The sequence below is a fragment of the Shewanella frigidimarina genome (assembly GCF_003797125.1).
Lineage (GTDB): Bacteria > Pseudomonadota > Gammaproteobacteria > Enterobacterales > Shewanellaceae > Shewanella > Shewanella frigidimarina.
Window position 1 is genome coordinate 157,332 of the sequence record NZ_RKKE01000002.1, and the last position, 230,686, is coordinate 388,017.

188 protein-coding genes and 1 pseudogene (1 of these 189 running past the window's edge) are annotated in these 230,686 nt (G+C 41.6%); 43 read left to right on the plus strand and 146 right to left on the minus strand.

What is annotated here, in order from left to right; all coding sequences use genetic code 11:
• Window positions 1-45 precede the first annotated feature (45 nt).
• From EGC86_RS05745 to EGC86_RS05785, 9 genes are all read right to left on the minus strand, one after another.
• Window positions 46-2,379: an EAL domain-containing protein gene (locus EGC86_RS05745; protein WP_123776915.1), complete on the minus strand. Its 2,334-nt coding sequence runs from the start codon at window positions 2,377-2,379 to the stop codon at window positions 46-48.
• A 2-nt stretch (window positions 2,380-2,381) separates the two neighbouring features.
• Window positions 2,382-2,687 carry a hypothetical protein gene (locus EGC86_RS05750; RefSeq protein ID WP_123776916.1) on the minus strand — a complete coding sequence of 102 codons (306 nt, stop codon included), beginning with the start codon at window positions 2,685-2,687 and terminating at the stop codon, window positions 2,382-2,384.
• A gap of 50 nt (window positions 2,688-2,737) precedes the next feature.
• Entirely contained in the window at window positions 2,738-2,968 is a 231-nt protein-coding gene (locus EGC86_RS05755) for a hypothetical protein (protein WP_123776917.1), read from the minus strand.
• 252 nt (window positions 2,969-3,220) lie between these two features.
• On the minus strand, window positions 3,221-4,666 hold the full coding sequence (locus EGC86_RS05760; protein WP_123776918.1) for a methyl-accepting chemotaxis protein: 1,446 nt from the start codon (window positions 4,664-4,666) through the stop codon (window positions 3,221-3,223).
• Between the two features lie 237 nt (window positions 4,667-4,903).
• Window positions 4,904-7,147 (minus strand): xanthine dehydrogenase family protein molybdopterin-binding subunit, encoded by a 2,244-nt coding sequence (locus EGC86_RS05765; protein WP_123776919.1) that lies wholly within the window; start codon window positions 7,145-7,147, stop codon window positions 4,904-4,906.
• Between the two features lie 2 nt (window positions 7,148-7,149).
• Window positions 7,150-7,602 carry a (2Fe-2S)-binding protein gene (locus tag EGC86_RS05770; RefSeq protein ID WP_059747435.1) on the minus strand — a complete coding sequence of 151 codons (453 nt, stop codon included), beginning with the start codon at window positions 7,600-7,602 and terminating at the stop codon, window positions 7,150-7,152.
• A gap of 2 nt (window positions 7,603-7,604) precedes the next feature.
• On the minus strand, window positions 7,605-8,213 hold the full coding sequence (locus EGC86_RS05775) for a nucleotidyltransferase family protein (protein ID WP_123776920.1): 609 nt from the start codon (window positions 8,211-8,213) through the stop codon (window positions 7,605-7,607).
• 13 nt (window positions 8,214-8,226) lie between these two features.
• Window positions 8,227-9,243, minus strand: a complete 1,017-nt coding sequence (locus tag EGC86_RS05780) for an XdhC family protein (protein ID WP_123776921.1) — start codon at window positions 9,241-9,243, stop codon at window positions 8,227-8,229.
• 123 nt (window positions 9,244-9,366) lie between these two features.
• Window positions 9,367-10,011, minus strand: a complete 645-nt coding sequence (locus EGC86_RS05785; RefSeq protein ID WP_123776922.1) for an MBL fold metallo-hydrolase — start codon at window positions 10,009-10,011, stop codon at window positions 9,367-9,369.
• 181 nt (window positions 10,012-10,192) lie between these two features.
• On the opposite strand from EGC86_RS05785, the gene EGC86_RS05790 reads away from it, so the two are divergent.
• On the plus strand, window positions 10,193-11,482 hold the full coding sequence (locus EGC86_RS05790; protein WP_123777358.1) for an alpha/beta fold hydrolase: 1,290 nt from the start codon (window positions 10,193-10,195) through the stop codon (window positions 11,480-11,482).
• A gap of 120 nt (window positions 11,483-11,602) precedes the next feature.
• Here the strand turns inward: EGC86_RS05790 and EGC86_RS05795 are convergent, their stop codons facing one another.
• From EGC86_RS05795 to EGC86_RS05815, 5 genes are all read right to left on the minus strand, one after another.
• Window positions 11,603-12,259, minus strand: a complete 657-nt coding sequence (locus EGC86_RS05795; RefSeq protein WP_011636882.1) for a nitroreductase family protein — start codon at window positions 12,257-12,259, stop codon at window positions 11,603-11,605.
• 283 nt (window positions 12,260-12,542) lie between these two features.
• The gene (locus EGC86_RS05800; RefSeq protein ID WP_123776923.1) at window positions 12,543-13,088 is read right to left on the minus strand and encodes a thioredoxin family protein; all 546 of its coding nucleotides are present in this window, start codon (window positions 13,086-13,088) and stop codon (window positions 12,543-12,545) included.
• A gap of 222 nt (window positions 13,089-13,310) precedes the next feature.
• Window positions 13,311-14,780 carry an ATP-binding cassette domain-containing protein gene (locus EGC86_RS05805; RefSeq protein ID WP_123776924.1) on the minus strand — a complete coding sequence of 490 codons (1,470 nt, stop codon included), beginning with the start codon at window positions 14,778-14,780 and terminating at the stop codon, window positions 13,311-13,313.
• 138 nt (window positions 14,781-14,918) lie between these two features.
• Complete coding sequence (locus tag EGC86_RS05810; protein WP_059747424.1) at window positions 14,919-15,209, minus strand: putative quinol monooxygenase; 291 nt, start codon at window positions 15,207-15,209, stop codon at window positions 14,919-14,921.
• Between the two features lie 60 nt (window positions 15,210-15,269).
• A complete protein-coding gene (locus EGC86_RS05815) occupies window positions 15,270-16,295 on the minus strand; it encodes a zinc-binding alcohol dehydrogenase family protein (RefSeq protein ID WP_011636878.1) in 1,026 nt (341 codons plus the stop codon).
• Window positions 16,296-16,417: 122 nt separating this feature from the next.
• Between EGC86_RS05815 and EGC86_RS05820 the strand changes: the two genes are divergently transcribed.
• Window positions 16,418-17,353 (plus strand): LysR family transcriptional regulator, encoded by a 936-nt coding sequence (locus EGC86_RS05820; protein ID WP_123776925.1) that lies wholly within the window; start codon window positions 16,418-16,420, stop codon window positions 17,351-17,353.
• A 621-nt stretch (window positions 17,354-17,974) separates the two neighbouring features.
• Here the strand turns inward: EGC86_RS05820 and msrA are convergent.
• A complete protein-coding gene (gene msrA, locus EGC86_RS05825; RefSeq protein WP_123776926.1) occupies window positions 17,975-18,568 on the minus strand; it encodes a peptide-methionine (S)-S-oxide reductase MsrA in 594 nt (197 codons plus the stop codon).
• A gap of 170 nt (window positions 18,569-18,738) precedes the next feature.
• Entirely contained in the window at window positions 18,739-20,691 is a 1,953-nt protein-coding gene (locus EGC86_RS05830; RefSeq protein WP_123776927.1) for a DNA topoisomerase III, read from the minus strand.
• Window positions 20,692-20,861: 170 nt separating this feature from the next.
• Between EGC86_RS05830 and EGC86_RS05835 the strand changes: the two genes are divergently transcribed.
• Complete coding sequence (locus EGC86_RS05835) at window positions 20,862-21,566, plus strand: tRNA (adenine(22)-N(1))-methyltransferase (protein WP_123776928.1); 705 nt, start codon at window positions 20,862-20,864, stop codon at window positions 21,564-21,566.
• Window positions 21,567-22,123: 557 nt separating this feature from the next.
• Here the strand turns inward: EGC86_RS05835 and purF are convergent.
• The 9 genes from purF to fabB form a co-directional block, all read right to left on the minus strand.
• Complete coding sequence (gene purF, locus EGC86_RS05840; RefSeq protein WP_011636872.1) at window positions 22,124-23,638, minus strand: amidophosphoribosyltransferase; 1,515 nt, start codon at window positions 23,636-23,638, stop codon at window positions 22,124-22,126.
• Window positions 23,639-23,672: 34 nt separating this feature from the next.
• Window positions 23,673-24,161: a CvpA family protein gene (locus EGC86_RS05845; RefSeq protein ID WP_011636871.1), complete on the minus strand. Its 489-nt coding sequence runs from the start codon at window positions 24,159-24,161 to the stop codon at window positions 23,673-23,675.
• A gap of 152 nt (window positions 24,162-24,313) precedes the next feature.
• Window positions 24,314-24,940, minus strand: a complete 627-nt coding sequence (locus EGC86_RS05850; protein ID WP_123776929.1) for an SPOR domain-containing protein — start codon at window positions 24,938-24,940, stop codon at window positions 24,314-24,316.
• A 71-nt stretch (window positions 24,941-25,011) separates the two neighbouring features.
• Window positions 25,012-26,289, minus strand: a complete 1,278-nt coding sequence (folC, locus tag EGC86_RS05855) for a bifunctional tetrahydrofolate synthase/dihydrofolate synthase (protein WP_123776930.1) — start codon at window positions 26,287-26,289, stop codon at window positions 25,012-25,014.
• Window positions 26,290-26,406: 117 nt separating this feature from the next.
• Window positions 26,407-27,192 (minus strand): tRNA pseudouridine(38-40) synthase TruA, encoded by a 786-nt coding sequence (gene truA, locus EGC86_RS05860; RefSeq protein ID WP_011636868.1) that lies wholly within the window; start codon window positions 27,190-27,192, stop codon window positions 26,407-26,409.
• A 128-nt stretch (window positions 27,193-27,320) separates the two neighbouring features.
• On the minus strand, window positions 27,321-31,349 hold the full coding sequence (locus tag EGC86_RS05865) for a FimV/HubP family polar landmark protein (RefSeq protein WP_123776931.1): 4,029 nt from the start codon (window positions 31,347-31,349) through the stop codon (window positions 27,321-27,323).
• A 290-nt stretch (window positions 31,350-31,639) separates the two neighbouring features.
• Window positions 31,640-32,656, minus strand: a complete 1,017-nt coding sequence (locus EGC86_RS05870; RefSeq protein ID WP_011636866.1) for an aspartate-semialdehyde dehydrogenase — start codon at window positions 32,654-32,656, stop codon at window positions 31,640-31,642.
• A gap of 179 nt (window positions 32,657-32,835) precedes the next feature.
• Window positions 32,836-33,972, minus strand: a complete 1,137-nt coding sequence (locus EGC86_RS05875; protein ID WP_123776932.1) for a 4-phosphoerythronate dehydrogenase — start codon at window positions 33,970-33,972, stop codon at window positions 32,836-32,838.
• Window positions 33,973-34,398: 426 nt separating this feature from the next.
• Window positions 34,399-35,613, minus strand: coding sequence for a beta-ketoacyl-ACP synthase I (fabB, locus tag EGC86_RS05880; RefSeq protein WP_041412867.1), 1,215 nt, complete (start codon window positions 35,611-35,613; stop codon window positions 34,399-34,401).
• Between the two features lie 132 nt (window positions 35,614-35,745).
• Between fabB and mnmC1 the strand changes: the two genes are divergently transcribed.
• Window positions 35,746-37,839 carry an FAD-dependent 5-carboxymethylaminomethyl-2-thiouridine(34) oxidoreductase MnmC1 gene (gene mnmC1, locus EGC86_RS05885; RefSeq protein WP_245423112.1) on the plus strand — a complete coding sequence of 698 codons (2,094 nt, stop codon included), beginning with the start codon at window positions 35,746-35,748 and terminating at the stop codon, window positions 37,837-37,839.
• 789 nt (window positions 37,840-38,628) lie between these two features.
• Here the strand turns inward: mnmC1 and galU are convergent.
• From galU to EGC86_RS05985, 20 genes are all read right to left on the minus strand, one after another.
• Window positions 38,629-39,519: a UTP--glucose-1-phosphate uridylyltransferase GalU gene (galU, locus tag EGC86_RS05890; RefSeq protein ID WP_123776933.1), complete on the minus strand. Its 891-nt coding sequence runs from the start codon at window positions 39,517-39,519 to the stop codon at window positions 38,629-38,631.
• A 427-nt stretch (window positions 39,520-39,946) separates the two neighbouring features.
• Complete coding sequence (locus EGC86_RS05895; protein ID WP_123776934.1) at window positions 39,947-41,305, minus strand: O-antigen ligase family protein; 1,359 nt, start codon at window positions 41,303-41,305, stop codon at window positions 39,947-39,949.
• Window positions 41,305-42,003 (minus strand): hypothetical protein, encoded by a 699-nt coding sequence (locus EGC86_RS05900; RefSeq protein WP_123776935.1) that lies wholly within the window; start codon window positions 42,001-42,003, stop codon window positions 41,305-41,307. The genes EGC86_RS05895 and EGC86_RS05900 overlap by 1 nt, the downstream gene beginning before the upstream one ends.
• Window positions 42,003-42,740, minus strand: a complete 738-nt coding sequence (locus tag EGC86_RS05905; protein ID WP_123776936.1) for a tyrosine-protein phosphatase — start codon at window positions 42,738-42,740, stop codon at window positions 42,003-42,005. Before EGC86_RS05905 ends, EGC86_RS05900 begins: the two co-directional genes overlap by 1 nt.
• Window positions 42,737-45,007 carry a GumC family protein gene (locus tag EGC86_RS05910; protein ID WP_123776937.1) on the minus strand — a complete coding sequence of 757 codons (2,271 nt, stop codon included), beginning with the start codon at window positions 45,005-45,007 and terminating at the stop codon, window positions 42,737-42,739. The genes EGC86_RS05905 and EGC86_RS05910 overlap by 4 nt, the downstream gene beginning before the upstream one ends.
• Window positions 45,007-45,543 (minus strand): polysaccharide biosynthesis/export family protein, encoded by a 537-nt coding sequence (locus EGC86_RS05915; protein WP_123776938.1) that lies wholly within the window; start codon window positions 45,541-45,543, stop codon window positions 45,007-45,009. The genes EGC86_RS05910 and EGC86_RS05915 overlap by 1 nt, the downstream gene beginning before the upstream one ends.
• A 7-nt stretch (window positions 45,544-45,550) precedes the next feature.
• Window positions 45,551-46,762 carry an outer membrane beta-barrel protein gene (locus EGC86_RS05920; RefSeq protein ID WP_123776939.1) on the minus strand — a complete coding sequence of 404 codons (1,212 nt, stop codon included), beginning with the start codon at window positions 46,760-46,762 and terminating at the stop codon, window positions 45,551-45,553.
• Window positions 46,763-47,083: 321 nt separating this feature from the next.
• Window positions 47,084-48,484 (minus strand): undecaprenyl-phosphate glucose phosphotransferase, encoded by a 1,401-nt coding sequence (locus EGC86_RS05925; RefSeq protein WP_123776940.1) that lies wholly within the window; start codon window positions 48,482-48,484, stop codon window positions 47,084-47,086.
• Window positions 48,485-48,495: 11 nt separating this feature from the next.
• The gene (locus EGC86_RS05930; protein ID WP_123776941.1) at window positions 48,496-49,230 is read right to left on the minus strand and encodes a WecB/TagA/CpsF family glycosyltransferase; all 735 of its coding nucleotides are present in this window, start codon (window positions 49,228-49,230) and stop codon (window positions 48,496-48,498) included.
• Between the two features lie 39 nt (window positions 49,231-49,269).
• Entirely contained in the window at window positions 49,270-50,448 is a 1,179-nt protein-coding gene (locus EGC86_RS05935) for an aspartate-semialdehyde dehydrogenase (protein WP_123776942.1), read from the minus strand.
• Between the two features lie 62 nt (window positions 50,449-50,510).
• Window positions 50,511-50,636: a hypothetical protein gene (locus EGC86_RS05940; RefSeq protein ID WP_342634217.1), complete on the minus strand. Its 126-nt coding sequence runs from the start codon at window positions 50,634-50,636 to the stop codon at window positions 50,511-50,513.
• Window positions 50,637-50,885: 249 nt separating this feature from the next.
• Window positions 50,886-52,376 (minus strand): hypothetical protein, encoded by a 1,491-nt coding sequence (locus EGC86_RS05945; RefSeq protein WP_123776944.1) that lies wholly within the window; start codon window positions 52,374-52,376, stop codon window positions 50,886-50,888.
• Between the two features lies 1 nt (window position 52,377).
• Window positions 52,378-53,703: a phenylacetate--CoA ligase family protein gene (locus EGC86_RS05950; RefSeq protein WP_123776945.1), complete on the minus strand. Its 1,326-nt coding sequence runs from the start codon at window positions 53,701-53,703 to the stop codon at window positions 52,378-52,380.
• Entirely contained in the window at window positions 53,696-54,847 is a 1,152-nt protein-coding gene (locus EGC86_RS05955; RefSeq protein WP_123776946.1) for a glycosyltransferase family 4 protein, read from the minus strand. The genes EGC86_RS05950 and EGC86_RS05955 overlap by 8 nt, the downstream gene beginning before the upstream one ends.
• Window positions 54,837-56,039 carry an O-antigen ligase family protein gene (locus EGC86_RS05960; protein WP_123776947.1) on the minus strand — a complete coding sequence of 401 codons (1,203 nt, stop codon included), beginning with the start codon at window positions 56,037-56,039 and terminating at the stop codon, window positions 54,837-54,839. The genes EGC86_RS05955 and EGC86_RS05960 overlap by 11 nt, the downstream gene beginning before the upstream one ends.
• On the minus strand, window positions 56,029-57,255 hold the full coding sequence (locus tag EGC86_RS05965) for a lipopolysaccharide biosynthesis protein (protein ID WP_123776948.1): 1,227 nt from the start codon (window positions 57,253-57,255) through the stop codon (window positions 56,029-56,031). The genes EGC86_RS05960 and EGC86_RS05965 overlap by 11 nt, the downstream gene beginning before the upstream one ends.
• Window positions 57,245-58,168 (minus strand): glycosyltransferase family 2 protein, encoded by a 924-nt coding sequence (locus tag EGC86_RS05970; protein ID WP_123776949.1) that lies wholly within the window; start codon window positions 58,166-58,168, stop codon window positions 57,245-57,247. Before EGC86_RS05970 ends, EGC86_RS05965 begins: the two co-directional genes overlap by 11 nt.
• 69 nt (window positions 58,169-58,237) lie before the next feature.
• Complete coding sequence (wecC, locus tag EGC86_RS05975; RefSeq protein WP_123776950.1) at window positions 58,238-59,476, minus strand: UDP-N-acetyl-D-mannosamine dehydrogenase; 1,239 nt, start codon at window positions 59,474-59,476, stop codon at window positions 58,238-58,240.
• A gap of 61 nt (window positions 59,477-59,537) precedes the next feature.
• Window positions 59,538-60,677 carry a non-hydrolyzing UDP-N-acetylglucosamine 2-epimerase gene (wecB, locus tag EGC86_RS05980; protein ID WP_123776951.1) on the minus strand — a complete coding sequence of 380 codons (1,140 nt, stop codon included), beginning with the start codon at window positions 60,675-60,677 and terminating at the stop codon, window positions 59,538-59,540.
• Window positions 60,678-60,695: 18 nt separating this feature from the next.
• Window positions 60,696-61,862, minus strand: a complete 1,167-nt coding sequence (locus tag EGC86_RS05985) for a nucleotide sugar dehydrogenase (protein ID WP_123776952.1) — start codon at window positions 61,860-61,862, stop codon at window positions 60,696-60,698.
• A gap of 1,493 nt (window positions 61,863-63,355) precedes the next feature.
• Between EGC86_RS05985 and EGC86_RS05990 the strand changes: the two genes are divergently transcribed.
• The 3 genes from EGC86_RS05990 to EGC86_RS06000 are packed head-to-tail and all read left to right on the plus strand — an operon-like array spanning window position 63,356 to window position 66,468.
• Window positions 63,356-63,958: a transglutaminase-like cysteine peptidase gene (locus EGC86_RS05990; RefSeq protein WP_123776953.1), complete on the plus strand. Its 603-nt coding sequence runs from the start codon at window positions 63,356-63,358 to the stop codon at window positions 63,956-63,958.
• A gap of 27 nt (window positions 63,959-63,985) precedes the next feature.
• Complete coding sequence (locus EGC86_RS05995) at window positions 63,986-66,076, plus strand: bifunctional diguanylate cyclase/phosphodiesterase (RefSeq protein ID WP_123776954.1); 2,091 nt, start codon at window positions 63,986-63,988, stop codon at window positions 66,074-66,076.
• Entirely contained in the window at window positions 66,076-66,468 is a 393-nt protein-coding gene (locus EGC86_RS06000; RefSeq protein ID WP_123776955.1) for a hypothetical protein, read from the plus strand. Before EGC86_RS05995 ends, EGC86_RS06000 begins: the two co-directional genes overlap by 1 nt.
• 387 nt (window positions 66,469-66,855) lie before the next feature.
• Here EGC86_RS06000 and EGC86_RS06005 read toward each other — a convergent pair whose 3' ends face one another.
• The 7 genes from EGC86_RS06005 to EGC86_RS06035 all read right to left on the minus strand — a co-directional run bounded on the left by EGC86_RS06005 (window position 66,856) and on the right by EGC86_RS06035 (window position 75,515).
• Entirely contained in the window at window positions 66,856-67,137 is a 282-nt protein-coding gene (locus EGC86_RS06005) for a GIY-YIG nuclease family protein (protein WP_123776956.1), read from the minus strand.
• 431 nt (window positions 67,138-67,568) lie between these two features.
• Entirely contained in the window at window positions 67,569-68,753 is a 1,185-nt protein-coding gene (megL, locus tag EGC86_RS06010; RefSeq protein ID WP_123776957.1) for a methionine gamma-lyase, read from the minus strand.
• 214 nt (window positions 68,754-68,967) lie between these two features.
• Complete coding sequence (gene oleD, locus EGC86_RS06015; protein ID WP_123776958.1) at window positions 68,968-70,017, minus strand: 2-alkyl-3-oxoalkanoate reductase; 1,050 nt, start codon at window positions 70,015-70,017, stop codon at window positions 68,968-68,970.
• A gap of 125 nt (window positions 70,018-70,142) precedes the next feature.
• Window positions 70,143-71,837 (minus strand): olefin beta-lactone synthetase, encoded by a 1,695-nt coding sequence (gene oleC, locus EGC86_RS06020; protein ID WP_123776959.1) that lies wholly within the window; start codon window positions 71,835-71,837, stop codon window positions 70,143-70,145.
• Between the two features lie 122 nt (window positions 71,838-71,959).
• Complete coding sequence (locus EGC86_RS06025) at window positions 71,960-72,835, minus strand: alpha/beta fold hydrolase (RefSeq protein ID WP_123776960.1); 876 nt, start codon at window positions 72,833-72,835, stop codon at window positions 71,960-71,962.
• Between the two features lie 58 nt (window positions 72,836-72,893).
• Window positions 72,894-73,943 carry a 3-oxoacyl-ACP synthase III gene (locus EGC86_RS06030; RefSeq protein ID WP_011636839.1) on the minus strand — a complete coding sequence of 350 codons (1,050 nt, stop codon included), beginning with the start codon at window positions 73,941-73,943 and terminating at the stop codon, window positions 72,894-72,896.
• Between the two features lie 255 nt (window positions 73,944-74,198).
• Entirely contained in the window at window positions 74,199-75,515 is a 1,317-nt protein-coding gene (locus EGC86_RS06035) for a methyltransferase (protein ID WP_123776961.1), read from the minus strand.
• A 79-nt stretch (window positions 75,516-75,594) separates the two neighbouring features.
• Here EGC86_RS06035 and EGC86_RS06040 point away from each other — a divergent pair, with 79 nt between their 5' ends.
• Window positions 75,595-75,822, plus strand: a complete 228-nt coding sequence (locus EGC86_RS06040) for a DUF1289 domain-containing protein (protein WP_123776962.1) — start codon at window positions 75,595-75,597, stop codon at window positions 75,820-75,822.
• A 557-nt stretch (window positions 75,823-76,379) separates the two neighbouring features.
• Here the strand turns inward: EGC86_RS06040 and EGC86_RS06045 are convergent.
• The 6 genes from EGC86_RS06045 to EGC86_RS06070 all read right to left on the minus strand — a co-directional run bounded on the left by EGC86_RS06045 (window position 76,380) and on the right by EGC86_RS06070 (window position 83,339).
• A complete protein-coding gene (locus EGC86_RS06045; RefSeq protein WP_041413485.1) occupies window positions 76,380-76,736 on the minus strand; it encodes a YajD family HNH nuclease in 357 nt (118 codons plus the stop codon).
• A 308-nt stretch (window positions 76,737-77,044) separates the two neighbouring features.
• Window positions 77,045-77,626, minus strand: a complete 582-nt coding sequence (locus EGC86_RS06050) for a DUF502 domain-containing protein (RefSeq protein ID WP_011636835.1) — start codon at window positions 77,624-77,626, stop codon at window positions 77,045-77,047.
• Between the two features lie 139 nt (window positions 77,627-77,765).
• Entirely contained in the window at window positions 77,766-78,470 is a 705-nt protein-coding gene (phoU, locus tag EGC86_RS06055) for a phosphate signaling complex protein PhoU (protein ID WP_041412865.1), read from the minus strand.
• Between the two features lie 48 nt (window positions 78,471-78,518).
• Window positions 78,519-79,337: a phosphate ABC transporter ATP-binding protein PstB gene (pstB, locus tag EGC86_RS06060; protein ID WP_011636833.1), complete on the minus strand. Its 819-nt coding sequence runs from the start codon at window positions 79,335-79,337 to the stop codon at window positions 78,519-78,521.
• Between the two features lie 26 nt (window positions 79,338-79,363).
• Entirely contained in the window at window positions 79,364-81,025 is a 1,662-nt protein-coding gene (pstA, locus tag EGC86_RS06065) for a phosphate ABC transporter permease PstA (RefSeq protein WP_123776963.1), read from the minus strand.
• Between the two features lie 58 nt (window positions 81,026-81,083).
• Window positions 81,084-83,339 carry an ABC transporter permease subunit gene (locus tag EGC86_RS06070; RefSeq protein WP_102036477.1) on the minus strand — a complete coding sequence of 752 codons (2,256 nt, stop codon included), beginning with the start codon at window positions 83,337-83,339 and terminating at the stop codon, window positions 81,084-81,086.
• Window positions 83,340-83,535: 196 nt separating this feature from the next.
• Between EGC86_RS06070 and EGC86_RS06075 the strand changes: the two genes are divergently transcribed.
• The 4 genes from EGC86_RS06075 to EGC86_RS06090 all read left to right on the plus strand — a co-directional run bounded on the left by EGC86_RS06075 (window position 83,536) and on the right by EGC86_RS06090 (window position 86,311).
• Window positions 83,536-84,042, plus strand: a complete 507-nt coding sequence (locus EGC86_RS06075; RefSeq protein WP_011636830.1) for a glycine cleavage system transcriptional repressor — start codon at window positions 83,536-83,538, stop codon at window positions 84,040-84,042.
• A gap of 94 nt (window positions 84,043-84,136) precedes the next feature.
• Window positions 84,137-84,955, plus strand: a complete 819-nt coding sequence (locus tag EGC86_RS06080) for a DUF2797 domain-containing protein (protein ID WP_123776964.1) — start codon at window positions 84,137-84,139, stop codon at window positions 84,953-84,955.
• A gap of 178 nt (window positions 84,956-85,133) precedes the next feature.
• Complete coding sequence (locus EGC86_RS06085) at window positions 85,134-85,739, plus strand: LysE family translocator (RefSeq protein WP_011636828.1); 606 nt, start codon at window positions 85,134-85,136, stop codon at window positions 85,737-85,739.
• 29 nt (window positions 85,740-85,768) lie between these two features.
• The gene (locus tag EGC86_RS06090; protein ID WP_011636827.1) at window positions 85,769-86,311 is read left to right on the plus strand and encodes a DUF1415 domain-containing protein; all 543 of its coding nucleotides are present in this window, start codon (window positions 85,769-85,771) and stop codon (window positions 86,309-86,311) included.
• 250 nt (window positions 86,312-86,561) lie between these two features.
• Here EGC86_RS06090 and EGC86_RS06095 read toward each other — a convergent pair whose 3' ends face one another.
• The 17 genes from EGC86_RS06095 to metA form a co-directional block, all read right to left on the minus strand.
• On the minus strand, window positions 86,562-88,568 hold the full coding sequence (locus EGC86_RS06095; RefSeq protein ID WP_123776965.1) for a methyl-accepting chemotaxis protein: 2,007 nt from the start codon (window positions 88,566-88,568) through the stop codon (window positions 86,562-86,564).
• A 297-nt stretch (window positions 88,569-88,865) separates the two neighbouring features.
• Window positions 88,866-89,672 carry an alpha/beta fold hydrolase gene (locus EGC86_RS06100; protein WP_123776966.1) on the minus strand — a complete coding sequence of 269 codons (807 nt, stop codon included), beginning with the start codon at window positions 89,670-89,672 and terminating at the stop codon, window positions 88,866-88,868.
• A 26-nt stretch (window positions 89,673-89,698) separates the two neighbouring features.
• Window positions 89,699-90,064 (minus strand): hypothetical protein, encoded by a 366-nt coding sequence (locus tag EGC86_RS06105; protein WP_041413484.1) that lies wholly within the window; start codon window positions 90,062-90,064, stop codon window positions 89,699-89,701.
• 158 nt (window positions 90,065-90,222) lie between these two features.
• The gene (locus tag EGC86_RS06110) at window positions 90,223-91,815 is read right to left on the minus strand and encodes an ABC-F family ATPase (protein WP_081430125.1); all 1,593 of its coding nucleotides are present in this window, start codon (window positions 91,813-91,815) and stop codon (window positions 90,223-90,225) included.
• A gap of 428 nt (window positions 91,816-92,243) precedes the next feature.
• Entirely contained in the window at window positions 92,244-93,194 is a 951-nt protein-coding gene (locus EGC86_RS06115; protein ID WP_123776967.1) for a hypothetical protein, read from the minus strand.
• A 487-nt stretch (window positions 93,195-93,681) separates the two neighbouring features.
• Window positions 93,682-94,602, minus strand: a complete 921-nt coding sequence (locus EGC86_RS06120) for a M14 family metallopeptidase (protein ID WP_123776968.1) — start codon at window positions 94,600-94,602, stop codon at window positions 93,682-93,684.
• Between the two features lie 101 nt (window positions 94,603-94,703).
• Window positions 94,704-95,648: a DMT family transporter gene (locus EGC86_RS06125; RefSeq protein ID WP_123776969.1), complete on the minus strand. Its 945-nt coding sequence runs from the start codon at window positions 95,646-95,648 to the stop codon at window positions 94,704-94,706.
• A gap of 7 nt (window positions 95,649-95,655) precedes the next feature.
• On the minus strand, window positions 95,656-95,862 hold the full coding sequence (locus EGC86_RS06130) for a hypothetical protein (RefSeq protein WP_011636819.1): 207 nt from the start codon (window positions 95,860-95,862) through the stop codon (window positions 95,656-95,658).
• A gap of 201 nt (window positions 95,863-96,063) precedes the next feature.
• Window positions 96,064-96,822, minus strand: coding sequence for an SDR family oxidoreductase (locus EGC86_RS06135; RefSeq protein ID WP_011636818.1), 759 nt, complete (start codon window positions 96,820-96,822; stop codon window positions 96,064-96,066).
• 12 nt (window positions 96,823-96,834) lie between these two features.
• Window positions 96,835-97,734 carry a 3-hydroxyisobutyrate dehydrogenase gene (gene mmsB / locus EGC86_RS06140; protein WP_123776970.1) on the minus strand — a complete coding sequence of 300 codons (900 nt, stop codon included), beginning with the start codon at window positions 97,732-97,734 and terminating at the stop codon, window positions 96,835-96,837.
• Between the two features lie 14 nt (window positions 97,735-97,748).
• Window positions 97,749-98,867 (minus strand): enoyl-CoA hydratase/isomerase family protein, encoded by a 1,119-nt coding sequence (locus tag EGC86_RS06145; RefSeq protein ID WP_123776971.1) that lies wholly within the window; start codon window positions 98,865-98,867, stop codon window positions 97,749-97,751.
• Complete coding sequence (locus EGC86_RS06150; RefSeq protein WP_102037659.1) at window positions 98,867-99,649, minus strand: enoyl-CoA hydratase; 783 nt, start codon at window positions 99,647-99,649, stop codon at window positions 98,867-98,869. Before EGC86_RS06150 ends, EGC86_RS06145 begins: the two co-directional genes overlap by 1 nt.
• 50 nt (window positions 99,650-99,699) lie before the next feature.
• Entirely contained in the window at window positions 99,700-100,857 is a 1,158-nt protein-coding gene (locus EGC86_RS06155; RefSeq protein ID WP_123776972.1) for an acyl-CoA dehydrogenase family protein, read from the minus strand.
• A 165-nt stretch (window positions 100,858-101,022) separates the two neighbouring features.
• The gene (locus EGC86_RS06160; protein ID WP_011636813.1) at window positions 101,023-102,516 is read right to left on the minus strand and encodes a CoA-acylating methylmalonate-semialdehyde dehydrogenase; all 1,494 of its coding nucleotides are present in this window, start codon (window positions 102,514-102,516) and stop codon (window positions 101,023-101,025) included.
• A 166-nt stretch (window positions 102,517-102,682) separates the two neighbouring features.
• The gene (locus EGC86_RS06165; protein ID WP_123776973.1) at window positions 102,683-103,873 is read right to left on the minus strand and encodes a thiolase family protein; all 1,191 of its coding nucleotides are present in this window, start codon (window positions 103,871-103,873) and stop codon (window positions 102,683-102,685) included.
• 311 nt (window positions 103,874-104,184) lie between these two features.
• Window positions 104,185-106,152, minus strand: coding sequence for a GGDEF domain-containing protein (locus tag EGC86_RS06170; protein ID WP_123776974.1), 1,968 nt, complete (start codon window positions 106,150-106,152; stop codon window positions 104,185-104,187).
• 95 nt (window positions 106,153-106,247) lie between these two features.
• On the minus strand, window positions 106,248-107,192 hold the full coding sequence (metA, locus tag EGC86_RS06175) for a homoserine O-acetyltransferase MetA (RefSeq protein ID WP_011636810.1): 945 nt from the start codon (window positions 107,190-107,192) through the stop codon (window positions 106,248-106,250).
• 361 nt (window positions 107,193-107,553) lie between these two features.
• Between metA and EGC86_RS06180 the strand changes: the two genes are divergently transcribed.
• Window positions 107,554-108,297 (plus strand): SDR family NAD(P)-dependent oxidoreductase, encoded by a 744-nt coding sequence (locus tag EGC86_RS06180; RefSeq protein WP_123776975.1) that lies wholly within the window; start codon window positions 107,554-107,556, stop codon window positions 108,295-108,297.
• 79 nt (window positions 108,298-108,376) lie between these two features.
• Here the strand turns inward: EGC86_RS06180 and ompW are convergent, their stop codons facing one another.
• The 7 genes from ompW to phhA form a co-directional block, all read right to left on the minus strand.
• The gene (gene ompW / locus EGC86_RS06185; protein WP_123776976.1) at window positions 108,377-109,024 is read right to left on the minus strand and encodes an outer membrane protein OmpW; all 648 of its coding nucleotides are present in this window, start codon (window positions 109,022-109,024) and stop codon (window positions 108,377-108,379) included.
• Window positions 109,025-109,270: 246 nt separating this feature from the next.
• The gene (locus EGC86_RS06190) at window positions 109,271-109,951 is read right to left on the minus strand and encodes a nucleotidyltransferase family protein (RefSeq protein ID WP_049763527.1); all 681 of its coding nucleotides are present in this window, start codon (window positions 109,949-109,951) and stop codon (window positions 109,271-109,273) included.
• A complete protein-coding gene (gene maiA / locus EGC86_RS06195; protein ID WP_102037635.1) occupies window positions 109,938-110,588 on the minus strand; it encodes a maleylacetoacetate isomerase in 651 nt (216 codons plus the stop codon). The genes EGC86_RS06190 and maiA overlap by 14 nt, the downstream gene beginning before the upstream one ends.
• 98 nt (window positions 110,589-110,686) lie before the next feature.
• Complete coding sequence (locus EGC86_RS06200) at window positions 110,687-111,673, minus strand: fumarylacetoacetate hydrolase family protein (RefSeq protein WP_123776977.1); 987 nt, start codon at window positions 111,671-111,673, stop codon at window positions 110,687-110,689.
• Between the two features lie 237 nt (window positions 111,674-111,910).
• Window positions 111,911-113,449: a transcriptional regulator TyrR gene (gene tyrR / locus EGC86_RS06205; RefSeq protein WP_101086681.1), complete on the minus strand. Its 1,539-nt coding sequence runs from the start codon at window positions 113,447-113,449 to the stop codon at window positions 111,911-111,913.
• 162 nt (window positions 113,450-113,611) lie between these two features.
• Window positions 113,612-113,950: a 4a-hydroxytetrahydrobiopterin dehydratase gene (locus tag EGC86_RS06210; protein WP_123776978.1), complete on the minus strand. Its 339-nt coding sequence runs from the start codon at window positions 113,948-113,950 to the stop codon at window positions 113,612-113,614.
• Window positions 113,951-114,024: 74 nt separating this feature from the next.
• Window positions 114,025-114,822, minus strand: coding sequence for a phenylalanine 4-monooxygenase (gene phhA / locus EGC86_RS06215; RefSeq protein WP_123776979.1), 798 nt, complete (start codon window positions 114,820-114,822; stop codon window positions 114,025-114,027).
• A gap of 352 nt (window positions 114,823-115,174) precedes the next feature.
• On the opposite strand from phhA, the gene galE reads away from it, so the two are divergent.
• The 3 genes from galE (at window position 115,175) to EGC86_RS06230 (ending at window position 117,517) form a co-directional block, all read left to right on the plus strand.
• Window positions 115,175-116,200, plus strand: coding sequence for a UDP-glucose 4-epimerase GalE (galE, locus tag EGC86_RS06220; protein ID WP_011636801.1), 1,026 nt, complete (start codon window positions 115,175-115,177; stop codon window positions 116,198-116,200).
• A gap of 330 nt (window positions 116,201-116,530) precedes the next feature.
• Window positions 116,531-117,016: a ferredoxin-type protein NapF gene (napF, locus tag EGC86_RS06225; protein WP_011636800.1), complete on the plus strand. Its 486-nt coding sequence runs from the start codon at window positions 116,531-116,533 to the stop codon at window positions 117,014-117,016.
• Window positions 117,017-117,157: 141 nt separating this feature from the next.
• Complete coding sequence (locus EGC86_RS06230) at window positions 117,158-117,517, plus strand: bactofilin family protein (protein WP_123776980.1); 360 nt, start codon at window positions 117,158-117,160, stop codon at window positions 117,515-117,517.
• Here the strand turns inward: EGC86_RS06230 and EGC86_RS06235 are convergent.
• The 9 genes from EGC86_RS06235 to fucP form a co-directional block, all read right to left on the minus strand.
• Window positions 117,514-117,927: a GFA family protein gene (locus EGC86_RS06235; protein ID WP_123776981.1), complete on the minus strand. Its 414-nt coding sequence runs from the start codon at window positions 117,925-117,927 to the stop codon at window positions 117,514-117,516. The genes EGC86_RS06230 and EGC86_RS06235 overlap by 4 nt on opposite strands.
• A 31-nt stretch (window positions 117,928-117,958) precedes the next feature.
• Entirely contained in the window at window positions 117,959-118,666 is a 708-nt protein-coding gene (locus EGC86_RS06240) for a DUF2982 domain-containing protein (RefSeq protein ID WP_123776982.1), read from the minus strand.
• A gap of 89 nt (window positions 118,667-118,755) precedes the next feature.
• Window positions 118,756-119,514 (minus strand): ElyC/SanA/YdcF family protein, encoded by a 759-nt coding sequence (locus EGC86_RS06245; protein WP_123776983.1) that lies wholly within the window; start codon window positions 119,512-119,514, stop codon window positions 118,756-118,758.
• A gap of 165 nt (window positions 119,515-119,679) precedes the next feature.
• The gene (gene mak / locus EGC86_RS06250) at window positions 119,680-120,585 is read right to left on the minus strand and encodes a fructokinase (RefSeq protein ID WP_123776984.1); all 906 of its coding nucleotides are present in this window, start codon (window positions 120,583-120,585) and stop codon (window positions 119,680-119,682) included.
• Window positions 120,586-120,658: 73 nt separating this feature from the next.
• Entirely contained in the window at window positions 120,659-121,459 is an 801-nt protein-coding gene (cysQ, locus tag EGC86_RS06255; protein ID WP_123776985.1) for a 3'(2'),5'-bisphosphate nucleotidase CysQ, read from the minus strand.
• Window positions 121,460-121,861: 402 nt separating this feature from the next.
• Window positions 121,862-122,728 (minus strand): glycoside hydrolase family 16 protein, encoded by an 867-nt coding sequence (locus EGC86_RS06260; RefSeq protein WP_342634206.1) that lies wholly within the window; start codon window positions 122,726-122,728, stop codon window positions 121,862-121,864.
• On the minus strand, window positions 122,703-122,939 hold the full coding sequence (locus tag EGC86_RS21180; RefSeq protein WP_342634207.1) for a hypothetical protein: 237 nt from the start codon (window positions 122,937-122,939) through the stop codon (window positions 122,703-122,705). Before EGC86_RS21180 ends, EGC86_RS06260 begins: the two co-directional genes overlap by 26 nt.
• 139 nt (window positions 122,940-123,078) lie before the next feature.
• Entirely contained in the window at window positions 123,079-125,721 is a 2,643-nt protein-coding gene (locus EGC86_RS06265) for a glycoside hydrolase family 3 protein (protein WP_123776986.1), read from the minus strand.
• 9 nt (window positions 125,722-125,730) lie between these two features.
• On the minus strand, window positions 125,731-127,038 hold the full coding sequence (gene fucP / locus EGC86_RS06270) for an L-fucose:H+ symporter permease (RefSeq protein ID WP_011636791.1): 1,308 nt from the start codon (window positions 127,036-127,038) through the stop codon (window positions 125,731-125,733).
• Window positions 127,039-127,420: 382 nt separating this feature from the next.
• Here fucP and EGC86_RS06275 point away from each other — a divergent pair, with 382 nt between their 5' ends.
• The 10 genes from EGC86_RS06275 to EGC86_RS06320 all read left to right on the plus strand — a co-directional run bounded on the left by EGC86_RS06275 (window position 127,421) and on the right by EGC86_RS06320 (window position 143,371).
• Window positions 127,421-128,752 (plus strand): GH1 family beta-glucosidase, encoded by a 1,332-nt coding sequence (locus EGC86_RS06275; protein WP_123776987.1) that lies wholly within the window; start codon window positions 127,421-127,423, stop codon window positions 128,750-128,752.
• Window positions 128,753-128,843: 91 nt separating this feature from the next.
• Window positions 128,844-130,172, plus strand: a complete 1,329-nt coding sequence (locus EGC86_RS06280; protein WP_123776988.1) for a glycoside-pentoside-hexuronide (GPH):cation symporter — start codon at window positions 128,844-128,846, stop codon at window positions 130,170-130,172.
• A gap of 55 nt (window positions 130,173-130,227) precedes the next feature.
• Window positions 130,228-131,235: a LacI family DNA-binding transcriptional regulator gene (locus EGC86_RS06285; RefSeq protein ID WP_041412857.1), complete on the plus strand. Its 1,008-nt coding sequence runs from the start codon at window positions 130,228-130,230 to the stop codon at window positions 131,233-131,235.
• Window positions 131,236-131,728: 493 nt separating this feature from the next.
• A complete protein-coding gene (locus EGC86_RS06290; RefSeq protein ID WP_011636787.1) occupies window positions 131,729-134,665 on the plus strand; it encodes a TonB-dependent receptor in 2,937 nt (978 codons plus the stop codon).
• Window positions 134,666-134,976: 311 nt separating this feature from the next.
• Window positions 134,977-136,554, plus strand: coding sequence for a tryptophan halogenase family protein (locus tag EGC86_RS06295; protein WP_123776989.1), 1,578 nt, complete (start codon window positions 134,977-134,979; stop codon window positions 136,552-136,554).
• A 110-nt stretch (window positions 136,555-136,664) separates the two neighbouring features.
• A complete protein-coding gene (locus EGC86_RS06300) occupies window positions 136,665-137,387 on the plus strand; it encodes a SapC family protein (RefSeq protein WP_101086663.1) in 723 nt (240 codons plus the stop codon).
• Window positions 137,388-137,392: 5 nt separating this feature from the next.
• Window positions 137,393-138,412, plus strand: coding sequence for a cupin-like domain-containing protein (locus tag EGC86_RS06305; protein ID WP_123776990.1), 1,020 nt, complete (start codon window positions 137,393-137,395; stop codon window positions 138,410-138,412).
• Between the two features lie 42 nt (window positions 138,413-138,454).
• On the plus strand, window positions 138,455-139,942 hold the full coding sequence (locus tag EGC86_RS06310) for a tryptophan halogenase family protein (RefSeq protein ID WP_123776991.1): 1,488 nt from the start codon (window positions 138,455-138,457) through the stop codon (window positions 139,940-139,942).
• A gap of 9 nt (window positions 139,943-139,951) precedes the next feature.
• Window positions 139,952-140,713, plus strand: a complete 762-nt coding sequence (locus tag EGC86_RS06315; protein WP_123776992.1) for a DUF6445 family protein — start codon at window positions 139,952-139,954, stop codon at window positions 140,711-140,713.
• Window positions 140,714-140,728: 15 nt separating this feature from the next.
• Entirely contained in the window at window positions 140,729-143,371 is a 2,643-nt protein-coding gene (locus EGC86_RS06320; RefSeq protein ID WP_123776993.1) for a glycoside hydrolase family 3 C-terminal domain-containing protein, read from the plus strand.
• A 93-nt stretch (window positions 143,372-143,464) separates the two neighbouring features.
• Here EGC86_RS06320 and EGC86_RS06325 read toward each other — a convergent pair whose 3' ends face one another.
• Window positions 143,465-145,096, minus strand: coding sequence for a methyl-accepting chemotaxis protein (locus EGC86_RS06325; RefSeq protein ID WP_123776994.1), 1,632 nt, complete (start codon window positions 145,094-145,096; stop codon window positions 143,465-143,467).
• Window positions 145,097-145,174: 78 nt separating this feature from the next.
• On the minus strand, window positions 145,175-145,681 hold the full coding sequence (locus EGC86_RS06330) for a DTW domain-containing protein (RefSeq protein ID WP_245423113.1): 507 nt from the start codon (window positions 145,679-145,681) through the stop codon (window positions 145,175-145,177).
• Between the two features lie 242 nt (window positions 145,682-145,923).
• On the opposite strand from EGC86_RS06330, the gene EGC86_RS06335 reads away from it, so the two are divergent.
• Both EGC86_RS06335 and EGC86_RS06340 read left to right on the plus strand, forming a co-directional pair.
• The gene (locus EGC86_RS06335; protein WP_123776995.1) at window positions 145,924-146,538 is read left to right on the plus strand and encodes a LysE family translocator; all 615 of its coding nucleotides are present in this window, start codon (window positions 145,924-145,926) and stop codon (window positions 146,536-146,538) included.
• A 9-nt stretch (window positions 146,539-146,547) separates the two neighbouring features.
• Window positions 146,548-147,552, plus strand: a complete 1,005-nt coding sequence (locus EGC86_RS06340) for an oxidoreductase (protein WP_123776996.1) — start codon at window positions 146,548-146,550, stop codon at window positions 147,550-147,552.
• A gap of 149 nt (window positions 147,553-147,701) precedes the next feature.
• Here EGC86_RS06340 and mdoH read toward each other — a convergent pair whose 3' ends face one another.
• The 11 genes from mdoH to EGC86_RS06395 all read right to left on the minus strand — a co-directional run bounded on the left by mdoH (window position 147,702) and on the right by EGC86_RS06395 (window position 164,748).
• On the minus strand, window positions 147,702-149,822 hold the full coding sequence (gene mdoH / locus EGC86_RS06345) for a glucans biosynthesis glucosyltransferase MdoH (RefSeq protein ID WP_123776997.1): 2,121 nt from the start codon (window positions 149,820-149,822) through the stop codon (window positions 147,702-147,704).
• A complete protein-coding gene (locus EGC86_RS06350) occupies window positions 149,819-151,411 on the minus strand; it encodes a glucan biosynthesis protein G (protein WP_123776998.1) in 1,593 nt (530 codons plus the stop codon). Before EGC86_RS06350 ends, mdoH begins: the two co-directional genes overlap by 4 nt.
• Before the next feature lie 735 nt (window positions 151,412-152,146).
• On the minus strand, window positions 152,147-152,494 hold the full coding sequence (locus tag EGC86_RS06355) for a hypothetical protein (protein ID WP_123776999.1): 348 nt from the start codon (window positions 152,492-152,494) through the stop codon (window positions 152,147-152,149).
• A gap of 169 nt (window positions 152,495-152,663) precedes the next feature.
• Window positions 152,664-155,876 (minus strand): DEAD/DEAH box helicase, encoded by a 3,213-nt coding sequence (locus EGC86_RS06360; RefSeq protein WP_123777000.1) that lies wholly within the window; start codon window positions 155,874-155,876, stop codon window positions 152,664-152,666.
• A gap of 480 nt (window positions 155,877-156,356) precedes the next feature.
• Window positions 156,357-157,481: a HupE/UreJ family protein gene (locus EGC86_RS06365; RefSeq protein ID WP_123777001.1), complete on the minus strand. Its 1,125-nt coding sequence runs from the start codon at window positions 157,479-157,481 to the stop codon at window positions 156,357-156,359.
• 10 nt (window positions 157,482-157,491) lie between these two features.
• Complete coding sequence (locus EGC86_RS06370; RefSeq protein WP_123777002.1) at window positions 157,492-158,658, minus strand: tetratricopeptide repeat protein; 1,167 nt, start codon at window positions 158,656-158,658, stop codon at window positions 157,492-157,494.
• Window positions 158,659-158,800: 142 nt separating this feature from the next.
• Window positions 158,801-159,343, minus strand: coding sequence for an Ig-like domain-containing protein (locus EGC86_RS06375; RefSeq protein ID WP_123777003.1), 543 nt, complete (start codon window positions 159,341-159,343; stop codon window positions 158,801-158,803).
• 10 nt (window positions 159,344-159,353) lie between these two features.
• On the minus strand, window positions 159,354-160,940 hold the full coding sequence (locus EGC86_RS06380) for a DUF4331 domain-containing protein (RefSeq protein WP_011636770.1): 1,587 nt from the start codon (window positions 160,938-160,940) through the stop codon (window positions 159,354-159,356).
• Window positions 160,941-161,366: 426 nt separating this feature from the next.
• On the minus strand, window positions 161,367-162,080 hold the full coding sequence (locus tag EGC86_RS06385; RefSeq protein WP_059747272.1) for an anti-sigma factor: 714 nt from the start codon (window positions 162,078-162,080) through the stop codon (window positions 161,367-161,369).
• Complete coding sequence (locus EGC86_RS06390; protein WP_011636768.1) at window positions 162,077-162,613, minus strand: sigma-70 family RNA polymerase sigma factor; 537 nt, start codon at window positions 162,611-162,613, stop codon at window positions 162,077-162,079. The genes EGC86_RS06385 and EGC86_RS06390 overlap by 4 nt, the downstream gene beginning before the upstream one ends.
• 182 nt (window positions 162,614-162,795) lie before the next feature.
• The gene (locus EGC86_RS06395) at window positions 162,796-164,748 is read right to left on the minus strand and encodes a monovalent cation:proton antiporter family protein (protein ID WP_011636767.1); all 1,953 of its coding nucleotides are present in this window, start codon (window positions 164,746-164,748) and stop codon (window positions 162,796-162,798) included.
• A 162-nt stretch (window positions 164,749-164,910) separates the two neighbouring features.
• On the opposite strand from EGC86_RS06395, the gene dgcS reads away from it, so the two are divergent.
• Complete coding sequence (gene dgcS / locus EGC86_RS06400) at window positions 164,911-165,792, plus strand: diguanylate cyclase DgcS (RefSeq protein ID WP_011636766.1); 882 nt, start codon at window positions 164,911-164,913, stop codon at window positions 165,790-165,792.
• A gap of 87 nt (window positions 165,793-165,879) precedes the next feature.
• Here the strand turns inward: dgcS and EGC86_RS06405 are convergent, their stop codons facing one another.
• Window positions 165,880-167,331: a RimK family protein gene (locus EGC86_RS06405; protein WP_011636765.1), complete on the minus strand. Its 1,452-nt coding sequence runs from the start codon at window positions 167,329-167,331 to the stop codon at window positions 165,880-165,882.
• Window positions 167,332-167,406: 75 nt separating this feature from the next.
• Between EGC86_RS06405 and EGC86_RS06410 the strand changes: the two genes are divergently transcribed.
• Window positions 167,407-168,498, plus strand: coding sequence for a GNAT family N-acetyltransferase/peptidase C39 family protein (locus EGC86_RS06410; RefSeq protein ID WP_123777004.1), 1,092 nt, complete (start codon window positions 167,407-167,409; stop codon window positions 168,496-168,498).
• Between the two features lie 518 nt (window positions 168,499-169,016).
• On the opposite strand, the gene EGC86_RS06415 is transcribed toward EGC86_RS06410, so the two are convergent.
• The 19 genes from EGC86_RS06415 to rpsB all read right to left on the minus strand — a co-directional run bounded on the left by EGC86_RS06415 (window position 169,017) and on the right by rpsB (window position 192,424).
• Window positions 169,017-169,424 carry a DMP19 family protein gene (locus tag EGC86_RS06415; protein WP_123777005.1) on the minus strand — a complete coding sequence of 136 codons (408 nt, stop codon included), beginning with the start codon at window positions 169,422-169,424 and terminating at the stop codon, window positions 169,017-169,019.
• Window positions 169,425-170,745: 1,321 nt separating this feature from the next.
• The gene (locus EGC86_RS06420) at window positions 170,746-172,335 is read right to left on the minus strand and encodes a M28 family metallopeptidase (protein ID WP_123777006.1); all 1,590 of its coding nucleotides are present in this window, start codon (window positions 172,333-172,335) and stop codon (window positions 170,746-170,748) included.
• A gap of 300 nt (window positions 172,336-172,635) precedes the next feature.
• A complete protein-coding gene (tilS, locus tag EGC86_RS06425) occupies window positions 172,636-174,102 on the minus strand; it encodes a tRNA lysidine(34) synthetase TilS (RefSeq protein WP_123777007.1) in 1,467 nt (488 codons plus the stop codon).
• 9 nt (window positions 174,103-174,111) lie between these two features.
• Window positions 174,112-177,588 carry a DNA polymerase III subunit alpha gene (gene dnaE / locus EGC86_RS06430; RefSeq protein WP_123777008.1) on the minus strand — a complete coding sequence of 1,159 codons (3,477 nt, stop codon included), beginning with the start codon at window positions 177,586-177,588 and terminating at the stop codon, window positions 174,112-174,114.
• Window positions 177,589-177,698: 110 nt separating this feature from the next.
• On the minus strand, window positions 177,699-178,337 hold the full coding sequence (gene rnhB, locus EGC86_RS06435) for a ribonuclease HII (protein ID WP_123777009.1): 639 nt from the start codon (window positions 178,335-178,337) through the stop codon (window positions 177,699-177,701).
• A 20-nt stretch (window positions 178,338-178,357) separates the two neighbouring features.
• Window positions 178,358-179,506: a lipid-A-disaccharide synthase gene (gene lpxB / locus EGC86_RS06440; protein ID WP_123777010.1), complete on the minus strand. Its 1,149-nt coding sequence runs from the start codon at window positions 179,504-179,506 to the stop codon at window positions 178,358-178,360.
• Window positions 179,507-179,515: 9 nt separating this feature from the next.
• Window positions 179,516-180,286, minus strand: a complete 771-nt coding sequence (gene lpxA / locus EGC86_RS06445) for an acyl-ACP--UDP-N-acetylglucosamine O-acyltransferase (protein WP_011636756.1) — start codon at window positions 180,284-180,286, stop codon at window positions 179,516-179,518.
• Window positions 180,283-180,744, minus strand: coding sequence for a 3-hydroxyacyl-ACP dehydratase FabZ (gene fabZ / locus EGC86_RS06450; RefSeq protein WP_011636755.1), 462 nt, complete (start codon window positions 180,742-180,744; stop codon window positions 180,283-180,285). Before fabZ ends, lpxA begins: the two co-directional genes overlap by 4 nt.
• Before the next feature lie 31 nt (window positions 180,745-180,775).
• The gene (gene lpxD, locus EGC86_RS06455; protein WP_011636754.1) at window positions 180,776-181,798 is read right to left on the minus strand and encodes a UDP-3-O-(3-hydroxymyristoyl)glucosamine N-acyltransferase; all 1,023 of its coding nucleotides are present in this window, start codon (window positions 181,796-181,798) and stop codon (window positions 180,776-180,778) included.
• 5 nt (window positions 181,799-181,803) lie between these two features.
• A complete protein-coding gene (locus EGC86_RS06460; protein WP_011636753.1) occupies window positions 181,804-182,301 on the minus strand; it encodes an OmpH/Skp family outer membrane protein in 498 nt (165 codons plus the stop codon).
• Between the two features lie 65 nt (window positions 182,302-182,366).
• A complete protein-coding gene (gene bamA, locus EGC86_RS06465) occupies window positions 182,367-184,850 on the minus strand; it encodes an outer membrane protein assembly factor BamA (RefSeq protein ID WP_011636752.1) in 2,484 nt (827 codons plus the stop codon).
• A 31-nt stretch (window positions 184,851-184,881) separates the two neighbouring features.
• Window positions 184,882-186,252, minus strand: a complete 1,371-nt coding sequence (gene rseP / locus EGC86_RS06470) for a sigma E protease regulator RseP (RefSeq protein WP_123777011.1) — start codon at window positions 186,250-186,252, stop codon at window positions 184,882-184,884.
• Between the two features lie 12 nt (window positions 186,253-186,264).
• On the minus strand, window positions 186,265-187,455 hold the full coding sequence (ispC, locus tag EGC86_RS06475; protein WP_123777361.1) for a 1-deoxy-D-xylulose-5-phosphate reductoisomerase: 1,191 nt from the start codon (window positions 187,453-187,455) through the stop codon (window positions 186,265-186,267).
• 5 nt (window positions 187,456-187,460) lie between these two features.
• Window positions 187,461-188,318 (minus strand): phosphatidate cytidylyltransferase, encoded by an 858-nt coding sequence (locus tag EGC86_RS06480; protein WP_123777012.1) that lies wholly within the window; start codon window positions 188,316-188,318, stop codon window positions 187,461-187,463.
• Between the two features lie 19 nt (window positions 188,319-188,337).
• Window positions 188,338-189,162, minus strand: a complete 825-nt coding sequence (gene uppS / locus EGC86_RS06485; RefSeq protein WP_011636748.1) for a polyprenyl diphosphate synthase — start codon at window positions 189,160-189,162, stop codon at window positions 188,338-188,340.
• 81 nt (window positions 189,163-189,243) lie between these two features.
• The gene (gene frr, locus EGC86_RS06490) at window positions 189,244-189,786 is read right to left on the minus strand and encodes a ribosome recycling factor (RefSeq protein WP_220491834.1); all 543 of its coding nucleotides are present in this window, start codon (window positions 189,784-189,786) and stop codon (window positions 189,244-189,246) included.
• Window positions 189,787-189,920: 134 nt separating this feature from the next.
• Window positions 189,921-190,658 carry a UMP kinase gene (gene pyrH / locus EGC86_RS06495; RefSeq protein WP_011636746.1) on the minus strand — a complete coding sequence of 246 codons (738 nt, stop codon included), beginning with the start codon at window positions 190,656-190,658 and terminating at the stop codon, window positions 189,921-189,923.
• 68 nt (window positions 190,659-190,726) lie between these two features.
• Window positions 190,727-191,578, minus strand: coding sequence for a translation elongation factor Ts (gene tsf / locus EGC86_RS06500; protein ID WP_011636745.1), 852 nt, complete (start codon window positions 191,576-191,578; stop codon window positions 190,727-190,729).
• A gap of 117 nt (window positions 191,579-191,695) precedes the next feature.
• Window positions 191,696-192,424 carry a 30S ribosomal protein S2 gene (gene rpsB / locus EGC86_RS06505; protein ID WP_011636744.1) on the minus strand — a complete coding sequence of 243 codons (729 nt, stop codon included), beginning with the start codon at window positions 192,422-192,424 and terminating at the stop codon, window positions 191,696-191,698.
• A 350-nt stretch (window positions 192,425-192,774) separates the two neighbouring features.
• Between rpsB and map the strand changes: the two genes are divergently transcribed.
• From map to dapD, 3 genes are read left to right on the plus strand one after another with little or no spacing between them, the layout of a single operon-like run.
• On the plus strand, window positions 192,775-193,572 hold the full coding sequence (gene map / locus EGC86_RS06510) for a type I methionyl aminopeptidase (protein WP_011636743.1): 798 nt from the start codon (window positions 192,775-192,777) through the stop codon (window positions 193,570-193,572).
• A gap of 24 nt (window positions 193,573-193,596) precedes the next feature.
• Window positions 193,597-196,170: a bifunctional uridylyltransferase/uridylyl-removing protein GlnD gene (gene glnD, locus EGC86_RS06515; RefSeq protein WP_123777013.1), complete on the plus strand. Its 2,574-nt coding sequence runs from the start codon at window positions 193,597-193,599 to the stop codon at window positions 196,168-196,170.
• Between the two features lie 50 nt (window positions 196,171-196,220).
• Complete coding sequence (dapD, locus tag EGC86_RS06520; protein ID WP_123777014.1) at window positions 196,221-197,045, plus strand: 2,3,4,5-tetrahydropyridine-2,6-dicarboxylate N-succinyltransferase; 825 nt, start codon at window positions 196,221-196,223, stop codon at window positions 197,043-197,045.
• A gap of 136 nt (window positions 197,046-197,181) precedes the next feature.
• Here dapD and EGC86_RS06525 read toward each other — a convergent pair whose 3' ends face one another.
• The 4 genes from EGC86_RS06525 to EGC86_RS06540 form a co-directional block, all read right to left on the minus strand.
• The gene (locus EGC86_RS06525) at window positions 197,182-199,077 is read right to left on the minus strand and encodes an HD domain-containing phosphohydrolase (protein WP_123777015.1); all 1,896 of its coding nucleotides are present in this window, start codon (window positions 199,075-199,077) and stop codon (window positions 197,182-197,184) included.
• A gap of 166 nt (window positions 199,078-199,243) precedes the next feature.
• Window positions 199,244-200,116, minus strand: a complete 873-nt coding sequence (gene purU / locus EGC86_RS06530) for a formyltetrahydrofolate deformylase (RefSeq protein ID WP_123777016.1) — start codon at window positions 200,114-200,116, stop codon at window positions 199,244-199,246.
• A gap of 179 nt (window positions 200,117-200,295) precedes the next feature.
• Window positions 200,296-201,774 carry a PTS transporter subunit EIIC gene (locus tag EGC86_RS06535; protein ID WP_011636738.1) on the minus strand — a complete coding sequence of 493 codons (1,479 nt, stop codon included), beginning with the start codon at window positions 201,772-201,774 and terminating at the stop codon, window positions 200,296-200,298.
• On the minus strand, window positions 201,726-202,190 hold the full coding sequence (locus tag EGC86_RS06540; RefSeq protein WP_123777017.1) for a flavodoxin: 465 nt from the start codon (window positions 202,188-202,190) through the stop codon (window positions 201,726-201,728). Before EGC86_RS06540 ends, EGC86_RS06535 begins: the two co-directional genes overlap by 49 nt.
• A gap of 178 nt (window positions 202,191-202,368) precedes the next feature.
• Between EGC86_RS06540 and EGC86_RS20855 the strand changes: the two genes are divergently transcribed.
• Window positions 202,369-202,521 carry a hypothetical protein gene (locus tag EGC86_RS20855; RefSeq protein WP_160327568.1) on the plus strand — a complete coding sequence of 51 codons (153 nt, stop codon included), beginning with the start codon at window positions 202,369-202,371 and terminating at the stop codon, window positions 202,519-202,521.
• Here the strand turns inward: EGC86_RS20855 and truC are convergent.
• Together truC and EGC86_RS06550 are read right to left on the minus strand one after the other, a co-directional pair.
• Window positions 202,518-203,399, minus strand: coding sequence for a tRNA pseudouridine(65) synthase TruC (gene truC, locus EGC86_RS06545; protein ID WP_123777018.1), 882 nt, complete (start codon window positions 203,397-203,399; stop codon window positions 202,518-202,520). The two genes, EGC86_RS20855 and truC, sit on opposite strands and share 4 nt — an antisense overlap.
• 83 nt (window positions 203,400-203,482) lie before the next feature.
• Window positions 203,483-203,845, minus strand: a complete 363-nt coding sequence (locus EGC86_RS06550; protein ID WP_082707424.1) for a YqcC family protein — start codon at window positions 203,843-203,845, stop codon at window positions 203,483-203,485.
• A 48-nt stretch (window positions 203,846-203,893) separates the two neighbouring features.
• Here EGC86_RS06550 and EGC86_RS06555 point away from each other — a divergent pair, with 48 nt between their 5' ends.
• Together EGC86_RS06555 and EGC86_RS06560 are read left to right on the plus strand one after the other, a co-directional pair.
• A complete protein-coding gene (locus EGC86_RS06555) occupies window positions 203,894-204,907 on the plus strand; it encodes a DUF3549 family protein (RefSeq protein WP_011636734.1) in 1,014 nt (337 codons plus the stop codon).
• A complete protein-coding gene (locus tag EGC86_RS06560) occupies window positions 204,904-205,290 on the plus strand; it encodes a DUF3301 domain-containing protein (protein ID WP_123777019.1) in 387 nt (128 codons plus the stop codon). Before EGC86_RS06555 ends, EGC86_RS06560 begins: the two co-directional genes overlap by 4 nt.
• Window positions 205,291-205,384: 94 nt before the next feature.
• Here EGC86_RS06560 and EGC86_RS06565 read toward each other — a convergent pair whose 3' ends face one another.
• The 4 genes from EGC86_RS06565 to EGC86_RS06580 form a co-directional block, all read right to left on the minus strand.
• Entirely contained in the window at window positions 205,385-206,092 is a 708-nt protein-coding gene (locus tag EGC86_RS06565; protein ID WP_123777020.1) for a hypothetical protein, read from the minus strand.
• Between the two features lie 1,280 nt (window positions 206,093-207,372).
• Window positions 207,373-208,419 carry an oxidoreductase gene (locus tag EGC86_RS06570; RefSeq protein WP_123777021.1) on the minus strand — a complete coding sequence of 349 codons (1,047 nt, stop codon included), beginning with the start codon at window positions 208,417-208,419 and terminating at the stop codon, window positions 207,373-207,375.
• Between the two features lie 1,143 nt (window positions 208,420-209,562).
• The gene (locus EGC86_RS06575; protein WP_059747951.1) at window positions 209,563-209,871 is read right to left on the minus strand and encodes an Mpo1-like protein; all 309 of its coding nucleotides are present in this window, start codon (window positions 209,869-209,871) and stop codon (window positions 209,563-209,565) included.
• A 69-nt stretch (window positions 209,872-209,940) separates the two neighbouring features.
• Complete coding sequence (locus tag EGC86_RS06580; protein WP_011636729.1) at window positions 209,941-210,570, minus strand: GNAT family N-acetyltransferase; 630 nt, start codon at window positions 210,568-210,570, stop codon at window positions 209,941-209,943.
• Window positions 210,571-210,743: 173 nt separating this feature from the next.
• Here EGC86_RS06580 and EGC86_RS06585 point away from each other — a divergent pair, with 173 nt between their 5' ends.
• Entirely contained in the window at window positions 210,744-210,980 is a 237-nt protein-coding gene (locus tag EGC86_RS06585; protein ID WP_011636728.1) for a DUF2789 domain-containing protein, read from the plus strand.
• A 34-nt stretch (window positions 210,981-211,014) separates the two neighbouring features.
• On the opposite strand, the gene EGC86_RS06590 is transcribed toward EGC86_RS06585, so the two are convergent.
• Window positions 211,015-211,398, minus strand: a complete 384-nt coding sequence (locus EGC86_RS06590) for a DUF3192 domain-containing protein (protein WP_011636727.1) — start codon at window positions 211,396-211,398, stop codon at window positions 211,015-211,017.
• A gap of 159 nt (window positions 211,399-211,557) precedes the next feature.
• Between EGC86_RS06590 and EGC86_RS06595 the strand changes: the two genes are divergently transcribed.
• The 3 genes from EGC86_RS06595 to EGC86_RS06605 all read left to right on the plus strand — a co-directional run bounded on the left by EGC86_RS06595 (window position 211,558) and on the right by EGC86_RS06605 (window position 215,426).
• On the plus strand, window positions 211,558-211,923 hold the full coding sequence (locus EGC86_RS06595) for a hypothetical protein (protein WP_123777022.1): 366 nt from the start codon (window positions 211,558-211,560) through the stop codon (window positions 211,921-211,923).
• Window positions 211,924-212,697, plus strand: a complete 774-nt coding sequence (locus EGC86_RS06600; RefSeq protein ID WP_123777023.1) for a Zn-ribbon-containing protein — start codon at window positions 211,924-211,926, stop codon at window positions 212,695-212,697.
• Window positions 212,698-212,786: 89 nt separating this feature from the next.
• The gene (locus EGC86_RS06605) at window positions 212,787-215,426 is read left to right on the plus strand and encodes a DEAD/DEAH box helicase (RefSeq protein WP_245423114.1); all 2,640 of its coding nucleotides are present in this window, start codon (window positions 212,787-212,789) and stop codon (window positions 215,424-215,426) included.
• A 113-nt stretch (window positions 215,427-215,539) separates the two neighbouring features.
• On the opposite strand, the gene syd is transcribed toward EGC86_RS06605, so the two are convergent.
• Window positions 215,540-216,190: a SecY-interacting protein gene (gene syd / locus EGC86_RS06610; RefSeq protein WP_123777024.1), complete on the minus strand. Its 651-nt coding sequence runs from the start codon at window positions 216,188-216,190 to the stop codon at window positions 215,540-215,542.
• A 54-nt stretch (window positions 216,191-216,244) separates the two neighbouring features.
• Here syd and queF point away from each other — a divergent pair, with 54 nt between their 5' ends.
• Window positions 216,245-217,102 (plus strand): NADPH-dependent 7-cyano-7-deazaguanine reductase QueF, encoded by an 858-nt coding sequence (queF, locus tag EGC86_RS06615; RefSeq protein WP_059747945.1) that lies wholly within the window; start codon window positions 216,245-216,247, stop codon window positions 217,100-217,102.
• Between the two features lie 142 nt (window positions 217,103-217,244).
• On the opposite strand, the gene EGC86_RS06620 is transcribed toward queF, so the two are convergent.
• Window positions 217,245-218,207 carry a LysR family transcriptional regulator gene (locus EGC86_RS06620; protein WP_123777025.1) on the minus strand — a complete coding sequence of 321 codons (963 nt, stop codon included), beginning with the start codon at window positions 218,205-218,207 and terminating at the stop codon, window positions 217,245-217,247.
• 215 nt (window positions 218,208-218,422) lie between these two features.
• Here EGC86_RS06620 and EGC86_RS06625 point away from each other — a divergent pair, with 215 nt between their 5' ends.
• Entirely contained in the window at window positions 218,423-220,414 is a 1,992-nt protein-coding gene (locus EGC86_RS06625) for an alkyl/aryl-sulfatase (RefSeq protein ID WP_123777026.1), read from the plus strand.
• 156 nt (window positions 220,415-220,570) lie between these two features.
• On the opposite strand, the gene EGC86_RS06630 is transcribed toward EGC86_RS06625, so the two are convergent.
• Window positions 220,571-221,557 carry a 4'-phosphopantetheinyl transferase family protein gene (locus tag EGC86_RS06630; RefSeq protein WP_123777363.1) on the minus strand — a complete coding sequence of 329 codons (987 nt, stop codon included), beginning with the start codon at window positions 221,555-221,557 and terminating at the stop codon, window positions 220,571-220,573.
• A gap of 224 nt (window positions 221,558-221,781) precedes the next feature.
• Here EGC86_RS06630 and EGC86_RS06635 point away from each other — a divergent pair, with 224 nt between their 5' ends.
• A complete protein-coding gene (locus EGC86_RS06635; RefSeq protein WP_123777027.1) occupies window positions 221,782-222,765 on the plus strand; it encodes an FAD:protein FMN transferase in 984 nt (327 codons plus the stop codon).
• A 240-nt stretch (window positions 222,766-223,005) separates the two neighbouring features.
• On the opposite strand, the gene EGC86_RS06640 is transcribed toward EGC86_RS06635, so the two are convergent.
• The 8 genes and pseudogenes from EGC86_RS06640 to EGC86_RS06675 form a co-directional block, all read right to left on the minus strand.
• A complete protein-coding gene (locus EGC86_RS06640) occupies window positions 223,006-223,485 on the minus strand; it encodes a hypothetical protein (protein WP_123777028.1) in 480 nt (159 codons plus the stop codon).
• Between the two features lie 137 nt (window positions 223,486-223,622).
• Window positions 223,623-223,976: a hypothetical protein gene (locus EGC86_RS06645; protein ID WP_123777029.1), complete on the minus strand. Its 354-nt coding sequence runs from the start codon at window positions 223,974-223,976 to the stop codon at window positions 223,623-223,625.
• Window positions 223,977-224,306: 330 nt separating this feature from the next.
• A pseudogene (locus EGC86_RS06650) lies at window positions 224,307-225,276 on the minus strand (transposase).
• 391 nt (window positions 225,277-225,667) lie between these two features.
• Window positions 225,668-225,883 (minus strand): hypothetical protein, encoded by a 216-nt coding sequence (locus tag EGC86_RS06660; protein ID WP_123777030.1) that lies wholly within the window; start codon window positions 225,881-225,883, stop codon window positions 225,668-225,670.
• 91 nt (window positions 225,884-225,974) lie between these two features.
• Entirely contained in the window at window positions 225,975-226,433 is a 459-nt protein-coding gene (locus EGC86_RS06665; RefSeq protein ID WP_123777031.1) for a hypothetical protein, read from the minus strand.
• Window positions 226,434-227,402: 969 nt separating this feature from the next.
• Entirely contained in the window at window positions 227,403-228,980 is a 1,578-nt protein-coding gene (locus EGC86_RS06670; RefSeq protein ID WP_123777032.1) for a general secretion pathway protein GspF, read from the minus strand.
• Complete coding sequence (locus EGC86_RS20860; RefSeq protein ID WP_165872356.1) at window positions 228,973-229,113, minus strand: hypothetical protein; 141 nt, start codon at window positions 229,111-229,113, stop codon at window positions 228,973-228,975. Before EGC86_RS20860 ends, EGC86_RS06670 begins: the two co-directional genes overlap by 8 nt.
• Window positions 229,114-229,124: 11 nt before the next feature.
• A protein-coding gene (locus tag EGC86_RS06675; protein WP_245423115.1) for a LamG domain-containing protein crosses the window boundary here: on the minus strand, window positions 229,125-230,686 show its 3' portion. It continues 877 nt past the right edge of the window; only the last 1,562 of its 2,439 coding nucleotides appear in the window; its start codon lies off the right edge, out of view; its stop codon occupies window positions 229,125-229,127.

Consider the following 230,686-nt stretch of genomic DNA (forward strand, 5'->3'; position numbering starts at 1 on the left):
AGCAACACACTATCCTTGTACGTAAGCCGCAAATAATCAATTCTCCTACAGGTAATCAGATTGCCCTAACCAGTCATTAAACTGCTGTTCAGGCAATGGTCGCGACAAATAAAAGCCTTGGCCCATTTCGCAGTTTAGATTGGTTAACCATTCTAAAGTAGCCTTGTCTTCAATGCCTTCGGCAACCACTTTAAGGCCTAAATTATGAGCTAATTGTAACGTCGATTGCACAATGATTTGGTCTGCTTCATTTTCAAGCAACTTTTGCACAAACGACTTATCAATTTTAAGTTCATCGACCGGCAGCTGTTTCAATTGCGCCAATGAAGAATAGCCAGTGCCATAGTCATCTATTGATAACGTGAGTCCATTTTGACGCAATAACGTGAGCTGTTTTATTGCCAGCTCGGGATCAGATACCACCGCATCTTCAGTTATTTCTAACGTCATCGCGGTAACAGGTACATTATGCTCAGCGAGGGCATTAATGAACCAGTGGCAAAATTGCTCGTCTTTTAAATTTTCAGCCGAAATATTTACTGCTATACACATATTAATACCCAGTAATTGCCAACGATGATATTGATCCATCGCTTCAGTAATCACCCAACGAGTTAATGCATCCATTTGCATGGTTTTCTCGGCGATAGGGATAAACGTATCAGGTGGAATAATGCCTCTAGCAGGATGATTCCAACGGACGAGAGCCTCTACATGGGTAATTTTTTGTTTGGCTAAGTTTAATTTGGGTTGGTAATACAACACTAACTGATTTTGCTCGATAGCCACTTTAAGTTCATTAATGAGCTGAAAACGTTCAATACTATTTTTATCGATATTGGCGTCGTAGATTTGATAGTCACGCTTATTTATTTTAGCATGCTGCAGAGCGGTATCTGCTTGTCTTAGCAGGGTAACAATATCTACGTTTGGCTGATAAAAACTGACACCAGCAGTAAACTGCAAATGTAACATTACATCTTGATAACGATAATCCTGACCAATTTGATTTTGGAGCTTTTTGAGAAGCACATCAAACGATTGGTGCTCACAATGTTTAAATGCTAAAACGAATTCATCACCCGATAATCGATAAGCTAGGGCATCGGGATTTACCTCACATAAACGCTTAGCCACTTCTTTAATCACCTCATCGCCTACAGCATGACCTAACGTGACATTAATTTCAGTCATGCGGCGAATATTAATTAAACACAGCCCCATCGTTGACCCCGCGACTAACCAAGGTTCAATCGTGCGCTGTAATTCATTACGATTACCTAAATTGGTTAATGAGTCATGATAAGCTTGATGAGCAATGGCTTTTTCTCGTTGTAAAATAGCTTGCTGCATTGAGGTAAATTCAGTGGCTAATTGTTGTAGCTCAATACTGGAATCGACACTCACACTGGAGTCATAATTACCTTGTGCGATAAAACGTGCTTGGGCTATTAATTGTGTGATCGGCCGAGTGATACTGCCCGATATCCAAAACGCCAACAACAATGACACCGGTAACATCATAACTAACACCGCGACCTGTTGTAACCACTGTGATTCTATTGAAGCCAACAAATCAGCGCGGGATTTATACATATAGGCATGTAAAGATTGGCCATCAACTTCACCTAAAAATTGCTTCCACAGAATATAATCGTGGTTGGTTTTCTCTTCGATGATATAACGCGATAATAGTGAGGTTTCATCGTCTGGCAACGACAGACCAGAATGGCCAACCGCAATGACATTATTTTTGGTTGTTAACATAAAACCGCTGTTTAAGCCGGTGAGCTTCTGCAACGAATTAGCTAAGGTATCATCGATAAGAAACCCAAAACCCACCCAACCGATAACGCTATTACCGCCACTAGTGAGTGGTGAAAACTTAATTTGATACAGTTTATTATCTAATAAATAAAATGGGCTCAGTGCTTCAAACTCGGAACCTAACTTGTATCGAAACACTTCATTCTGTTCAGAGCCAAAAGCAACGGCTTCACGACCTAATTCACCTTGCGAGGCCACCAGCTGGCCAATAACGTTACCTTCGGCAGACACAGCCATTGCTAAAGATGCATTAATCCGACTGCGATGATTATTTAATGCCACCAGAAAACTACGATTATCACCATCAATAAAAATATCTTTTAAGCCAAAGTCCTTTGCGGCCGTCGCGGCAAATGCCGCCAAATAATAGTTTCGGTTATCGTATTGCGACTCGAAAACTAAGCTCGCTACTTCAAGTTGATTGGCCACATACTGTTGCTCTAACCTTTGATTAGCTTGGTATGTTAACCAAAAAGACAAACTCAATACGGTAATGATTAACAATACAAAAAAAGCAAAAATCCGTGTTTGTAGCCGATTAAAAAATAGCAATACTAGTATCCTTCTAAAAATTCAAATTCATCTAAACTTTGCTGGCTGGGGATACTATCAAAATCAGCCTGCAGTGTAATAGTCATCGTGTTAGCACTGGGAAAATGAACAGGTTTCACTTGCTGATTATCAGACATTTTTAACTGTGGATGCCACACAACCAGCTTAAAGTCATCTGCCGGTAAATGCTCAAATGTCACTATCCCTTGTAAATTGGTCACAGCATAAAATGGGGTGTCGACCACCACCGACATCCAGTCATGCACATTACAGCCCATAGACACATGCCCTGTTTGCTCAAATCTCAATATTTGCTGTTGTTGCTGATGACGAAGTTTGAATGAAAAACGCTTAGGCCCTAAGGAGAGAATTGCTTATCTTTTTGATGAACTTCAGCTTTATTAGGAGTAACTGTGGTAACAATATTGGCAGGAGCGCTTGGGAGTAAATACACCACCATGTTTTGTGCTGGTTGCCCTTGAGCGTTTAGCACCACAATGCTTTGAGGTGCCGCGTTCACGGCAGAGATGCCAAATAATATTCCGCTTAAGGTCAGCACTATAGCAACGCGCGTAGAGGTAATGATCATTGATACTCCTGATGATGTTTGCTTAATGACACAATAAAGCACCGAAATAAGGTGGCGATAACAAACATGCACCATGCTATTCACAGATATCTAATCTGTTACTAATTTAAGTGGTGTTAGACGGTTAATTCGAATCCGTACACTCAAACCACCACTTAACAATTTAGTAACAGACCAGATACCTTAGTATTTTATTTTAAGCTAATCAAAAATATATCAACGATCTCCTCTTTATTGATAAAGCCGTAAGCGCTAGATTCTATATTGACTTAAAATCGCCGCTAAACCTTTAGACGATTGATTCAAATCTTTAGCTAATACACCAGCTTGTTTGGAAGTACTGCGAATCGTTTCCGATTGATGACGAATTTGATTAAGTTGTGAGGCTATATCCCTTGCAGACATGCTTTGTTGTTCCGCGGATGCTGCTATTTGGCTGCTCATATCGAACACCGCATTAATAGACTCAGCCATATGAGTAATATCATCACCCACCGCTTTGATACTCGCACTCCCTTGGTCTGCTTCAGTAACAATCACATTGGTAATACCGGTCAGCTTTTTAGAGCCTTGTTGCAACCCTTCAATCATTTTTTGAATTTCTACGGTGGCTTTTTGGGTACGCCCCGCAAGGGTACGCACTTCGTCCGCCACGACCGCAAAACCACGACCTTGCTCACCGGCACGCGCCGCTTCAATAGCGGCATTTAATGCCAATAAATTGGTTTGTTCAGAAATACTATCAATGGTGGTAACGGCATCATTAATTTGGGTAGCATCACGAGAAAGTTGTTCTACTGATGAAAATGCTTCTGCAATACGCTCTGATAGGTAACTAATACGTTTAACCGCATCGTTAATCTTACTTTGACTTTGCTCTATTTGCGTTGCATTTTGCTTAGTATTTAATGACGTATCACTTGCGTGATGTGACACATCGGCAATAGCCGCGGTCATTTGATCCATGGCATGTGCCACTGAGTCTAAAAAGTGATGTTGTTGATCTATCAGTTCGTCATTGGTACTGGCTTGATGATTAAACTCGTTGCCAGCAACAGCCAAGGTTTCAGCATTAATGCGGATAGCACCAACCATTTCACTCATGTTATCAGCACAACGATCAATGTCTTTGGCGATTAAACTGAAATCATCAGTACCAAAAAAGTTAAGTCTAAAGGTTAAGTCGCCGTCAGCGAGGCGTTTAATGGCCATGTACATTTCCCATAACCCGCCGCCTAATGACGTAGAAATCCAATAACTTAATTGAAATAGTGGCAACAATCCCACCAGCGCAATGATGAGCATAAATTGGGCATTGCCAATCGCGTCTTGTTCCCACTGCTGGACATTTTGGCTTTGAGTTAAATATTGATTACCCACATTGGCAGATGCTGTCACTATATCGCCACTGCGAGTACTCTCATCCCTTGCAGACACTTGCAGTTGGTTATCGGCAGCAAATTGTTGAAGCTCGGCGTTTTGTAATCCTTGACTGTTTGCCACTGAGGCAACACTTTGCACACGAGTGCTCACTCGGTCTAAAGATGATTGAGTAATTAAATCATTAGCTTGTTGGAAATTCAATATCGCGATAATACTTGTAATCGCGGTGACCATTGAACAAACAATCCAAAACTTACCATTAAGGCTGAACTTAATCATAATGGCATCAATTTTTCTAAACTGGATTTGCTTCATTTTTCAGCTTCCTGCGATAATTTATCGCTATAAAAAACAATTATTGAATATGGCGAGCATCAATATGCTCTGGGTTTATGACAAAAGATATAGAGAGTATAGACAAGCCTGACGGTTCATATGAAAACTGCATCTCAAATTCATAAAAATGCCTAAGTGCGAATACATTTAGGCATTTTACTTAATTATTATCGACTTAAGTGAGTAAAACTTAAGTGCTCTCTCTCACGAAAATGGCTAGACCGATACAAACTTATTGAGCGGTAAATCACGGTATCGAATTCCGGTTGCAGCAAAAATCGCATTGGTTAAACTCGGCGCCACAGGAGGTACCCCAGGTTCACCTACACCAGCAGGTTTAGCGGTTGACGCAATAATATGAGTTTCAATTTCTGGGCATTGAGGTAAACGCAATAAAGGATAATCATGGAAATTAGACTGCACGACTTTACCGCCTTTAAAGCTTATGTCTCCCATCATAGCTAAACTCAAGCCAAAAATAATCGCACCTTCAAGCTGCGACTTAACACGGTCTGGGTTTACTACAATCCCTGCATCCATTACCGCAATAGACTTAATCACTTTAAGTTTGTTATCAACCACTTCAACTAATGTCGCAACGGCAACGTAGCTCACAAAGCTGCGATGCACTGCCATACCCCAACCTTGGTTTTTACCCGCTTTAGGGGCTTTAGCTAATGCAGCTTCTAATGTATCGAGCACCTTGAGATAACGGCCCACATCAACAGGATGATCAGCTAGCTCTTCACCATAGTTACCGTATTTGAAACCTTGGTTTTCAAAGTTTTCTATCCGTGGTTTACCCAGTAATTCACGCCACATTTGTACACATGGCTTATTGGTTTTTACTGCCAGTTCGTCAACAAAGCTACCAATACCAAAGGCATGTTGAATGTTACATACCGAGCGCATCCAACCGATACGGGTATGTGCTTTAGCCTTAACTGACTCGAGTTGAATGCTTTCAAGGGCTAACGGCACGTCGCTAAAGCCTAAATCTAATTCACCATCAGAAGGATATTCAACACCTTCTGCAAAGGTTGAGCTGATTGAAGGGAACCCTGTTCTGGCTAGCAACGCTGTAGGCATGCTGTTGCCATCAACTTTAGCCTGATACATTTGCGCACTAATGGCATGGTAATAGCCATTTTGAATCTCATCTTCTCGGCTCCAACATACCTTGACAGGCTTATTAAGCTTTTGCGACAAAATAGCGGCTTCAACACTAAAATCTGGTTTTGATTTACGACCAAAACCACCGCCTAATAAGGTGACATTGACTTTGACTTGCTCTTCTTTAAGCCCTAATGCACCTGCAACATTTTGTTGGGTACTTTGCGGCGTTTGGCTTGATGCCCACAACTCACAGCCATCTGCGGTCACATTTGCTGTCGCCACCGGTGGTTCCATCATCGCATGAGTAAGATAAGGAACCGTATAAACTGCACTCAAGGTGTGTTCTGCTGGCCAGTCCGTTACTGAAGTGCCCAACTGACGGATCACTTTACCTGGCAGCTTAACGCGCTCAACCAAACCTTTAAGATACACATCAGAGTCATGACTGTCGTTTACTGACTCTGACCATGTAATCGCTAATGCTTTACGGGCTTCAATGGCACTCCAGCTGTTGGTGGCAATAACCGCTACACCGCCTAGAGCCTGAAATAACGGCGCACCTTTTGGTACTGGTAAGGTAATAATATCGACCACACCAGCAATTTTACGAGCTTTAGCATCATCAACGCTAACCACATCACTGCCTAACACTGGCGGGCGAGTGATACTGGCATACAACATTCCATCAAGCTTAATGTCATATCCGTATATTGCTTTGCCCGTTAGCATCGCATCCATATCGACAATAGTATGAGACTTGCCAATATGAACAAATTCGCTTTCAGGCTTTAACGTAACCTTGTCCAGCTCTGGCATAGTCAGTTTTGATGCCGCTAATGCAAGCTCACCATAAGATAAGTTTTTATTACTGCCTTTATGGTGTACTTTGTGCGCCTTGGCATATACCTCAGTAACGGGTACTTTCCATTTATCAGCAGCGGCTTGTTCAAGCATGGTACGTGCTGTTGCGCCCATTTGACGCATACGATGATAATGCTTACGGATACTGCGGCTACCATCGGTGTTTTGGCTACCATAGCGTTTATCCGCTAGCCCCTGCACTACTACAACTTTATCCCAATCGGCTTCTAATTCATCGGCTAAGACTTGCGGAATACCGGTGCGAATACCTTGGCCCATTTCTGAACGATGGCAGGTTAAATACACTTTGTTGTCTTCACCGATGGCGACAAATAAATTCATCAATGCCTGTTTGTCTTGTGCCAGTGCCATTGGGCTCCACACTAAACTAGTACCACCAAGGGCTAAACCACCACCCACAGCGCCAAAGAGTTTAAGCACGTTACGGCGACTAATGTTTTCAACTGCGGTAAATGTCGTCATGATTACGCCTCCGAAGCTGATTTGATCGCCGCTTTAATACGCGGGTAAGTACCACAACGACAAATATTGCCCGACATTGCATCGTCAATTTGCGTCTCTGTTGGTTTAGCTGTGGTTTTTAATAACGCAGCAGCAGACATTAATTGCCCCGCCTGACAATAACCACATTGCGGCACATTATGTTCAAGCCAAGCGTCTTTCAATTTTTGCGCTTCAAGACCTTCAATGGTTGTCACTTGTTTGCCCTGTACTTGCTTAAGGCTGGTCAAACAACCACGCATTGGGCTGCCATCAACATGAATGGTACAAGCGCCGCAGAGTCCTGCACCACAACCAAACTTTGTACCTGTTAAACCCAGTATGTCGCGCAAAGCCCATAGCACTGGCATATTAGGATCGGCATCAAGGGTAAAGTCCTTACCGTTGACCATTAATTTTTGTGTTGGGGTTGTCATAATTAATCCTTATTATCTAACCAGCGCGCTAAGTCAGCAGGCGTATCAATATCAAATTGCGCTTGTTCCATTGGAATAATGTTCAAGCTATTATTTTTATCATGTTGTTTTAGAATACTTTTAGCACCTTTATCGCCATCGATCGACATTAGCACAGCAAAATCTTTAGCTAAAAATATCGCTGGAACACCCACATTTTGTCGATAAAAAGCACAGCTTGTTAACCCATTTTGCTGATAGCGTTCGATAAGGTGTAAATAGTCATCAACATCAATGGCGACTTGGTCAGCAAGCACGAGCAACAATGCATCGGCTTGCTGTTCAATAGCGTATTGGCTGGCATGTTTAACGGAGCTGGATAACCCTTGTTGCCAATCAGGGTTAATGATCTGATGGCTTGTTGCGGTTATTGCCATGATCTCGTCATTAAGATGAGCGCCTAACACTACTGCTGGCGCTTTTATTCCTGCGGTGGCTGTCACCTTGTTAAGTGATACGATGCTGCGGGCTAATAAACTTTGATTACCTTTTACTTTAGCGAGCATTTTGGCGCCATGAAATCGGCTACTGGCACCAGCGGCTAAAATAACGGTAATGATATTGGGCTTCATTACTGACCCGCCATTACAACATCACACTATCAAGACTAGTGAGCTTGCTGTTATACAGCACGCCATGACATTGAGATAAAATACTCAACGCAACAGAGCCTGGCAGTTCACCACCTAACGCTAATCCTGCTGGTGCAGAGAAATAACCGCTAAAGTCTTTCAAACTGAGTTCTGCCATATCCAATACTTTATCGCGCCGATGTACTGGGCCTAACAATGATATGTAGGCCAGTGGCAACGGTTGTAATGTTTTTAGCGTTTTAGCATCAATCTGTAAATTATGGCTCATGATGAAAGCCGCATCTAACCCACTGAGTAAATCAGTAGATATCGACGGTGTCGGGTGTTTCATAATGTGGCAGCCCGGAAAATCATAGGTGCGAGCATAAGCAGTACGCTCATCAAATATCGTCACTTTCCAGCCCATGGTTTGTGCCATTTGGGCTATAGGTTTGGCATCTAATCCGCCGCCAAAAATACCAATATGCACCGGCGGACGCAGTGGAATTTGCAGTAACGTTTTATTTTGCTCAGTCACTTTAAGGGTTTTGGTATTTAGGGTAATAGGTGCTGCGTCACTAGACGCCTCTACAAAGTGGCCTGATATCTGATGGCTTGAAACGCCATCGGCAACAATCTCAAGCTGGTATGTACCACGATCACCACGCATTAAAGCATCATGAACACTCACCAAACTAAGGTAATTGTTCGCTTTATTCAGCGACACCATCATGATATTGACAATACCACCACAGCCCAGCTGATAACTGGTATCAGACTCATCCGTTGCGTCATAGGTTAACTGAATAACTTGCTGAGTTTGAATAGCGCGCTGGGCGTGACGACGTAAATCCGCCTCAAGACAGCCACCACTTAACATCCCCAGGCTTTTACCCATTGGATGAAATAGCATTATGGCGCCAGGTTTGCGGTAAGAAGACCCTTCTACTTGGGTAAGAACGGCAAGTACCCAGTCTTCTTGATAAGAAGGTAACCAGGTATCGAGTAAATCAACGAGGTGTTGAACCATGTTGGTTGTCCATCATTTGTAAACGCATTAGCTTAAGCTAACAGACTGGCTTTACAATGCAAAGAATCAATGGTTTCAACTTATTAATAAATAACCTCAATGACCTGATTACATAACAAATTGTTAATCAAATAACTGATCGGCAACAAAAGGGTTATGTTGTCGCTCGTCGGCGAACGTCGACATTGGTCCATGGCCGGGAATAAAACTGACATTGAGCCCTAATGGCCACAATTTGGTGGTAATGGAGTGAAGTAAGTCTTGATGATTGGATTGGGGGAAATCAGTACGACCAATTGAGCCTCTAAAAAGCACATCACCGACCCAAGCTAAATTAGCTATTTTATCATAAAAAACAATGTGTCCTGGTGTATGCCCTGGGCAATGTAACACCAGTAAATGCTGCTCACCTACACTAACCTCATCACCTTCATTTAGGTACTGGGTTGGTTCAAAAGCTTCAGTGCGTGGAAAACCAAAGTTTTGACTTTGTTTAACTAAGTTTTCTAACCAAAACTTATCCGCTATGTGCGGACCAATAATCGGCACTGCTAATTTTTTGGCTAATTCAGCGGCACCACCGACATGATCAATATGACCATGGGTTAATAATATTTTTTCAACATTTACTCCTAACTTAGCCACCTCAGCTAAAATCCGGTCAATGTTGCCACCAGGATCAACAACCGCAGCCTTTAAGGTTTTTTCACACCAAATAACACTACAATTTTGCTGAAAAGGCGTTACGGGGATGATTTGATACTTCATTGGCAACCTCGTCTTATGATCATTTGTTTATTATCACTAATTTTAACTAGGCAGCGTTGATCTAGATACCTTTTTAATGTGATATCCATCAAGTTACTGATTACTGATGTACAATATGGCTTATAAAATAGCGTTATTACCGCTGGCAATACACATTAATTCTGACTCAGCAGGCCTTATTATGCACATTGATCTCACCTTATCAGACATCGTCGCCCGTAAACATTTTTTCTCTGTGCCATTAGACTATCAACAAAGTCCAAGTAAACAGATTACGGTTTTCGCACGGGAAATTGTCAGTGTCGAAAATCAACATAAAAAACTACCCTACTTAGTGTTTTTTCAAGGTGGACCGGGTTTTGGCGCAGTAAGACCTGTGAGCAATAGTGGCTGGATAAAACGCGCGTTAACTGAATATAGAGTGTTATTACTCGACCAACGAGGCACCGGGTTATCAAGCCCGGTTAATGCCACCAGCTTAAGTTACATGAGTTCAACAGACCAAGCGGACTACCTAAGCTTTTTCCGTGCAGACAATATTGTTCGAGATGCAGAGTATATTCGCGCAAAATTATCGCCAGATGAACCTTGGAGTATTTTAGGCCAAAGTTTTGGTGGATTTTGTGTATTGCATTATTTATCTGCTGCACCAGAAGGCCTCAAAGAGGCATACATTACCGGTGGTATTCCTTCACTAGACCGCCCTGCTGAAGAGGTTTATCAAGCCACTTATCAACGTGTCATCGCTAAAAACAATGACTTTTTCAAACGCTTTAGTGATGCACGCACCTTAGTCGATGACTTAGCCAAATACCTTTACGAAAACAAAGTCTACTTAGCAACTGGTGAGCAACTCACGGTTGAAATGTTGCAGTTGCTAGGCATTAATATCGGTATGGAACAAGGCCCAGAAGCGGTTTACTATCTGCTTGAGCAAGCGTTAATTGAAACACCGCATGGTATCGACGTTAATCCACTGTTTCTGCATCAGTTCAGTCAATTTCTCGACTACAACACCAACCCTATTTTTGCATTAATGCATGAGTCTATTTATTGTCAGCAACAAGCATCAGCTTGGGCGGCACACAGAATACGAGCACAATACAGCCAATTTAACTATCGCCCTGACAAACCATTATTGTTCACTGGCGAAATGGTCTATCCGTGGATGTTTGCCCAATTTGAACAACTCATTCCACTGCAACAAGCCGCTGAGCTTATCGCAGCGAAAAAAGACTGGCCTGCGTTTTATGACCTAGAAAAACTGGCTAATAATAAAGTCCCGGTTGCAGCCGCAATATACAGCGAAGATATGTATGTCGAAATGCAATACAGTTTAGAAACCACAAAAAAAGTGGCGAACCTTAAGTATTGGCTCACATCAGAATATGAGCACAATGGCATTCGTATGGACGGCGAACGCGTACTCGATAAATTGATAAGCCTCAATCGCGGCCACTGTTTACGCTAGTGACTCAATACTCGTAAACGTGTTCAGCTTTTGGCTTCAATAACATAAAAAAAGGGGCATAAGATTACTCTTATACCCCCTTTTTTATTAACATCAGCCGCGTAAAAAGCGACTCGTTAATTATAAAACCTGTAACACTTGATCAATGTTTAAACGAGATTTTGGTAACTTGGCGTTGTAGTCTTCATCTGAATGATGATAACCAAATGCTAATGCAACTTCACACACATAACCGTCCAGCTCTTTAGCAAATATTTGACCTAGCATTTCACTATCAACACCTTCCATTGGCGTAGAGTCGATACCAAGGCGCGCTAGCGTATGCATAGTGTTACCTAATGCTAAATAGGTTTGTGACTTAGTCCAAGCAGCATTGTTACCCGCTTCATCAGTGTTTAAATCAACAAATGCGTATCCACCAAATGCACTTTCGCGATCTTCAGGCTTAGTACGGCCATCGATAATGCCTTGATCAACCACTTTGGCATAGTCTTCGCGGGTATACTTGGGGTTATATGCAAACAATATAGTATGTGAAGCCGTTTTAGCATGCGGTTGATTAAACTGAAACTTATTAGCATAAGAGTCATGTAAACGTTGCTTGGCTTCGTCACTTTCAATCACGATAAATTTCCATGGTTGAGAGTTAATTGATGACGGCGATAACACCATAGCGTCATAAATCACGGCTAAATCTTCTTTAGGCACGCGTTTAGTCGCATCATAGCGTTTGGCAGTGTAACGTTTTTCTAAATCAGCAATAATGGCATTGGTCATGTGATATCTCGATTTTAACAATGAGTAAAAGGACTGGCAGTTAACGACATTGATTAATGCAGGTGATTAACATCATCGATTAACTAACCTTGTTAGTCACAACCATTGGTCGTAAATAACATCTAAAATTCAAACTAAACACAAAAAAATAAAATAATAATTAACAATAAATACAATTGGTTAACACCGTAATTTACTCAACACTCTGTTTACCCTGTTATGGTGCTTAAAAACAATTTTTCAAGGTTTATAGCGCACTAAATTTATAGCCAACTGAACGGGCTTATCGCCATTTAATAGAGCAACCCATGCTGGCAGTTTGCTGTTTAGGCCCTTTGCCTATTGCAGCAATCATTTGCATGGCTTGTAGTAGTTCAGGTTCTCTGTTCGGCGCATCTTGCAAACGCGCATCATCTAATCGGCCACGATATTGCAATTCACCGAGATAATTAAAACCAAAAAAGTCAGGAGTGCACACAGCACCATATTGCTTAGCCACTTGCTGATCTTCGTCCACTAAATAAGCAAATTCAAAACCATGTTGCTTGGCAAAACTCAGCATATTTTGTGGCGAGTCAGCCTCAACATCATGATAATCATTAGACATGACCGCTAACACATTGATGCCTTCAGCCATTAATTGCTTTGTATCCGCGGCTAAACGCGTCGCAATGGCTTTAACATAAGGACAATGATTACAAATAAACATAATCAATAAGCCCTTTTCTCCTAAGTGTTCACTCATGGTAAAAGCATTACCATTGGCATCTTTCAATGTGAAATCAGGGGCTTTCCAGCCATAATCGCAAATGGGTGTATCAAGTAGCATCAGTTTCCTTAAGCGTGTCGCTGTATGTCTATAGCCCTATTACAGCTCAATTCACTCAATATTCAAGGCTATCTGCGTTAATGTGGTTATGATATACAAAAGTTTAATCGCCATATACAGCATAATAATTGAAACATTATCAATTATTATTAGAAAATAAACTCACAAACAAAAATAGCCAACCTAAGTTAGCTATTTAGAAACTCTTTTAACACGACGGTATTACCCCTGAGAAACCACCGCCCGATAACCATCTTGATTTTCATCTTTCACAAATTCAATATAGTGCTGAATACTGTATAGGCTATCTTCTTGATAATGCGAGACATACAACAATTGACTTAAGTGTTCTTTGGCAATGAGTTCAAGGGCATTTTTTATCAGTCGGCGTCCCAAAGAATCCAAACCTTGATAAGGCTCATCGAGGATCAATAAGGTGGGTTGTTTCACAATGGCGCGAGCGATGAGTAATAAACGTTGCTGGCCATATTCTAATTGTCGAAAAGCGGTTTTACTTAAATGGCCCATGTGTAAAATGGCCAACCATTCTGCAGCAACAGATATTTGCTGTGCCGTCGGTTTTTGGTACAAACCAATAGAATCATAAAAACCAGAAACAATCACATCCAGTGCGCTACAGTTAACCCGATATTGCAGATGTAATGCCGAAGACACCATACCGATGTGTTTTTTTATTTCCCAAATGCTCTCGCCTGAACCTCTTTTGTTACCAAAAATATCAATGTCGTTGCTGTAACATTGTGGATGGTCGCCAAAAATAAGCCCCAGTAAAGTACTTTTACCGCAACCATTTGGTCCTTTTACTTGCCAATGCACACCATTATCAATACGCCAGTTCACGCCCGAAAAAATCACTTTATCGCTGTAAGCCACTCGTCCATTGTTTAACTGAAAAACCGGGTTAGCAAATAATGGCTTGTGTCTGTGACGACGAATAAGCGCTAACATATCATCGCTTTGTTGACCCGCTTGCGCCGTTAACTGGGCAATAACAGGATGGTTATCCCACTGTGATTTGGTCATCATACTGTCTAATTTACCATGACTGAACATAGCAACATGTTCAATCCAATCTGGCATATCTTCTTCACGCGACACCACGACCAGTATCTGTTTGGTTTGAGATAATTGTTGTAAATATTCTGTGAGAGTCTGTCTGTGTGCAACATCAAGACCTGCATAAGGTTCGTCGAGCACTAAAAAAGGCACTTGAGTTGCTACTGCACGAGCAAGCATTACTCTGCGGCCTTCACCGGTAGACAATTGAGCAAAAGGACTTAAGCTTAAATGCGTTAAATCTAATTGCTGCAGCAATTGATGGGTTAAGTCATTGTCATGGCATTGATTAAAAACAACCCCAAACACGGTCGTTTTAGGATCGGTATATCCCAGTGACTCGCTGTCATCTTGCTCTAAAATAGCTTCAAGCAGTGATTGTTGCTCAAGCAATGACACTAATGCCACACTTGCTGGCGTGACACCAATAATATCGCCACTGTACGTTAAGGTTTGCGCATCAATTTGCTGAGTTAATAACTGGCCAAGCAATGCACCTACATCACCTTCGGTGCTAAATACCCCCCAAGATTGTTGAGGCTCAATAACCCAATCATTAATGTCGACAGTGACACTCGATGAACTGCACTGCAACTGCGTAAATCTGATTTCCATCTTGTCACTTATCCTTGTATTTAAAGCGATTCATCACTTGAGTGTCTCATAAGATACTAAAAAAAATCGACAAAAAAGCAGAACATTTTATGTTCTGCTTTTGGATGTCACTCAATTGAATCGCCAACTTACATAAAACTAGCCGATAACGGTCATTTCATTCAACGTAAATTCATCAACTGCACCTTGAGTTGCAGCCACAAAATCGGCTAAATGCTGATTTTCCATATGCACACGCCATAATTCACGGGTCTGCCAAGTCTCATAAAACATAAAGTGGGCAGAGTTTTCATTGTCTCGGTGTAAATCATAGTTAATACACCCTTCTTCTGCACGAGTGACTTCAATCAGCTTCAGCAACTCAGTTTTTACTAACTCAATTTTGTCCGCTTTAGCCTTAATGTTGGCTACAATTGTTAAATGTGACATGTTTATTCCTGTTCGATAATATAAGTTTTAACGTGATTAATAATACAATAAAGCTATTAATTAAAATCCTTCTAACACAATTTTACCAATTGCACGGCCGGCTTCTAACGCCTCATGTGCAGCACGAAGATTTGCAGCATTAATAGCGCCCATGTGCTGGCCTAACGTGGTTTGAATAAAACCTTGGTCAACAAGATCCGCTACTCGGTTAAGTAAATGTCCCTGCTCATCCATATCGACTGCGTTAAACATCGAACGAGCAAACATAAACTCCCAATGTAATGACAAGCTTTTTAGCTTCAATTTAGTCACATCAAGTGCAACTGGATCGTCAATCATAGCAATCTTACCAAACGGTGCTAATAACTCAGTGTAACTGTCAAAATAAGTATCGGTGCTGTTTAGGCTCGCAACGTGAGTCACTGGGCCAATGTTTAATGCCGCTATTTGCGCAGCAAGCGGTTTAGTGTGGTCGACAACATAGTCCGCACCCAATTTCTTAACCCACTCACTTGAACTTGCACGTGATGCCGTACCAATAATGGTTGCGCCCGTAATGGCTTTAGCCAATTGTACAAATATAGAACCCACACCACCGGCAGCGCCAACAACCAAAATCACTTCGTTTGATTTTTCTATCGCGCTAGGGCTTTGCTGCTTAATCGATAAATGTTCAAACAACAATTCCCATGCTGTTATCGCCGTTAATGGTAGCGCTGCAGCTTCTGCATTCGACAAACTCTTAGGCTTCATACCCACTAAGCGTTCATCAACTAACTGATATTCAGCGTTACTTCCTGTGCGAGTAATATCACCAGCATAGTACACCACATCACCAGGTTTAAATTGACTTGCCTTGTCACCTGTTGCAATGACTTCGCCAACCGCGTCCCAACCAATCACTTTAACTTCACCATCCGCAGGTGGCATGTTTAAGCGCACTTTATAATCGGCAGGGTTAACTGCAATGGCACTCACTTTAATCAATAAATCACGACCTGTTGCAATTGGTTGATCCAATGTCACATCGATTAATGATTCTGGGTTCGAAATTTCAAGAGACTGTTTATATCCAATAGCTTTCATAAGGTTGTTCCTGTGATATATAAAATAAGGTTGCTCAAACTTGATGAAGCTATATTAGCGCTTGTTTTATCTTCCACAAACAGCATAATGATTGAAACATTATCAATTAAAAATGGATAATCATGTTATTAGAAGACCTTTATGTGGTGCTTAAAGTCGCAGAGTTTCGCAGCATCACTGCCGCAGCAACCAATTTAGACATGCGCACCGCCACCGCAAGTGCAGCATTAAAACGCGTTGAAGCCAGTTTAGGCGTTGAACTTTTTATTCGCACAACCCGGCAACTTCGTTTATCAAGCTCAGGCGAAAAGTACATTCCACAGTGTGAACAAGCGATGTTAATGCTAGAGCAAGCCAAGCAGAACATGAAAGGTGAGCTAGACATTGTTGACGGCGATTTACGTTTAGCCATGTCGTCAGACCTTGGGCGTAATATTGTCATTCCATGGATTGATGACTTTATGGATACTTATCCAAAGGTCAGTATTCGCGCCAATATCAATGACAGTAATCTCGATTTTTACCGCGACTCCGTCGATTTAGCCTTGCGCTATGGTTCACCAAATGACGCTAATCTTTACGGGTTTAAAATCTGTAATGTCCCCAGATTATTGTGTGCATCTAAAGCTTACCTAGCAAAGCATGGCATGCCAAAACACCCACAAGACCTCGCCTCACATAACGGGCTGTTATATCAACTCAATGATATTACTTACGATGTATGGGAGTTTTATCGCGGCGATGAGTTATTAAAAATCAAAATGAAAGGCAACCGAATCTCAAATGACGGTGAATTAGTGCATCGCTGGTGTGTATCAGGCAAAGGCATTGGGCTTAAGTCTTGCCTTGATATATCAAGTGACTTACTTAACGGTAACGTCGTGCATGTATTACCAGAATACCAAACAAAGCCAACAGAACTGTGGCTCATATTTCCCAGCAGGCAATCGATTACCCCCGCAGCCCGATTACTACGAGACACCTTAAAAGATAAAACCCGCAATATATTGTTGCAGCTAATCGATAAAGGGATCTTAGATAAAAGCGTGTTAGATTGATAAGACTAACGATGACATCTTATTTATCATTATTCCGATAATCTTATTCAATTCTAGCCTACGGCATTAACGTTTTAACGTTCGCTAACTCCTGTGTTGAAGAAGCAAAAGACTATCGCGTCACGACGTGCCAGATGACATAAAACCAAGATAAAAAACCATGAAAAATCGCCCATAAAACAGACTTGTTTACACTCCATGAAATAGCGATAGATAACGCTGTTCCAAAGGTTATTCCATATTTCGCTATTTCATTCCTTGAATCTTTCATTAATCCTATTCCTTGTTTTATTTTATTCCGTATAAAATCATAATTCAATTTGATAGTGATAATACACGGAACTGCGGCAAGTCAGTGTCTAAGCCTGCCTGCGAGCAAAATAATATTTTTGTTATGTTGTTATACGCCAACATAACCCTAAAAACCGATTAATTCAAAAAAGTGCTTTTTCTAAAGCGTTGAACTCTTTTTCACACTCTAACTTTTTTCACACTCACATTTTTTATCACAATCAAATTCTTTATCACAATCAAATTCTTTGCAACCTTCATACCCCTTTGCTTTTGTATGGGTGATACCTGAAGCGCCAAAATACAAGTAGCGGCTGCCATAAATTAAGCCTAATGTGTCGCTTTATCACCCCAAATTTCATTTAATCTTTTGTCTCTGCCGCAGTTCCAGCGGTAGGCATTGTATCTAATAGGGTTGTTTTTATAGTAATCCTGATGATAACTTTCATCGCCTTTTATAGGATAAAATGTAGACGCATTTAAAATCGGCGTGACCACTTTGTTATTGGGAAACAGCTTTTCTACTTTGCTTTTAGACTGTTGTGCAATTTGTCGTTCGGTGTCGTTTGCCACAAAAATGGCACTTAAATAGCTAGAACCTTTATCGCAAAACTGTCCGCTTGCATCAAAAGGGTCAATGTTGACCCAGTAATGTTCTAACAGCTCTGCATAGCTCACTTTGCTAGGATCGTATGTTATTTCAACCGCTTCAAAATGCCCTCGATGGTTACCGTTATAGATAGGGTCTTTGATGTTTCCGCCAGTAAATCCTGAGACCACATCGGTTACGCCATCAAGCTTTTCAAAATCTGATTCCATACACCAAAAACATCCACCAGCTAAAATGGTTTTATCTGCGGTGGCATTCGATGCATAAGACAATAAACTTGCTGCAAATATCGTTAACACTAGTGTGCTTTTCATAACACTCTCCTTTATTTTCCTAGGTTATTAGTATGCTTGTCTCTAAATATCTACTATATGAACTTAATAGTTTAAAAGTTCACAATGACATTTACAAAGTTCCTAATTGTGAGTTTACACAGCTATATTCCCGAAATACCTAGGCTGTAATGCAAGTAACCCTTGCCAATTTAGCTTTTCGCTTTAGCCTTCTTTTTATACGATTTCTTAAAACTGCGTTTTGGTGCACTACTGGTAACACCTTGTAATGCTGAGGGTAACTGGCTCGATGCTTGAGTGATTAGGCCATCTAACTGGCTCAACAATGGCTGCATAAAGGCATCATACTTTAAACGTTTTTGGCTGATAGCATCGAGGCTGTTTTCCCATAATGCGGTCATGTCGGGTGTGGTTGCTGATTCGGGTAAACTGCGGATTAAGCCAACACCGACGGGCGTTGCCAATATTGATTTTCCTTGGCGAATTAAATAACCTCGCTTAAACAGCAATTCAATAATTCCTGCACGTGTGGCCTCTGTACCTAAGCCATCGGTTTCTTTAAGGATTTTTTTAATCTCACTGTTTGTTACGTAACGGCTAATGCCCGTCATCGCGCCTAATAATGTCGCGTCGGTAAAATGCTTCGGTGCTTGAGTCATTTTCTGTAGTAATTCACCACGCTGACAATGCAATATTTGCCCTTTAACCAGTGGCGGTAACGACTGTACCGCATCATCATCGCTGCTAGTTGAATTAGAACTAGCTTGATTTACTGTGGCAGTCCGCTTAAATAATTGCTTCCAACCTAATGTTTTATCCTGACGAGCCTTAGTGGTAAATAATCCACCGGCAATGGTCACTTCAACTGCGGTTTCTGCATAGATATAAGCGGGATAGAACTGGGCTAAATATTGCCTTGCCACGTGTTGATATAACTTGGCTTCATTGCTTGATAATGTCGATAAGTTAGCCACCTTTTCAGTTGGCACTATCGCATGGTGAGCATCTACCTTACTGTCGTCCCACGCTTTAGATTTAAGTTTGCTATTAGGAGACTCACAACCTTCAATTAAGCCTGAAGCACCTTTGAGCACGGCGTCCAATACTTTTGGTGCCAAAGCATGCTGCTCTTTAGGTAAATAGCGACTGTCTGAGCGCGGATAAGTAATCAATTTGTGGCGCTCATACAAACTTTGGCAAGTATCCAGTACCTCTTTTGCCGATAACCCAAAACGTTTAGCAGCATCTATTTGCAGAGCCGATAAGCTGTAAGGTAATGGTGGGTTTTGACGTTTATCTTTAGCTTCAATTTTAGTGACTTCCGCTGGTTTACCATTGATACGGGCAACAACATTTTCGGCTAAACCTTTAGCTAATACTCGGCCGTCTTCATCCATATAAGGTTGACATGCTTCGCTAGGTTGCCATTTAGCGGTAAATGCTTGTTGTTGGTCGGTGAGTAAATGCGCTAAGACTTCATAAAAAGCTTTAGGTTTAAAATCGGCAATTTCATCATCGCGACGAACAACGAGCCCCAGCAAAGGTGTTTGAACTCGGCCAACCGACAACACGCCTTGGTAACCCACTTTACGGCCTTGAATCGTATAGGCTCTGGTCATATTCATGCCATATAACCAATCTGCACGGCTGCGGGCCAATGCTGAGGTTGATAATGGGATAAACTCTCGGTTACTGCGTAATTGCCCCAAAGCACGTTTTACCGCTTGTGGGTTTAAGTCACTGATTAACAAACGTTGAACTTGACTGAGTTTGTCTCCTTTCACACCCAAATAAGAAATCACTTCATCGACCAGCAACTGCCCTTCTCGGTCTGGATCGCCAGCATTAATGATCGATGACGCTTGCTTAACCAGTTTACGTAACACCGTAAGTTGACTGCGTGTTTTAGGTTTTGGCTGTAGTTTCCACGTTTGTGGCACGATGGGAAGATGTTCGAGTTTCCATGACTTAAATGCATCGTCATAGGCGTCCGGTTCTGCTTGTTCGAGCAAATGGCCAATACACCATGACACGCAATCACCATTAGCAGCAGTGATAAAGCCATCACCTTTTTTATGTGGTTTTGGCAGAACATCGGCAATAGCACGACCTAAACTGGGTTTTTCAGCAATATATAAAATCATAATCCACTGTTGGGGCGCTAGCGTTCAAAAGATGAACCGCGCCACTTAACTGTATAAATTTACAGTATAGATTAGCGTTAAATACGCCAAGCTGCAAATATGAAATAATTAACCACTTTGTCACTTAAATCATTACAATGCGCAGGTTCACTTCCAAACTTGATAAATAGATGAAACTCGGCCACCGCTTAGCACATATCAACATGATGATCCCCAATGGTTACACTCATATTTGGGATTGCTGTTGCGACCATGGATTACTCGGCGCCGCGTTGCTAGACAGACATGCAGCCATGATCCATTTCGTCGACATTGTGCCAGCATTGATGCAGCAGTTAACCGCCAAGCTCGAACGTTTTTACCCACAGCAAAATCCACCAAAATGGCAAGTACACTGTAGTGATGTGTCAGCAATACCTTTGGATCAAGATGAGCATACGCCCTTGGTGATTATTGCCGGAGTGGGTGGAGATTTGATGATCGAGTTCGTTAACTCACTTTGCCAACAATATTCTGACCGCAGTATCGATTTTTTATTGTGTCCAGTTCACCATCAATATGAGTTACGCCAACAACTTATCAAACTTGATTGTGAATTAATTGATGAAAAACTGATTGAAGAAAACCGTCGTTTTTATGAAATTATCTACGTAACGCGTAGCAATTCATCATCACAAATAAATAGCGATAGTACTACGGCTAAAATTAGCGCTGTAGGCACTAAATTTTGGCAATGTAACAATGACCAAGAGCGCGATATAGCTAAGCGATATTTAAACAAAGTGCTGACCCACTACCAAAAAATAAACCTGTCGAACCCACAAAAAGCCTCACAAACGTTGCAAGATTATTTGGCGATTAAAGCACTTATATAGCATCTGCAACGGACATTCTCCGACGAGTGCGCTACACCACTTTAAAAGCTGGATCCCGGCTCAAAAGCGTTACCGACAATATTGCTCGATGATCGTATTTGAAAGTGAGGCCTTAAGCACAATGCACTTATGATCGATGTTCATCGTTTGTGATCGCTTGCTCTATATCTATCGCTTGTTACCGCTTGTTATCAATCTTTAACGCTCTTATAGCGTCTAGCCGCGAAGCGACCTAGTATCTAGGCATTTACGCAGCATTCGCTTGTTACCGCTTGTTATCAATCTTTATCGCTCTTATAGCTTCTAGCAGCGAAGCGACCTAGCCTCTAGGCATTTGCGCAGTATTCGCTTGCCATCGCTTGTTATCTATCTTTAACGCTCTTATAGCCTCTAGCCGCGAAGCGACCTAGCATCTAGGCATTTTCGCAGCATTCACTTGATATCGATCTTTACCGCCCTTATAGCCTCTAGCCGCGAAGCGTTCGAGCATCTAGGCTTTAAAATAAAAAAACCAGCATTTTCATGCTGGTTTTTATCACTCACAAACAGTGGTTAACTTATGGATGACACTCGTTGTGCATTTCTAAGTTAGTGCCAATGTCTTTTGAGCGATTGGCTTTGGCATCATCGTTCCGCAACTGCGTTAAATGATCCAAGTAAGCTTGGTCAACGTCGTTAGTAATATAATGACCGTCGAAAACTGATGTTTCGAAACGCTTAATCTCTGGATTTTCCATTCTTACCGCTTCAATTAAGTCGCTTAAGTCTTGGAAAATAATGCCATCGGCACCAATGATTTTGGCAATTTCGTCTGCATCACGGCCATGAGCAATAAGCTCATTAGACGTTGGCATATCAATACCATACACATTCGGGAAACGGATTTCCGGTGCTGCTGATGCAAAGTATACTTTCTTTGCTCCGGCTTCACGCGCCATTTCAATGATCTGTTCAGACGTAGTACCACGTACAATCGAGTCATCAACCAATAATACGTTTTTACCTTTAAATTCGGTATTAATCGCATTCAGTTTACGACGTACTGATTTTTTACGCTCTAACTGCCCAGGCATAATAAACGTACGACCAATATAACGATTTTTCACAAAACCTTGGCGGTACGGTAAATCCATGCAACGTGCAATTTCTAATGCGATATCACACGAAGTCTCAGGAATAGGAATAACAACATCAATGTCGTGATCTTCCCATTCTTTCTTAATTTTTTCGCCTAATTTAGCGCCCATGTTTACACGGCTCGCATAAACAGACACTTTATCAATGCTCGAATCGGGACGTGCAAAATACACGAATTCGAAAATACATGGGGCATAGCTTGGGTCTGCTGCACATTGACGGGTAAATAACTGGCCATCAAGAGAAATATAAACAGCTTCTCCAGGTGCTACGTCACGCATCACTTCAAAACCAACAGCGTCTAAAGCAACACTTTCTGAAGCAACCATATACTCGGTACCCGTTGCGGTTTCGTGTTTACCCAATACCAAAGGACGAATACCAAATGGGTCACGAAATGCCACTAAACCTTGGCCAATAATCATCGCAACTACCGCATAAGCACCACGCGTTTGCGCATGTACTTTAGCAACTGCGTCAAACACTTCGTCGGCACTTAAGGTTAAACTGCGCGTTTCTTGTAATTCATCGGCTAACAGATTTAACAAGATTTCAGAGTCTGAGGTAGTGTTAACATGACGACGCTTTGTGACTAGGCTAGCAGCCAGTTCAATCGTATTAGTCAAGTTACCGTTATGCGCTAACGAAATACCAAATGGCGAGTTAACATAAAACGGTTGTGCCTCTGATGCACTCGAGCTGCCAGCGGTAGGATAACGAACATGTCCAATACCGGCATTGCCTTGTAAACGCTGCATATGTTTAGGTTCAAACACATCTTTGACTAAGCCGTTTGCTTTGCGTAAACGAAACGCATTCATGTCAACCGTCACAATACCTGCTGCGTCTTGACCACGATGTTGGAGCACAGTCAGCGCATCATAAATGGTCTGATTAACTGTTGATTTTCCTACTATTCCGACGATACCACACATGGGTAAGGTTCCTCACTGTAAGGTGTTTTTATGTTTATATTTTGGGTACAAAGCTTGAGGTATTTTCAAGGTAGTTAAAAAACCACTGAATAACCACGCCAAACTCAGGTACAAGAACAGAGTCCTGCCACCATTTGGTGTCAGGGAATGCCGTAAAAGCATCCATAAAAAACAGTAATGCACTAACGATTAACGCGCCACGTATGGCACCAAAACACAGGCCTAAAACACGGTCTGTGCCCGATAATCCGGTTTTAGCCACTAACTGGCCTAATAAATAATTAACGAGTGCCCCTAGGATCAGGGTAATGATAAAAAGAATGGCAATCGCCACACCGTTTCTGACTAACTCGTCCTGCATTTGGGTTAAATGAGCAGCAAGATCAAGATAAAACTGGCTAGCGATAAAGAAAGCGGCAAACCAAACCACAAGAGACATGGCTTCTTTGGCGAATCCGCGGATCAAACTAATAATAGTTGATAACCCGATGACAATAATTATTGCGTAATCAATCCAAACCATGGAGATGGTGATCCGGTATAGGGTTCAAGACGGCGGGATTCTAACAGAGACAGAGATGTTTCTCACCTCTGATTGCACAAATTATTCTTGCGTGATTAAGAACAATCAAATTGTAAATATTAATCACGCACGCAAAACACCGTCTGAAGAGGTTATTGTTCCTGTGGATTATAGGCTACGATTTTGCCTTTTAATCCGGTTAATTTGAATATAGGTTGCTGACGAGCTTTAAGTTTTTCTTCTGATACTTCAGGGCCTACAAACACTCTGGTTAGTTTCCCTTCTACGGGAACTTTAGGTAGTGTATAAGCGTTAAACCCTGCTTTACGCAGTTGTGCTATCAATGCTTTTACATTGGTAATATTGTTAAAGCCGCCTAACTGCAATGTAAACCCAGCTGTAATGGCTGATTTCACTTTATTAGCAACCTGGGTTTCAGGCTTTTTAACTGCTGTTGTAATTTTAGCTGGAGCAGGAGTCGGCTGCTTAACAGCTTGTGTCGATTCTTTTTTCGGTTCAGCTTCCCCTAATGCAACGATATCATTACTGAGATCTTGTGGCTCTGCAATCGTTAACACTTGGAATTCTTCCGCTGGTTCAGCGTTATTGTCAGAATTGACTTTATTTGAAGCACTTGACTGAGCTGGACGTAAAGGAATTTCAGTAAACTCCTCAACCACCTGCGTTTTTTTACCGTCTAACAAGTCGGGTAAAAAAATCACACCTAAGGCCACTAATACGATGGTACCCACCAAACGATTTTGAAATTGACGATTCAAAGCTAATTCCCTTTTTTAACCAAATGACGTTAATGATGGCTTGCACGACCGACGTCTGACATAAATAGTGTTTATAAAGATTTAAAGCCAGCTACAGTATAAAAAGAACCGAAGACAATAACCACATCATCTGCATTGACTGTAGCTTGTATGGCTTGCCATGCGCTAGCGATGTCATCAAACTCACTTACATGCTCACAGCTACTGTCATTGGGCAATGCTTGACGCAATGCTTGCGCTGATGCGCCACGTGGATTATCTAAACTCACCAAGTTCCAATGGCTAATTTGCTCGGCTAATGTCGCCAATACCGACTTAATGTCTTTATCTTTAAGCATGCCACACAAGGCTACAATACGACGGCCTTGGTAAGCCTGTAATTGTTGTGCTAAATATCTGGCGGCATGCGGATTATGCGCAACATCTAGTAATACTAATGGCTGCAGGCTCACCTGCTCTAGTCGCCCAGCGAGTTGAGCTTGTTGTAATCCTTGGTTTATGTGCTGTTGGCTTATTTGCGGCCAAATATGGCTTAGCAGCGCAACAACACTAGCAGCGTTAGCCAGCGGTAACCTTGGCACCGTTAAACCAGTATATGACTGCAGCCCAGATTCAAAGTGCCATAATGTTGGTTGAGTCTGATCTTTTTGGTAATTAAACTCATGCCCAACACGATAAAGGGTTGTATGGAGTTGATTCGCATATTCAGTGATGCTCAACGGTAAGTCTGGCTCACCGATAATAGCGACACAATCGGGGCGAAACACACCAGCTTTCTCTCTGCCAACCAGTTCGCGGGTATCGCCTAAATATTCTTGATGATCAAGATCGATAGAGGTCAAAATAGTGGCTGTGGAATCAATAATATTGGTTGCATCCAACCGTCCACCTAAACCCACTTCAAGGATGATCACATCGACTTTAGCAGCTTTAAACAAATATAAACCAGCTAAGGTAGCATATTCAAAAAAGGTTAATGAAATATCACCTCGCGCCGCCTCTATGGCACAAAAAGCTTCGATAAGAGCATCATCACTAGCGTCTTGTTGATTTATTTGCACCCGTTCATTGTAATGCAGCAAATGAGGCGAGCTATACACACCGACAGACAAACCAGCCTGACGTAAAATCGAAGCCAACATGGCGCAGGTTGTGCCTTTGCCATTGGTGCCAGCTACGGTAATCACTTTAGCTGGCGCCAAATCAAGCACACTCAATCGCTCGGCAACAGCGCTGACTCTAGTTAAACCCATGTCAATTTCGCTAGGATGAATTGCCAACAAATAATCCAGCCATTGAGCTAAACTTGACTGTTGATTGGGCACAGTTATTTCAGACACGATTGACATAATTCAATACCATTTAACTTATTCAAACCTTACTCGCCCTGCGAATACAGAACATTCGTTTTACATTTCAATAAAGATAACTTAGCTAACTTGAATAACATAGATAGCTTAAAGGGCTTAATCGAGCATAAACAATGGACCCAAAGCTAACTTAGGTAATTGATAATGTTCAGGATAAGTCACATCGACCAAATACAATCCGTTCGGTTTAGCGGTAGGTGCCGCTAGCTTACGATTTTTCAGGGCAAACAATTCTGTTATCCACTCTATAGGTTGATTACCTAAGCCGATTTGCAGTAATGAACCAACAATATTTCGCACCATATGATGTAAAAATGCATTAGCTTGAATATCGACCATCACATACATGCCTTGGCGAGTTACATTGACTTGATGCACGTTTCGAAACGGTGTTTTAGATTGACAATGCAAGGCTCTAAAACTGGTAAAATCGTGTTCGCCAACAAAAAGCTGTGCCGCTTTATGCATCAAAGTTTCATCAATATCACCGTGATAATGGCTTACACCTGCACTTAAAATACCAGGGCGCAGTTTATGATTATAAATCACATAGCGGTAACGTCTGGCTGTAGCACTGTAACGAGCATGAAAACTGTCATCGACTTCTTTTGCCCAGCGTATAGCCACACTGTCTGGTAAATTAGCATTAACGCCCTGTGTCCACGCCGTCATTGGACGTTGAACATCTGTGTCAAAATGAACCACCTGCCCGGTACCGTGCACACCAGTATCTGTTCTTCCGGCACACGATACGGTTATAGGTTCATTAGCCACATAACTTAACGCTTTCTCAATCTGGGCTTGCACTGAATCGACCTCGAGTTGGCGCTGCCACCCACAAAAACTACTACCATCATATTCAATACCTAACGCGACCCGCATGCCTATATCCTCTACTCAATAATGGCGCGCAGTTTATCACAAAAAAACGGCGCATGTATCTGCGCCGTTTGCTTTTATGTGGTCAACATAAGCCTATGTTTTTGTCTATTCAGCCTCAATTGCTCGCGTTAATTAACACTTTTCAGTAAATTTTTGGCTTCTAATTGTTGACGTTCATTACCGTCCATTTGCACTTCTTTTAATAACGCTCGGGCACTGTCTTGGTCTTCAATTTCAATATACGCCCTGGCTAAATCAAGTTTTGCATTAACGGAGTTTTCTTCATCATCAACATCGATCATGTTCGGGTTGCCGATTAACGAATTAACAGAGCCCATATCAACATTGACGTCTTTATACTGGTCGGTTTTATCGTCATCTTCATCAGCATCGTTCAACAGTTTATCAATGTCGATATAACCGTTTTCACGCTCAAAACGCATTAAGTCATCGTCACTGGCTTTATATTCTGTTGATTGGCTTCGTTCTTTTTGATCTAGTGCTGCTAATGCTTCATCAACCGTTAAGTTGTCATCGCTAAGGATATACTCATCTTCAGAGGTAAAGTCATCATCGTTGTCATCATCTTTGAGTGACTGTGAAAATGCCGCCAGTAGATCATCATCACTCACATCTGCTTCATCGACTTCTCTCTCGTCAGCAGCAGACTCGGCAGCTTTAAGTAAATCGCTTTCCCAATCTAAAAGTTCAGGTTTAGGTTTGCTTGATTTAAGGTCATTAAAGAAACCTGAATCTTTATTGGCTTTATTTTGCGCTGTAGATGAAGTTTTATCATCATCGTCCATTTGCGCTAATAATGCATCCAAACCATCATCGGCATCAGTTTCTGATGTAGGCGTGGCTACAGGAGTTGATGCAGCTGCAGTTTCTTGATCGGACTCAACATCATTATTGCTCGTTGATGCTAACGCGGCTTCAAGTTCAGCATCTAACCAGCTGTTATCTTCGTCATCGCTGTTTGCAGCTTTATCAGCATCGGTTTCAGGCTCAATAAACGGGGTCGTTTCAATATCTGCGACATCATCTGTGTTGACTAAATCGGTATCATTAAGATATTCATCAAACTCATCAAACAATGCATTATCGTCGATACCTTCATTATCAGATTGAGTGCCGTCAATTTGAGTGCTGTCAGAGTCAATATTTTCAGTCTCGCCAATCAACGGAGCGTCGTCTTTTATATCGTCTTTAAAGCTTGCCAATAAGGTATTAATGTCATCATCGAGTGACTCATCATCAGATGTAGATTCTTCGCTAGACATATCATCATCTAATTCAGCTGCAATCTGTGCTTGGACTGCCGCTTTTTCCTGAACATCAGCATCTGACTCAACCACCGGCTCGTTAAGACTCGCTAATAATGCATCGATGTCATCGTCACTGGTTTCATTATCATCAATAGAGTCAGCAACATCTTCATCATCGCTTAACTCAGCTGCAATTTGCGCCGCTAAATCATCACTATCGGAAGATGCTTGTTCTCCTGTAGATAATTCATCACTTTCTTCGTCAAATACTGATTCAATAACAGGCTCATTCAAGCTAGACAACAATGCATCAATGTCATCGTCACTAGACTCTACGTCTGGGATATCTTCGTTAACATCATCTTGTAACTCAGCTGCAATTAACGCGGCAATATCATCATCGTTATCAACTGAATCACTGTTTAGTGGCTGAGGTTCAGTATCCCCATCATCTTCTGAACTATCTTGTTCGTTCTCATCCTTGGTCACAGACAACCCAGCTAGGAGTTCATCTATATCTTCGTCCGCTGCAGTAGGAGCATCAACATCAGTTTGTTCTGAATCAGATTTTGATAGTAATGAATCAAGATCATCTTCCGCGTTTGTTTCAGCTGACTTTATCGGCTCTTCAGCGGCAACATCGTCCGACTCTGCTGGCATATCAAACTCAGCCAACAATGCATCAATATCGTCATCCGCCTTTGCTTCAGCTGACTTTATCGGTTCTTCACCGGCAACATCTGGCTCTGCTGGCATATCAAACTCAGCCAACAATGCATCAATATCATCATCCGCCTTTGCTTCAGCTGACTTTATCGGTTCTTCACCGGCAACATCATCCGGCTCTACTGGCATATCAAACTCAGCCAACAATGCATCGATATCATCATCTGCCTTTGTTTCAGCTGATATTTGCGGTTCTTCAACGGCAACATCATCCGGCTCTGCTGGCATATCAAACTCAGCCAACAATGCATCGATATCATCATCTGCCTTTGTTTCAGCTGATATTTGCGGTTCTTCAACGGCAGCAACATCTGGCTCTGCTGGCATATCAAACTCAGCTAACAGTGCATCGATATCATCATCGGCCTTTGTTGCAGCTGACTTTACCGGTTCTTCAGTGGCAACATCTGGCTCTGCTGGCATATCAAACTCAGCCAACAATGCATCGATATCATCATCCGCGCTTGTTTCAGCTGATTTTACCGATTCTTCAGCGACAACATCATCCGGCTCTGCTGGCATATCAAACTCAGCCAACAATGCATCAATATCATCTTCCGCACTTGTTTCAGCTGATTTCACCGGTTCTTCGGCGGCAACATCGTCCGATTCAGCTGGCATGTCAAATTCAGCCAATAGTGAGTCGATATCATCATCCGCGCTTGTTTCAGCTGATTTTACCGATTCTTCAGCGGCAACATTATCCGGCTCTGCTGGCATATCAAACTCAGCTAATAGCGAGTCAATATCATTTTCTGCTGAAGCATCTAGATCATCTTTTTCTGTATCTTCATCTAAACCCGCCAACAAACTGTCTAAATCATCTTCTGGTGCAGCAGAATTTAGGGTTGCAGCTGGCTTGTCATCTAATCCAGCCAGTAGACTGTCGAGATCATCGTCATCTTCAAGAGGTTCAAGATCAGAATCTTGATCTTCCATCGCCTCTGCCCATAAATCATCTAATGAGGTCCCTTCCTCATCTTCTATTTCTGTTTCTGTTTCACTAACAAACATATCTGATGCCATATCCATTTCGGCATCACCTTCCATTTGGATTTCAGGCTGTAAATCTACGCTGTCTAAATCCAATAAATCATCAATTGACTCTTCATCGTTTGAATCTAAATGGACCACAATATCATCAGAGTCATCTAAGTCATCGCGGTCTGTTGCAGCTGCAGACTCTTGTTCAGACTGGGTTGCTGTTTTTACTTCAGACTGCTGATTTTTTTTATTACGGCGACTAAGTAACCAGAAAATAAGTCCGAATATAATTAACAGAGGAATCGATGCAGCAATGATCAACAAAATGGTGTTATCCATTAGGCTGCGCCAAAAGTCAGTGGGTTCTTCTACAACGGGTTCCACATTTTCAGTTTGATCTACAAGTTTTTTATTTTCTAAACTTAACCCTTCATATTTCTCGCGTAATAGTTGTAGATCTTCTTCAAGCGAGGAAATGTTTAATGACATTTGTTCAATTTTGTTTTTCAACACTTGATTGTCATTGTTGCTGACCATTAATTCATCTTGTGCACGCGCAAGCTCATCGGTCAGCATCAAGGTTTTTGCATTGGCTTTATCTAAGGTGCTATTGAGGTCATTTACGACAACGGCATTGGCCTCTGTAATCGCTTTGGTTTGTACTTCTACAGCAGGTGTTTGCTGCACTATTTGCAGTGGTTTTGAAACGGTAGGCTTTTTAGGCGTTTCGACTATAGGAGATTGAATAGGTTTATTATTAATGACGGGACGAGGCTGTGTTTGTCTGCTAGCACGGCGGTCATCTTGTTCTGCACGGCGTTTAGCGACATCATTGGGAATAGCGGCTATTACATCAACAGAAGGAACAAGTAATATCATCCCTCGCTCTAATGTATTGTAATTATTACCACTAAAAGCATGTGGATTAGCGTCAAACAACGCTGCCATCACTTGGTAAACACTGACCTTATCGCTGGGTCTGACTTTTTGCGCAATACTCCAAAACGTATCTCTTGATGTTGTTGGACCATATTGGCGTTTCGCTTGTTGTTTAACCTCACCATTGGGGCCAGTAATTTTGAGCGTTTCTGCATGCGCAGACTCAATAATTTGTACACTGGTTAAGCCAACGGCTGTGCAGGCAATCAAACCCACAATATATGAAGTACGCAAAGTCATCCCATCCTTCCCTTTTAGCGCTATTGAGTTACCGGCTTGGCAACAGGCTTTAGGCAATTTTTATCGTTAATATTATGGTCGTTAACTGTATCTAGTCACATCAATCGTGAGCCAATTTTGCAGGCGTTTTCAATGCTATTGATGTTAAAAATGATATGTTTACGACTATAAACTAGATTCACCGCACCTGCTACTATTGGGCTCAGTAAAACGGAAAAAGCCTGCGCATTGCAGGCTTTTTAAACTAAATCGCGTTGTTGATTAAGTCATTACACATTGTTAAAGCGTAATTAATAGTAATCTCTAATCAAAATCTCGGCAATTTGTACGCTGTTTAATGCAGCACCCTTACGAATGTTATCGGCAGTAACCCATAAATTTATACCGTGAGAGTGTGAAATATCTTTACGAACGCGACCAACATAAACAGGATCATTACCTGCAGCTTCAGTTACCGCTGTTGGATATTCGCTATCATCATCAAACAATTCTACGCCTGGTGCATCACGTAAAACAGCTTTAACATCTTCGGCATCAACAGGTTGACGAGTTTCAATATGAATAGCCTCAGAGTGACCATAAAAAACAGGCACACGCACAGCCGTTGGATTAACAACAATTTCGTCATCACCAAAAATTTTCTGCGTTTCCCACACCATTTTCATTTCTTCTTTGGTGTAGCCATTTTCCATAAACACATCAATTTGAGGCAATACGTTAAAGGCAATTTGCTTTGGATAAACTGTCGGCTCTGACGGTAAACCTTGCAATAATTTAGCACTTTGACCCGCTAGCTCATCAATCGCCTTTTTACCTGTTCCAGACACTGACTGATACGTCGCCACGTTAATACGTGAAATACCAAAAGCATCATAAATAGGCTTAAGAGCCACTAACATCTGAATCGTTGAACAATTAGGATTAGCGATGATATTGCGATTGCGGAAATCAGCAATGGCTTCTGGGTTAACTTCTGGTATCACCAGTGGCACATCTACGTCGTAACGAAAATGTGAAGTGTTATCGATAACAACACAACCCGCGTCACCCGCAATCGGCGCCCATTTAGCAGACACATCGCCACCAGCAGAAAAGAAGCCAATTTGTGCTTGGGTCCAATCAAACGTTTCTACGTCAAGAATTTCAACTTGTTTACCGTGAAAACTGACCGTTTCGCCAGCACTGCGACTGCTCGCTAATGGAAACAACTTAGCAACCGGAAAATTACGCTGCTCGAGGATCTCAATCATTGTTTGACCCACTGCGCCCGATGCACCTAAAACGACTACATTAAATTCCTGAGACATAATTAACGCTCGACTCCATATTATCCAGTTTGAACAATCAATCTACCTTAGTTTAGTTATGCTTTACTAGGGTTAATGTACTAAAAAAGCCGACTTTGAAGTGATTTTTTCTCAACTGGCTAAAATTACTGTTTTTTAGGCTCAATCTGCCTTCTATTGGCCTTATATAATGACACTAATTAATTAAAGCCTAAAGCACTCAACATCGATGGGTCTATCTTACCATCAGATAAATAGTCCACAGATTGGGTTAACGAGATTGCACTATATTCACGACGATAAGTGTGCTTTTTACGCATTAAATCAAAACCTGTAGCTGTTAAGAAACACCCTCTAAAGTTAACGTCGTCGTCACGTAAATCATAAACTAAACGCGACAATTTCAGCAATTGGCTTTCGGTTAAATCACTTTGACTGACAATTTGATTAAATTGAAATGTCGGTAATAAACTCTCTAATGATTTTTTTACCGGAAAATCGAGTAATTCACACCATTTTTGATACAACATAAACGTTCCGCGGGCTTTGCCTTCAAGGCTATAACCAGCAATATGCGGCGTAGCAAACTCTGCCAAGGCGACTAATTCGGCCATTGGGTTAGGTTCACCTTCCCACACATCAAGCACCAGCTTTACGTCATCGCGCTGCTGTTTAAATTTGATCAACGCTCGGTTATCAATCACCTCGCCTCGACAGCAATTTAGTAACCAGGTATTGGGTTTTAACTTATTCAGTCGGGCTTCATCAAATAAGTACCAGGTTTTATGCTCACCGTCTTTGGTGATAGGCACATGCAGACTGATTATATCGGCTTGCTCAATAATAGTGTCTAGTGACACAAACTCACGGGTATCACCTTGCAATGCTTTAATGGGGTCGCACAACAATACTTTTAGCCCATAAGCTTGCATACACTTCGCGGCTGCAGTGCCGGTATTACCAGCCCCGACAATCCCCACCACTTTACCGGCTAAAGACTCTCCAAAACGTTGCGCTAACTCCAGCATGGCAATAAATGCGTACTCACCCACGGCCGTCGCATTACACCCAGGAGCATTAGTAAAATAAATATTGCGCAACGAAAGATAATCAACATCTACATGATCGGTACCAATCGTCGCACTACCCACAAATTTCAGTTTATGTGCATTTTTAATTAACTCTGCATTCACTTTCGTCACCGAACGCACCAATAACACGTCGGCATCTTCGACTTGTTTAGGTGTCAAGGTTCGGCCATTTACATATTCAATCTTGCCTAAATAGCCAAACAAGGCATCAACATAAGGCATGTTTTCATCGGCAATTATTTTCATTTGGGTATCTTATTCACTGCGAGTTTAACGACATCACATCGCGTTTTTTTATAACCCGTATCTTATACCAAATTCACCTAGTCCGTCATGGCAAATAGCGCTGATTGTTATCGCTGACTAAACCTAGATGCTAGAGCGGACTTCGTCCTGCTAGTTCGCTTCGCGGCTATAAAAGCTAAGCAGTTTACATCAGAAACAACCGACAAATAACTCCGATATACGCTTAAATCGCTTTCGCTTTTATAGCTTCTAGCCGCGAAGCGAACTAGCATCTAGGCATTTAGCCTTTCCATAAGCGCAGCGTTTGCTTGTAATCGCCTATCATCGATTTTTCTCTAGTCACTTGTTTAAAAGGCAACAAAAAAGCCAGTATCGTTTCCGATACTGGCTTTGAAATCATTCGCGGGTTAACCCACTAGTAACGTTTTATGCTTTAAATTTACGCATGACTAACGTTGCGTTAGTGCCACCAAAACCAAAACTGTTGCTCATAATGGTGTTCAATTCAGCTTCACGCATTTGACGAACGACTGGCATGCCAGCTGCTTTTTCATCTAGGTTGTCAATGTTAATGCTTGGAGCAATAAAACTGTCTTCCATCATAATTAAGCTGTAAATCGCTTCATGTACACCCGCAGCACCTAAAGCATGACCTGTCATTGATTTAGTCGATGCGATTGGAGGCATGTTATCGCCAAACACTTCACGTAACGCTTCAAGTTCACGCATGTCGCCTACAGGAGTAGAAGTACCATGAGTGTTGATGTAATCAACTGGCGTGTCTACATCTGCAAGTGCCATCTGCATACAACGCACAGCACCTTCACCAGACGGAGCAACCATGTCGTAGCCGTCAGATGTGGCACCGTAACCAACAATCTCAGCATAAATCTTCGCGCCACGTGCTAAGGCATGTTCTAATTCTTCAACAACAACAATTCCGCCGCCGCCAGAAATAACAAAACCATCACGATCTGCATCATATGTACGTGACGCTTTTTCAGGCGTGTCATTGTACTTAGTCGATAGTGCTCCCATAGCATCAAAGCCCATGGTGAGTGTCCAATCAACTTCTTCAGCACCACCAGCAAATACCATATCTTGCTTACCCATTTGGATAAGTTCAACAGCATGGCCAATACAATGAGCAGAAGTGGCACAAGCTGAACTGATTGAATAGCTCGTCCCTTTAATTTTAAATGGTGTCGCCAAGCAAGCACTTGCAGTACTAGACATAATACGAGGCACAATATAAGGGCCTACGCGCTTAACACCTTTTTCACGAAGTGTATCAGCTGCCTGAACTTGGTTTTTTGAAGAAGCGCCACCCGTACCAGCAATCAAACCGACACGGAAATTAGAATACTGCTCTTCTGTTAGGTTAGCGTCAGCAATCGCTTCCTGCATAGCAATGTAAGCATATGCAGCAGCATCGCCCATAAAGCGAAGTGCTTTACGATCGATATGATCAGCTGGGTTCATTTTAATGTCGCCCCAAACTTTGCTACGTAATTGCATTTCTTCAAACTGTGCCGAGTGAGTAATACCGCTACGACCCGCTTTAAGTGACTCAGTCACTTCTAGCTTGTTATTACCGATACTTGAAACAACACCCATTCCGGTGATCACGACTCTTTTCATTTTTATGCTATCCATTTGGTACATGTCGGTACTTAATTGCGGCAATCATAGCTGCTTTGAAGCAATTAAGTGGTCAGCTTTCCATAAACGCAGGTAAAATAATGCCAAGTTATCGGCCCTGAGTAAAACATTTTGAACAAAACACCTTTATTATCTGTATCCCCGAACCTACACGAGTTGCATATTTGTGAATTACTGGGCAACAACGCCAATCAAAATAGCCGATATTTCCACATTGTTAAGCAGTATATCGCCGAAGTATTGCAAAGCAGTGACGATAAAATAGCAGCCACAAATACTCAACCACATTTACTAACGCTAGGCCAACTCGGTTTTGGCGATGGCCACGAAATAATACTATTACTGGCAGCCTTACAAGAGGCTAACTTGCAAAATCCTTTGATACAGCAACAAACTCGAATTCACATCAGTGTATTTGAACAAGGCCCAGTAAACCGTAAGCAACTGCAACATACATGGCAACAACAAGGGCTACTTGATTCAGACCATCATTTATTCGATTTTACCCAAGCATTACTCAATGGTGAAATTGCAGCCATCGAAGGTTGCCAGCGGCTGAGTCTACTCCAAAACCAACTTATCATTGACCTGTATCAAGGTTCGCCACTAGCGCAAGCCAAAACCATTGCTACGCCGAATAAACAAAGGATAACACATTGGTTTGCCCTACCCCATACGAACCAAGAGGCTCATTCAGATCAATATTTTCATCAACGTTCAGTTTGGGAATATGGTCGACTCAGTGTTGATAATGCAACATTTTTAGCGGCTAGCACAAATGACGAAAATATTGCTCCAACTATCAAAAAGCAACTAGCATTTTGCGGATTTTCATCCTCCACATCATTCAAATCGACTGATGACATTGCTATCGCAGAACGTAACGCGCTAAGACAACAACTACAGCAACAGTTTGCTTATAACCCATTGCCACCGTTACATTCTAATAACAACAGCCCTATAGCTATTATAGGTGGCGGTATCGCTTCTGCAAGTCTTACCTTGTCTCTGGCTGAACGCGGCAAAGATGTGATTATTTATTGCAAAGATGACACATTAGGACAAGGCGCATCAGGCAACAAACAAGGTGCCATTTATCCCCTGCTTACACCCGAAAATGGCTCGCTAAGTCAATTTTTTCAACAAGCCTTTCTATACAGTCGACGCAGAATTCAGGCATTAGTTGATAATGGATATGACATAGGACATGAGTGGTGTGGTGTATTACACACAGGTTTCGATCAACGTAGCCAAACAAGATTGGATAAAATCATTGATGGTCAAGCGTGGCCAAGTGAGATTGCTTTTGCTGTCAGTCCACACCAAGCCACACAACTTGCTAACGTCGATATTGATAAACCTGGCTTTTATTATCCATTAGGCGGTTGGGCTTGTCCGTTTGAATTCGCACAAGCAAGTATTGCCAAAGCACAAACATTAACCAAAGTTCGCATTGTCTATAATAGCGACATTAGCTCACTTGAATCACACTCATCTGGCTGGCAACTGTTTAGCGCCGAAGACAATACCCCTATAGCAACCCACGAACAGGTTGTCATCGCATCAGGAGCTCAACTTACTCAGTATAAGCAGACAAAAAATCTACCAATTACAGGCTTTAGAGGTCAAGTTAGCCATGTACCTCCACAAGGTGAGCTAGCGAAACTTAATACTGTTATTTGCGCTAATGGTTATTTAACCCCACAACATAACCAACTACATTGCGTTGGAGCCAGTTATGTAAAAGACCCACAACATCTTGACTTTTGCCCGATAGAGCAGCATGAAAATAGCCTTAAAATGCAACAAAGCTTTCCTAATTCAAACTGGCCTAATGATATTGATGTTTCAAACAACGATGCCAGAGTTGGCGTAAGGATGGTCAGTCGCGATCACTTTCCGGTAATGGGTTGTGCGCCTGATGTTGAAGCGTTATTTATACGCTATGCTGTTCAACAGCAATCGAAAGACAAACCCAGTCTATGGCAACATTACTGGCAAACAACACCAGCACCAATTTATGACGGGTTATATGTGTTAGGAGGACTAGGCTCACGCGGCCTAAGCTCAGGCCCATTAGTCGCCGAATGCTTAGCAGCAAACCTATGCGGCGAACTATCACCATTAAGCGTAGAGCTACAAGCCTTACTTAGCCCTAACCGAATGTGGCTGCGTAAACTGCTTAAAGGAAAAGCGTTGATGTGATTGTAAAACTACTCGAGGGTGAATTCGATGAGCATTTATACCATTAAAGTAACCACCTCATTCACGTCATGCCTGCAACGCCCAGTACCAAGTCATTCCTTAAACACCCACTATCACGTACGTTCTGTAATGCACACTATTACGTCATTCCGGTAACGCTTTTGAGTCGGAATCCAGGTGTTAATTCCTTACGCTTTAAAGATCACATGCAATAAACCAAGCCACACCAGGATCCCCGACACGAGCATTCGAGGATGACGAGCGGTGAAGTAAGACTCACTTCAATAAGGCATTAGGAACCCACTCGCACGTCATTTAACTAACGTACACTTCATTCCTGTAACGCCCACTATCACGTACTACCTGTAATGCTACTCTCACGTGCTACCCGTAACGCTGACTATCACGTCATTCCGGTAGCGCTTTTGAGCCGGAATCCAGGTGTTAATACCTTTCGCTTTAAAGATCACGAGATAAAAACCAAGCAACACCTGGGTCCGTCCCGGTAGCGTTTCTGAGCCGGGATACGAAAATTCGAGGATGACGAGCATGGGCAGTAGACAGTGAGGCAGAATAAGCCTTCGTTGCCTAAATGCCTATTTAATAAAAAATGCCACTAGTTATTAAGCGAGTTGCATTAAATAATGTATCTTATCGCGTAAACATTAAGGCTTTTCAGATTAATACTTACGATCTAGTGCAAACATTAATAGCCCAATTGAAACATTTAGACTTGACTTTACCGGTGCAACGTATAGTGGTTATAAGCGTTTAAAAGTAAACTACAGTCTATTTATACTCTTCTATCAAACTAGAGACCTCTTTCATAAAGCTGTTACCCAATTTAGGATCCCGTAAACCGTATTCAACAAATGCTTTCATGTAGCCAAGCTTGTCGCCACAATCGTGTGACTTACCGGTCATATTAAACGCTTCAACCGTGTCAGACTCAATTAACATGTCAATGGCATCGGTTAACTGAATTTCATCACCTGCACCAGGAAGTGTTTTTGCCAGTAAGTCCCATATTTTTTCAGACAACACATAGCGACCAACAACGGCTAAATTTGACGGTGCCAGGCCAATTTCTGGTTTTTCAACCATTTTAAATATTTTAGTCGAGTCACCAGGATTTATGGTTTCGCCACCACAATCTGCAATGCCGTATTTATTAACTTGGTCATCTGGTACTGGTGCAACCATGATTTGGCTGACATTAGATTCACGATAACGAATTAACATTGAGGCTAGGTTTTCGGTGCGCTGATCAGCAGAATACGAATCTAAGATGACATCGGGTAACACAACCGCAAACGGATTATCGCCAATACATGGTTTTGCACATAAAATCGCATGTCCTAACCCTTTAGCTTCGCCTTGGCGCACATGCATAATGGTAACGTTTTTAGGACAAATGGCTTGTACTTCATGCAATAGCTGACGTTTTACACGTTTCTCTAGAGTAGATTCAAGCTCGTAAGATTTATCAAAATGGTTTTCAATGGCATTTTTACTGGCATGAGTTACCAATACAATCTCTTTAATCCCCGCACTTACACATTCGTCGACAATATATTGAATCAGCGGCTTATCGACCAAAGGTAACATTTCTTTCGGAATAGCCTTGGTAGCAGGCAACATACGAGTACCTAAACCGGCAACAGGAATAACAACTTTCATGAAGATCCTTATTTAGCGTGAGCTAATAGCAAAAAATTAAAAGGTAAAAATGACAAGAAACACCTAACTCAAAAGCAAAAGAAAACACCTGGGTCCCTGATAACAGCTCTCAGGGATGACGAGCGGGTTGAGCATTCAGCAGACACTACTTCGTCCAGTAACAACCAACATCGCATCGTTCCGATATTGCTTCCTACTACGTCGTTCCGGCAATGCTTTTGAGCCGGAATCCAGGTGTTGAGTTTAAATATTCAAGACAAAAGTCAAAAGAAACACCTAGATTCCCGATAACAGATCTCAGGGATGACGGGCGCTGAACCTAGGACCTTGATTCTGTAAGCGAAGCCTCCCGTAAACCGTTATCCGTCTTCGCTTTCATATAACTAGCACTCGAGGATGACGAAATAGAGAAACACCGGGTTTCCGATTACCTTGCTATTTTGTGAGTATCAGCAGGTAAGTAACGCACTAACCAGCATAGGGTTAAGATGGTTAAAAACAGTAAAGTGTTCGAAGGTGATTGCAGATTAAAATCAACAGAAATATGCAATAGCATGTGCACTATGGCCATTGCACAACCAAAAGCGACCCCTTTATAAAGTTTATTATTACGCAAATACATGGTTCGACACGCTAACCAAAACGCGTACAACACCCATAAGCCTAAAATGGCTGTCATTACAATCCCATACTCAACAACAAACTGAATATATTCGTTATGGGCATGGTCATAAAAACCAGAATAAAACTGAGGTTGGTATTGTGGGAAAACAGTATAGAAACTCCCTCCCCCAGTACCCGTGAACAAGTGTTCTTGGATGATGGGAAGACTATCCATTACCACTTCATCACGAGCTTCTGAACTAAAAGAGGTATCGTCTAAACGCTGTTTTAGTTTATCGACCCCAAAAATTGAGCCGACAATGAGCAAATCAAGAATGAAAATACTCAGTACTAAAGGCTTAAATAACGTTGGCGGTCGACGATAAATAAACATCGACAATAGTGATACAACACCCAGTGCAGTAAAGAAGCCAGCGTTGCCCATTCGTGAGCGACTTAAGATTAAGCCTATCACCATAATCACAATGGCTAAGCGAAGGATCAGTTTTCGACTGAATAATGTCGATAGTAAGTCAATCATCATTGCACGCAAATCGAACTCTTTCTTGCTGGTTTTTAGCTCGGATAACAGCCAACCAAACGCAATAGAAAGACATAATGCTAAATAATTAGCAAAATGATTTTGGTACACAAACGATCCACGGGCCCTATCGCCATCGGAATAACCAAATACAGGTGATACATCCAGTTGCAACAAATTCAGCAAGGTGCCATAAAAGGCCTGTAAACAACCAGATAATATAATGGCAATTAACAGCCAACGAATCGCCTGTGAACTCTGACAATATTGACTTAACAGTAAAATAAACACGCCATAACAGAAGGTTTTTAAAAGTTGTTGTGCCGTTTGATAGCCATCAACTGTATTAATTACAGGGATCCAGTTAAGTAATTGTAAGCATAAATAAACTAGCATTAATCCAATGGGGATTAATGCATACTTTTGCCAATGATAACGTAACAATAACGCATTTTGCTTAATGCAGTAGCCTATGTGCACAACGCCAAGTAATACAATACACAACTCTAAAATAGCTAACGACCAAATACGATTACTACCTAATGGGATAGGCATCCAAATAATCAGCGCACATAGCCCCAACAGCATAAAACGATTAAAGAACCCAAAAGATTTTATTGTGTGGGGGCTCCTGATATCCATTAGCGGCACATATCCTGTTTAATCCATTTATCAACGTTGGCGCTAACTGGAGTTGCATAAGTAAGGTAAGTACACATAACAGAGGTTAATCGATACTCCAAGCCCAGTTGCTTTAAATCGTTACGCATTTTCCAATTGGCACTGGCAGCAATATGTGCGGTGCTAAATACAGTTTGCTTTTGGATCACGGTTAAACTCGGCCAATAAGCAAATCCAATGGCTAAGGTTTGATGTAACACCTCGGGGGTATAAGGACCATAATGCAATGCTTGTTGTAAATACGGCCAAGCTTGAACAATATCTTTCTGAATAAAGGCCAAATTATAGGCATAGTCACTGTAAGCATTTGGCCAATTAGGGCGCTGGATAATGGCATCTATATACAGTTGATTAAACACTGTCTTATTCGGTTGAGCCAATTGAGAAAAAACGCCCCATTCCATCACTTTAGCTAATGTTAATAAATAGTGTGGATTTTGGTCGTCAATACTAGAGGCATAATCAGCAGCTAACAACGCATTGGCATACTGTAACGAAGTCGGCTTAGCACCTTGCTGCCATTGATCAATGTAAAAGCGAGATTTAAAGTGGTACGCGTTAGCTAAGCCTTTTTGAAGTAAAACTGGCAGTAAAGCTAACAGTGCCAACATCATCAATGCATACACAATATTGCGGGCAGACCAACTTATCCGTTTCATTAGTCGCTGCTCTGGGAAAATAACACATTCGAAATACTACCTGGCATAGAAGTGGTTAATGCAAAGGCATACTCCTGGTCAGTCAGAGCAGTCACAGCATGTTGTGCTTGTAACAACTTAGGTGGTCGGCGGTTTAACGAATGGCAATCGGACCCGATAATAGAATACAGCTTTTGTTTAATAAAATATTCACTCAATTGCTTTGGTGCCTCACCCATGTCACCAATCAATGACGCTGCAGTTAACTGAAATAAGCAACCCGCACGTACGAAAGGGGTTATCCGTTCAGGATGGGATTGTAGCTCACGATTTCGCTCTGGGTGAGCAATCATGGGTAATACATTTTTTGCTAATAGCCAACTAATCAGCTTGTCGGTACCAGGTGGAATATGGCTGCTAGGCAGTTCTAGCAGCAACACATCTTTTTGCTGGTAACGGCCTAAAAAAGGCAATTGCTGTTGCTCAATAAACAGCATGATTTCGGGTGAAACCCTTACCTCTGCAGCTGCGCGCAATTGTATATCTATATTGGTTAACGCCAACGCGTCACACAACAAATGATAAGCAGCATTGATTGATTGTAAGTTATTGTCATAAATACCCAAGTGAATATGAGGAGTCGCCACCATCCTTGACACCCCCTGCTCGGCGGCTAGAGCCACCAAAGCAATGGCTTCGTCAATTGATTTAGCCCCATCATCAATATTGGGTAATATATGGCAATGCAAATCAATCATGCCTTGGTGTTTTCCTTACTCTTTGCTTTACTGTTACCAGCAGGCTGTTTGATGGCATAGTCGGCACCATAGGCCTGGTAGTAACCATAATCACCTTGGTAGCGCTGAGCATCTTTAGTGTTGAATTGATTTAACACTACTCCAAACACTTTACTGCGCGCCTGGTTTAACTTAGCTAATGTCATCTTAACCGCTTCGCTACGAGTATGACCAGCTTTGACTACTAGTACAGTAGCATCGCACAACGAGGTGATAATGAGTGCATCACTCACCGCATGAACCGGTGGAGTATCGATAATAATTTTACCGTATTGAGTTTTCAGTTCAGTCAACAGTTCTGCAAAATGACGAGATGTTAGTAACTCTTGCGGATTTAACGGCACTGCACCAGCAGGCATCACATCAACGTTAGGTTTAACCTCTTTTACAATACTGTTATGTAAGCTATCGGTACCCGACAATACATTAGCAAGCCCAGGCTGGTAAGTAGGTAAACCAAAGCGCATACCTAAACTTGATTTGCGTAAATCAGCATCAATAATTAACACTTTTTCCATGGTGGCATAGGCAAATGCTATATTCATTGACGTGGTAGTTTTACCTTCATTCGGATTGGAAGACGTCACTTCAATGGTCGATAGCGAAGTGCCCATAGCCATTAACGACATAGATGTTCGTATCGTCCTTACAGCCTCTGCATGTAAGGGTAAACTCGCATCGTAAAAAGCAAAGTTAATATCTTCATAGCTAGTACCTTTTTTAGCTTTTGGCACATAACCTAACGCCCGTTGCGATAAAAGCTTTTCAACATCATCGCTGGTTTTTATAGTGTCATTTAATGCATCCAACACCAACACTAATACCATGGAAAAACCTAAACTGGCCATAAAAGCTAAAATAACAATCATTTTCTTTTTAGGCTTTTCTGGCAACAACGGAACTACGGCACGGTCGGTAAAACGTGCGACAGGTGAGTCAAAATCACCAGTAACAGCGGTTTCTTTTTGACGGGCTAAAAAAGTATCAAATAACTGTCTATTGGTATCGACTTCACGCAATAAGCGTTGATAATCGGTGTCTGTGGTACTTAAGTTTTGAAAAGCACCTTTAGCGTTACTAAATTGCGCTTCTAACGCTTGCAGTGTTTGAGCTGCAGTTTGTGCTTCATCTTCTATACCTTGAACTAACCGGCTTATTTGCTTGTGTAAATTCTGTTGCACCGTATTTAGTTCGGCTTGTGCTGCAATCATCTTTGGATGTTTAGGACCATACACCTGTTGTAACTCAGACACTTTACGCTCAACCAATACCACTTCACGTTTAACGTTTTGAATCGATAAATGCGAGGTCACCTCGGGTAAACTTTCTAGGCGACTAATGTCAGTGGCACCGTAACGCCTCACCACCGCTATAAAGCTATCAGCTTGGGCTTTACGCGATCTGGCAACGGTAATCTCATCACTTAAACGTTCTAACTCTTTGGCATCTAATGCCGTCACCCCTTCAACGTCAATTAATCCATTTATTAATTTAAATTGCTCTAATCGTTTCTCAGACTCATCCAGCTTTATACGTAAGTCTTCTAAGCGACCGCCTAACCAAGTATTCACTTTTTGAGTCATACCCAATTTGGCTTCTAACTGGCTTAAAATATAAGTATCACCAACAACATTTGCTATCTGTGCTGCAAGCTGAGAGTCTGAGCTTTCATAACTAATATTCACTAGTTGGGTTTTACGCACTGGAGATACATTGATATTTTGAGCGAAACTATCAATTAATTTATGCTTGGCTATATCTTGGCTAATTTGGCTATCAGCAGCCGTAGCAATTTCTTCAGGGATAAAATTTAACTGCGATTTAATCTCAGAAAACCAACTTGGAGGCTGGTTAAAAGCGGGATGATTGATTAAATCCAATTCATTAAATACTCGCTCGGCAATGCTGCGCGATTTAATAATCTCAAACTGGGTTAAATAGTATTCTTGCTGCCCAGAATTAATACCATACACTTCATCTATTTTAATCGCTTTAGCTTGTTCGGATTCTATCAATAACGTTGATGAAGCCTTATAAATCGGTGTCATACTTAACACCACAAATACGGCTAACGCTGTGACCAATAAAGCAAATGCTAAAATGCGCCACTTAAAACGTAATAGTGGTAGAAGCAGTTTTTTTACATCAATAAGCTGATCCATTTGCGTCACAGCAGGACTCAGTAAATTACCAGGGGAAGCACTTTGTCGTCTTTCTTGGAAGCTCATTAAAAAAATCTCTGTTCAATGGTAATTGTATCGCCTGCTTGAATCGCACTATTAATCGTGCCGCGCTCAGACTCGACTTTGCTGCCCTCACGTGAAATTAAAATCTTTTCTTGCGAGGCTCGCTCGGTTAATCCACCCGCTAATGCAATGGCTTGGTTTACCGTCATCCCAGGCTGATAAGGGTAGCCTCCCGGTTGTTTAACTTCACCGTGTATATAAAAGGGTCGATATAATATCATGCCAACAAATACATTAGGTTCAACAAAATAATCGCCCTTTAAGCCGTTATAAACAATTTGTTCAACTTCTTTAATGGTTAAACCAATTAATTTTAACGAGCCTAGAAAAGGATAGTTGATGGTGCCACTATTGGTAATTTGGGTTTCGAGAGTTAATGCCTCTTCACCATATACTTTAATCACTATGGTATCACCAGCACCTAAACGGTAATTCTGTGTTTCAGCACTGGTTGTCATTGGCAATAGAGCCAATGACAAAAATAGTATGACTGAATAAATTGGCGTTAAATACTTCATGGCCTTCCTAGAGTGTCATTTCTGCTTTAATAAAGTATACATTTCGATCAAAAGCATATTGGTTGTCAGTAGAATCAACCTCAATAATATCGACTCCAGTGTTTAAGGTTAACCAACGGGTGACGTAATAATTAAGGCCGAATTGGTAAATTTTACTTTTGTCCTCACGTTCGACACCAGTATAGTCGTCATTTACTTGCTTGAATCCAACAGAAGAAGTAAACAGTTCGCTCCATTCATGATGCCATTTGACCCCATAACTAGTCCCTCTAATAAAGTCACCTGCGCCATTAGGGTCTCGACTCGTTCTGCCAGTAGAAAAATCAAAAGCAGAATAGGTTAACGGAGTCCAGGTCACTTTAGCGTCCCACGATAAACCACTAAAGTCTTCACGGGTATCATTATCAAAGCCTTTACGTTGATAACCTATACCAATGCTACCTTCAGTCGATGCAGATGCTAGCCATTCAACACCTACTCTTGCAGTATTAGTAGTACTATCACGATCGCCAGTAGGATCGACAACTTCATAAACAGTGCCTACATTTTGAAAGTCAATAAAAATACTGGTAGAAGCTCTTGTATCATAATAAAAAGTGGCACCTAATGTGGTGTCATCAAAATTACGAAATTGAGTGATAGATTCAAAGTTACTGTACTCTTTACTTAAGTACTTAGCATTAGCTCGGATACGTGCGGGGGTAGTTTTAGCACCATATTCATAAAAGCCGCCTACGCTTGAAACATCATAAGTATTTGGTTCATCCTGATCAGCACCACTGTTGCCTTCGAAAATTCCGCTACCGCGGTCTTCGTGGCCAGAAATATAAGTTGCCTCAAGGCCGAATCGTCTAGACTGATTAACATCAACCTCTGCTTTGGCCTTGATCAAAGCATCTAAATAATTATCATCGCTACTAGAAAAGTAATCACCATACTCAATGCCCGCATCAAGGGTAAAAACACTGCTGCCGTCAATTAGTTGGGCTTGAACTGCAGGAGTCACAGTTAGTATCCAACTATCTAACTTATCAACTGAAGCATTTGCGCTAGTAATGTTGTCATCATATTTCAAGCCACTGTTTAAACCAGGGGTGAAATCAATACCAGACTCAGTACGAATAACACCAGCTTTTTCATCTGCAGCAGACACAGGGTTTGTTATCACTATTGCAGCAACCACTGTAGCGATGCAACTCAACTTATACGGTACATTCATGATTTATATCCTTATAAAATAAATACATGGAAATAATTAACACCAACGCTATCACGTCAGTGAGTAAATTTTTCTTCGCCGTAATCCCCAAGATATCTTATCGGGAATCCAGCCTTTAAACCTTTAACAAAAGCAGATACCGCAGTGAACACCTAACCTATACAAGGTAAAGTAAAAGCTCTTAATAAGTATCATAAAATTAAAACGTTACCAGAATGACAAACAACTAAACATCATCCGAAAGACTAATAAATAAACGCAACTTAATATTAAAAACCTATCGTAAAGAAAAGAACCTACAAAAGGATAAGCATAACCTCACTAATAAACGTTCTTACCAACAAAGCCTTTAAAAATAGTCATAAATACAATTTTTATATCCCACCACAAGGTCCAGTTACGAATATAAGCTAGATCGTACTCAATTCGTTTTTCCATCTTATTTAAAGTATCGGTTTCACCGCGCCAGCCATTCACTTGTGCCCAACCAGTAATACCTGGTAACACCTTGTGGCGTAACATGTAATAAGTGACTAATTTCCGATACTCCTCGTTGTGAGCCACGGCATGTGGACGAGGACCCACTACTGACATATCGCCCTTAAACACATTAAAAAATTGCGGTAACTCATCCAAAGATGTTTTTCGTAAAAAAGCACCCACTTTAGTAATGCGGGTATCGCCTTTGGTAGCTTGTGTAACAACATCACTGTTTTCGGTTACCGTCATCGAACGAAACTTCCATACTTTAATCTTGCGACCATCTAAGCCATATCGATCTTGCTTAAAAATGACAGCGCCTGGTGAATTTAGTTTAATTGCGGCACCAATAATCACCAAAACAGGCGATAGGGCTAAAATAGCAGTTAAGCTAAATATTATATCGAAAGTTCGCTTGTAAAAACGTCTCATACCGTTTACTGGAGACTCAAATACACTTATAGTGTCAACGTCACCGACGCTACCGATTCGAGCCTGCATTAAGTTTTTTAGTAGAAAATCAGGAGTGATTAATACATCGACAGTGGTATTTCCAAGCTGCTCAATAATATCAGCAATACGTTTTTCAGCTACCATGGGTAAGCAAATATACAACTTTTGTATTTTTCCATTTTTAGCTAAAGCAACAGCTTCATTAACCCCCCCCTCAATGAGAGTAGTTTGCATACCACCAAGGCGTTTCGGTTCTCTATCATCAAAAAAACCAACAAATTTAAAACCTAATTCATAATTTTTTAATATTTCACGATAAAGATTTATACCTGATGATGTTAAACCTACGATGGCAACATCTTGAAAACCAAATCCAGACCGTCTACGCAATGATTTAATCCATTTAGCTAAAAAACGCCAGGTCATTAAACATATAATTGATAACGTAAACCAGCCAACAATGATAATACGGGAAAATGTCTCAGATTCTTTAAGAATAAATAAACTAGATGCAACAATAAAAAAGCAAAAAAGTTTCACCAAAAACAATGAACTAATCATTCTTGAAAACTTCCCAACTCGCCATGAACGATACAATTGAAATGATTCTGATAAATAGGAATAAACAAGTAAAGTAAATATTAATACAATTAAGTAATCTTTAGAAAAAACTGCACCATATAAAAGAAGTGCTGCATTGAAACAAATAATAATAATTAAGATATCAATAAGACGATACAGAAATGTATAGCTGTCTTTTTCAACATCCAAAGTTTTTCGCGAATCCATAATTTATGTTCTTATTTAGTAAAAAACTTTTCTTTAAAAAGCAAAAAAGCAAAAGTAGAGTTTGTAATCAGGTATCTTTTCCACATTCTTCTTGGTTCTTGAATTACTCTATACAACCATTCCAAGCCACTTTTTTGCATCCATAACGGCGCACGTTTTACCTTGCCGGCAACCACATCAAAAGTGCCACCGACTCCCATCACAAAATCGACACCTAGCTTATCTTGCCATTTGTTGATGAAGTTTTCTTTTTTTGGTGATGTTATAGCAACAAACAATAACTTAGCACCCGATGCGCGGATCTTGTTTACTACAGCTTCTTCATTTTCCCAGAAGTAACCGTCGTTAAAGCCTGCAATCGTTAAGTTTGGATAAAGTGCTTTAACATTATCTGAAGTTTTAGTGACCACTTCATCTGTCGCCCCCAAAAGAAACACAGGAAAATTGCAACGAGCACTCATTTTTAATAATTCATGAAATAAATCTACCCCTGATACTCTTTCAGGTACGTCATGGCCTAAGAATCGAGCGCCAAACACAACCCCCATTCCATCAATGTTGATTACATCACATGCTTTGACCGACGCAGCCAAAACAGGGTCTTTTTGCATATTGACTATTTTGGCAACATTGACGACTACGTGCTGTAGAAATTCACCGTTGACTATTTTGGTTTCGATAAACTTAACAGTTCCAGACATGGATGCTATATCCATGGGAGATTTTAAAAACTCAATACGTTTCATTATGTGATCAATCCATGCTTATATTAGGCTAATAGTTACTCAACTATTAGGTTGCTTACTTTCAACAGTCATACGATTAAAATAAGCAAAGGAATAATAAACCCATGCTTGTGTCCAACGCACATAATCAACTTTATTTGCGAATTTTTTATTCTGTTGATAAATAAAGCGTTGCTGTTTGGATAAATATAAGGTGTCAATTGCACGCTTAATAACTTTATCTGCCATTGCAAAATCAGCCGGAGTTTTACCTACTTTTGTGAGTGTAAAAATTGCTTGTGATACACTGTGCATATCTAATGGATAACGGTTTTTATTATAATATTTGGCAGTACCATCATCCTCAAATAAGTGCTCCTTATAATATGCAAAACCAAGATCAATAGCCGGTTCAAAATCGTCAATCATCAATACATCACTAAGCATTCTAAGCGCTTCAAGATTATAACCGGTGTGAAAACCGTCAATAAATTGATGATGATGGCGAGCACCATACACCCAAGAACCGTCAACGCCTTGCTCAGACACAGACTGCCTTGCGGCATTCAAAGCTAATTGCTTGTAGTTATGGTTATTAGTCAACACGGCAACTTTAGCAACCCATGCAGCGCCCCATAAACTAGCATTATGTACAAAGGCGGTTTCACCCGGAATATAAGCAAAAAACTGACGCCCTTCAAGCTCGCTATATAGTGTTTTTACAATAAAATGTGCCGAATCCAGCGCAGGAACACGATATTTATTATCACCAGTTACCTCACTGAGAGCATACAGCGCCTGCGCAACATAAATAGTGGTAATAATATTTGGTTTACCTTTAGGAACGAAAAATGCCCTTGCATTCCAATCAAAATGATATCCCCAACAACTATGCTTCCAAAGAGATATATCGCTTTGTTGAGTTAATAACCAATCGGCAAGCTTTATTGCTTCATTGAGGTAATTGACATCTTGATATATGCGATAGTCCTCAAGTAGCCCCAATATGAATAAAGCGATTCCTTTGGGATTACGCATTTTAGGAACCAAACACAAAGGCCTAAAATTAATAGCAGAACGTTTATGGAACTGAATCCAAATCAGGCCAAACAAACCACGCTTCAAAAATGGGAAAAAATCAAATATAGGACTGTTTAATCCATCAAAAGGGTCTTGACCTTTGTAATTATGAAACTTTGCATTTACTAATATTTGGTTAGAAATTTTAATATACCCCACTTTATAAAACCTCCTAGTTCACTCCGAATAAAACATCAAATTTTTTTAACGACTTTAGCTGGCTAACCGGAAATAACACAATTACTCGGTATATCGTTAACAACAACGGAGTTTGCACCAATAATCACATTATCTCCAATGGTTATGTTTCCCTGTATACGTGCACCTGCACCAATATATATCACCACCAATTATTGGGCATGAATCTTTGGCTTACGACCGATAGTAATACCTTGCCCGATACATCCACGCTCGCCAATTATAGATCGTTTATGAATAACGCAACCAATTCCACCATAAATAAAAACAGGAACCTCGTTCTATTGAAACAGAGCTTGGGAAGACTTAATTAAACAATAACAAATAGATTAACTTAACAAACTTAATAAATATATATTAATTACACCCCGCTTTAAATTCCGTAAAACATAAGTTCATTACAAAACTTTCTTCCCTAAATTATTGATTAAATGATACTTGGCTATATCTACAATAGAAAAAATAAAACTAGATTTTAAAGCTGTTTTAAGTTTAGAAGAAAATGAATGTTTTGGGTTGATTGGTATACTGTCCAACTCAGAGGCCATGTTACTAACTAAACGTAAAAATAATTTATTATTAGTGTATCTGGTATATCGACTATTAAGCATAATCATTTTACTTATTAAATAGTGAGATGCAAAAGGGTTAACCTCTTCAAACGCGAGATCTGATTCTGCATTTCCGACCGCGCCCCAATTCCCAAGCTTCTGCTCAATATAAAATAAAGTGTTAATAGGATACTGTGAAGCATAGGGATGATGTTTTAATTCATTAAGCCAACTCGTGGTTACTTTGTTAGCATAAGTAGAGTTAGCGCACTGATATTTATAACAAAGATAGTTGGGTTCAACTTTAAATTTTGACGGGCCATATACTGAGCGGCCAAATTCACCGACACCACAAATATTGATATGACCAGAAAGCTTGACAGAATAATTGTACACTTCGGGCAATCTTTTTGGTAATGAATAAAAGACAGAGCCAGAAAATGAGTTCTTAAACTCTAAAGGGATATTAGAAATAGACTCGAAATTATCATGCTTATTAAAATAAACATTTAAAACTTCGCAAACCCTCGCGCCAACAACTAAATCGGGGTGACTATCATTCATAGATGACAATTTGTCGATGAAATAATAACAGGACTCGGATACATCTTTAGAAGCTGCTGCCATAACCCTACTATCATTACCAGCAGTAACCGCTATTGAAAGTGGGGCTAACCGAGAAAAAGCTTTTAATGTCAACTTTAATTCATTAGTTATTTCACTAACTGCTATATTAAAATCTATATAGTTAAAGTCTCTCCAAGGCCAAAAACGGGTTACTTCATAATTTGACAAACTAAGAGTATGATTAGGTAACGCTTTGCAGATCTCGTTATAAATAGTGTCGGTCCCAATCCAAGCATTGCCATTACCTTTCCGAGGAAACACTTCTTTATAAAAGCCTTCTGCTTCAGAGTTAATACTAACGGCTACACCTGAATATTTAAGTAAATTAATATCTGTAGCAATTATTTGTTTCATTTTACAGTAATTAATCTGTGCTAAAGAAGTTGCATCTGAGCGAACAAAAACACCGTCATCACCTTTGTACAAAAGGTAATAACGACCGCAGACTCTTTCTAAAATTTTATTAATTTGTAAAAAAGTAGGATTTAAGATTTCGTCACTAAATAAGTCTTTTAGGTTAAATTCAGCTAAATCTGGGTGCACCACTACGCCTACTATCAGACATTCAAAGCTATCAGACTGATAAGAATAAATAGCATTCAAATGATGGTAATACACGATATAGTCATCAAAATTAAAGCGATCGAAGCCATTAGGTATATTTAAATCACTGTTACTTGAATGACTAAGTAAGATTTGCCTAGTAAACATGTTAATCTCTCACTTCGTAAATAGCCTGTCGGAACTTACCGTTTTTAGTTCTCGGGATGTGGTCAAGATAAATAATTTCAACCACCATGCCAGATCCTAAATAATCTTTTATATTGTTAATTAACTTTATCTCAGAAGATTTTTTAAAATCTTTACCTGTTACAATTAAAGCTAGAGTTTTAAGCGGCTCAACTTGCTTTAATTGAAGTTCAACCAAACCAACTACACCTTTGGGAATGTGGTTAAATATAGAAACTTTTGAACCTTTATCTGAGACAAGGTACTCCCCAACTCGACCTCGAATCGCCTTTACTTTTCTGAATGATGAACCGCAATCGCATGGTTTAATTTCATTCTCAACACCAACAAACTGATCTCCGGTATTATACCGAATTAAAGGCATTTTTTTATTATGGAAGCCAGTTGCAATTAATATATTCTTGTCATCAAACTCATAATAGCCATAATCTTCAATCAAATGAAGTTGACCCTCTATACAAGTTCCAACTGTTGCGACTCTTTCACTCAATCCATACCAACTGAATACTTTAGCATTAAAAATCCGTTCTATAATTTCAGCTTGATTAGGTTCGAAAGATTCCGAAGATAAAATAACGGCTTTAATTGAGACATCAATAACCAGCCCCTGACTCTCGATCAACTTAGCAAGTAAATATAAAGCAGATGGGTAAGCCTGTATAACATCTGGTTTATACTTATTTATACGGTCGACATAATCAGATACCGTTTGTTCATTAATATGATAAACAGACATCATCAACATTTCATCAACTATATTGCGGCGCCAATAGGGTTCCATACTTTGTTCCATTGGAACCACTAAATCAGCCCTTAACCAAATACGTTTATCACCAGGCTTAAATCCAGCCCAGTGTAGTTGTCTTGCTGATTGAGCGTGATCTTCTATAATTGCATCTAAGTCAGCATATAACTCTAATGGTTTGCCAGTAGTGCCGCCAGTCTGAGATGAGAAAGTCCATAAGCTAGTTTTAACTGAACTCAAAAATTTATTAGGGCTCCCCCTGACCAATTCTTTGTCAATAATGGGGAAATCTGTTAGCTCAAAACCATTTATATTCTTATAGTATTCACAGTTATTTTTTGCATTAAATAGTTGTTTTGAAAGTTCAGCTTTACTTAAAGAAATTAGTTCCTCTCGTGACAATTCGGCATTAAGTAATAATTGCTCTACTCTTAATTTGTAAGACCGACCTTCTCTTAATAACCTATACACTATGGCTTTAGCATTAATCAATAATTCTTGAAAAATAATGGGAGAATACTTATATAACTTGCTTTTATACATTAGGTGAAATGTCCAAAGCAAGGGCCATCGCAGTCAATTGATTTTGAATACTGGCTTCATTCCGAACAGTTCTTAACGCTTCCGTAGACATTCGCAGTTTAGTTGCTTCATTTTCACCATCACCATCAATAAACGTTACCCACTCATTAATAGCAAATTCGTTAAACATCACTCCATTGATATTTTCTTCCAAATAATTAATTTCAGGACTGTGAAAAGAAATATTTTCAGTCAGTAGTGGCAGACCGGCACTAAACGCATGAACAATGGCTAATCCTACATATCCAGGCATTATGAACCAATCGGCACTTTTAAAAATTATCGCAAGTTTTTCTTCATCAAATATTTCACCCAAAAAATGTATATTAAGTTCATATTCTCGACTTAGCTTTTGCCATTCTCCTGACATATCACCGTCGCCTACGACAACAAGTGCAGACTGAGACTTTTTAGAACTCATAGAAAGTGCTTGAATAAAATGTTCTAAACGTTTACCTGCTCTCAAACGTCCGGAGAACAAATACACCGTCTTATTGCATAAATCATATTGTGCTTTGAATGCATCAATACTACTGGGTTTAACAGTATCGTAACTGGCTAATAGTTTTTCGGTATTAAGTGTATTTGGTGCGACAAATATTTTAGCATCATCAATTCCTTTAGAGGTAAGATAAGTTTTACCTGAGTTAGAAAATGTAATAATCGAGTCGCCTTGTGATACACACCAGTTAATAACAGCAACCCTAATTTTTTCAAGGTATTTTTTAATACCACTTTTAGGTCGTTGGCAATGATCATATCCATGAGTCCAATAGACTAATTTAGAACTAGTAAACTTGCAAAATATAGCTAATGTTAACTCAGTTATATTAGAACTATTAGGAAGGGCCAGCACAGCAAAAGGTTTTTCTTTTAAAATATAGTAATATGTCTTTGGAAAAAAACTCAAACCAGCTATATTCTTTAATAAATTCATACTTTTTATATAACGAAGTTTATCTGTAGACTTAATATCAGGCTTTATTTTACATTGAGTTATAATATCAACTTCACAATCAAACCTTTTCGTTAATTCTATTAATACTTCATTTCTATATCGTTGCCAAGATGCATCTTTAGAAACAAACAAAATTTTACTTGTCATTTAAACTAACCTTTTCTTTTATTCCAGATAAATAGATTAAAATGTACAGAACCCAAATCAAATTATTACTTCGAAAATAATCAGTTTCCATGAAAGAGTGAATTGTAAAAAATAAAAACATAGAAACAAACAAATAATTAAATTTATTGATTACGATAATAGAATGAATAATAAATATTATAAAAGTTACTAAGCCTATATATCCTAACATTACCCAAATATCCAAATATGAATTATGAGACTGATTTAATTTAGTAATAAAGAAATCAAAATCCCCACCATAAAGAACACTAAACCCTTGTTCTCCCACCCCCCAAAAAGCCCGATACCCAAAACCAAGTAATTCGTAGTCTTTCATTTCAAATAAAACAAAATCCCAAATAATTGCTCGACCAGTAAAATCTAAACCTAAATCTGTTAATGTACTGGAGTCAGTTAATAACAGAGATAGGAAAACAACACTAGCTACGCCGCCAATAAAAGAAATTATTGTTTTAGCATTAATTTGTGGGTTGAGTTTTAACGTTAGTACAAATAAATATGAAAAAATCATTAATGCTAATGACGTTTTCGATTTAGAAATAACTAGCAGGAAAAATATCAATAGCAAGAAAATATAATTCGATTTATTCTTATAGCCTCTTATATATATCTCGCAAAGATAAAATAATCCCGCTAAAGCAAAAATATAGCCAGCTGTATTTTTATGACCATGTATTGATCTAAAACCTATATCTTGCCAAGCAAACGAAAATGGCAAACAAATAATACCAATTAATATTATTATTATTGAAAATTTTTTAAGCACACCATAAATATCATCAAGACTTAAATAAGTAATTACAAACAATAGAAAAAATATTAAAAAAACTTGTTGAGTCAAGCGGGTAAATGATGTCAGAGTTACATCTGACCATATACAAGATAAAAAAGCATAAAATAATAAAAGCCAAAGAGGCCATGCACTAGCAACAATTTTAATATAATATTTTCTTTCCGTTTTAAAAATAAAAAATACAGATACCAAAAAAGCCCCTAACATCACTAACCTATTAATGATGTTAGATGACACCTCCACTTCAGAAGCAAAGTCACTGTCTCTGATTGTTAGAGATGGAGAAAACACTCCTGCAGAATTGAGCAAAAAAATTAATAATAAAAATGATATGAACTCCCGATAACTAATTTTCATTGAAGATCCCACCTCGATGAATCTTAAAGTTGGTACAAAGTAAATGTAGTAATTCTCCAATCACATAACCAAAAACAATACCTATCGCACCAAATGTATAACCAAGAAGAACAGACGCGACAACGCCGATTGATGAGATTATGACACCAATAAAAGCAAGATATTTAAATTCTTCTGCAACATTTAATATATTACTGTTAGCAAACTTAAAAGCCTGAATAATGCAAGCTGCTAACCAGCATAGTAAAAGTCCAACTTTAACATCTGCTTTTAAAAAATATTCTATATAATTTAATAGCAATATACTTACAACGGCATATACACTAATAAAAACGAACATAATTTTAGATGTTCTATTACTAAGCTTTTTTAAATTATTTTTATTTTCTTTATATAACTTTGCCCACTTAGGCTTTTCAGCCATATAGATCCCAGATGCTACTAGATTTATGGGCATAATAATTAATCTCGCTAACGCTAATGAAGCCGTAGCTTCGAGTCCAATAACTAATGTAGCTAAATATGTATAACTATTATTTTGAGCCCATGTGGATAAAGAACCAATAGACGACCACTTCCCAACTGATATCACATCTGAAATTGATACCTTTATATCCATTAATGAAGGTAGTTTAAATTTAATACTTTTTAACAACGCGAACAGCGAAATTAATCCAGAAAATATAGTAACAGCATAAACATTAGTAAGAGTTAAGCCTTCTATGTCAAAAAATAGCAGTAATAATAAACCAATTGCAGTAAAAATAAGGGAACTCATTGCCGAAAATATTATGATACCTCTAAGGTTGAATACATAGTTGTATACTCTATAAACTTCGCGGGACAAATATAAAACGAATGATAAATAGACACAAAAAACAAAAACAGCGTCAACTTTTCCGATGAAGTATATGCAAGGAAGAACAAAAAACAAATGAACTAAGTTTGCTAATAGACACAAGGATTGAGCTTTAGTTTCTTTTTCTCTTGAATCATCAATTTTTGAGTATTTAACTGAAAGTGTTGTATTAAAAAATGCATTTTGCAATGTAGATGTTAACATCAATATAGAAAAAAGATTCATATATAGAGCGTAGTCTTTAGTGCCTAACTCCCTAATAATAAAGAATGAAATTAAAAAGTTAGCAGCACTCACTGTACCAACATCTATAACACCACAAAGCTTGTATACTGACTTTATTAATTTACTTACCATACATATTTATCGCTTTACCAAAAAGGCCCTCTATTTGACCAAGCCGTGCTATTGATCTTATCAAAAGAGCAGGACCAACCCGCTTAGCAGAAAATAATATTAATAATATTGCAAATATTGCCCCTAACCCACCGTAAACAGATCTAGTGATTGCTATTGAAACTTTTTGTAAGGATGAATACTCCGAACACCTAATTTTTGCATAGGTTTGTCCGCCTCTCCTAGCTCGTTTAACAGCATATTTTAGATTGGCTCTATCCATAGCAAGATATTCAAATACTTCTGATTCATCACACCAAACAAATTTAGTCCCGATACATTTACAGCGGTAAAAAAACTCAGAATCTTCACCTCCGCTTGTACCATAAGCGAGATTAAAACCGCCCACTCTATCTATCAGTTTTAAAGAGATAAAAGCATTACCTGTATTCCCTGTCGATTGTATCGTACCGGTTTTGCGTCTTGACCGTTCAAAAATTCTTGTTTGGATAATCCATTTCGGAGTTTCAGGGTAATAACAAGTAACAACAGGACCTATTATTACATCTGGATTATCTTTTACATATAATAAAGCCAAACCCAAAAAGTAATTTTTACTTATAAATTCATCATCATCTAAAAATAATATATAATCAGTATCAACATTTCTTGCGAGATCAACACATCGATTTCGAACATTTGATATATTTCTTGATAATTCAACATTATATCTAATATCAATCCCTCGATTCATGAATTTATCAATAACATGTTTAGCGCTTTCAAACTCATCATTGTCAACAATAACAATTGACAACTCAAATACATCTGACTTTTCAGATTCAAATATTGAACTTAATAAATCGGTAAGAAGTTCAGCTCTTCGAAAAGTGCAAATGCAAATTGCTAATTTCTTTTTGGTTTTAACCTTCATAAATTAATACCCTAGTAATAATATAAAGCAACAAAATAATTTAAGGATTTTGTTTATTTATTTATAAAACTAAATAATACCGCGAGTATCAATTACAACCTTAGTTGCAAACTGCATTTTATCGGCAGCTTTAAATTGCTTATGATCAACAAGCACAACAATGATGTTTGCTTTTTCTAGTGCAGCTTCTAACGTTGCATGTTCAACACCCGCATTTATTAATTTTTCAGGTAGATATTGTACATTTGGTTCCACCGCAATAAGTTGGCCAATATTTTTTAATGCTAATTGCTCAACAATTTGTAATGCAGGGCTTTCACGAAGATCGTCTATATCAGCTTTAAATGCTAAACCTAAGCACGCGATAACAGGACGTTTAAATTCGTCTGCCGCTTTTTCAATTTGCGCGATAACGTAATGAGGCTTTGCGTCGTTAGTTAAACGAGCTTGACGAATAATATTAGCTTCTTCTGGGCAGCTATCCACAATAAACCATGGGTCAACCGCGATACAGTGGCCTCCAACACCAGGACCAGGGCTTAAGATATTGACTCGAGGATGACGATTAGCCAGTTTAATCAGCTCCCACACATTGATTTTAAGCTTGTCACAAATAACAGATAATTCATTAGCAAAAGCAATATTGACGTCACGGAACGAGTTTTCAGTAAGTTTTGCCATTTCAGCTGTACGCGCATTGGTGATAATACATTCGCCACGGACAAATGTTTCATATAGTTCCACCGCTCTCAAACTACAGGCTTTGCTCATTCCACCAATAACACGGTCATTAGAAACTAATTCTTGCAATACATAACCAGGTAAAACACGTTCTGGACAATGCGCAATTTTGATGTCCGCACTATCACCTAAGTCTTGTGGGAAAGTTAAGTCAGGACGAGCCTCCTTTAACCAAGCTGATAGTTTTTCTGTTGCACCAACTGGCGATGTCGATTCTAGAATAACCAAGTTGCCCTTTTCTAATACAGGCGCAATCGCTTTTGCCGCCGCTTCTATGTATTTAAGATCTGGCGCATGACCTTCTTTAAAGGGAGTTGGCACGGCAATCATAAATGCTTCTGCTGGCTCTGGGATTGTTGTCGCGCGAAGGTTTCCGGTAGTCACTACACCACGAACGACGATGTCTAGATCCGGTTCTACAATATGAATACGCCCTTCGTTTATTGTATCAACGGCTTGTTGATTGACATCAACACCAACTACTTCTAAACCGCGAGATGCTAAAACTGCAGCAGTTGGTAAACCAATATAGCCTAAACCAATAACAGAAACCTTTTTGAACGACATGACTATTCCTTAAAACGAATTTGATATGTATGAAAATGTAGTTAATATTTAAACAGCTTGATTAATTAGTTTTATTAGCAAAATGCTGTTTAATACTGTCAATAATCCGCTCGCAAGCTTTACCATCACCATAAGGGTTATGTGCTCGGCTCATTGCGCGGTATTCATCTTTATTAACCAATAAGCTTTCAACTGCATCAATGATAACTTGCTTGTCTGTACCAACCAGTTTTACCGTACCTGCGTTGACAGCTTCAGGACGCTCTGTTGTATCGCGCATGACTAAAACAGGCTTACCCAGTGATGGGGCTTCTTCTTGTATACCACCAGAATCAGTTAGTAGAATGTGAGCTTGGTTCATGAAATACACGAAAGGGAGATAATCTAAAGGTTCGATTAAATGGACATTATTAACATTTTTCAGGATACGATTAACCGGTTCGCGCACGTTTGGGTTTAAATGTACCGGATATATGATTTGGCACTCAGGATGATTGCTTGCTATTGTCACTAAAGCTTCGCATATACGTTCAAATCCACCACCAAAACTTTCGCGACGATGGCCAGTTACTAAGATCATTTTTTTCTTTTTATCAATTACTGGGTATTGTGCCGCCAAAGCTGCATTTAGGTCAGCTTCTGTATCCAGTTTATTTTTTATAATGAACAAAGCATCAATGACAGTATTACCCGTTGTTGCTATTTGGCTTTGTTTTACACCTTCATTTAATAAGTTATTTAATGAAGCTTCGGTAGGCGCAAAATGCAAAGTTGCAATAGCTCCAGTTAATTTACGATTGCCTTCTTCTGGCCAGGGAGAATAAATATTACCGGTTCTTAATCCGGCTTCTACATGGCCTACGGGGATTTGTTGATAGTATGCAGCTAAACTGGTTGATAACGTTGTCGCTGTATCGCCATGCACTAAAACGATATCTGGTTTGAACTCTTCTAATACAGGTTTTAAACCAAGCAAAATATTAGTCGTTACGTCATAAAGTGTCTGACCCGGCTTCATGATATTTAGATCGAAATCTGGTTTTATGTCGAATAAGTTTAATACTTGATCAAGCATTTCTCTGTGCTGAGCGGTAACACATACTTTTGCATCGATACCGTTATCAATTTCTAAGGCTTTGACCAACGGGGCCATCTTTATCGCTTCTGGCCTTGTACCAAATACAGATAATACTTTCAACATTATAAATTCCTTTGATTTTTAGTCATTACCAAATAAATCTCTGGTATAAACTTTATCGGTAACATCACTAAGCTCATCAGCGGCTCTATTAGAGACAATTACATCCGCATCGGCTTTAAACTGTTCGAGGTCACGGTATACTTTCGAATTAAAGAACTCGTCTTGTTCTAGTACAGGTTCATAAATGATGACTTCTACGCCCTTGGCTTTAATGCGCTTCATGATCCCTTGAATACTCGATGATCTAAAATTATCTGAGCCTGACTTCATGATTAAACGATAGATACCGACTATTTTAGGGTTACGCTTTAGAATCGATTCAGCGATAAAGTCTTTACGAGTGGTATTGGAATCAACAATTGCACTAATTAAGTTATTTGGCACATCGGCATAGTTTGCACGCAATTGCTTAGTATCTTTTGGTAAACAATATCCGCCATAGCCAAACGATGGGTTATTGTAGTGATTGCCTATGCGGGGATCTAAACAGACTCCATCAATAATTTGCTTACTGTCGAGTCCGTGAGCCTCTGCATAAGTGTCTAACTCGTTAAAGTAAGCAACCCGTAATGCTAAATAAGTGTTTGAAAATAACTTAACAGCTTCAGCTTCGGTTGAATGAGTAAATAAAACCTCGATATCTTGTTTAATCGCACCTTGCACTAACAAGTTTGCGAAGGTATGTGCGCGGTCACTTTGCTCACCCACAATAATTCGTGACGGATACAAGTTGTCGTGCAGTGCTTTGCCTTCGCGTAAAAATTCTGGCGAGAACAGAATATTGTCACAATCTAACTCTTGTTTAATACGTTCAGTATAGCCAACTGGTACGGTTGATTTAATGATCATCACCGCACTAGGATTTATGCTAATAACGTCTTTTATGACTGACTCTACCGATGAGGTATTAAAGTAGTTAGTTGCTGGGTCGTAATCTGTTGGTGTTGCAATAACAACAAAATCCGCATCTTTATAAGCTGATACTTTATCTAACGTTGCTGTAAAATTTAGCTTTTTATTTAGTAGAAAGTCTTCGATTTCTGTATCTGATATTGGTGAGATTTTGTCGTTAAGTAAGGCAATTTTTTCTTCTACTATATCTACTGCGACAACGTCATTGTGTTGTGCTAATAGCATTGCGTTGGATAAACCGACATAGCCTGTACCTGCGATGGCAATTTTCATATAAATAAACTTCCTGTTAAACCTTAAAATAAAACGCTTAGATCTGATTGTAATTAGATAGAAAGAGATAACGACGTTGGTGGATCTAAGTATGACGACGTCTATGAACCTATGGATGATTACGTTGTCGAATCTAAGCTTGGTGACAACCTTGCAAATCTAAGCATGACGGCGTTGACGAGCCTAGAAAACGAAGTTTGTGAACCTACGTAAAGCAGCGTTGAGAATCCATGGATTGCGGCTCTTTAGCGGAAAAAAGACACGCTACCGCCACTAGATTACAGCTTCCAGATTGCTGAGACACGTTTCAAAATTTTACTCTGTTGGAGTTTGACGTTTCAGAACGAAACTGTAGATAGGTTCCCACAAGATGTTAATTAAACATCTTCAACTTGTTTGTTTAGCTTTCTATATCGACTTTCTATATCGAACATGTCAATTTTTAAGCTTAACCAGTTATTGCATCTTACAGGTGATTTAGCACAAGGCTTTACACCTGAATTGATGTAGTAGGATACTGCAGGAAAAAACAATGATATGAGGTTGCATCGGTAAACTAATGAAGCAAAAACTATAGGTTTATTGGCTTCAATACAGTTATCGTTGGCGTCATGCCTTGCTTAAAATTTCCCTTTCTACTTTCTGTCTTACGTCAATCCTCATTAATTAGTTGGTAATTATAATGTATACGGTAATTTAATGACAGTTTTTTGACGTTTTTTTGCTAAGTGTCACTTTTTAGTTGTTTCAACCCAGTTAAAACGTAAATTGGCATATATTTACTCCTTTAGTACTAGTTGCTAGAAGTATGTTTACAAAAGGCCCACTACGATTAATTTGTTCATTAAACAGTCTGCCAGTGATTGTATAAGTCTCTTTCTGATTACTACTTTTACGCACCAAAATGTCACTTTATTGTTCACCTGCACTATTTTTGTGCTGATAAAACATCCAACCACCAAGTTATATCGCAAATCAATTAATAAAAATCCTACCAACATCAAAAAACAAACAATCAACAATAAGTAACTGTTTGTAAAATCTATTTAGATATGGCCGTAACAAAATTTTCGATTCATGCCAAATTTTTGAATCGTTTTTAATTCATGTAATCTCATTAATGACTGCAAACAACCTAGTACTACTGTTTATATGACAATTGGCATGCCAATAAATTGACCTTATCAAAGCTCAATAATGATATGAGATCGTCTAGAGAGTCCATTTTAACGGATTAGCTTAATACCACTTTCATACTAGAGGGGAATTAGTTTGTAAATTCAAACACTCAAAATAAGAATGTATCGTCATTTTATTGTCGTTTTACGACTAACTAGCTTATGATATGCATCGTTATCGCATAAATTCTGTAAAATTATTACAGTGTTATCATTAACTATCATTTGCAGTGAGATTTGCGTATTAAACTCGTTTTGTGTTGCATCATAGATAGATATCGCCACTGGCTTGTTACGTCATTGGTGTTTTCGGCTGTGTGTCTTGCCACCATAACTGACGATTTATTTACCACTGATTTTTTTACACAAGTAGAGCAGCGCTATGGCTCTGATCGAGTAGAAGATTTTAGTGACTGGCAAGACACTATAAATGATGGCGTTACATTGAACGACTACGACAAGCTTAATTTAGCCAATCAGTTTGCTAATAGGCGGATTCGATTTGTGAGTGATAGCGACCATTGGCATAAAAGTGATTATTGGGCCACGCCGCTTGAATCGTTAGGCACTAAAGGCGGCGATTGTGAAGACTTTGCCATCTTTAAGTATTTTACTTTAAAGGCCATGGGTGTTGATGAGAGCAAAATGCGCTTGATGTATGTGCGTGCGTTATTGATTAATGAGCCTCATATGGTGTTGATTTACTTTGAAGACCCTAAAGCGATGCCTTTAGTGTTGGATAATTTAAAAACCAAAATTTTACCCGCTAACCAGCGCCGAGATTTAAAACCAATTTATTCATTTAATGGTCAAGGACTATGGTTAGCAAAGGCACAAGGGTTGGGCAGTAACAAACCCACTAGCAGCGGCACAAAAAGTTGGACTGATTTAGTTAATCGAATTGAAAACGGCGAGTAATCGTTACAAAAGGATCTGGAGCAAACAATGTTTACAAAAGGAATGTCTTTGCGGCTACAGCTTTATCTGCTGATAAGTTGTTTATCTTTATTTAGCTTCGGTGCCGCGTTATATAATAACGTATCGAACATGCGTGGCTATTTAAATGAACAGTTAGCATCTCATGCGCAAGGAGCAGCGCACAGTTTAGGATTATCTATCTCACCTTATATGGATGAAGAAGGTTTGGTGATTGCCGAGACAATGACTAATGCTATTTTTGATTCCGGCTATTACCAACATATTATTTTTACCGACCTTGACGACAAAGTGCTGTTTGAGCGCAATAATCCTCAAGGTAATTTTGCTGTTCCTCAGTGGTTTATTAACTGGTTTACCCTGCATCCTCCGGTAATGACAAGTGAAGTGAGTGATGGTTGGCGTATTGCCGGTAAATTAGAAGTGCAATCGCATGCGGGTACCTCATATAAAAGTTTATGGGATCACGCCGTTAGCAATTTAACCTCTGCATTATTTCAACTATTTATAGCTCTGTTATGTGCTTATTTTATTTTAAAAGCGGTGTTAACTCCACTGAACAGTATTGAGAAACAAGCTGAATCGGTTATTCAAAAGCGCTTTGAACTTAACCCTATTAAACCTTTTACCTCTGAGTTACGCACGTTGGTGAATGCGATTAACCGTATGATTGAGAATATTCAGCGATCGTTTAACGAACAAACTAAATTGGCTGAAGCCTTGTCGAAAGAGGTTTATATTGATTCGCATACTGGTTTACCTAATCGTCGTGCGTTGTTAAAGAAGTTTGAGTCGATTCAAGCAGAATATGAACAACACGGTAACCGTTTTTATTTAGGCTTATTGTCGATGACCTCTTTAAAGCAGGTTAATGACAACGATGGTTATGGCAGCGGTGATGACTATATTTTATCTGGTGCGCAACTTTTTAGTGAACAGATGAATAGTTTGCAAGAAGCGACCTTATACCGTATTTCAGGCTCGGAATTTGCATTTTTAAGCTTACTTACTGAAGACGCGGCCAAAGAAGTCGATCAGCAAATGGCCTCTTGTATTTTGATTGAAAGCTCGTCGCGTTTTAGTAATGGCTTTGCAAAACATAGCCTCACCCGTGTAAATCATCAAGAAGACTTTGCTGATGTGGTTATGCGTTTAGATAACCAACTGGTGCATAATCAATATGCCGATAATCCCAAGGGGTTGATTTCTGCTAATGGCATGCAAAAGAATCATTCACGTGAAGAATGGGTGGGTATTTTGACTCAGTTTACTCAGTATTTTAAGGACGAAATTAATCACTCTAATAGCAAAGATTTTGCGATTAAGTGTATTCCATTAGATAAAATCTTCGATTTGATGTTACAACCTGTGGTGGATGAAAATCAATCCATTTTGTATGTTGAGTCGTTTGTGCGCTTTAAAATAGCGGGCGAAACACTGTCGACTTTAGATGTGTTTGCCATGGCAGAAAGACTGGGCGTACTACAAGACCTCGAACAAGCTGTTGTGTGTTTTATTTTTTATAAGCTGCAACACATTGAACACACCCGCGTAGCCATTAATATAAGTAATCGTGCACTGCATAATCCGGTGTTTACCGATTGGTTGTTTGATTTATACCAAAAAATGCATAAAACGCTTCCACCACTTTTGTATGAATTTAACGAGTCTGGCGCAATGCTTTCGCTTGAATCGACAGAGGGTTTTATCCGCCGAGCAAAACAATTAGATATTGATATTGCCATTGAACGTTTTGGATCTAGTTTAAGTTCGTTTTGCTATATTAGAAACTTAAACATTGATTATATTAAGATTGATCCAAGTTATGTGCGTGATATAGCAGAAGCTGACACACGCTTTTTTGTCCAAACTGTGATCCAAATCTGTCATGGTATTGGTATTAAAATCATTGCACCACAGGTAGAGTCGGCTGTTATAGGTGAATACTTTTCACTCATGAATATCGATGGCTTACAGGGTAATGGATTGTATGCTGTACGAAATTTCAGTACAATAATACCTGCAAACGCAACAAGTACATGGATCAGTGCATTGCAGCTGAACTACTTTAGTAATTCACCAAACCACGAGGCAGAATAATGCGCAAAAATAAATTTACCTTGTTATTAGTTTCAGCATTAATGACAGCGGGCATGTCTGCCGGTGCGATAGCTGCAGAAACCTTAACGGCTAGTACTCAAACGGTTCCTGTATCAGAAGCAGCAACACAGTTAGCTAATTCCTTTATTGCTGCTAATGGCGATGAAGCATTGATTATCGAAGCGATACAAGCGGCTGTTGCTGCAGGTATGACTCCTGATGAAATTTTAGCCGTTGCTGTTGCTAACGGTATTGACCCTGCGATTGTTGCTGCGAATCTTGAAGATGCGCAAACAGCAGGTGGTGGCGCATTTGGTGCTGCACCATCACCAGGCGGCCCAGGCTTCGGCGGCGGTTCAGGCGGCGGTGCTGGAACAATATCTAGCAATTAATCGTATTCTAGATTGTTGAAGAATAATGAAAGCCCATTAAATTGGTTTTTTTTGTGGGTATTTATAAAGGAAGGTACTAGGTTCTAGGTAAATCTGACGCCCTACCCGCACGTCATCCCTGAGTTCTTATATCATAGATCCAGGTGTTTCTTTTGACCTTGCTTGAGTATTAAAAACGTAAAAGCCAACACCTGGATTCCGGCTCAACAGCATTGCCGGAACGACGGAGTAGTGGGCGTTGTTTGAATACGAATGAGTAAATGACGAAGTCGTGGGCATGTAGGTGTGTATTAGTAAGCAAATGTGCATTTTGACCCCACTCGCACGTCATCCCTGAGTGCTTTTATCAGGGATCCAGGTGTTTCTTTCGTTTTAATTGTTAAATATCTAAATTTCAAGATCATCCCAGCGTGGATTAAACTTCTCAATTAATTGAATTTTCCATTCACGCTTCCAGTTTTTAAGCTGTTTCTCTCTGGTAATGGCGTTATAAATGTCATCAAATACTTCGTAGTAAACTAACATTTTAATTGAATGTTCTTTAGTAAAACCATCAGACAAGCCATTTTTATGATCCCAATTTCGTCTGATTAAATCAGACGTCACTCCAATATAGAGTGTGCCATTAGGCCGATTAGCCATAATGTAAATATATGATTGCTTATCCATAAACACTTAACTCAATTAAAGTAATCTCAAAATATAGCAGTTAAATGCGAGCTTCGTTGATCCATAACAAAGCTCAGGATCATGTCACCGAACCCAAGAGCTAAAATCAACACCTGGATTCCGGCTCAAAAAAACATTGCCGGAACGACGTAATAGTGGGCATTGTTTGTATACGAATGAGTAAATGACGGAGTAGTGGGCGTTGTTTGTATGAAGTAGTAGTAGTAAGTATTACCTGCTAACGTTGTAGTGGGCATGCATTAGTAAGCCTCACCGCACGTCATCCCTGAGTGCTCGTATCAGGGATCCAGGTGTTTCTTGTCTCTCATGTCTGGTGACTTTGGATGTCGCCTTAACCTTTAGCTGTCACCCCTGAATGCTTGTATCAGGGATCCAGGTGTTTCGCTTGACTTACCGCTTGTATAATTTTATTACTGCAAAGCTTGTTCAATATCCGCAATCAAGTCTTGAACATTCTCTAAGCCAACCGAGATACGCAGTAGGTTGTCGGTAATGCCTGCGGCTAATCGTGCTTCTGGTGTGTAAGGCGAGTGGGTCATTGATGCTGGGTGTTGGATTAGCGATTCTGCGTCACCTAAACTTACAGCGATAGTGAATAGCTTTACACGATTAACGAAGTTGATGGCGTCCTGTTTATCGCCTTTTAACTCAAATGCGATAACGCCGCCGGCGCGTTTCATTTGGTTACCAATGAAGCGATGACCTTGATGGTGTTCTAAGCCAGGGTAAAAGACTTGGCTGAATTTAGGGTGTTTATCTAAAAATTCAGCTAACACTTCTGCGTTATCGCAATGACGAGTTAAGCGTACGTCTAAGGTTTTTAAACCGCGTAAGATTAACCAAGCGTCGTGTGGTGATATCACGCCACCAAAGTCTTTTAATATTTCGAATTTTAATCTGTGCATGTGCTCTGCATTGCCGCACACAATACCCGCGATTACATCACCATGGCCGTTTAAGTACTTGGTCGCACTGTGGATCACCATGTCGATGCCTAACGCTAGCGGTTGCTGCAATAGTGGTGTCATAAAGGTGTTATCGACGATTGATACTAGGTTGTGCGCTTTGGCGACGTTGGCCATGGCGGTAAGATCGAATACTTGTAGATGAGGATTGACTGGGGTTTCGCAGAATAATACCTTGGTGTTTGGCTTTATAGCCGCCTCAACAGCATTCATGTCGGTGAAGTCGACCAAGGTTGTTGTGATACCTAAGCGGGTTAGCTGAGTGGTCATCAGCGCGAACGTACAACCATAAACCGCTTTAGATGCGATTAAGTGATCGCCTGCATGCAAATGAGTTAATAATGCACTTGATACTGCCGCCATGCCAGATGCGGTTGCAGCTGCGTCTTCTGCGCCTTCTAGCAGCGCCATTTTACGTTCAAGTTCTGCGGTGGTTGGGTTACCAAGGCGAGTATAAATATAACCCGGCTCTTCGCCTGCAAAACGTGCTCCGCCTTGTTCGGCAGTATCAAATACAAAGGTGGCTGTTTGATATAAAGGTGTGGTGAGTGAGCCAAAGGCTTCGCGTTGATGTCCGCCATGAATGGCTAATGTGGCTAAGTTCCATTTACCCTGATTGTTATCTTGCATTGCTTCTCCCTGCGCCACCTTGTTATGAGTTGTTACCCTCTTTGGGGTTATTGTTGTGGTGGTCGGAATTTAAGATACAGTGGAATAAAATATAACCAAGTGATTGTTGAAAAATAACCCACAAAGTGATGTAAAAACAATTTTACAAACAGCTGTTTACATCGTTTAGACCATTCACTTGCATATGCAGTTCACGCAATGAAAATGGGCTAGCCTAACTTGTGAGTGATTGCTTCAGCTTTTGCATACCTTGATCAATGCTAACAAGCGGTTGATAACCTAAGTCTTGTTTGGCTGCGCTGATGTCAAAGTAATGGCTGGTTGACAGTTGTCTTGCAACAAAACGAGTCATGATGGGTTCTTGCGATTTATTCAGCAGACCATATACGGTTTCAAGCACCACACCTGCACTGTAAGCAACACCGGCTGGCACACGCTTGGTTACTGGTTGTAAATCAACACAGGCAAGAATACGATTAAGCATATCTGCCATGGTAATGGGTTGATCATTACTTAAAAAATACGCTTTACCTGCACACTTAGCATTAGTGACTAAATCTAACGCCGCTAAAACATGAGCATAAGCTGCGTTATCAACATAAATGGTATCGACCAGTTTGTCTTCATGGCCAACTAACTTTAGTCGCCCTGCCCGCGCACGTTCAATGACTCTTGGCACGAGATGAGGATCGTTTGGTCCCCAAATCAAATGTGGTCGTAAGGCTGTAGTGTGAAGTTGAGCAGAATTAGCGGCAAGCACATGTTGCTCTGCTATGGCTTTAGATTCGCCGTAGTAATTGAGGTATGTTTCAGCGTAAGGCGCTGATTCATTAATGCCGTTTTCGTCACGCCCTGCAAAGGTTACACTTGGGGTGCTGGTGTAGACTAAACGTTGAATATTAAGCGCTTTACAGGCATTAATAATATTATTTGCGCCATCAACATTTGGCGAGTAATAACTTTGCTTACTGCCCCACACGCCAGCCTTTGATGCCACATGAAACACTAAGTCACAGCCTTGCATGGCTTGTTTAACGCTATCATAGTCGCTGATATCGCCTTGGCGCATATCGACGCCCAGTTCAACCAGTCTTGGGTAATCACCACGGGCAAAACCCACCACCTGAATACCTACTGCCAATAAGCGCTGACAAATCGCCAATCCTAAAAAGCCGCCTGCTCCGGTTACAAACACTTTGTTGACCGACAATGATAATTGCGTAAGCGCTGCTTGCTCAAGAGGAAGTAAATCTGTCAGATCCATTATTAATACCTTGTTGTTACTTTAGGGCCGGCCGTATTATTACGTTATGGTGAGACTTATCATTGCTGAATGACTGCCTTACTACGGTCTAAGTACAGCGGCCTTACTACAGTCTAAGTACGGCCTTATTCTTTCCACTGCTTTTGTGCCCAAACAGCGAGCTTTTCTCTGAAGATTTTAGCATTATGGCGTACATCTACAGGGAAGTCGGGATGAATTAAAAAACGACCAATACCTTGCGTATGTGGATACTGCTCGGCTAATTCTATTAACTCTTGATAAAGGGCTTTAGCCGTTGAGCAAACAATATCTTTTTGCAATTCGATACACATAACTGGCACAACGTCCCCACCCACATTAACGCCAACTATAGCCGAACGTTTTACTTGCGGATGGGTGTTAAATACGCGCTCACAAGGTAAGGTGTAAAAGCGTTTGATTCTTTGCTGACCACGCGTAGCATCAACAATATGACCTTTACGACCACACATCCATAATAAGCCGTTATCGTCTAAATATCCTACGTCACCCATGCGATGCTTAACGTGTTCACCATCGTTAATTTTAGCTAACTCAGTGGCATGTTGACGTTGATAATAGGCTTGGCTAACCATAGGGCCACTCACCACAATTTCACCAATTTCATTTGCGGCAAGCTTTTTAACTTCAGCCCAATCAGATTGGACTTTATCTGTAATGGCAATAATATCAACGCTTACCGACGATATCGGTTTACCGACACAAATGCCCTTACCTTGATCGGTCAGTTCGCTGGTCGCAAACAACGCATGACTGCCAATCATGCTGATGGGTAACGATTCCGTCGCACCGTAAGAGTTAAGCACTTCAACCTGTGGGTTGAGCATTTTGCTAAAGCGTTTGATTGAGCTAATGGTTGCCGGAGCACCTGCTGATATCACTCGCTTAACGCTAGTGAGTTTATGCTGGCTTTGCTCACCAGCTTGGCCTAGTCGCTCTAACAATGCGGGATTAACAAACATGTTACTGCATTGATATTGCTCGATTGCCGCAAACAAATGGGCTGGGTTGGCGGTAATGGGTTTGCTGGCATCCATGTCTGGCACAATGGATGCCATGCCTAATGCAGGGCCAAATAATGAAAACAGCGGGAAGGTAGCTAAGTCTCGCTCTCCAGGTGCAATACCGTAATCGTGTTTAAGTGCGCTAATTTGTGCTTCAAACATCGCATGGCTGTACACCACGCCTTTGGGTGTGCCAGTACTGCCACTAGTAAACAAAATGGCCGCCATATCATCTGGTTTTAACAATGCCATTTCCAGCGGATGAGCGATATTACGGCCAATTTCAGTAATAGTTTCGAGACTCGTTGCATTAGCTAACAAACGTTGAATGGCTGAACCACCCACATTAATCACCTGCTTAACACTGCCTTTGCCCCACCCCAAAACACGCCTAGCAATATGGGCTTTAGGGATGCCGATAAACGCATCTGGTTGTGACTCTGCAAAACACTGTTTAAGGTTTTTGATACCCATACCAGGGTCAACTAAAATTGGGATGATACCGGCTTTGAATAAGGCAAACGTTAACGAGAAAAACTCAATGCTTGGAGTTACCATTAACACTGCTTTCATACCACGCTTAATACCGTACTGAATAAGCCCTTTAGCGATCATATCCGATTGTTGATGTAAGGTAACAAAGTCGATTTCTTGATAATTGAATTGGCCTTGCTTAACGTGTTGGACTGCAACAGCAAGTCCGGCAGGCATAGTTTGCGCAGCCGTTTTAAGGTGCTGACAGATATTGGCATTAGCAAGAGCAGAGGTTTGGGTCATGTGGCTTCATTTTGGGCTAATGTGAATAACGCATATGCTGGCTAACGACAATAACGCCAACATATAGATAATTTTAGACGATTAAATAGCTAAAAGGCTCAAATGAGCCTTTTAGGGTGTAATTAATTTTTTGCGATAAAGTCTTTAATTAAGCCAATCACTTCGTCGCTGGCATCTTCAAGGATGTAATGACCGCAGTCAGCAAACTCGTGCACCGTTGCGTGAGGCATTCGCTGTCGCCATTCTTCTAAAAAATACTTATCGAATACAAAATCTTGTAAACCAAAACAAATCAATGTCGGTACTTCAGCAAACTCGCTTAAGCTATCGCCAATGCTAGTCACTAGGTCGTAGTTTCTGTCGCCAGGTTTGAGTGGAATGTCTTGTACGAAACGTAAGGTCGAAATACGGTTTTTCCACGAATCAAACGGCGCTACGTAAGCTTCACGCACTTCTTTAGACATGGGTTTGCGTTTAACACCCACATACGAGGCTGCTGATGAAAATGCATTTAAACCACGAACCAACAAGGTTCCGAGTAAGGTTTCGCGGCAAATCCACAATGCCCAAGGAAAAGGCTTAGTTTTAGGAAGATGAAACGCTGCCGTGTTTAAACACACAATGCGTTTGATGCGCTCAGGATGACGAACCGCAAAGCCCATTCCAATCATACCACCCCAGTCGTGTACCACTAGGGTGATGTTTTGTTTTACATCAAGGCTGTCAAGCAAGGCTTCTAAGTCATCAATACGGTTTTTTAGGGTGTAATCGTATTGTGGATCATCGGGCTTGTCTGATAAGCCGCAACCAATATGGTCTGGCACAATACACTGATGTTGATCGCTCAACGCACTCACTAAATTACGGTAATAGTAACTCCAACTAGGATTACCGTGCACCATAACGACGGGTTCGCCTTGGCCTTCGTTTATGTAATGTAGTTTATTGCCGTTACGGTCTAAATAATGACTTTTGAATGGCAGTAAGTTGTCTAGCATGATGCATCCTGTTAACTATTTTTATAATGATATGCAAAAACTCAGTGCAGCCCAAGGCTTACCACTTAATTCCTAACATCATGCAGTTCAAACCACTGCCTATCCCTAAAAAGCTGACTTGGTCGCCAACACGTAAAAAACCTTCATCGTGGGCAATTGCAGCAGTAACCGGTAGTGAAACCGTGCCCATGTTGCCTAAGGTTTGATAGGTGGGATATTCTTTTTCGTGGGGGATGTTTAATGCATTTAACACTTGTCGGCGGTTTGATGCACCTACTTGGTGACAAATCACTTTATCAACTTGCTCAACAACCCAATCACGCTGCTCTAGAAAGTGCTCCCAAGTGTGCTTAGCAAGCTCTACGCCTTCTTTGAGCAAGGTAACTGCATCGGTACGCATAAACTCGCGATACAATAAGTGCCCTGCTTCTTGTAGGCCCCATTGACACAATTGATGATGCTCTGGTGCAGACAAATGGCTGGCACCTAATAACTGATGCTGTCGCGTGGTGGTGAGTGGCAAGCTGCCGTCAGTTAAAATAACTGCAACTGCGCCTGAACCGCCCGTAAGCGTTGCCAATGACTGGGCAAAGTTTTGCATTGTCGGTTCGGCTAGCATGTGGTCAATTGTGGCATCGACGATGTCTCGTGCAGATTCGCACGACACAACCATTCCTGCTTTGATTTGCCCAAGTTCGATACGATTGGCAATATCCAAAATACCCGACAACACCCCTAAACAAGCATTGCTGATGTCATAAATGGCAGTGTCTTTAGACACGCCAAGTTCGGCAGCAATACGGCAAGCGGTTGCGGGTTCGTGTTGATCACGACACACACCAGTGTATACCACGGCACCTAAGTCGCTGACATTAATGCCGGTTTCATTCACGGCTTTACGTGCAGCAGCAATAGCGCCGTCTGATAAACGATGACCTTTAGGCCACCAACGACGCTCGGTAATTCCGGTTAATGCGGCAAGTTGCCCCATCGGAATACGAAACTTTTGATAAAGTGGGGCCAAGCGAGATTCTAAATCGCTACTCGACACTACTTGTGGTGCTAGCTCATAAGCCAGACTATTGATAAAGACGCGTGAATATTTCATTAAACCGTATAATTCGCTTCGCTCTAGCAAGCCCAAAAGCCACTAGAATAGTTGTTATTCGTTATTAACCCGCCATTTGAACAAGAATGGCTTAATTATTCAATCAAAAACAGCAAGCCAATGCGGTAATGTGGATAATATATTGTGGTTAAATTTTATTATTTGATTAACTAGTTTGTTGATTTTCACAGTTTTAGGGCAAATAGACTAGTATAAACAAAGGTTTAATTTGCAGTTTTGTGACAAAGACTGCTATTAGTTTGTTTTAATTGCTTGGATCAGCGCATTTCGTGGTGTAACACTGTTTGCACAAAATTCAGTCAACGTAACTTGATATCCCTGCTCTTGTAAAAAACACACTCGATCGAGCAACAGCCAATGCTCCAAGGCTCGACGAAATAAATGAGCGACTAAATCAATCCGCTTAGTAAGTCTTTGTCGTTCGATTCCGCGGTGCAAATAATGGCTCAAATTAATCTCACTGGATATAACTAAATGCTTTTGATTTGCTGCCCACTGGCAAAAGTCGCTAAAATTGCCACTAAGCTGACTTTTTTTAATAGTCGGCACCGATAAATAAGCATCTATATCGCGTATTTTTCGTTGCAAACTGTCAAAACCTAAGCGCCATGATATCTCTTGATTACGTAATGTTTGTTTTTTGGTGCCAGCAATAACGCTTTGTTGCAATGGCAGCTGTAAGTCATGCTTTGACAGTTTGACCGCACTCACTTTGCCTAAAGCTGATAGCGGTTGATAATGTGTATCTTCAATCAAATGATAACAGCATGGTGAAATAGACAGTACCCGAGTGCCTGCCGATACGGCAAGTTTGAGTAGTCGAACGTGTAAATCACCACAAGCGTGCAATGCTATAGCATGTTGGTCAATTAACAATAGCGGTTTACTTGAGTCGATTGGCGCAAAAGCATCAGCACAAATAAAAGTTTGTGGTAATTGCCATTGTTTTGCAAAAACCTGGCCTTGTGCGCACAAACTCGCTTGCCACTCAATACTCGTTACCTCAACCTTTTGCTGCTTAGCCACTAATCGACCTAAATGTCCTTTACCCGCACACCACTCCAAGATAGGTAACAGAGGTAATTGGGGATGATGTTGTGGATCAACTTGCTCCGCAAACGCGCTGATTTGTTGCCATTTACGACCTTTAATGTGAGCACTAAAATGCGCGAAATCGCTATTTTGATGTTCATTAGCGAACTGTTCAATGTAAGGCACATCTTGCGCATCGTCACTGTTAGTGGCACTTGTAGGCAAAGTGATGACTAACAAGCTTAATTGATTAATCAGTTGATCTTTGTTTGCAAACTGACCTTGCTGTATGTCTGCAATTAAACTTGGTAATAATGCATCAACAAGATGTTGTTGATCAGAATCGAGTATATCAATTTCAGCATCATCAAGTTGCCATACCGTTTGGGCTAAATGTGGAAATGCGTGCTGCCAAGGTAAGTGGTCACACTCAAACGCGACTAGCTGCCATAAGGGTTTTAGGCCATGTAGAAATGAGTCTATGGCATTAAAGGTCTGTTGATATTTGATTACTGACATATTGAGACTTGTAGTTAACCTTAGCCGAATGAAATGATAGGATGCGAGTCATTAAATCGCCGGACTGGAATTGTAAACTATGCACTCACCTTGTGTCGCCCGTTGTGGCCTAAATGCTGACGATTATTGTATGGGCTGTTTTCGTCACATTGATGAAATTGTGATTTGGTCACAAGCAAGTGATGAACAAAAAAAACAGATTTGCGATAAATTAGCCGATAGAAAAAAACAATTTTCAGGTGATGGTAACAGTCAAACATTGTCGAGAGCAAAATGGTTGGAAGCTGAAAAGCGAATCAAGCGATAACGTTGAGATAAAATGTGATAACGAGCGATTACAAGCGGTAACAAGCCTAGATGCTAGGGCGGACTGCGTCCAGCTAGTGCGCTTCGCTTCTATAACAACGGTAAAACATCAAGCAGACCCAGCTCAGAAGTATTTCCATGATGGGACCTAGCCCTAAGCTTGTATCTTTTGAATTTGATTTTATAGCATCTCGCCGCGAAGCAACCTAGCTCCTAGGCTTTTATCGCTTGTCATCGCCTGTTATCGATTTTTATCGTTCTTACTAGCTTTTGACTTTGCCTGTATAGCATCTCGCCGCAAAGCGACCTAGTTCCTAGGCGGTTTCCCGCTTGTCATCGCCTGTTATCGATATTTATCGTTCTTACTAGCTTTTGACTTTGCCTGTATAGCATCTCGCCGCGAAGCGACCTAGTTCCTAGGCTTTTATCGCTTGTCATCGATTTTTATCGCTCTTACCAGCTTTTGACATTGCCTGTATAGCATCTCGCCGCGAAGCGACCTAGCTCCTAGGCTTTTATCGCTTGTCATCGCTCTTAACCGCTTCTACCGTCTCTGCTCTACTTCTTCATCATCGCTTTTAAGTCTGCGAATGGATTGAAAGTGGCAGCATCTTGCTTGGCTTCTTTGGTGCTACCGTAACGAATCAACTCTTCAAAGCGTGAATGTTCATTGTCGTGACAGTACAGGCACAACAACTCCCAATTAGTACCATCTGACGGATTATTATCATGATTATGGTCGCGATGATGCACAGTTAATTCAGATAAATTTTTATGAGTAAACTCTCTGGTACAACGCCCACATACCCAAGGGTAGAGCTTTAGTGCTTGCTCACGATATCCTTTTTCACGAGAGGCTTTGTAGTCTCTCGCTTCTGCTAATACTTTATCTAATTTACTTTCATTGGCTGACATTGATTTATCACTCATAAATAAAACTACCCCAAGGATAATCACTGTTATCTCTTGGGGCAATTGTTTGTAACAGCTATTTTACGATTAATAGCGACTGACGCAAATTAACAATGACAAAGCGCTGATAATCGATCGCTTAGCGTAATATAATAGCCTCAAGCCTAGCCGCTATAAAAGCAAAGTTAAAACGATGAATAGCGATAAAATGGGATGACAAGTGCTACGTTCGCTATAACCGATTGATATCGCCGTTTTCGCTTGATATCACCGTTGTCGCTTATTATCGCTCTAATCGGTTGTTAGCCTATTTAAGCTTCTTTACTGTTAGATATCCCAGCGGTTAAATTAAAACGCATCGCATCTTCAAATGACCAGTCGACAAAAATAAGGTCGTCGCGTTTAACCAAACTGGTCACTCCTGCAATTTGGTAACTGAGTTGGAATAAAACTGGCACCCAATCACCTTCTGGCAATGCATCTGCAAGAGGCTGTGGCGCTGAGTCACTCATGATAAAACCCACAACAAAACTGCCATTGGCTTGTTTGACTAATACCGTTTTTTGAGTTTTAGGTTGGCCGTCACGGTTCATTAAACTGGCGATATCACGGATACTGCCATAAACAGATTTAAACAAAGGAAACTTCATCAGTTGGTTTTCAATCCAACCGTAAACCCAAGCAATCGGACTAACGGAAAATAATAACCCAGCTACAAACACTAAACCCGCCACCAAACAAAAGCCTGCGCCAACAAAAGCCGCTTTTACCCCCACGATATCAAGCAATAATTTACCTAAGCCATCTAGTGAGATAAACAGTGACCAAAACAGCCAGATAGACAACACCATAGGCAATAAATTGGTTAAACCACGAGTAAGGGTATTTTTCATGAACGTTTTCTTCTACATCAGATTTAGGCGCCAAAGATAGCAAATATCCATCAAAACAGCTAAACAAAAACGCCCTATGCTGGGCTGTTTGTTAGATAAACAGTGCAACATAGGGCGTTTCAAAAATCGTTAAGACTTATTACAGCTCTTTTTCCATTTCTTCATAAGAAATATGGCGAACGTCTTTACCTTTCACATAGTAAATCACGTATTCACAGATATTCTTACAACGGTCTCCGACACGCTCAACCGCACGCGCAGCCCATAATACGTCTAACACACCAGGGATTGAGCGAGGGTCTTCCATCATATGAGTCATCAACTGACGGATAATACCTTCATACTCTTTGTCTAATTTCGCATCTTCTTTGTGTAACTCAAATGCTTGGTCTGCATCCATACGTGCTAGTGCATCTAACGTTGAGTGCAACATACGTGTGGCGTGACGCCCCATGTTTTCAATACTCACCAATAAAGGTTGTTGACTATTAGCGCGCTTTTCTACCGCTGCTTTAGCAATACGAACACAAGCATCACCAATACGTTCAAGATCAGTAATGGTTTTAGAAATAGCCAAAATTAAGCGTAAATCACTGGCAGCAGGTTGACGCTTAGCAATAATACGGGTGCACTCTTCATCAATAGCCACTTCCATACCATTGACTTTATGATCGCCTTCAATCACTTGTTGCGCTAATTCTGAGTCAAGTGTTGCCAGAGCATCCAATGCTTGCTCAAGCTGGCGCTCAACAAGACCGCCCATGGCTAATACACGATTACGAATATCATCAAGCTCAGCATTAAACTGACCTGATATGTGTTTACTTAAATTCATTTTTTCCATGATACCCACCTAAATTCTGTATGTTAATAAAAAGCGTTTTAAGCAAGATTAACCGTAACGACCGGTAATATAATCTTCTGTTTTACGCTTTTTAGGGGTCGTGAAAATAGTGTTGGTATCAGCGTACTCAACCAACTCACCCATGTACATAAAGGCCGTTTGATCAGACACTCGAGCCGCTTGTTGCATGTTATGCGTCACAATTACCACGGTATACTGTTGTTTTAGCTCAGTAATCAATTCTTCAATGGTTAAAGTCGAGATTGGGTCAAGTGCTGACGTTGGTTCATCGAGTAGCAGTACTTCTGGCTCAATAGCAATAGCACGGGCAATCACCAAACGTTGTTGCTGACCACCAGATAAACCAAAAGCATTATCGTGTAGACGGTCTTTCACTTCGTCCCAAATAGCCGCGCCACGTAATGAACGCTCTGCCGCTTCGTCTAAATCACGACGGTTGCTTAACCCTTGTAAACGTAAGCCATACACTACGTTTTCGTAAATTGACTTAGGGAATGGGTTAGGACGCTGAAATACCATGCCGACGTTACGACGTAGTGCCGCGACATCAACTTTCTTGTCATAAATATTCTGCCCATGAAGTAAGATTTCACCTTCAATTTTACAACTATCAACCAAATCATTCATACGGTTAATACAACGTAACAGCGTTGATTTACCACAACCACTTGGGCCGATAAATGCCGTAACTTGTTTTTTAGGGATCTTCATCGACACGTCAAATAGCGCTTGCTTGTCACCGTAACGTAAATCAAGGTTACGAATTTCAAGTGCGGTATCCTGTGCCGGTAAATTAGCTAAATCAACGGCTTCTGTTTGCATTGCTGAACTATCAATAGAAATCATTTTATCTTTCCTCAGGATATCGCTAATTAATGTTCTAGCGAACGGAATTTTTCACGTAAATGGTTGCGCACGCTGATAGCGGTTAAATTAAGAGCAACAATTACAGATACTAATAAGAACGAAGTTGCATACACCAATGGGCGTGCTGCTTCTACGTTAGGGCTTTGGAAGCCTACATCGTAAATATGGAAACCTAAGTGCATGAACTTACGTTCTAAATGCACAAACGGGAAGTTCATATCAATCGGTAATGTTGGGGCTAATTTTACCACACCCACTAACATCAACGGTGCCACTTCACCGGCGGCACGTGCCACGGCTAAAATCAAACCCGTCATAATTGCTGGGCTTGCCATTGGGATCACAATGCGCCATAAGGTCTCAGCTTTAGTCGCGCCTAATGCTAAGCTGCCTTGACGCACTGCACTCGGAATTCGGCTTAAGCCTTCTTCGGTTGATACAATGACCACTGGCAAGGTTAAAATGGCTAAGGTTAATGCAGACCAAATCACTCCAGGAGAGCCAAATGTGGGTGCTGGTAACGCCTCAGGGAAGAACAATTGGTCAATTGAGCCGCCCATCATGTACACAAAGAAACCTAAACCAAACACACCATAAACAATTGACGGTACACCGGCTAAGTTAATTACCGCAATACGGATAAGCTTAGTAATAGGGCCTTTCTTGGCGTATTCATGCAAGTAAATAGCAGCAATAACCCCAAATGGCGTTACGATAACAGCCATGAGCATCACCATAAATACCGTACCAAAAATAGCGGGAAAAACACCACCTTCAGTATTGGCTTCACGTGGGTCATCACTAACAAAGCGACCAATTCCCACAAACCAGTGGCCCACTTTACCGAGTAAGTTCATGTGATTGACGTAACTGACGTCTAGAATAGAGTCCAGTTGCAAGGTGACTTCAACACCGCGCATATCTTTCACTACAACAGAATCACGAGCTGCTTTATCACGCAGGGCAAACAAGTCTTTTTCAAGCACTAAGTAGTCTTTGTTAAGCTGTCCGATTTGCGCCTTGATATCCGCTTTACGCTCGGCGGTTAATTCCCCATCAAGCTCATAACCACGCTCTTTCAAACGTAGACGTTCCATTTGATAATTTATCGAACCAATATCGCTTTTTTGCAACTCCAAGGCTTCGTCAGAAATTGCCACAGCGCGGTCGATATGGTCAAACAAAGACGCTTCTATGTCTGCTTCATTAGTTAACTCTAAACGTTTACCGTCTTCGATTACCGCAACAGGATAACCGTAAAAATTACCGTTTTTAGTTCGTTCAAGTTTAGCAACATCAGCAGGCATAGAGCGGCTAACGATATCGGTTCCCAAAATCCAACGGAAATCTAGACCAACAAACTCACGGTTACCGGTTTTTACCAAGTAACGAGTAACAAACTCACCAGGGTGTTTGGCAAATTTATGACCAGCTGAAATTAAGCGCTCTGTAGGCACCTCTTCACGGTCGTAAATCTCACCAATTAAGGTACTTTTAACACCATTGTTGTCTTCGAGTTGCCATTCATAAACATCAGCAGGCCAAAAGTAACTCAAGCCACGCCAAGCGATTAACAGTAATAAGCCTAAAACGGCAATCAAACTGATACTAACGGCACCACCGGTCATCCAAATCCACGGTGAACCTGATTTAAACCACTTACCCATTGCACAAACCTCTCAAGGCGATTGGCGAATTAATCATTAATTGAGTCATCATCTTTCCTTACAGTGAGCTATAACGTTCGCGTAAACGTTGGCGAACAACTTCAGCAATGGTATTAAAGAAGAAGGTGAACACGAACAATACAAAGGCAGCTAAGAACAATACGCGATAATGCGTACTGCCAATGGCCGACTCAGGCATTTCTACAGCAATGTTTGCCGCTAAGGTACGCATACCCTCAAATACACTCCACTCAAGGATTGCAGTATTACCGGTTGCCATTAACACAATCATGGTTTCACCCACTGCACGGCCTAAGCCCATCATAATGGCCGAGAAAATACCTGGGCTGGCGGTAAGTAATACCACCTTAGTCAAAGTTTGCCAGTTTGTTGCACCCAGAGCCAAACTGCCGTTTGATAAATGACGCGGCACAGAGAAAATCGCATCTTCAGCAATCGAGAATATGGTTGGAATTACCGCAAAACCCATGGCAATACCCACAACCAGCGCATTACGTTGGTCAAAAGTGATACCTAAATCATTAGTAATAAATTGACGAGTATTGCCATCAAATAATGCCACTTCAATCACTGGGCTTATCTCAAAAGAGAACCAACCAATAAATATAATCACCGGTAATAGCATTAGTTCTTGGTAGGTTTCTGGTAGACGATGCTTCCATTTTTCAGGCAATTTACTCCAGGCAAAAGCAGTGGCAAGTATTGATGTGGGCAATAACATCAATAACACCACAATACCGGGCAAATGATCTTCAATCAGTGGCGCTAACCATAAACCGGCCAAGAAACCCAAAATTACTGTCGGTAATGCTTCCATAATTTCAATGGTAGGTTTAACGACATTACGCACTTTAGGTGTCATGAAGTAAGCGGTATAAATCGCCCCAGCAATCGCCAATGGCGCGGCAAATAGCATGGCGTAAAATGCCGCTTTCATGGTGCCAAATGCCAGTGGCATTAAGCTTAATTTGGCTTCAAAGTCGTCAGAACCTGAAGTCGACTGCCACACATATTGTGGTTCAGGGTAACCTTCGTACCACACTTTTTCCCACAGTGCGCTCCAGGATATTTCTGGATGATCATTTTCAACAGAGAACAGGTTAAGTTTGTTATCGGCTTCAATCACCAAGGCGTTTGAACGCGGGCTAAAGCCCATTTTACCTGGGTTGGTTAACTGAAACTTCTCGTCGAATAACTGACGTTCACTGGTCGTATAAAGCAGTGTTAACTCGCCTTCTGCACTCAGCACGGCAAAGCTTTTACGATAAAACTCTGTTGCCATTACACTAACAGGAGCAAGATCATCAAACTCACGAATCTGCTGATATAAACGACCTTTTTCGCTATTAACTTGGAAGTACTGACTCACTATACCGCTGTCATAACTCACCAAAATAGAGCTGGCACCGGCAAGTAAATTTACTTGCTTAACTTCAGCATTCACTTTTTTAACATCGACAACTTGTAATAACTCAACAGAGTCGGCATCGCGAGTGTTATAAATAAACAGTTTATTATTAGCACTCAAAATAAGCTGACGGTGATCAGGAGTCATTATCGCTGATATAACATTACTAGGAGCATCGCTTATAAATACTTCAACAGATGACCATTCAACTTCTTCAGTCATCATGTTTTCTTCGCCTTCTTGGCGATTAAGCTTCCAAGCACCTTTGGCGTCTTGGTATGCAAAGCTCATGCGACTGTCGCTAAAATCAAACACCAGATTATAAACCGCACCGTCACTATTAATCGTCAAAGGTGTTTCACCCATCGGATAACGCAAAGACGGTGTAATGACACGTTTATTGTCTGGGTAAGTTAATCCAAACTCAATGCCGACAACAATCACTTGGCCGTTACTCAGCCCTAATGCAAAACGTTGCTCGCTTGGGCTTGATTTTGCGCTGCTGGTTACCGTTGTGCCTTCAGGGATTTTTGGCTTAAAAGATGAAATCAATTCACCGCTAGCGGCTGAATAAAAATCAACGACACCTGATTCGGTCACTCGATAAAGCACTTCGTTTTGTTCATCACTACCAACAGTTAAGGTTTTCGCATCAGTATGTTGATAACTCACACTCGTAACAGGTTCTATATGCGCCCCATCAAAAATGGGCTTGATGACATACAGCAAATAGAAAAATATTAATAACAGGGTGACAAACACTAATGTGCCACCAACGGTTACCCCAATCTCTGCTGCTTTATCCTTAAATGCTCTGCGGGTTGCATGTCTATCAACGAGTAGACTTTTTTCCGCAGAACCAGGTTTATTGACCTGACTTTCCATTAAGAACCTCTAATAATTAATCGATGCCATAATTAGCGCTTTGAATGTGTAGTCTACTATGCTAACAATAATTATTTATGACTAAATAAATGAAAGTAAACCACAGTAAAACAATAACACAATCTTAAGTGGCTGCGATTATATGACGTAAATATGACATTTGTGTTACAGACATTACTTATAGGAGAAATATCGAATGATGCGTTATCTTATTACTCTTCAAGCACCTGATAGAAAAGGCTTAGTAGAACAAATTGCTAATGTAGTTAGTCGCCATGGTGGCAATTGGCTAGACTCTGAAATGCGCCATATAGATGGCATTTTTGCTGCAATATTACAATTAGAAGTTCCGGCTCTAAAATGGGATGAGTTAATTGACGCCTTAGAATGCATTGACGGATTAACCTTAACCTTTGCTAAAACAACATTAAGTGCTAAACCGATTAAACATTTGCACTATAACTTAGTCGCATATGACCGTCCTGGGATTGTGTTACATATATCTAATAAAATGAATGCTCTAGGCGTAAATATAGAACAATTTAGTAGCCAATATGAAACAGCAAGCCACACTGGTATTGCATTATTTAGAGCAACTATGGCATTAGGGTTAACCGACCCAAGCCAAGAAGAGCAAATTACAGCATCACTGTATGAAATGGGTGATGATGTTGTATTAGATAAACTGAGTAAATCGGCATAAGTTCATTTGAACATTTAGAACGAATTAAGCCTAAAATCCATTTTGATCATCTGTTAAACTGCCACAAAATAATGATGATAAAAATGGATTAACCATGTTTGGAACGCTATCAAAACTGAAAACCCACCTCAATGATAACCATGAGGTGGAGTACCATTTACCTGTTGGTGAAGCGCGTTTAGCCCTTAACCCGCTTATTGGTAAGTCATTAACCATGACTCATACAGGTAATATTTTTTGCAGCAACTGCGGTAAAAAGACCAAGAAAAGTTATTCTCAAGGTCACTGCTACGTATGCATGTCAAAACTGGCCAGTTGCGACTTGTGTATAATGAAACCAGAAACATGCCATTTTGATCAAGGTACTTGTCGCGAACCAGAATGGGCCATGTCAAATTGCTTTGTACCCCACTATGTTTATTTATCGAACACTTCAGGCATTAAAGTCGGTATTACCCGCCATACTCAAATCCCAACCCGTTGGATAGACCAAGGCGCAACCCAAGGCTTACCTATTTTTAAAGTGTCGACACGTAAAATGTCAGGCTTAATTGAAATTGAATTAGCCAAATTCATTAACGACAAAACCCATTGGCAGGCTATGCTAAAAGGCCATAATGATGATGTCGATTTGGTTGAACAAGCAGCCAAACTTATCCCGTTAATTGAAGATAAACTGCAAGCTCTCGCGGCCGAATACCAGGACATTGTTATTGAACGTCTAGACGCGAACATTCAAGCCATTAGTTACCCAATAACGCAATTTCCAATTAAAGTTAAATCGCATAATTTTGATAAAATTGCTGAAGTAACAGGTATTTTGCAGGGCATTAAAGGCCAATACCTTATTTTTGATACTGGTGTGATTAATATTCGTAAATTCTCATCTTACGAAATCGAAGTGAGCTATTAACTTACTTGCTTGCTGTTGTGCTTTATTGCCAGATGTTGGCGAAGAAACACAGCAGCAAGCCAGTTGTAGCGCTTATAAAACAATTAATTTGCGCAACTGCTAAAAAAATCATTATGGTGAATGACTAAAATCCCCTAAAATTCTGCTTCTAAAAAATATAACCCAAAGAGATTTGTTCATGGAGTTAGTATTCGCCATTGCTTTATTTGCTTTTTCTGCCGGAATTACTCCAGGCCCAAACAACATCATGTTGATGACCTCAGGTGTGAATTTTGGTATTAAACGCAGCATTCCTCATCTAATGGGTATTAGCTTAGGATTTCCGACCATGATATTAGCGGTCGGGCTTGGGTTAAGTGCAATATTTCAAGCTTATCCTTTCATTCATATTGTGATTAAAGTAATTGGAATTAGCTATCTGCTGTATTTATCATGGCTCATCGCTAATAGCAGCAATAAAATGGAAGGAAAGCAGGTGAGTAAACCATTTACTTTTTTACAAGCTGCTGCATTTCAATGGGTTAATCCGAAAGGCTGGATTATGGCTGTTGGTGCCATAGCAACATTTACCTCAGTACAACAAGAACTTAATAGCCAGGTGATTACCATAGCGAGTGTGTTTTTATGTGTCGCCTTTCCCTGTGCGATTGTCTGGTTAGGATTTGGGGTGGCACTAAAACGGTTACTTAAAAATGAGCGTCAACAACGTATTTTTAATATCACTATGGCTTTATTATTAGTGGCATCGATCATCCCAATGATGTTACCGCCAACAACACACTAATCAATTTAATAGCGATAAAGGGTTAAGTAATGGAACAACATGAATGTCTTGCTCATACCGAAATTTGGGTAAAAGATGTCATTATGAAATACAACATTTGCCCATTTGCCCGTCGAGAAGTCGAACGTGCAAGCATTCGCTATGTTGCCATTGAAGAAACTAAAACAAAGGCTGTGCTAAAGGCGTTGATTGAAGAATGCCAATACTTAGATAATCATCCTGACACTGAAACAACCCTGTTTATTTTGCCTCGAGGTTTTGAAGGTTTTTACCCTTATTTAGATTTAGTTGATTACGCTACAGATGAACTAATTGAACAAGGTTATGAGGGTGTTTATCAATTAGCGACATTTCATCCGGACTATTGTTTTGAAGGTGAACCACAAGACAGTGCAGCTAACTTTACCAATCGTTCCCCCTACCCTTGCCTGCATATTATCCGCGAAGCCAGCATGGAAATGGCATTAGCCAACTATAATGATCCTGAATCTATTCCCGAGCGAAATATTGCGTTTGCTGAACGTAAAGGAAGCGATTTTTTTGTCCAATTACTGCAACATTGCACTAAATGAGTTGAGCAAGGTCACAGGCGATAAAGAGCGATGACAAGCGATGACAAGCGATTAACAGCCTAGAGACTAGGGAGGACTTCGTCCTGCTAGATCGCTGCGCTGCTATAAAAGCAGATTAAGCGAGCAAGTGATGAAAACGATAACGAGCGATGACAAGCGTTCTAGCATCTAGGCTCGTTCGCTGTGTTTTCGCTTGTCATCTTCGCGTAGATTGTCATCGACGTTACCGCTTTTCTCGCTCGTTATCGTTTTAGCTTGTCGTAGTAGATAAGATAAATTTGCTGACTTGTTGTGACATGTCACTGGCATCACTCAATAAATTATCATTTAGCAAAGCAATCTGTTGTGATATCTCCTGCGTATGGTGATAGATCTCAGTGATTTTCATCGCATTACGATTCACTTCCTCAGCCACGGCTGATTGTTCATGTGTTGAAGCGGCAATTTGTTGGTTCATGCTGTCAATCACACCAACGTGTTGAGCAATCAATTTAAGCTCATTGCCTGCATGTTGAGATTCTGTAACACTTTGTTGTGCTTGTACCTGGCCTCGCTGCATAGCACTGACGGCAGTGGCCGCCCCCGCTTTAAGACGCTCGGTCATCGCTTTAATGTCTTCTGTTGAACGTTGTGAGCGCTGAGCTAAGGTACGCACTTCATCTGCAACAACGGCAAAACCTCTTCCTTGCTCGCCCGCTCTAGCGGCTTCGATTGCCGCATTTAATGCGAGTAAATTAGTTTGGTCAGCTATAGAGCTGATAACCGCTAAAATGGTCACAATATCTTGTACATCTTTATCTAAACGTTCAATACTTTGCGCAGCATCGGCAATTTCTTTAGCCAACAATTGAATCGCATCACTGGTTTTACTAACGTCGTTGTTACCACTCTGCACTTCAATATTGGCATTGGCTGATGCTTCTGAAACCTGCACTGCATTAGCGGCAATTTCGTGGACCGTGGCACTCATCTCAGTCATCGCAGAAGCGACTTGCTCAGCTTCTGACGAACCTTGTTCAACATCTGCTTGCATTGAGTGAGTAAAACCATTCATTTTTTCAACCGCATGAACCAAACTCAATGCATTACGACGCACTTGGGTAATAACAAGTTCAAACTCTGCCATCATTTGATTAAATGCTATCGAAATTTGACCAAATTCATCATCCGACTGATGGCTCAAGCGAGTGGTTAAATCAAATTGAGTGCCTGCATGAAGCACCTGTTTGTGTAGCACACTTAAGCTACGATGTAAGTAGCGAGAAACAACCATGCTCATCACAATAACAAAAATAAGAGCCAGCAATAAAACAACTGCGTTGAGATACATATGCTCAGTTGCTTGTAACAATTTATCTTGGCTTAACTGTGACAAGTCTTGGCTGAATTGTTTTTCTAGTTGAGTTAGTAGTTCAATCCGTGCCGTCGAAATTTTAAACCAATCTTCTGGGCTTTGTTGTGCCATTGCGACGCTGTCTTGTGCAAAGGCAATTTCACGAAGTTGGTCAACACTCGCCATAGCACTGTCTTGTTGTGCTTGTTTAAAAATACGGATGTTTTCTGGGCTGGCTGCGGCAATAAACCGTTCTGCATAAGTTTGTTGTTCTGCCACTAGCGTGACAAATTTTCGATATGACCCAGGGGGAGATTCACTGCGGCCAAAAGTGGTACTGAGGACAGCACGCTCTATTCCTGCTCGTTCTTTTAATTGTAAAAATGCCGCAAATGCTTTGAGCTTTATGGCTATTTGGCTGTCTAAACTCTGGCTAGCAGCATTATCAACCATTGATAATAATAGGGTATTGATGCGGGTATAATAACTAACCTGCTCTGCGACGCTAATGTTTAGCGCTGTGACATTTTTACGTATTTGGCTTAGCTGATTAAATGCAGCGGCAACTTCACTATATGTGGATTGCAGTTGTTGAGGAAAATTCTCTTGCTGAGCAACAAGATTAAAACGTTGAATTTGCATGTCTGTATCAGCACGTTGGTTAGTTAAATTGTCTTTAAATGCTTGGCCTTTAGAACTGAGAAAACCAGCACTCATGCCCCGTTCTTTTTGCAGTTCATGTACTAATGAGCTATTGATAATAGCAATCTGGGTTAAATCAATAACCAGTGCTAAACGATGCTGAGTGTGGTATTCATTATTAAGGTACATACCACCAAATAGAATACTGGTTAATAAGGGGGGGATTACAAGTAAAGCCAGTTTACGCGAAATATTGAGGTTGCTAATCCATTGCCAATTCATACATCATCCTTTTAAAACTCTTTCGGTAAATACGTTTTTCTACACCAAACCATAAACCACATTGATAGATTTAGGTAAAGACTTTACAACAAACTCAGATCTAGCTCACAGCTAATTTAGTTTCTTTTAATTTGATAATGCTTTAAATACATATAATTGAGTAGTTACTATCTTTTCTCCTGCTTGAACCCAATGCAATCTGCATCTGAGACGATGAAATTAAGTGAATGAATTTAGCGTGTAAAGTTTCCGCGATAAAACCAACTGAAAACGACTCTTCTCGCTATCGATAACGATTTATAAACGAAGACAAAACTCGCTGATCAATTCAGGCCATTCATTGACTTCATCTACTGAGTCAGCAATGTGTAAAGTCGAATTGGGTAATGTTTGGTGCAATTCAATGGCGGTTTCAACCGGATGGGCCTTATCGCCATGCCAGGCTAAAATAAGCGTTGGCATTGTCAATCCGATAAGCAGCTGCTTATTTGGTAAATCATTAAGGGATGCGGCACGAAACAACTGATCAAGAGTTTGGCGAGTCATCTGTTTTAACCCATCGAGCATTCCTAGCACGCTGTGCTCATGACCATTAATCAGCCAATGGGGAAGTAACTTATCCCAATGTTTAGCACTTATTTTAGCTAAACCTTTACCACCAAAAATGCGCGCTGCTTTTGCCATTTTATGATATTCATCCACTTGTGCCGCCCGTGCATGCCATGCGTTTGGTGGATTCATTAAAATCAATCCTTTTACCATGCCTGGATGCTTCAACGCTGCATATAAGCTTGTGGCACTGCCCATTGATTGGCCACCTAAAATAAGCTCTGACGTTGCTTTACAATGCGTCGCTACACTTATCATGTCATTGGCCAGTTCTGGCCATAAATAGTCTTCTACGCACTTACCGGCAGAAGACAAACCATGACCAACTGCGTCATAACGAATCAGCTGCAATTTTTTAGGAAATCGATGCCAAGCATATAAACCAATCGCATCTTCACTTTGAATACAGCCTGTTGAACCATGAGCCCAAATAAGAGTTTGTCCTTTACCGCTGATGGAACAATTAAACTGATTAATATTAAATTGCTCTGTCATGATGTTGGGCTCCCTTAATGAGTCACTTATCCTTTTACTATTTCAATCAATCTATTAATAAATAATTTAATGGCATCTGTGGTATCAAATCGAAAGGCTAAACCGTAGTGAATTTCATTTAAGCCTTTGTTTTGACGGGTTGGGAATCGGGTCATTTGGGCATTGTGATAGTAATCATATTTAGCGTGTACCCCGTCAATGGTAGCCAGTTCAGTCGAAAACACTTCAAATGCCGGACGAATAATCAGTAATGGCGTTTTTCCTTCTACATGCAAATAAACAGGCTCTTTTAACTCAGGCAGCATGTATTCGGTGACATTCTTAATATTAAAATTAGTACGACATTTCAAATCATTCAAGGTTGATGCGACTTGCTCATGGGTGATGCTCATAAAATAGATGCCTGTTGTAGGTAATACCATTGATTTATATCAATAGAGTATATGGCTTAGCAGGGTAAATAAAAACAAAAAGCCCCGAACTTTTGTTCAGGGCTAATGGTGTTAATACGTAGCTATTGGGTATAACGGTTATTCGCAGTAAATGAAAATTACGCGTCGATACCTTTACTTGCCAAAAATTCGTCGTAAGAGCCTTTGAAATCATTAATGCCGGTTTCAGTGATTTCAATAATACGTGTGGCCAAAGATGAAACGAATGCACGGTCATGTGAGACAAACATTAAGGTGCCTTCGTATTTTTCAAGCGCATTGTTTAATGACTCAATAGATTCCATATCCATGTGGTTGGTTGGCTCATCGAGTAACAAAATGTTGGCTTTTTGCATGATAAGTTTACCGAAATACATACGGCCTTTCTCACCACCAGACAACACTTTAACTGACTTTTTAATGTCATCTGCACCAAACAACATACGACCTAAAATGCCGCGAACGGATTGATCATCGTCATTTTCTTTGCGCCATTGACTCATCCATTCGAACAAAGTCATGTCATTAGCAAAATCTGCTTCATGATCCTGTGCGTAGTAACCAATATTGGCATTTTCAGACCAGTTAATCGTTCCTTCGTCTTGTGGAATATCATGAACTAAAGTGCGTAATAAAGTCGTTTTACCAATACCGTTCTGACCCAAGATAGCAATTCGCTCACCCACTTCAACCATTAGGTTAAGCTTGCTAAATAATGGTTTGTCGTAACCTTTGGCTAAATTTTCAACCACAAGTGCATTACGGAACAATTTCTTTTCTTGTTCGAAACGAATAAATGGGTTTACCCGGCTCGATGCTTTGATGTCATCAAGCTTAATTTTATCAATTTGCTTAGCGCGTGATGTAGCTTGTTTAGCTTTAGATGCGTTGGCAGAGAAACGTGCTACGAACGTTTGTAATTCAGCTATTTGCGCTTTTTTCTTGGCGTTGTCACTCATTAAACGTTCACGTGATTGCTGTGCAGCCATCATGTATTCGTCGTAGTTGCCAGGGAACACTCGTAGTTCACCGTAATCTAAGTCAGCCATGTGAGTACACACTGAGTTTAAGAAATAACGGTCATGCGAAATAATAATCATGGTGCTGTTACGTTGGTTCAACATGTCTTGTAACCATCGAATAGTATCGATGTCCAAGTTGTTGGTAGGTTCATCAAGTAACAGTAAATCTGGGTTTGAGAATAATGCTTGCGCCAATAACACCCGCAATTTAAAGCCTGGTGCAATCTCACTCATTAAACCGAAATGTTGTTCAATGGCAATGCCCACGCCTAAAAGTAAGTCACCTGCGCGAGATTCAGCAGTGTAACCGTCCATTTCAGCAAATTCCATCTCAAGCTCAGAGACTTTGATTCCGTCTTCTTCACTCATTTCAGGTAAAGAATAAATACGATCACGCTCTTGCTTGACCTCCCACAACTCTTTGTGGCCCATGATCACGGTGTCAACGACTGAAAAACTTTCGTAGGCAAACTGATCCTGGTTTAATTTACCCATGCGTTCGTTAACATCTATAGAGACGTTACCGCTTGATGGCTCTAAATCACCGGCAAGGATTTTCATAAAGGTGGATTTACCACAACCATTCGCGCCAATTAAACCGTAGCGATTACCGCCACCAAATTTTACTGAGAGATTTTCAAACAGTGGCTTAGCGCCAAACTGCATCGTGATGTTAGCTGTTGTAATCAAAATGAAATTCCAAATCGTGTTGTGTGTTAAAGCCCATATCAAATTGTAGTCTACTTGCTCGAGTTGACGTCTATATGACTCAAGCGAACAAAAATGATATTGAAACTGGCATACGGCAGAGCCGAGGTAAATACGAAGCGCGACAGTGTAAGGATTTTTGGCCTAATTATCAACCTAGCAATAAAGAATAGGCTATACAAATTCAATCGACTTTTATGATAATGCTTCGATGTGAACCGGTATGAGATCATCTATGTGAATGTTGTAATGGCAATAAAGTGATGGCCTACCTTTAACGCCGAAAACTAAATCTGGCTTTCGGCGCCGGCAATAACTTTTCTGTTTTTAACATTAACTTGGGCTAAGGAATCGAATGAACACGCCAAAATGTGCCATTTGGGCCTATTCCATAACAAACTTGTCAATTGTTATACTCTGGCAGGTTCTACAATTTCATCTAAGTGAGTTTCTGCTTGGGTAAAACAGTTCTGTAGAATCTTTTTAGATGGATAAACACCCATAGCACTCTCGATAACCTGCTTTTCAAAATCGATAATAATCGGAATAAGATTGCTTGCTTTGGATATTTTACGTTTTCTCAACTTTTTCAATGCGGTGATTTCTGCAGCTGTTGGCGAGCTATCGAAGGTAAAGTAAAGATAATGAATCGTATTTTGCGATTTCATGGCGAGCATTTTTTTCAGCCCTAGCAATCTATTAAATAAGTCATCATTTTGTGCTTGAACTTGTTCAATCGAGACCTTATTCATATCGAATACCGATATCGAAATAACATTATTAAAATACTTTTTCGCCACAATAAACTCGAGACCTTGTACTTTGGATTTATCGTCTTGCTCAAGCACTGATGCAGCTAACTCAACAAACTCATTGCTATTAACTAAGATATCTTTTAATCGTTCTCGGCCTGTGGGCAACGAGCTAAAATATGACGCTTTTTTCTGCATATTACGTCTAACGTAAAGCGCTAATGCTCCACAAAGAACTAAACAAACTATTTTACCGCCTATGCGATGCCAAAAATCAAGATATGGCGCTTCAGGAAGCACCATGCCAGCTTCCAAAGTCAGCCCTGTCACTTGCAAAGGAGTGAGGTCTATATACGCGTCTTGTTGTGGCAGCATGCCAGCAAACCGACCGTCATAATTCCACAGGGGGATAAATAGTATTTCAACTGATTTATAAATATAACCAATATCAACATAATCCCCATCAACGGTTTGAAAACGTTCATCATCTGGCAATTCCACTACAGGGACAATATTTTCGCCACCAAATGAAATTAAGCCTGCTTTAGCGTGTGCAGCATTAGGGGCAATAACGAGAAGAAATAGACATAGAAACAGAGTATTTTTCATTTTAATCCTTTATGAATAAAAAATATGCGATTGGTATTTAATACCAATCAATAACAAAAAGTAAATTATGGATTTACGTATGCGCAGTTAGTCTTGTATTGATTCCTTTCGACTAACAATTCAGGGTTATTATACCCGAATATATTCTGCGGTCGACAACAGTGGTCTAAGTCTCTACTTTTAATCTCTGTTAAAAATGGAGGAGGCTACCATTTGAGGTCAGACTTAACTCGTTACAAAATGGGCATGAGCACAACTGTTCTAAGCTAACAAGCATCAACACCAAAGCGACATGCTGCTAGAAAATTTAAATGCTGTAGGGCTAAGATGGTAAATAAAGGCAGGACACTTAATGAGAGTGGTAGCGAGTATTCACCCCCGCTACCACTCAAAATGCAGTTATAGATGAGGGCGCAGATTGCGCCCTAACACTGAGATGTAAAACGTTTTATAGAAATATCGCTATCACTCTAGCCGCATAAGCGTTTTACAGTTCTAAATAAGCCACTATGTAATCTAATCCACCATTAATGGCAGCGACTTGAGCATCGTTACATTCTTGTGCTGTCACGTGTGGACTGTCTGGATAAACCTCAGTAGTGGTATTGAAGTGATTGTCAGTAATCCCGGCACATAAACTGAGTTTTTTAACCGGGTAATTAATCACCCCAAATTGCTCTATCGGCACTTCAATTAATTGTCCATTGTCGTCAGGCGCAATGTGAGTCACTTTAGCCACAGAATCAATCACTGCTTTTTGGAAGGCTGGAGTTGGGTTATCACTGTCGCCGACTAAATAGAAACCATCAGGGATAATGCCTTTATCGTATTCAATGCCATCACGTGCAGACAGCAAAGGTCTAAACTCTAACTCATCAGTGTCGGTGGTTTCATGTAAATCGATATGGGCATATACATCTCCCAAACTTGCCACAAATGCCATCAGCGCGGCAGACTCTTCTGCAGGACTATTAGCATAAAAAGAGCGATTAGGATCGATGGCTTTAGGATTCCAACGGTTAACGGTCTCATAACCCCACGGGCTAACACACGGCGCGATGGCCACATTAAAATACTGAGTATAATCCTGTGCTTTAGTGGCTAAAAACTGAATAGCACCATGTACGCCGCTCGTTTCATAACCATGTACTCCACCAGTCACCAGAATGATTTTTTTATTGCTATCCCATTGCTGAGATTTAAAAGCAAACAGTGGATATTTATCAGCGTCATAAGATAATGCGCCGTATTGTACCTGTTCAAACGGACCATTAATCTGAGCCAGTTTACTCACCACTTCATCTTGATATGAGCGCTTTATGGCAACTTGTGCCAACCATTGTGCTTTGTCTGCGTCGGTCCATTTTTGACCTGGTGTACCAATTGGATACGGTGTTGAATTGCTCATATAACCTCGTTAATCGTTTATTTTATTGAGTTATGTATGTGTAAGTCACTTGATTTTAACTGATGTTTATTGCTCAACTATTTGTTTACTTATATGCCGTTTTACTGGCTAACTGGATGGGATTTAGCAAAAATAACCAATGCAATCCCAATAAAAATAATGCCCGCCGATACACTAAGATGAAAACTGATCACTTCATCTAAAAAGAGAATACCGCCCACGGCGGCAATCACAGGTACCGTTAATTGTAAAACCGCAGCATGGGTTGATGTGAGTCCGCGCAATGCTTGATACCACAACGCATAACCAATACCCGATGCCATTGCACCCGATAACACTGCTAACAATATGCCTTTAGCAGACAATACTTTTACTTGTGATATTGAGACTAATTGTGTCGCTGAGGTTAATTGAGGCAGGAGCCACACCACCAATATCATCACCACAACCAAAGGTAGGCTGCGAATAAAGTTATAACCTGTATCAAATAATGGGTTAACTGACTTTTTACCTAACAAAGTATACCCGCCCCAAGCACAACCGCTGATCGCCATTAATACTAATCCGGTCATCGAAGGCGCGCTTACGCCAGGTAATACTAAATAAGCAAATCCACTGAATGCCAATAATGCGCCTATCCACTCAAGTAGCGTTAACCGCTGGCCTTGAAAATAGCTAATTAACATCATGCTAATTTGCACTGCGGCAAACAAAATTAGTGCTCCGGTCGCGGTATCAAGTAACACATAGGCGTATGAAAAAGTCACCGCGTAGATAAACAACAATGCCCCTGCAAACATGCTGCCACGGCTAGTAGAGTTACTCACTGTGGTTTTAGTACTTCGCAACAGCATTAACAACCACAATACCAACGCACCTGCGATTAAACGAATAGCAGTAAAACTACTGGGATCGATGAGTGCCGGAGTTTGTTGAGTCGATAACGCCATGCGACACAAAACTGAATTGGCAGCAAATGCGACCAAGGCAATTAAGGTATACAAAGCGATAGAAAACCTTGATAAAAATGCGGATAAGCTAGACATAACAGAGTTACTTAGTCGATTTTTTGAAACTAAATTTATGAGTAAACCACTGTATTACAGCCACTTGCTGTACGTGGGTTAAACCAAAGTAAACACAAATCCACGGTGAAAGGAGTAAAAACCACGGTAGCGCAGCAGTTGAGCGACCTGAAAATAATAAATACAAAAATCCGCCATAGATAATAATCACGCCCAGAATGCCTACAATTAGCATGATTTTTTTTAGCAGGTATTCTAACTTCGCCACGTCATTAATCCTTAAAAGTAAAAAAGCCACGCCGAGCATAAGCTCGGCGTGACAACATCATAACAAACTGAATGCAGGGAATACCAATCACATTCATTATATGAAAGTGCTCAACGCGTTACATTGCGCTGAGCGAACAGATAATGAGCAAAAGGATCACTCTATCGCTTATAAGCGAATACCACCGTCAATTTCAAATACACGACCGTTAACGTAATCGTTTTCGATAATAAATCGCACCGTTGCAGCCACTTCTTCTGGCTGACCTAAGCGCCCTACTGGGACCATTTTTTCTAAACGCTCTAATGCTTCTGGTTTCATTGCTGCGGTCATTTCGGTAGCAATAACTCCTGGAGCAACTGCTGCGCTGCGAATATTATGGCGAGCTAACTCTTTTGCCCAACCAACCGACATAGCCGCAACGCCCGCTTTAGACGCTGAATAATTAGATTGTCCCATGTTACCGGCTTTAGCAACGCTAGAGATATTGATAATAACCCCAGCTTGCTTGGTTTCAATCATCGCTGCTGCGGCTTCGCGACCACATAAAAAGGTGCCCGTTAAATTAACATTGATAACAGATTGGAACTGCTGATATGACATGCGGTCAGTCACTACGCCATCTTTGGCTTTAATCATTAGCCCATCACGTAAAATACCGGCATTGTTAATTAATACATTCACTTTGCCAAAGTCTTCAACGATAAATTTAAAGCCAGAGACCACATCTTCTTCATCGGTAATGTCTAACGCATAACCTTGAACTTCAGTTACAGAACCTAAATCAGCACAAGCTTGTTCAAGTTTAGCCTGATCAACATCGATAAGCGCCAATTTAGCACCTTGGGCAGCTAAATCATGCGCCATAGCTAAACCTAACCCACCTGCTCCGCCAGTAATGACGACAACCTTATCTTTTAATTCCATCAACTGAATCCTTTATTTTTTCTTTGAAAATTGTTCAAAAATACTCGAAAAATCGCGACGACCATGGCCTTGGCGAGCATGATTAACATATAAGCTACGAGCCAAGGACCCCATAGGTGTACTTGAATTAGAGGCGACTGCCGCTTCTTGCGACAACCCTAAATCTTTAACCATCAAGTCAACCATAAAACCACCTTGGTAATCTTTTGACGACGGCACATTTTCCATCACATCTGGGCATGGATTGTACTTTTCTAACGTCCAGTTACCGCCGCTACTGACTTTCATGATATCAGACAACACTTTAGGATCTAAACCATTATCCAAACCAAGTTGTAACGATTCGCTAGTACCCACCATCAACACAGACAACAGCATGTTATTACAAATCTTTGCTATTTGACCTGCACCTACTGCACCGGCGTGAAATATATTGCCACCCATAACCGTTAATACCGTTTGGGCTTGTTGATAGGCGGCTTCACTACCACCACAAATAAAGGTTAAGGTTCCGGCTGCTGCGCCTGCTGTACCGCCAGATACTGGCGCATCCATAAATTCGATGCCCTTTTCAGCGGCTTTTGCCCCAACTAAACGGGCGCTGTCGGCATCAATGGTTGAGCAATCTATCAATAATGCCTGTTTAGACACGACATCTAACAAACCTTTATTATTGTCATCGCCTAGGTACAAGCTGCGTACATGCTTGCCTGCTGGCAGCATGGTAATCACAAAATCTGCAGAAGCCGCGGCGCCGCATGCGGTTTTAGCGCTGAGTGCACCTTGTGCTGTTAACGCTTCGACTGCTGTAGGATTTAAGTCAAACACTGTGACTGTCATACCCGCTTTAATTAAATTGGCCGCCATTGGGCCACCCATGTTACCTAAACCAATAAATGCTACTGTTGCCATGTCGTTAATCCTTTTTAAGTAAAGTCTGCTAATGGGTGTTTATCTTCAGCCCAAGGCGAGGTAACCAATTGAGTCACTTTATTCGCATCCACTGCGTCTACATCTGCAAATAACCATTTAGGTTGACGATCTTTATCAATCAATAAGGCGCGAACACCTTCGCAAAAATCACCCATAGAGCAGCAATTGACGCTCACACCTAACTCCCACTTAAAGCAGTCTGCCAAACTCATTTCGGTGCCAAGTGCTGCCTGAGCAAAAATTAAATGCCAGCTTATTGAGCTACCTGCTAAGGCGGTTTTTTGTGCTCGTTTTAGCCAATACAGATCAGTATTTAATGTCGATAATTGATGATGCACATCAAGGATGTCACCCGCCATCAACAAATCGATTTGTGCTTGGAATTGTTGCAGTGGGCTAACAGATAATGCCGCTAAATGCGGCTGACTCATATTGCTCAACAATCCGCTTAGCAGTTGATGATTTTGCTCACTATTTTGACTCCAAGCGAGTTCAGCCATGGCATTGAATAGTGGCTCTTTTTCATCGCTATTAAGAATGTGATTTCCTAAACCAACATACAGCGCATCTGCACAGTTCATGTTGTAAGCGGTTAAGCCTAAAAATAATCCTGTCTTACCTGGCATACGGTTTAAAAAGTAGCTGCCGCCAACGTCTGGATATAAACCAATGGTCACCTCTGGCATTGCAATACGGCTTCGCTCCGTAACAACACGATGACTGCCGCCCGCCATTAACCCAAGTCCACCGCCCATAACAATACCATCACCCCATACTAAAACGGGTTTGCCGAATTGATGCAGTAAATAATCAAGTTGGTATTCTTGGGTAAAAAACTCACAAGCTTCTGTGGTGATGTTGTTTGGGTTGGCGACAGATGCATGGTAAATAGCGCGCACATCGCCGCCAGCACAAAAGGCTTTTTCGCCGGCGCCATCTAACACAACACACGCAATGCTGTCGTCTTGTTGCCACTTGGTGAGTTGTGCCTGCATTGCTGCAACCATGTCGAGGGTTAATGCATTTAGTGCTTTTTCAATATTCAGAGTTACCATGCCAATAGATTGACCTGATAACGTGCCTTGGGTTTGAAATATTACATCTTGAGTCATTAGCAGTTCTTCCAGTTTGGAGTGCGTTTTTGTAAAAAGGCATTCACACCTTCAGCCTGATCTTCGGTATCAAATAAGTCCACAAACATTTCGCGCTCAAACGGCAATGCTTGAGCCCGCGGCATAGTTCGTCCGGCTTGAATAAGGGTTTTACATACGCTGACACTGCTAGGTGATTGCTTAGCCACTTTAGCGGCTAATGCCACTGCAGCATCTAAGACTTGACCTTGTCCTACGACTTCTTCAACAAGGCCTATTTTCTCCGCTTTGGCGGCATCAATACGTTCGCCACATAAAATCATCCGTTTTGCCCAACCTTCCCCCACTAAAGCCGTTAGGTTTTGGGTGCCACCAGCACAAGGTAGTAACCCCACTGAGGCCTCTGGCAATGCCATTTGGGCTTGCGCTTCTGCAATACGTAGATCGCAGGCTAATGCCACTTCTAACCCGCCACCCATGGCATAACCATTAATGGCCGCAATCGAAACACCTCTAAATGCACTTAATGCTTCAAACGCTTCACCGAAATGTTTTGCCATGGAGGCTGCATTTTGTTTATCGCCGTCGGCAAACAAATTCAAATCAGCGCCTGCTGAGAAAAACTTGTCACCTTGACCGGTAATCACAAGGGCATAAACGTCCTTGTTTTGATTCAGTTCAAGTACTGTGTGTTTCAGTGCTTGCAAGCTGTCTGCTGTCCAGGTGTTTGCTGGCGGATTGTTCAAGGTCAAAATGGCCGTGTGGCCGACTATATGTTTAAGAATCGCAGGGTGTGCAGTCATAATGCTATGTCCTTATGCTAGAGCTAGTGAGTCACGAGTGGATCAGCTAATTACAGGATTGGATGAGCATCGCTAGCGAGCAAACGACGAGCAATAATCAGGCGCATAATTTCATTAGTGCCTTCTAAAATCTGGTGCACGCGCACATCTCTGAAATGGCGTTCTAGCGGATATTCACGGATATAACCGTAACCACCGTGAATTTGCAGTGCACCGTCACACACTTGGAAACCTACATCGGTCGCAAAACGTTTCGCCATGGCACAATAAGCGCTGGCTTCTGGGTCTTGGGTGTCTAATTTAAACGCCGCTAAACGTACCATTTGACGAGCAGCAACCAATTCTGTTGCCATGTCAGCCAGTTTGAACTGCAATGCTTGGAATGCCGCTAGCGGTTTACCAAATTGCTTACGCTCATTCATGTATTCAGTTGCACGAGTTAGTGCAGCTTGCGCCGTACCTATTGAACAGGTAGCAATATTAATACGTCCGCCGTCTAGACCTTTCATCGCAAAGGTAAAACCTTGGCCTTCTTCGCCAAGTAAGTTAGCGGCAGGCACGCGCACGTTTTCAAAACTAATTAATCTTGTTGGCTGTGCGTTCCAGCCCATTTTATCTTCAGCTTTACCGTAAGTTACGCCTACTGTATCTGCTGGTACGGCAATAGCAGAAATCCCTTTAGGGCCTGCTTCACCTGTGCGGCACATCACCACTAAAAGCTCGGTTTCACCCGCACCAGAGATAAACATTTTTGAACCGGTGATCAAGTAATCATCACCATCACGCACAGCTTTGGTTTGCAATGAAGCGGCATCACTGCCTGCACCAGGTTCTGTTAAACAGTAAGAGGCTAATAACTGCCCTGTGGTTAAGCCTTCTGACCACTGCTTACGTAAGGTTTCAGTGCCCCACGTAGTCACCATCCAAGTGGCCATATTATGAATGGTTAGCATTGCTGTGGTGGCTGTACAACCATGGGCTAATTCTTCAAAAATAATCGAAGAATCTAACCGAGATAAGCCCATACCGCCTTCTGATTCTGGCGAGTACAAAGAACAGAACCCCAGCTCACCAGCTTTTTGAATCACGTCTTTAGGAAAGTGATGTTCTTCGTCCCACTTGGCGGCGAATGGCGCGAGTTCTTCGGCAGAAAATTGACGGGCTAAATCAGCAAACTGACGCTGATCTTCGTTTAAATTAAAATCCATGCTGGACTCCTAATATTGTCTTGGATGACTCTTGGGTCATTTATTGCCTTAGCCGCATACCGCTTTAAGCAGTTAACTCATTACTAGGTGCAATGGGAGGTAAGGTGGTCTTGTTGTTTAGCGAAAAATATTGCCGTGACGGCGTCACGGCAATAAATATCATTCCTATTTAAGATCAATACTCATGTTAGGACCGCTAACGGCTTCTGAGTCAAACCAACGAGTGGTGATGGTTTTGGTTTCAGTGCAAAAACGCACAGCTTGTTTACCATAAGCATGTTGGTCGCCATAAAAACTGCCTTTCCAACCGGTAAATGAGAAGAAAGGTAAAGGCACAGGAATAGGTACGTTAATCCCCACTTGACCCACTTCAATTTCATGCTGGTATTTACGCGCGGCGCCGCCTGATGCGGTAAAGATTGAGGTACCGTTTCCGTATGGGCTGTTGTTAACCAGTTCGATAGCATCGTCTAAGTTATCCGCTTCCATACAACACAATACTGGGCCAAATATTTCTTCTTTGTAAATGCTCATGTCGGTGGTGACATTGGTAAACATGGTTGGGCCAACCCAGTTACCCGACTCGTAACCTGCAACGGTGAAATCGGTTCCATCGAGTAAGCAATCAGCACCTTCAGCTTTACCTTGAGCAATCAGTTTTAGTACACGCTCTTTTGCTGCTGGACTGATAACTGGACCGTAAGCAGCTTCTTTGTCATCCCATAAACCAGGACGAACTTTAGCTAACGCTTCTTTTAATTCAGGGATCCACTCTTTAGCTTTACCGACAAAAATAGCGACTGAAATCGCCATACAACGCTGACCAGCCGCACCAACAGAGGCACCAACCATGTTATTGATCACTTGCTGCTTGTTCGCATCAGGCATGATCACGCAATGGTTTTTAGCTCCTGCAAACGCTTGCACACGCTTTAGATTGTCGGTACCGGTTTTGTAAATGTATTGACCAACCCCCACAGAACCAACAAACGAAATCGCTTTAATGGCTGGGTCTCTTAGCAAGATGTCTACTGCTGTTTTGTCGCCATGAATAAGTTGCAACACGCCTTTTGGCGCGCCTGCTTCAACAAACAATTCAACTAAACGCTGTGGCGTCATAGGATCTTGTTCTGACGGCTTTAAAATAAACGTGTTACCGCAAGCAATCGATAACGGGAACATCCATAGCGGGATCATTGCAGGGAAGTTGAATGGGGTAATACCCGCACACACACCTAATGGTTGAGTGTAGCTATAGGTATCGATATTTCGAGCGACGTTTTCAACAGTTTCACCCATCATTAACGACGCAACACCACAAGCATGTTCAGCTACTTCAATGCCGCGCCATACATCGCCTTTAGCATCTTCAAATGTTTTACCGGTTTCTTGCGCCAAAATGGTCGCCAGTTCGTCGTGATGCTCTTTGAGTAAATGTTGGTAACGCAACATGACGCGCGCACGTTCAGACACAGGGACTTCTTTCCACGTTTTAAACGCTTCTTTAGCACTGTGAATGGCCTGCTCAACTTCAGCAGTGGTAGCGCAGTTAATTTTAGCAATAACGCTATTATTGGCTGGGTTGGTCACATCAATATTGCGATCTCCGCTGCCATAAGTGAATTCGCCATCAATATAATGCTTAACTTGTGTGATCATGTTGTTTTCCTCGATCCTTGGACATCTTATGAGTGAATAACATCACTCGTATTGAGTTACTGCACGGGTGACGCGATTTGTTGTGTTTGTCAGTCGCACGAATTAAGTGGCTGCGTGTACATCTACCTGTGCGGTGGTCTTGTCGAACTTAACTTGTATTGTCTATTTACGCTTCAATCGCCATTGCTGTGGCTTCGCCGCCACCAATGCATAACGATGCCACACCGCGCTTAAGGCCGCGTGCTTTTAAGGCATAAATCAATGTGACTAACAAACGCGCTCCAGAACAACCAATTGGGTGTCCCATTGCACATGCACCGCCATTAACGTTGACCTTGCTGGCATCTAAGTTCAGCTCAGAAATTGCTAACATGGTGACCATGGCAAACGCTTCGTTAATTTCGTATAAATCGACGTCATCTTTGTTCCACTGCACTTTATCGAACAGCTTTTGCATCGCGCCAACGGGTGCGGTGGTGAACATTGACGGTTCTTGTGAATGAGTGGTGTGGCCTTTAATGGTCGCTAATACGCTTAAGCCCAATTGCTGTGCTTTTTCGCGTGTCATTAACATTAATGCTGCAGCGCCGTCCGAAATTGAACTTGAGTTGGCCGCAGTAATCGTACCGTCTTTGGTAAATGCAGGGCGCAATGTCGGGATTTTTTCAGGACGAGCGTTACCAGGTTGTTCATCTATCTCAACCGTCACGTCGCCACGGCGCGTACTAATGGTTACTGGCACGACTTCATCTTTAAATGCGCCAGAGTTAATCGCTGCATTGGCTTTTTCGAGCGAACCTAATGCAAATGCATCCATTTGCTCACGAGTTAAACCAAAGTCATCAGCGGTTTTTTGAGCAAATGTGCCCATTGCGCCACCAGTGTAAGCATCTTCAAGGCCATCTAAAAACATGTGGTCCATGACTTTGCCGTGGCCCATGCGCATACCGCTGCGTGCTTTGTCGAGTAAATATGGTGCTTGGCTCATGCTTTCCATGCCACCCGCAACCACAACTTGGCTGCTGCCCGCTTTAATTAAATCGTGCGCTAACATGACGGTTTTCATACCAGAACCACAGACTTTATTGACTGTTGTTGCGCCAACGCCTAACGGTAAACCGGCACCTAGCGTTGCTTGGCGAGCAGGCGCTTGGCCTAAACCGGCAGGCAATACACAACCCATCAATACTTCGTCAACAGCATCTACACTGATCCCCGTTTGGGCGATAAGACCTTTGATCGCGGTGGCTGCTAATACTGGAGAAGCTACCTCAGACAATGCTCCTTGAAACCCACCCATTGGTGTACGTTTCGCGGCAACAATAACGATATCTTGACCTGTTTGCTCTGTACTCATAACCACTCCAATTTACTGCGCTTGAAAAATTAACATCAACAATATGGATATCACTTTGACGTTGACGCGAACGTAAAGCAAGTAAAAAATGGTCTAAATGCTGATGTTAATTGATTGGAATTGTCAGTGAAGATTTACAGTTTAAAAATGTCACGTTTATATTTGGTGTAAGGCATTGTTTTTATGATATATATCGACATCTATTTATCAATAACATGATTACTGCGGAGTGATTTATTCAGTGTAAAACTTTAGTCTAAGTAGAAAGTTGCCGTAGTGCCCCAATAAACTAGATAGGCACTTAGGGAGGGTTAATGATCGACAACCACTACTTGATTGCGGCCGTTGTCTTTTGCTTGATATAAGCCTAAATCGGCTTGCTTAATAATGTCGACAAGCTCATGAGTTTGCGGGGTTAACATAGCGACAGACACACTGATAGTGAAATTCATTTTAACATCGTTAAACACAAACTGGTTTGACTCAATACTGGTTCGCAATCGTTCGGCTATTTCAACGGCTTGTGCTTGCTCTGTATCAGGTAAAATAATTAAAAACTCTTCGCCACCGATGCGACCTAAAATATCGTTTTTCTTGAGCCAATTGCGTGCTCGTCTACCACACGCTTTTATGGCTAAATCGCCAATATCATGACCATAATGGTCATTAATGGCTTTAAAGTTATCGATATCGAACATAATAACGGCTAGTGATCGATTATGTTTTTTAGCCTGATAAAAGCGCTTTTTACCCTGTTCAAAGGTATGACGTCTATTTGCAATACCCGTCAAATAATCAGTTTGAGAGCGGCGTTTAAATTGTCGGCGAGATTGCCACAAGAAAATGACCACCACCAATAACACCAATGCAATTAGCACTGCGATTGCCATTGATAAGTTAGTAATTTTTTGAGAATCAATTTCGGCCTCTAAATTCAGCTTATTGATTGCCAATTGCTTTTCGAGCAGACGATTATTGAACTCAGCCACGGTAAGATTATGGTCTAATGATGAATTAACCACATCATTATTAATAATATTAGCAAAGTTCTTTTTTTGTAAATCGATGGTATCCAAAAGCTTATTCATACCAAGATTACTCGACCCATTGGCGTAATCAATAATGGCAGCAATCATCAATTTCAGTTCATTGGAATGGCCGTCATAAGTCGCCGAACCAGAAAATATTTCAGCATACTTAAAAGCTTTATTTGGTTGTTGTTGGCGAAAATAACTCAATGCCAACCATGCATGCGTGGCGTCGACAAAGTATTTTTCTTGGGTTGTATCTTGCACCGCTAATGCTCGTAAAAAATGATCAATACCTTCTTGAAATAAACCTTGAGCCCAACAGCTAATACCAGTATTAAATTGATAGAAAAAATCAAAGTCAGCAAACTCTGGCGATTGTTCAACCAACTGCTGCATTTGGGCTAAATGGGCTTTATTTTCCACCCACATGGCCAATTTAATCGATTCACCCACCATGTTATGCAACATATTAAACATGTCTTGTTTATCTTGGGCTTGCTCCCAAAAGCCATAAGCTTTGTTAAAATATTCATAGGCTTTACGGTTTAAACCATTGTCACGATAGATAGCTGCGGTGGCATTAAATATCATCGCTTGGCGGCTCAGTCCTAATTGATGCTGTTGTGCTAACGCTAATGCTTCATTTAACCTTTTCAGACCTTCGCCAAAATCACTTGGTTTATTATAACAATACGCGCTTTGAGCTAACACTTCGGCCAAGATATCAACGTTTCCAAGCTGACGGGCTAATGTAATCGCCACTTCACGATCTGGGCAATAAACTTGGGTGTCGTTAGTTTGAAGGTAAAGTATGAATGAGCGTTCGAGATAGCTTTTGACGAGTTCTTGACTAAGAGGATGTGGTGTAAGTAAGTTAATTGCCTGAGTATAACTGTCAATTGCCGCGACAAGATCACTGTTAACTTCTTGCTCTATTGCTAGCAAATGCAACAACTGGCCTTGCTGTTCAATCGGCCATTGAGCACTTTGTTGTAGCTGTTGTTTTAAAAAGTCAATTCGTTGTTGTGGTAAGTTTAATGTGGCTAACTGTTGTTTGATATCAGTAATTGTTGCGCTATCACTATTGTTGCTAACGATATTGTCGCTAACAGTACTATCACTAACATTGGCGCCATTCATTTTAGTGTCATTTGCATTAGCGTCACTAAAAACATCACTGGCCCCCCAAGACGTTAGCGGCCAGCTCACTGCACACACCAATAATATCATCAACTTGGTTTTAACCATTTAACCTCGACCTTACAATAAAAACATCTAAGTTTAACAATAGCTTTTATCGAAACGAAGTCAACGTTAAAACGCTGGTGAAACTATATTCAAATTTACTTTTTACTTTCCCATGGTGTTTTAGCATTCATATCAGACAAGTCATATGGCGTTAGCTGATAAACATAATAATTGAGCCAATTACTGACTAATAAGCTGCCATGACTATGCCAACGAACAATAGTATCTTGTGTGGGGTCATCTTGACGGTAATAATTTTGTGGAATATCTGGATTGAGGCCTTCACCAACATCGCGCACATATTCTTCATTCAGTGTGTCTTTTTGGTACTCTGGGTGTCCCATAACAAACACATTATGATTATCACGACTCAGCACAATATACGCGCCAGCCTCGTCTGATTCAGCCAGTACTTCTAAATCTGGATGTTGACGAATTTGTTCAATATCCATTTCTGCAAATCGTGAGTGCGGTGCAAAAAACTCATCATCAAAACCACGCAATAGTGGGTGTGGGTCGCTGGTTCTACGATGATTAAATACACCTGAACGTTTATTCGCTAATAACTGACGATGTAAATCATAAAGATGATACAAACCGGCATGAGCTGCCCAGCATAGAAACAGCACCGAAGTGACATGTTGTTGTGACCAGTCAATAATTTCGCGAATGTGGTCCCAATACACCACATCTTTAAAATCAATTTGCCCTAACGGCGCGCCAGTAATAATCAAACCATCGTAATTGTTATTTCTGATGTCTTCAAAATCACGATAAAAGGTATTCATGTGATCCACTGATGTATGCTTTGATTCTTTATCATGAATGCGTAATAAATCGACCCCAACTTGCAAGGGCGTATTGCCCAGTAATCGCAATAACTGGGTTTCTGTTTCGATTTTATTAGGCATTAGATTCAAGATTAATACCCGCATTGGACGAATGTCCTGATTAGCAGCTCGGGTTTCAGACATCACAAAGATATTTTCTGACTCTAAAATACCTGCTGCAGGCAGGTTATCTGGAATTCGAACCGGCATACGTCTCACCTTTAGATTAATTAAATACATGTACCTGATTAACCAACGTTCGGTTAACCAACCAGCCTTTTCACAATAACGTTAATGTCTGTTATGTCACAGTTTCAACATTCAGTTTTTTGCTGAAAACCGTGGCCATCATCGAATGGCTACTGTCGCTTGCAAACATCATTAGCATGCTCACCCAGTCTACAACGCGGCAGAATGGCTTATTGTTAACGTTAATAGCGGTCAATCTGTTAGATAACCATCATACACTCGGATGGCTAGAAGTCTACACGTCTTAAGTTGAATTTTTTTCTTACTTGTTATCAACTGATGTTATTTCTATTATGAGTCATTATTTTTGATGAGATGAATCATGTCTACAGCGACAGCGATGATTATTGGTGCCAGCTCGCAGCTGAGCCAAGCATTAGCCAGACAGTTATCTGCACAGCAAGTTTCGCTAGTGCTTTTTGTTAACGACCCTGAATCACTTAACGAGTTTAGTCAAAGTCTGCCAGGTGAAGTGAGTGTTTATCCGTTAGCGATTGATCAACCTGATACGCTAATTACACAGCTTAATACTGCTTGGACCAAACATAATGGCGCCCATTTGGTGATTGTTAATACTGGTGTCAATGACTACGACCCTTCCCTGCCTTGGGCAATTGATAAGCTCGCCATCGATATTAACGTTATGGGATTTGCTGCTGCCAATAACTGTATTTTTAAATTAATGTGCGATCAAGGTTATGGCCAACTAGCCGCCATTAACTCAATAGCCGGTCAACGTGGAGGCCCTAATGTGGCTTATCATGCCTCCAAAGCCTTTGCTGAAAATTACCTGCAAGGCTTGAGTATGCATGCGCAACGATTAAAGCTGCCTATTACCATTAGTGATATTCAATTAGGGTTATTTGATAAAGCCGTTCATTTGAATACACAACTGCTCCTGTCGCCTATCGATAAAGTGGCTAAACAAATCATCACGGCATTACAAAAAGGCAAACGGCGAGTTTATGTCACTAAACGCTGGCGTGTTGTCGCTTGGATAAATCGTTTATTACCAGAGTACATTTACAATACCCGCCATTGGAAACCGCGTAAAAAGTCTCAATAAACGCCATCAACAAAAACAGGAACCCGCAGGTTCCTGTTTGTCATATGCTTGTTTCTTCTCTAACGTATTTTACGCTAGCTTAAAAAGTATAACCGATGCTGACCATGTAAACCCAAGGATCAATGTCGGTATCAACCACAACATGGTCTGCCCCCATGTCAAAGCTCACATCCGTTGAAATTTGTGCGTACCAAACAGACGCGTTAACTAACCATTTTTTGTCAATTTGATAATCAAGACCAACTTGAGCTGCAACGCCCCAAGAGTTAGATAAGCTCAAATTATCTAAACCAAGATCTTTCGCTTCTTGAGTAAATTCACTGTCATAGAAGTTAGTAAAGTTAATCCCTAAACCAATGTAGGGACGTAAAGCAGACTGTGAATCTCCAAAGTAATATTGCGCTACCAGCGTTGGAGGCAATTGCTTTGAATCGGCTATTTTACCGAGTTCACCCAGTGACACATCGTGACTAAAAGGCGATGCGGCTAATAATTCAATGCCCAAATTATCAGTTAGCATATAACCAAAATTTAACCCTAATTGGACATCATTATCCACGCCAAATTCAACAATATTTGCGACTACTGGGCTTGACTCATTTGGAGCAACCATCGCAACACCAGCACGAACTATAATATCACCAGCTTGATGGGCCGCAGCACCAAATGAAAAACCAGCAGTTAATAAAGAAGCAACAACTAAACTTAGGGTAATTTTCTTATTCATTTTTTAACACTCCTTGGCAATGACAACTAGATGCAATTCTGTGCATCCTCAACATTTGCCGTTAACCTACTGAAGTTAATCGCTAACATCATTGATTTAGATCAACAAAACACCAGTACTACTATAGAGGTACCTAATTAGATGCTAGGCTGTTGATTTGGATCACAAAACGAGAGCGTATAGAGATGAAAGAGGTATTTAACAGTTAGGTTTTGTGAGGTTGATCAAGCGAATTTTTGATGATGACTATTCTGTAACCAATAGTTTGGAGTAATGTATTAACCATCCCTTTTGGGACACGCGATGATTAAAAATAGCCTTGTCACGCTTTGGATTTGGACTTAACGACAAATCAAACAAACAGGATAACCCAAACACACTCGTCACCTGTAATTGAAACTCAGCGGATGTTAGGTCATCAATTGAAGCTAATTTCACTCCAATAGCCGTCTGTTTTTCTGGCCAAAATGACATGGCATCAGCACAAGAAATATAGGGCATATCACCATTTCTAAGGTGCATTCTGGCTTGATTTTTCACCGACCATGGCAGAGCTATCTGCTTAACGAGTAAAGCTTCAATCGCCTGGTCTTCTGCAGAAGATGGGTTGTTATCACGCCAGTAAATGACATCAATGTCGTTTAAGGGCTGTGAGGTCATGCTGTGCAAATTATCCCAAATCAAATTGCGTATAAAACCCGCGCTAATTAACCAGTCGGTGATCCCTTGTTGTTGCATCACTTTCTGGCACACCATTAACGCAGCCAGTCTGGTTTCATCTTGTTGCAACCACAGCCACAACAAAGACAATCGTTTAGCCTGTCCTTGTTGTAACTGATCAATGGCCACTTGATTTAACTGGGGCGGATTAAACTGGTGCTGATTAAACAAGGGCAGATTAAACAAAGTTTGATTATGTCGCGTCATGCTGTTGTTCTGGCGCAGCATCAACAAATGCAGGTAACTTATGGCACTCATCCCAAATTCTGACAATATTAGGATACGCAGCAAGCTCTAGATTAAAGCGTTTGGCATTATACACTTGCGGGATCAGACAAATATCGGCCAGCGAAGGAGTATCACCAAAACAGAAACGTCCAGAATATTGGCTTAACTGCTGTTCTAAAGCGGCAAAACCAAGGTGTATCCAATGGTGATACCAACGCATTTTATCTGCTTCTGATACGCCCATTTCGTTAACTAAATATTGTAATACTCGAAGATTATCTAAAGGATGAATTTCACATGCGATGGCTTGAGCCATGCTTCGAACAATGGCTCTATGCTCAATATTGCTTGGAAGTAACGGTTGCTGAGGGTGTTTTTCGTCGAGGTATTCCATAATCGCTAACGATTGCGATAAGTTAATCTCGCCTGACTCATTATTGTCGATAAACGTTGGCACAAGATCCGAGGGATTGAGTTGATGATAAGCCTCTGAGTGTTGCTCTCCGCCATTATTAACCAAATGAACTGAAATATGTTCTGCCGTTAACTGCTTTAAATTTAACGCAATACGAACCCGATATGCCGCACTTGAACGCCAATAGCCATAGAGTTTCATGTCAATTCCCTTACTTTTGTTTTATTCAGCCTAATAAAAAAGCAATAACGATTAACCGCTATTGCCTTTATATTTCGATTTACATCGCTTTCAAAATATTAAGCTTTGTATTCAACCACTTTTTGATCGATAGAACCAAAAATGCTCACACCGTTATCATCAAACATTTCAATGCGAACAGTGTCGCCAAAATGCATAAAGGGTGTTGAGGCTTTACCGTCGGCAATGATTTCAAGCATGCGCTTTTCCGCTAAACAGCTTGAACCTGCACTGCGATCGTAGTTAGAAATAGTACCAGAACCAATAATTGCACCTGCGCCTAATGGACGTGTTTTAGCCACGTGCTCTACTAACTGGCTAAAGTTAAACGTCATGTCGACGCCGGCATTCGGGCGACCAAATAGTTCACTGTTTAAATGAGTCACTAACGGCAAATGTACTTTGCTGTCTTGCCATTTATCGCCTAACTCGTCTGGGGTAATCGCAATGGGCGAAAATGCACTAGATGGCTTAGATTGGAAAAAGCCAAAGCCTTTGCCTAATTCACCAGGGATTAAGTTACGCAGTGATACGTCGTTAACTAACATCAATAATTTGATGTGCTTAGTTGCATCTTCACTGTTAACACCCATGGCAACATCATCAGTAACAATAGCGATTTCTGATTCGAAATCGATACCGTATTCTTCGCTGGCCATTTGAATATCCGCTTTAGGGGCGATAAAACTGTCAGAACCACCTTGATACACCAATGGATCAGTCCAAAACGATGCTGGCATTTCAGCGCCGCGCGCTTTGCGTACTAACTCAACATGATTAACATATGCGCTGCCATCAGCCCATTGATAGGCTCGTGGTAAAGGGGATAAACAACGTACTTCATCAAAATCTACTGCATTGTCCATCTGGCCGGCGTTTAGTGCTTCATACAACTCATTAAGTTGTGGGTATAACAAATCCCAAGCATCTAATAATTGCTGCATAGTATGGGCAATAGCGGGTACCGCGACTGTTTTGGTCAAATCTTTACTGACTAACATCAATTGGCCGTCGCGACGTCCGTTGTGATAACTTGCAAGTTTCATTACTGCTCCTAAATTCTGGGTGAGATCTGCGTCCTACTAGAGACAAGACTCTCAATCTAACCATAGAAATAACCGATCGAGACGGAAAATCCTATAGTAGGTACCAAATCACATTTTTGTGGTGCTAATCGTGATTTGTAAATTATTCGTTACAAAACATAAAAGGCCACGTCAGCACTGATTATCAGCGTCAAAATGACCAAAATGCCAGCACTTGGCTGGCATTAAATCGTTACATTACTTTTTCTTACTAATACTGTAATCACGCAACTTGTTAGCAATAGCGGTGTGAGACACACCTAACTTTTTGGCTAATTGGCGTGTACTTGGGTACGCGGGATATAACCGACGTAATAAACTGGCTTCATACTCTTTCATCGCCTCGTCTAACGTGCCCTCAAACTCTTCATCGAAATAACCAAATCCTTCGGCATATGAAGGTAATTTAAGTTGTTCAACAGTCAATTCTGTTGAGCCATCCCACATTGATACCGCTCTAAAAATTGCATTTTTCAATTGGCGCACATTACCCGGCCATGCGTAGGTAAATAGGTAATCGCGACAACTTGCCGATATACGCCTTAAGGGACTCGATAACTGCTGACTATAATGCTCTAAAAACATCTCAGTTAATGGAATCACATCCACACGACGCTCACGCAGTGATGGCATGTGATAACTTAAAACATGGATTCGATAATACAAATCTTCTCTAAACTCACCGGATTGGCAAAGTTCAGCCAAATGTTTTTGGGTTGAACAAATAATCCGCACATCGGCGCGTACTTCTTCATCGCCACCAATCCGTCTAAAAGTTCCGTCTTGTAATAAACGCAATAATTTAACTTGTGCGGTTTTAGACATCTCGGCAATTTCATCAAGAAACACCGTACCGCCTTTTGCTTCTTCAAATAGACCGCGTTTAACGACGGTGCCATTACTAACAAAGCCAAACAACTCTTCCTCTGCGACACTATCGGGCAAAGCCGCACAGTTTATCGCGATAAAAGGATGTTCACGGCGCATGCTGGCATCATGACTCGCACGGGCCATCAACTCTTTACCCGTTCCCGTTTCACCGGTGATAAGTAACGGTGCATCAAGTTGCGCCATACGCTTGGCTTGCTTGAGTATGTCTTTCATTTTGTCGCTGATAGCCAATACATTATCAAAACCAGTGGTTTGATTTTGCAGAGCGTTAAACTGTTTACCCACTCTAGCGGGTGATTTCAGCGAGATAACTGCACCCGCCAAAATAGTTTTTTCATCGTCATCGGGTAAGTAAATTGGCAGCATTTCAGCCAAATACTCGCTCGAGTTAATTTGAACTCGTGTGGCTTGCGCCAACACCGGTATTTCACTCATCCAACGAGCAAAGTTAAACCCTTGTACCCAATGATTAAGTGACTCGCCCACCACTTCATGTTCAGCCATACCAAGCGTCAATAATGCCGACTCATTGGCTATGCGGATCCGCCCTTTCGCGTCTGTTGAAAACACCGAATCGGGTAAGGTTTTAAGTAAGGTTTTTAGGGCGTAATGTTCTTGCTCTGACGGCATAAAAGATACGGTACGGACATCATGCACACTTTCGACTTTACGAATTTGTGGCATTAGCTCACGCAGGGTTTCGAAACTGATTTCTGCAAACTGCAAAAACAGGAAACCTTTATTACTGGCATCAATGGCAATTAAGTTAATACCATGTTTTTCAAGCACGACGAGGATGTCTTTCGCTAAACCCACGCGATCGATACAGCTGACTTCCAAACGCATAATGTAACGATTCCCTATTTATTAATGTTTTATTGCGGAAATTTGTGACAACGTTAGAGGGATATGGCTTCGGTGGCAAGTGAAGTTTACAGTAGAATTGTAACAGACAAATTGTTCAGCATATTACGTTAACGTAACATGCTGAAATCGATATGATAATATCTAGTCTAACAACTGGTCTGTCTTGGCAGCCATAATGAAATCGTTTTTGTGCAAACCTTTAATTGAATGCGACCACCAAGTGACGGTGACCTTACCCCATTCGGTCAATATACCTGGGTGATGAAATTCTGCTTCAGCTAAATCGGCCAGTTTATTGGTAAAGGCCATAGCCAATTTAAAATTCTTAAATTTATACACACGCTCTAACTGCATTATGCCGTCACGAACCTCTACTCCCCAGTCAGGGATCATCCCGATGAGCTCTGCCAGCTCTGCATCGGTTACTTTAGGTGCATCTGCTTGGCATGCTTCACACTTCATCTCGGTTAATGCGCTCATTTGTACTCCTTGGCTTAATTTAGTCATGTGTTACTTGCAGCGTGTTGAGCCAAATGCTCTGCTGCTCTTAATCGTTAACCCGCTTTGGCTTTTGGCTCAAATTTCGGTGCAAACAAACCGAGTTGCTGAGCTTGAGTCACCATACTCATAATGTCCATACGAGCAATTTCATCTAAGTAGTCAATATTTTCAATCACGTAATAAATCGGCTGCATAATATCAATTCGATAAGGTGTGCGCAGTACGTCGAGTAAATCAAACGGTTTACGCTCAGGTTTATCGCTTAATGCATACATGGTCTCACCGGGTGAACTTAAAATGCCACCACCATAAATTTGTAAGGGCTCATCTTTAGCCTGCACTAGGCCAAACTCAATGGTAAACCAATACAAACGCGCCAGGAACACCCGCTGCTCTTTGGTTGCGGCAAGGCCTAGCTGGCCGTACATATGCGAAAAGTTGGCAAACGATGGGTTAGTCAATAACGGACAATGGCCAAAGATTTCATGAAAAATGTCAGGCTCTTGCAGGTAATCGAACTCTTCTTTGCTGCGGATAAACGTAGCAACTGGAAACTCTTTATTGGCGAGTAACTCAAAAAAACGTCCAAAAGAAATTAATGCTGGTACTGCAGCAGTTTTCCAACCCGTAGCCGCTAAAAGGACCTTGTCGATGTCGGGTAATTGCGGGATACGATCAATCGACATCCCTAATGCATCTAAGCCATTAAGGTATGCAGGACATGCACGCCCGGGCATATTAGTAACTTGGCGTTGGTATAACTGTTGCCATAATTGATTCTCATGCTCTGAGTAATCAATGTAACCTTGGGCATCAGGTTGGTGTGCAATATATTTTGTTGCTGTACTCATAGGCTCCACTTTACGTCAACTTCACTCCCTACATAGTGTGCTAAGGTTGATGTTTTGTTAACTCCTTCACAGTTTATTGTCCTGCCATAATGTAGTGCTAATCGTAAACAAATAAATACAACCGTCATTTTATCACTCTCTATCAAGCTGTTTTCGAACCACTTTTGAATCTATTTTTAGGCAAGCTAACCAGTATTAATTTAAACGTTCTATCAATAATTTAACTGACGATTAAGCTGTGATAATTTACAATACATGAGAGGCCCTTTATCTAACTAAGCTGATAAATGTTGATCACCAAAAATCAACCAGCCCTATAACTTGATTCATTAATTCACAGGACGATTAAACTATGACAATTTTGGTAACCGGTGGCGCTGGCTATATTGGTACACATACCGTAGTAGAGCTATTAAAGGCCGGACAGGAAGTGGTCATCGTAGACAATCTATCAAACTCCAGTATTGAAGCATTGGCGCGGGTTCGAGCCATTACGGGTAAAGATGTCACGTTTTATCAAGGCGACATTCTAAACAAAGCCTTATTGCAAAAAGTTTTTACCGATCACAGCATCGAATCCGTCATTCATTTTGCAGGATTAAAAGCGGTCGGTGAATCAGTCGAACAACCATTGAAATATTACGAAAACAACGTCACTGGCACTATCATTTTATGCCAAGTCATGGCTGAAAATAACGTCAAAAACCTAGTATTCAGCTCATCGGCAACCGTTTACGGCGACCCTGCTAGCTTGCCCATTAAAGAAGATTTTCCTACGGGCGCAACCAACCCTTATGGTCAGTCAAAATTGATGGTTGAGAATATTTTAGCTGACCTACATAATTCGGATAACAGCTGGAATATAGCTCGTTTACGTTACTTTAATCCTGTAGGTGCTCACGAAAGTGGCTTGATTGGCGAAGACCCTAACGATATCCCTAATAACTTGATGCCATTTATTGCCCAAGTTGCTGTTGGTAAACGTCAACAATTAAGCGTTTTTGGTGATGATTACAACACACCAGATGGCACCGGCGTACGTGATTATATTCATGTTGTTGATTTAGCTATGGGTCACTTACAAGCACTTAAAAAACTGCAAACCAAACCTGGTTTAGTGACTTATAATCTCGGTACGGGCATAGGTTACAGCGTGTTAGACATGGTCAAGGCATTTGAGAAAGCTTGCGGAAAAACCATTGCTTATCAAATCAGTCCTCGCCGCCCTGGTGACATTGCAGCGTGTTATGCCGACCCAAGTTTTGCCGCTACAGAATTGGATTGGCGTGCAACCCATACCGTTGAAGATATGGCAAATAGCAGTTGGAAATGGCAATCAAATAATCCTGATGGGTATAATACCAACTCCAATAATTAAGTGACCAATCAGAGCCACTCAGGTTTTTCAGTTTAAGGCGCATTGTTGAAAGAATAGTTATTCCCTTATGAAATAATGCAACATAAAAATGGAAAGCCTGAGTGACTCCCGAAGGGCGATTTTATGCGCCTTCTATGCTACTTAATAGTATTTTGACGGAGGACACTATGCCTACAATCCTATTACTTGCCTATAAGGCGCAAAATTCTCGCTGAATGAACAGTTAATTATTGGTATTGGTATTTATTGCCAAGCGCTTAACAAATTTTGTGCTGCAGTTAATGCTAATATTGGCTGCAGCAAATATATTTAAGCTCAATTGGAACCGAAATGAACCAAGGTATTAATCAAAGTCGTCGTAATCTATTTAGTCGCAGAAAATCCAATGTCACCCGCCCGCCTTGGAGCAAAACGGATCAAGAGTTTACTGACAATTGCACACGCTGTGACAAGTGTATTACCGCCTGCGAAACCCAAATAATTAAACGCGGTGAAGGTGGTTTTCCTGAAATAGATTTCACTAAAGATGAATGTACCTTCTGTAAGCAATGCGTTGATGTGTGCCCAGAACCTGTATTTGATCGCGACCAATCCTTACCTTGGTCAATTACGGCTGCGATAAAAGACAACTGTTTAACCCATGAAGGGGTTTGGTGTCAGAGCTGTAAAGATGCCTGCGACCCACGCGCAATTAGCTTTATCATGGCTGTAGGCCAAGTGCCTAAACCCGTGATAGATACTGATGCCTGTACTGGTTGTGGTGCTTGCGTATCTCCTTGCCCTGCTGATGCGATACTTATAGGTCATCCAAACTAATTTATTTACAAAGCTAGTTTATCTACAAAGCTAATTCATCTACAAAAAATTAACGTTTTACAAATACGATTAGCGGTTTTGATTTGTTTTTCAACCTATCACGCTATATTACCGACATAATACAAACATGAGATCACTAAGATGTTTCGTCAAAAGCAACCTGCTAATCCACTCAGTTTTATCGCCCAAGAATGCCATTTAACCGGTAAACTCATTTTCAGTGGTGATGTGCTAATTGCAGGCCATGTTAGTGGTGATATCAAAGCGCAGGGCAATGTGACTATTGAGCCTAATGGCACTGTCGATGGTGATATTTTATGTCGAGAGTTAATGATTGCGGGACAATTAGCAGGTAAAGCACGCTGTAAAAAAATCACCCTCCATGAACAAGGTATTTTTGAAGGCGATGCTTATTGTGAAAATATTGAAATTTTAGATGGCGGCCAATTTTTGGGTTATCGTCACAGAGCGCCCCTTACGAATACTCCCTCAGAAAGTTAATCTGGCTGTTTAACAGCTGTTTTACCTGCCTGATAGCGCGAACAAGAGTCATCTATTTTTAACCAACTAACCTGCTCGTCAGTGTGTATATGATAAGTCGGCCGTACTAGGTTTGGTTGGTCTAAAGAGGCTATCGACAATGAAGTGTATTGTGGATAATCCAAATGTCGGTAAGTCAATGAACAACCACAGTGCTGACAAAAGCCACGCCGAATGTTCTCTGATGAAGCAAATTCATTTACTTGCCCCTGCAACCACTGCACTTGTTCACGATGAAAATCCATCCAACTCATTACTACCGCACCAGCGCTTTTACGACATTGATTACAATGGCAATGATCGGCATCAAATGGCATACCGTTAACTTGGTAACGTATCGCACCGCATAAACAACCGCCTTGTAATACCATTTGAACACCTGCTAATTGATTATGAGTCGTGTCATTCGATATCTGTCGCAGATACCGTGTGCTGCTGAGTTTGCAGCTGGGCTTGCAGTTGCCATTGGCGCAACAAGGCAACAAACTCTTTCGGTTCTCGGTCTAAACTGTCAATCGATAAATACACATGGTAACCCAACTGTTCGTTCAACGTTTGACAGCGATGACCAAACATTGCCAATACCCCACGGTAACGCTCACCATTTACCACTAGCGGCGTAAATTCAGCCCCCAAATAACCTTCTAAACTTTGCAAATCTTCATCTTGGGTGGCCGCCGTCATGAGTAATGGCCGCTGTTCGGTCAGTAAGCCAGTGGCAAGACGAGGTGAAATACAGTCTAAAATGGGATTAATCTGTTTAAGCTTAACGCCAATATAAGGTAGCTCAATCAACTCCAAGTTTTGATTAACTCTCGCACAATCAATTCGTTGAATATTATGCCATTCAATAAACACCTGGCCGCGGCGGTGAAAAAATGCCACACCTGCAGCAGTTAGCTTAAAACTAACCGCTGGCTGATACACTTTAGCGACACCTAAAATAAGTGCCACGGAGCCCAATGCAAAGCACAACATTCCAACGGCAAAAAAACCGCTAAGCCCGATAAAAATAATCAAGCTAGCCATTAAACTAATGGCACCAACTACCGTTAAGGTTATGCCATTTCGTTTGGCAAAAGGGTTAATTAATAACTCGTCACTGACCACGGTTTGTCCTTTAAACTGAATAGAATAAATAAGTTTTGAAACATCGGCTTAAGCCTCTTGGCGAATACATTTAATCTTCACTAAATCATTTAATCAGCAGCCATGCCTTTAATATGAAGCCACAGCATGCCAACATATTCATGAATTGATTTTTGCGATGCTAGCAGTTGATCTGCATCTAAACGCCACCAGAAACCTTGATGTGCAATAAAATCACTCGGTGCAGGCTGGGGTTGCATCCCTAATGAGGTGAATATCATCATCGCCCTCGGCATATGAGTTGCTGAAGTCACTAATCGAAATGGTTGCAGCCCAATTAACTGTTGTAAAGCATGGGCCTCTTCAATAGTATCTTTGGGTTCATTAAAGGCCACAATGCTGGCTTTGGGGATCCCTAACTCTTCTGCAGCTTGAGCCATAATTGTCGCATGAGCTGTCTTCAAGTATCCACCACTCCAACCACTCACAATTAAAGTGCATTGCTGGCCCAGCCTGAACTGACGAACGCCTTCGGCTAAACGAGCCAGTGCTGTTGATGATAGCTGCTGCAATGCAGTATGGCCTTGTTGCTCACGATTACCTGAACCTAATACCATCACAACACAAGAACCAGCAATCGGTTGATGATTAACGTTATGTTGCGATTCTAATGAATCTGCTAAAAAATAACTCACATGCGATTGGCTTGTTAATGTTAGCACCACGATAGCGGTAACCAAGAGCATTCGGCCAAACTGCAGTAACATTACACGATTCGTTCGCCATAAAATGACAGCCAGAACTAACAACATTATGCTAAAAGGAATTGGCATCACCAATTGTGACAAGAGCTTTTTAAGCCAAAACATGAATCATTCACTTTGTTTATCATTATTGCGGCTAGTTTATCGTTATAGCCGCCTAAAACAAACTCAAAACAAAAAACGGCACTGTTTAGGTGCCGTTTAATTGATTTGCAAAACACGTTCTCAACGAGATTAATCGAGATTACTTTTGCTAGTTTTGAATTAAGACTACTTCTCGTCTTTGCCCCACAACCATGCAGCACCGCGAACACCAGATGATGCGCCAAACTTATTTTTAACCACTTGGGTACCACATTCACGGCCCACAACATACTTGGGTAGCACTTTAGGCAATTCAGTATAAATAGCTTCGATGTTTGATACACCGCCACCTAATACAATCATGTCTGGATCCATCATATTAATCACGTGTGCGAGTGACCGCGCTAAACGATCAATGTAGCGTTCAAATGCCGCTGTGGCTAACGGATCGCCTTGTTGCATCATTTCAGAAATTTGAATACCACTGGTGGCATCGCCACCCGCTTCACGAAAATCACGAACAAAGCCTGTGCCAGAAATAAAGGTTTCAATACAGTCACGATTACCACAAAAACAAGTAGTGGTATTAAACTCATCGGCTGTCATCCACGGTAATGGGTTATGCCCCCACTCGCCGCCAATGCCATTACCGCCGCCATGTACACGGCCGTTAATTGCAATGCCAGCACCACAACCGGTACCAATAATGCCGCCAAACACAACCCCTTTACCAGCGGCTGCGCCATCAACGGCTTCTGATACTGCAAAACAGTTAGCATCGTTGGCAACGCGTACTTCACGGTTTAATACTTCACTTAAATCTTTATCAAGCGGATGGCCGTTAATCCACGTTGAATTTGAATTTTTTACCAAGCCAGTAAACGGTGACACAACACCTGGAATGCCAACACCAACAGAGCCGGTTTGACCCGTTGCTGATTCTGCATCAGCCACTAAGCTGACAATCGCTTCTATGGTACCAGGATAGTTTTTTGGCGTTGGAATGCGCTTTCTGAATATTTCAGATCCATCATCGGCTAAAGCCACTATTTCAATTTTTGTACCACCGAGATCGACGCCCATGCGCATCATAACTAGTCACTCCATTTGTTTATTATTGATTGGGGTTCCATATTTGGTTTACAAAGGCTGATAACGATTAGCGCTATTTGCGTGCAAACCATGCCGACGATGCGGCAATAAAATACGGATTTAAAATATTTTCTTTTTGGTTGTATTGCAGCGGAGTAAGCGCTGGATATTCAACCACCTGCCCACCAGCACTTTCTAATACTGCTTGCGCTGCGGCTGTATCCCATTCACTGGTTAGGCCTAATCTTGGGTACACATCGGCTTGGCCTTCGGCCACCATACAAAATTTTAATGAACTGCCGACGCTTAACATTTGATGTTCGCCAATAGTCTGTAAATATGCTGCAACATCAGGGCTAACGTGAGAGCGGCTTCCGACTACGATAGGTGGCGATTGCACTGCTGTGTCACTAATATCCAATACCGATACTTGTCCATTATGTTCAAGCCACGCACCTTGACCAACAATGCCGCTATAACATTTGCCTAATACTGGTGCATACACCACACCAGCAATCGCTTTGCCTTGGTGAATAAGCGCAATATTGACCGTAAATTCACCGTTGCGTTTAATAAATTCTTTGGTGCCATCGAGCGGATCGATCAACCAATACGTTTGCCACGTTTGTCGTTCTGCCCAGCTGATATCAGCCGCTTCTTCACTCATTACAGCAATCTCAGCGAAATGCTGTTTAAGGCCGGCAACAATTACATTATGGCTGGCAATGTCGGCTGCAGTAACAGGGCTATCATCTTGTTTAACCTCAATCTGCAAATCAGTTTGAGCATAAACTTGCATAATGGCTTCACCTGCTTGCTTGGCAAGAGCCACTATCTTCTGTAAGTCTGTTTTAGAAAATACAATGTTAGACAAATCAATTCCTTATCAAATTCATATCGCGTTAAACATCAACACAGTATCGATATGACATTATGCCATTGTTAGCATCATAGATTGATAACAATTTGATTGCACTTCAATCAAAAACGACTTAAAAAACCTAAGTGACAAAGCCATCACGTTGACTCAATATCCCCGAAACACCACAAATGCTGCTCGATACTAAGCTAACCGCAGCGTGGCTCAAAGCAAACAGTGCATCTTTGCATTCGTATTCAGCTACTGGGTGAACAATTAACAACTAACAATAGTAACTTAACAGGCTCAACATTATGGTTTATGCAACCCGCTTAACATTCGTATTTTTAAACACCTTTTATGGTGTATCTATATTTGTCGCCCCTCACACAACTAAAGTGAATAAAGTAAACCGATTCACTCAACAATATCAGGCATTTTTTTACCCGTTACGGGTACAACACTATTATCAATAGTCTCACAACCTGCTCCCGAACTCGGCGAAATAGCACATTGATATACACGCACGTAATCCACTAACATCGATTGCGGAAAAACTGACTCATCGATACCTGTGTTATTCACGGTTCCAGCCCATGCTCCACCTACAGCAAGATTGAGTAGCATATGAAATGGCTGGTTAAACGGTGCATCATCAGGGGCATTAACCAAATCACCATTGCCATCAATGTATTGACTGTACCAACCAGAGGATTGTTGTGTGGCAAAGTGAACATCATCAACATACCAACGAATTTCATCTTGCTGCCATTCAACAGCATAAACATGAAAGGCATCCGCAGGATTGAGTTCATTAGGTAAATGATACCCTTGCCCTGTATAAACATTATTGGGCCATTGTTTACCGTAATGTAATGTGCCATGTACTGCAGACTCTGGCGTCTTACCGTCGGTAACAACCTTGAGGTTTACGGCCTCCATAATGTCTATTTCACCTGAACCAGCCCAAGGGCCATATACCCAATCTGTCGGTAACATCCATATCGCAGGCCAAGTTCCCTGACCTTGTGGTAATTTTGCGCGAATTTCAAAACGGCCGTATTTCCAATCCCCTTTGTTTTTCGATACTAAACGAGCAGAGGTGTAATCTAATGTTTTCGATGTATCGTTTACGTCATAGCTTGGATCAGAATCATTTACAGCAGGCCCAGAAAAGGTTTCTCGTAATGCCATAATCGATAAAAGACCACCACTAACTGCAGCATTTTTAGATCGTGCGGTATAGCACTGAGCCTCATCATTGCCGCCACCGTAACAGTCCAACAGCAAAGCTCCACTTGGTTGTGTCTATTTGGTTACCCTCAAACTCATCTTGCCAAACCAGTTGCCAACCTGAAGTTTCGATATTGGTTATCACGGTATCTGTTGCTTGTTCTGTTGCATCATCAGCACTACAGCCAGACAGAAATATGACCGACAAAGTTAACGCGGTTAAGCTGGATACAAATGAATGATGTTTATTGAGATTTTGCATTGTTGTTCTTACCCATTTACCGTTTTTTCTTTGCCTAACGCTGTAGTAAAACAAACAACAAACGTCGCCAACTATTACGATATAACGTTAGTGAAACTAGCCCTATCAGATGACTCAGATAGGGCTAATTCGCGATAAGTTAGTTACATTTGATGGTATTTTCTGTTGATGCAGCTTGAATAACCACATCACTGAAACGAATTTCAGCTGCCGCGTCGGTGGCAAGGTAAAATGGCATGACAATTTTAGCAAAGTCCATTGGTTCATCAGCAAAACATGCCAATGAGAAGCTTAAACTCTGCCATTCCCCGACTTGAGTATTCACCTGCGTGGCAATATCAATTTGCTTACGGCAATCACCTTCGCATGCCATACCAAGCCATAACGGCTTTTGCAGTGCTTGAGTTGCATTAATACTCACAGATAACGCGGCATCACTATTACTGTAAGCCCTTAAATCACGTGGAAAATTACTAATTAAGCCTACGGTACCTTGCTCGCTGCCATTAAAAGACACTAAACGCGCATCTTCTTGAACGACACGATCCATAGTACGAATGGTTAGTGCACTGTTTTGCGCAACGCTACTGCTTAACCCTTGACGCTCAGACGCGTTAGCAATGTACATTGACCACGGTGATTTAACTGCACGCTCAAACAAAGGTAAGTCGACTAGAGTTTGCGTTGCAGCTAAATTGTCTTCCGACAAATTATCTAACACAACCGCATCACTGGCAGTAGATTGATATGTTAAGCCATAGCCATAAGGTATAAGCGGCTGATAATCAGCTTGTGCTTGTTCGGTATTGTGTTGAGCTAATGGCACATTCACTTGAGTTTGCTGTGGTGTCGCAGGCCATGAGAATGATAATTTACCGACAAAATCGTGCGAAACTTTACCATCAGCCTGAGTGAATAAAACATCTGCTACGCCTTGACCTTCAGAGCCTGGTAACCAAGCGGCGACAAATGCATCAGAGCTGTTTAACTCAGCATTAACCCACATAGGGCGGCCACTGATAAACACAGATACCACGGGAATACCTTGCGCTGTTAACTTATGCAGTAAAGCAAGGTCACGCTTGTCTCCACGTTGATATTCTAAGTTATCAATGTCGCCGTTACCTTCTGCATACGGCTCTTCACCAAACACAACAATCGCAACATCAGGTTTCTGCTGTGGATCAAATTCACCTGCAACACTCAATGTTGCTTTACCGCCAGCTTGAATCACCAATTTATTAATACCAGCGTAAATTGATGTCGCACCAGGAAAGTCGCTATTTTGATTATCAGTGCCCTGCCACGTAATTGACCAACCACCAGATTGTTTACCGATATTGTCCGCGGCATCACCCGCCACCAACACCTTTGCGTTTGGTGCTAAAGGCAATAAACCTTGATTGTTTTTAAGCAGCACTAATGACTCACGAACGGCTTGACGGGCAACGTCACGGTGACTTGCTTGGCCAATTAATTCTGTTTTGCCCGATAATGGACGATTGGCAGGGCTTGGCTTATCAAATAAACCCGCACGGAACTTAACCCGTAAAATACGCTTAACCGCATCATCAATACGCGCTTGGCTAATGTCGCCATTATTTACCTGCGCTATGGTGTTTTCATATAAAGGTTTCCACGCCGCCGTTGGCACCATAAAGATATCTAAACCGGCATTAACGGCTTGCGCACACGACTCATTGGTACAGTTAGCGACTTGTCCGTGACCGTTCCAATCACCCACAACAAAACCATCGAAATGTAATTTATCTTTAAGCACATCGGTTAACAGATATTTATTGCCATGGTTTTTAACCCCATGCCAGCTGTTAAATGATGCCATAACACTTTGTGCCCCAGCATTGAGTCCCCCCACATAGCCTTGTGCATGTATGTCATATAAGTCTTGTTCGCTGGCAATATTATCGCCTTGATCGATGCCATTTTCAGTGCCGCCATCGCCTAAAAAGTGCTTAACGGTTGAAATCACATGTTGATCAGATAAAAAGTCACCATTAACTGAGCCTTGTAGACCTTCAACGATGGCGTAAGAATAGGCTTTGACGATTTGTGGGTCTTCTGAATAACCTTCATAAGTTCGACCCCAGCGATCGTCTCTCACTACGGCAACTGTGGGGGCAAATACCCAATCGATACCGGTCACCATCACTTCTTTTGCCGTTATAGCGGCAATCTGTTCAATTAACTTAGGGTTATTCGCTGCCCCTAAACCAATGTTATGCGGAAACAACGTCGCGCCGATAACATTGTTATGACCGTGTACAGCATCGGTGCCCCACATGGTTGGAATATTAATCCCATCAACACTGTCATCAATTGATGCTTGATACAAAGACTCAGCGAGCGCAATCCAATCTGCCGGTGTCGCGTGTTTGTCATTGTTAGGGTATGCGCCACCACCGTTAAGGTACGAACCAAAACCATATTTACGCATGTCTTCAACGGTAATATCACGGATCTCAGGTTGGATCATTTGCGCGACTTTTTGCTCAATGGTCATTTTAGCGACTAAGGCATCGATTTTAGCTTCTAAGGCCGTATCTTTGGCGATAGCAGGCTTAAGATCAGGCCAAATGGCTAACGAAGATTTAGCCGCTGTATCATCAACCATGGCTGGGGTAACTGCAGTTTGTTTATCTTGTTGATTGACGTTGTTATTCTCGCCACATCCACTTAATCCCAGCAATATTCCTAAAGCAACTAAGCTTGTTTTAGTAGGCTTATTGACGCTAGCAGTAAGCGGTAATTGAGTTAATCTCATGATCTTTCCTTATACCTTATCTGCGAATACTGGACGTTTTGCATCACATCCAATCAAACCGTAATAACCAATAAACCCGTAGCATAATAAAGGTAAAATAAAGGCAAATTGAATTCCCATGCTGTCAGCTAGCATGCCTTGCAATAACGGTAGAACCGCCCCACCAACGATAGCTAAACATAAAATGCCCGAACCTTGACTGGTGTGTCGTTTTAAATCTTGTAGCGCTAAACTGAAAATGGTTGGGAACATAATTGAGTTACACAAGCCCACCAGCAGTAATGCCCACATCGCAACCGTACCAGCACTCAAGATTGCCGCTGCAACTAAAATACACGCACATAACGCATTGAATGCTAACACCTTGCCTGCTTTGATTTTTTGCATCACTGCAGCGCCGATAAAACGGCCGACCATAGCACCACCAAAATAATAGGCAATATAATGCGCAGCCTGCGATTCAGACACTCCACCGGTGCCATCTTTAGTGATAAAGCTAATAAGAAAACTGCCTATGCCGACTTCTGCGCCAACATAAACAAAAATACCGACTGCACCCAACACCAAATGCGGATATTGCCATGCACTGCCTTTTACCGCAGCAGTTGATTGAGTATCGCGCTTGCCCAACAAAGGTAGTTTGAGCAACATAAAAATGAATGCCAATACGAATAATGCAGCGGCTAAAATAAGGTAAGGCGTTTGTACTGCACTCGCTTGCTGCTGCACAGACAACTGACCGATGACTTCGCCAACCTCAGTGACTTTGCTGTCATGTTCAACGGTCGACAAAATTAACCAGCTACCAAAAAATGGCGCTACTGTGGTGCCTAATGAATTGAATGCTTGAGTTAAGGTCAACCGCGACGATGCGGTTTCGGCTGGGCCTAACACACTCACATAAGGATTTGCTGACACCTGCAAGATAGTAATACCCGATGCAAGAATAAAAAACGCGAATAAAAACATATTATAAGAGCCATAACTGGCCGACGGATAAAACAGTAAACACCCCACACAAGCAATCACTAACCCGGTAATAATGCCTTTTTGATAACCAATCTTACCCACTAACGCGCCAGCAGGAATTGACACAATAAAGTAAGCACCAAAAAAGCAGAACTGCACTAGCATTGCTTGGGTGTAATTAAGATCGAACATGTTTTTTAAGTAAGGGATTAAAATATCATTTAAACACGTTAAAAAACCCCACATAAAAAATAACGAGGTTAACGCTATCAAGGCAAAACGAAAGTTACCTTGCTGGTGAGTGGAATCGGCATTTGCCAACTCAGGTTGAAGCGGTGAAGTCGCCATGACATTCCCTTATTGTTGTTGATAGTTATCTTGGGTTGCAGTACATAACGCCATTGAATGGATACTAATAATCTCACGCCAAGAGTTAATTCCCCGTAAACCCTAGACATTTAACTGATGATCATTTCCACACTTGTGCAAGCAGATGAGGATTTAATAATTAGCCAAATCAATTATTGACCTTTGGATAATTAATCACTAATCTCAATGTAAGCGCTTTCATTTTTAACATATCGATAACTGATGTCAACGATTTTTAAACGCGAGAGCTTATTTTTTACTGCGTAGCTAACGTAGCACAAGGCCTTTTATCAGGGTGTTTCAACGTAATAAGTTAGTCATAAAAATAGACACAATTAATTAATACTAAGTGAATTTAAATATGAAAATTATGTTACCAGCCGATTCCAAAATGCATTCAAAAGCGTTCACCTTTGGTGTGGCGACTGCTTCTTTTCAAATTGAAGGCGCAGTGGATTCTCGTCTTCCTTGTATATGGGATACCTTTTGTGCGACGCCAGGTAAAATTCGTGATAACTCTGACGGCTCGCAAGCATGCGAGCATGTAAAGTTATGGCGTGAAGATGTCGATTTAATTGAGTCGCTGGGCGTTGACGCTTATCGTTTATCCATTTCGTGGCCACGCGTAATGCATAAAGATGGCAGCCTCAATCCACAAGGTGTCGCGTTTTATACTGATTTGCTTGATGAACTAAATCGTCGTGGCATTAAAACCTTTGTGACCTTATACCATTGGGATTTACCACAACATATTGAAGATAATGGTGGCTGGTTAAATCGTGAAACAGCTTATTTGTTTGCAGACTATGCCGACAAAATTACTCAAGCATTTGGCGATCGAGTGTATTCTTACGCCACGTTTAACGAACCATTTTGCAGCTCATATTTAGGCTATGAAATTGGTGTTCATGCACCAGGATTAGCCACTAAAGCATTTGGTCGTCAATCTGCACACCATTTATTATTGGCTCATGGTTTAGCCATGAAAGTATTGCAAAAAAATAGCCCTAATAGCCAAAATGGTATCGTGCTTAACTTCACGCCTTGTTATAGCGCAACAGACTCTGCCGCAGATGCTGAAGCAGCCAGTAAAGCCGACCAATACTTTAATCAATGGTATATCAAACCACTGTTTGACCGTTGCTATCCTGAGATTATTAATGACTTCGCCACTGAAGATATGCCCGTTATTGAACAAGGCGACTTTGATATTATTGCTCAACCTATCGACTTTTTAGGCATCAACTTTTACACCCGAGCAGTGTACAAAGCAGATCCAGCCACTGGTTTTAGCCAAATTGATATGGTCGACAAACCTAAAACGGATATCGGCTGGGAAATATACCCACAATCCTTTACCGATTTATTGACTTCACTGCATGCACTTTATCCTTTACCGCCGATCTACATTACCGAAAACGGCGCAGCAATGGACGATAAATTGATAGAAGGTAAAGTGGATGATCAAGACAGACTCGAATACTATAACGCCCACTTAAATGCAGTAAACAATGCCATTGAACAAGGTGTTAATGTTGTCGGCTATTTTGCATGGAGTTTAATGGACAATTTTGAATGGGCTGAAGGCTACTTAAAACGTTTTGGGATTGTCTATGTAGACTACGAAACTCAAAAACGCACCTTAAAAGCCAGTGCACATGCTTATAGGGGTTTTATTAGCGCACGAAAATAATATGTTAATCAGAACAAAGCCGTTGTATAAACGGCTTTGTTCTATTCAAACAGTCGCATCATTTTAACAAATAACAATAATTGAGGCATGTATGATAAGCACCAGAGAAAAAATAGCTTACGGACTCGGGGACACTGCCAGTAACATTGTGTTCCAAACAGTCATGCTGTTTTTAACTTTTTTCTATACCGACATTTTCGGTATCTCGCCAGCATTTGTCGGCACCATGTTTTTAGCAGTACGCTTAATTGATGCGGTTACCGATCCGTTAATGGGCGCGCTAGCAGACCGCACCAATACCCGCTGGGGTAAGTTTAGACCTTATCTTTTGTGGTTTGCCCTGCCTTTTGGTTTTATTAGTGTTTTAGCCTTTACCACCCCAGACTTAACCGAAGACGGCAAAATGATTTATGCCTTCGTCACTTATACCGCACTTATGATGGTCTACACCGCCATTAATATCCCTTATTGTGCATTAGGCGGCGTGTTAACGGCCGATCCAAAAGAGCGAGTGTCAGTACAATCTTACCGTTTTGTATTTGCGATGTTGGGCGGCTTACTCGTTTCAGGCTTAACCTTACCCCTTGTCGAATTCTTAGGGGAAGGTGACCAAGCTAAAGGTTATCAACTAACCATTACTGCCATGAGTATATTGGGCGTGGCGATGTTTTTAGCCTGTTTTTGGGGCACTAAGGAACGCCTACACCCGCCGGTTGATCAACAGTCTAGCTTTAAAAAAGACTTTACCGACATGCTCAAAAATGACCAGTGGCGTGTCCTTGCTATTGCAGCAGTATGTTTATTATCAGGCATGGTGTTACGCACCAGTTTAGCCATTTACTACGTTAAATATTTCCTTAACATGCCAGACTCCATCACCCTCTTTATCACCCTAGGAATGGTCGGTAATATATTTGGCTGTATTTTAGCTGAGCCTTTGGCTAAACGCTTTTGTAAAGTTAAAGCTTATATCACCTTGCAACTGCTTGCGGCAGCGATGTGCGTAGTGAGCTACTTTGTACCTAGCGATCAAGTCGTACTCGCCTTTGGCATGTTTATTATCTGGGGCTTTACCTTCAACATGGCCACACCACTATTGTGGGCAAAAATGGCTGATGTTGTCGATTATGGCCAATATAAAAACGGCGTGCGTATTACCGGGATGATTTATTCTTCAGTGATTTTCTTTATCAAACTGGGTGTTGCCATTGGTGGCGCTTCTGCGGGGTGGTTATTAGCGGGTTATGGTTATCAGCCTGATACCATGCAAACGGAGCATACTCAGCAAGGAATATTATTATCATTCACTATTTACCCTGCTATTGGTTCATTAGTGGTGGCTTTTGTAATGCGTTGGTACACCTTAGATAATCAAAAAGTGGACCAAATTCACTTAGAATTAAATAGAGAAGCAAAATAAAAGCATGTTAGTCTTGGAGCCATGTGCTCCAAGATGGCTTTTAAATACTCATTATATGGCAACTATTTACGATGTATCCGTAATGGCTGGTGTGTCTCTGGCGACTGTGTCCCGAGTCATGAACAACAACACCAAAGTCAGCGATAAAACCAAACAAAAAGTACTCGATGCAATGAAAGCCTTAGGTTACCGGCCTAATACCATTGCACAGTCGCTTGCCTCTAACTGTTCAAACAGTGTCGGGGTTTTGGTGTCTCAGCTTGACGGGCCTTTTTATGGTCCTATGATGACAGAAATTGAAACCGCCCTTCGAACAGCTAACAAGCACGTGATTATTGCTGCTGGTCATAGCGACGAGAAGCAAGAGAAAGAAGGGGTTGAGTTTTTAATGAGTCGCGGCTGTGATGCCCTTATTTTGGATATTGAGGCTGTATCAGACGATTACTTGATTGAACTCAGTAAAGGCTCAACACCTGTGGTATTTATTAACCGCTATATCGACGCTATCAAAGAACGCTGTGTTTATCTTGAAAATGAACAAGGTGGTTTCATGGCTACCGAGCACATTTTATCACTTGGCCATAAAGACATCGCATACATTTCAGGGCCATTGTTTAAGCTCGACGTGAGAGATCGTCTAAAAGGGCATAAACGAGCATTGCAACAATACAATATCGATTTTGATGACACCCTTTGCATTGAAAGTGACTTTAAAGAAGCTGGCGGTTGTGAAGCGATGGAACGTTTATTGTCGATGAATAAAACCATCACTGCGGTTGTGTGTGCGAATGATCAAATGGCCTCTGGGGCTATTGCGGTGTGTTTAGAACACGGTATCCGCGTACCTGATGACATTTCATTTATTGGTTACGATAACATCCCCTTCCCACAGTATATTTCGCCCAAGTTATCTACCGTGAGTAACCCTATTCATGAAATGGGAAAAATGGCGGCACGATGGGTTCTTCAAGAAGTCTATAATGACAAAGAAGTAATTGTTGAGAGTTCATTTAAGCCAGAGTTATTTATACGAAGTTCATCTCAAGCCATTTCTCACGATTAATAGACTTAGCCTAAACAGAAAAGCATAAGCAGTATATTGCTTGTGCTTTTTTATGTAAAAAGCCCCCGCATAATATGATTCCCGAAAATCCTTATCTATTGAACGGCCAACTTAATCGTTTTAGATGCCTCTTTATCAGCCGATTTATCAGACAATTTACAAATTAAATCATTAACAATTACGCCACCAAAAGAAAGCGCTTACATTTTTACGTAAAATACCCATAAATAGAAAACCATTTAAAAACAACAGCTAAAAAACTAGTGTATGATTAAGTAAACATCTCGGTTAATGAAATGTAATAATTAAAACTTGTTTTTGTTGACTGCGGTCACATTTTACACTAGTTTTATGTAAGCGCTTACATTTGATGTTTTATATGACAACTAATTATAAATAATGTTTACCGCGCCGATGGAGAATTAAAAAAAACGATTTGCGCCTAACCCGCAATATTGAGAGAAGTAAAATCTAGTCAATGGGGATTTCCTAGATGAAAACAAGAACATTTAACAAAACCAAGCTTGCGACCAGTTTATCGCTTGTCCTTGGTATGAGCAGTATCCTACCAGCTCATGCTGCTGATGAAGTCAGTGACGAAAATATCGAAGTTATTTCGGTTACTGGTATTCGTGGCAGTTTAATTAAATCAATGGATGTGAAGCGTTCATCAAGTGGAGTCGTTGACTCTATTTCTGCTGAAGATATTGGTAAGTTTCCTGATACTAACTTAGCTGAATCGTTACAGCGTATTACAGGTGTATCGATTGACCGTTCTAACGGTGAAGGCAGTAAAGTATCAGTGCGTGGTTTTGGTCCTGATTACAACTTGATCACCCTCAATGGCCGTCAAATGCCCGTCACTACAGGCTCGCGCTCATTTGATTTTGCTAACATCGCATCTGAAAGTATCAGCGGTGTAGAAGTTCATAAAACCAGCCAAGCCTCAGATTCTACCGGTGGTATCGGTTCTACTATCGATATTTTAACCCACAAGCCATTCAGCTCTCCGGGGTTAAAAGCCACTTTTGGTGTAAAAGCGGTTGATGACCAATCAACAGATAATGGCTCAGTAACCCCTGAACTATCTGGTTTGTACTCAAACACGTTTGCAGATGATAAATTTGGTATTTCACTATCGGCTAGTTACCAAGAGCGTGAAAGTGGTAACCAACAAGCACAGGTTGGCACAGGCTGGCGTAGCTTCCCAGGTTCTGCTGACAACAGTGATTGGGGCGGAGTGGCTAAAGACAGCACCCAAGTTAATCGTCCTGGTGATAGCGATATTTATTCCGTTCCGCAAACCACTGTTTATCGTTTTGAAGAACAACAACGTACCCGTACTAACGGCCAGTTAGTATTACAGTACAGCCCGGTTGATAGTGTAGTCGCAAGCGTAGACTATACCTACATGCGTAACGACATCGACACTCAATCGAATGACGTATCAGCATGGTTTAACTTCGTCCCGTCTGAAAACGTATGGTCTGATGGCCCTATCGCCTCACCACTTATTTACTCTGAAACTTATGATTCACCTGCTGATTTATCTATGGCTGCTGGTGACTATGGCGTACGTAACGAAAGTGGTTCTTTAGGTTTTAACCTTGAATGGCAAGCAACAGATAACTTAAAGCTGACATTTGATGCGCACAACTCGGTTGCTGAAAACAAACCGAATAACCTTTATGGTTCAAACAACAATTTAAGTACTGCAGCGTTTGTGCGTACCAGCGCGGCAACTGACTTTAGCGGTGACTTACCTGTACTTGCTGTTGGTGGGGGTAATGCAGTGACACCTGCAGACATGATGCTTACCGGTTCTGTTTTTGGTAACGCACGTAATAAGTCTGAAATTGATCAATACCAATTTGACGGTGAATACTTATTTGAAGATGCAGGTAGCATCGACTTTGGTGTAGCGCTAACTAACGTTAACAACCACTCACAAAGCGTCAACGTTCAGCGTAACGATTGGGGTGGAGTAGGTTCTGCAGGTGACTTTGAAGATGCATGGTTCCCAGCTGATACCATTCATGACAAATTTGACGCTAATGGCGGCGATTTCTCTCTGTCAGACGGTAACTTTGACGTTTTAGATACCATTTTCATGTGGGATTTTGCATCAGTACGTGATTTTGCAGCAGCAAACTATGCTTCTGCAGTAAGCGGTGATTGTGGTAATGGCTTCTGCCCTTCTACTAATTATGCAGCTGAAACAGATCGTTATACTGAAGAAGAATCACAAGCCGTTTATGTACAGTACAACTACGATAATGAAATTGCCGGCATGCCATATGACGTGCATTTCGGACTTCGTTATGAGCAAACTGATGTCACCTCGACCGCTGCCGTTGCAGGATATAATGGCGCTGACTGGATTGCTGAAACTGAAATTGCATTAGTGGGTACTGGTGAGCAAGTATTTGAAACCAAAACCGGTGATTACGACTATTTACTACCAAGCTTCAACTTTAATATTGAAGTAGTAGAAGATGTCATGCTTCGTGCGGCATACAGTGAAACCATTGGTCGTCCTAGCTACACAGATATTCAAGGCGGTACGGTATTAGCGACGCTTGCCAATCGAAGTAATGGTGGTGGTTCTGCAGGTAACCCTACATTGTTGCCATTAGAATCAGAAAATATCGACTTCTCTGCTGAGTGGTATTACGCCCCATCAAGCTATGTGTCTGTTGGATACTTCCGTAAAGACACTAAAAACTTTATCAGTTCTGAAACAGTTAAAACCACTAACGGCATTTATAACCCAGCATCTGGTGATTTATATAAAGCTGCTGTGGCCGCAACGGGTACAACCGAAGCTGGGGCTGTTCGTGATTATATTTTCGCAAATTATGCTGATAATGCTGCTGTAGATGTCACGAATCAAATTATTAGCGGCAGTGCTGCTAATAATGATGAATTGTTGAACTTTAATATTTCAACGCCATCAAACAGCTCTAATAACTCAGTCATTGATGGTTGGGAGTTTGCGGCACAACACTTCTTCGGCGAAAGCGGATTTGGTGTAATAGCCAACTACACCTTGGTTAATAGTGATCAGGCTTACGACAACTTCTCATTTGATGCACAATCAGCATTAATCGGTATTAGTGACACCGCTAACGCGGTATTCGTGTACGAGAATTATGGTTTCCAAGCCCGTATCGCATACAACTGGCGTGATGAGTTCTTAAACTCTACAGGTCAAGGTACTGGCGCTAACCCACAGTACACAGAAGCTTACTCGCAAATCGATTTGTCTGTTAGCTATGATGTCGAGTCTGTTGAAGGCTTAACGGTGTTTTTCGAAGGACTTAACATTACTGAAGAGTACATCCGTGTTCACGGTCGTGCTGACGAGCAAGTGTTAAACCTAACCGAAACTGGCGCACGTTATAGTTTAGGTGCTCGTTATACTTTCTAACCGATAATGCAATAGTCATTGAGTGATATTTCGGCTAACACTCCAGTGTTAGACGGAATTCACTCAAGTACCCTTTCAGGTCGTTGAGGTGCCAACTTTTGTCACCTCCTTTTATTGCAATACATTGAGTAACAAGGACGTTACTATTTTTTGCGTTAAACAGTTTGAAACCATGTACGTAAAAACATAAAAAAACTATTACTTGAATGTGCTTACATTTTATTGAATGCTACCTAACATGTTCTATAAGCAATCAGATTTTTAGATTCATCAGAATAAAAATAATAATCACGCCAAAAGCGTAGGTAAAGATGATGCAAAAACCAATAACCGAAATAATCATCGTTGGAGGCGGCACCGCTGGTTGGATAACTGCCGGTTTGTTAGCCGCTGAACATAATGTTGATAAAGGTGTTTTAGCTCACTCTCCCAAACTCAATATTACCTTAATCGAATCACCGGATGTGGCCACTATTGGCGTAGGTGAAGGCACGTGGCCTTCGATGCGCTCAACCCTGAGCAAAATTGGTATCGATGAAAACGACTTTATTCGCCAATGTGATGCCAGCTTTAAACAGGGCTCTCGGTTTATCAATTGGTGCAAAGACCCACAAAGCAACGTCGCAAACAGTTATTTGCACCCATTTAGTTTGCCTCACGGTCACCAAGAACTCGACTTATGCCCATACTGGTTGCCTCATGCAGAACAAGTCAGCTTTGCCGAAGCCGTTTGCAGCCAGCAAGTATTAACTCAGCTTGGTTTAGCCCCCAAAAGCATTGTCACAGCCCAGTATCATTTTCAAAATAACTACGGCTATCACCTTAATGCCGCCAAGTTTAGCCAGTTACTCACCGAGCATTGCACTCAAAAACTCGGCGTCATCCATATTCGCGACCATGTCAGCCAAATTATTAATAACCAGCATGGTGACATCGAAAAACTCATTACCAAGCAGAATGGCGAAATTAGTGGCCAGTTATTTATCGACTGCACCGGCGCAAAATCACTACTGTTAGGTGAACATTTACAAGTGCCCTTTTTAAGCCAAAAATCGGTGCTTTTTAATGATCGCGCACTAGCGATACAAGTCCCCTATTCTGATGCAAATAGCCCTATTGCCTCTTGCACCCACTCAACTGCACAGCCAAACGGTTGGATTTGGGATATTGGCCTACCAACACGTAAAGGTGTCGGTTATGTATACTCATCAAGCCACACTAACGATATAGATGCCCAGAAAACTCTGTTTAATTACCTCGGTGTTGATGGCGCGGCAGCAGACAAATTGGAGCCACGACAACTGGCCATTAATCCAGGTTATCGTGCTAAATGCTGGCAAAATAACTGTATTGCTATCGGGATGGCGGCAGGGTTTATTGAACCACTAGAAGCGTCGGCTTTGGCATTAATCGAATGGACTGCATCTACCTTGGCCCAGCAATTACCGCCAAACCGCATGGTGATGGATACTATTTCGGCACGAGTTAACGAGCGCTATCAACTACACTGGCAACAAATTATCGACTTTTTAAAGCTGCATTATGTGATAAGCCGACGTGAAGTTGATGGTTATTGGCGTGACCATCGTGAGTCAAACTCAATCCCCGACAGCTTACAAGCCATGCTCGAATTATGGCGTTATCAAACACCGAGCCAACAAGATATTAGTTATAAAGAAGCCTTATTTCCGGCAGCCAGTTTTCAATATGTACTTTATGGCATGGGCTATATCACCCAATTGCCCAATCATGTGAAACCGTCAATGCAACAATTGGCACAGCGACTGTTTAATGACAATCAACAGCGCACCCAAGCGCTTGCTAAAAACCTGCCGAGTAATCGCGAGTTACTCGATAAAGTTGCGCAATATGGTTTCCCTAAGCTTTAAGACATGACATAAATAATCACGATAACAACGCAAATAAGATTACAGACAAAATTCACGTACAATAATCATAAAAATACGACGTATTTGAACGAACAAGATAGGACATCAAAATGAGCCAACATGTATTACTAAACAGCATTGAACATAAAGACGTAAAAGTGATGACTCATCGCTCTGCTGCACTAGGCGATAACCTTTGGTATAGCGTGACATTTCCGCAAGAGTTTCGCAGCGTGCAAGCCCATTACCCGATCTTTTTTCATAAAGATACTGCCACAGGTCAGTTTTACGCGGTGGCACTATTTGGTTTTCAGCAAAATGATAACGTGTTTTTAAGTGAACAAGGCTGGAGCGCATCATACGTGCCGCTTACTGTGCGTCGCCAACCTTTTTTAATCGGTCAACAAACCGTACTTGAAGACGGTGTAGAACGTCAGCAACGCGTTATTCATGTGGACTTAGACCACCCTAGAGTCAGCGAAACCGAAGGTGAAGCATTATTTTTACCTTACGGCGGTAACACGCCATTACTCGATGAAGTCGGCGAAATTCTTGAGGTCATACATCATGGTTTACAAGATGGTCAACGCTTTGTCGATGCCTTGATTGAACATCAATTGCTGGAATCATTCACTTTAGATATTGAGTTAGACAACGGTCAAAAAAATCAGATGATCGGTTTTTATACCATCAATGAAGAAACCTTAGCCGGATTGTCTGCTGACGCATTAGCAAAGCTGCACCAGCAAGGTTACTTGCAAGCCATTTACATGACATTAGCCTCGCAAAGCAATGTAAGAGACTTACTTAACCTCAAGAATGCGCAAGGTTAATAGTGATGACAGAGGCCCAGACTCAGCACGTCGAACACATCAATGAATGTACATTAGAGAGTGTCATTGATTTAATCCGTGATGCCGACAAACCTATGGTATTTAAGGGGTTGTGTCACCATTGGCCGTTAGTCCAGGCAGGATTAGAGTCAGCACAAAGCGCGATGACTTACCTGCGCCAGTTTTATCAAGGCATGCCTGTTACCGCATATTATGTCCCGCCAGAACAACACGGTAGAGTGTTTTACAATGAACAACTTGATGGTTTTAATTATCAAGCTGGCCGATTGGACTTTAATCAACTGCTTGACCGATTAAGCCAAGAAATGATTAAAGACATGCCTGCCGGAATGTACATGGGCTCGACCGACATTCACCAATGTTTACCCGGTTTAGGGGCACAAAACAGTTTAGATTTAGCGCCCATGCAACCCTTAACCAGTATTTGGTTGGGCAATCAAACCAAGGTCGCTGCTCATTATGACTTTCCGCTAAACCTAGCGTGTAACGTGGTCGGCAAACGTACCTTTACCTTATTCCCACCCGAGCAAATTAGTAATTTGTATGTTGGCCCAATGGAACTGGCACCCGGTGGCCAAGACATCAGTCTCGTTGATATGGCGAACCCCGACTTTGAACGTTTCCCGCGTTTTCAGCAGGCATTAGACGCCAGCCTAACAGCAGAGCTAAGCCCTGGTGATGTGTTATTTATTCCCAGCATGTGGTGGCACCATGTTCGCGGCGTCGATGATTTTAACGTACTCATTACCCACTGGTGGCGCGATACTCCTGGCTTTTTAGGCCGCCCTAACAATGCCTTATTGCACAGCATATTAAGCTTACGCTCTCTGCCTAAAGCTCAGCGCCAAGCATGGAAATCGATATTTGAACACTACATTTTCGATCATGACGATGTCGATGACAGTCATATTCCCGCCAATGTGAAAGGCATGCAAACTAAGCCATTAGACGAATTAACGGCCCGCAAAATACGCGCAGACTTAATCAATAAATTAAAACGATAATGCTGAACACAGCAAGATATCAAGCCAAACAGGATGCCCAAGATGAATAAATCAATCAAAAAAGTTGTCATTGCCGGTGGTGGAACCGCAGGTTGGATGGCCGCAGCCGCCTTTAGCAAACTGTTGGGCAAAAATCTTGAAATTGTATTAGTAGAATCTGACGAAATTGGCACTGTTGGTGTCGGTGAAGCAACCATTCCAACCTTGCATATTTTCCATCGTTTACTGGGCTTAAAAGAACAAGATGTTATGGCGGCCACTAATGCTACCTTCAAGCTCGGTATCCAGTTTGAAAACTGGCATGACGTCAACAAAGACTACCTGCATTCATTTGGCTTTTTAGGTAAAGACTGCTGGGCTTGTGGCTTTCAACACTTTTGGCTTAAGGGCAAACAACAAGGCCTGGTTAGTGACATTGGCGACTATTGCACCGAGCATTTAGCTGCTCGCCAAGGCCGATTTGCCGTGCTACCCAATCAAGATTACAACCATGCTTACCATATGGATGCGAGCCTTTACGCTAAGTTTTTGCGTAAATTTGCCGAGCACCATGGCATGACCCGCATCGAAGGTAAAATTGCCGACGTATTACAACATGACGACACGGGTAATATCCGCGCGTTAAAGCTTGAAAATGGCGCGTTAATTGAAGGCGATTTATTTATCGACTGCACCGGATTTAAAGCATTGCTTATTGAACAAACCTTAAACACTGGCTTTGAAGATTGGAGCCACTGGTTACCGTGCGACAGTGCCATTGCAGTACAAACTGAAGCGGTACAAAAGCCTATTCCTTATACTCGCTCGATTGCCCGCGAGTCTGGTTGGCAATGGCGTATCCCGTTGCAAACCCGCACTGGCAATGGCTTAGTATTTTGTAGCAAGTACATCTCTGATACCGATGCAACAGAGTTACTGCTTAACAACATTGAAGGCGCGCCGATTAATCAACCTCGGGTGATTAAGTTTAAAACCGGTACTCGTCGCCAACATTGGAACAAAAACTGTGTCGCTGTTGGCTTATCTGCCGGATTTTTAGAGCCCTTAGAATCCACCAGCATTCACATGATCCAACGTAGCATAGTGCGCCTATTACAACTGTTTCCATCGCACGGCATTATTGATGCCGATATTGCTGAATTCAACCAGCAAACGAAAGTTGAAATGGATAACATTCGCGACTTTATTATTTTGCATTATAAAGTCACCGATCGCGAAGACAGTCGTTTTTGGCGTTACTGTAAAAACATGCCGATTCCAGCCTCATTACAACATCGTATCGACATGTTCAGTCAATCAGGCAAAGTCTATAAATACGGCAATGAATTGTTTGGCGAAAGCTCGTGGATCCAAGTGATGATGGGCCAAGGCTTAATGCCAAAAGAATATCACCCTATTGTCGACATGATGGACGAGGCGGAATTAACCAGCTTTTTAAACAGCATTAAAGCCACTGTAAAACGTAAAGTAGATACCTTGCCAGCGCACCATGATTTTGTGCAGCATTACTGTAAATCAGCCAGCATGTAAGGTTGTAACATGACAACCGACTCATCGAACAACCGAACGATATCAAGCAAGAGTACTCTATCAAGCAAGAGTATTATCAATGTGGGGCCATTTACGCCACATATTGAATTTATTGGCCAACAGCAAACGCCGGTGATTATCATTGATGACTTTGGCGCAGATCTGTCGCAGCTAATTGATATTGCGATAGATGATAGTCAATTTAATCAAGACCAAGGTTCATACTATCCAGGGCTGCGCGCACCGCTGCCCAAACAATATGTAATCGACGTAATTAATGTGGTATATCAGTTGATATATGACACCTACAAGGTGCCACACTCGTTACGCTTAAAGCCCCAGCAATGCGTGTTTTCGGTTATCGACAAGCCTGCTCAACGTTTATTGCCGCTGCAATGCATACCACACTTTGACACCCCTGACCCCCACTATTTTGCGATTCTGCACTATCTCAATAATGGCGACCATGGTGATACCGGATTTTTTCGCCATAACACCACGCAATATGAGCAGATAGCACCACATAACATTGACCATTACTTTAATCAGGCTCAGCCAATCATCGATGCACAACAAACGCTAACACCTGATTATGTGGTTGATAGTAATGATCACTACACCCTTTATCATCAGGTTCAATATCGGCCAAACCGCTTAGTCATTTATCCCGGTAACCTACTCCACTCGACATTAGTCAACCCAGCAACCGACATCGATAGCAGTCCTAAAACAGGACGACTGACCGCGAATATCTTTATCAATTTCAAATAACACAGGGACCTCGTTATGGCTAAGCCACAGCACGGCAACATCTCGTCAAATCATAAAAAGAAAGCGCTTACAGCATGTGTTTCATCACTTATATGCTTAGGTGTCAGCCACGCTGCACTGGCGGCACACCCAACGATTACCCCACAAACCTTACATGCATTAACGGTGTTACCAGATAATGAAAAGCTGCGTATTGGCGATCGTATCAGCCAAGTCAAAGATGAAATTAACCGCTTATTACCTCAATTAACCTTAGAGGAAAAAGTGTCATTAGTGCATGCCGCGGGCAAGTTTCATATACCTGCTATTGAGCGCTTAGGCATACATGAAATGTGGATGTCAGACGGCCCACACGGTGTGCGCTATGAGATCGATCGCAACTCATGGGCACCCGCAGGATGGACTAACGATTACTCAACTTATTTACCGCCATTAACTGCCATCGCCGCCAGTTGGGATCTCAACATGGCCACGCTGCACGGCAATGTGCTTGGCGCCGAAGCACGTCATCGCAATAAAGATCTTATTTTGGGCCCTGGTGTAAACCTCGCGCGCCTACCGTTATATGGGCGTAACTTTGAATACATGGGTGAAGACCCATTTTTAGCAGCTAGCTTAGTAGTGCCCGAAATTAAAGCGATTCAGGCCAATGATGTCGGCGCCACCGTAAAGCATTATGCCCTTAATACCCAAGAGCTAAACCGCACAAAAGTAAATGCCACACCTGATGAGCGCACCTTGCGTGAAGTGTATTTACCAGCATTTGAAGCGGCGGTAAAACAAGCCAACGTACATGCCATTATGGGCGCCTATAACGAATTTAGAGGCACTAACGCCAATCAGAGCGAGCACTTAGTCAATACTATCTTAAAAGGCGAATGGGGCTTTCAAGGGGTGTTACTTACCGACTGGAACGTCGACATCAACACTTATGATGCCGCCATGAACGGCCTTGATATTGAAATGGGCACAGATGTCGCTGATTTTGACGATTACTTTATGGCAAAACCGCTACTCGAGATGCTTAACGCTGGTAAAGTACCAGTATCGGTACTTGATGATAAAGTCCGCCGTATTTTACGGGTGCAACTCAGCATCGGCATGATGGATAAACACCGTTTATCCGGCGAGCGTAACACTCAAGCTCACCGTGATGATGCTCGCACACTTGCCGCCAATGGCATTGTATTACTTAAAAACGATAACAAGGTATTACCGCTTCACGCTGACAAACTTAAACATGTCTTGGTACTTGGTCCCAATGCCGATAAACGCCATGGATTTGGTGGCGGCTCATCAGAAGTTAAAGCACTCTACGAAATCAGCCCATTAGCCGGTTTAAAAGCCAAACTGGGTGACAAGGTCGACATTCAACTAATGCGTCCAGCCAGCAGCCAGTTTATGCCGATACCCAATGACTATCTCACCACTCGTCATTGGACAGGCACGCCATCGTGGCAAATTAATTATTACAATGACAACAAAATGACCCAGCTCGCCAGTGAATCATGGATAGCCGATCCGCAATTTAATGCCAAAGGCCAAAAACAGTTTGTCGATATTAAAGCCAACATCAAACCTCTTGAAACGGGCAGCCACAGTTTTAACATAAAAGCTGACGGCCAAGTGGCATTGTACATTAACGATACACAGCTGATCGCCAGCACCCAAGCAAACCAAGGACATGTTATCAGTAAAGCCATGACCTTAACTGCTGGTGAAACTTACGCGGTGAGCTTACGTTACCAAGGCGACAAGCAAGCCACCTTAGGCTGGGAAACACCCAACAGTTTGTACAATACCGAACAAGAGTATTTAGCGGCAGCTAAAAAAGCCGATGCGGTGATCTACTTTGGCGGCTTAAGTCATGCTGATGACCGCGAGTCTATCGACAGACCTGACATGGTATTGCCTGGCCAACAAGATGAGGTCATCGCCAAACTGCTCAAAGTGAATCCAAATACTGTGGTGTTTATGATTGGCGGTTCTGCGGTAAAAATGCCGTGGGCAGATAACGCTAAAGCGGTTGTGTGGGGCTGGTATGGCGGTATGGAAGCCGGTAATGCTTACGCGGATATGTTATTGGGCAATCAAAACCCTAGCGGTAAAATGCCAATTACCTTACCGAAAAAGCTCACCGACACTGCGCCAATAGCGTTAAACGATTACAACGCCACTGAATCAGTTTATAGCGAAGGGGTATTTATTGGTTATCGCTGGTTTGAACAGCAAAATATTGCGCCGTTATTTGCCTTTGGCCATGGCTTGTCTTACAGCCAATTTGATTACAGCAACATCCGTCTTTCAAGCGCTGACATGGCAAATGATGACATTGCAGGCAATGACACTATCACAGTTACTGTCGATGTCACTAACACCAGTAAAGTCGATGGTGCCGAGGTAGTGCAATTGTATTTGCACGACGTTAAAGCCAGCGTACCGCGTCCCGCAAAAGAGCTAAAAGGCTTTGATAAGTTATGGTTAAAGGCAGGTGAAAGCAAAACAGCTAGCTTTACGCTAACCCAACGCGACTTATCATTTTGGGACGTTAACACCAATAATTGGTTAGCCGAATCAGGCCAGTTTGAAGTGATGATTGGCGCATCTGTTGCCGACATTCGTTTGCGTAAACGCTTTGACTATCTCTCAGTGAAATAGAAACTACTACTTAAAAAAACACCAAATAAAATGGCTTAATGTGATAAACATTAAGCCATTTTTATTGCGTTAAATTGTCAGTTCAATCCTATATTAAACAACCTTAAATCGAACCACCTCAGAGCGCAATGACTTACAAACAGAAGCGGTTTTTATAGCAATTTGTTGATTTTCTGCAATGACATCATTGCAATGACGGGTTTTGTCAGACAGCTCTGTCAAATTACGATTAATCTCTTCGGTCACATGTGTTTGTTGCTCAGTAGCTGCTGCGGTATGCGTCGACATATCACTGACTTTTGCAGTGGCTTGCAGAATTAAGTCCAATGATGTTTGTGTTTGTGATGATAATTCAACCGTCGTTGCAGTTAAACTCGCACCGGCTTCAATGGTATTAACAGCATCTTTAACACCAGCCTGAAGTTTTTCAATCATACTCTGAATGTCTTGAATTGACCGTTCAGTTCGACTGGCCAAGGTTCTAACCTCGTCAGCAACGACAGCAAATCCGCGCCCTTGTTCACCCGCTCGGGCCGCCTCAATTGCCGCATTTAAGGCAAGTAAGTTAGTTTGCTCTGCAATACCACGGATAACATCAAGGACCGACGCAATTTGCGATGAATTGGTCGACAAAGCTTGAATAGCCACCACCGCATTTTGAACAGACACCGCCAGTTGTTGAATATTATCGACTGACAACGATAGAATGCGCTTACCTTCAACCGTCTGATCATTTACATTATTAATCTCAGAAGCAGTATCGAGTGCATTTTTAGCCACTTCACGAACAGCGGAGCTCATTTGATTCACCGCAGTGACAATACTATCGACGGAATAATGCTGCTCTTGGCTGATTTGGCTGGCAACACCGGCATTACTCGCTAATTGCTCAATACAACTATTCACATCATTGGACTGTTTATCAATGGCGATGATCATTTGCTGCAAATGATCGACAAAATGATTAAATGCTGCTGCTAGTTCACCTATTTCATCATGTTGTTTTATGATTAACCGACGGGTTAAATCGCCATCAACTTTACCTATATCGGTAATACGGTCGGTAACATCCTTAATTCTATCCACCACAATTTTAGGACCGTAGTAAGCCAAAAAGATGATCAAAACAATCAAAATACCAGACACAGTAAATAATATTGTCATGTGTTTTTTTGATGTTTGAGTATTATTGAGGTCAATTAACTTTACTTGTTCATCGGCACGCTCTCCAGCCGCATTAAAAATATCTCGTAACCTTGCAAACTCAATTAAAGATGTATCTTTATAACGTTGCTTCGCTGTTGAATAATCGCCAACTTTAACTGCATTGATCACCGAGGTAGAGGCCGTAAACCATTTCTGATATTGAGTATCAAAACCGTTAAGCGCATTGAGCACTTCAGGGTAATTCTCTAAATGACTGCTAAAGTCGGCAACTCGCTGCTTAGCTTGATCAGCATTCTCCTGCCAATTACTTATCTGATCATCTCGTTGTTGAGCTGTTAGCGCACCATCAAGTAAAATAACTTCACTTAAATGAGCTTGATATAAATCGCGATCACCATTGATAACGCTTGAAATAGCAGGATTAAATTGACGGCTAAGTTCATGAATCTGTTCTAATTTATTTTGGCTTTGTGTGGCATTCGTAATGGCTGTTATGGCTATAGCGACTGCAAATATGATGAATATTAGTGAGAATTTAGCCCGAATTGTGCTAAACATACCAACCTCCGGTTATTATTATAATTTTAGTATTTTCATTATTCGAGGTTAAACAACAAATGTTTCAATCTATATTGGCTAACGCTTATTCCCTGTTAAAACATTGGCCTCACTGCCAATAAATGTCATCAATAACTGACTTAGCTGTTGTGCTTCGATTACGTTTTCTGACTCAGTCAATAAATGTATTACACATTCTGCGGTACATAATCCTCCTTCAATTTGGTTTCTCCTTAGTGGATATATCGACTTAGATGTGCCAATCAATGACACTTTAGGTAATGCTTTTAGGTAAGGGCTTTGGTTATACATCTTGCGCGCTTCTTGCCAAGTTGCATCGATAAGCACTAAATATAATATCCTTTTAGATATCTCGCTTACTTTTTCAGAAATATTTTCTTCATTGCTAGGAAAAACCAATCCAACAACACCGGATTCAATCGCAGTCAATAATTCAGCATCGGGCTGTTTGCGGTGCCACTCAACCACCCGCGCGCTATCGCCTAAAACGTGTTTGACTAATTGGCCGGTATTATTAGCACGATCCATTTCTCGTGAATGCGTTAGTAAAATAATTTTCAACATAATTTTAAAAATAACACCTATAAAATGAACCGCTTAACGCCGTAATGACATACCGCAATACCAAAGTAATAAAACATAACGTCGATAAAACAGTATTCAACCAACTGAAACGACTGCTTACGATAGACCGATACATTAACGCTATGAAAATACGATATACTCTCGAAAAATCGATTTAGTGTCGCGACCTAATCGATTATAACCACCGTATTCTACCCATAAACCCAAGTTCAGGTTATTTAATGATACTACAGCAAGTTATTGCATTATTTTTCACTATGTTAATTTTGGCGATACTACCGGGACCGGCAGTGTTTGCCGTGGTATCAAGAGCATTTTCAAATGGGTTCAAGCATGGCGCTTTTATTACCCTTGGCGTGCTGATGGGCGACTTTGTTTACATCCTATTAGCCTTGTTTGGTTTGGCTGCCATTGCCAATGCGATGGGGCCAGCGTTTGAAATAATAAAGTACGCCAGTGCGCTTTATTTATGCTGGTTAGGTTTCAGTATGTTGCGTGCAACCGCAAAAGGCGTTCAATTAGCAACCATACCTAAAGTGAGCCAATTTAAAAATTTAATCACAGGCCTGCTTATTGCCCTTGGCAACCCTAAAGCATTGATATTTTACGTCAGCTTTTTTCCTGCTTTTGTGCCTATGGTCCATGTTGACCTTATCGATGTGATGATTATACTCGCCACTGCAACCTTGGCTTTTGGTTCAGTTAACCTCACTTATGCATATTTGGCATCAAGTGCAAAACAGGTATTTACCTCCCCTAAAGCGGCAACGATAATGAATCGTACTGCAGGCAGTATTATGTTGATTGCTGGCATATTGATAGCCATAAATATATAGGATGTTGCAATGACCGCGTTACGCTTTACCCCACTCACACTCACAAACGGACTGACCTTTAAAAACCGTTTAGTGGTGCCGCCAATGGCGTCACAAACCGCAGACCTAAATGGCTTAGCAACTGAAACGACCATCAATCATTACCATCATTTAGCCCAGTCGGGTGCAGGGTTGGTGATGGTAGAATACAGCCATGTAAATTTGGCAGGACGAAGTGAGTCTAATCAGCTTGGGGCGCATGATGATGCTTGCTTACCCGGCTTAAGCCAAATTGCCACGACGTTACATAATGCAGGGGTAAAAACAGGCTTACAAATTACCCATTGCGGCGGAAAAGACAGTGCAGGTATTAGCGCTGATATTATGGGGCCGTCAGGTATTACCGTGCCAGCATATGATCGTGTATTACCAACCCCTCGCGCCATGACACTGGATGATATCGCGACTTGGCAACAAGACTTTGTTAATAGCGCTATTCGAGCGGATAAAGCTGGTTTTGATTTAGTCGAGCTCCATTGTGCCCATGGTTACGGCATTAATCAGTGGTTATCTCCACTCACAAATCAACGCCAAGACCAATACGGTGGCAGCCTTGAAAATCGCGCCAGAATATTGATCGAAATAGTCAGTAAAATAAAACAAGCAGCGCCAAGATTAGCAGTAATGACCCGCATTCCTGGGCAAGACGGTTATCCTGGTGGTTTGTCTCATGACGATATGGGCCACGTTAGTCAATGGCTAGTTGATGCTGGGGTCGAAATACTTAATGTTTCATCAGGCATTGGTGGCTGGAATCGCCCTAAAGACAAACGCGGCGAGGGCTTTTTAGTTGAAGATGCAGCGCCGCTGACAGGTAAAAACGCTGCTGCAGTGATTGGTGTCGGTGGCATTGAAAGTATTGATTACATCGAAACCATTTTAGCGACTAAGCAAGTCGATTTAGTGGCAGTAGGCCGGGCTATTTTGGCCGGACCAAGTGATTTTGCAACCCGAGTGATGGCTCAACCTAAATAATGCAGTAACATCAGCAATGGCTCAGCCTAAATAATGCTCTAGAGCCTAAATCTAATCTTAATTTCTGAGTATTAAGTACTAAAAAAGCCGCTTAATAACGCATTATTGAGCGGCTTTTTAGTAAGTGTTGCAAAGACGAGTGATAGAAATTAGTTACCGATTGTTTTCAATTTCTGTAGATAATCCGCATTGCTTAATAATGCTATCACCTCTGCGGGTTCCAACCATGATTCCAATTGCGATAAGCTTTCAGCATGATTTAATTTCCATTCGGCTATTATTCTCGGGGCATAAAACGTCGGCTTTTGCTCACCTAAATCAGGTAACTGCGCAAGGTGCCATTTAAATAATAAAGGATTATTAACCAACCGACTGAACGGATGCATGTGTCGTAGATGGGGCAAATCAGCCTCGTTTTCCTTCACTTTAACCAAAATGTTAACTGGTTTTTTTTCTTCAGGCGCTCGCAGTAATCCGACTGTTTTAATCCATTTAGTTCGCCTCGCGCCGCCACTCAACCACGACAAAGGGATCGATAGCATCAACCCTATCGTAATCGGTAATAACCAGTAAAAGAGTTCTGTACTGAGCGATAGTGCGGTCAAAGCAAGCGCAACCCCAAACACGGTATGACCAAGATGAGCACGCATCACTGACATCCAACTCAATGCACCATCGTCTCGAGATTGCGGCATCCAACCACTGTCTTTGCCTCGAAATATAGACAACACCACGCCAAACTGCGACACCATCAGAATGGGTGCATACAGAGCAGACATGATCATTTCCAACAAGGTACTCAAGGTTAACAATATTGGCCCGCCAAATCGTAAACACCGCGGAATATTAATCAAGGCAGCAAACCAGCCAAATGCTTTAGGTGCCAGCACAATGGCCATTGACACCAAAAACAGGCTTAATGCGCGCTCAGAATCAAACACTGGCCAGGTTGGAAACAGCGATGGATTGGCAAAGTACTCTGGACGTATAAATGCCGCCTGAACCGCAATCGCAAGCCCGACCATAATCAGCGCTAACCAAAAAATGGCGCTCAGGTAAGACATCACCCCAGACAAAAGATGCAACCGCGTCGGCAATGAGAAACCGCGAGCAAACATAAATGCTGAATGCTGTAAATTACCCTGACACCAGCGTCGGTCACGGATCATCACATCAATTAACGACGGTGGAGCTTCTTCAAATGAAGCCTCAATATCGGTATCAAAACGTACTCCCCAACCTGCACGACGCAGCAACGCCGCTTCGATAAAGTCATGACTTAATACATGGCCGCCAAAAGGTGCTTTACCAGACAGAATAGGCAGATGACATGACTCAGCAAATGCTTTAGTGCGAATAATGGCATTGTGGCCCCAAAAATTTGAGGACAAACCATGCCAAGCCGACAAACCCTCGGCATAAATAGGACCGAAGCATTGATTGGCAAACTGTTGCAAACGGCTATAAAGCGTATTGGCAAACACCAGTGTCGGTAAGGTTTGAATAAGACCGACGCCAGGTGCGCCAGCTAAACGACGTGATAATGTCACCATCGACTTTGCGCTCATGATACTGTCAGCATCAAGCACTATCATTGCCTCATAATCACCGCCCCAACACTGAACCCAGTCGCCGATATTACCGGCTTTACGTTCACTGTTTTGGTGACGACGACGGTAATAAACCGGACACAGTGGTTGGCTATTATTGATAAGATCCAGAAAAGTCTGTTCCTCAGCAATCCATGCATCTGCTCGATTAGTGTCACTGAGAATAAAGAAAGCATATTTACCCGGTGCGGTAGCGATTAAATCTGCACTCATCGCATCTATTGTGGCCCGAATACGCAGCGGATCTTCATTGTAAATCGGTAGCAATACCGCCGTTTTGAAATCGGGTTCTGTCTCATTCTCTTTAATCAGGCGCGGTTTGAGATGCAACAGAAAACCCAATAGTGCCTGTGAAAAAGCGAAAGTAACCCACAGAAAGTTAATGCTAAACAACACCAAAAAAACCATTTGCAAACTGGTAATGGCATTGGTGTTAAGCACCAAATACATTTCTCTTATGCCATAAGTCGATAAGCCTGCTGTAACCATAAACACAAATAACTGTGCAAAAAATGTGCGCAGCGTAAACCACACAGTTTGTTGATTCAGAGTTAATCTATGACCCGGTTCAGAAACCTCATGGCGATGCATTAACAGTGACGATTCGTCAGGCAATGCACGTTCACCATGATCAGTAATTTGAGCATCATTTGCTATCATAAAGGCCAGTCCTCTGCAGTAAAGCGATACAGCCATGTCATACCAAGCGGTTTATCTTTGTTACTTAGCTGTACACGTAACTCTGCAACCTCAGCATCTTGAGGATCGAACGTGATAAAAACTCTGGCACCATCAACACTGGGATTAGACTCAATACGTGATTCTAAAATAGCGCCACTGCTGATACTGGCATCGACACGAATATGACTGACATCGTTGGCATTAATGTGACTGTAATCGATAACGATCTCATTTTTATCTGTCGATAATTTACGACCACCAGCAGTTCGAACCACTTTTACTTTGCCTTCGGTTTTAGGGATCTGATCCACCCAGGTCAATTGGTATGAGTAAGTGAATGGCTGACCTTTTTTCAAGCCTTGTTCTGGCTTCCAATAGGTAACAATATTGTCATTGGCTTCAGAATCCGATGGGATCTCAACCAGTTCGACTCTGCCCTTGCCCCAATCACCCGTTGGTTCAACCCACGCTGATGGACGAAGATGATAATTTGCTTCAAGGTCCTGATAATAATCTAATTTTCGATGTGGTTGCATCAAACCAAATCCTTTAGGATTCTCATCCATAAAAGAACTCACTTGTAATCCACGAGGATTATTCAGTGGCCGCCAAATTTTCTCACTATTGCCTTTTTCCATTAGCAGGCCTTCAGAGTCATGCACCGCTGGACGGTAATCAGCAGTATCAGCGCGATCGATGCCGCCGTGCATAAACATTGACGTTAACGGTGCCAGACCCACATTCTTAACATCCTGCCTTGGGAAAAGCTTAACATCGACGCCCATTCGGGTCGGATCGCCAGGGTAAATAGCAAATCGATAGGCTCCTGTTACACTCACACTGTCTAGTAACGCATGGACCACAATCGCCTCTTGATGGCTGGATGGACGTTCAATCCAAAACTTTTTAAATAAAGGATATTCTTCACCTTTAGGATCGGCAACATTGATGGCAAGTCCGCGGGTAGATAACCCATACGCTTGCCCTTTAGAGACCCCACGAAAATAACTGGCGCCCTGAAACACAAGAAATTCATCTTTATAATCATCACGATTAATTGGGTAATGCAAACGAAACCCTGCATATTTACCGACTTGCTCCAGTAATTTGCCAATTGATTCATCTGGCACTCTGAAAGATGATTCAGATACTGCTACCGGAAATGATTTGCCATTCTCGACCACGTCAATATCAACTAACTGTTTGTAGATATACCCGGGAGCAAATAGTTGTATCGAGAAAGGCGTAGGCGCATTGCCCCAAATAGCAGCGTGTTGCTGAAAATTAATTTGACGATAGGTTGAATAATCTATTTTAGTCAGCGCTTCAGGGGCTTGTTTGGGTTCAATAAAGGGGGTCTGGGACAGTTTTTGAGCAACTTCTACGACGCTGTCATGGGAGAATGGCTTGCCATCAGTTTTGGATACTGGCGTTTCTGCATAAGCAATACTTACCGATGAAACTAAAAACAGTGATACCACGAGATTTACTAAAATTTTCAAAGAAAATCGATCATCAATCATTTGTTTTACGGGTAAATTGAAAAATATATTAGCAATCCTTAACATATTGAAACTCCTTATTAAAAATTCACAAAATAGTCTCACAACATAGTACTAATAACGGATCTGTCCCTAGGAAATTAATCTAGGGCGATGTTAATCAAAGCTGGTATTAATCGAAGATGATTTTAGTAAAGATCATTTAAACGACCTCGTGTAGATAATATTTATCACTATCAGCATAGCTTCAATTATTTAAAAAGATGAACCCAAGCATTTTGAGCATTACGACTCAACTAGTATTACCATTAAACGTAAACATTTTGAGTATTTTATCCACAATATGAATATTGTTTAACACTCAATCCTATTTCGCTCAAATATATGGCTAATATGTAGCCAAATGATGGCTACTAGCAATAATTACAACGAAATAAATACAACGAAATAATTGCAGCTAAGCGAAGCGTGCCATCCGGTAAATTAACCTAACGAATATTTTAGATACCACGGTATCGGGGGAACGACTTAAAGCGGTCAAAGGACTCAAGCTAAAAGATAAATGACAATAGGGTTATAGGCAAAATATAGATAATCGGTTTAGGTATTTAATGGCAACGGCATGATTACTGTGCTGTATGGTTTTAGCGCAGTAAACAACATCGTTATTAATAATGGCAAAGTGAACAAGAATAGCGCAAAGCTATTTGGCATGACCATTTATTAAACGACTGACGGGTAGCTTTATTGAACGCTCATGGCACTAGTGCTTATATTTGATAAAGCACTCGCTGAATGAGATTACACAGCATCTGAATCTATTGAAATGATGCCTTTAAAAATCAGCGGGTAGCGTCTTACCCGTTGGCCAATATCATCACTCATTACTTGGCGATATAACAGTTCGATGTCGTTATCGTCTTCAAACACCAACAGTAACCGGTCAATTGCCGTGTGCAGGCCTTTTTTCAAATAAGGTTGAGCTTGAAACTCAGCAATATTATGTCTAACAATAGCAATTTTTTCAGGATGAAGCCGAAGCTCGGCAAATACCTGTTCAAAATAAGCAGTATGCTCAGCAGGAGTTGCACGGGATGAGCGCCGTTTTCTTGGCGCTGATGAGCCACGTTTAAAGTACACCGCAACCAAGGTTCATCTCCATTTTCGAGTCCATACTTATCTAATCAAAGTGTATCGAGTCAACGTTTTTAAGCCAATGTTATCGAGTTCATCTAGGGTAATTGATAACCGCTAAATCACTTGAGCTTCGCGAATCTACACGCTAGTTCAAGTGATTTTCGTGTTATTAACTCAACGATTAACTCAATAATGCTAATAAATCATTTGCACTGCCCTGCCATGGACCTTGAGTACCATCGGATAAAATACTGTCAGCCAAACCTTGTTTGTGCTGCTGCATTTCTTGAATCTTCTCTTCAACGGTGCCCTGGGCAATCAGTTTATAAACAAACACCGGGTTTAACTGGCCAATACGATGAGCGCGATCGGTCGCTTGGCGCTCAGCGGCAGGGTTCCACCACGGGTCAAAATGAATAACCGTGTCCGCAGCAGTAAGGTTAAGTCCGGTTCCACCGGCTTTTAAACTGATCAAAAACACCGAGTTATCCCCCTCTTGAAACGAATCAATTTGGGTCTGACGGTCACGAGTTTGGCCTGTCAACTTACTATAACTGATAGCTAAGCGTTTCAGTTCATCTTCAATGAGTGCCAGCATGCCGGTGAATTGGCTGAAGATAAGGATCTTACGACCTTCTTCAATCATTTCAGGCAGGTTTTGGATTAACCAAGTCATTTTAGCGTTGTCTTTTACCTGTTGAGCTTGTTCAAGCTTAACTAAACGCGGGTCGCAACAGGCTTGACGCAACTTCAACAATGCATCTAAAAACTCAATATGACTACTCGATACTCCTTTCTTGGCAAACAGTTCACGCAATTTTTTCTCCATCACTAAACGGATAGACTCGTACAAATTACGTTGATCTCTTTCAAGTTCCAGAGTTTGAATAATCACGGTTTTTTCAGGTAATTCTGATACCACTTCTTTTTTAGTGCGGCGCAGCATAAAAGGAGCAATACGCTGACTCAGTAACTGCGACTTTTCAACATCGGCTTGCTTCTCAATCGGACCTCGGAACTGTTTATTAAAGTAAGTATGCTGACCTAATAAACCTGGCAAACAAAAATCCATCAATGATTTTAATTCGCCTAAATGGTTTTCAAGCGGCGTACCCGATAAACATAAGCGAAATCTACCTCTAAGGGTTTTAATCACTTGGGTGACTTTTGCTTGGGCATTTTTAATCTGTTGTGCTTCATCCAAAATAATATGCTCAAACACATATTCACAATAAATGGCTTCATCACGTAACATTAATGGATAGGTTGTTACGACCACATCAAACTGGTTAATTTGATCTAATAACGGCTGGCGTTTATTACCGTGGATCACCACTACATTCAGCGACGGAGCAAACTTATTGGCTTCTTTTAACCAGTTACCCACTAAGCTAGTGGGACAAACAATTAAACTGGTACGACGCTCGGTAGCGTCTTGCTTGGCTTTGAGTAAAAATGCCAATGCTTGAACGGTTTTACCCAGGCCCATGTCATCGGCTAAAATACCACCTAGTTGATATTCTTTAAGAAAACACAACCAGTCAAAACCTTGTTTTTGATAATCACGTAATGTCGCATTTAAGCCATCGGGTAACTCAACCGGAACCACCCCTTTAAACTCTGCGAGTTTGGTGGCTAAATTGCGCACACGTTCGCCATTGAGTAAACGCACGTCACTGGCAGATAAATCATTCAAAATATGCGCACGGTTGCGTGGTATCGAAATGACATCGCCAGAATGACGATTAAATAATTCTTGGATAATACTAATCAGCGGCTTAATGGTTTTGGCTTTGATTTTAATAAAACCACCGTTAGGGCCAGGTAATAGCAATTCATCATCGTCTGCTGGTTCACCATTTTGTTGTAACCAACGGGCAACTAAGGCTAATAACGGTACACTTTGACCATCGATGTCGGCACTGAGCGATAACGAAAACCAGCCAGACTCATCATCGTCAACTAAGTCGACATCTAACTGTGCATCGGTAATTTGTAAGTCGAAGTCATCATCAAAATGAATATCCATACCAAGCGCAGTTAACGCATCAAGACCATTGTCGGTCAATTCAGACCATTCAAAAATCGACTCGGGTAATAAGCCGACACTGACATAGTAGGGTTGTTGTGAACTGGCCAGCGTAGCGTCTGGCTCAAGCGTCACTAAGCCTATATCCGCTAATGACTGTAATGCCGCGAGTTCTTGCTCGACATGTCTATGCACTTGATACTGAACTTGATTTTTTTTGACTAAGCTTATGCGTTCGGGTTTAGTCGATGCATTAAAGGTAATTTCACCGTAACAATGATCAACTCGAATAACCGGTTGCAGAATCGGGTTGTTGGCAATGAGCTCACGCGTAAAAGTTAAGCGTGTTAACAGTGAGTCTGTTATCTCGCAAAAATCAATTTCACTCGGCACAGGCACCGTTTTAGGCGAAAAATGCTGGAGCATTTTATGACTAATGGCATCTACTTGAGCCAAGGGCACTGGCGGCATGTGTTGCAATAAACTTAACTTTTTAACTGGTAAATCAGTTTCTATTCTACCTAGATGCAGATAGTCTAATTCAACATACAAAGGTGGCTCGGTAGCAATAAACTCCCAATTATCCAGCCCAGGCATGCGCATTTGCATTTGGGTATGTTTTTTATCAATCTCACACCAGACAAACTCAGGCACAACGGCTTTAGCCCATGTTAGGGGGATACGATTTTCTTCCCAAAAACACACTTCGGCTGTGAGCATTTTAGTCAGTGCTAAAAATGAAATCTCACCTTCAATATAAATTTTAGAACCATGATTATTTGATGACAATAACAAGCTGATAATCTGTTTATCTTCAGGGTCTATCCACCACGGCATACTATAGCGAATATCGGCTAATGCCAGCTTGCTGCCTTTATTGTATTGGCCTTTTTTATTTAATTTACTGCGTTTAAATTCGACAAAAATACCATGAGGATCATTCGATAACACATAAATAATGCGATCTTTTTCTTCGTCCTCTTCCTCAAACTCGGCAACCGTTTTTTGCTCGTCAAGTTGGCGTAACCATTGGTGGATACGTTGCTCTTCAACCGGTTTTTTATCGACCAGTGCCAGCATCGCAGCAGCAACGTGTTTGCAGTTTGTTCTAACAGGGCAAGTACAATGTGAACGCATCACAATTTTGTGATTAACATTAACCAGAGTGATTTCTTGACGATAGGGTTCAGCAGCAGAGCCTTCTACATAGGCCTCAATATCATGATTATTACTGCTGGCAGTAACTTCTAGAACTCGACCTTGGATCAAATAGTTTTGCGCTTTTTGAATTTGGGTGGCCGAAAACAGTTTCGCAATCATCTCTAATGAAAGCTTAATGGGGAGATTAAACAGTTTCGCCGACATCAATACACCTAATAAAACCGCAGCAAAATAAACAATGGCTGCTGATAAAAAAGTTAACTTGCCATTCTATGGAAGAAAGCAGGCAATATCTAGGCTTTGCTGATCTTTCGAACAAATAACTCGTTCAAACACGCTATATTATTGCGATTACACATATTGGGTGGTCGCTAAAGCTCAGATACAGCAATAATCTGTATCATCATACGAATTAACATACACAAAAGTTTGCTTACCACTAAAGCCAATTTTAAACTTGAGTCGATGGGAGATATTACCAAGAGGAATTTAAGGTGGGCGAATGTCTGACTAATGGCTACTGACGTCGGTTATTTGTACACCGTCTCAAACATAAGTCGAACATATGCCAAATGTAAGCCGAGCATAAGTTAGCCACGGTCGAATACAAGGGTACTTGGGCAATACAATCTCAATGAATAACTAGCCACTATCCAAAGCTGACTAGTTATTCATTGGCAAACACTAAAAACGTTCTACAGACCACTGAATCGCCATGAGCCCAATCGCAATTGAACCGAGCTGCATGCCCCAATGTCGATACCAAAGTGTATGGCGTAGAAACATCAATACAGGCAGCACTAGCGCTAAAATCGCCAACTGGCCGATTTCAACGCCAACATTAAACGCAAGAATCGCTAATAGTTTTTGATTTTCAGGCAAGCCAAGTTCGCCTAATACTCCGGCAAATCCCATGCCGTGTAACAAACCAAACGCAAACGTAATCCAACCTAAACGCAATACAATCGGCCACACATTATTTAGTGCCGCAAACAATACCGACAATGCAATGCCCAGCTCAACCCAGTGACTACTAAAATTAATAAGCCCCAATGCGGTGGCGGTTAACGTTACCGAATGTGCCAAAGTAAAGGCAGTAATAATCCACGCGGTATCTTTAAATATTTGCTTAGGCTTATCTATCGCGTGCCATTTCTGTTGTTCACGCACCAATACGCAGGTTAACAACAACGCTAATAAAAATAAGATATGATCAGTGCCCTTCCAAATATGAATTACACCTTGGTAAACATATTCAGTAAATGTATCGCTGAACTGACTTTCAGCTAAATTAATCAATATGATCGGGTTATCGTTACTGATCACTCGCGTGTATTGATGATCGGGCGTGGCAATGGTGGTAATAACTTTATGATCAGTATCTATATTGAAGAAAGCTTGATAATTAATGGTCAACACTCCGGGGCTATCACATTCAGCCTGAAATGAACTGACTAGATAACCTTCACTAAAATGCTGGTCAACTTGCTGCGTTGGGTTAAAACTCAGTGGACAATCTTGCTCTCGGCTGATTGTCAAAGATGAACGTAAATAATCTACTATCGCAATTTGATGAGCTTGCAGCTCCCCCCACGCAAGCTCGCCATCTTGGTTATCATCAATAGGGACAACCTGATTTATGTCAAAAAAGCGCACTTGCCAATCGCCTTGAATTTGTCCGTATTTATCTAAATGAACAGACAAATAACTGGTGCTCATTTGATGGGCTAAACTGCTCTGACTGAACAGCAACATTAGCAGTAATAATCCACCTTTCATCACCGAAAAAACACGTGTAAATGCCTTCACTGGTTTATCCTTAACTTACTACATGGTCGACAGAGATATTTCGACTGACTTGTACTGACTTTTTATCATTTTTAGTCTTTCTCAACAATGCTTTAGCCTGCTCTAAAAGTATCCGATCATTGTCTTGACGTGCTACCTGCCAGTTTATGTTGGCCCAGTAAAGAGCTTTTTTGGGCTGTATATCAACATTTAAATAATATTTTGCCAGATCGAATGCATGTAAACTGTCTTGCCTTTGCTCACGCAGTTTAACTCTTTGGGCAAAACTCCATTGCCATTTAACAGTATTGCCAAGAGATTTTTCCGCTATCGCCAAGCGCAATAATAGTGCGTCGTCTTGAACAGCATTTCGACTAACAATACTGGAGAGAGTGTCGTACACCTGTTGATGTTGATTCAATGCCAACTCAATATCAGACCATAGCGCTAACAAACTGACCGGAGCATTGTCCATATCTAATTGATTTAAATAACTCAATGCTTCTTCTGTCATACCTTGCTTAAATGCCATGTCAGCAAGAATTTGCACTATCCAACGTTTTTCTGGTTCATTATTAGGCTGATATAATTGATACAATCGAGCTAACTCTTGATAGCTTTCGACTAACTTGCCATTTTGACTCGCGACCTCCAATGCACAGGTAGAAATTAATAAAATATCGGCTTTACCTATTAGGGTTAAACACGCTTGCCTTGCACCAACAATATCGCCCTGTACCAGATGAATATTGGCTTTTAATAACCAACTATTTATCGCAGTCGGTTTTAATTCAATGGAGCGCTCTAACGCCTTTATCGCCCGATCAAATTGGTGTTGATGCTGTAATACTCGAGCATATAAATAATAGGTCTGCGCATCGGGGCTGGCATTGGCCATTTTGGCTTGTAACCAAGCTTTTGCACGACCATAGCGATAATCAGCTTCACCAGGATATTGTCCTTGTTCTATAAAATTACTGATGTCGTCTAAGCTCATTTGCTTATCGGTAGCATTAAACACTTTCCAGGTCGCAATAACTTCACTGGTATCTTTTGGCGTATATGGCGCCGCAATACTATTACCTACCATCAAAAAAAATACACTGGTAACCACCACAAGATTGATGTGAAATTGAATGTTAAGGTAAAACTTTAGGTACTTAATCATTGGTGTTAATCGCCCTGATATCACTTGCATAACGCCTCCTTGATGCCATCCTTGGCTATGAATATCGATCTAATTAGTCATTACCTCTCAGCTGAGATAATAATTAATAGGATGAATAAGATAGATATTTCGTCCTATTATAAACTTAAGCTAGCTAATAGAACTCGCCCTATTAATCTAGTAATAAGTCGTTGTAAAAATCAGCCGTTGAGACATCGTTCTCAACCACGCGGCCATTAACACGTAAGGGTTCAGCTTTGCTTGGTTGTAAAAACGCCTGACGACTTAAGCTTGAAAACATCACTTGCTCAGCATCAATAGTAATGTTCACCATTGCCGCTACAGGGTCGTTTACGCCATCGGTCACTGCAACGGTAAAACTGTCCATGCCAGTCACTTCATTGGCAGGAGTATAAGTAAACTCGCCGTTTGGCATTAAACTAACCGTACCAAGCGTCGGTTCACTCACCACTGTAAACGTTAATGCATCACCGTCTTTGTCGGTGGCTATCACTTGTTCTGTCACCGGTGTTTCAGTCACGGTGGATAGCATGACACTGTTCACCATTGGCGCACTGTTTTTAACCATGGTCATCGCATCATCATCTGAGTTACAACCAGCTAAAAAACCGCCACTGAGCACACTGATTAATACCACTGGTTTAGCGAGATTATTAAGCGCTTGACGCGTCGCATATCGTAAAGAAGTATTCATTTTATGTTCCTTATTTTGAGCCCGAAAGCGGCGTCGCTAAGTAAGGGAAGTGATCCATCATCATGGTCGCGTCAACAGGGGCACCATCTGTAAATGGCACGTTACCAACGCTGGCATCATCACTGGTACAAAGGCCTAAATCAGTGTCTGTACCATTGACTGGGATGGGGTAACATAAACGTCCCATTACCACGCGCAGTGCAATATCAACCACATCATCACCAGGACGACGACCATTTGGGAAACCGGCTAAATCATCACCAGCAACACCAAAAGCGGACTGCATATCACGTGATTTTGCAGGAATACCGGTATTAAGACGCAACATTTCTGAAGGAGTCACCATTTCAAGTTGGTTAACACCAGCAAAACCAGTTAGAAATGCAGTAACAAGATCGGTACGAGGGAAGTTAGTTGGCGCTAACGTTTCAATGTTTGTTCCCAACGTTTGATTAACAGCGTCTTTGAATAGAATGTTAAGCAACTCTGGTAAACTCGGGTGTGTTACATAGTCAGCAAACTGAGTGTCATCTTTAGGATGTGAAGTCGAAAAGGTGTCTTTATCCTTTAAGCCAATCACTAACTCATTCACTAGCGGGTTACCCAGACGAGATACCTGAGTTAATGCACCGCCGTTGACTTCAGTTTTACCCACTTTGGCATTTGGATTTAAAATACGCGCTTGCGGTAAACTGGCGGTAGTCCATGCACCAATGGTGCCGTTGCCTTGAGTGGTTAAACAAGACTTTGGCACTTCAATTGAAATAGCTGTGACATTTTTATCCATCAAATCATCATTATCAACAGATTGAGTGATGCCACCTGGAAATCCACCTTGGTCGCCAGCGCCCGGTGCACTATCACCTTCTACAGGCACATAGTTGACCAAATCAAAGGTTTTGCCTAAGTTAACCACGAAAGGGTCTTTACGTTGGCCAACAAACACTTTGCCAGGACTTGCACAACCATCGAGATTAAATTCGTAGATGAATTGACCCGCATAACTTGCATACGCGCTGCTATCACCGAAACTCTTATTACCAATGTAATCCAGTGGCTTATGGAACATCGCCCCTGAAGTATTGGTTAACGCTGTTGCGCTACCACTATTTTGTGGTCCTTTAACAAGTGTTAACTCATACGACTCGCTAAAGTTTGCCGCACTTTGATCCGCAGCAGTAATGCCACCAATATTTTTAAGCGGTACTGACACACTACGTTGATTGTCAGCAGGACCAACCGTTAACGCAATACCTTGATTATTATTGGCAAGTTCATTGGTAAAGTTAAATTGGAAGGTTAAATCTTCTATAGCATCACCATCATTATCGATATGAATGCTGTATACCGCAGCAGGATCCATCGCATAATAGTTAGGTCCACCGTAGGCATCTTGCAGTGGAATATAGTTGGCGATAAGAGTGACGTAATCTTCACGTCCTGCTTCATAGCTATTAAAGGCGTAGAAGTCGGTAGAGTCTAATGTTGGAAAACGAGTGATATTGGGTGCTTCTCGGTGACTTGACGCAAATGCATTAGCGCCTAATAAAGTGCTGCATACGATACTGGCGATTAGGGATATTTTTAGTACTTTCATGACCATTTCCTTGTTATGTAGTAGAGTCATATCAGTAAACGGCTCAGGTTCCATTTTGGATGCAGGTTTTAGCAATTATTGTTGAAATAAATTAAATAAAAAATTAACACACTGAATTTAAATGAATTTATAAATAAACTATTTTTACTAATTTAATGAAAATGTTAATTCCTGCATAATGAACTATCAATATGGTCCTTTCAATGCAACCCCTCTATACAATTTCTTTAATACAATCCTTTAGTATGTGATCACTCAGAAATGAGTCGTTAACAATTTCCCGTTAACCGATAATTCATCGATAGCCAATGGATCCAATGGATAGTTGCAGCCATAAAAAAGCGGCCAATAGTCTCACTATTGGCCGCTTAAATGTCAGCGGGGTAACACATCAATGCTTTGAAGCATCACCTTATCATTAAGGCTTTATAAAATTGCTAGCTCTGCGGTATACAATACCTCTGTTGGTAAGCCATTTGGTGAGCCGTTCAAAGGCTCTAAACTCACCGCCAGAGCCACTATATCCATGTCATCAAATTGACTGTTTTTCACCAATGTTAACTTGCCTGACTTAGGCAGTAAGCCTAATGAAATTGGATTTTCGACACCTTTAGCCACCATCCATAACTCATAGTCTTTATTCGCCAGTGGCTTAAGGTTACTAGTAGAGCGCACTTCAATCGTATTGGAGGTGACCTCAATCAGCCATAATGCTTTAGATTGTGCACTTTGCACTACCGCAACTTGCTGCGATGTAGCAACTGGTACAGGCTGATTATTCACAACTAAAACAGCCATAACAATGGCTGCTGCGCTTGCCATTGAAGCCAATCCCTTCCATAAACGGTTACGTGTTGCCATAGGCACCACATTTGAGGTTTCTGGCAATGGTGCTTGGGCCACATTATCGACAAACCCTAGCGACATACTGATTTGTTGCCAAACCCGTTCATCTGGGGTTATCGGCGTTAACAATTGATTCATGCCATGTAAATGTTGCTCCCATAACCAAGTGCTTTCACGCAGACTGGGAATTTGCATCATTAATTTTTGAAACCGACGTCTAGCTTGGCCACGCAATGTACCAAGCACATATTCTGCTGCTAATGCGTCTTTTAATTGAGGATCACGATAATTCATAACGATAAGCACCTCTGTAATTGTTGTAAACCACGACGGATCCAACTCTTAATAGTGCCTAATGGTAAATCTAAGTGCCCCACAACTTCGTGATGCGATAAACCATTATAGTAAGCGAGATGAATTGCTTGTTTCTGCTGAGGCTCGAGTTCTCCCATGCACTGGTCGAGTTTATTTTTATGAACCTGAGGCCCGTCATCATTGATATGCTCTTCAAAAATGGCTTCTTGGCCATCTTCAAGTGGATCTTCCTTTCTGACCTTTTGATAACGCAACATGTCTAAAGCTCGATAACGAACAATACTGATCATCCACGTGAGAACCGATCCTTTTCCATGTTGATATTCAGTCGCGTTATGCCAAATTTTTACGTAGGCTTCTTGCAGTACCTCTTCGGCTAACTCACGTCGACCGAGCATTTTTAAACTAACCGCGAATAACTGGCCACTGGTAGATTGATATAAATCAGCAAACGCTTGTTTATCTCCATCTGCACTAGCACTTAATAAGTTAAGTAATGTGTCTTGATCCATAATCTGCCACGTTTCCCCATGATGGTTCGATATAGTTGATACAGGCTAATTGCGCATATATTGATAAAAAAGCCCCAATAGTGTTTATACGAACCAAAGCTAATATTGGATGCAAAATAAATAAAATAAAAAGCACCATCACTTTTCAGCATGGTGCTTGGTAGAATCATGTGAAGCTATATTTAACCTTGCAGTAAATACTCTTCAGCTTTCTCAATACTGCGCGGTTTACCCACCAGCATTAAAATATCGTTACGCCTTAATATCCACTCAGGTGGAGGGGGATCGATTTCCTCGCCTTTACGCCGCACAGCTCTAAGCTCAACATCCAAAGCTTGCCATGGAATGTCTGCAACGGTTTTCCCCACAGCACTAGCGCCTGAAGCCAGTGACACGGCATGGAGTAAATCTAAGGTGAAATCAGTTTCGGTGCCTGAAAAGAAACCGTGTAAATATTGGTAATGATTACGCCGCTCTGACTCTAAACGCTTAATAATCCGTGCCAAAGGGACGCCACATTTAAACAACACTTGCGATACCAACATTAAGCTGCCCTCAAGTGATTCAGGGATAACTTGAGTCGCCCCCGCTTCTTTAAGCTCATGTAAGTTGGCATCATCGCGAGTGCGCACCAATATTTTTACATCGGGAGCCAGTTTACGCGCCACTGCTAAACACTCTTCAGATTGCCTTGGTTCGCAAAATGTCACCACCACTAAGCTCGCTTGGCGAATGCCCATCTTCTTCAATAGCGCCATTCTGCAAGCATCACCAAAATGAATATTTTCGCCTGCGGCTCTCGCTTCTGTCACTCTAGTGGGATCTAAATCAAGCACCATATAAGGCACAGCTTCTGTTTTCAAAAAGCGTGCAATCGTTTGCCCTACTCGGCCGTAACCTAAAATCAGTACCACATCACTTTCATCAGCATGAGGCAATACAATTTCAATCGGTTCATTTTTAGGTGGCAGCTTATTGCCGCTAACCTTTTTGGCAATATCAACACTGTGGCGAATAAGCCAAGGCGCCATTGACATAGAGATCACGGCTACGGCCACTAACACAGTGCTCACTTCGGTATCGAGTAATTGATAATTAACTGCTAATGCCAGTAACACAAAACTAAACTCACCGACTTGCCCCAAACTGATTGCCGTACTAAGTGATACCTTAGTATTTTCACCAACAAGCTTGAGCAAACCGTGCACGATTAATATTTTGGTGAGTACCACCCCAGCCAAAATCAATAATACTTGCCACCAATATTGCATCACTAGATTGAAATCCAGCAGCATGCCGATGGAAATAAAAAACAAACCCATTAATAAATCACGAAATGGCCTGATGTCAGCCTCTAACTGGCGTCGATACTGGCTTTCGCCAAGCAACATCCCAGCAATAAATGCTCCTAATGCCATCGACAACCCAAGCCATTGGGTAAATGCGCCAGTCACCAAAGCGACAACTAAAGTAGATAATACAAATAATTCATTTGAACGTGAGCGGGCTACTTCATCAAAAATACGTGGCAATATCCATTTACCAAATGACATTAACCCTAGAAATGCCAAAATACCGGTAAGTAATCCCCACGCGATACTGTTGAAGCTCATTTCAGCGCCGCCTTTCGCGAGCAGTGGCATTAAAATCAATAGCGGCACCACCGCTAGATCTTGAAATAACAACACACTGACCGACAGCTCGCCGTGCCTGCGCCTTAACCAGTTTTGTTCATTAAGCAGCTTCAACACAATGGCCGTTGACGACAACGCAATAGCCGAACCAATCACCACCGCTGCCACTAAGTTTTGCCCAACCAACATGGCTATACCGCCTGCCACAAAGGCCGTTACCAGCATTTGGGCGCTACCCAGACCAAAAACGGTTCGGCGCATTGCCCACAACCTTGGTACCGAAAACTCCAGTCCTAAGGTAAACATCAGTAGCACTACGCCTAACTCTGCCACTGATTGCATTTGTAATTGGGTAAACCAATGAAAACCGCTGGGGCCACTGACAACCCCGGTGAGTAAATAAGCTAGAATGGCCGGTAAGCCGAGTCGACGTAACAATGCAATCGCCACAATAGCAATCACAAGCATCAACAAAATATGGATAAAAATGCTGTGTTCCATTGTCGCTTTGGCTCCTTGTCAAAAAACTGTCAAAAGGGAAATAAAAGGGTTTGTTAGTACTACAGTAAAACAACAACCAATTAATAACTATAGAAAATTTTTCATAGGCACGATTATTGCTATTAATACGGTAATTAGTTGTAACGTACTGGAACCAATATAATGGATTTTTCAATAGCGACAGAATTATATCCTGAAGATTACTGGTACCGTTCAGACGCTTACTTGAATATGGAACCCGAACTGGACCTTATTCAAGTGATTCAACAACTACATGGAAGTTTAGATCCTCGGACAGTTTTTGCCTGCTTCGGCAAAATCCTAGGACAACATTTGCCGATTAAAGGACTACAATTGAGCCTAGACAAACAAAAGTTTGTTTGGGGACGTCACTACGGTATTGAACTGCAACGTACTATTAACGATAACCAAGATACGTTTATCATAACCTATCAGTTGTCTGTACCACTTAGTTCGGCGCAAAAACACACTTTAGGGCAACTTGAAGGCATATTAATTCAACCGTTGAATAATGCGTTGAAGTATCAAAATATGTCTAATCAAGCCATGTTTGATGCACTAACCCAATTAGGTAATCGTTATTATTACCGCCAGGCAATCGACATCGCATTAGCGCGAGCTAATCGCCAACAAGGCCAAGTATCTTTGATTGTATTAGATTTAGATAAATTTAAACAACTTAACGATGCGCATGGCCATAAAGTAGGTGATTATGTATTAGTGGGCTTTGCCGCGTTAATTAATGAAGCCATTCGTAATACAGACCAAGCCTTTAGAATTGGCGGTGATGAGTTTGTGATCGTTACCCAAGGGGATGCCCAGGCCGCTGCAATAGTATGCCAACGTATCATTGATATGATGCCAAAACATTCAGAGCTTACCGAATATAATATTCAGTGCAGTTTAGGCATTGCGGAGTCAAAACCGCAGCAACAAGCCGAAAATATATATGAGCGTGCCGATAAAGCCATGTATTCTGCGAAAGCAGCCGGACGCAACTGCTACCGAATTTGCGCTAATTAGCACAATCTTATACTTATGTAGTAACAACTAATTAATAAAAAAAGACCTTAATAGGTCTTTTTTTATTGGTTGATTATTGCCTGGTAATTACATGCCGCGAAGCTGAATACGCCTTAAAAATTCAGTCATTATGCGGTCATACACTAAATCACCTAAAAACAAGTCCTCTACTCCATGATCAATACTCGGATTGTCATTCACTTCAATCACATAAGCTTTACCGTCGATTTCTTTTAAGTCGACACCATACAAGCCTGCGCCAATTAAATTAGACGCTTTGACCGCTGCATCGACAATATTTTGTGGCACCATCTTCAAATCGATACAGTCAAAATCACCACTGCTGACACGACCACTTTGATGATGTTGGTAAATCTGCCAATGACCGCGACTCATAAAGTAACGACAGGCATAAATAGGTTGGCGATTTAACACGCCGATACGCCAGTCATAATCGGTTGGCATAAACGCCTGCGCTAAAATTAATGCACTGTGCTCAAAGATTATCGCCGCTTGTTCAAGTAAGGTTTCACGGTCTTTCACTTTAACAACCCCGAGCGAAAATGCGCCGTCGGGTACTTTCAGTACAATTGGTAACCCTATGGTATCAATAACATTATCGGCCCAGTTTTTATCTGAGGCTTTAAAGATTAAACTTTTGGGTACGGGCACTTTATGTTTGTTTAATAGTTCGGTTAAAAACACCTTATTAGTACACTTCATAATGGATTCAGGATCATCCATTACCACTAGCCCAAGTTGCTCAGCCGCTTTAGCAAACCGATAGGTAAAGTTGCTGATATTGGTGGTGGAGCGAATAAACAAACCATCAAACTCACTCAACCGAGCCAGATCATGAGAACCAATTTGGACTAAATCCATGCCAATACGATTAGCCGATTTAGTAAATAACTTTAATGCGGCTTTATCTGATGGCGGCATTTTCTCATGCTCATCCACCAGCATGGCAATTTCGTAACGATAACGTTTCGACGGTTTCGGTAAACGCCATACTTTTTGTGAAAACACTTCAAGATACTTGGCAAATAAATCTTGTTCTGGCTCAGTTAAATCCTGAAACGCAGCCGGCTCAATAGTATTAACTTGCCATTTACCTGACATTTTTAACAAACTCACCTGCAATACAGGCACAGTAAAACGTTCAAATATTTTACGTGCAAGCTTGTCTAGCGACGGATTATCACAATAGCCAAAATACAGCTTCATGCTGATTTCATTCACCGACTCTGGCAGCTTATCTAGGCCTGATTGCGGTAAACTAAAAAAACGATCTTGAGATAAATCATTAATGGTCATTACCCGGGGGATCACGCGATGCCCGCGAGCTTCCGCCATTAACGAGCAGTAATAACCTGTGCTTAAATAATCATAACTGCGACACAAGTTAATCACTTGCATGGCGCTTTGATCTGCAAATGCGCCCATTTCTAAATAATCATGAACCGTGACCATATGGTCACTGGGCAAATAGGGACGCCAATCATTAACATCGTCGGTGACAATTAAAAAATGAGCCATAAATATCTGTTGCCTCTTGTGCGGTTTAGCGCGTAAATTAAGCCACTATCATGTTTTGCCAACTCGAGCCGACTCATGCTTATTCGTCAAGCAACCCCCAGCGATTTACCGCAACTAAACCACATCGAAAACAATGCATTTAGTGGCGATAAAATCAGTTCTCGGCAGATGAAACGCTTTATCAATTCACCTCTGGACAGCTTATTAGTGGCCGAAATAGACGGCACACTTGCAGGCTATGCTCTGGTGCTGTTTCATCGTGGTACTCGGCTAGCCAGGCTGTACTCTATTGCCGTTGCAAGCGAATTTAGAGGTCGCAACATTGCCTTCGAACTGGTCACACAATGTGAGCACACGGTGGTCGAGCGTGGTTTCATTACATTACGCCTAGAAGTACGAAACGACAATATCGCCGCCAAAAATCTTTATTTAAAAATGGGTTATAAAGTCCTAAAGACCTTAGTGCATTATTATGACGATTTGGCCGATGGCGTGCGCATGCACAAACGCTTAGACCCACCAGGGCCAAGCAAAGTCATCAAGATGCCTTTGTATGTACAAACCACCCCATTTACCTGTGGCGCGGCCTGCTTAATGATGGCCATGAGTGCGGTAAAGCCGCAATATAATCCAAATCGAGTTGATGAGCTGAGCATTTGGCGCGAAGCCACCACTATTTTTATGACCAGCGGCCACGGCGGTTGCAGTGTTCATGGCTTAGCCTTAGCAGCGATTAAGCGTGGCTTACAAATTGAAATGTACAGCCAATCAACCTCGGTTCCTTTTATAGATAGCGTTCGTGACAGCAATAAAAAAGCCGTCATTACGATTGTGCATGACGATTTTTGCCAACAGCTGATTTCGCAAGGTATTGAGATACACAACGCGGCACCTACACTGGTTCAAATTAAACATTGGATTGACAGCGGTTATGCCGTTTTGCTGATGATAAGTACTTATCGCTTTAATGGCGAGAAAGGCCCACATTGGGTGGTGTTGAGCGGTTACAACGAGCAGTTTATGTTTATTCACGACCCATTTGTTGAAGCGCAAAAAGATGCGATTAATGCGGCGTATGTACCTATTAGTCAGTCTGAACTGGCGCAGGTGATGCAATATGGGAAGCAAAAACAGGTGTCTTGTTTAGTGGTGAAGTCTTTATCATAACGATGATTTTTTTATGGCCTGCAGCCACAACTGACTTTTTCAAACTTCGTTTGAATTGAGATCGCAAGGTTCCACCCTGCACGGGCCAAAAGGGGATCAACAGCAATCCCCTCTTGGATCACCCCTGCCGTTCCGGCAACATTTTCGCTTTTTAACCAAACAACAGCAGCGAAAAAATTGCGACGGAAATTGATCTAGCTTTTAACTTCGTTTGCAGCCTGCTTCGGCCTTATTTGAAAATGCTAACGCTTCCGATGGTACATCCTGTACCGCGAAAGCTAAGCTCACATCCATGTGAGCTTCACGCTATTTTCTTCAACGGCCTCAAGTTCAGAGTTGAATTTAACTATTTGAAAGCTGAGACTAACTCGTTTTTGGACATTTCCGAGTTAGACCATTAATTCTAATTCGTGAGTTTCAGGTTAAATTTCTATGGGTAACGCCGCCAATAGCGGCCGAGCGTAGCGAGGTCCAGCCCCGAAGGGGCGATGCTGCTTGGCCTTGTTAAATATTGTTGGCTAAAAATTAGATTGAACATACTTAAACAGCAATTCTTGAATGTTATCTGGGTACTCTGTGAACTCATAATCTAGCTTATTTAAGTACTCTTCATGTTTTTCGGAAATGCTTTCTAATGCCTCTACTCTCTCATCTCGGTCTTTTGGTGGTCCACTCTCGCCAAATAGATCCAGTGCTTTCTGGGCGATGCTCGCCATTTTATGTGCACCAATGGAGACGAGGGCTTTTGCAGCATAAAAAGCGATATCACCAGCTGTGTTATAGAACAGTTGATCGAAACCGCCGTTATTCACCTCTGCTTCCACAGACCATATTGTTGCCAATACGCGCTCAGGCTCACGAATACCATCGAATCCTTTTGATTCAAGTTCGGTCAGTGACTTTTCAAATGCTTGCTCGATATTCATGATGACATTTAACAGCTTATTGAAGGGCAAAAAAAATTAAAGTTGCCCTTTTAAGTTATTGATTAATATCATCCTACATTTACTATCTTCTTGATGTAAAGCAGTTTTATTTAACTCCACTGACAAATAAAAGCGAGGATGCGCGTTAAAAGTGGACTCAATATTCAGCAGGAAATAAAAACACATTTATTTCAATGCATTACAAAATAAACAAATTATTTATCGTACTACTTTAGTTTACTTATTAGCCGATTTAACTTAAAAAAACACTAAAAACCATTACAACTGTTTTTGTATACAGTACACACAACATAAAGGTGGGAAATATGGCTTACACAGGATACTTATTCGATATTTATAAGCCAGATACTGATGAAGTGTTAAACAGTACGATCCCCATCGAAAATTATGCACTTTTTAGCATTTTTCGTCTGGGATGATGTGGCCACAGGTTCATATTTGAAACAAACTTTGGGGCGAAAATGAGTTAAATTCTTTACTTTCAAAGGGTGTGATTCAACTCTGGACTTGAGCACGTTGAAGACTCTTTATAAAAGAATACGTGAGCTGGCCATGGATGGTGAGCTTAACTTTCGCGGTACAGAATGTACCATCGGAAACGTTAGCATTTTCATTCTTTACTATAAAGAGTTGGCCGAAGCAGGCTGCAAATGAAGCTAAAAGTTGGATCAATCCCCATGGCGACCTTTTCGCCGCTGTTGTTTTGTAAATAGCGAAAATGTTGCGGGGCGGCTGGGCTAATTCTTATAAAGAGTAAAGAGGGAATAGCCGTTGATTTCCTTTTGGTCTGGTGTGGCCGCAGGCCATAGCCTAAACAAGCTTTGGGGCATAAATGATTTGCATACCTTGCTTGCAATTGGTCTGATTCAACTCTGAACTTGAGGACGTTGAAGAAAATAGCGTGAGCCTGACAGGACGTCAGGCTAGCTTTCGCGGTACAGGATGTACCATCGGAAGCGTTAGCATTTTCGAATAAGTCCGAGGCCGATTCCAAATAAAGCCCAAAGCTGGATCAATCCCCATGGCGACCTTTTCGCTGTTTGAAAATGTTGCGGGGCGGCTGGGAGTTCCAAGAGGGAACAGCCGTTGGTTTCCTCTTGGTCTGGTGTGGGTGAAGCGCCACGACGTTGGTGGCCGCAGGCCATATGTATCAGCCCATGTAGGGTGGAACCTTGCGATCTTACTTCAAACGAAGTTTGGAAAGTCTGGTGTGGGTGAAGCGCCACGACGTTAGTGGCCGTAGGCCATATCTAATAAAAAAGGAGGCTTTCGCCTCCTCTCTTTATCCAACTAGCTAACACTACTTACCGTCTTGTGCTCTGCGCTTTTTAAAGTCTGAATCTTCTATCCATTTTGGCCAGTCGTTGTTGTTGGCTAGCTTTTCAATGATGTCGCTGATTAAAGCTAGATCTTGCTCTACCCCGCCTAAATTCCAGCTGGCATCGTAATCGTCTGCGCCTTGATGGTACTTATGGGCAATGTAGTCTGGATCAGTGTCGCCTAAGCTCATGAACATTAACCCGGGGACGCCTTGTTGGGCTAAGGCAAAGTGGTCTGAACGGAACATTAAACCATTTTGTGGACGGGGATCAGCCTTTACTGTACGGCCTTGTGCTTTGGCGGCATCGTCTAAATAGGTTTCAAGTTTTGATACGCCTTGGCCATAACGCAGGATGTAATTAACACCTTTGCCTATATTCATGCCATCTATATTTAAAAACGATACCAGTTGTTTAGTCGGTACCGGAGGATTGGCAGCAAAGTATTGCGCGCCAATAAGGCCGGTTTCTTCGGCGGTAAATGCAGTAAACAGAATAGAGCGTTTAGGTGCTTTGTTTTGCTCTTTAAAATGACGAGCAAGTTGTAACACACCTGCCACGCCAGAGGCATTGTCGACAGCGCCGTTTAAAATTACTGTTTTACCGTCTTGCACGGTTTTACCTAAATGATCCCAATGGGCATGCATGACCAACCATTCGTCGGCTTGGCTGGTACCTGGTATCAGCCCTGCTACGTTATAGGATGTGGCTAATTCAATGGTATTTTTTACTGCTAAATTGGCTTTGAGTTTAAGTGGTATAGACTTAAAACCCGCTTTTGCTGCGGTGAGTTTGACTTTATCAAAGTCTAAGCCTGCTGCTTGAAACACTTTTTGCGCGGTTTGGTGTTGGATCCAACCCATGACGCCAATGTGTGATTGATTATTTTGATCATCAACTAAGGTGTATTTAGTATTAGTGTTGCTGTTTTCAACGACGTTCCAACCGTAGGCTGCGGGTGCGGTTTCATGGACAATAAACACCGCTTTGGCGCCCTGCCTTGCTGCTTCTTCATACTTATAAGTCCAACGGCCATAATAGGTCATGGCATTGCCTTTAAAGATGGCAGGATCTTGAGTCGCAAAGCCTGGGTCATTGACCAGCATAATCACGGTTTTGCCTTTAACGTCAATGTTGGCGTAATCATTCCATTGATATTCCGGCGCATTAATACCATAGCCAACAAACACTACATCGCTGTTATCTACACTCACTTGAGGCTGAACTTGTTCAGTACGTGCGGTGAAGTCAGTGCCGTTGTTAAACACTAAATCGCCCATACTCAGCTGCATTGTTTGATCAGCAGTAATTTTAGCCATTGGCACAGCTTGACGATAACGGTCACCAAAACCTGGAGCTAGTCCCATTGCTTTGTAGGCGTTTTCTAAATACTCAACCGTCAGTTTTTCACCATGAGATAACGGCCCACGGCCTTCAAATTCATCACTTGCTAAGGTTTGCACATCTTGACGATAGGTTTTTTGATCAAATTGAAATGGGGTAGCGTTTACGCTTGGCAGAAGCAACACACCAAACACAGCTAATAAACGAAAGGTATTCACAGACAACATCCTCTGTTGAGTATTAAGAAAATTTATTGTAACAGATGCTAGGGACGAGAGCGGACTTCGTCCTGCTAGAACGCTTCGCGGCAATAAAGGCCGAATTCAATAATATAGTCTGAAGCCATCAGCAGTACTACCGCTTTTATCGCATCTAGTCGCGAAGCGGCCTAGCACCTAGCGATTTATCCGTTGTTATCACTTGTTATCATCTTGGCAGACTGTTACCGCTTTGCCTGTTTCTATCGCTTGTTATCGTCTTGACCGACGGTTACCGCTTGTTACTGTCTTGACCTGCCGTTATCACTTTCATCGGATGTTCAAAAGCGGTATACAAATCCCTTGATCACCGGTTTGGGCAAGGTAGCGTTTGTCAACCCATAAACCAACGGCGGCCACTAAGGTGTCACCATAAAAAACTAACGGGATTTGTGGTCTTCGCCATGGCGGGATATTGCATTCTTGCCACAATTTCTTTAATTCGCGCGCTTTTTGCCGTTGTGATGTAGCAAATTGTGGCTGGCATTTAATTGAACCTGCCGCGCCAAAACGTATGCTCACAAAGGTATTATTCGGTAAAGCAAGAAGCGGCGTATTGTCTGTGGCGATTTGCAGACCGATCTGGCATTGCTTGCGCCCAACTCGGCACACTGTCTGTTGCAGCTCGCCTTTAAGCAGTTGCTCAAATTGTTGTTGCACTGCACTTGCATCAATAGCGTCGAGCTCTTTATGGCTAACAACATAAGCGATACCAGCAAAGCGTTTAACCTGATAATTGCCCCACAGAATCGATATATTAGCGTCGTCTTTAGCCGCTAATAGTTGTGACAGGATCTGCTGTAATTGTGCTTGCGAAGGTAAACTAACGCCACAATGAATTAAATAACCGCGAAACAGTAATGCTTGCCAAGCGGCACTCAATTGACCAAACCCGGTGAGCGTAAACCCGGTTGATTCGGTCATTAATGCATTTGTATCGCCTGGCACTATTAACCACTCGGGTAAGCGATGACTCACTTCGTCGTCAATAACCTGTTGCTGCTCGGCACATAATGCGGCGCTACGCCCTGCGGTGGTCGCAATACTTGGCCAACGCTGTTTTAATCTTGGAATGATATCCAGGCGTAAAAAATTTCTATCAAAGCTGTCGTCTTGGTTACTTTCATCTTCAATATGGGATAGTTGTTTTTGCGCCGCAAATTGCTCGATTTGATCGCGGCTGATATCCAATAACGGTCTAACTAGCCAAGCTTGTTTGTAAGCTTGTATCGCCCCCATTGCCGCCAGCCCTTTTGGGCCTTGACCACGTTTTAACGCGAGTAATAAGGTTTCAAGTTGATCATCTTGATGATGGGCGGTCAGTAAAATGTCACCGGGATTAAGATAACGGTCAAATGCTTGGTAACGAGCATCGCGGGCTTGCGCCTCTAGACTCTGCCGAGGGCCCTTTTCAACCTTAACTCGCTCAATCTGTACTGGCAGCTGATAATGATTAGCCCGAGTGATACAGTGCTGTACCCAAATGTCAGCATTGGCACTTAGCCCATGATGAACATGAATAAGCAGGCAAGCAATATGCGGATGCTTGTGTGCCAAGGCACTTAATCCACACGCGAGCACCTCTGAGTCAACGCCGCCACTGTAAGCCAGTACTAATTTAGGCGATGATTCACCTTTAACCACACTCATTTGATAAAGGGGTAATATCGCTTGTTCGAGCAAACTTAGCAGTTGTGGTGCACTTATTTGCTCTGTTAACGAAGACTTTTCAATCATGATGCGCGCCTAATTAAACACGATTTTGACGTTAGTTGAACCAAGCATGCTTTCGAGGGCTAACATTAACTCATCACTAGGGTTAACTCGCCACTCTTCACCTAACACGATTTTGCCGCTGGCTTGTTGTTTGGAGTAGTTAATCACCACAGGCACGGCGCCCTTACGCCACGGTGTTAATGTTTGCTCAAAGGTTTGTAACCAGTCAGGCGTAACATCATCGCCATGAACATTGATTTCAACCGCTTTGGCAAAATGACTGCGTGCTTCACCAATTTCAATGATATTGCGCGCGTTCATGCGATTGCCGCCAGAGAAATCATCAAAGCTGACATCGCCTTCACAAATAAGAATGCGGTCTTTTTCGAGCATATGACCAAACTTCTCAAACGGCTCGGTAAATAGCATCACCTCTAGGCGAGCACTTTTGTCATCTAATGTGACTAAGCCCATTTTTGAACCACGCTTAGTGATCATCACCCGTGTTGCCACCACTAGACCAGCCGCTTTAACGGTTTTACCGCGCTCGGTTGGGTGAATGTCTTTTAAGCGGCCATTAGTGTATTGCTTAAGTTCTTTTAAATACTGATTAATGGGGTGACCAGTAAGGTAAAGCCCTAATGTTTCGCGCTCACCTTCCAACCAAATTTTGTCTGGCCACGGAGTACAATGGACAAAGTTTTGCTTACTGTCTTCAGGTTCACTATTGAGTAAACCAAACATGTCATTTTGGCCTGTCGCTTCTGCTTTAGCATGTTGCGCCGCTGCACTAATCGCTTGAGGCAAGGTCGCCATCATTGATGCTCGATGCGGACCTAATGTGTCTAAGGCGCCTGCAAGGATAAGCTTTTCAATCACTCGCTTGTTGAGCTTTTTCAAATCAATTCGAGCACAAAAATCGAACAGGTCGGTAAACGGTCCATTTTTACGGGCTTCTAAAATAGAATCTACCGGGCCTTCACCCACGCCTTTAATCGCGCCGATACCATAAACAATATTAAGGTCGTCATCGACCGTAAACTTGAATAAGCCTTTGTTTACGTCGGGCGGAATTAGCGGCAAGCCCATGCGTTCACATTCGTCAACCAAGGTGACGATTTTGTCGGTGTTGTCCATGTCGGCAGACATTACCGCGGCCATAAACTGCGATGGGAAATGAGTTTTTAGCCACAAGGTTTGATACGACACCAGTGCATAAGCGGCAGAATGCGATTTGTTAAAACCGTAACCGGCGAACTTTTCCACCAAATCGAAGATTTTCATCGACAAGTCGCCATCGACGCCGTTGTTAATTGCACCTTCTTTAAACGTGCCGCGCTGCTTGGCCATTTCTTCAGGTTTTTTCTTACCCATTGCACGACGGAGCATATCCGCGCCGCCGAGGGTGTAACCCGACAATACCTGAGCAATCTGCATCACCTGCTCTTGGTACAAAATAATGCCGTAGGTCGGTGACAATAACTCTCTTAGTGACTCATGCTGATATTCAGCATCTGGGTATGACACTTCTTCACGGCCGTGCTTACGTTCAATAAAGTTGTCAACCATGCCTGACTGCAAAGGACCTGGGCGGAAAAGTGCCACTAGTGCAATCATGTCTTCAAAACAGTCGGGTTGCAGACGTTTAATGAGGTCTTTCATACCGCGAGATTCCAGCTGGAATACCGCGGTTGTTTCGTAGCGTTGCAGTAATCTAAAACAAGCAGGATCGGCAAGCGGAATGGCTTCGATACTAACGGGGTCTTTACCTTCTTTAATCAGGCGCGGATTAATCATCTGCAATGCCCAATCAATAATGGTTAAAGTACGTAAGCCCAAGAAATCGAACTTAACCAGACCAGCAGTTTCAACGTCATTTTTATCAAATTGTGTTACTGGGTTTAAGCCTTCGGCATCGCAATATAACGGTGCAAAGTCGGTAATTCGAGTCGGGGCGATAACCACACCACCGGCATGCTTACCCGCGTTACGTGTTACGCCTTCTAAGCGGCGACACATATCGATAAGCTCTTTAACGTCTTCATCGCCGTCATAGGCTTCAGGAAGCGCGGGTTCAACTTCAAAGGCTTTCGCCAATGTCATCCCTGGTTCTGCGGGGATTAATTTAGTTAGACGTTCAACAAAGCCGTAAGGATGACCTAATACGCGGCCAACATCGCGCACAACGGCTTTGGCCGCCATGGTACCAAAGGTAATAATCTGTGATACCGCTTCTCGACCGTATAGTTCTGCTACGTGGTCAATGACTTCATCGCGTCGGTCCATACAAAAGTCGACGTCGAAATCGGGCATGGATACACGTTCTGGGTTCAAGAAACGTTCGAACAGTAAATCGTATTCTAGTGGATCTAAGTCGGTAATTTTAAGCGCGTATGCGACTAACGATCCCGCACCAGAACCACGGCCGGGACCAACTGGAATGCCGTTGTCTTTGCCCCACTGAATAAACTCCATCACGATAAGGAAGTAACCAGGGAAACCCATCTGGTTAATTACCTTTAATTCAATCTCGAGACGTTCGTCATATTCGCCCCGCTTTTCGGCGCGAACTTGTGGGTTTGGAAATAAAAACTCAAGACGTTCTTCTAAGCCTTTAACGGACACGTTAACCAAGAAATCTTCAATGGATAAGTCACCGGTAGGGAAATTAGGCAAAAAGTATTCATTTAGGCGAATGGTGACATTACAGCGTTTCGCTATTTCAACGCTGTTTTGAATTGCTGACGGAATATCAGCAAATAATGCAATCATTTCATCTTCGGTGCGCAGATATTGTTGATCGCTATAGGTTTTAGGGCGACGTGGATCGACTAAAGTAAAACCATCATGAATAGCGACCCGGATTTCATGGGCTTCAAAATCATCTTGTTTTAAAAACACCACTTGGTTGGTGGCAACAACAGGTAAACCTTTTATTGATGCTAACTCAACGGCCATGTGCAAATAGCGCTCTTCATGTGCTCGGCCAGTACGAATAAGCTCTAGGTAATAGCGATCTTCAAAGTGTTGTTGATAAAAGGCAATCAACGACTCGACTTGGTTTTGATTACCTTTTAATAATGCTTTGCCGACATCACCATCTTTGGCACCCGAGATAATGATCAAACCGCTGTTGTATTTGACTAACCAATCTTGGTCGATCACCACACGGTTATCAACATGACCGCGAAGATAGGCTTCACTGATCAGTTGGGTCAGGTTTTGGTAACCTTCATTGTTCATCGCGATAATGGTTAAGGCACAGAATTCTTTTTCAAATCCAGGGGTTTGCACCCAAAAATCGGCACCAATGATCGGCTTAATTCCCGCACCATTACAAGCACCATAAAACTTAACCAAACCACAAAAGTTGTTTTGATCAGTTAACGCTATTGCTGCCATCCCCTGATTTTCAGCAGCGGCAATAATAGGTTTAACTTTAGCAACGCCATCTGACATTGAATAATCACTGTGGACGCGCAAATGAACAAAACGAGGATCGGACATAGAATATTTTTTCTTCGAAAAAGATGAATGAAACAACACGAAAATGCGGGATTTAGACTACCAAACTAAGCGACGTTATCCAACGATAAACTCGTTTAATCTGGTCATGATCAAAATGTATTTTGGAGTAAAATGCGATCCGCAACAGGTTTAAAACTTTTACGATGTTCAGGCAACACACCATATAAGGCTAGCGCTTCAAAGTGTGCTTTGGTTGGATAACCTTTATGTTTAGCAAAGCCATACTGTGGATATTGACTGTCTAACGTCTCCATCTCGGCATCACGAGTCACTTTGGCAATAATGGATGCTGCACTAATCGCTGCCACTAAGCCGTCGCCTTTAATTATCGCATGACTAGCAATACCAAAATCCGGTACCCGATTGCCATCAACCAGTACTCGTTCAGGCAAAATGGATAACCCCGCTACTGCGCGCTGCATGGCCAGCATGGTGGCATGCAAAATATTCAGCTCATCGATTTCAGCAGGGCTAGCACGGCCAACACTGACACTTAACGCGTTATCCATAATCTGTTGATACAAAGCATTACGACGTTTCTCGCTGAGCTTCTTAGAGTCATTGAGGCCAACAATCGGTTTATTCGGATCTAATATCACCGCGGCTGTGACCACATCACCAATCAGTGGACCACGCCCGACTTCGTCAACACCAGCAACAAGCCCTTGTGAAATAATGGCTACTTGTTCAGGGGTAATATCTTTTATCACAACCGGTAATGTCGACATATTAGCTTATCCTAGTCAGGTTACGGCGTTTGTAATAGTGCCACTACAGCATCTGCCGCTCGCTCGCTGGCATTACACTTTAGCAATTGATGTAATTCTTCAAAGCGGGAATTTAGCGGTGCAAAATCTTGATTAAGCTGCTTGATTATCGCATCGGCAATTAACTGTGGTTGGCAATTAGCTTGCATCAATTCTGGCACGATGGTGTCGTTTGCGAGCAAATTAGGCAACGAATAGTTTTTGATTTTCATCATTTTAATCGCGATGGCATACGTAATTGGGCTGACCCGATACGACACAACCATAGGACGTTTAACCAGCATGGCCTCTAAAGTCGCTGTGCCAGATGCCAATAAAATACAATCAGCAGCAGCCATGACTTCGCGAGATTGGCCTTCAACAATAGTGACTTCTAAATCGGGAGCAAACTCCTCAAGTGCAGCAAGAAACTGTTGTCGACGAGCATCATTAACCACTGGAGTGACAAATTTGATGTCTGGAAAGGTTTGCTTAACTAATTGAGCAGCTTTGACGAACGGCTCAGCTAATTGCTTTAGCTCACCGCCTCTTGAACCAGGTAATACCGCCAAGTATTCAGCATTAGGATCTAATCCTAATAACTGCCGCGCAGCTAGCTTATCACTGTGCATCGGAATATCGTCCGCAAGTGTATGCCCTACAAAAGTACAAGGCACTTGATGTTGGTCGTAAAACGCTTTCTCAAACGGCAATAGCGACAACACCATATTGGTCGCTTTAGCAATTTTAAATATACGTTTTGGACGCCAAGCCCATACTGACGGGCTGACGTAATGGACTGTTTTAATCCCTTTGGCTTTTAATTTAAGCTCTACACCAATATTAAAATCGGGCGCATCAATACCAATAAAACAGTCTGGCGCTAATTCAGTAATTTGTTTCACTAGGCTTGAACGAATATGCAGCAGTCGAGGTAAATGAGATAACACTTCGACTAAGCCCATGATCGACAGTTCTTCCATTGGGAATAAACTTTCAAACCCTAGAGCTTGCATTCGAGGGCCACCAATGCCAATAAAGCGTGCATCAGGGTAGCGTCTTTTGAGTGAATTAACTAAACCGGCACCTAAAATATCGCCGGAGATTTCTCCGGCGACAATGGCGAATACTTTTGAAGGAGAGTTGGTCATTGTTTCCGTCTATCGAATAATGCCACGAGCAGAGTGGTTGATAAATTCCATAAATGCTTTCACATTGATGTCTTTTTCAGCGGCCTCAATTAATTCAGCGTTAGCTTCTTCAATGGTTAAACTCTTACGGAAAACCGCTTTATATGCACTCAAAATTGCTCGCTGGTTTTCTTTGGTAAAACCACGGCGTTTTAAGCCTTCTAAGTTTAATCCACGTGGTACAGCAGGAGAACCAGCAGCCATTACAAATGGGGGAACATCTTGCAAAATAAGTGAAGCTCCCGCGGTAAAGGCGTGCGCGCCAATGTGTACAAACTGATGCACACCAGTCATGCCGCCCAAAATAACCCAATCACCAACATGTACATGACCGGCAATTGAAGCATTATTAGCCATGATAACGTTATTACCGACAAAACAGTCGTGTGCAATATGAACATACGCCATAAACAGACAGTTAGAACCGATGCGAGTTTCACCTTTATCTTGGGTCGTACCACGGTGAATGGTAACCGACTCACGAATGATGTTATTGTCGCCGATAATTAAGCGAGTTTGTTCGCCTGCGTACTTTTTATCTTGACACTCTTCACCAACTGAAGAGAATTGAAAAATACGATTACCTTTACCGATAACCGTTGGACCTTTAACCACAACATGAGAACTTATCCATGTGTCATCGCCGATTTCAACGTTTTCACCAATGTAGGTCCAAGGACCAATAGTGACGTTATTACCAATTTTGGCTGTTGGGTGAACAAACGCTAATTTATCTATCACTTCTTAATCTCTCTACGTGCACACATGATTTCAGCAGAACAAACCAGTTCACCATCAACCAAGGCTTCACCAACAAACACACCAATACCGCGACGCTCTTTAATCATTTTAACGTGAAAATGTATTTGGTCGCCTGGCTCAACAACACGTTTAAAACGCGCTTTATCGATACCAGCAAAATAGTACAGCACCTCTGGGGACGGCTCTGTACTCATGGTTTTAAAGGCAAGTAAACCCGTTGCTTGTGCCATGGCTTCTAAAATGAGCACGCCAGGCATAACAGGCTGTATAGGAAAATGTCCTTGGAAAAAAGGCTCATTAATGGTGACATTTTTAATCGCATGTAAGTGCTCACCTACGGTAAAGTCCAATACACGATCGATCAACAAAAATGGATATCTATGAGGTAGATATTTAAGTATCTCTTTAATATCCATGGTGTTTAATTGGTTTGACACACTACATTCCTTAAATAAGGCAGAATTACAATTATTCTGAGCCCTTAGCACTTTTCTCGAGGGTTTTAACTCGGCTAAATAATTCATCTAATTGACGGAAACGAACAGTGTTTCGACGCCATAATTTGTTTTCCATTGCGATGGTTGCGGACGAATACACACCTTTTTCACGGATAACACTGGTCACGTTCGTTCCGCCTGATATGTGTACACCATCAGCGACACTAAGGTGTCCAGCAACAGCACTACCACCACCGATAATACAATATTTACCAATGGTAGAACTGCCAGCAATAATAGAGCCACCAGCCATTGCGGTATTTTGGCCGATAACGACATTATGAGCAATTTGAACTTGGTTGTCGATAATCACACCATCGTGGATCTCGGTATGCGACAACGCACCACGGTCAATAGAAGTACATGCGCCAATTTCAACATGATTACCAATCCGAACGCCGCCTGTTTGTGGAATTTTAACCCAGTTACCGCGTTCATTGGCATAACCAAAACCATCAGAGCCAATTACCGTCCCTGAATGGACGATGCAATCATGACCAATATGTACATTATGATAAACACTTACATTAGCCCAAAGACGCGTGTTTGAACCAATAATACTGGATTCACCCACCACACAACCTGGACCTATTTGAACATTTTCACCCAAAATAACATTCGCACCTATCACCGCATTTGCACCAATAGCTGCACCGTCACCTAAAATGGCTGATGTATCTATTTGAGCTGAAGGATGAATACCAGGCGTTTCTTTTGGGGTGGTATCTAGTAATTGCGCTACTCGAGCAAATCCTACGTAAGGATCGCTAACAATAAGGGCATTACCATGATAACAACTTGCTTCTTTTTCGCTCAGCAATACCGCACTAGCTTGAGTTGCCTCAAGCTGAGCACGGTACTTACTATTGGCTAAAAAAGAGAGTTGGCCTTGGGTTGCATCTTCAAGGGTAGCGACACTGGTTATTTCCAGTGTTGCGTCACCTTTAATAGTTGCACCCAATAGTTGGCTAAGCTCTTTTAAAGTCACTTTCATACTTATTATTTGCCTTTACTTAAGGCTTCTACCACTTTGCTGCTGATGTCAGCTTCTGGTTTAACAAAAATAACTGCGCCACGTTGTAGCACCATGTCGTATTTTTCTTTACCAGCAATGGTATTAATCGCTTTTTGAACTTGAACTAATAGTTTGTTTTGCTCTTCACCTTGACGACGACGCATGTCTTCATCTAGTGCTTTGCCTTTCAACTGGAATTCAGACTTTAATGATTCCATTTTACGTACTAATTCAGTCTTTTGTGAATCGCTCATTAAGGCGCCGTCACGTTGTTGCTTTTCAACCAAAGAACGCATTTCTTCCTGCATTTTTTGGACTTCAGCAACACGATCACCAAACTCAGCTTTTAATGATTTAGAAATTTGCTCGCGCTGTGGCAACTGCTCGAACACTTCACCCATATCAACCACTGCGAGTTTTTCCGCTTGGGCTAGCATAGGGGTAGCAAACAATGCCAATGTAATTAATGCGCGATTTACCATCTTTTTCAAAGTAGACTCCTTGTTAAACTTGTTGTTATCAGCAAAACCTGCCGAGTGTATTAGTTTTAGAACGTTTTGCCAATATTGAACGAGAAAATCTCTGTCTCGTCATCTTCATATTCTTTCAGTGGCCAAGCTAAGCTGAATACCATAGGTCCCATTGGCGATAGCCACTGCACGCTCATACCCCATGAGGCACGTAAGCGCTCTGGATCGCTATAGTCTTCTAACTTAGAGAACTGATCCGCGGGTAAAGTCCGATATGAGTCATAATCAAACTCAGTATCCCATACGTTACCTGCATCAACGAAGAAACTTGTTCGCACTGAGTTAGTGTAAGCTTCATCGAGGAATGGTGTCGGAACAATCATTTCAAAGCTTGCTGTTGCAATGGCGTTACCACCAATTGAACGGCCTGAACTCACCTGAATGGTATTTGGGTCACCTGGCAAACTACAACCATCACCTGAAACATCAGGCGCACATTGCTCACTACCACGGTATAAATAGAACGAACGAGGGCCTACTGAATTAGACTTAAAGCCACGTAACGAACTGCTACCACCAGAATAATAGTTTTCCCAGAACGGTAAGATTTGATCGTTGTCGTTAAACTGACCATAACCGTTTGAATAACCTAAACGGGCGCGAGCCAATAATACAAACCCATGCTGAGGTGTCAGTGGGAAGTAGAAGTTGGTGTCAAAATCCGTTTTAAAGTACTGTAAGTCAGAACCTGGCACGGTCATTTTACCGCTTAAACGTTGCGACGAACCATCTGTCGGGAACGTACCACGGTTAAGTGTGCTGCGGTACCAACCGGCATTCAATTCAAAGTTATCAAAACTTAAGTCTGAATTAGGATCATCCGTTTCACGATACACATTGTAGAAACGCAATGCTTGTTCATAAGCAGAGATTTCTGAAATAGTATTATGACGATAACCAATACCACCGTTCAAACGGTTATATTCGTTAATCGGGAATCCTGAGTTTAATGCAACACCATAAGATTTATTCTTATAGCGCTCAAGGTTAGCCTCATTAGCATCAAACTCATTCCAGTAAACGCTACCACCTAAACTGACACCGTCTTTCGTGAAGTATGGGTCGGTATAAGACAAGTTGGCACTTTTTGAGTATTTGTTAGTGTTGACACTAAAACCAGCTTGGTTACCAGTACCAAGGAAGTTATTTTGTTCAACGCCAAACTGTAAGCTCACACCAGATTCAGTACCATAACCGACACCTGCGTTGAACGAACCTGACGGTTGCTCTTTCACAGTTACTGCGACATCAACTAAATCGTCACTGCCTGGTACTTGAATGGTTTCAGCATCAACCGTTTCGAAATAACCTAAACGGTTAAGGCGTAGTTTAGACTGTTCAATTTGAGCAGAATTCAACCATGCACCTTCCATTTGACGTAATTCGCGGCGCATAACTTCATCTTTAGTAACTGTGTTACCGGTGAAGTTAATTGAGCGAACATACACGCGCTTACCCGGTTTAACATTGATGTTGAGTACCACTTCTTTGGTTTCATCATCAATTTCAGGATAGGTTTTTACTTCAGGATAAGCATAACCAAAGCGGCCAAGGTATTTGCTGTACATTTCTTCGGTGAATGTCACATCCGCACCGTTGTACATATTGCCCGCTTTAATTGGCAAAATAGATCTCATTAACTCTTCTCGGCCCATTAGGTCACCAATTAAGTTAACTTCTTTCACCTTGTACTTTTCACCTTCATTCACGTTAATAGTGATGTACAAACCTTTACGGTCTGGTGTCATCGCAACTTGTGTTGAAGTCACTTCAAAGCGAATATAGCCTTGATTGTGGTAATAGGTTTTAATGGTTTCTAAGTCAGCTTGTAGCTTTTGCTTTTGGTAGCGACGCTCACCAAACAAATCCCACCATGCCACATAGTCTTTGAGCTCAAGCATACTGATGAGCTCAGAATCTGAGAACACAGTATTACCAACCACGTTAATTTGACGGATTTCAGCCGCTAAACCTTCGGTAAACTTAAATTTAAGCTCAACACGGTTACGAGGTAAGTTGATGATTTGCGCTTCAACTTTGGCACCGTATTTACCCACACCGTAATAGAAATCTTGCAGGCCTTTTTCAATGCCAGACAACATGGTTCTATCAAGTGATTCGCCAGCTTTAACACCAGAACCGTCAAGACTTTCTTGTAACTGCTCGTCTTTGATATCTTTATTACCGTCAAACGAGATAATACTGATAGTTGGACGTTCTTTAACCGTTACATAGAGTATACCGTCTTCATGACTGACACTGATGTTTTCAAAATTGGTTGAACCGTAAAGGCTCTTAATCGCTTGCTGTAATTTAACTTCATCTACTGTATCACCTACTTTCACAGGTAAACTCAATAGTGCTGCACCGAGAGCAACTCGTTGCAAACCTTCTACTTGGATGTCGGTCACTTCAAAAGGTTGGAAAGACTCTGCCCAACCATTCCCTGAAAAAGACGCGCCGACGAATAACATCGAGGCAAAAATTTTATTAAATCTCATAGAGCACTTCTAATTATTAGTCTGTCCTTGCTCAGAGTCGGGCAAAATCGTTGAATAAGGCTACGCCCATCAACATTAGCAGCAAAGCTGCGCCAAACCTGAATCCTATTTCCTGTACCTTTTCGGGTACAGGCTTACCAGTAATCACTTCTACAAAGTAATACAGCAAGTGTCCCCCATCGAGCACTGGCAGAGGCATTAAATTAATAATGCCTAAGTTAACGCTGATGAGCGCGATAAACCCTAGAAAGTACACTAAGCCGTAACTTGCACTGGCGCCTGCGCCTTGTGCAATCGAAATAGGACCACTAAGGTTTTTCACCGACACATCGCCGGTAAATAATTTTCCAATCATCTTGAAGCTGACGACAACGAGTTGCCATGTTTTGTCAGTTGCAGCGATAACAGAATCTACTATGCCATACTCAAGCTCAAAGCGCATATTATCAGGCCATTGGGCTTGGGTTGGGCTAATTCCAACAATTCCGATAGTTTTACCATCAGAATTTTGTTGTGCTTTTGGCACAACATCAACATTGATAAGTTCACCTTGACGCATCAATGTCATATTAATATTTTTATTGGCAGAGATTTGTACCACATCAACAAACGCATTCCAATCGCTGTATTGAGTGCCATTGATGTTGACGAGTTTATCGCCAATCTTAATGCCCGCTTGCTCCGCCGCACTGTCTTTACTCACTGCCGCTATCGTTGGATCAATCCCTGGACGAAATATCCCCAAACCGAGTGCAGTTATCGGCGACTCTTTTTCTGGATCAAATATCCAATTTCGCGTATCGAGTTTTACGGTGCGAACTGGCATATCCATGCCAGACAACTCTGGTAATGGTGCTAGGGATAACTCAATATTGTCATCACCAATATGACCTACTAAGGCTAAATTAACTTCTTCCCAAGTACGTACCGGTTGTCCTGATACCGCTATAATTTGTTGTGGTTCAACCAACTGAATAACACTAGCAGGGCTATTTAGTTTAGTACTGTCAATGACCGGCTTAATCGACGGAGTACCAATAAGATACATGACATATAACGCTGCTATAGCAAAAATAAAGTTGGCAATAGGGCCTGCAGATACAATCGCAATACGTTGCCAAACCGTTTTACGATTAAAGGCTTGGTCGACTAGCTCGGCTGGGACGTCTTCAACGCGTTCATCAAGCATTTTGACATAACCACCCAAGGGGATCATAGCGACAACATATTCAGTGCCATCTTTACCCACTTTACGCCAAATCGCTTTGCCAAAACCGATAGAGAAACGCTCGACTTTAACGCCACAACGACGGGCAACCCAAAAGTGGCCATACTCGTGGGCTGTAATCAAAATACCCAATGCGACGATAAATGAACCCAAGCTCCAAAAAAAATCTATCATTATTTCCCTGAATTAATTTAGTGTGCTGATAACGGACAATGCCGTGGCACGTGCTTGCTCATCAAGCTGTAATATATCTTCAATACTGTCTAAACGTGTTTGTTGCACCGAGTCTAAACAACGATAATTAACGTTAGCAATATCAGTAAAACGAATTCGGCCTTTTAAAAATGAATCGACAGCAATTTCATTAGCTGCATTCAATACGGTGGTCGCTTCTTGCCCTTGCTCACACGCTTGCATCGCTAAGCGTAAACATGGAAAACGATCAAAGTCAGGTTCACAAAAGCTTAACTGTCCGACTTTGAAAAAATCCAAAGGTTCAACGCCAGCGCCAATTCTTTGCGGATAGCTCATACAATGAGCAATAGGAGTGCGCATATCGGGGTTGCCCATTTGCGCAATAACAGAACCATCACGGTATTGCACCATTGAATGGATCACGCTTTGAGGATGTATCACCACTTTGAGCTGTTCAGCTTGCGTATTAAACAGCCAACGCGCTTCGATAAACTCTAAGCCTTTATTCATCATCGTGGCTGAATCAACGGAGATTTTAGGCCCCATGGACCAATTAGGGTGATTACAAGCTTGAGCAGGTGTCATCGCACTTAAGGTGGCTAAATCAGTGTTTAAAAACGGTCCACCAGAACCTGTTAATAAAATATGTGATATGCCATTGGCACTTAAGTCACAATAACCGAGTTGCGCTTGGACATTGGTTGGTAAACATTGAAATATGGCATTGTGCTCGCTGTCGACAGGTAGCACTGTCGCACCTGATGCTCTAGCCGTGTGCATAAATAACTCACCCGACATAACCAGTGCTTCTTTGTTGGCTAGCAACACCCGCTTACCTGCTTTAACAGCGTCAAATGTCGGTACTAAACCCGCAGCGCCAACAATAGCCGCCATAACGGTATCGGTACGACTGTCGGTCACTAACGCATTTAACGCCTCAGCACCTGTAGTCACTTGAGTAACGCAGTGATTAGGTAATAATGATTTAAGCTCCATAGCGGCGTTCTCATCCACCATATGAGCATACTCAGGCTGATGGGTAATACACAAGGCCAGCATTTTTTGAACACTGGCATTGGCCACTAATCCATAGACATGAAAATCGGCAGGGTTATTTACCATCACACTTAAGGTGCTAGCGCCTATTGAGCCAGTAGCCCCTAAAATCACCATATTTTGCATTGGCATCACATCCACATGACAATGTAGATAAAGGTAAATACTGGCAATGCTGCAGTCAGACTGTCGATACGGTCTAAAATACCACCATGACCAGGTAAAATGGTGCCAGAATCTTTAATGTTTGCAGCGCGTTTGAACATGCTTTCAGACAAGTCACCAAAGGCAGAAGCCAGAGCCGTGACGAGTGTCACCACAATAAGTAAGCCTAGCTCTTGTTCTGGCGCAACATACATAATGCCCGCAACCACTACCATAGTGGTAATTAAACCACCGGCTAAACCTTCAAGCGTCTTGGCAGGACTCACACTCGGCATCAATTTATGTTTACCTAACTTACGCCCAGCAAAATAAGCACCGGTGTCAGTCGCCCAAACCACTAACATAACGATAAACACTAATGCACCACCATAATAGGGATGAACGTTACTGCTTAACGATTTGAGTGCGATTAAAGAGGCAAAACACGGGATGAGAGTTAACTGGCCAAACATGGATTTCAGCATAGGGCTGTCTTTCCATATTTTGGCACTTTTAGGAAAACTGAACACCAATGCGCTGCTGACTATCCACCAAAATACACCGATAGTGATGATGGCTAGATAAATAGGATGTAATTGCCCTTTAAACCACAACACATCTATGGGTACTGATAAATTAAGCGCTATCATTAACAGACCCAGGGTAGCAGTAAAAGACCACTGGGTGACATTACAGCTTGGGTCAATGAAACTGCCCCACTCTTTTGCTGCAATTAAAAACACTGGCACTAACACCCAAGCAAACAAGTTTGCTGGAAGTAAAAATATTGCCCCGAGTACAATTGGGATTAACCACAATGCTGTTATTATTCGTTGTTTTAGCAAAAACTAATCCTCTTAATATTTATATTGCGCGTATCTCTTCAATTTGACTACCCGTCAAACCAAAACGGCGCTGCCGACTGGCAAAAATGGCAATAGCATCACGAAATGCTAGCTCATCAAAGTCAGGCCATAGGGTGTCAGTAAACACCAACTCGGCATAAGCGGCCTGCCATAAAACAAAATTACTAATGCGGTAGTCACCGCCTGTACGGATCATTAAATCAACTTCGCTCTGGTTTTGCATGCACAAATGTTCATTTAATGCTTCTTCGGTCATCTGACTGCTGGTGATTTCGCCACTTTCAACTTTTTCGGCTAATTTTTGTGCAGCTTGTAAGATATCCCAACGTCCGCCATAGTTCGCTGCCACATTTAATATCAGACCAGTATTGCTTGCTGTTTTCTCTTGAGCACCGGCAATCTGTTTCTGTAAACGATTAGAAAACCTGCTGGTATCACCAATAATGTTGAGCTTAACTTGGTTTTTGTCGAGCAATTTCAATTCACGTTGTAACACCGTAAAAAACAATTCCATCAACAAACTGACTTCTTTATCTGGTCGGCGCCAATTTTCACTTGAAAATGCAAACAAGGTTAGTGATTCAATACCAAGTTGACTTGCAGTACTTACCGCACGGCGCACAGCTTTAACACCGGCTTTATGACCGAAAACCCGAGCTTTACCCTGCAGTTGTGCCCAACGGCCATTACCATCCATAATAATCGCAACATGTTTGGGCAGAGATTGTTTTACTACATCAGATAATTGTCCCGGCAACAATTGCGAAGTCATTTGCTCCGAATCGGCTTTAGGGTCTGATTCAAACTCAACTGTAGACGACATCTACGACAATCCTTTATAAAAACAAACGCCGTGTAGTATACCCTTACACGGCGTGTTAACTCTAGCGTCTAAGTTGAGAGATTATACTTCCATCAACTCTTTTTCTTTCGCTGCTAGAATTTGATCGATGTTTTTGATTGATGAATCAGTGTGCTTTTGCACTTCATCTTCACTACGGCGAACATCATCTTCAGTACATGCTTTTGCTTTTTCAAGCTTTTTGACTTCACTGATTGCGTCACGACGAACGTTACGAATGGCAATACGACCATTTTCCGCTTCGTTACGTACCACTTTAATGAAGTCTTTACGGCGTTCTTCAGTTAACGAAGGTAACGGGATACGTAAAGTCGCACCAGCAGACATAGGGTTTAAACCTAAGTCAGAGCTCATGATTGCTTTTTCTACCGCTTGAACCATCGATCTATCAAACACGTTTACTGTTAACGTACGAGAATCTTCTACACCCACGTTTGCCACTTGCTTAAGTGGTGACATAGAGCCATAGCAAGACACTTGAATTGAATCTAATAAACTTGGGTGTGCACGACCGGTGCGAACTTTCGCCATTTGGTTTTTAGTCGCATCAACGCATTTACTCATGCGCTCTTGCGCATCTAACATAATAGTATCAATCACAATAATTTCCTTTTTGTCACAAATTCATGTGTGTTTGAGCATTAGCCTAAGAATGACACATGCAATAAAACCGCTCAAACAGTTAAATTATATAATATAAATATTTTCTGTGTCGGTGATTAAGCAGGTTGTTTACTGCTAATAATCGTACCTTCTTTCTCACCCATAATAACGCGGCGAAGTGCACCTGGCTTGTTCATATTGAATACAAGAATCGGCATATTATGATCACGTGCCATAGTAAATGCAGCAAGATCCATTACTTTTAATTCTGATTCAAGGACTTCGGCAAAACTAAGCGTGTCATATTTAACCGCTTCAGGGTTTTTCATTGGGTCTGCTGAGTATACACCATCTACTTTGGTGCCTTTTAGTACCACTTCAGCTTCAATCTCAATACCGCGTAAACATGCTGCAGAATCGGTTGTACAAAAAGGATTGCCCGTACCCGCAGCAAAAATAACCACACGACCAGACTTTAATAGGCTAATTGCTTCTGTCCAAGTGTAATCATCGCACACACCTTTAAGTGGGATAGCAGACATAAGACGGGCATTAACATATGCACGGTGCAAGGCATCACGCATGGCTAAGCCATTCATTACGGTTGCTAACATACCCATGTGATCGCCCACCACGCGGTTCATACCAGCTTTTGCTAAGCCTTCACCACGAAATAGATTACCACCACCAATAACCACGCCAACTTGAATACCAAGTTCAACAAGCTCTTTCACTTCTTGTGCCATACGATCAAGTACTTTAGGGTCAATGCCGAAGCCTTCTTCACCCATTAATGCTTCACCGCTTAATTTAAGCAGAATACGTCTAAACGCTGGTTTTGGATTGGTGCTCATAATTTTCATCCTGATCATAACAAAACCGCAGCGGTTGCTGCGGTCTTAGGGTATTTAGATTAAAGCGATTACGCTTTTTTAGTAGCGGCAATTTGCGCAGCTACTTCAGCAGCGAAATCTTCTGCTTTCTTCTCGATACCTTCACCAACTTCTAAACGAATAAAGCTGGTTACTGTAGCGCCTTTCGACTTAAGAACTTCGCCAACAGTTTTCTTTGGTTCCATGATGAAAGCTTGACCAGTAAGAGAGATCTCACCAGTGAACTTCTTCATACGACCAACAACCATCTTCTCAGCGATTTCAGCAGGCTTGCCTTCATTCATCGCGATTTCGATTTGAAGCGCTTGCTCTCTTTCTACAAGTTCAGCAGGCACATCTTCAGGGTTTACGAAATCTGGCTTAGAAGCAGCTACGTGCATTGCGATATGCTTTAGTGTTTCTTCATCAGCTTCACCCGCAACAACAACACCAATACGATCACCGTGACGGTAAGACGCAAGGTTTGCACCATCGATATACTCAACGCGACGAACGTTGATGTTTTCACCGATTTTAGTTACAAGCGCAACACGAGTTTCTTCAAACTGTGCTTTTAAGTCTTCGATAGACACTTTAGATGCAGCAGCAACATCAAGCACTGCGTTAGCAAATGCTAGGAAGTTTGAGTCTTTTGCAACGAAGTCAGTTTGACAGTTAACTTCTAAAAGTGCAGCGAAACCTTCGCCATTCTTGATTAGAATTGTACCGTCAGCAGCGATGTTACCGGCTTTTTTAGCAGCCTTCGCAGCGCCGCTTTTACGCATGTTATCAATCGCTAGTTCGATGTCACCGTCAGTTTCAGTCAGTGCATTCTTACAGTCCATCATGCCAGCGCCAGTGCGGTCACGAAGTTCTTTAACTTGGGCAGCAGTAATTGCCATTGTTAAATCCTCTAATTTAATTCGTCTAATATTGCATTTATAAAACAGGGGCCAAAAGGCCCCTGTTCACCAATTATCTTATTGGCAAATAAGGGGGATGATAATCATCACGCCTTATTAAACAGCTTCTACGAAACCGTCTTGCTCAGCTTGAACAGCTAAATCTTGACCACGGCCAGCGTTAGCAGCTGCAGCAACAGAAGAAGTGTACAAACGGATAGCACGCATTGCGTCGTCGTTACCAGGAACGATGTAGTTAACACCGTCTGGTGCAGAGTTGGTATCAACAACTGCAACAACTGGAATACCTAGGTTGTTTGCTTCTTTAATAGCGATATGCTCATGGTCAGCACCGATAACGAATAATACGTCAGGTAAACCGCCCATGTTCTTGATTCCGCCTAAAGACTTTTCTAACTTGTCTAATTCGCGTGAACGCATTAACGCTTCTTTCTTAGTTAACTTGTCGAAAGTACCGTCTACAGACTGGCTTTCTAGCTCTTTAAGACGCTTGATTGACTGACGAACAGTTTTCCAGTTAGTTAACATGCCGCCTAACCAACGATGATCAACATAATACTGATCACAAGAAAGTGCAGATGCTTTGATAGCTTCGCCAGCAGCGCGCTTAGTACCTACGAATAATACTTTACCTTTCTTAGAAGCAATGTTGCTAATGAAAGCTAGAGCTTCGTTGAACATTGGTACTGTATGCTCAAGGTTGATGATGTGTACACCATTACGAGCACCGAAGATGAAAGGCTTCATCTTAGGGTTCCAGTAACGAGTTTGGTGACCGAAGTGAACACCAGCTTGTAGCATGTCGCGCATTGAAACAGTAGTCATTGTATTTACCTTAATGTAAGGGGTTAGACCTCCACGCATCCCATGTTTCGACTTTCTAACTTCTGTTAAGAATGAGAAAGCACCCCGAAAAATGTGTCGATACGTGTGTGATTTAGTATTTAAGTTAATTGCCATGTATAATGACCGCCATATTTTACGATTTGCCGAACACAATGTATACCTTGCTAAAAAAGCAGCGATTGACATTGTATTAACTCGAACCGTACAACAACGATCTTACACATAACGGCGCGCTTTATACCATAAACGGCATGTAAATACAAATTTTTGCCGTAAAATCCTTGGATAAAACAAGCCTATTTTGACCGCCAAAAAGATAGAGAGTTTTCATGAGTATTGTGATCAAAAATGCAGACGAGATAGAAAAAATGCGTGCAGCGGGTAAATTAGCGGCGCAAGTATTAGAAATGGTAGCTCCACATGTTAAGGCTGGAGTGACCACAAATGAGTTAGACGAAATTTGTGCTAAATACACCGAAGAGCAAGGTGCTATTTCTGCACCGCTTAATTATCACGGATTTCCGAAGTCTATTTGTACCTCGGTAAATGAAGTCGTATGCCACGGTATTCCTTCTGAGTACGTGTTGAAAGATGGCGATATGATTAACCTAGATATTACTGTCATCAAAGACGGTTATCATGGTGATACTTCGAAAATGTTTTTAATCGGTGAAGTATCAGCAAAAGACAAACGTTTGAGCCGCATTGCCCAAGAAAGCTTGTATTTAGCCATTCGTAAAGTGCGTCCTGGTTTAAAATTAGGCGAAATTGGTACAACCATCGAAAAATTCATCAAAACAAGTAAAACAGGGCTTGATAAGTACTCCATCGTACAAGATTATTGTGGTCATGGTATTGGCACAGGTTTCCACGAAGAACCGCAAGTTGTTCATTATAAAAATAATGACAAGACCGTGTTAAGACCCGGTATGTGCTTTACGATTGAACCAATGATCAATGCAGGTCGACATACTACTGTGTTGGATAAAAGTGATAATTGGACTGTCACAACTTCAGATAGTAAAAACTCTGCACAATGGGAACATACACTTTTAGTGACCCAAACAGGTGTAGAAGTGCTAACGTTGCGTGAAGAAGAAGACTTTCCACGTATCATTAATCACTAAAGACTCAAATTAGTAAGGACATCAATGAATACTGCGCTGGCCGCCAAAAACGCATTAATTGACTTAAACCAGCGCTTAGTTGAGCAGTACACTGCAAAACACCCTATTGCTGATATTGTTAAACACCGCAGTCAATTTGTTGATGCTTTACTAACACAAACTTGGCAAGATTTTGGCTTACATAATAACCATCTTGCCTTAGTTGCCGTTGGTGGCTATGGTCGTGGTGAATTGCATCCTTATTCAGATATTGACTTACTTTTTTTGGTCGACGATGAACAACTATCACCTGAGACTGAAACTAAACTGGGTCAATTCATTACTTACCTTTGGGATACTGGGCTTGAAATAGGCCACAGTGTCCGCACAATTGCGCAAACCATTGAGCAAGGTAAAGCAGACATCACCATTGCCACAAATCTCATTGAAGCAAGATTGCTCACAGGTAATGAATATCTATTTGACGTGTTATACGATGCTATTCGCCAACAAGACTTTTGGCCCTCTTATGACTTTTATAACGCCAAGAAAGATGAACAAACTGCTCGCCATAGTAAAGCCAGTGCCTTTGATTTAGAACCTAACATTAAAACCTGCCCCGGCGGATTGCGTGATATTCAAACCATCGCATGGGTCGCAATGCGCCACTTTGATGCAGCTACGCTTGAAGAGCTTGTTGAACACGACTTTTTATCACCAGCAGAATTGGCAGAATTAATTGAATGCCAAAATTTTCTGTGGGAAATCCGTTTTGCACTTCACATCACCGCTAATCGCAACGAAAACAGATTATTGTTTGATTTACAGCGACAAATAGCCAGTTTATTAGGTTACGAAGATGCAACTCAATTAGCCGTCGAACAAATGATGAAACGCTACTATCGTACGGTTCGCCGGGTGATGGAGCTTAATCAAATGCTGCTGCAATTGTTTAAGCGTGCAACATTAGGTCACACTCAAGCACTGGAAATTCAGCCAATAAGCGAGGCTTATCAACGTCGCGGGCGTTATATTGAAGTGTTAGATGACGATTTATTTAGCCGCCAAAACGAAGAAATATTACGTTTATTTCTACTGGTGGCGAAAAACTCTAACATTCAAGAAATTTACGCGCCAACGTTACGATTACTGCGCAATGCCCGTAGAGCTCTAACATCACCCTTACAAGAAAATCCCGCCTGTCGTAAAGTGTTTATGGAGATATTAAAACATCCCCGAGGTATTACCGCGCTTTCACTCATGCATCAACACGGGATTTTATCGTCTTACTTACCGGCTTGGCGCAAGATTGAAGGCCAAATGCAGTTTGATTTATTTCATGCCTATACGGTTGACGAACACACCCATAGATTACTGCTCAATATTGACCGCTTTTCACAGGCTGAACAAAAAGATGAATTTCCACTAGGCGCCATCTTAATTAATCAGTTGCCGAAAAAAGGCCTATTAGTCCTCGGGGCCATCTTTCATGATATCGCTAAAGGCCGTGGCGGCGATCACAGCAAATTAGGTTCAAAAGACGCCATCGATTTTTGTAAATTACATGGCATGAATGATCATGACGGTCGCTTAGTGGCTTGGTTAGTTGAAAATCACCTCGTGATGTCAATCACCGCTCAGCGCAGAGATATTTCAGACCCTGAAGTGATTGCACTATTTGCTGAAAAAGTACGCGATGCAGCGCACTTAAGTTATTTATATTGCCTCACAGTAGCCGATATTTGTGCCACTAATGAGAAAACGTGGAATAACTGGAAAGGCTCGTTATTACGCGACTTGTATTTTTCAACTCAACGAGTATTAGCTCGGGGTAAAGAAAAACCTATCGATGCTAAAGCACGCGTAAAAGAGATCCAAGCCAAAGCTAAAAAAGAACTTATTCGTCGTGGCCTCAAAGAAAAAGACATGGATGAACTCTGGTCTCGATTCAAATCTGACTATTTTTTACGTCATCAGCCAACCCAAGTGGCTTGGCATGCAGAGGCTATTCTAAAACATCATCACGACGAACCATTAGTGTTAATGTCTAAACATACAACGCGGGGTGGGACGGAGCTTTTTGTCTATAGCAAAGATAAACCAAAACTGTTTGCCACCGTCATGACCGTTTTAGACAATAAAAATATCAATGTTCATGACGCTAATATCATGACATCAAAAGATAACTATGCACTCGACACCTTTGTGATTTTAGAACAAGATGGCGAGCCAATTATCCAATTGTCACGTATTCAAAGTATTCGTAAAGCACTTGAAAAAGCCTTGGCCAGTGAAAATCCAAAACTGCCGAAGTTTAGAAAACTAGCTCGGATCATGAAACCTTTTAATGTTGCGACTCATGTGAGTTTCTTACCCAGTGCTCGCCATGGTACAAGTATGATGGAATTAATCACCCTCGATACCCCAGGCCTATTAGCCAAAGTCGGTGATACGCTCTATCGTTGCAACGTGACATTATTAGCAGCCAAAATTACCACTATTGGCGAACGTGCAGAAGATTTTTTCATATTACAAAACCAAAGTGGAACGGCCCTAGATGAGCCACAACAGCAACAATTATCTGATGCGCTAGCACTGGCGTTAAAATCATCTAACTAATTTTAAACCATAAATTTACGCTACTAATCATTTAATACCGGGAGAAAACAATGGATGCTTTACGCCAACGCATTGAAGCAGCATTCGAAACACGTCAAGATATCTCACCTTCAAGCGTAGAACCTAGTGTTCGCGCCGATGTTGAAACCGTGATCAATATGCTCGATAAAGGCCAAGCACGCGTTGCTGAAAAGATTGACGGAGAATGGCATGTACACCAATGGCTTAAAAAAGCCGTACTCCTGTCTTTCCGCATTTTTGATAACGGCGTGATTGAAGGTGGCGACACCAAATATTTCGACAAAGTTCCGCAAAAATTTGCCGATTATGATGAAGCCCGTTTCAAAGCAGAGGGCATTCGAGTTGTGCCACCAGCAACGGTTCGCAAAGGCTCATTTATTGGTAAGAACACGGTATTAATGCCATCTTACGTTAACCTTGGTGCTTATGTTGATGAAGGCACTATGGTTGATACATGGGCCACTGTTGGTTCGTGTGCGCAGATAGGTAAAAACGTACACTTGTCTGGCGGTGTTGGTATTGGCGGTGTATTAGAGCCATTACAAGCAGGTCCAACCATTATTGAAGACAACTGTTTTATTGGTGCTCGCAGCGAAATCGTTGAAGGTGTTGTTGTTGAAGAAGGCAGCGTAATTTCAATGGGCGTTTACATTGGTCAAAGCACGCGAATTTTTGATCGTGAAACCGGTGAAGTGCATTACGGTCGTGTTCCCGCTGGCTCGGTTGTCGTATCAGGTAACCTACCATCAGCGTGTGGCACATACAGCTTATATGCAGCGATTATTGTCAAAAAAGTTGATGCTAAAACTCGCGGTAAAGTGGGTATCAATGAACTATTGCGTATTGTTGATTAATTATATTATCCAACGATAATCTAAAAAAGGCTCCTAGGAGCCTTTTTTGTTGCCATAAGCACTATGAATTCTGTGGAATGTTATGACTTTTATGAGGTTCTGAAACAGCGATATATTGAGTCATCTCACAATGACGTTATCGATTGAGTAATGCTGCCGCCAAAATTCGCCAGGTCAACATACCAATAACTTGTTGCTTATCATTCTGGACGATTAAATAGCTGGCATTAGTTTTTTCCATCGTCAGTTTGGCATCATTCAAAATGGTATGATCGATAATCATATTCATTTTATGCACCATCACTTGATGTACACGTTTATTCAGTAAGCTTCTATCTGCTGCACGTTCTGCTGCGGTATTTAAAAATGGACTGTGCCAAAAAGCTAAAACATGATTATCAACCACGCCTATTGGGCTACGATTTTTTTCAGATAATACCACTGCAACATCCATTTTAGCTTTTTTCATCATAGATTCAGCATGTTCAAGAGTATGATATTCCTCTAAAAACACAACTGGGGCTAATGACAAACTGCTAACATACTCTTCTTCTTTGAAGTCTTCGACAGCCAGAATATCAATACATGCATCCACAACAGCGGCATCAAAGACTTTCCCTCTGCCTTTTAATAACTCTTGGGTTAACACTTCCATTCCCAACGATGGGCGATAAGGTCGATGGCTAAGAATCGAATCAGCAACGTCGGCGACAGCAATGATCTTGGCCTCAAGTATGATGTCATCCGCTTTTAATCCTTTGGGGTAACCAGAACCGTCTAAGCGCTCATGATGTTGAAGGATCATTTGCTTAATAGGCCAAGGAAACTCTACTTCATCAACAATTAATGCGCCTTGCTCAGGATGCTGCTTAACCAAACCAAACTCAGCATCGCTTAACCTTGAGGGTTTAGATAGAATCTGGCTTGGAATGGCCAACTTACCGATATCGTGGATCAATGAACCCAATTTTAATCCTTCCAATACTTCAGGTGTTAAGCCCATTTTCTCGCCAATAAGATAGCTTAACTGCGCAACCGATTTTTGGTGACCCGCGGTATAAGCATCTTTTAATTCTAGCGCTTCTGAAATGGCACCAATCAACTGCACCAAAATGAGGGTCATCTTTTCTTTTTGCATTTTAATAATGCTAGATTGCCTCGACACTGCTTTCATGGTGCGTGGCAATTCGACGCTGTGCCACAAAATAGTCGCAAAAATACTTAACGATTTGGCGTCTACTTGGGTATAAGGTTTGTCACGATTGCCAACGCCGATAATGCCAACGAGTTTTTTGCGATAATGAATGGGCACACAAAGATGATTACTAAAGGCAAAAAAACCTTGTTGTTGTGTGCGGTTCTCAGAAATACTGGTTAACTCATTGTGCACCGTCGATTTACGGGTTTGGATGGTTTCGGCCCAAATACCTGAATCAGTTTTATACGTTTGTTGTTTGGTAATCGTAAAATAATCACTAACGTTTTCACTCCATGTGGTTCGCACAATTTGATTGTTTTTTTCATCAAATATATGCAGATAACCTACAGTAGATTGTGTCAATGAAAGTGCCTGTTTTAATGAAATAGCAAACACCATATCACCACTGGCATTAATCACTTCTTCGATTTGATTAAGCCAATCATCACTTGACTGAATCGCTTGATGATAATCAGGATGTAAATCTGATAACCATGCTTTATCGAGTTCGATTTCTATAAAGGTAATACACCAATGCTCACTGCTTTCTTCTATCGGGGTAACTGTAGCTTGTAGTGCATGACCGTTGTCATCAACATAATTGATTAGTTGTGAAGTGTGACGATTAGTCAGGTCTATTTGATCATGGGTAAGCATTGAAAAAGAATTAGACAACGGTTGCTTTAGAATGGCTGATATGGGTTTTTTGACCAATTTGTATAACGGTTCACTCAGCTTAATTAATTCAAGCCTATCATTAAGAATGCCCCAACATAACCCAACTGTTTTGGGTAATTCTGAAGGTTTTAAGAAAAAATCAGCTTTTTGTAACATCCAGTTCCCCGTTCTTATTTATACAGATCTAACATATCAATACCGTTTGAATATATCACAGTAAATCTAAAAATAGACCATTAATACAGCAGCTTGCTCACAGCTACTTATTCTAAATAAGATAGCATCATTGGATTTAACGTCAAATGATGCATATCAGTGCACTTTAAAACACGACTGTTTTATTACCGTACACCACAACTTGTTCATTTAATACCAATTGCAGCGCTTTACTTAATACGCTTTTTTCAACATCACGGCCATTATGGGCTAATTCTTCTGCGCTATAACTGTGATCAACTGAAATGACATCTTGTTTAATAATCGGTCCTTCATCCAAGTGATTATTCACAAAGTGTGCTGTTGCACCAATAATTTTAACACCACGATCCCATGCTTGCTTATAAGGTGATGCACCAATGAATGCTGGTAAAAAAGAATGATGAATATTAATAATTTTATCTGCAAATGCTGTTACAAACTCAGGTGTTAATACTCGCATATATTTAGCGAGTACAACAAAGTCCGGATCATAAGGTTTTATCACTTTAAGCATCGCTTGTTCATGTTCTTGACGATTTAAGCCTTCATGACTGACATAATGAAATGGGATATCAAACTTTTCAGTTAATGCCTGCAACACATCATAATTGCCTACCACAGCAGCAATCTCAACATCCAAGCCACCATAATAAGATTTCATCAGAATATCGCCTAAGCAATGAGCTTCTTTTGTCACCATGATCACGATACGTTTTTTACCCATATCAACGAGTTTCATGTGATTTTGAGCTGGCAACACTTCACGTAATTCATTCAGTAAGCGTTCATCATCAAACACCCCTTCAAGCTCGGCGCGCATAAAAAATCGGCCTTGTGTGTGGTCAACAAATTCGGTGTTTTTAATAATGTTTAATTGATGAGCAAAACAGACGTTGGTGATTTTAGCTATTAACCCCTGAGCATCAGCACAATCGGTTATTAGCACTTTTCGTTGTAAATTAGCTTGGGTAATAATGGTTTTATCTTGATGGCTCACGCGTACAACTCCTCTTAAAATACTGTTTTACAGTGTGCCATTTAAAAAGATTTTTAGGTGATGTTTTTAATGATAAATTCTCATAAAAGATAAATAATCTTGCTTTATATACAAAATTCTAAAATATGTATAACAAGTTAAGCAACAACTATTATGGCTTAATGGAACAACCGTTGGTACTAACGCCGAGAATCTAAATATTTTTGCAGTAATTTACGTAATGTTTCAGCCTTAGTGCCATAAACAACTTGTACACCTTTACCCATAACAACCACGCCTTTAGCACCTAAGCGCATTAATCTAGCTTTATCGATCAGATTTGCTTGATTAACACTAATACGTAAGCGTGTTAAACAAGCATTAATCTCGACAATATTCTCGCGTCCGCCCAATGCAGAAATCATTGCCCGTAAGCTCTCTTTAGGCTCAGCGGGTAAATCACTTTGCTCTAATCGGCCAGGCGTTTTTAGATTGAACGCTAAAATACTGGCCCTAAAAATTGCATAATAGATTATTGCTGTGAGCGGACCCAATATCCAAATCCACTGAGTATTAGCAGAGCGCGAAAACAATAAGGTAAAATCTACCAACCCATGAGAGAACACAATGCTGTGATGAACGTCTAGTAGAATACACACGCTATAAGCAATTCCCGTGAGTAATGCATGTACAATAAACAGAATCGGTGCGATAAACATAAAGGCAAATTCTATCGGCTCTGTCACCCCAGTTAACCAACTGGCTGTCGCCGCTGATAACATAATCCCCGCAACTCGGTTACGTTCAGACTTATCTGCACAACGCCAAATCGCTAAGGCAGCTGCTGGTAAACCCCACATTTTAATCAAATAACCACCAGCAAGATTTCCCGCCAATGGATCGCCGGCCAAATAACGAGCCACTTCACCTCGAACTACAGTCCCCTGGTTAATGTACTGTCCGACTTCAAGATAAAATGGGGCATTCCAAATGTGATGTAATCCTAACGGAATTAATAAACGTTCGACCGTGCCATAAACACCAAAAGCAATCGCGGGGTCTTGGTATACAGCCCAATCAGAAAGGAGTTCAATAATATGCGATAAGGGCGGCCAAACATGCACTAATAGGTAAGCAAGTGCCATAGACAGCGGAATGGTAATTATTGGAGCACTGCGACGACCTTCAAAAAAGGAAAAAATAGCAGGTAATTTAACATGTTGACTAAGATTGACAGCTAAACATGTCATCGCGCCGACTAACATGCCGCCAGCGATACCAGTGTCAATTGTTTGCATGCCCCAGAGAGGACGAGATACCAGACCATAAATATTGGTCAGAGCTCCCATTGTGGATAAAAACACTCCAAAACCAAAGACGGCTGAAAATGCTGCAATGCCTTGATCACGACAAAAACCAATCGCTATCGCAACACTAAACAACAAAGGCATCATGGTAAAAACCAGATTGCCGACCGCAGAAAACACCGTATTTAATTCTGCAGGAATAAATGGTAACGGGTTAACGGTTAACCCTAACATCACCCCTGCAGCAGGCAAAATAGCAATAGGTATGAGCAGAGCCTGACTTAGGCGCTGTGCGAATTTAAACCATTGTTGCGTAAAAAAACTTACGCTGCGTTTACCGATGTGACGGCGTTGTGCCAACTGGCTATCCATGTTTTAGCTTCTATTTCGGGTTCCATTGTTTCACAGGCGTCAATTTCTAATCGTTCTGTCAGCGGTTTAGCGCCCAACTCGGTTAACAATTCATCAAATTGTTTTATCGCCCCACAAAAAGTTTCATAGCTTGAGTCGCCTAAGCCAATTAGGCTGTATTGTAATAATGGTAAATACGGTGCGCTGGACTTAAGTTCACTAAACCAAGGAGAAATATCTTCGGGTATATCCCCTTGCCCCGTGGTTGATGAAACTACAATTAATAGCTCATCTTGTAGTGGTACAAAACCAGATAATTCATTGGGTTGCCAAAGCTTAGTCGTAAAGCCTAATTTTGCAATCGCCTTAGTCACTGTTTCAGCAGTAAATTGTGCGCTACCATAAACGGTACCAAAAACAACATTGACCTTTTTCATGGTATACTTTCCTCTTAAATGTAATACGTTATAAAATACCTTGAGTCTTAGTGGCTTACCTTACTGTATTGTTTGAGTCTCTCGCAAGTGTCTTTTATTATGTAATGTAAATCGTTATGGTCAACATCGGTTGGCTCAAATGAAATAGCGCAAAAACGGAATCAAGACGATGCGACAAGTGAGCAGAAAGCGAAGACTAAAACTACAACACAAATTCGCCCACATTCGTCGTAACTATTATTTCCACATCGAACAACAGCAGCACGAACCCATACCGCATATCCCCGAATTTGAAAAGCTTAAAGCCTTGCTTGCAGACCGAATGAATTAACTTAATAACATACTTGGCTGGGATGATAATTGAGCATCACCCCAGCAAAATGCGTTAAAAACAGTCAACCATTCAGCTTCTAACTCAGTTTCAATATGCATTGACTGCTGAGTTACTGGGTGTATAAACTGCAGGCTTTTTGCAATCAACCACAAACGGTTAATAGTAAAATGTTCGCGAAAGAACTTATTTTGTTTACCATCGCCATGGGTTGTATCACCAACAATTGGATGTCGTAAATGTGCCATATGACGACGTAATTGGTGCTTGCGGCCAGTATGAGGGCTTAATCTTACCAAGCCATAACGACTAGTTGGGTATCGACCTGAACTAAACGGTATTTCCGTATTCAATAATGGTTGATAATCCGTCACGGCATCTTGAGCAGCCTTGTTCGGGTCCACATGTTTATCGCCTAAATCATCAAACTCCTGTTTTAGGGCATAATCTAGCGTGCCAGACTCATGCATATTGCCACGAACAATGGCTAAATAATGCTTCTTAATACTATGATCAGCAAATTGCTCACATAATGCACGAGCCACCTCACTCGATTTGGCAAACAGTAATACTCCAGATGTAGGTCTATCTAGGCGGTGCACCGGAAAAACATGGCAGCCCACTAAATCACGAGTCATCTGCATCGCAAAAAAACGCTCCCTACGGGCTAAATAACTACGATGAACCAATAAACCTGCAGGCTTATGGATAGCAACTAGGTGCTCATCTTCAAATAGAATGTCGATATGGGGAGGGGGTAAGTCATCGTCTAATTCGGTATCTGCAGTAGCGTCCTCATCAATATATTCCGAGCCTATTTGTTCATATAAGTCATCGTTATCTAATGAGTATTCAGCATCGTTTTCTTTTGAGATCATGTGTTATCACTTTACTTATTATGTATTGGCCAACTCAGAATCGGCTTAGTTTGTTTTGTTATGTGGTGGCGTTTGTTGCTCGCTTAACGCTGACTGAGCAAAGTATCAAATTGTTGTAATTGAGCAATCAGAACATCCCCATAGTGCATACCTTGCCACACATGCTCAGCCATGGGCGCTAAAGCCATATTGGTCGGCAAAGGCTGTCGTTGCACAACTAACTCGGTCATTTTTGGAATAAAAATAAACTGCAACCATTGCTCAAATGCCATTACATCGCAGCTAAATGGTGCCGTACTCGTCAAAGCAGATACCGGAGGTGAGGTATCAGACCACAGCTGAAACCCCTTAAGCAATTGTTCTAATTTAATTAAATAATTATGGCTGGCTAAATAAAGCATAAACATGAACGACAATATAAAGGCTAAGTCGGAGTATGATATCATTTAGCCCATTGAATACCCATCCAACTTCTTTGATTTAGTGACGACCCCATGACCGAGATAACCACCTTAAGCCAGTTTCTGACGACCGCAAATACTCAATTTCAAATATACGATTTAGGTCGTCGAGTGCAACATATCGATATGTTAGCTTTTCAGCAAATTGACTCTTTACTGGCGCCGTATCCTTATCCCATTCAAGGCCATGCGCAGTTTGCTATCGTGTTTTGGCAACAAGAGCAATTACCCTATATTTGGTTTGTAAAATTACCTTTAGATGAACAAGGTTTATTATCTCCTGCGCCTCGAACTCAGTTTATTAAGATGATTTTAGAAGCCCTGGGTCGTAATCCAACCCAAGCATTAACTGATGCACAGCAAGAACAATTAGCCAATCATCCTTTCAGCTTTAAACCTAACCAACACAAACTGGCGTTATTTAATGCATTGGTCAGGCTTCAGCTTGGTCAACCAGCATCGAGCCAATATGAATTTGCTACGCAGTATTTGTCTGGCCAAGCAGCGCAAGACACATGGCCACAACTGGGTTTACAAGGTTTAGCCGATATTTGCGTTCGCGCACATCAATTCAACCATCTTGATGACATTATAAATGCACTTGATAATGCACCTATTGAAGTGCAAGCCGCCCTTTGCCAATGCTTAGAACACATTAATATTGATAAACGCCTTGCCGAACACTTATTTAATCAATTAGAACAAGCTCAAGATCATATAAAAGTGATGTATTTAGCGGCATTAGCATCTGATGTTCAATACAGTATGACAGCGATTAACCAACTCAATGAACAACAACATTTAGACGACAACACGCTAATAACAATTGCAGCACGTAACTGGTTAGCGTTAAAAGATGATGCCACTCGTAAACACTATTTAGAAGCGCTAGCAAAACAGCCACAGCACTTCTTTAATCAAGTATTTGCTGATATCGTGGCAATACCTAGCTTACGTTCTGGATTATTAGCCGACTTAAGGCATCCTGACAGAAGCGTTCAATTAGCAACCGCGATTGGCGGATTATTTAGAGCAACCAGCCTATGATGACTGATTTTTTATTAATTGTTGCTTTAGTTGTTGTTGCTGCTTTTTTTTGGCAACTTCGACAAATGGCAGAGTTAAGCCGAACGATTACAGAGCAAGCCTGTAAAAAACAAAACGTACAACTACTCGCTATTGCGATGGAATCGGCCCGTCCAAGTATTGGTGGCAGTACTGGCATTTGTTGGAAAGCAACATTCATGTTCGAATTTAGCACCGATGGCATTAACCAATATCGAGGCCATATTTTAATGCATGGTAATCGAGCAAAAAAAATCGAATGGCCAATTTTCCCAGAACCAGAATGGATGGATGCTCCACTGGCCAGCGGTAAATTTGGCAGTTGTGGAAGCCGTAAAAGCTGTGATTCAGGTAAATGCCATTAAAGCAGTTCTACTTTTTAGGCAAAATAACTAAGAAATGATATAAAAAAACGCTATTTTTCAAAAAAATAGCGTTTTTTATTGCCCCAAAATGCAATTAAGTTTGTGGATTGTTGAGGATTTTATAATCGCTGTAGGTAAAAGTTTGAACACTGTCGAGTGACTTAAAAATTGCCGCTGTACCCATTATAGTGGTTGATGTATGAGCTGGCATCACTAATCCCTCAAACACATCAAAACTTAACTCTAATTCAAATTTAGTTAAAGTAACTGAAAACGCAGGATTTATCTCGTCAGTATTTCTGATGAGAATTTTACGTAAATGCTTGGATGTTTTATCCAAATAAAGCACGCCTGCTAATGAGTTATTGTCTAGCTCATCAATATTGGGTGTAAACGTAAATGACATATTATTGTCATCCTCACCGACAAAAACCAATGTCGACAAATCAATTAAATCAGAAAACGCTAATTCATAGCTAGTTTCGTCTTTATCTTCATGCAGATCTTGTTGACGCTCTCGGTATTCAGTTAAGCGCTTTTTACCAGGAGTATCACCATTTTCAGACACCAAACTCCAACGTTCAGTTTCAGGTAAGGATGCATTGAATTGTTCAATACGTGTCATGTCGGGCATCACTGTTTGCTGTGAATACTGCCAAAGCACCTTGGTACCGTCATTATTACTATTGAGATCGCTGAACGCTTGCTCAACCCATTGTTGTTGTTCTTCGCTCACGACTGCATTGGCGTTATAGCAAACGAATGAAAAACCAACCAATAGTGCAACTTTAAACCCTTTCATGCTATCTCCTTATACAATGGTGAGTTAGATGTTGTGTACTTAAATGAGGTACTCAAATGAAGTACTCAAACCCTGCACATAGGCACTTTACAATTTGACAACATAAACACCATTAGTTCCACCGATACTGAAAAAAAGCCAAAAGAAAGGCCGCGACAGTAACTGTCGCGGCCTCTTTATCTCTTGTTAAGCTTTCCAGCTATAAATGTGCTCCCTGCACCATCCATGCGTATCGCTTGCTTCCTGCTCTATCCTTGTTCAATCCTTGATGTTCCTTGTACAATTAAGTACTTTCCCTCTTACTCGATTATCCTTTTACCGAGCCTGCTCTATCCTGAGCGTGTCCTTATATCATCCATGAAATTCTTAACGTATCCTGTCGCAAATCATTTGCGTAGAATCTTGCATCCATTGCACACTATCATCCTGATAATGTTATAAAACTTGCTTAATCCGCTATTGCGTCCATTGAGCAAGCTTAACGTTTCATCCTGAAACTCAATATCGTCCGTTATTTCCATATACTTATGGTCTTCCAAGACCTCTTTACTACCTTGTAATGTTCCCGTCCTAGGAACGAGATAAATAATAATTCATTTACCTCTACGTAAACAGGTACCTCTAAATGATTAAAATATCTCACAGATAATACAAAATAAAATAATCAATTAAATCAATTGGTTGTGCGCTATATGGAAATGCCACCCCATAATTAGGTGATTTGGCTCACATGATTTGTGAGATATATCTCACAAAGCGTCAGGCAGAAAAGGTAAGCGCCAAGTTAACTATTAACATTAGAGAAACATCGGCAACTAACAAACAGCTCAAATTCCGACGCGAACTAGCAAATTCGGTTTGATCTTAATTGACGTAATCTGAAAAAGTTCAGCTTAGTGGCATATCTGTTAATTACATTGAATAGAGCTATTGTTGAGAGTTTTTGTATTGAACCATTCTGGCGATAAACATTGAGATGCGCTGCATTTGTTATCAGCCGTCAATATCTAATAACATGTTAATTCGCACAATAGTCCACGCGATGTCACTTTTGAGTAAGAGTAATATTTAACCTTTACACGTAACACAACCACAAGCGCTTACTGATTTAACACTTAATGCTTACTTTGATGACTTTAACTTAAACAAGAGTTAAATAGCGACTCATTAAAAAGTATAAATAAAGCTTATCGACTATTACTTCATTACAGAACATAAGTTAATTGTTAATCAAGCAAACATCTTTGCTCGATTAACAATAAATGGACTAGGGTATGTGCTTATCGTTCAGACACTAACAACTTACGACCTTCTTGAGCACTGTCAATGCCGAGTTCAATAAGTCTCATGACCAAAAGAGCCTGCTCTGCTGTTACTGGATTTGGGCTGCCAAGACAAATCGCATCGCGGATGCCTTCATAATATGCTTGGTAATTACCTGGAGTCGTTATGATGTCTTGCTCGATAATCGCGCCTTTGTGTTTCAGCGATAATTTGCATGAAAGTGGATCGTTCCCCCACCCCGGAATTCCAGGCTGCTGACCTGACTTAAGCGCATTTTCCTGCGTATCAAGACCAAACTTAGTAAAACTGCCACTAGTGCCATGCACGGTCATACGTGGGCCAGGGTTAGCAACCAATGCACTACCATGAAGAATTACCCGCATTTCGTCATATCCCAGCACAGCATGAAACCAGTCGTCTGCGACTGCTCCATCACGTTGTTGGGCAAGGTCTAACCACATTGTTTTTGGTGTACCGAACAACTGCAGTGCCTGATCGAGTAAATGCGAGCCCAAGTCAAACCACAAACCTCCGCCTAGAGCTGCCGACTCACGCCAGCGCGTTTGAACTTCAGGCCTATAGCGGTCAAAGTGTGATTCAAAATGTGTCACACGGCCTAGTGAACCTTCCCGCAGCACCTTCTGTAACGTCAGAAAATCGGAATCCCAACGGCGATTATGAAATACTGATAGCTGTCGATCACATTGATGAGCGAGCTTAATAAGCTCTTTACCTTCATCGGTAGTGAGGGTGAACGGCTTATCCAAGACGACGTGCTTTCCGGCAGCTAGCGCTGCTGCCGCTAGTGGAAAATGCGTCTCGTTGGGAGTTGGAATAACCACCAAATCGATATCAGCACAGGAAAATAACTCTTCGGGGGATGAGTACACAGGCAAATCAGGTTGGTCTATATGCACCTTTGCCGGATTGCTGGAAGATATTGCAGCGAGTTGCAGGCCCGGTACAGCCTTAATCAATGGTGCATGAAACGTTTTTGCGGCATAGCCGTAACCAACAATGCCTGTTTTGAGTATCTTTGTCATAAACTAATTCCTAACATGGGCGGCAAAATATAATATTCATCAATACCTAAAAAAAGCGGCTTTATTTTGTGAATTTACCTTACACAACGATTTGCAGCTGGACGATTTAAATTATAGAAAATGAACCATCATTATTTTTATAAATCGATTTCTAACCAGCCAGATACGACTATATAAAGTATTGTACTTAATAAAGCTTCAGGCTGAAATTGGCGGGGCCGTAACATCGATATTTTAGCGTTAGAACATAACATGATCTACTCACAACTGTATTAGCGTGAGTGTCGATTAACACACCGAAGGCTTAGTAAAACATATCGTGAAGTAAAATGTATTCACCACGATTTTAGTAAAATCAGTAAGGGTTCGCTGATGTTAGGATCGTTGGCTCAAACATGGCATGTAGCAAAATGAGTTAGTAGTTTATCAAGCTTGCTTAAGCTCTTTTTGCGACTGCAATCGCACAACTCAAATTCCAGAAATTTTTACGCCAGAAAGCAAAAAGGCACAACCTTAAGTTATAAGGTTGTGCCCGTTAACACTTTTGTCAGCAATCCGGCTGAAAGTTTGCTCCCTGCACCATCCATGTAAACATGCTTCCTGCAGTCCTTTTCCCTGTTCTCATTTCCTTGTCTATTTGTGTAACGCAAACAAACGCATGAGTTTCATTCCGTTGAACAGCCTATCCATTGGCTGAGCGATAAATCTATTCAATCCGTTGAATTTTCCCAGCTGCATCCTGCAGCTTTATCCTTTTTGTCCTTGTGTCGACTATTTACTGTCTTCACCCATCCTTGATTCGGCTATCCATTTGCCGAGCTTATGCCCTAATCCGTGAGCGTGTCCTAGTATCATCCTTAATATTCTTAAGCATCATTAGTCTTATTTCTCATCCTAAGAAAACCAACTGATGACCCGCTTTCGATAACTACATTCTAGCCAAAATAAACGCCGATAAAAGTCACTCAACTCCATTTAAATAAACATCCCACATGTCTGTAAAACATTAAAATAACGTAAACGACTGATTTCAAAGGATTAAAAATAATTTATAACGTTAAACACTGACAACTTTAGATAAGATCCCTTACACACTTGTAGGATATTGCTTACAAAAGCGTGAGCAAGTTAATACTTCCAGGGTTATTTGCGCCATAAACGCCTTATCATTTGGCCAAACATTACCCAATCTGCCCATAAGCTGTATAGCGGATAAGTGAATGTTGCGGGGCGATTTTTTTCAAATATAAAATGCCCTAACCATGCAAAACCATAACCTACTACCGGCAACCACAATAACTGCCACCAATGTTGGTTAATCAAAGTGTTAATAATGATCACTAAAATAATGCTACTGCCAATGTAATGCAGTCTTCGACAAACGGGATCTTGATGTTGCGACAGATAAAATGGATAAAACTCTGCAAATGAAGAATAACGCTTAGGTTCCATTACTCACTCCTTATTAACAACTCGCTAATGGCATGCTCTGTTAGGGTTAGATTATTCTCAGTTTAGGCGCTAGGCCTTGCTGTAAAACAATATTTCGCCGTCAACATTGCCAATACTCACAGTGGCAATGCTGGTAAACTCTTGTTTAACGAACGCCTGATGGTGCGAAGGATTACTCACAAATACCCCGATGCCATCAAGCCCAGGTTGCTCATCACACCAACTCAATACCGCTTGAATTAACCTGGCACCATAGCCTTTGTGCTGTTCATTGGGGGATAACGCAATAAATTGTAAAACCCCGCATTTTTGCGAAGGAAGATGTTCTAAAATGCAGGTTTCTTTTTGCATTAATCCTTGAGTTGATTTCCATCCTGTTCCCAGCATCATTTTAAAACGCCAATGCCAATAACGCCCCTCCCCCAAAGGCACTTGTTGCGTGATCACACAGGCAACCCCGATTAAACGGTCGCCGTCAAATAGGCCAATTAAAGGTTGTTCTTGTTGCCATAACTCGTTTAACTCTTCACGAATCGCAGCTCGAAGTTTTTGTTCATATTGTTGATTGTCATGTTGGCCAAGTACTTCGATAAAATAGGGATCATCATGATAAGCGTTATAAAGTATTGAAGCCGCCACTCGTAAGTCTTCTGCCGTCAAATACACTGCACGTAAAGTTTCCAAGGTGTTATTGTCCATTATTATTCCTTGTTGATTAACTCGCTAAACTTAACTTAACAAGTTTGAAACATTGTACAAGTTTTGTTTACCCATTTTACTTTTTAGCGGCAGTGAGTGTCAGTTGTTTGCTATTTATCTCATCTAGACGGATACTAAAATTGTTTATCTAACCATCACAAGGAATGCGTCAAATGGACACTACATCAAATGATTTAAGTCACTTATTTAAGCAATTAGGGTTACCTCATGATCAAGAGGGAATCGACGACTTTGTTATCCAAAACAAACTTGCTAAACACACATTGATTATAGATGCTGATTGCTGGAATCCAGGTCAAAAAGCATTTTTAAAAGAGGCATTATTAGAAGACGCCCAATGGTCAGAAGTGATTGATCAATTGGACGTGATGATGCGAGCTAAATTGTAATTAACGCTTAATGTCTGATAACGTCACTCGGCAATTAGTGTTGTCTATAGGCTGTGTCGCCCCAGCCCACTAAGACGTCATCTCTGAACACAATTGGCGTGCATTCATCTTTGGTTGTTTTACCATCTCCTTCAGCCCATTGGGTACGATAAAACAACACTTTGATGGATTGTTCTGCATTATTTTGAGTCGACTTAGTATAAGCTTCACTAAAATCAGCAGTTCCCATTAAAGTTGTCACTTGATCACTGCTCATTCCCATAGACAATTTGCTCAACAGATCACGATTTTTATCTTGTTGCACTTGCCAATAATCAGCACTTTTACCCGATTCATGGTCACCGACACTGATAACACAACCACTTAATCCTAGTGATGTCGCGCCAATTAATGCCGCTGCGATAAGTTTTAATTTCATGTTGCATCCTTTTTGTTAAAATAAAATCCACATTGTATTTACAGATCCTTTAAGCCAAAATCGTGCCATAAAATAATGCACTGATTTATATAGCTTTATGTTTTAACTCAACAAGAATTAGTTAATCTCACTATATGGAATTAAGGAATTAAACCAACAATGAGTCCAATTGAACAAGTGCTTGCCGCAGCAAAATCGATTGCTAACAATGGGCATACGCCCAGCTTGGCCCTGATAAAAAGCCGTTTAGGCAATAGCATCCCAATGCCTACCCTTATCCAAGGTTTACAACAATTTAAGGCATTGCCTAAATCTGAGTGGCAACATTTACCGGAATTAGCAGACATTCCATCAATAGCCGACGTCCCATCACATGACCAACCCGATCTTGCTCAAGTGATCCAACAGGTTATAACCCTACAGCAACACATTGCTCAGCTAACCCAACGAGTTACTGAGTTAGAGCACCAAGCACAAAATAATATGGCTCAAAGCAACATAATCAATAATAAGGCTGACCAATAGATGTTTGTCACCGAACTACGCTTTGAATGTTTTGCCGATACGACTATTGAGACGGTAGAGAAAGCCATTAACGCTTTTCTTGAAGCCTTACGAGCTAATGGACAAATTTTAGGACGTGAATTTGCGGTAGCATTTAATGATGGTGAATTTAGAGTTCGTCTGCTGCTACCTGAAAAAACCAGCTTAGCAAACCGTCACAGTAGCCCATGGGTAAAAGTGACCTTAGCAGGCTTAACCGCAGCCAAACTATTGGCCCCTAGAGAAAAGTTTATCGGCCAAGACATTAATTCAGAAGCTAGCAATACCGACACGCCTTCATGGCAACTGCTGTATACCAGTTATGTGCACATGTGTTCGCCACTGCGTAATGGTGACAATCTATTACCGATCCCTCTTTATCAACTGCCTGCTACTTTCAATGGCGATCATAAGCGCATCATAAAATGGCAAACAGAATGGCAAGCATGCGATGAACTGCAAATGGCCGCAGCCACTAAAGCAGAGTTTGCAGCTTTGGATGAGATAACTCGGACGGACAGTGACCTGTTTAGACGCGGTTGGGATTTACGTGGCCGGATAGAATATCTAACTAATATCCCCACTTATTATTACTTATACCGTGTGGGCGGCGAATCATTGCAAGCAGAGTTATCTCGCCCCTGCCCAAGCTGCGGCGCTGAAGATTGGAAGCTAGATGAACCACTTTTAGACATGTTTCACTTTCGCTGCGAGCCTTGCCGTATTGTGTCTAATTTGTCTTGGGATCATCAATAAATGGAATTGTGCCATTGAGTTATCAGCAGATTATTTCCTACTACAAAGATTGTTATAAGGAAGATAGCGCCTCCATCAATCTTTGGAATGTGAACAAGTTTAAACAAGAAGATCGTCTCATTCTTGAGGGGCAAGATGAACTAGGTATAGGTTTTTTACCTCGTTTACCTATCCCGCAAGAATTTGCCGAGCCAATGCTTAAACGAGTGGCGATGTATCAAAGGGAAAGAATACTGCTGTACGCACGATTTCTATTTGTCGGTAAAGTAACCATAAAAGGTGAGATCAAAACGGTTGTCTCGCCGCTGCTGTTTAATGAAGCCACCATTGAACAAGATAACCATAGTTTCTATTTTTCGGCCCAAGCTGAAGACACTGAAATCAATGAAGCCCTGCTGCAACAATTGCTACCAGAAGATAATGAGCTATCACAACTGCTCATTAATGAAGACGTACATTCACCGTCGTTTTGGACGTCATTCTTTAATCACAATCACATAGACATTCATTCGCTTGAATTACTGAACTATCCAAAACTTGCCGAACACCAAGACATTAAAAAAGCGTTAACCCAAAAAACACCCCGTTTGTTACCTATTTCGATGCTACTTTTTGTTGAGCGGTCTTCGAGCAGTCGTGGTGTTCTTCACGAATTAGAAAGTATCATTAACGCCAATGAACAATCGGCTCCCATTTGTAAGCTGTTTAACCAAACGTTTGAAAAACGGGCTGTAAGACTCAGAGAGCCGATACTTAAATATGACTTTTTACCGGGGTTATTATCTACGCCACAAAAGAAAGTTATTCATATCGCTGCCAATGCCGATTTAGGCTGCGTGTCTGGTCCGCCAGGAACGGGCAAGAGCTACACCATAGCGGCTGTTGCTGCCGAACATATGGCGCGCGGTGAGTCGGTGCTTATTGTGGCCAATAATGACGTAGCCCTTGATGTGATTGCAGCTAAATTGGCGAGTAATTTTAACTTGGGCGAAGTGTCTATTCGCGCAGGACAAAAAGCATTTTTAAAACAATTAAAAGATTATACCGCGGACTTACTCGCAGGATACTTTAGCGATGACTTAAGCCAAAGCCCGCAAGCATGTGAAGACGAACTGAATAAGCTGCAACGATTACTGATAAAACTGGAAAAACGTTTCCTGGCGTTCAGTCGCAGGTCTATTAGCCGTGGGTTGCACCTACATAAACTTCAAGCACAACAATCAACATGGCTAAAACGGGTTTATTTGTTTTTTACCCAAGGGTCAATAAACCAATGGCATCGACAATGGGATGCGTTAAACACTATCAACAAGCACACTGTTACGCGGGAAACACTGGCAGCTGAATATCTTAACGCACTAAAAAAGAATAACTTAACCACTTTAGTTAATCAGCACCGTAAATCGCTACAGGCCTTTAACCAAGCTATTCGCAGTAGAACGTCTAGTAAACAACTCGCGTTATTTGAAAAAATAGAATATGCCACATTATTTGCCGCATTTCCCATCTGGCTCGCCAGCTTAAACAGCCTACACAGAGTATTGCCGCTTAATCGCGAAATGTTTGATTTAGTGATTATTGACGAGGCAACACAGTGCAATATTAGCAGTTGCTTACCTGCGCTATACCGTGCAAAACGTGTATTGATTGTTGGCGACACTAAGCAATTAAAGCACTATTCCTTTTTAGCCAGAAGCAAACAAACTCAATTGCTTGCCAAAAATAATGTGCCCGAAAGCAGCCCAGGTGTCATCAGTTATCGAGATAATTCCATCTTAGATTTAGCGTTAAAAACATTAGCTAGTGCGCAAGAGTTGGCATTTTTAGATGAACACTTTAGAAGTAAGCCTGAGCTTATTCATTTTAGTAACCAGTCTTTTTATCAATCTAAATTAAAAATCATGCAACATCGCCCCTGCACCAGTTCAGGCCATTTGCACCTTCATCGTATAGCCGGTACTCGTGACGCATCGGGCGTTAACCCACAAGAAGCACAGAGTTTATTAGCAGAGATCCAACATCAAATAACACAAGATGCCCAAACAGGCATAACTCATAGTATTGGGATTATCTCGCCTTTTAGCGCACAGGCTGAATATATCGCCACATTGATTGAGCAGAAGATCCCTCAAACAGATGTAATTAAACACAGCATACGTGTAGCCACGCCGTTTGGGTTTCAAGGCGAAGAGCGGGACATTATGCTGATTTCGTTTGCGATTGATAACAACAGTAAACGTACGGCTGCCTATTTAAATAAAGCGGATGTGTTTAACGTCACCATTACCAGGGCACGTCAAAAGCAGTTGATATATTTGTCTATTGATGACTCGTTATTACCAGAACACAACCTGTTACGCCAATATGTTACTTCTATAACAACCTTTAATGCCAAACACAGTATGACCACCGAGATAGACACATTTCAACAAGAGATCATTGAGGTATTAGCAAGGTACAAGGTAGATACTTGGGCAGGGTATACCATTGCCGGAACCGAAATAGATCTATTGTGTCGTTACGCAGACAAATACCTTGCTGTTGATCTTATTGGTTTTCCTGGGCCTTGGGCTAACTTTTTTGAGCTAACAACCTACAAATTATTTAAACGGGCTGGCGTTGAAGTATTGCCCATAAGCTACGGATTGTGGATTGTTGATAAACAAGCGTGCATAGATAAAATCACTCAAACACTAAAGTGTGGAATCAATAATATCAGCGAAGCATAAAGGAGGATGTTACGAGGAAGATGAGTGTTTGAATACTCGTGTTTGAATGCTCGTGTTTGCATTCAATGAACGCATTGAAGCCCCCTAAAATGGCACTTCAATGCTTCATGCGGTTACTTTTTACGTAACAAATAATCCCACATGGTTTTAATCCGTTGCCAAATCCCTGGATGATCTACCGTATGAGGTAACTCCTCGACGGGTTTTGATGGCTGTTTTATCATCGGAGATAGGCTTTCTAAAAACTCGGTCAATGATTCGGCTAATTTAGTGCGCTGTTTTTCACCAGGAATTTCAATCCACACACTGCCATCGTCATTGTTTACCGTCAGCATTTCGTCGCCCTCGCCTAACACACCAATAAACCAAGTTGCTGGTTGTTTAAGCTTTTTCTTCATGATCAAATGACCAATTACATTTTGTTGCAAATTTTCAAAGTCATCTTGATTCCATGCTTGGAGTAATTCACCGTCACCAAATGATGCAGTAAACGGTAATGGCGCTGAAAAATATTGGCCATAAAATGCATGAATATCTTGGTGTAATTGAATATTTAATGCATGCTCCACGTTACTAAAGTCAGCGACATTGTCACGTTTAACAGGCTGCCAGAACACGGTATCATCAGTGTCCGCATTAAATGTACCTTGAATACATATTGAGTCTTCGCCCAAAGGATAATAGCGCGGAAATTCAGATAGCGTATCTTGATAAGATTTAAGATAATTTTTTATAAAGCAATCTAATGCAGATGAACAAGACACTTAAGCCACTCGTAGTTTATAATAAAACCATATTTTGACACGGAAACCGATTAGATGACACACAATCACGACCCTTATAGTGATGCAGCAGCATTAAAAGGCCTTACATTAGGCCAAGCAACTGCTTATCAAGCTGAGTATGACGCGTCACTGCTGCAAGGGGTTCCACGTAAACTTAACCGAGATGCTATTGAATTAAGTGGTGAACTCCCTTTTCACGGTACCGATATTTGGACCGGATATGAATTGTCCTGGCTTAATGCTAAAGGCAAGCCTGTTGTTGCCATTTTGGAAGTTCAGTTAGATATCAACAGTGTCAATTTGATTGAATCTAAATCGTTTAAACTGTACTTAAATAGTTTTAACCAAACTAAGTTTGACAGTGTCGAAGCAGTACAAGAAACCTTAAGCCGCGATTTAGCCGCTTGTGCTGAAGGCGAAGTGACCGTAAAAGTCATCGAACCTAAGCATTTTAATCTTGAACGAATTATTGATTTGCCGGGTACGTGTATTGATGACTTGGACATTGAAGTAACCGAGTACGAATTTAATCCAGACCATTTAATCGGTGGTACAGATCCTGATAAAAACGTGGCAGAAACACTGAACTCAAACTTATTGAAATCTAATTGTTTAATCACCTCGCAACCCGATTGGGGCAGCGTAATGGTCCGTTATCAAGGCCCTAAAATTGATCGTGAAAAATTGCTGCGCTATTTAATCTCTTTCCGCCAGCATAATGAGTTTCACGAACAGTGCGTTGAGCGTATTTTTGTCGACTTAAAAAAATACTGCCAGTGTACTAAGTTAACCGTTTACGCACGTTACACGCGTCGTGGTGGCTTAGACATCAATCCGTACCGCAGCGACTTTGAAAACCCACCTGAATCAAATCGCTTAGCCAGACAATAATCGTGATTGATGATGTGAACGATTCATCATCGCCAATGGTTACTAGCTGAAAAAACATGAAAGCCAACCTAAATCAGGTTGGCTTTTTTATTGGCAGTTTGCTGTGGCTCACAGCCTTATTTACAGCGCGCGATATAAAACCCTAAGTTGAGAGGTTATAAGCCTTTTCTATTAACTCAACGATGGTTTTCCTTAACCAAATACACGACTTGTCTAACGCATGCTTAGTTGGCCAAATGCTGTACAAATCGATTGGACGAGTTTCAAAAGGTAGTTCAAGTAACGTCAGTTTAAACAACTCAGCGTAGTTTTGGGTGAAAATATAAGGGGCAATACCAATCGCGTTAGACTTGCTGATCAACGACAGCATACTTAATAAAGATGACTGCTCACTGTATAAAGTTCGTTGTGGCAAAGGTGCGTTAGCAATAATGTCCGCCACACGCATATTGTCGCGATGAAATCGATACATAACGTGTTCGGCGGCAAAATAGTCGTCTCGACTTAGATGGTTTTTTATCACCGGATGGCCTTGGCGCACCACACAGACTATTCGTTCTTGTGCAACTTTTTGGCAACTAAACATTTTCAGTTTTGGTGGCACGATATCGATGACCAAATCCACTTTTTGCATTTGCAAATCTTGAAACTGCTCAGCCTCAAAAACAGGTGAGTTGCGTAGCACCACCCTGACAGACAAATGCGCTAATGCGTTATCTAACTGCGGTTGTAACAAATCGATAACAGCTTCATTAGCATAAATAGTAAACACCCGTTTAGAGGTACTAGGATCGAACGCTTTAATCCCCATTAACGTTTGTTCAATGGTATCAAGCATAGGTTGTACAGTATCAAAAATATGAGTTCCGATGGCTGTTGGCTCAATACCGCGACCGATACGAATAAACAATTCACATTCCAGAGCATGCTTAAGACGGTTAATCGCATTACTGACCGATGACTGCGTTAACCCTAACTGCTCTGCCGCACGAGTGATAGACGAATGCTGACACACAATACAGAATACCCGCAATAAGTTTAAATCCAGCATGGGCAGTTTATTATCGACTTGCTGACCTAGCTTATTGGTTATTTCATCACCCATGTTGGCTCCATCGCCCTTCTCTGTTTATTCCATGCTTTTAAACCAAGATTTCCACTTACTGGCTTTAGCGACATTACTAATACGTTATCCACTCCCTATACATTCACAACATAAATGTATTACCACCATTTAGCTATAGTTATCTTTTGATGTTTAGCCACTAAGATAAATTCATCTTTTTACATTTTATATACACATAGGGTGATAACTAATTGATGAAAAAATCCCTCATAGCCATTTCAATGCTAACGACACTTCCATTCACTGTATTTGCAGCTCAACATCAACACGACCACATTAGTGTCGACTATTCAGGCAAGCCTGCTACACCCGTTACGGCGGCGCATAATGCCGAAGTTGCAAAAGGCCTCAACTTTAACGATAAAACAGCCTTTGACCGCTTTAGTCGAAACCAAATTGCTGAGTTCGACCAAGTAACCGCTGACATTTTACGGGCAGAATTTAGCTTTATCAGTGAACAATTTCCTGACTCGGTTAATCCATCACTTTATCGTCAAGCACAACTTAATATGGTACCCAACGGTTTATATAAAGTGACTGATGGTATCTACCAAATTCGTGGCACTGACTTATCTAATATGACCTTGATTCGAGGTGAAACAGGCTGGATTGTTTATGATGTACTGTTAACAAAAGAAGCCGCAGAGCAATCACTAAAATTTGCTTTTGAACACTTACCAGAAGGCAACAACTTACCCATTGTAGCAATGATTTATTCCCACAGTCATGCAGATCACTTTGGTGGAGCGCGCGGGGTTCAAAACTTTTATCCTGACGTGAAAGTGTACGGTTCAAATAATATTACCGCTGAAATAGTAGACGAAAATGTGCTTACAGGTAATGCCATGAGTCGCCGAGCCAGTTACCAATATGGCGTAACACTGGGTAAAAATAATCACGGTATTATTGATGCAGCATTGGCAAAAGGATTATCAAAAGGCGAAATCACTTACGTAAAACCAGATTATGAAATTAATCAACAAGGACCATGGGAAACTCTGGTCATTGATGGCCTAGAAATGGTCTTTATGGACGTGTCTGGTACAGAAGCAGCAAGTGAAATGGTGACCTATATTCCGTCAAAAAAAGCGTTATCGACGGCAGAGCTTACCTACGATGGTATGCACAATATCTACACCCTACGAGGTGCCAAAGTACGCGATGCACTTAAGTGGTCTAAAAATATTAACCAAATGATCAGCTCGTTCGGCCAAGATGTTGAAGTGCTTTTTGCATCGCATTCAGCACCGGTATGGGGCAACGAACAAGTAAATACTTACCTTAAAATGCAACGCGATAACTATGGTTTGGTCCATAACCAATCATTACGATTAGCTAACCAAGGCGTAGTATTACAAGATATTGGCGATGCGATCATGGATACTATTCCGCAAGAGGTTAAGCAAACCTGGTACACCAATGGCTATCACGGTACTTACAGCCATAATGCCAAAGCAGTTTATAATATGTATCTGGGTTATTTCGATATGAACCCTGCCAATCTGAATCCCTTACCCACAAAAAAAGAATCGCTTAAGTTTGTTGAATACATGGGCGGCGCCAACAAAGTAGTTGAAAAAGCACAAGCGGACTTTAACCAAGGTGATTACCGATTTGTTGCCACTGTATTAAACAAAGTCGTGATGGCGGAGCCTAGTCATCAACAGGCACGTGATTTACTCGCCGATGCCTATGAGCAGTTGGGTTATCAAGCTGAAGGCGCAGGTTGGAGAAACATCTATTTAACTGGCGCACAAGAGTTACGCGTGGGTATTCAACCAGGCGCACCTAAGTCGGCATCGGCTGATGTGTTGGGTGAAATGGACGTGGCTACATTATTTGATTTTCTTGCCGTAAAAGTCGATAGCATAGTCGCAGCTAAACTTGGAAACGTCAGTTTAAATGTGATCACTAAAACTAAACAAGGTGACGTTGAAACAACCATATTCGTAGAGCTTAGCCATGGAAACTTGAATAATATAGTTGTTGACAGCCCACAACCTGCCGACGCCACATTAACGATTGCCAAAACGGATATGGTCAACATGTTATTAGGTAAAACATCATTAAAACAATTGCTACAACAAGGTAAAGCTAACATGACCGGCGACAAACAAGCTTTTGGCAAAATCGCCTCAACCTTAGTGCAGTTCAATGACCAATTTGAAATTGTGCCATTAAACTAATCGAGTGACGGTATATTTACGTGAATGATGGGCTGATTGGCTCGATGCTAGCGGTTTTGGGATTGGCCGTGTCATGTTGGTTGTATTGATGTTACCTATGTTGGCAAGGTTTAAAGACTGGCACTCACTTGAGTCTTAGCCAAAGCTCTGCTTTGGTTAAGACTCCTTGTATACATTCAGCAAATCATCAAGGCTTAATTGAGTACACGATAACGTGTTGTAAATGGAGTATGACTCAGTTGCCAAGGTAGAAGCTGCTGAGCTAGCCAACCCCAAAGTCACTGCAAAACGGTATTCTTCATCGAGTCGTCCCATCACCGTTTGCCAACTAAAATCGCTTGCGGCAGGCTCTTTACTATCAGTGAACTTCAGCTTTACTAGCTTATGTAACTCGATTGGCTTACTGCCATTATCAATCAACTGTAGCGGGATATGACACTGTTGTGAACGACTAAAATCAACACTAAATGACTTGAGTGATAACGCTAATCCAAGTCCACGCGCCTTAATGTAGGATTCTTTTACAGACCACAGATCAAAAAAACGTTGTCGTTGTAATTCCTCGGGCAATTGCAACAAGGTGTTGGTTTCTGCTTCGGTAAAATAGTGATTCAAAATGGGCACTATATCAGTACTGCTGCGCTCGCGTTCAATGTCGACACCAAAGCAAATAGCTTGCTGAGGACGACATACCCACTCGTTACTTGCATCTTCACTCGTTGGCTCATTTTTTTGTTCGGCATTGGAAGCAATTAATATCCCAACCATTAACCACTCACCGCTGTGACTTAAATTGAAATGCAGCCCTGTTTTCGCCAACAAATCTGGTGTTAGTGCCGGTTTACCTTTAGCACCATAATTAAAACGCCACTCATTGGGCTTTAGTTCACTATGAAGTGATAACACAGCCCGAAGCCCTAAGCGTACTTGTAAACCATTATTGCGTGCCGACACGCTCCTATAACGGCTCACCTTAGCAACCTCGTCATCATTTAACCAACCTAAGGCTAAACCCGCTTCATAATCAGCAGGTGATAGCGCCCCATTAAGCGGCACAAAATAAACATAGGGCTGAGAAAGCCCTGTTGATCGAGTGCCTGATTGAACAGCTAATGGTGTCGTTGATTGAGTTGCTGAGGACATGACCGACATTAAAAATACATAACACTCTATTAAACGATAATACGGCTAAATTACCGTAATAAGACCGATGCCGCGAGAGTTTTGTCAAATAAAACCCATATAGCAAGTAGTACAAATAAGCACTTTCAGCATCAAAAAAGTTATTTTCACTTTTACTGTTGATGATTGACGTTAATTCATCAACAATCACCACTATCATCACAACATCGAAAGCTTATACCTTCATGCGCATAGTCAGTTTAGTCATCATGCTATTTTTATCGCTACTCAGCTCAAACGCTGCGTTTGCTCAATGGCATCAAAAGAGTTTTGATGTCATGGGTACCCTCGCCCACGTTGAATTTTGGCTACCCGACACTGCCGAGGCATCAACGGCAGATAATTTAATTGCCGCTGTAGAGCAAGAAATGCAGCGCATTGATCAAACAATGAGTCCTTACATCGCCACCAGCGAACTCAGTATCATTAATCGTGATGCCGCCACAAAACCCGTCACCATCAGCCCAGAGCTGTTTGATTTACTCACCGACGCACAAGATATTGCTAAATTAACCAATGGCATGTTTGATATCACCTACGCTTCTGTCGGCTACCAATATGATTACCGTAAACACCAAAAGCCCGACCAAGCAGCCATTAACAACACATTAAAAGCGATAAACTACCAAGCGGTGACACTCGATAAGTCCACTTCTTCAGTTCGTTTTGCTAATACCGATGTCAAAATTGATTTAGGCGGCATAGCCAAAGGACATGCGGTTAAAAATTGCATTGCGATATTGAAAGACGCAGGTATAGAACATGCTCTTATCAGCGCTGGCGGCGACACGACATTACTGGGCGATCGTATCGGTCGCCCGTGGTTTGTAGGCATTAAACACCCTCGCGCCGAAGAAAAAACTGCGGTGCAGTTACCGCTTAGTAATGAGTCAATTTCAACCTCTGGCGATTACGAACGTTACTTTATCGAAGACGGCGTGCGTTATCATCACATTATTAATCCTAAAACAGGCGACTCAGCACGCAATGTTGTCAGCGTGTCGATTATCGGCAAAAATCCAACTTACGTAGATGCACTGTCCACGGCCATTTTTGTGATGGGGTTACAACAAGGCATGGCGTTAATCAATGAGTTACCTGAATATGAAGCTATTATTATCGATAACCAACAAACATTGCATGTATCGACGGGGTTACAGCAAGATTGATCATCAACAATCTTCTCGTCGTCCCAGTAATGCTTTTGAGCCGGGATCCAGGTGGTTATTTTGATTTGTACTTATGAACTTATGGCCTGCGGCCACTAACGTCGTGGCGCTTCGCCCACACCAGACCAAGAGGAAACCAACGGCTGTTCCCTCTTTCTATTCATAAAAGAATTGGCCCAGCCGCCAATCACCGGAAGGTCCATATATGGCTATGTTAATTTTTCGGGGTTTAGTCGTTTGTTAATGTTCCGATAGCCACTTGATAGATTCTTCTTGCATTAGGGCTCCTATTTCAACAACACCATAATTGTCATTTACTTCCAAATCATCTCTAGCGTAATACAACCCATATAGATGCTCGATGCCTACATTATCACCAACATATTTAGTCACATTTTCATGTAGATCAAAATTATCAATATCATTGAGCAGCTGCCTAAATTGAATGAATGGGTCGATTTTTTCACTAGCAATTAACTTTAAGTGATGTTTGATTATTAAATGAATTGAATCATCAAATGAAGGAAGTTGAGCAATCAGTTTTTCAAAAAGAGGTGAAACGATATCCCAACATTTAGGTTCTGCATCAATGATACCCAGTAACCCGTCAGAATAGATGCCACTGTTTAACTTATAATTTGCATAATTGACCAAATCATCAGTATCACAAGCACCAGCCACATACTTTGCTATAAAGTAATTTTCGTTCTCTTCATTCATCTTAAATTTGAAAACTCAATCTTAAGTAACACTAACGCCAGCCTAACACGCAATGTGTTGGCGTGGTTTTTTGCGTTGTTTTGCCAATACCATGGCAACTAATCATTGTCGGAGTTTAGGCGTTTGTTATATGAAAACTACTTCTTTTTAAAGAGTTTTTCGACTAAATACCTTACATTATCAGATGCAATAAAAATAGCCTGAAATAATTGCACTGAGAATATACCGTAAATGCCTGCTACCCCAGCGGTATAAACAAGCCCATACTTAAAACCATAAAATGCACATAAGAATAAACTTGAAACGAATATAGCTGGCAGTGTATATAAATGAGGCTTGTTGTCGATAGTCATTACCGTCACTAAACCTAAAACGATGCATGAACACAACGAAATCATAAGTCCGATGTTTGATGAATCTATTTTAGATACTCCAATTACAATCCCGAGAATTGAACCAATGATAAGTGATTTGATTAGGTTACCGCGCATAAGCCCCTTTGCATATAACGAGACTGTAAAATAAATCTCGCAGCCAAATTTAATTGAGATTAATCAGATTAATCACGATTAATCATGCCACCCAGATTAATCATGTCACCCATTTTTATGATAATTAACATAACTGCTTTTAGGTTTGATAGCGATAATATTCTGCACGATTCAAATGTATAAATTGAATGGGAATTATCAACAAACTGAGCGCTAAATGGAAAATAGTGAACAATGCGGCAAATCCAACACAGCACTAGTCGCTTGATTGATATCAAGCTGGCAATCAGGTTATTTTTTTAGTGTTAGTTCTAGTTTTGAAGTTAAGCCTTAAGCACACAACCAGCGTTGACAGTTTGATGCACCTTGTCTTCGCTTTCGCTCTAGATGTTCGCAATATTCCGTTAATGCAGGTAAAGACCCTACTGCACCTTTGAATAATGAACCAAACTCAGTAGCGATTTTTAGCCAGTTGTCAGCAGGAATATTTAGTCTATTGAGAATATCTTGGCTAGTTGAGCTAATTGCACCGTGTTTATCTTCTCGAATAATTCGCCCAGTATCTTCCACCAGCACAATATAGTCTTTAACGCTGAACATCAGTCCATTAGGCATATCCTGACGCTCATTACCAACAAAAGCCAATAACGCTGTTGGTTGCTCACCTTTTATCGCTGAGGTTATTCGCCGTTGAATACTGGTGTAATCTGAAGTTTCAGGAGTTACAGCCATCTTGGCGCGGATAGGATTCAAGTCAACATAAGCCATACAACTTAGCACTGCAGCTTCGTCTAATAATGCTTGGGATTTAAACCGCCCTTCCCAGAATCTGCCAGTGCACTTATCTTCTTTATTGGCCATTCGGCTCACTCAAGGAGCGCATAAACCAACTAATATCAACCAAGCGCTGTCGGTATTGGGTAATGCAATCATTCACAGTGTTGAGTTCAAATTCGTTTAAGTCTTCCCCCTTAACAAACTTTTGCGTCAGTAAGGTGCCTTTAAAACCTTTATGCCACTGTAACAGCACCTCTTTATCTGACCAGTGCTTAGCTTTGTCAGCATCAACTTTTATCACTACATGTAAATGGTTACTCATCACCGCATAAGCACAGATATCAATAGCAAAGATGGTAGCCAGTTCAAGAATTCGAGAATCCACCCAATCTCGACGATGTTCAAAGTTTTCGCCTGTCGAATTATCAATCCCGCAAAGAAAAGCCTTGCGTACAACATGGGAGCAGCAGTGATAGTAAGGCGTATCGTCTAAGCTAACGATAGTTTGTCTTGGTCTGGCCATCTTCAATTACCATTTTTAAAGGGTAAATAAAGCGTAGTTCACGGCTCGTTATTTAGCCAATAATCGTGGGTGGCCATATTAATCATGTTCAAAGTTCTCACCTGTCGAGTTATCTATTCCGCAAAGAAAAGCCTTACGCACAACTCGCGAGCAACAATGATAATAAGGTGTGTCATCTAAGCTAACGATAGTTTGTCTTGGTCTGGCCATCTTCAATTACCATTTTTAAAAGGTAAATAAAGCGTAGTTCATTGCTCGTTATTTAGCCAGCAATCGTGGGTGGCCATGTTAATCTGAAGCAGTAGAATAGAAAACTAAGGCCAAAAGCCTTGGATGAGCAGAGTATTATCTTGACTCATCCGGAGCGTCCATATATGGCCTATTAATCTTATTAGTTTTGCGTTGCTAACCATGATTGATATTTCTCATGCATTTTACTACGAGCCTCTTCTTGAGTTTCCCCAAGAGACTCTCCCAAATCAGGTTTAATGTCTTTAGTATCACTTTCTGTTTTGGCATAAACAAATTGAAGAATTGCGAAGTATTTATTTTTACCAAGAGGTCGGTCTAATTCTTGAACTAAAATTTCAAAATCAAATATTTCCATGTGCTGAATACTCCTTTGTAAAACTAACGCTCGCATTTGGGGCCGCAGCGTAACGAAGGTCCCAAATGCGGGGGCGAACAAAATGCGTTTGTTATAACTTTTCTTCCTCTGGACTTTCAGGATATTTATCTATGAACCTCTTTACAGTACCCGAATGATAGATTTCCAGTATATCCAGGTTGCGAATTGCTGCCTGGATTAACCATTTTGATTCATCTTCTACTTCAAAATAGAGTTTAGCGTTTTTATCAAACACATTATCCATGTGTTTGATACTATTTTTCGTGCTGCCAAGTAAATTCTTAAGGTCTTTCCTACTTCTCTCTTCCCACTCCAGATGCTCCATGCCTACTTTTTGGATCTCAGATAGGATGTTGACCGTATCAGTTAGCTGATCTGTTTTACCAACAACACGAATAATTTTGCCGAGCAGCTCTTCAGCTACACCAGCCAAATTCATAGCAGCGAAATACCTTTGATGAAGCTCTCGTTCTTCGATCGCAGCCTCAAGATACTCAAGCGCAATGTTAAGTTTGGGATACTCGATCATAAGTTATAACAGCTTATTAAAGGGCCAAATAAATTTAAAGTCGGCCGTTTAAGTTATTGATTAATATCATCCTACATTTGCTATCTTATTGAAGTAAAGTAATTAATTGTGTCTAACAGACAAAAACAAACCGAGCTTGCGCGTAAAGTAGAATTCACTTTCACTTGACGAAAAATTAAAGATAACAATATCAGACAATTACGATTTCTTTATTTTTAAAACGATACAACTAAAGAACGATTTTTAATCATTCTTTAGCGTAAATCGATGAAAAACCATTATACCTGTACATAAAATCAGTACATGCCACATAGAAAGTGTGCATGCTGATTTTTCTTTAATTCTTTTGATTTTTTCACATGCGAAGCATGTGGCTTTTGGGGTTAAGGGGTATCCCCTTGCCCGAGTTTATCTCCCATTGGAATACACCTTGGTACAGAAATGATCAAACTTTATGATAAACGCACAGATGGCCGAGCATACAAAGATTGTACTTGCAGCATGTCACAGAAGTGTTTGCACTTGAGGTAATTCTGTCACATCCATTGTGAACCAACATCAACAATCACTAACAGTTGTCAATCCGTCAGCAACGAAGAAATAGAGCCTCGAGTATAAGCGCGGCTGTGACCGTCCATGACATGGACGTCATGGCCGAGCTTACAAGGATGTACTCGCTGCGTGTCACAGAAGCGTTTGCCCTTGAGGTGATTAGGCCACATCCATGAGCCAATATCCTCTGCACTTTTGTGTCGAAACACAGCCAGCAACAAAGAAATAGAGCCTCGAGTATAAGCGCGGCAGTGACCGGCCATGACATGGACGTCATGGCCGAGCTTACAAAGATGTACTCGCTGCTTGTCACAGAAGCGTTTGCACTTGAGGCGATTTTGCCGCATCCATGCGAGCTAGCGAGATATCAAAAAGGTTTTAATACGCCAGTACAAAATTCTGGCCTAAAAACATTCACTACACTATCGGTTGAAACGCAGTTAACGAATCGAGCATAGTGGCATTACCTAATCCTTGTCCTGGGGCAACTGAGGTAAATTGGCTTTGTTCGCCATGTAGAGCCATATAATTTAGCAATACGGTTTCTACCAACAAGTTAACGTTATTGGCCGACGGGGCTGACGCGGTATCAACGGATGCATCGCTGCGCATAAAACCAATTTGTTGTTTTCTGGCCATTTGGTCGGCGCTGCCTCCCATTAATTGTGGTTTGCCAGACGGATTATAAACCAAAAAGAATGACGCGCCTGTTGATGAGTTATCGCCAGTCCATTCGCCTTTACCGCGCCCTTCCATTGAGTCATCGATGCGGCCATTGCTAGCAACTGAGCCATCACTAAACACGTATAACATTAACGGCATATTGCGACGTGAAGCATATTCTAAACACGCGCCCATGCAGCGACCAGCTCGTAAATCTCTTAACTCACCGGTGGCGCGCTCGCCAGTGTGATAGTCAAACCCCCCCATGGTGACCGTGCCCGCACCAGAAAAGCCATTAACCACTAACTTCATAATGGACGCTGTTTTTTGGAACTCAGACTCAGAGTCAAATTCATTAATCCCAAAAATGCCACCAGGACCGACAATATCAGGGTCTAACAATGGGTTTAATGTTGATGGGTCGCCAAAACGGTCGGCAAGGTCAGCACTTTTAACATAACCACAATTAACCAAATCTTTAATCACATCACCGCGGGTAACTTGCGTGTTCACTGCCGCCATTTTTTGCGCGCTAATACGTTGAATACTTTCCATTACGGCCACAGCATCACGTTGCGACAATAAACTGAATAAATCACCTACATCCACTAAACCCGTTACGTCTGAAGGGCGATCAATTTTAGTGGGCCGTTTGCTTAAATCGATAAAGTTGGTGGGCGCCATTGAATTGCCGCCGGAATCTGAGTTACGTGAGCCCACTAACGGCATTAACGAACCGTTCGCCCCTGCTGCCGCAATGGCATACATAGGATTGTGTGGATTATTACCCGTGTCATTATCTGAGCGATTTGGGATCACAGCACCGTTGATACGCGATGCGGTATCAGATGATACTTTCTCTAAAATCCCGCGTAAAAATGCTGAGTCAGAGTGAAACGCCAGCCCTAAATCAGTATTAATAAAATCAGACATCCCCGCATTAGGGTTTGCAATAGACGGAGCCATATCACCTGGTAAACCCAGTTTGTTATAACCAGCCGTGGATAAGAAATCTTGCTGCCCGCCAGCGCCGCCAACCAACACATTAGAGCCCGCAATATTGGCACCACCGGCTAAATCGAAACTAATAAACGCAATTTTGCTCGCCCCTTGTACGCTGATGCCACAAGAGTCTCTTAATGCTTCAAGATCGGGCGATAACGCCGCATGGGCATTGTTAGGGTTAGCAAACAGGCTAAATAGTGACAAACCAGCAACTGCAGCGCCGCCTTTGTACAAGCCTGTCGAAATAAAATCTCGCCTAGTCATCGGCTTACGGTGATCAGCAAACAACAATGGACTGTCTGGATGAAGGTGCTTAGGTCTAGTCATTGTTGAATCCTTTTTGTGCTTGTATTACGGCTATATCAGTTGCATAAGTTAATCGTGAAACAGTCAGTCCAACAGCCATTTGCCTAAGCTGCTGCGCGGTTAATGGTATCAATCGTTTTATGTGTCGTTTCATACTGTCGCCTCCTATTGCACTAGCATCACGGCACTGGCCAATACGGCTGCGCAACTAGACTTAGCGATAGTACGGGTGCGCTCAGCAGTACAAGTGCCACTACAAACCGACAGACTGCTCACCAAGCTATCCAGCTCATTGTAAACTGAACTTTGGCTTGGCTGACTGGCTAACGATAACGGCATAAGTTGGTTAATTAATGGGTTCAATAAATTAGCGCGATTCGTCGAATTTAACGCCACACTAGGCACGGCAGTAAAGTCCACATCAGGGAACCAATTACCACGAATAGTGTTGCCTTCAATCGCAGTGTCACAATAGGCAATGGCAAGCTGGGTAATGCCCATTTGCTGAGCTGAAATAAAGGTTTCAATATTTTCAAGACTCGGTAATTGGCGTTTAACTAATTGATAGGTGTTAAACACTTTAGTTGACTTCTGGTCAACGCCCGTCAGCATACTCATACTGTGATTGATTTCAGCAAAGTTACGCACGCCGATTTGTGCAGATTGAGTGGTTGCAGGCAACTCGGCAGGGGTAACAAATACCCCAGGTAACACCACATTGGTGTGTTCGCCTAATTGTTCAAAGGTTAAGAAAAACTCATCCAAATTAGCGCCTTTTTCAAGGGCTATAATGGTGCCTAATGCCGAGATAGAAAACGGCTCTGCAATCGCTTGCCCTGCAGATATTGATAAATCCAGATTGGCGTAGGACTGACCTTGGGGGCTTTCTTTACCATTTATACCTATACGTAAGCCTTTTACATCAAAACTGGTGCTCACTGGCGTGCCATCAATGTTGACAATAGCAGCATTACTGAACAGATAGCTGTAGTTATCAAACTGACTGACTTCAAACATCACATAGGTATTAGCAAGGTCAATTAAATGACTTATCGAGAACAGTAAAAAGAACTTTTCACCGACTCCAACATTATAGTTTTGCTGTACTTGCTCAGGTGCAAGTACCCGATTATAAATGGCTAACAAGCGAATATCGCCTTGCCATACATGCTGGTTTGACGCTTCTCTACCCAAAATGAGCGCGAAGCTGTCGTCCCAATTAGCCAGTGGCGCAATGTCTTCATCGACCACATCAATCAATTGACCATTAACGTAAATACTGCGGCCAGTCGTTGCATTGTAGGTCATCACGACATGCTGCAATGTGGCTTGTAATACTTCATCGGCATCTGGGGTACTTAAGGCTGGCTCGCCATTGGTGCTAGATACTTGCGTGCGCAGCATAAAGTCATAGTTATATTGAGTTTGACCTAAGGTAAAATTACGTGCGCTGTCTCCTGCTGAATAGGTCACTATTCTTGCTGGACCTTCTTGAGTTACATTATTAGGTGTCACCCAGGCTTCAACAGAAAGCTCACCAGTGGCAGTAATTAAATCATGCAACTTTTTACTGTTAGCCGTACTCGCCTGCGCTTTACCGTTAGTAAACGACAAGCCCCAACTGCCCAACCAATCTACATCACCGGTTAAAGTCAAATTAGCGGCTGGAGATATACCTGAGGTGTCATAAGCAATCGTGCCCTCACCGGTTTTAAATTGGTAAAGCG

Coding starts and splice junctions, on each gene's coding strand:
- EGC86_RS06575 (WP_059747951.1), bottom strand. CDS start 209,871: ATGGAACCTAAGCGTTATTCTTCATTTGCAGAGTTTTATCCATTTTAT.
- EGC86_RS05945 (WP_123776944.1), bottom strand. CDS start 52,376: ATGTTTACTAGGCAAATCTTACTTAGTCATTCAAGTAACAGTGATTTA.
- EGC86_RS06370 (WP_123777002.1), bottom strand. CDS start 158,658: ATGCAAGTGATATCAGGGCGATTAACACCAATGATTAAGTACCTAAAG.
- purF (WP_011636872.1), bottom strand. CDS start 23,638: ATGTGTGGTATCGTCGGAATAGTAGGAAAATCAACAGTTAATCAGACC.
- EGC86_RS06160 (WP_011636813.1), bottom strand. CDS start 102,516: ATGATCACACAAGTTAAGCATTATATTGATGGCGAATTCACTTATGGC.
- pstA (WP_123776963.1), bottom strand. CDS start 81,025: ATGGGTAAGTGGTTTAAATCAGGTTCACCGTGGATTTGGATGACCGGT.
- EGC86_RS06340 (WP_123776996.1), top strand. CDS start 146,548: ATGACCGCGTTACGCTTTACCCCACTCACACTCACAAACGGACTGACC.
- mmsB (WP_123776970.1), bottom strand. CDS start 97,734: ATGGCAACAGTAGCATTTATTGGTTTAGGTAACATGGGTGGCCCAATG.
- galE (WP_011636801.1), top strand. CDS start 115,175: ATGACAATTTTGGTAACCGGTGGCGCTGGCTATATTGGTACACATACC.
- EGC86_RS06380 (WP_011636770.1), bottom strand. CDS start 160,940: ATGAAAGTACTAAAAATATCCCTAATCGCCAGTATCGTATGCAGCACT.
- EGC86_RS06130 (WP_011636819.1), bottom strand. CDS start 95,862: ATGCTAATTGTAGGCATTCTGGGCGTGATTATTATCTATGGCGGATTT.
- fucP (WP_011636791.1), bottom strand. CDS start 127,038: ATGGCGACTTCACCGCTTCAACCTGAGTTGGCAAATGCCGATTCCACT.
- EGC86_RS05795 (WP_011636882.1), bottom strand. CDS start 12,259: ATGACCAATGCCATTATTGCTGATTTAGAAAAACGTTACACTGCCAAA.
- EGC86_RS06525 (WP_123777015.1), bottom strand. CDS start 199,077: ATGTTACAAAAAGCTGATTTTTTCTTAAAACCTTCAGAATTACCCAAA.
- EGC86_RS05950 (WP_123776945.1), bottom strand. CDS start 53,703: ATGTATAAAAGCAAGTTATATAAGTATTCTCCCATTATTTTTCAAGAA.
- EGC86_RS06550 (WP_082707424.1), bottom strand. CDS start 203,845: ATGATATCATACTCCGACTTAGCCTTTATATTGTCGTTCATGTTTATG.
- EGC86_RS06040 (WP_123776962.1), top strand. CDS start 75,595: ATGCACTCACCTTGTGTCGCCCGTTGTGGCCTAAATGCTGACGATTAT.
- oleD (WP_123776958.1), bottom strand. CDS start 70,017: ATGGATCTGACAGATTTACTTCCTCTTGAGCAAGCAGCGCTTACGCAA.
- EGC86_RS06540 (WP_123777017.1), bottom strand. CDS start 202,190: ATGAAAAAGGTCAATGTTGTTTTTGGTACCGTTTATGGTAGCGCACAA.
- EGC86_RS06005 (WP_123776956.1), bottom strand. CDS start 67,137: ATGGATAAGCAATCATATATTTACATTATGGCTAATCGGCCTAATGGC.
- ispC (WP_123777361.1), bottom strand. CDS start 187,455: ATGCAAAATATGGTGATTTTAGGGGCTACTGGCTCAATAGGCGCTAGC.
- EGC86_RS06200 (WP_123776977.1), bottom strand. CDS start 111,673: ATGAAACTTGCAAGTTATCACAACGGACGTCGCGACGGCCAATTGATG.
- EGC86_RS06565 (WP_123777020.1), bottom strand. CDS start 206,092: ATGAAAGGGTTTAAAGTTGCACTATTGGTTGGTTTTTCATTCGTTTGC.
- EGC86_RS05790 (WP_123777358.1), top strand. CDS start 10,193: ATGCACATTGATCTCACCTTATCAGACATCGTCGCCCGTAAACATTTT.
- EGC86_RS05845 (WP_011636871.1), bottom strand. CDS start 24,161: ATGGTTTGGATTGATTACGCAATAATTATTGTCATCGGGTTATCAACT.
- oleC (WP_123776959.1), bottom strand. CDS start 71,837: ATGACCCAAACCTCTGCTCTTGCTAATGCCAATATCTGTCAGCACCTT.
- galU (WP_123776933.1), bottom strand. CDS start 39,519: ATGAAAGTTGTTATTCCTGTTGCCGGTTTAGGTACTCGTATGTTGCCT.
- EGC86_RS05770 (WP_059747435.1), bottom strand. CDS start 7,602: ATGACAACCCCAACACAAAAATTAATGGTCAACGGTAAGGACTTTACC.
- wecC (WP_123776950.1), bottom strand. CDS start 59,476: ATGTCGTTCAAAAAGGTTTCTGTTATTGGTTTAGGCTATATTGGTTTA.
- wecB (WP_123776951.1), bottom strand. CDS start 60,677: ATGTTGAAAGTATTATCTGTATTTGGTACAAGGCCAGAAGCGATAAAG.
- EGC86_RS05960 (WP_123776947.1), bottom strand. CDS start 56,039: ATGAAAATTAGTTATCGGGAGTTCATATCATTTTTATTATTAATTTTT.
- EGC86_RS06295 (WP_123776989.1), top strand. CDS start 134,977: ATGATGCAAAAACCAATAACCGAAATAATCATCGTTGGAGGCGGCACC.
- EGC86_RS06660 (WP_123777030.1), bottom strand. CDS start 225,883: ATGGAAATATTTGATTTTGAAATTTTAGTTCAAGAATTAGACCGACCT.
- EGC86_RS06315 (WP_123776992.1), top strand. CDS start 139,952: ATGACAACCGACTCATCGAACAACCGAACGATATCAAGCAAGAGTACT.
- pstB (WP_011636833.1), bottom strand. CDS start 79,337: ATGATTTCTATTGATAGTTCAGCAATGCAAACAGAAGCCGTTGATTTA.
- mak (WP_123776984.1), bottom strand. CDS start 120,585: ATGATGCGCATGGGCGTCGATCTCGGTGGTACAAAAATTGAAATAGTG.
- queF (WP_059747945.1), top strand. CDS start 216,245: ATGACACACAATCACGACCCTTATAGTGATGCAGCAGCATTAAAAGGC.
- EGC86_RS06670 (WP_123777032.1), bottom strand. CDS start 228,980: ATGACTAGACCTAAGCACCTTCATCCAGACAGTCCATTGTTGTTTGCT.
- megL (WP_123776957.1), bottom strand. CDS start 68,753: ATGCAAGATAACAATCAGGGTAAATGGAACTTAGCCACATTAGCCATT.
- EGC86_RS05755 (WP_123776917.1), bottom strand. CDS start 2,968: ATGATCATTACCTCTACGCGCGTTGCTATAGTGCTGACCTTAAGCGGA.
- EGC86_RS06405 (WP_011636765.1), bottom strand. CDS start 167,331: ATGGCTCATTTTTTAATTGTCACCGACGATGTTAATGATTGGCGTCCC.
- EGC86_RS05920 (WP_123776939.1), bottom strand. CDS start 46,762: ATGAATGTACCGTATAAGTTGAGTTGCATCGCTACAGTGGTTGCTGCA.
- EGC86_RS05775 (WP_123776920.1), bottom strand. CDS start 8,213: ATGAAGCCCAATATCATTACCGTTATTTTAGCCGCTGGTGCCAGTAGC.
- EGC86_RS06050 (WP_011636835.1), bottom strand. CDS start 77,626: ATGAAAAATACCCTTACTCGTGGTTTAACCAATTTATTGCCTATGGTG.
- dnaE (WP_123777008.1), bottom strand. CDS start 177,588: ATGTCCGATCCTCGTTTTGTTCATTTGCGCGTCCACAGTGATTATTCA.
- folC (WP_123776930.1), bottom strand. CDS start 26,289: ATGTCAATCGTGTCTGAAATAACTGTGCCCAATCAACAGTCAAGTTTA.
- EGC86_RS06170 (WP_123776974.1), bottom strand. CDS start 106,152: ATGGTTAAAACCAAGTTGATGATATTATTGGTGTGTGCAGTGAGCTGG.
- EGC86_RS06555 (WP_011636734.1), top strand. CDS start 203,894: ATGACCGAGATAACCACCTTAAGCCAGTTTCTGACGACCGCAAATACT.
- EGC86_RS06350 (WP_123776998.1), bottom strand. CDS start 151,411: ATGTTAAGGATTGCTAATATATTTTTCAATTTACCCGTAAAACAAATG.
- EGC86_RS06265 (WP_123776986.1), bottom strand. CDS start 125,721: ATGAGATTAACTCAATTACCGCTTACTGCTAGCGTCAATAAGCCTACT.
- EGC86_RS06385 (WP_059747272.1), bottom strand. CDS start 162,080: ATGAATTATCGTGATCCTCAATTAAAAGACGCATTAGCAGCAGAATAT.
- EGC86_RS05870 (WP_011636866.1), bottom strand. CDS start 32,656: ATGTCTCAGGAATTTAATGTAGTCGTTTTAGGTGCATCGGGCGCAGTG.
- EGC86_RS06585 (WP_011636728.1), top strand. CDS start 210,744: ATGGACACTACATCAAATGATTTAAGTCACTTATTTAAGCAATTAGGG.
- EGC86_RS06085 (WP_011636828.1), top strand. CDS start 85,134: ATGGAGTTAGTATTCGCCATTGCTTTATTTGCTTTTTCTGCCGGAATT.
- EGC86_RS06560 (WP_123777019.1), top strand. CDS start 204,904: ATGATGACTGATTTTTTATTAATTGTTGCTTTAGTTGTTGTTGCTGCT.
- EGC86_RS06620 (WP_123777025.1), bottom strand. CDS start 218,207: ATGGGTGATGAAATAACCAATAAGCTAGGTCAGCAAGTCGATAATAAA.
- EGC86_RS05925 (WP_123776940.1), bottom strand. CDS start 48,484: ATGGATTCGCGAAAAACTTTGGATGTTGAAAAAGACAGCTATACATTT.
- tilS (WP_123777007.1), bottom strand. CDS start 174,102: ATGATTGAAAAGTCTTCGTTAACAGAGCAAATAAGTGCACCACAACTG.
- EGC86_RS06330 (WP_245423113.1), bottom strand. CDS start 145,681: ATGTTGAAAATTATTTTACTAACGCATTCACGAGAAATGGATCGTGCT.
- rpsB (WP_011636744.1), bottom strand. CDS start 192,424: ATGACTACTGTTTCAATGCGCGACATGCTACAAGCTGGTGTTCACTTC.
- EGC86_RS06030 (WP_011636839.1), bottom strand. CDS start 73,943: ATGAAATATTCACGCGTCTTTATCAATAGTCTGGCTTATGAGCTAGCA.
- EGC86_RS05830 (WP_123776927.1), bottom strand. CDS start 20,691: ATGATTTTATATATTGCTGAAAAACCCAGTTTAGGTCGTGCTATTGCC.
- tsf (WP_011636745.1), bottom strand. CDS start 191,578: ATGGCAATTACTGCTGCCCAAGTTAAAGAACTTCGTGACCGCACTGGC.
- phhA (WP_123776979.1), bottom strand. CDS start 114,822: ATGAGTACAGCAACAAAATATATTGCACACCAACCTGATGCCCAAGGT.
- EGC86_RS06095 (WP_123776965.1), bottom strand. CDS start 88,568: ATGAATTGGCAATGGATTAGCAACCTCAATATTTCGCGTAAACTGGCT.
- bamA (WP_011636752.1), bottom strand. CDS start 184,850: ATGAGATTTAATAAAATTTTTGCCTCGATGTTATTCGTCGGCGCGTCT.
- uppS (WP_011636748.1), bottom strand. CDS start 189,162: ATGTCGTCTACAGTTGAGTTTGAATCAGACCCTAAAGCCGATTCGGAG.
- EGC86_RS06635 (WP_123777027.1), top strand. CDS start 221,782: ATGCGCATAGTCAGTTTAGTCATCATGCTATTTTTATCGCTACTCAGC.
- EGC86_RS06600 (WP_123777023.1), top strand. CDS start 211,924: ATGTTTGTCACCGAACTACGCTTTGAATGTTTTGCCGATACGACTATT.
- EGC86_RS06235 (WP_123776981.1), bottom strand. CDS start 117,927: ATGGTATTACAAGGCGGTTGTTTATGCGGTGCGATACGTTACCAAGTT.
- phoU (WP_041412865.1), bottom strand. CDS start 78,470: ATGGAAAAAATGAATTTAAGTAAACACATATCAGGTCAGTTTAATGCT.
- EGC86_RS06180 (WP_123776975.1), top strand. CDS start 107,554: ATGTCTACAGCGACAGCGATGATTATTGGTGCCAGCTCGCAGCTGAGC.
- EGC86_RS06625 (WP_123777026.1), top strand. CDS start 218,423: ATGAAAAAATCCCTCATAGCCATTTCAATGCTAACGACACTTCCATTC.
- EGC86_RS06025 (WP_123776960.1), bottom strand. CDS start 72,835: ATGCTAGACAACTTACTGCCATTCAAAAGTCATTATTTAGACCGTAAC.
- EGC86_RS05985 (WP_123776952.1), bottom strand. CDS start 61,862: ATGAAAATTGCCATCGCAGGTACAGGCTATGTCGGTTTATCCAACGCA.
- EGC86_RS06190 (WP_049763527.1), bottom strand. CDS start 109,951: ATGACGCGACATAATCAAACTTTGTTTAATCTGCCCTTGTTTAATCAG.
- lpxB (WP_123777010.1), bottom strand. CDS start 179,506: ATGACCAACTCTCCTTCAAAAGTATTCGCCATTGTCGCCGGAGAAATC.
- EGC86_RS06280 (WP_123776988.1), top strand. CDS start 128,844: ATGATAAGCACCAGAGAAAAAATAGCTTACGGACTCGGGGACACTGCC.
- EGC86_RS06665 (WP_123777031.1), bottom strand. CDS start 226,433: ATGATCGAGTATCCCAAACTTAACATTGCGCTTGAGTATCTTGAGGCT.
- dgcS (WP_011636766.1), top strand. CDS start 164,911: ATGGATTTTTCAATAGCGACAGAATTATATCCTGAAGATTACTGGTAC.
- EGC86_RS06275 (WP_123776987.1), top strand. CDS start 127,421: ATGAAAATTATGTTACCAGCCGATTCCAAAATGCATTCAAAAGCGTTC.
- EGC86_RS06360 (WP_123777000.1), bottom strand. CDS start 155,876: ATGTCGGCGAAACTGTTTAATCTCCCCATTAAGCTTTCATTAGAGATG.
- EGC86_RS06080 (WP_123776964.1), top strand. CDS start 84,137: ATGTTTGGAACGCTATCAAAACTGAAAACCCACCTCAATGATAACCAT.
- EGC86_RS05760 (WP_123776918.1), bottom strand. CDS start 4,666: ATGAAGCAAATCCAGTTTAGAAAAATTGATGCCATTATGATTAAGTTC.
- EGC86_RS05875 (WP_123776932.1), bottom strand. CDS start 33,972: ATGAAAATAATTGCCGATGAAAACATGCCTTATGTTGATGCCTTGTTT.
- EGC86_RS06075 (WP_011636830.1), top strand. CDS start 83,536: ATGATGCGTTATCTTATTACTCTTCAAGCACCTGATAGAAAAGGCTTA.
- EGC86_RS06590 (WP_011636727.1), bottom strand. CDS start 211,398: ATGAAATTAAAACTTATCGCAGCGGCATTAATTGGCGCGACATCACTA.
- EGC86_RS06090 (WP_011636827.1), top strand. CDS start 85,769: ATGGAACAACATGAATGTCTTGCTCATACCGAAATTTGGGTAAAAGAT.
- mdoH (WP_123776997.1), bottom strand. CDS start 149,822: ATGATAGCAAATGATGCTCAAATTACTGATCATGGTGAACGTGCATTG.
- EGC86_RS05915 (WP_123776938.1), bottom strand. CDS start 45,543: ATGAAGTATTTAACGCCAATTTATTCAGTCATACTATTTTTGTCATTG.
- frr (WP_220491834.1), bottom strand. CDS start 189,786: ATGTTAGATGCGCAAGAGCGCATGAGTAAATGCGTTGATGCGACTAAA.
- EGC86_RS06290 (WP_011636787.1), top strand. CDS start 131,729: ATGAAAACAAGAACATTTAACAAAACCAAGCTTGCGACCAGTTTATCG.
- EGC86_RS05780 (WP_123776921.1), bottom strand. CDS start 9,243: ATGGTTCAACACCTCGTTGATTTACTCGATACCTGGTTACCTTCTTAT.
- EGC86_RS06580 (WP_011636729.1), bottom strand. CDS start 210,570: ATGGACAATAACACCTTGGAAACTTTACGTGCAGTGTATTTGACGGCA.
- pyrH (WP_011636746.1), bottom strand. CDS start 190,658: ATGAGCACCAATCCAAAACCAGCGTTTAGACGTATTCTGCTTAAATTA.
- EGC86_RS06150 (WP_102037659.1), bottom strand. CDS start 99,649: ATGACTGCACACCCTGCGATTCTTAAACATATAGTCGGCCACACGGCC.
- map (WP_011636743.1), top strand. CDS start 192,775: ATGAGTATTGTGATCAAAAATGCAGACGAGATAGAAAAAATGCGTGCA.
- EGC86_RS06595 (WP_123777022.1), top strand. CDS start 211,558: ATGAGTCCAATTGAACAAGTGCTTGCCGCAGCAAAATCGATTGCTAAC.
- EGC86_RS06045 (WP_041413485.1), bottom strand. CDS start 76,736: ATGTCAGCCAATGAAAGTAAATTAGATAAAGTATTAGCAGAAGCGAGA.
- EGC86_RS06390 (WP_011636768.1), bottom strand. CDS start 162,613: ATGGATCAAGACACATTACTTAACTTATTAAGTGCTAGTGCAGATGGA.
- EGC86_RS05835 (WP_123776928.1), top strand. CDS start 20,862: ATGAAACTCGGCCACCGCTTAGCACATATCAACATGATGATCCCCAAT.
- msrA (WP_123776926.1), bottom strand. CDS start 18,568: ATGAAAAGCACACTAGTGTTAACGATATTTGCAGCAAGTTTATTGTCT.
- EGC86_RS05970 (WP_123776949.1), bottom strand. CDS start 58,168: ATGAAGGTTAAAACCAAAAAGAAATTAGCAATTTGCATTTGCACTTTT.
- EGC86_RS06325 (WP_123776994.1), bottom strand. CDS start 145,096: ATGTTTAGCACAATTCGGGCTAAATTCTCACTAATATTCATCATATTT.
- EGC86_RS06640 (WP_123777028.1), bottom strand. CDS start 223,485: ATGAATGAAGAGAACGAAAATTACTTTATAGCAAAGTATGTGGCTGGT.
- EGC86_RS05865 (WP_123776931.1), bottom strand. CDS start 31,349: ATGACTTTGCGTACTTCATATATTGTGGGTTTGATTGCCTGCACAGCC.
- EGC86_RS06145 (WP_123776971.1), bottom strand. CDS start 98,867: ATGACTCAAGATGTAATATTTCAAACCCAAGGCACGTTATCAGGTCAA.
- truA (WP_011636868.1), bottom strand. CDS start 27,192: ATGCGGGTCGCGTTAGGTATTGAATATGATGGTAGTAGTTTTTGTGGG.
- EGC86_RS05815 (WP_011636878.1), bottom strand. CDS start 16,295: ATGAAAGCTATTGGATATAAACAGTCTCTTGAAATTTCGAACCCAGAA.
- EGC86_RS06120 (WP_123776968.1), bottom strand. CDS start 94,602: ATGAGCAATTCAACACCGTATCCAATTGGTACACCAGGTCAAAAATGG.
- EGC86_RS21180 (WP_342634207.1), bottom strand. CDS start 122,939: ATGCAAAATCTCAATAAACATCATTCATTTGTATCCAGCTTAACCGCG.
- EGC86_RS05995 (WP_123776954.1), top strand. CDS start 63,986: ATGTTTACAAAAGGAATGTCTTTGCGGCTACAGCTTTATCTGCTGATA.
- EGC86_RS06630 (WP_123777363.1), bottom strand. CDS start 221,557: ATGTCCTCAGCAACTCAATCAACGACACCATTAGCTGTTCAATCAGGC.
- lpxD (WP_011636754.1), bottom strand. CDS start 181,798: ATGAAAGTGACTTTAAAAGAGCTTAGCCAACTATTGGGTGCAACTATT.
- maiA (WP_102037635.1), bottom strand. CDS start 110,588: ATGAAACTCTATGGCTATTGGCGTTCAAGTGCGGCATATCGGGTTCGT.
- glnD (WP_123777013.1), top strand. CDS start 193,597: ATGAATACTGCGCTGGCCGCCAAAAACGCATTAATTGACTTAAACCAG.
- EGC86_RS05900 (WP_123776935.1), bottom strand. CDS start 42,003: ATGAAACGGATAAGTTGGTCTGCCCGCAATATTGTGTATGCATTGATG.
- EGC86_RS05810 (WP_059747424.1), bottom strand. CDS start 15,209: ATGTCACATTTAACAATTGTAGCCAACATTAAGGCTAAAGCGGACAAA.
- EGC86_RS06210 (WP_123776978.1), bottom strand. CDS start 113,950: ATGAGCGCATTAACCGAGATGAAGTGTGAAGCATGCCAAGCAGATGCA.
- EGC86_RS06320 (WP_123776993.1), top strand. CDS start 140,729: ATGGCTAAGCCACAGCACGGCAACATCTCGTCAAATCATAAAAAGAAA.
- EGC86_RS06070 (WP_102036477.1), bottom strand. CDS start 83,339: ATGGAAAGTCAGGTCAATAAACCTGGTTCTGCGGAAAAAAGTCTACTC.
- EGC86_RS06230 (WP_123776980.1), top strand. CDS start 117,158: ATGTTTCGTCAAAAGCAACCTGCTAATCCACTCAGTTTTATCGCCCAA.
- EGC86_RS06165 (WP_123776973.1), bottom strand. CDS start 103,873: ATGAGTACAGAGCAAACAGGTCAAGATATCGTTATTGTTGCCGCGAAA.
- EGC86_RS06035 (WP_123776961.1), bottom strand. CDS start 75,515: ATGTCAGTAATCAAATATCAACAGACCTTTAATGCCATAGACTCATTT.
- EGC86_RS05805 (WP_123776924.1), bottom strand. CDS start 14,780: ATGGAAATCAGATTTACGCAGTTGCAGTGCAGTTCATCGAGTGTCACT.
- EGC86_RS05800 (WP_123776923.1), bottom strand. CDS start 13,088: ATGCTACTTGATACACCCATTTGCGATTATGGCTGGAAAGCCCCTGAT.
- EGC86_RS06535 (WP_011636738.1), bottom strand. CDS start 201,774: ATGGATAGCCAGTTGGCACAACGCCGTCACATCGGTAAACGCAGCGTA.
- EGC86_RS06105 (WP_041413484.1), bottom strand. CDS start 90,064: ATGAGCATCACCCATGAGCAAGTCGCATCAACCTTGAATGATTTGAAA.
- EGC86_RS06000 (WP_123776955.1), top strand. CDS start 66,076: ATGCGCAAAAATAAATTTACCTTGTTATTAGTTTCAGCATTAATGACA.
- dapD (WP_123777014.1), top strand. CDS start 196,221: ATGGATGCTTTACGCCAACGCATTGAAGCAGCATTCGAAACACGTCAA.
- EGC86_RS06335 (WP_123776995.1), top strand. CDS start 145,924: ATGATACTACAGCAAGTTATTGCATTATTTTTCACTATGTTAATTTTG.
- EGC86_RS06420 (WP_123777006.1), bottom strand. CDS start 172,335: ATGTTGTCTGTGAATACCTTTCGTTTATTAGCTGTGTTTGGTGTGTTG.
- napF (WP_011636800.1), top strand. CDS start 116,531: ATGAACCAAGGTATTAATCAAAGTCGTCGTAATCTATTTAGTCGCAGA.
- EGC86_RS06310 (WP_123776991.1), top strand. CDS start 138,455: ATGAATAAATCAATCAAAAAAGTTGTCATTGCCGGTGGTGGAACCGCA.
- EGC86_RS20860 (WP_165872356.1), bottom strand. CDS start 229,113: ATGAAACGACACATAAAACGATTGATACCATTAACCGCGCAGCAGCTT.
- EGC86_RS05910 (WP_123776937.1), bottom strand. CDS start 45,007: ATGAGCTTCCAAGAAAGACGACAAAGTGCTTCCCCTGGTAATTTACTG.
- EGC86_RS06410 (WP_123777004.1), top strand. CDS start 167,407: ATGCTTATTCGTCAAGCAACCCCCAGCGATTTACCGCAACTAAACCAC.
- EGC86_RS06305 (WP_123776990.1), top strand. CDS start 137,393: ATGACAGAGGCCCAGACTCAGCACGTCGAACACATCAATGAATGTACA.
- EGC86_RS06245 (WP_123776983.1), bottom strand. CDS start 119,514: ATGTTTTGGCTTAAAAAGCTCTTGTCACAATTGGTGATGCCAATTCCT.
- EGC86_RS05785 (WP_123776922.1), bottom strand. CDS start 10,011: ATGAAGTATCAAATCATCCCCGTAACGCCTTTTCAGCAAAATTGTAGT.
- EGC86_RS06300 (WP_101086663.1), top strand. CDS start 136,665: ATGAGCCAACATGTATTACTAAACAGCATTGAACATAAAGACGTAAAA.
- EGC86_RS06415 (WP_123777005.1), bottom strand. CDS start 169,424: ATGAATATCGAGCAAGCATTTGAAAAGTCACTGACCGAACTTGAATCA.
- EGC86_RS05930 (WP_123776941.1), bottom strand. CDS start 49,230: ATGAAACGTATTGAGTTTTTAAAATCTCCCATGGATATAGCATCCATG.
- EGC86_RS06395 (WP_011636767.1), bottom strand. CDS start 164,748: ATGGAACACAGCATTTTTATCCATATTTTGTTGATGCTTGTGATTGCT.
- EGC86_RS05820 (WP_123776925.1), top strand. CDS start 16,418: ATGTTATTAGAAGACCTTTATGTGGTGCTTAAAGTCGCAGAGTTTCGC.
- truC (WP_123777018.1), bottom strand. CDS start 203,399: ATGATCTCAAAAGAAAACGATGCTGAATACTCATTAGATAACGATGAC.
- EGC86_RS06375 (WP_123777003.1), bottom strand. CDS start 159,343: ATGAATACTTCTTTACGATATGCGACGCGTCAAGCGCTTAATAATCTC.
- EGC86_RS06135 (WP_011636818.1), bottom strand. CDS start 96,822: ATGGAATTAAAAGATAAGGTTGTCGTCATTACTGGCGGAGCAGGTGGG.
- fabB (WP_041412867.1), bottom strand. CDS start 35,613: ATGAAAAGAGTCGTGATCACCGGAATGGGTGTTGTTTCAAGTATCGGT.
- rseP (WP_123777011.1), bottom strand. CDS start 186,252: ATGATAGATTTTTTTTGGAGCTTGGGTTCATTTATCGTCGCATTGGGT.
- EGC86_RS05905 (WP_123776936.1), bottom strand. CDS start 42,740: ATGATTGATTTGCATTGCCATATATTACCCAATATTGATGATGGGGCT.
- EGC86_RS06125 (WP_123776969.1), bottom strand. CDS start 95,648: ATGTCTAGCTTATCCGCATTTTTATCAAGGTTTTCTATCGCTTTGTAT.
- tyrR (WP_101086681.1), bottom strand. CDS start 113,449: ATGCGTTTGGAAGTCAGCTGTATCGATCGCGTGGGTTTAGCGAAAGAC.
- EGC86_RS05765 (WP_123776919.1), bottom strand. CDS start 7,147: ATGACGACATTTACCGCAGTTGAAAACATTAGTCGCCGTAACGTGCTT.
- rnhB (WP_123777009.1), bottom strand. CDS start 178,337: ATGTCGACATTACCGGTTGTGATAAAAGATATTACCCCTGAACAAGTA.
- EGC86_RS06285 (WP_041412857.1), top strand. CDS start 130,228: ATGGCAACTATTTACGATGTATCCGTAATGGCTGGTGTGTCTCTGGCG.
- EGC86_RS06460 (WP_011636753.1), bottom strand. CDS start 182,301: ATGGTAAATCGCGCATTAATTACATTGGCATTGTTTGCTACCCCTATG.
- EGC86_RS05965 (WP_123776948.1), bottom strand. CDS start 57,255: ATGGTAAGTAAATTAATAAAGTCAGTATACAAGCTTTGTGGTGTTATA.
- EGC86_RS06570 (WP_123777021.1), bottom strand. CDS start 208,419: ATGACAAAGATACTCAAAACAGGCATTGTTGGTTACGGCTATGCCGCA.
- EGC86_RS06155 (WP_123776972.1), bottom strand. CDS start 100,857: ATGGATTTTAATTTAAACGAAGATCAGCGTCAGTTTGCTGATTTAGCC.
- ompW (WP_123776976.1), bottom strand. CDS start 109,024: ATGAATAAGAAAATTACCCTAAGTTTAGTTGTTGCTTCTTTATTAACT.
- EGC86_RS05955 (WP_123776946.1), bottom strand. CDS start 54,847: ATGACAAGTAAAATTTTGTTTGTTTCTAAAGATGCATCTTGGCAACGA.
- EGC86_RS06115 (WP_123776967.1), bottom strand. CDS start 93,194: ATGAAAAATACTCTGTTTCTATGTCTATTTCTTCTCGTTATTGCCCCT.
- EGC86_RS06100 (WP_123776966.1), bottom strand. CDS start 89,672: ATGACAGAGCAATTTAATATTAATCAGTTTAATTGTTCCATCAGCGGT.
- EGC86_RS06645 (WP_123777029.1), bottom strand. CDS start 223,976: ATGCGCGGTAACCTAATCAAATCACTTATCATTGGTTCAATTCTCGGG.
- EGC86_RS05895 (WP_123776934.1), bottom strand. CDS start 41,305: ATGGATATCAGGAGCCCCCACACAATAAAATCTTTTGGGTTCTTTAAT.
- metA (WP_011636810.1), bottom strand. CDS start 107,192: ATGCCGGTTCGAATTCCAGATAACCTGCCTGCAGCAGGTATTTTAGAG.